167 protein-coding genes, 2 tRNA genes and 2 pseudogenes (2 of these 171 running past the window's edge) are annotated in these 230686 nt (G+C 63.4%); 79 read left to right on the forward strand and 92 right to left on the reverse strand.

Annotation, left to right across the window (positions count from 1 at the left end):
- Both M2396_RS01815 and M2396_RS01820 read left to right on the forward strand, forming a co-directional pair.
- On the forward strand, nucleotides 1-185 hold the end of the coding sequence (locus M2396_RS01815; RefSeq protein WP_150572408.1) for a transglycosylase SLT domain-containing protein. 1225 nt of this gene lie to the left of the window's left edge; only the last 185 of its 1410 coding nucleotides appear in the window; the start codon falls outside the window, past its left edge; its stop codon occupies nucleotides 183-185.
- A gap of 205 nt (nucleotides 186-390) precedes the next feature.
- A complete protein-coding gene (locus M2396_RS01820) occupies nucleotides 391-699 on the forward strand; it encodes a hypothetical protein (RefSeq protein ID WP_101321052.1) in 309 nt (102 codons plus the stop codon).
- Nucleotides 700-731: 32 nt separating this feature from the next.
- Here the strand turns inward: M2396_RS01820 and greB are convergent, their stop codons facing one another.
- The 3 genes from greB to M2396_RS01835 form a co-directional block, all read right to left on the reverse strand.
- On the reverse strand, nucleotides 732-1208 hold the full coding sequence (gene greB / locus M2396_RS01825) for a transcription elongation factor GreB (RefSeq protein WP_101321050.1): 477 nt from the start codon (nucleotides 1206-1208) through the stop codon (nucleotides 732-734).
- 169 nt (nucleotides 1209-1377) lie between these two features.
- A complete protein-coding gene (locus M2396_RS01830; RefSeq protein WP_259072503.1) occupies nucleotides 1378-3885 on the reverse strand; it encodes an ABC transporter permease in 2508 nt (835 codons plus the stop codon).
- Nucleotides 3885-4568: an ABC transporter ATP-binding protein gene (locus M2396_RS01835; RefSeq protein WP_103437957.1), complete on the reverse strand. Its 684-nt coding sequence runs from the start codon at nucleotides 4566-4568 to the stop codon at nucleotides 3885-3887. The genes M2396_RS01830 and M2396_RS01835 overlap by 1 nt, the downstream gene beginning before the upstream one ends.
- 10 nt (nucleotides 4569-4578) lie before the next feature.
- Here M2396_RS01835 and M2396_RS01840 point away from each other — a divergent pair, with 10 nt between their 5' ends.
- The 3 genes from M2396_RS01840 to M2396_RS01850 all read left to right on the forward strand — a co-directional run bounded on the left by M2396_RS01840 (nucleotide 4579) and on the right by M2396_RS01850 (nucleotide 6627).
- A complete protein-coding gene (locus tag M2396_RS01840; protein ID WP_178080780.1) occupies nucleotides 4579-5184 on the forward strand; it encodes an arylesterase in 606 nt (201 codons plus the stop codon).
- A 58-nt stretch (nucleotides 5185-5242) separates the two neighbouring features.
- Nucleotides 5243-5524 (forward strand): hypothetical protein, encoded by a 282-nt coding sequence (locus tag M2396_RS01845; protein WP_101321041.1) that lies wholly within the window; start codon nucleotides 5243-5245, stop codon nucleotides 5522-5524.
- Between the two features lie 125 nt (nucleotides 5525-5649).
- Nucleotides 5650-6627, forward strand: coding sequence for a L,D-transpeptidase family protein (locus M2396_RS01850; RefSeq protein WP_101321039.1), 978 nt, complete (start codon nucleotides 5650-5652; stop codon nucleotides 6625-6627).
- 136 nt (nucleotides 6628-6763) lie between these two features.
- Here M2396_RS01850 and oprI read toward each other — a convergent pair whose 3' ends face one another.
- Nucleotides 6764-7015, reverse strand: a complete 252-nt coding sequence (gene oprI, locus M2396_RS01855; RefSeq protein ID WP_003259780.1) for an outer membrane lipoprotei OprI — start codon at nucleotides 7013-7015, stop codon at nucleotides 6764-6766.
- Between the two features lie 507 nt (nucleotides 7016-7522).
- Here oprI and M2396_RS01860 point away from each other — a divergent pair.
- Nucleotides 7523-7804, forward strand: a complete 282-nt coding sequence (locus M2396_RS01860) for a GNAT family N-acetyltransferase (RefSeq protein ID WP_101321037.1) — start codon at nucleotides 7523-7525, stop codon at nucleotides 7802-7804.
- A gap of 57 nt (nucleotides 7805-7861) precedes the next feature.
- On the opposite strand, the gene M2396_RS01865 is transcribed toward M2396_RS01860, so the two are convergent.
- The gene (locus M2396_RS01865) at nucleotides 7862-8938 is read right to left on the reverse strand and encodes a 3-deoxy-7-phosphoheptulonate synthase (RefSeq protein WP_150569846.1); all 1077 of its coding nucleotides are present in this window, start codon (nucleotides 8936-8938) and stop codon (nucleotides 7862-7864) included.
- A gap of 285 nt (nucleotides 8939-9223) precedes the next feature.
- On the opposite strand from M2396_RS01865, the gene M2396_RS01870 reads away from it, so the two are divergent.
- Together M2396_RS01870 and cysB are read left to right on the forward strand one after the other, a co-directional pair.
- Nucleotides 9224-9721, forward strand: coding sequence for a universal stress protein (locus tag M2396_RS01870; RefSeq protein ID WP_103437954.1), 498 nt, complete (start codon nucleotides 9224-9226; stop codon nucleotides 9719-9721).
- Between the two features lie 127 nt (nucleotides 9722-9848).
- Nucleotides 9849-10823, forward strand: coding sequence for an HTH-type transcriptional regulator CysB (gene cysB, locus M2396_RS01875; protein ID WP_259072511.1), 975 nt, complete (start codon nucleotides 9849-9851; stop codon nucleotides 10821-10823).
- Nucleotides 10824-10871: 48 nt separating this feature from the next.
- Here cysB and M2396_RS01880 read toward each other — a convergent pair whose 3' ends face one another.
- The 5 genes from M2396_RS01880 to M2396_RS01900 all read right to left on the reverse strand — a co-directional run bounded on the left by M2396_RS01880 (nucleotide 10872) and on the right by M2396_RS01900 (nucleotide 16243).
- Nucleotides 10872-11606 (reverse strand): phosphoadenylyl-sulfate reductase, encoded by a 735-nt coding sequence (locus M2396_RS01880; RefSeq protein WP_101321028.1) that lies wholly within the window; start codon nucleotides 11604-11606, stop codon nucleotides 10872-10874.
- 100 nt (nucleotides 11607-11706) lie between these two features.
- Nucleotides 11707-13050, reverse strand: a complete 1344-nt coding sequence (gene pabB / locus M2396_RS01885) for an aminodeoxychorismate synthase component I (RefSeq protein WP_259072514.1) — start codon at nucleotides 13048-13050, stop codon at nucleotides 11707-11709.
- Between the two features lie 132 nt (nucleotides 13051-13182).
- The gene (locus M2396_RS01890) at nucleotides 13183-14166 is read right to left on the reverse strand and encodes an alpha-L-glutamate ligase-like protein (RefSeq protein ID WP_101321026.1); all 984 of its coding nucleotides are present in this window, start codon (nucleotides 14164-14166) and stop codon (nucleotides 13183-13185) included.
- Nucleotides 14166-15701, reverse strand: coding sequence for an inactive transglutaminase family protein (locus M2396_RS01895; RefSeq protein ID WP_101321024.1), 1536 nt, complete (start codon nucleotides 15699-15701; stop codon nucleotides 14166-14168). The genes M2396_RS01890 and M2396_RS01895 overlap by 1 nt, the downstream gene beginning before the upstream one ends.
- Nucleotides 15702-15706: 5 nt before the next feature.
- Entirely contained in the window at nucleotides 15707-16243 is a 537-nt protein-coding gene (locus tag M2396_RS01900; protein ID WP_101321022.1) for an ATP-dependent zinc protease, read from the reverse strand.
- 306 nt (nucleotides 16244-16549) lie between these two features.
- Here M2396_RS01900 and M2396_RS01905 point away from each other — a divergent pair, with 306 nt between their 5' ends.
- From M2396_RS01905 to prpD, 6 genes are all read left to right on the forward strand, one after another.
- Nucleotides 16550-17266, forward strand: a complete 717-nt coding sequence (locus tag M2396_RS01905) for a GntR family transcriptional regulator (protein WP_150573634.1) — start codon at nucleotides 16550-16552, stop codon at nucleotides 17264-17266.
- Nucleotides 17263-18153 (forward strand): methylisocitrate lyase, encoded by an 891-nt coding sequence (gene prpB, locus M2396_RS01910; protein WP_103437949.1) that lies wholly within the window; start codon nucleotides 17263-17265, stop codon nucleotides 18151-18153. Before M2396_RS01905 ends, prpB begins: the two co-directional genes overlap by 4 nt.
- Nucleotides 18154-18219: 66 nt before the next feature.
- Nucleotides 18220-19347, forward strand: a complete 1128-nt coding sequence (prpC, locus tag M2396_RS01915) for a 2-methylcitrate synthase (protein ID WP_259072516.1) — start codon at nucleotides 18220-18222, stop codon at nucleotides 19345-19347.
- Between the two features lie 155 nt (nucleotides 19348-19502).
- Nucleotides 19503-22091, forward strand: coding sequence for a Fe/S-dependent 2-methylisocitrate dehydratase AcnD (gene acnD / locus M2396_RS01920; protein ID WP_150569850.1), 2589 nt, complete (start codon nucleotides 19503-19505; stop codon nucleotides 22089-22091).
- Between the two features lie 136 nt (nucleotides 22092-22227).
- A complete protein-coding gene (prpF, locus tag M2396_RS01925; RefSeq protein WP_259072517.1) occupies nucleotides 22228-23415 on the forward strand; it encodes a 2-methylaconitate cis-trans isomerase PrpF in 1188 nt (395 codons plus the stop codon).
- Nucleotides 23416-23471: 56 nt separating this feature from the next.
- Entirely contained in the window at nucleotides 23472-24956 is a 1485-nt protein-coding gene (prpD, locus tag M2396_RS01930; RefSeq protein WP_259072518.1) for a 2-methylcitrate dehydratase, read from the forward strand.
- Between the two features lie 142 nt (nucleotides 24957-25098).
- Here prpD and M2396_RS01935 read toward each other — a convergent pair whose 3' ends face one another.
- From M2396_RS01935 to araD1, 4 genes are all read right to left on the reverse strand, one after another.
- Nucleotides 25099-26685, reverse strand: a complete 1587-nt coding sequence (locus M2396_RS01935) for an aldehyde dehydrogenase (NADP(+)) (RefSeq protein WP_259072519.1) — start codon at nucleotides 26683-26685, stop codon at nucleotides 25099-25101.
- Nucleotides 26686-26714: 29 nt separating this feature from the next.
- Entirely contained in the window at nucleotides 26715-28268 is a 1554-nt protein-coding gene (locus M2396_RS01940; protein ID WP_259072520.1) for a UxaA family hydrolase, read from the reverse strand.
- A 27-nt stretch (nucleotides 28269-28295) separates the two neighbouring features.
- Nucleotides 28296-29615: an MFS transporter gene (locus M2396_RS01945; RefSeq protein ID WP_181087575.1), complete on the reverse strand. Its 1320-nt coding sequence runs from the start codon at nucleotides 29613-29615 to the stop codon at nucleotides 28296-28298.
- A gap of 64 nt (nucleotides 29616-29679) precedes the next feature.
- Nucleotides 29680-30678, reverse strand: a complete 999-nt coding sequence (araD1, locus tag M2396_RS01950) for an AraD1 family protein (RefSeq protein ID WP_259072521.1) — start codon at nucleotides 30676-30678, stop codon at nucleotides 29680-29682.
- A 110-nt stretch (nucleotides 30679-30788) separates the two neighbouring features.
- Between araD1 and M2396_RS01955 the strand changes: the two genes are divergently transcribed.
- A complete protein-coding gene (locus tag M2396_RS01955; RefSeq protein ID WP_101321002.1) occupies nucleotides 30789-31706 on the forward strand; it encodes a LysR family transcriptional regulator in 918 nt (305 codons plus the stop codon).
- Between the two features lie 237 nt (nucleotides 31707-31943).
- Here M2396_RS01955 and acnB read toward each other — a convergent pair whose 3' ends face one another.
- On the reverse strand, nucleotides 31944-34553 hold the full coding sequence (gene acnB / locus M2396_RS01960) for a bifunctional aconitate hydratase 2/2-methylisocitrate dehydratase (RefSeq protein ID WP_101321000.1): 2610 nt from the start codon (nucleotides 34551-34553) through the stop codon (nucleotides 31944-31946).
- A gap of 407 nt (nucleotides 34554-34960) precedes the next feature.
- On the opposite strand from acnB, the gene M2396_RS01965 reads away from it, so the two are divergent.
- Together M2396_RS01965 and M2396_RS01970 are read left to right on the forward strand one after the other, a co-directional pair.
- Nucleotides 34961-35428, forward strand: a complete 468-nt coding sequence (locus M2396_RS01965; RefSeq protein ID WP_188036348.1) for a DUF1289 domain-containing protein — start codon at nucleotides 34961-34963, stop codon at nucleotides 35426-35428.
- 67 nt (nucleotides 35429-35495) lie between these two features.
- Complete coding sequence (locus tag M2396_RS01970; RefSeq protein WP_259072522.1) at nucleotides 35496-36263, forward strand: hypothetical protein; 768 nt, start codon at nucleotides 35496-35498, stop codon at nucleotides 36261-36263.
- Nucleotides 36264-36269: 6 nt separating this feature from the next.
- Here the strand turns inward: M2396_RS01970 and queD are convergent, their stop codons facing one another.
- Entirely contained in the window at nucleotides 36270-36626 is a 357-nt protein-coding gene (queD, locus tag M2396_RS01975; RefSeq protein ID WP_101320994.1) for a 6-carboxytetrahydropterin synthase QueD, read from the reverse strand.
- A 225-nt stretch (nucleotides 36627-36851) separates the two neighbouring features.
- On the opposite strand from queD, the gene M2396_RS01980 reads away from it, so the two are divergent.
- From M2396_RS01980 to M2396_RS02000, 5 genes are all read left to right on the forward strand, one after another.
- Nucleotides 36852-37157 carry a PepSY domain-containing protein gene (locus M2396_RS01980; RefSeq protein WP_103437942.1) on the forward strand — a complete coding sequence of 102 codons (306 nt, stop codon included), beginning with the start codon at nucleotides 36852-36854 and terminating at the stop codon, nucleotides 37155-37157.
- Entirely contained in the window at nucleotides 37157-37471 is a 315-nt protein-coding gene (locus tag M2396_RS01985) for a PepSY domain-containing protein (protein WP_103437941.1), read from the forward strand. The genes M2396_RS01980 and M2396_RS01985 overlap by 1 nt, the downstream gene beginning before the upstream one ends.
- Nucleotides 37472-38140 (forward strand): response regulator transcription factor, encoded by a 669-nt coding sequence (locus tag M2396_RS01990; RefSeq protein WP_101320987.1) that lies wholly within the window; start codon nucleotides 37472-37474, stop codon nucleotides 38138-38140.
- A complete protein-coding gene (locus tag M2396_RS01995; protein ID WP_259072524.1) occupies nucleotides 38137-39456 on the forward strand; it encodes a sensor histidine kinase in 1320 nt (439 codons plus the stop codon). Before M2396_RS01990 ends, M2396_RS01995 begins: the two co-directional genes overlap by 4 nt.
- A 133-nt stretch (nucleotides 39457-39589) precedes the next feature.
- Nucleotides 39590-40747 carry an HPP family protein gene (locus M2396_RS02000; protein ID WP_150569855.1) on the forward strand — a complete coding sequence of 386 codons (1158 nt, stop codon included), beginning with the start codon at nucleotides 39590-39592 and terminating at the stop codon, nucleotides 40745-40747.
- On the opposite strand, the gene M2396_RS02005 is transcribed toward M2396_RS02000, so the two are convergent.
- Nucleotides 40721-41587, reverse strand: coding sequence for a LysR family transcriptional regulator (locus M2396_RS02005; RefSeq protein ID WP_101320981.1), 867 nt, complete (start codon nucleotides 41585-41587; stop codon nucleotides 40721-40723). The two genes, M2396_RS02000 and M2396_RS02005, sit on opposite strands and share 27 nt — an antisense overlap.
- A gap of 200 nt (nucleotides 41588-41787) precedes the next feature.
- Between M2396_RS02005 and M2396_RS02010 the strand changes: the two genes are divergently transcribed.
- Nucleotides 41788-43677 (forward strand): propionyl-CoA synthetase, encoded by a 1890-nt coding sequence (locus M2396_RS02010; protein ID WP_259072526.1) that lies wholly within the window; start codon nucleotides 41788-41790, stop codon nucleotides 43675-43677.
- Here M2396_RS02010 and zapE read toward each other — a convergent pair.
- The gene (gene zapE / locus M2396_RS02015) at nucleotides 43674-44753 is read right to left on the reverse strand and encodes a cell division protein ZapE (protein WP_259072527.1); all 1080 of its coding nucleotides are present in this window, start codon (nucleotides 44751-44753) and stop codon (nucleotides 43674-43676) included. The two genes, M2396_RS02010 and zapE, sit on opposite strands and share 4 nt — an antisense overlap.
- Before the next feature lie 172 nt (nucleotides 44754-44925).
- Nucleotides 44926-45168 carry a DUF465 domain-containing protein gene (locus M2396_RS02020; RefSeq protein WP_101320974.1) on the reverse strand — a complete coding sequence of 81 codons (243 nt, stop codon included), beginning with the start codon at nucleotides 45166-45168 and terminating at the stop codon, nucleotides 44926-44928.
- Between the two features lie 268 nt (nucleotides 45169-45436).
- Here M2396_RS02020 and M2396_RS02025 point away from each other — a divergent pair.
- Nucleotides 45437-45511, forward strand: a tRNA-Gln gene (locus M2396_RS02025).
- A 95-nt stretch (nucleotides 45512-45606) separates the two neighbouring features.
- Here the strand turns inward: M2396_RS02025 and M2396_RS02030 are convergent.
- The 3 genes from M2396_RS02030 to M2396_RS02040 are packed head-to-tail and all read right to left on the reverse strand — an operon-like array spanning nucleotide 45607 to nucleotide 50732.
- Nucleotides 45607-47991, reverse strand: a complete 2385-nt coding sequence (locus tag M2396_RS02030; protein ID WP_259072529.1) for a hybrid sensor histidine kinase/response regulator — start codon at nucleotides 47989-47991, stop codon at nucleotides 45607-45609.
- Nucleotides 47992-48002: 11 nt separating this feature from the next.
- A complete protein-coding gene (locus tag M2396_RS02035) occupies nucleotides 48003-48464 on the reverse strand; it encodes a response regulator (protein WP_101320970.1) in 462 nt (153 codons plus the stop codon).
- 15 nt (nucleotides 48465-48479) lie between these two features.
- The gene (locus M2396_RS02040) at nucleotides 48480-50732 is read right to left on the reverse strand and encodes an ATP-binding protein (protein ID WP_409035071.1); all 2253 of its coding nucleotides are present in this window, start codon (nucleotides 50730-50732) and stop codon (nucleotides 48480-48482) included.
- A gap of 345 nt (nucleotides 50733-51077) precedes the next feature.
- On the opposite strand from M2396_RS02040, the gene M2396_RS02045 reads away from it, so the two are divergent.
- From M2396_RS02045 to M2396_RS02075, 7 genes are all read left to right on the forward strand, one after another.
- Nucleotides 51078-51584, forward strand: coding sequence for a spore coat U domain-containing protein (locus M2396_RS02045; RefSeq protein WP_188036386.1), 507 nt, complete (start codon nucleotides 51078-51080; stop codon nucleotides 51582-51584).
- Nucleotides 51585-51614: 30 nt separating this feature from the next.
- A complete protein-coding gene (locus tag M2396_RS02050; RefSeq protein ID WP_101320964.1) occupies nucleotides 51615-52145 on the forward strand; it encodes a spore coat U domain-containing protein in 531 nt (176 codons plus the stop codon).
- Nucleotides 52146-52162: 17 nt separating this feature from the next.
- Nucleotides 52163-52696 (forward strand): spore coat U domain-containing protein, encoded by a 534-nt coding sequence (locus tag M2396_RS02055; RefSeq protein WP_259072531.1) that lies wholly within the window; start codon nucleotides 52163-52165, stop codon nucleotides 52694-52696.
- 3 nt (nucleotides 52697-52699) lie between these two features.
- Nucleotides 52700-53203 (forward strand): spore coat U domain-containing protein, encoded by a 504-nt coding sequence (locus M2396_RS02060; protein WP_259072532.1) that lies wholly within the window; start codon nucleotides 52700-52702, stop codon nucleotides 53201-53203.
- Nucleotides 53204-53239: 36 nt separating this feature from the next.
- A complete protein-coding gene (locus tag M2396_RS02065; RefSeq protein WP_259072533.1) occupies nucleotides 53240-54016 on the forward strand; it encodes a molecular chaperone in 777 nt (258 codons plus the stop codon).
- Nucleotides 54017-54093: 77 nt separating this feature from the next.
- Nucleotides 54094-56415 (forward strand): fimbria/pilus outer membrane usher protein, encoded by a 2322-nt coding sequence (locus M2396_RS02070; RefSeq protein WP_259074208.1) that lies wholly within the window; start codon nucleotides 54094-54096, stop codon nucleotides 56413-56415.
- The gene (locus M2396_RS02075) at nucleotides 56412-57380 is read left to right on the forward strand and encodes a spore coat U domain-containing protein (protein WP_259072534.1); all 969 of its coding nucleotides are present in this window, start codon (nucleotides 56412-56414) and stop codon (nucleotides 57378-57380) included. Before M2396_RS02070 ends, M2396_RS02075 begins: the two co-directional genes overlap by 4 nt.
- Here M2396_RS02075 and M2396_RS02080 read toward each other — a convergent pair whose 3' ends face one another.
- The 3 genes from M2396_RS02080 to M2396_RS02090 all read right to left on the reverse strand — a co-directional run bounded on the left by M2396_RS02080 (nucleotide 57381) and on the right by M2396_RS02090 (nucleotide 59934).
- On the reverse strand, nucleotides 57381-58529 hold the full coding sequence (locus M2396_RS02080; protein ID WP_150573163.1) for a carboxypeptidase family protein: 1149 nt from the start codon (nucleotides 58527-58529) through the stop codon (nucleotides 57381-57383).
- Between the two features lie 161 nt (nucleotides 58530-58690).
- On the reverse strand, nucleotides 58691-59197 hold the full coding sequence (locus M2396_RS02085) for a sigma factor-like helix-turn-helix DNA-binding protein (RefSeq protein WP_220634028.1): 507 nt from the start codon (nucleotides 59195-59197) through the stop codon (nucleotides 58691-58693).
- A 431-nt stretch (nucleotides 59198-59628) separates the two neighbouring features.
- On the reverse strand, nucleotides 59629-59934 hold the full coding sequence (locus M2396_RS02090; RefSeq protein WP_101320948.1) for a DUF6124 family protein: 306 nt from the start codon (nucleotides 59932-59934) through the stop codon (nucleotides 59629-59631).
- 97 nt (nucleotides 59935-60031) lie between these two features.
- Between M2396_RS02090 and M2396_RS02095 the strand changes: the two genes are divergently transcribed.
- Complete coding sequence (locus tag M2396_RS02095) at nucleotides 60032-60739, forward strand: LexA family transcriptional regulator (protein ID WP_259072536.1); 708 nt, start codon at nucleotides 60032-60034, stop codon at nucleotides 60737-60739.
- A 50-nt stretch (nucleotides 60740-60789) separates the two neighbouring features.
- Here M2396_RS02095 and M2396_RS02100 read toward each other — a convergent pair whose 3' ends face one another.
- The 5 genes from M2396_RS02100 to M2396_RS02120 form a co-directional block, all read right to left on the reverse strand.
- On the reverse strand, nucleotides 60790-62739 hold the full coding sequence (locus M2396_RS02100) for an acetyl/propionyl/methylcrotonyl-CoA carboxylase subunit alpha (RefSeq protein ID WP_259072537.1): 1950 nt from the start codon (nucleotides 62737-62739) through the stop codon (nucleotides 60790-60792).
- The gene (locus M2396_RS02105; protein ID WP_101320941.1) at nucleotides 62736-63548 is read right to left on the reverse strand and encodes a gamma-carboxygeranoyl-CoA hydratase; all 813 of its coding nucleotides are present in this window, start codon (nucleotides 63546-63548) and stop codon (nucleotides 62736-62738) included. The genes M2396_RS02100 and M2396_RS02105 overlap by 4 nt, the downstream gene beginning before the upstream one ends.
- A gap of 4 nt (nucleotides 63549-63552) precedes the next feature.
- Nucleotides 63553-65160: a carboxyl transferase domain-containing protein gene (locus M2396_RS02110; RefSeq protein WP_259072538.1), complete on the reverse strand. Its 1608-nt coding sequence runs from the start codon at nucleotides 65158-65160 to the stop codon at nucleotides 63553-63555.
- Nucleotides 65161-65178: 18 nt separating this feature from the next.
- A complete protein-coding gene (locus M2396_RS02115; RefSeq protein WP_101320936.1) occupies nucleotides 65179-66342 on the reverse strand; it encodes an isovaleryl-CoA dehydrogenase in 1164 nt (387 codons plus the stop codon).
- A 350-nt stretch (nucleotides 66343-66692) separates the two neighbouring features.
- Nucleotides 66693-66854, reverse strand: a complete 162-nt coding sequence (locus M2396_RS02120; protein WP_181003808.1) for a hypothetical protein — start codon at nucleotides 66852-66854, stop codon at nucleotides 66693-66695.
- A 139-nt stretch (nucleotides 66855-66993) separates the two neighbouring features.
- Here M2396_RS02120 and M2396_RS02125 point away from each other — a divergent pair, with 139 nt between their 5' ends.
- Genes M2396_RS02125 through glgB form a run of 3 tightly spaced genes read left to right on the forward strand, consistent with a single transcriptional unit; the run spans nucleotide 66994 to nucleotide 74563 of the window.
- The gene (locus tag M2396_RS02125) at nucleotides 66994-69012 is read left to right on the forward strand and encodes an alpha-1,4-glucan--maltose-1-phosphate maltosyltransferase (RefSeq protein ID WP_259072539.1); all 2019 of its coding nucleotides are present in this window, start codon (nucleotides 66994-66996) and stop codon (nucleotides 69010-69012) included.
- A 25-nt stretch (nucleotides 69013-69037) separates the two neighbouring features.
- A complete protein-coding gene (gene treS, locus M2396_RS02130; RefSeq protein WP_101320932.1) occupies nucleotides 69038-72349 on the forward strand; it encodes a maltose alpha-D-glucosyltransferase in 3312 nt (1103 codons plus the stop codon).
- A complete protein-coding gene (glgB, locus tag M2396_RS02135) occupies nucleotides 72350-74563 on the forward strand; it encodes a 1,4-alpha-glucan branching protein GlgB (RefSeq protein ID WP_259072540.1) in 2214 nt (737 codons plus the stop codon).
- Nucleotides 74564-74611: 48 nt separating this feature from the next.
- On the opposite strand, the gene M2396_RS02140 is transcribed toward glgB, so the two are convergent.
- From M2396_RS02140 to M2396_RS02200, 13 genes are all read right to left on the reverse strand, one after another.
- Nucleotides 74612-75688, reverse strand: a complete 1077-nt coding sequence (locus M2396_RS02140; RefSeq protein WP_259072541.1) for an autotransporter outer membrane beta-barrel domain-containing protein — start codon at nucleotides 75686-75688, stop codon at nucleotides 74612-74614.
- A gap of 406 nt (nucleotides 75689-76094) precedes the next feature.
- Nucleotides 76095-78248, reverse strand: coding sequence for a glycogen debranching protein GlgX (glgX, locus tag M2396_RS02145; protein WP_101320926.1), 2154 nt, complete (start codon nucleotides 78246-78248; stop codon nucleotides 76095-76097).
- Between the two features lie 151 nt (nucleotides 78249-78399).
- On the reverse strand, nucleotides 78400-78720 hold the full coding sequence (locus M2396_RS02150) for a DUF2934 domain-containing protein (RefSeq protein WP_101320924.1): 321 nt from the start codon (nucleotides 78718-78720) through the stop codon (nucleotides 78400-78402).
- 14 nt (nucleotides 78721-78734) lie between these two features.
- Nucleotides 78735-81503 carry a malto-oligosyltrehalose synthase gene (locus tag M2396_RS02155; protein WP_188036329.1) on the reverse strand — a complete coding sequence of 923 codons (2769 nt, stop codon included), beginning with the start codon at nucleotides 81501-81503 and terminating at the stop codon, nucleotides 78735-78737.
- A complete protein-coding gene (gene malQ, locus M2396_RS02160; protein WP_259072542.1) occupies nucleotides 81500-83569 on the reverse strand; it encodes a 4-alpha-glucanotransferase in 2070 nt (689 codons plus the stop codon). The genes M2396_RS02155 and malQ overlap by 4 nt, the downstream gene beginning before the upstream one ends.
- Nucleotides 83566-85308 (reverse strand): malto-oligosyltrehalose trehalohydrolase, encoded by a 1743-nt coding sequence (gene treZ / locus M2396_RS02165; RefSeq protein ID WP_259072543.1) that lies wholly within the window; start codon nucleotides 85306-85308, stop codon nucleotides 83566-83568. The genes malQ and treZ overlap by 4 nt, the downstream gene beginning before the upstream one ends.
- Before the next feature lie 14 nt (nucleotides 85309-85322).
- Entirely contained in the window at nucleotides 85323-86882 is a 1560-nt protein-coding gene (glgA, locus tag M2396_RS02170) for a glycogen synthase GlgA (protein WP_103437910.1), read from the reverse strand.
- Nucleotides 86883-87381: 499 nt separating this feature from the next.
- Nucleotides 87382-88215, reverse strand: a complete 834-nt coding sequence (locus M2396_RS02175; protein ID WP_188036326.1) for an alpha/beta hydrolase — start codon at nucleotides 88213-88215, stop codon at nucleotides 87382-87384.
- An 11-nt stretch (nucleotides 88216-88226) separates the two neighbouring features.
- Nucleotides 88227-90548 carry a TonB-dependent siderophore receptor gene (locus tag M2396_RS02180; RefSeq protein ID WP_259072544.1) on the reverse strand — a complete coding sequence of 774 codons (2322 nt, stop codon included), beginning with the start codon at nucleotides 90546-90548 and terminating at the stop codon, nucleotides 88227-88229.
- An 826-nt stretch (nucleotides 90549-91374) separates the two neighbouring features.
- Nucleotides 91375-92301 carry a DUF4880 domain-containing protein gene (locus tag M2396_RS02185; protein ID WP_259072545.1) on the reverse strand — a complete coding sequence of 309 codons (927 nt, stop codon included), beginning with the start codon at nucleotides 92299-92301 and terminating at the stop codon, nucleotides 91375-91377.
- Entirely contained in the window at nucleotides 92298-92816 is a 519-nt protein-coding gene (locus M2396_RS02190; RefSeq protein ID WP_259072546.1) for a sigma-70 family RNA polymerase sigma factor, read from the reverse strand. Before M2396_RS02190 ends, M2396_RS02185 begins: the two co-directional genes overlap by 4 nt.
- Nucleotides 92817-92961: 145 nt before the next feature.
- The gene (locus M2396_RS02195) at nucleotides 92962-93417 is read right to left on the reverse strand and encodes a DUF4440 domain-containing protein (RefSeq protein ID WP_101320905.1); all 456 of its coding nucleotides are present in this window, start codon (nucleotides 93415-93417) and stop codon (nucleotides 92962-92964) included.
- Between the two features lie 90 nt (nucleotides 93418-93507).
- The gene (locus tag M2396_RS02200) at nucleotides 93508-93675 is read right to left on the reverse strand and encodes a DUF6026 family protein (RefSeq protein WP_178080778.1); all 168 of its coding nucleotides are present in this window, start codon (nucleotides 93673-93675) and stop codon (nucleotides 93508-93510) included.
- Nucleotides 93676-93873: 198 nt separating this feature from the next.
- Here M2396_RS02200 and gnd point away from each other — a divergent pair, with 198 nt between their 5' ends.
- The 6 genes from gnd (at nucleotide 93874) to M2396_RS02230 (ending at nucleotide 100703) form a co-directional block, all read left to right on the forward strand.
- The gene (gene gnd, locus M2396_RS02205) at nucleotides 93874-94857 is read left to right on the forward strand and encodes a phosphogluconate dehydrogenase (NAD(+)-dependent, decarboxylating) (protein ID WP_101320903.1); all 984 of its coding nucleotides are present in this window, start codon (nucleotides 93874-93876) and stop codon (nucleotides 94855-94857) included.
- Complete coding sequence (gene zwf, locus M2396_RS02210; protein ID WP_150569879.1) at nucleotides 94854-96356, forward strand: glucose-6-phosphate dehydrogenase; 1503 nt, start codon at nucleotides 94854-94856, stop codon at nucleotides 96354-96356. The genes gnd and zwf overlap by 4 nt, the downstream gene beginning before the upstream one ends.
- Before the next feature lie 72 nt (nucleotides 96357-96428).
- Nucleotides 96429-98219 carry a glycoside hydrolase family 15 protein gene (locus M2396_RS02215; RefSeq protein WP_259072553.1) on the forward strand — a complete coding sequence of 597 codons (1791 nt, stop codon included), beginning with the start codon at nucleotides 96429-96431 and terminating at the stop codon, nucleotides 98217-98219.
- 38 nt (nucleotides 98220-98257) lie between these two features.
- Complete coding sequence (locus M2396_RS02220) at nucleotides 98258-98716, forward strand: GNAT family N-acetyltransferase (protein ID WP_259072554.1); 459 nt, start codon at nucleotides 98258-98260, stop codon at nucleotides 98714-98716.
- A 121-nt stretch (nucleotides 98717-98837) separates the two neighbouring features.
- Nucleotides 98838-100028, forward strand: coding sequence for an MFS transporter (locus M2396_RS02225; RefSeq protein ID WP_259072556.1), 1191 nt, complete (start codon nucleotides 98838-98840; stop codon nucleotides 100026-100028).
- 54 nt (nucleotides 100029-100082) lie between these two features.
- Nucleotides 100083-100703, forward strand: coding sequence for a TetR/AcrR family transcriptional regulator (locus M2396_RS02230; protein WP_101320893.1), 621 nt, complete (start codon nucleotides 100083-100085; stop codon nucleotides 100701-100703).
- Between the two features lie 52 nt (nucleotides 100704-100755).
- Here M2396_RS02230 and preA read toward each other — a convergent pair whose 3' ends face one another.
- From preA to hydA, 3 genes are all read right to left on the reverse strand, one after another.
- Entirely contained in the window at nucleotides 100756-102030 is a 1275-nt protein-coding gene (gene preA, locus M2396_RS02235) for an NAD-dependent dihydropyrimidine dehydrogenase subunit PreA (protein WP_101320890.1), read from the reverse strand.
- Nucleotides 102031-103398: an NAD(P)-dependent oxidoreductase gene (locus M2396_RS02240; protein ID WP_188036316.1), complete on the reverse strand. Its 1368-nt coding sequence runs from the start codon at nucleotides 103396-103398 to the stop codon at nucleotides 102031-102033.
- A gap of 131 nt (nucleotides 103399-103529) precedes the next feature.
- Complete coding sequence (gene hydA / locus M2396_RS02245; RefSeq protein ID WP_259072559.1) at nucleotides 103530-104969, reverse strand: dihydropyrimidinase; 1440 nt, start codon at nucleotides 104967-104969, stop codon at nucleotides 103530-103532.
- Between the two features lie 599 nt (nucleotides 104970-105568).
- Between hydA and M2396_RS02250 the strand changes: the two genes are divergently transcribed.
- Both M2396_RS02250 and M2396_RS02255 read left to right on the forward strand, forming a co-directional pair.
- The gene (locus M2396_RS02250; protein WP_259072560.1) at nucleotides 105569-107059 is read left to right on the forward strand and encodes an NCS1 family nucleobase:cation symporter-1; all 1491 of its coding nucleotides are present in this window, start codon (nucleotides 105569-105571) and stop codon (nucleotides 107057-107059) included.
- A 50-nt stretch (nucleotides 107060-107109) separates the two neighbouring features.
- Complete coding sequence (locus tag M2396_RS02255; protein WP_101320881.1) at nucleotides 107110-108393, forward strand: Zn-dependent hydrolase; 1284 nt, start codon at nucleotides 107110-107112, stop codon at nucleotides 108391-108393.
- Nucleotides 108394-108436: 43 nt separating this feature from the next.
- Here the strand turns inward: M2396_RS02255 and M2396_RS02260 are convergent, their stop codons facing one another.
- Nucleotides 108437-108742: an NIPSNAP family protein gene (locus tag M2396_RS02260; RefSeq protein WP_101320879.1), complete on the reverse strand. Its 306-nt coding sequence runs from the start codon at nucleotides 108740-108742 to the stop codon at nucleotides 108437-108439.
- A 152-nt stretch (nucleotides 108743-108894) separates the two neighbouring features.
- Here M2396_RS02260 and M2396_RS02265 point away from each other — a divergent pair, with 152 nt between their 5' ends.
- Both M2396_RS02265 and M2396_RS02270 read left to right on the forward strand, forming a co-directional pair.
- Nucleotides 108895-111255 carry an FdhF/YdeP family oxidoreductase gene (locus M2396_RS02265; RefSeq protein ID WP_220634005.1) on the forward strand — a complete coding sequence of 787 codons (2361 nt, stop codon included), beginning with the start codon at nucleotides 108895-108897 and terminating at the stop codon, nucleotides 111253-111255.
- A 135-nt stretch (nucleotides 111256-111390) separates the two neighbouring features.
- The gene (locus M2396_RS02270; protein ID WP_259072565.1) at nucleotides 111391-112032 is read left to right on the forward strand and encodes a LysE family translocator; all 642 of its coding nucleotides are present in this window, start codon (nucleotides 111391-111393) and stop codon (nucleotides 112030-112032) included.
- A gap of 10 nt (nucleotides 112033-112042) precedes the next feature.
- On the opposite strand, the gene nhaB is transcribed toward M2396_RS02270, so the two are convergent.
- On the reverse strand, nucleotides 112043-113545 hold the full coding sequence (gene nhaB, locus M2396_RS02275; protein ID WP_181087532.1) for a sodium/proton antiporter NhaB: 1503 nt from the start codon (nucleotides 113543-113545) through the stop codon (nucleotides 112043-112045).
- A gap of 217 nt (nucleotides 113546-113762) precedes the next feature.
- On the opposite strand from nhaB, the gene M2396_RS02280 reads away from it, so the two are divergent.
- The gene (locus M2396_RS02280; protein ID WP_259072568.1) at nucleotides 113763-114575 is read left to right on the forward strand and encodes a crotonase/enoyl-CoA hydratase family protein; all 813 of its coding nucleotides are present in this window, start codon (nucleotides 113763-113765) and stop codon (nucleotides 114573-114575) included.
- 35 nt (nucleotides 114576-114610) lie between these two features.
- A complete protein-coding gene (gene nudC / locus M2396_RS02285) occupies nucleotides 114611-115441 on the forward strand; it encodes an NAD(+) diphosphatase (protein WP_150569890.1) in 831 nt (276 codons plus the stop codon).
- On the opposite strand, the gene M2396_RS02290 is transcribed toward nudC, so the two are convergent.
- Both M2396_RS02290 and M2396_RS02295 read right to left on the reverse strand, forming a co-directional pair.
- Nucleotides 115409-116188 carry a TSUP family transporter gene (locus M2396_RS02290; RefSeq protein ID WP_101320867.1) on the reverse strand — a complete coding sequence of 260 codons (780 nt, stop codon included), beginning with the start codon at nucleotides 116186-116188 and terminating at the stop codon, nucleotides 115409-115411. The two genes, nudC and M2396_RS02290, sit on opposite strands and share 33 nt — an antisense overlap.
- 106 nt (nucleotides 116189-116294) lie before the next feature.
- Complete coding sequence (locus tag M2396_RS02295) at nucleotides 116295-117635, reverse strand: glutamine synthetase family protein (protein ID WP_188036310.1); 1341 nt, start codon at nucleotides 117633-117635, stop codon at nucleotides 116295-116297.
- Nucleotides 117636-117771: 136 nt separating this feature from the next.
- Between M2396_RS02295 and M2396_RS02300 the strand changes: the two genes are divergently transcribed.
- The 3 genes from M2396_RS02300 (at nucleotide 117772) to M2396_RS02310 (ending at nucleotide 120962) form a co-directional block, all read left to right on the forward strand.
- Nucleotides 117772-118659, forward strand: coding sequence for a LysR substrate-binding domain-containing protein (locus tag M2396_RS02300; protein WP_101320864.1), 888 nt, complete (start codon nucleotides 117772-117774; stop codon nucleotides 118657-118659).
- Between the two features lie 96 nt (nucleotides 118660-118755).
- Nucleotides 118756-119865: an agmatine deiminase gene (aguA, locus tag M2396_RS02305; RefSeq protein ID WP_188036308.1), complete on the forward strand. Its 1110-nt coding sequence runs from the start codon at nucleotides 118756-118758 to the stop codon at nucleotides 119863-119865.
- Complete coding sequence (locus M2396_RS02310; RefSeq protein WP_259072570.1) at nucleotides 119865-120962, forward strand: extracellular solute-binding protein; 1098 nt, start codon at nucleotides 119865-119867, stop codon at nucleotides 120960-120962. Before aguA ends, M2396_RS02310 begins: the two co-directional genes overlap by 1 nt.
- A gap of 15 nt (nucleotides 120963-120977) precedes the next feature.
- Here M2396_RS02310 and M2396_RS02315 read toward each other — a convergent pair whose 3' ends face one another.
- From M2396_RS02315 to M2396_RS02350, 8 genes are all read right to left on the reverse strand, one after another.
- Entirely contained in the window at nucleotides 120978-122945 is a 1968-nt protein-coding gene (locus M2396_RS02315) for a DNA topoisomerase III (protein WP_259072572.1), read from the reverse strand.
- 175 nt (nucleotides 122946-123120) lie between these two features.
- On the reverse strand, nucleotides 123121-123555 hold the full coding sequence (locus M2396_RS02320) for a GNAT family N-acetyltransferase (RefSeq protein WP_101320856.1): 435 nt from the start codon (nucleotides 123553-123555) through the stop codon (nucleotides 123121-123123).
- Entirely contained in the window at nucleotides 123548-124714 is a 1167-nt protein-coding gene (locus M2396_RS02325) for a cupin domain-containing protein (protein WP_150569895.1), read from the reverse strand. Before M2396_RS02325 ends, M2396_RS02320 begins: the two co-directional genes overlap by 8 nt.
- 81 nt (nucleotides 124715-124795) lie before the next feature.
- A complete protein-coding gene (gene purB / locus M2396_RS02330) occupies nucleotides 124796-126166 on the reverse strand; it encodes an adenylosuccinate lyase (protein WP_101320851.1) in 1371 nt (456 codons plus the stop codon).
- Between the two features lie 258 nt (nucleotides 126167-126424).
- Nucleotides 126425-127051 (reverse strand): high frequency lysogenization protein HflD, encoded by a 627-nt coding sequence (gene hflD, locus M2396_RS02335; RefSeq protein WP_101320849.1) that lies wholly within the window; start codon nucleotides 127049-127051, stop codon nucleotides 126425-126427.
- Complete coding sequence (gene mnmA, locus M2396_RS02340) at nucleotides 127048-128172, reverse strand: tRNA 2-thiouridine(34) synthase MnmA (RefSeq protein ID WP_101320847.1); 1125 nt, start codon at nucleotides 128170-128172, stop codon at nucleotides 127048-127050. The genes hflD and mnmA overlap by 4 nt, the downstream gene beginning before the upstream one ends.
- A gap of 56 nt (nucleotides 128173-128228) precedes the next feature.
- Nucleotides 128229-128669: an NUDIX hydrolase gene (locus M2396_RS02345; RefSeq protein ID WP_101320845.1), complete on the reverse strand. Its 441-nt coding sequence runs from the start codon at nucleotides 128667-128669 to the stop codon at nucleotides 128229-128231.
- A 67-nt stretch (nucleotides 128670-128736) separates the two neighbouring features.
- The gene (locus tag M2396_RS02350) at nucleotides 128737-130962 is read right to left on the reverse strand and encodes an NADP-dependent isocitrate dehydrogenase (protein WP_101320843.1); all 2226 of its coding nucleotides are present in this window, start codon (nucleotides 130960-130962) and stop codon (nucleotides 128737-128739) included.
- 427 nt (nucleotides 130963-131389) lie between these two features.
- Here M2396_RS02350 and icd point away from each other — a divergent pair, with 427 nt between their 5' ends.
- Nucleotides 131390-132646, forward strand: a complete 1257-nt coding sequence (gene icd, locus M2396_RS02355; protein ID WP_259072574.1) for an NADP-dependent isocitrate dehydrogenase — start codon at nucleotides 131390-131392, stop codon at nucleotides 132644-132646.
- Nucleotides 132647-132715: 69 nt separating this feature from the next.
- Here icd and cspD read toward each other — a convergent pair whose 3' ends face one another.
- Nucleotides 132716-132976, reverse strand: coding sequence for a cold shock domain-containing protein CspD (cspD, locus tag M2396_RS02360; RefSeq protein WP_310504212.1), 261 nt, complete (start codon nucleotides 132974-132976; stop codon nucleotides 132716-132718).
- Between the two features lie 228 nt (nucleotides 132977-133204).
- On the opposite strand from cspD, the gene clpS reads away from it, so the two are divergent.
- On the forward strand, nucleotides 133205-133567 hold the full coding sequence (gene clpS, locus M2396_RS02365) for an ATP-dependent Clp protease adapter ClpS (RefSeq protein WP_101320839.1): 363 nt from the start codon (nucleotides 133205-133207) through the stop codon (nucleotides 133565-133567).
- Between the two features lie 30 nt (nucleotides 133568-133597).
- The gene (gene clpA / locus M2396_RS02370; RefSeq protein WP_101320837.1) at nucleotides 133598-135868 is read left to right on the forward strand and encodes an ATP-dependent Clp protease ATP-binding subunit ClpA; all 2271 of its coding nucleotides are present in this window, start codon (nucleotides 133598-133600) and stop codon (nucleotides 135866-135868) included.
- A gap of 87 nt (nucleotides 135869-135955) precedes the next feature.
- On the opposite strand, the gene infA is transcribed toward clpA, so the two are convergent.
- The 3 genes from infA to aat form a co-directional block, all read right to left on the reverse strand.
- On the reverse strand, nucleotides 135956-136174 hold the full coding sequence (infA, locus tag M2396_RS02375) for a translation initiation factor IF-1 (RefSeq protein ID WP_002553999.1): 219 nt from the start codon (nucleotides 136172-136174) through the stop codon (nucleotides 135956-135958).
- A 102-nt stretch (nucleotides 136175-136276) separates the two neighbouring features.
- The gene (locus M2396_RS02380) at nucleotides 136277-136984 is read right to left on the reverse strand and encodes an arginyltransferase (RefSeq protein WP_101320835.1); all 708 of its coding nucleotides are present in this window, start codon (nucleotides 136982-136984) and stop codon (nucleotides 136277-136279) included.
- A gap of 55 nt (nucleotides 136985-137039) precedes the next feature.
- Complete coding sequence (gene aat, locus M2396_RS02385; RefSeq protein WP_150569897.1) at nucleotides 137040-137720, reverse strand: leucyl/phenylalanyl-tRNA--protein transferase; 681 nt, start codon at nucleotides 137718-137720, stop codon at nucleotides 137040-137042.
- Between the two features lie 401 nt (nucleotides 137721-138121).
- On the opposite strand from aat, the gene ftsK reads away from it, so the two are divergent.
- The 6 genes from ftsK to cysG all read left to right on the forward strand — a co-directional run bounded on the left by ftsK (nucleotide 138122) and on the right by cysG (nucleotide 145581).
- Nucleotides 138122-140488 carry a DNA translocase FtsK gene (gene ftsK, locus M2396_RS02390; RefSeq protein WP_178080833.1) on the forward strand — a complete coding sequence of 789 codons (2367 nt, stop codon included), beginning with the start codon at nucleotides 138122-138124 and terminating at the stop codon, nucleotides 140486-140488.
- A gap of 62 nt (nucleotides 140489-140550) precedes the next feature.
- Nucleotides 140551-141174 carry an outer membrane lipoprotein chaperone LolA gene (lolA, locus tag M2396_RS02395; RefSeq protein ID WP_101320829.1) on the forward strand — a complete coding sequence of 208 codons (624 nt, stop codon included), beginning with the start codon at nucleotides 140551-140553 and terminating at the stop codon, nucleotides 141172-141174.
- Between the two features lie 12 nt (nucleotides 141175-141186).
- Nucleotides 141187-142512: a replication-associated recombination protein A gene (locus tag M2396_RS02400; RefSeq protein ID WP_101320827.1), complete on the forward strand. Its 1326-nt coding sequence runs from the start codon at nucleotides 141187-141189 to the stop codon at nucleotides 142510-142512.
- Complete coding sequence (crcB, locus tag M2396_RS02405) at nucleotides 142509-142883, forward strand: fluoride efflux transporter CrcB (protein WP_101320825.1); 375 nt, start codon at nucleotides 142509-142511, stop codon at nucleotides 142881-142883. Before M2396_RS02400 ends, crcB begins: the two co-directional genes overlap by 4 nt.
- Before the next feature lie 28 nt (nucleotides 142884-142911).
- Entirely contained in the window at nucleotides 142912-144192 is a 1281-nt protein-coding gene (serS, locus tag M2396_RS02410) for a serine--tRNA ligase (RefSeq protein ID WP_150572326.1), read from the forward strand.
- On the forward strand, nucleotides 144193-145581 hold the full coding sequence (cysG, locus tag M2396_RS02415) for a siroheme synthase CysG (protein WP_150569898.1): 1389 nt from the start codon (nucleotides 144193-144195) through the stop codon (nucleotides 145579-145581).
- 91 nt (nucleotides 145582-145672) lie between these two features.
- On the opposite strand, the gene M2396_RS02420 is transcribed toward cysG, so the two are convergent.
- The 5 genes from M2396_RS02420 to M2396_RS02440 all read right to left on the reverse strand — a co-directional run bounded on the left by M2396_RS02420 (nucleotide 145673) and on the right by M2396_RS02440 (nucleotide 150780).
- The gene (locus tag M2396_RS02420; RefSeq protein WP_259072860.1) at nucleotides 145673-146983 is read right to left on the reverse strand and encodes an OprD family porin; all 1311 of its coding nucleotides are present in this window, start codon (nucleotides 146981-146983) and stop codon (nucleotides 145673-145675) included.
- A 110-nt stretch (nucleotides 146984-147093) separates the two neighbouring features.
- Complete coding sequence (locus tag M2396_RS02425) at nucleotides 147094-147492, reverse strand: PPC domain-containing DNA-binding protein (protein WP_101320816.1); 399 nt, start codon at nucleotides 147490-147492, stop codon at nucleotides 147094-147096.
- On the reverse strand, nucleotides 147489-148040 hold the full coding sequence (locus M2396_RS02430) for a hypothetical protein (RefSeq protein WP_101320814.1): 552 nt from the start codon (nucleotides 148038-148040) through the stop codon (nucleotides 147489-147491). The genes M2396_RS02425 and M2396_RS02430 overlap by 4 nt, the downstream gene beginning before the upstream one ends.
- Entirely contained in the window at nucleotides 148037-149614 is a 1578-nt protein-coding gene (locus tag M2396_RS02435; protein ID WP_259072864.1) for an acyl-CoA synthetase, read from the reverse strand. The genes M2396_RS02430 and M2396_RS02435 overlap by 4 nt, the downstream gene beginning before the upstream one ends.
- The gene (locus M2396_RS02440) at nucleotides 149611-150780 is read right to left on the reverse strand and encodes an acetyl-CoA acetyltransferase (RefSeq protein WP_259072865.1); all 1170 of its coding nucleotides are present in this window, start codon (nucleotides 150778-150780) and stop codon (nucleotides 149611-149613) included. Before M2396_RS02440 ends, M2396_RS02435 begins: the two co-directional genes overlap by 4 nt.
- Before the next feature lie 391 nt (nucleotides 150781-151171).
- Here M2396_RS02440 and M2396_RS02445 point away from each other — a divergent pair, with 391 nt between their 5' ends.
- From M2396_RS02445 to M2396_RS02455, 3 genes are read left to right on the forward strand one after another with little or no spacing between them, the layout of a single operon-like run.
- Nucleotides 151172-152203 carry a TRAP transporter substrate-binding protein gene (locus tag M2396_RS02445; protein WP_150569902.1) on the forward strand — a complete coding sequence of 344 codons (1032 nt, stop codon included), beginning with the start codon at nucleotides 151172-151174 and terminating at the stop codon, nucleotides 152201-152203.
- Nucleotides 152203-154083: a TRAP transporter large permease subunit gene (locus tag M2396_RS02450; RefSeq protein ID WP_202883886.1), complete on the forward strand. Its 1881-nt coding sequence runs from the start codon at nucleotides 152203-152205 to the stop codon at nucleotides 154081-154083. The genes M2396_RS02445 and M2396_RS02450 overlap by 1 nt, the downstream gene beginning before the upstream one ends.
- Before the next feature lie 12 nt (nucleotides 154084-154095).
- Entirely contained in the window at nucleotides 154096-154890 is a 795-nt protein-coding gene (locus M2396_RS02455; RefSeq protein ID WP_259072868.1) for an SDR family NAD(P)-dependent oxidoreductase, read from the forward strand.
- Between the two features lie 3 nt (nucleotides 154891-154893).
- Here the strand turns inward: M2396_RS02455 and M2396_RS02460 are convergent, their stop codons facing one another.
- Entirely contained in the window at nucleotides 154894-155817 is a 924-nt protein-coding gene (locus tag M2396_RS02460; RefSeq protein WP_101320804.1) for a LysR family transcriptional regulator, read from the reverse strand.
- Nucleotides 155818-155975: 158 nt separating this feature from the next.
- Between M2396_RS02460 and M2396_RS02465 the strand changes: the two genes are divergently transcribed.
- A complete protein-coding gene (locus tag M2396_RS02465; RefSeq protein ID WP_150569904.1) occupies nucleotides 155976-157016 on the forward strand; it encodes a sigma-54-dependent Fis family transcriptional regulator in 1041 nt (346 codons plus the stop codon).
- Nucleotides 157017-157106: 90 nt separating this feature from the next.
- Nucleotides 157107-157889 (forward strand): SDR family NAD(P)-dependent oxidoreductase, encoded by a 783-nt coding sequence (locus M2396_RS02470; RefSeq protein WP_259072869.1) that lies wholly within the window; start codon nucleotides 157107-157109, stop codon nucleotides 157887-157889.
- Nucleotides 157890-157934: 45 nt separating this feature from the next.
- Here M2396_RS02470 and M2396_RS02475 read toward each other — a convergent pair whose 3' ends face one another.
- The 8 genes from M2396_RS02475 to M2396_RS02510 all read right to left on the reverse strand — a co-directional run bounded on the left by M2396_RS02475 (nucleotide 157935) and on the right by M2396_RS02510 (nucleotide 163695).
- The gene (locus M2396_RS02475; protein ID WP_181108613.1) at nucleotides 157935-158897 is read right to left on the reverse strand and encodes a glutathione S-transferase family protein; all 963 of its coding nucleotides are present in this window, start codon (nucleotides 158895-158897) and stop codon (nucleotides 157935-157937) included.
- Nucleotides 158898-158993: 96 nt separating this feature from the next.
- Nucleotides 158994-160007: a glycosyl transferase family protein gene (locus tag M2396_RS02480; protein WP_259072870.1), complete on the reverse strand. Its 1014-nt coding sequence runs from the start codon at nucleotides 160005-160007 to the stop codon at nucleotides 158994-158996.
- Nucleotides 160004-160339: a TusE/DsrC/DsvC family sulfur relay protein gene (locus M2396_RS02485; RefSeq protein ID WP_101320796.1), complete on the reverse strand. Its 336-nt coding sequence runs from the start codon at nucleotides 160337-160339 to the stop codon at nucleotides 160004-160006. The genes M2396_RS02480 and M2396_RS02485 overlap by 4 nt, the downstream gene beginning before the upstream one ends.
- Nucleotides 160336-160632 (reverse strand): sulfurtransferase complex subunit TusB, encoded by a 297-nt coding sequence (tusB, locus tag M2396_RS02490; RefSeq protein WP_188036297.1) that lies wholly within the window; start codon nucleotides 160630-160632, stop codon nucleotides 160336-160338. Before tusB ends, M2396_RS02485 begins: the two co-directional genes overlap by 4 nt.
- Nucleotides 160632-160991 (reverse strand): sulfurtransferase complex subunit TusC, encoded by a 360-nt coding sequence (gene tusC / locus M2396_RS02495; RefSeq protein WP_181087509.1) that lies wholly within the window; start codon nucleotides 160989-160991, stop codon nucleotides 160632-160634. The genes tusB and tusC overlap by 1 nt, the downstream gene beginning before the upstream one ends.
- A 1-nt stretch (nucleotide 160992) precedes the next feature.
- Complete coding sequence (gene tusD / locus M2396_RS02500) at nucleotides 160993-161385, reverse strand: sulfurtransferase complex subunit TusD (RefSeq protein ID WP_150569909.1); 393 nt, start codon at nucleotides 161383-161385, stop codon at nucleotides 160993-160995.
- 73 nt (nucleotides 161386-161458) lie between these two features.
- Entirely contained in the window at nucleotides 161459-162838 is a 1380-nt protein-coding gene (locus M2396_RS02505; protein WP_101320788.1) for a nucleobase:cation symporter-2 family protein, read from the reverse strand.
- A 185-nt stretch (nucleotides 162839-163023) separates the two neighbouring features.
- Nucleotides 163024-163695, reverse strand: a complete 672-nt coding sequence (locus M2396_RS02510) for a Bax inhibitor-1/YccA family protein (protein ID WP_101320786.1) — start codon at nucleotides 163693-163695, stop codon at nucleotides 163024-163026.
- A 120-nt stretch (nucleotides 163696-163815) separates the two neighbouring features.
- On the opposite strand from M2396_RS02510, the gene M2396_RS02515 reads away from it, so the two are divergent.
- Nucleotides 163816-163903 (forward strand) — tRNA-Ser (locus M2396_RS02515).
- 203 nt (nucleotides 163904-164106) lie between these two features.
- Here M2396_RS02515 and M2396_RS02520 read toward each other — a convergent pair.
- The 5 genes and pseudogenes from M2396_RS02520 to M2396_RS02540 all read right to left on the reverse strand — a co-directional run bounded on the left by M2396_RS02520 (nucleotide 164107) and on the right by M2396_RS02540 (nucleotide 166355).
- Nucleotides 164107-164586, reverse strand: coding sequence for a phage tail protein (locus M2396_RS02520; protein WP_259072874.1), 480 nt, complete (start codon nucleotides 164584-164586; stop codon nucleotides 164107-164109).
- Complete coding sequence (gene lysC / locus M2396_RS02525) at nucleotides 164570-164836, reverse strand: Rz1-like lysis system protein LysC (RefSeq protein ID WP_259072875.1); 267 nt, start codon at nucleotides 164834-164836, stop codon at nucleotides 164570-164572. Before lysC ends, M2396_RS02520 begins: the two co-directional genes overlap by 17 nt.
- Nucleotides 164757-165128: pseudogene (locus M2396_RS02530) on the reverse strand (LysB family phage lysis regulatory protein); the annotation flags it as partial. The gene lysC and the pseudogene M2396_RS02530, both read right to left, overlap by 80 nt.
- Nucleotides 165129-165363: 235 nt before the next feature.
- Nucleotides 165364-166197, reverse strand: a complete 834-nt coding sequence (locus M2396_RS02535) for an N-acetylmuramidase domain-containing protein (protein ID WP_259072877.1) — start codon at nucleotides 166195-166197, stop codon at nucleotides 165364-165366.
- On the reverse strand, nucleotides 166194-166355 hold the full coding sequence (locus tag M2396_RS02540) for a phage holin family protein (RefSeq protein WP_258197411.1): 162 nt from the start codon (nucleotides 166353-166355) through the stop codon (nucleotides 166194-166196). The genes M2396_RS02535 and M2396_RS02540 overlap by 4 nt, the downstream gene beginning before the upstream one ends.
- A 202-nt stretch (nucleotides 166356-166557) precedes the next feature.
- Between M2396_RS02540 and M2396_RS02545 the strand changes: the two are divergent.
- Nucleotides 166558-166841: pseudogene (locus M2396_RS02545) on the forward strand (terminase gpP N-terminus-related DNA-binding protein); the annotation flags it as partial.
- Between the two features lie 275 nt (nucleotides 166842-167116).
- A complete protein-coding gene (locus M2396_RS02550) occupies nucleotides 167117-167515 on the forward strand; it encodes a TonB family protein (RefSeq protein WP_259072878.1) in 399 nt (132 codons plus the stop codon).
- A gap of 201 nt (nucleotides 167516-167716) precedes the next feature.
- Here the strand turns inward: M2396_RS02550 and M2396_RS02555 are convergent, their stop codons facing one another.
- The gene (locus M2396_RS02555; RefSeq protein ID WP_259072880.1) at nucleotides 167717-169147 is read right to left on the reverse strand and encodes an efflux transporter outer membrane subunit; all 1431 of its coding nucleotides are present in this window, start codon (nucleotides 169145-169147) and stop codon (nucleotides 167717-167719) included.
- A 17-nt stretch (nucleotides 169148-169164) separates the two neighbouring features.
- Complete coding sequence (locus tag M2396_RS02560) at nucleotides 169165-169947, reverse strand: helix-turn-helix transcriptional regulator (protein ID WP_150569940.1); 783 nt, start codon at nucleotides 169945-169947, stop codon at nucleotides 169165-169167.
- Between the two features lie 415 nt (nucleotides 169948-170362).
- Between M2396_RS02560 and M2396_RS02565 the strand changes: the two genes are divergently transcribed.
- From M2396_RS02565 to M2396_RS02585, 5 genes are all read left to right on the forward strand, one after another.
- The gene (locus tag M2396_RS02565; RefSeq protein WP_259072882.1) at nucleotides 170363-176731 is read left to right on the forward strand and encodes a non-ribosomal peptide synthetase; all 6369 of its coding nucleotides are present in this window, start codon (nucleotides 170363-170365) and stop codon (nucleotides 176729-176731) included.
- A gap of 167 nt (nucleotides 176732-176898) precedes the next feature.
- Nucleotides 176899-199230 carry a non-ribosomal peptide synthase/polyketide synthase gene (locus M2396_RS02570; protein WP_259072883.1) on the forward strand — a complete coding sequence of 7444 codons (22332 nt, stop codon included), beginning with the start codon at nucleotides 176899-176901 and terminating at the stop codon, nucleotides 199228-199230.
- Nucleotides 199227-210551, forward strand: coding sequence for a non-ribosomal peptide synthetase (locus M2396_RS02575; RefSeq protein WP_259072884.1), 11325 nt, complete (start codon nucleotides 199227-199229; stop codon nucleotides 210549-210551). The genes M2396_RS02570 and M2396_RS02575 overlap by 4 nt, the downstream gene beginning before the upstream one ends.
- A gap of 62 nt (nucleotides 210552-210613) precedes the next feature.
- Nucleotides 210614-211771 (forward strand): macrolide transporter subunit MacA, encoded by a 1158-nt coding sequence (gene macA, locus M2396_RS02580; RefSeq protein ID WP_150569944.1) that lies wholly within the window; start codon nucleotides 210614-210616, stop codon nucleotides 211769-211771.
- 2 nt (nucleotides 211772-211773) lie between these two features.
- Nucleotides 211774-213777, forward strand: coding sequence for a MacB family efflux pump subunit (locus tag M2396_RS02585; RefSeq protein ID WP_409035072.1), 2004 nt, complete (start codon nucleotides 211774-211776; stop codon nucleotides 213775-213777).
- Nucleotides 213778-213840: 63 nt separating this feature from the next.
- On the opposite strand, the gene M2396_RS02590 is transcribed toward M2396_RS02585, so the two are convergent.
- The 3 genes from M2396_RS02590 to M2396_RS02600 all read right to left on the reverse strand — a co-directional run bounded on the left by M2396_RS02590 (nucleotide 213841) and on the right by M2396_RS02600 (nucleotide 216423).
- Complete coding sequence (locus M2396_RS02590; protein ID WP_188036285.1) at nucleotides 213841-214485, reverse strand: helix-turn-helix transcriptional regulator; 645 nt, start codon at nucleotides 214483-214485, stop codon at nucleotides 213841-213843.
- A 259-nt stretch (nucleotides 214486-214744) separates the two neighbouring features.
- Nucleotides 214745-215377 (reverse strand): polysaccharide lyase family 7 protein, encoded by a 633-nt coding sequence (locus M2396_RS02595; protein ID WP_150569947.1) that lies wholly within the window; start codon nucleotides 215375-215377, stop codon nucleotides 214745-214747.
- A 314-nt stretch (nucleotides 215378-215691) separates the two neighbouring features.
- Nucleotides 215692-216423 carry a LexA family protein gene (locus M2396_RS02600; protein ID WP_409035073.1) on the reverse strand — a complete coding sequence of 244 codons (732 nt, stop codon included), beginning with the start codon at nucleotides 216421-216423 and terminating at the stop codon, nucleotides 215692-215694.
- Between the two features lie 116 nt (nucleotides 216424-216539).
- Here M2396_RS02600 and arfB point away from each other — a divergent pair, with 116 nt between their 5' ends.
- Both arfB and M2396_RS02610 read left to right on the forward strand, forming a co-directional pair.
- Nucleotides 216540-216953 carry an alternative ribosome rescue aminoacyl-tRNA hydrolase ArfB gene (gene arfB, locus M2396_RS02605; protein ID WP_101323061.1) on the forward strand — a complete coding sequence of 138 codons (414 nt, stop codon included), beginning with the start codon at nucleotides 216540-216542 and terminating at the stop codon, nucleotides 216951-216953.
- 93 nt (nucleotides 216954-217046) lie between these two features.
- The gene (locus M2396_RS02610; RefSeq protein WP_259072885.1) at nucleotides 217047-217664 is read left to right on the forward strand and encodes a hypothetical protein; all 618 of its coding nucleotides are present in this window, start codon (nucleotides 217047-217049) and stop codon (nucleotides 217662-217664) included.
- A 227-nt stretch (nucleotides 217665-217891) separates the two neighbouring features.
- Here the strand turns inward: M2396_RS02610 and M2396_RS02615 are convergent, their stop codons facing one another.
- A complete protein-coding gene (locus M2396_RS02615) occupies nucleotides 217892-218509 on the reverse strand; it encodes a glutathione S-transferase family protein (protein ID WP_259072886.1) in 618 nt (205 codons plus the stop codon).
- A gap of 237 nt (nucleotides 218510-218746) precedes the next feature.
- Between M2396_RS02615 and M2396_RS02620 the strand changes: the two genes are divergently transcribed.
- The 4 genes from M2396_RS02620 to M2396_RS02635 all read left to right on the forward strand — a co-directional run bounded on the left by M2396_RS02620 (nucleotide 218747) and on the right by M2396_RS02635 (nucleotide 224563).
- Nucleotides 218747-219265 (forward strand): sigma-70 family RNA polymerase sigma factor, encoded by a 519-nt coding sequence (locus M2396_RS02620; protein WP_101320772.1) that lies wholly within the window; start codon nucleotides 218747-218749, stop codon nucleotides 219263-219265.
- On the forward strand, nucleotides 219249-220208 hold the full coding sequence (locus M2396_RS02625; RefSeq protein ID WP_101320770.1) for a FecR domain-containing protein: 960 nt from the start codon (nucleotides 219249-219251) through the stop codon (nucleotides 220206-220208). The genes M2396_RS02620 and M2396_RS02625 overlap by 17 nt, the downstream gene beginning before the upstream one ends.
- A 116-nt stretch (nucleotides 220209-220324) precedes the next feature.
- Nucleotides 220325-222811: a TonB-dependent siderophore receptor gene (locus tag M2396_RS02630; protein ID WP_259072889.1), complete on the forward strand. Its 2487-nt coding sequence runs from the start codon at nucleotides 220325-220327 to the stop codon at nucleotides 222809-222811.
- Between the two features lie 153 nt (nucleotides 222812-222964).
- Nucleotides 222965-224563: a histidine kinase famiy protein gene (locus M2396_RS02635; protein ID WP_259072891.1), complete on the forward strand. Its 1599-nt coding sequence runs from the start codon at nucleotides 222965-222967 to the stop codon at nucleotides 224561-224563.
- Between the two features lie 21 nt (nucleotides 224564-224584).
- Here M2396_RS02635 and M2396_RS02640 read toward each other — a convergent pair whose 3' ends face one another.
- Nucleotides 224585-225187 (reverse strand): response regulator transcription factor, encoded by a 603-nt coding sequence (locus tag M2396_RS02640; protein WP_101320763.1) that lies wholly within the window; start codon nucleotides 225185-225187, stop codon nucleotides 224585-224587.
- Nucleotides 225188-225310: 123 nt separating this feature from the next.
- On the opposite strand from M2396_RS02640, the gene M2396_RS02645 reads away from it, so the two are divergent.
- Nucleotides 225311-226915 (forward strand): hybrid sensor histidine kinase/response regulator, encoded by a 1605-nt coding sequence (locus M2396_RS02645; protein ID WP_310504227.1) that lies wholly within the window; start codon nucleotides 225311-225313, stop codon nucleotides 226913-226915.
- Here M2396_RS02645 and M2396_RS02650 read toward each other — a convergent pair.
- The 4 genes from M2396_RS02650 to M2396_RS02665 all read right to left on the reverse strand — a co-directional run.
- Nucleotides 226905-227240, reverse strand: coding sequence for a hypothetical protein (locus M2396_RS02650; RefSeq protein ID WP_101320759.1), 336 nt, complete (start codon nucleotides 227238-227240; stop codon nucleotides 226905-226907). The genes M2396_RS02645 and M2396_RS02650 overlap by 11 nt on opposite strands.
- A gap of 190 nt (nucleotides 227241-227430) precedes the next feature.
- Nucleotides 227431-228672, reverse strand: coding sequence for a DUF1835 domain-containing protein (locus tag M2396_RS02655; RefSeq protein ID WP_259072893.1), 1242 nt, complete (start codon nucleotides 228670-228672; stop codon nucleotides 227431-227433).
- Between the two features lie 215 nt (nucleotides 228673-228887).
- Complete coding sequence (locus M2396_RS02660) at nucleotides 228888-229223, reverse strand: hypothetical protein (protein WP_181087497.1); 336 nt, start codon at nucleotides 229221-229223, stop codon at nucleotides 228888-228890.
- Nucleotides 229224-229328: 105 nt separating this feature from the next.
- Nucleotides 229329-230686 carry the 3' portion of a TonB-dependent siderophore receptor gene (locus M2396_RS02665; protein WP_259072894.1) on the reverse strand. Its footprint extends 1090 nt past the window's final position, so only the last 1358 of its 2448 coding nucleotides appear in the window; the start codon falls outside the window, past its right edge; it ends in the stop codon at nucleotides 229329-229331.

The raw sequence follows: 230686 nt of genomic DNA on the forward strand, positions 1-230686 counted from the left end.
TCCAGGCGATGCGTGCCGAAGCGCGCAGACGCGGGCTCAATGGCAATCAGTGGTTCTTCCAGACCGAGCGCATCGCCATGGAGCAGGTCGGCATGGGCCCGGTCAATTTCGTCAACAGCGTCAACAAGTACTTCCTCGCCTTCAATCGCGAGCGCGCCAGCCTCGAGCGCGTCGCCAGGCGTTGAGCAATCTGGCTGTCACAAGGGCTACACGTACAGCTTGTAAGTTGTCGCGTGTAGCTCTAGCATAACCCTTGCGCCGATTTAAACAGCTACTTGCGGGGCGCAGGAGGCAGCCCGTGCCAGGGCACTCTGAAATACCGCTAAAACGCTGGTTCGGTGACGCCTCCCACCGCAGCCCAGCGGGATTCGCGAGGCGGAGAATTACTCCATGAGTTGTCCACGTACCAGTGTCTGTCTGACCCCTCTGCCTGCCGGCCAGGTATCGCGCACCCCGCGCATTCTACTCAGCGGTCAGCACCAACCTACCTTGTTGCGCCACCTTGACGGCTTTTCGCGGCGCAAGGGCCAGGCTCGCGCGTTTCTGATCCAGTTCGCTGAAACCTGTGCCTTGCTCAAGCAGTACGGAAGTGATCGTTTTGATCTGGCAGTAATTCAGTCGCCTACGGCGGAGGAGGCCGGCGAGGTGATCGGTCACCTGACGCGGATTGCTCGGCAGGGGTTGATTACCCGGCGTTGAGCGAGTGGGGCTGCAGAGCAGCCCCCAAATCGTCATCCCACCTCATATTCGATACTGGCAATGAACCACACCGCTTCGCCGGTCGGCGTTTGCACGATCACCTCATCTCCTTCCGACTTCTTCAACAGCGCCCGCGCCATCGGTGAGTCGATGGAGATGTAGTCGTTACGTCCGTAAATTTCGTCGTAGCCGACCACTCTGAAGCGTTTGACCTCGCCGGCCTCGTTGTCAATTTCTACCCAGGCACCGAAGAACACCTTGCCCTCTTGTTCGGGGGCGTAGTCGACAACGCGGATATCCTCCAGACGCTTGCGCAGGTAGCGGATTCTGCGGTCGATTTCGCGCAGCAGCTTCTTGTTGTACTGGTAATCGGCGTTTTCACTGCGATCGCCAAGCGATGCCGCCCAGGCGACCTTTTGCGTGATTTCCGGGCGATAGGTTTGCCACAGATGATCCAGCTCTGCTTTCAGCGCAGTGTGGCCTGCGCGGGTGATGATGTTGGTTGGCAATGCTGACTCCAAGCACGGTCGAGCTGACTGCTTGCACAAGGCCAGGCTAGCGTTGCCAGGTGTGCAAACGTCGAATTCAATACAGAATTGGGCAGACGCCCAACAGTCACGGAGCCGAGGCTAGCACGCAAGGCTGGCCTCGGTCACACCGGGTGTCGAGCGCGCCTCGTCAGCCCTCGCGCAGCACTGTCAGCGGGCTCGCATTCAGCGCCCGGCGAGTACCAAACACCCCAGCACCGCCAACTAGCAGGGCGCCAATCAACGGCACCAACAGCAGCCATGGATGTGGCCCCCACTGCAGATCGAAGGCGTAGCGATACAGCGCCCAGCTGATCAACTCGCAGCCCACTGCCGCAAGCACTCCACTGGCGGCGCCGAGCAGGCCGAACTCAATCCGTCGCGCCCGCACCAGCAATGGCCGACCGGCGCCCAGTGCACGCAGCAATGCGCCTTGGCGGATGCGCTCGTCAAGGGTGGCCTGCAGCCCGGCGAACAGCACTGCCAGGCCTGCTGCGAGCACGAACAGCAGCACGTATTCGACCGCTAGGGTGACCTGGGCGAGGATGCTGCGCAGCTGTGCGAGCAGGGCGTCTACCTGGAGGATGGTGGCTGCCGGGAACGCACGTGATAGCGCCACCACTTCCTGATCATGCCCTGGGGCCAGATAGAAGCTGGTCAGGTAGGTGGTTGGCAGGCCTTGCAGGGTGCCCGGCTGGAAGATCATGTAGAAGTTTGGCTGGAAGCTGTCCCAGTGCACGCTGCGCAGGCTGCTGACGCGGGCCTGGCGTTGCTGGCCGGCAATGTCGAAGTTGAGCAGGTCGCCGAGTTTGAGGTGCAGGCTGGCAGCCAGCTCGGTTTCCACCGATACCCCCGGGATGCCGTCACTCGCTGGGGCTGCCTGCCACCACTCACCGCTGACCAGCGCATTACCCTGCGGCAGATCGGCCGCCCAGGTCAGGCTCAGGTCGCGCTGCACAGCGCGTTCGCCGGTGGACTCCTTGCTCACCAGCTGGCGCACCGGCTCATCGTTGATATGGGTCAGCCGGCCGGGTATGACCGGGTACAACGGCGCGGAGATGGCGTTTGCTTCACGCAGACGCTGGGCGAACGGCTCGCGGTCATCCGGCAGGATATTCAGGGCGAAATGATTCGGCGCATCCTTTGGCAGCTGCGCTTGCCAGTTGTCCAGCAACTCGGCCCGCAGCAGCGCGACCAGGCCCATCGCCAGCAAGATCAGGCCGAACGCCAGCGCCTGGCCGGCAGCGGCCAACGGGTGGCGCAGCAACTGGCCAAGGCCCAGTCGCCAGGTCAGCGGCGCACCGGCCAGCAAGCGGCGCAGACTGCGCAGGCCGAGCAAGAGCAGGCCGCCAAGGAGCAGGGCGGCAATCAGGCCGCCACCGAGCAGGGCAAAGGTCAGCAGCAGGTCCAGACTCAGCCGCCACATGATCAGGCCAAGGGCGAACAGCGCTGTGCCATACACCAGCCAACTGCTGGCAGGCACGGGCAGCAGGTCACGGCGCAATACTCGCAGCGGTGGCACTCGGCCCAGCGCGGCCAGCGGCGGCAAGGCGAAGCCGGCCAGTGCCACCAGCCCGGTGGCGATACCGGCCAACGCTGGAGTGAGGCCACCCGGCGGGATGGTGCTCGGCATCAGCCCATCCAGCAGGCGGAACAAGCCCAGCTGTGCCAGCCAGCCAATAACCGCTCCGGCCAATGCGGCGACCAGGCCCAGGGCTGCCAGTTGCACACAGTACAGGCCCAAGGCCTGGCGCCTGGACAAGCCCAGGCAGCGCAGTAGTGCGCTGGCGTCGAGGCGGCGTGCGGCATAACGGCTGGCCGACAGCGCCACGGCTACCCCAGCGAGCAACACTGCGACCAGGCTGGCCATGTTCAGATACCGCTCGGCCTTGCCCAGTGCGCCGCCGATCTGGCGATTGCCATCGCGGGTGTCGCGCAGGCTCTGGTTGGCCGCCAGGGTTGGCTCCACGGTCTGGCGATAGCGGCTCAGCGTCTCGGCCTCGCCACGCCACAGGTCGCGGTAGGTCACTCGGCTGCCAGGCTGGATCACGCCAGTGGCCTGCAGGTCGTCGAAGTTGATCAGCACCCGCGGCGTCAGGCTGTAGAAGTTGTTGGCGCGGTCGGGCTCGTAGGTCAGTACCCGGCTGATGCGCAAGCTCTTCATGCCGACGTCGATGCTGTCACCCATGGCCAGGCCCAAGGCTACCAGCAGGCGCGGTTCGACCCAGGCCTCGCCAGGCGCCGGGCCGCCGCCTGGGCGTTCTTCGGCAAACGGCGCGGCGGCGCTGCGCAGTTCGCCGCGCAGTGGGTAGGCGGCATCAGCGGCTTTGATGCTCGACAGCTGGATACCGGCGTCGGTGCCGACCACGCTGGTGAACTCCACGACCCGCGCATGGCGCAAGCCCAGCTCTGTGCCGGCACTGATCTGCGGATCGCTTGCCGCCGAGCTGCCTTGCAAGACCAGGTCGGCGCCGAGGAATTCGCTGGCGCGCAGTTGCATGGCGCCGTTGAGGCGGGCGCCGAAGTAGCCGATGGCGGTGCTTGCCGCCACTGCCACCAGCAGGGCGAAGAACAGCACACGCACTTCACTGGCGCGAACATCGCGCAGCAGCTGGCGCAGGGCCAGGCTGCACAGGCGCAGCAACGACAATCGTCTCATCACGGCTCCAGGGGCGCGACCAGACGGCCAGCGTCCAGGCGGATCAGGCGGCGGCAACGTTTGGCCAGACGCTCGTCATGGGTGACCAGCACCAGGGTGGTGCCGCGCTCCTTGTTCAGTTCGAACAGCAGGTCGCTGATGCGTTCGCCGGTGTGGCTGTCGAGATTGCCGGTTGGCTCGTCGGCGAACAGCACCGCCGGCTGCGCGGCGAACGCGCGGGCAATCGCCACCCGTTGCTGTTCGCCGCCGGAGAGCTGGCGCGGGGTGTGGGTCAGGCGCTGGCCCAGGCCGACCCGCTCGAGCAGGCTGCGTGCCACCTCGCGGGCATCACGACGGCCATCGAGCTCCAGCGGCAGCATGACGTTCTCCAGCGCGTTGAGGCTGTCGAGCAACTGGAACGACTGGAACACAAAGCCGACGTGCTCGGCCCGTACCCGCGCGCGCTGGTCTTCATCCAGCGGGCCGAGATCCTGCCCGGCCAGGATTACGTTGCCTGCGCTGGGCCGGTCGAGGCCCGCGAGCAAGCCGAGTAGGGTGGATTTGCCCGAACCGGACGCACCGACGATGGCCAGGCTGTCGCCTTTGGCCAGATCCAGGTCCAACGCGTGCAGGATGGTCAGGTCGCCTTCCGTGCTGGGGACCACTTTGCTAAGGTTCTGCGCAACGAGAATGCTTTGATCCATGGAGAATCCAATGCGAGCGTGGTGGTTGAGTGCGGGTCTGGCCTTGTGTTGCCTGGCTCAGAGCGCGACGGCGGGGACACTGCTGGTTGTCGGCGATAGTATCAGTGCCGGTTTTGGCCTGGATACCCGCCAGGGTTGGGTTTCCCTGTTGCAGCAGCGGCTCGAGGCCCAGGGCAACGACGCCAAAGTGGTCAATGCGTCGATCAGTGGCGATACCAGCGCAGGCGGCCAGGCGCGGCTACCGGCGCTGCTTGCAGCGCACAAGCCAGAGCTGGTGATCATCGAGTTGGGCGGCAACGATGGCCTGCGTGGGCAGCCCCCAGCGCAATTGAAACAAAATCTTGCGTCGATGATCGAGCGTTCCCAGGCCAGCGGGGCCAAGGTGGTGCTGTTGGGCATGCGCTTGCCGCCCAATTACGGCCTGCGCTACACCACGGCCTTTGCCCAGGTGTTCGAAGAGTTGGGTGCTGATAAAAAGGTGCCGTTGGTGCCGTTCTTTCTTGAAGGCGTGGGCGGGGTACCTGAGCTGATGCAGGCAGATGGCATTCATCCGGCGCAGGCCGCGCAGGAGCGTCTGCTGGAAAATGCCTGGCCGGTGATAAAACCCTTGCTGTGACGCTTTAAACGGGGGCCGCTTTCGGATAATGTTGCGCCCCCCGTTTCGAGACCCCCCGATGCCGCGTCCTGCCTGGTCCCTGTATGCCTATCAACTGATCGAGCCTGATGATCAGCTGGACCTGTTCGCGTGTCAGGAAGTCCGCGTGCACCTGGTAGCTCGCCAACTTGAGTTGGGCGCGCCGGTAGACCGCACCCTTTGTGGTGGTTTACTGCCGGCTCAGCCGCGCTGGTCGGTGGTGCCGCGCTCGATCCAGCGCGATAACCGCCTGTGTACATTGTGCCGGGCCATCCTCGATGCTCAGCGGCGCGGAACTCGTCCCGTCTGGCCACAGCTGTGAACGGCCGCGTGGAACCGTAGCAGCCTTTCATCATCTGAAATGTATGCAGCCACTGCCCGTCTCCCGCTTGCGCCGGGGCGGGTGTACAATCGACCGTCTTGATCTACCTTCGAAGGATTCTCCGGATGTTGCCGCGCATTCCCGCCGTCACCCGTCGCCTGTCCCTGGCTGCCCTGCTGGTAGCGGGCCCCGCCTGCGCGCTGGAACTGCCACTGCCGCCGCCTGGTGAGGACGTCGTTGGTCAGGTGCAGACCATCAAAGCCAAGTACGAAGACACCTTCGCCGACATCGGCACCGCCAACGACCTCGGCTACCTCGAGATGATCGCGGCCAACCCGGGTGTCGACCCGTGGCTGCCGGGTGCCGGCACCGAGATCATCCTGCCTACGCGTTATGTGCTGCCGCCTGGCCCCCGTGAAGGGGTGGTGATCAACCTGGCCGAATATCGCCTGTACTACTACCCGAAAGGGCAGAACGTGGTGCATACCTATCCGCTGGGTATCGGTCGCGAAGGCTGGGGCTCGCCGATCGCCAACACCAAGATCACCGCCAAGACGCCGAACCCGACCTGGACGCCGCCGGCCTCGATCCGCGCCGAGCATGCCGCCGATGGCGACATTCTGCCAACCGTGGTGCCGGCCGGGCCGGATAACCCGCTTGGGCCGTTCAAGTTCACCCTGGGCGTGCCGGGTTACCTGATCCACGGTTCCAACAAGAAGTTCGGCATTGGCATGCGCACCAGCCACGGTTGCTTCCGCATGTTCAACAACAATGTGCTGGAGCTGTCGAAGATGGTTCCGGTGGGTACCCCGGTGCGCATCATCAACGAGCCGTACAAGTTTGGTGTTAGTGCCGGCAAGGTGTATCTGGAAGCGCACACGCCGCTGGATGATCATGGTGATCCGTCGGTGGTCGACAAGCACACCGCAGTGATCAATGCCCTGCTCAAGCGCGAAGACCTGGCCAACAACCTGCGCATGAACTGGGACATGGTTCGCGATGTTGTCGCCGCCGAAGATGGCATGCCGGTGGAAATTGCCGTGCCGGTGGCAGGGCAGGCTGGCGCACCGATGGTGTCGAGCATTCCCGAAGAGCTGCAGTAATTCGCAGTGCGTTGCCCGAAGGCCTGCCGCGTGCAGGCCTTTTTGTTGCCTGAGACTTTTGTTTTCCCAGAAAAACCTGGGCAATAAAAAAGCCGACCCACGAGTGGGTCGGCTTCACAACAATCCGTGAGGATTATTACTTGCGGCTGGCTTTGTCCAGCATACGCAGAGCGCGCTCATTGGCTTCGTCAGCAGTTTGCTGAGCCTTCTGAGCAGCAGCCAGAGCGTCGTCAGCCTTACGGTAGGCTTCATCGGCACGGGCTTGAGCGCGAGCGGCTGCGTCTTCGGTAGCAGTCAGGCGAGCTTCGGTTTCTTTGGATACGCTGCTGCAACCGGTAGCCAGAACAGCGGCCAGGGCGAGAGCAGAGAATTTCAGAACGTTGTTCATCGTGTTCCCCTTCAAGGATCTTCTAGTCAAAAGAGCCATCTCTCAAAAAAGAGAAACTGGCCGGCGTACATAGTACCCATTACTTGTAGTAAGTAAACTGACGGAGCGCAAGAACTGTGAAAAAAATGCCGCTTTATAGGGGGTTGGCGGCGCATCTCGGGGTTTTCCCCAATATGGCCGCCGGCGCATGCAAGCACTTGTAGCACCAGAACTTTTTTGTTGAACTAAAGGTGACTTCAGCGGTCTTTCAGCGTCATACCAGAACATCATCCGGATGCTCTTGTGAGTGGGCCAGCGGTGTGTACCGCTGTTTGCTCATCGCTGACTAAGCGCGCTGAAAACTTGAGCAATCCTGCCACGGGCGCCTACTATTTGTAGGTGCCAGAAATGCCGAACGTGCAGGGAACCCTGTGGTCGAAGGGGGCATGAGGGGGCGTAGAGTTTCTCCGCCGGATACATCAATCGGGTAAGGTATGGGTCTGCCGACGAGACCTGCGAGGAGTAGTGATGAGCGAAGCGCTGACCATCCACCATGACCAGGCCGGTCATCAGTTCGAGACCAATGTGGACGGTCATCGTGCCTACCTCACCTACATGGATCTGGGTAAGCAAACGCTGGATATCTACCGTACCTTCGTACCCAACGCCCTGCGCGGTCGCGGTATCGCAGCGGCGCTAACCCAGCAGGCACTGCAGTATGCCGAACAGATGGGCTATACGGTCATCCCGTCCTGCTCGTATGTCGAGCGCTACATGGAGCGTCAGCAGCGCCACTCGAGCAAGGCTTGAGTCGCTGACTGCGGACACAAAAACGCCGGGCAATGCCCGGCGTTTTGCTGTCTGGCGTCAGCCGCGTTTACGCTGCGGCAGCACATCCTTGAGCTTGCTGTGCATGCTGCGCACTGCCTTCTCGGTCGCGCTCCAGTCAATGCACGAGTCGGTCACCGAAACACCGTACTGCAGGTCTGCGAGGTCTTTGGGAATTGACTGGCAGCCCCAGTTCAGGTGGCTCTCGACCATCAGGCCGATGATCGACTGGTTGCCCTCAAGGATCTGATTGGCGACGTTTTCCATGACCAGTGGCTGCAGTGCCGGGTCCTTGTTGGAGTTGGCGTGGCTGCAGTCGACCATGATATTGGCCTTGATCTTGGCCTTGGCCAGATCCTGCTCGCACAGCGCAACGCTGACCGAGTCGTAGTTGGGCTTGCCATTGCCACCACGCAGCACCACGTGACCATAGGCGTTGCCTTTGGTGGTGACGATGGACACGCCGCCTTCCTGGTTGATGCCAAGGAAGCGGTGCGGCTTGGAGACCGACTGCAGGGCGTTGATGGCCACGGTCAGGCCGCCATCGGTGCCGTTCTTGAAGCCGACTGCCGAAGACAGGCCCGAGGCCATTTCGCGGTGTGTCTGGGATTCGGTGGTGCGTGCGCCGATCGCCGACCAGCTGATCAAATCCTGCAGGTACTGCGGCGAGATCGGGTCGAGCGCTTCGGTAGCCGTTGGCAGGCCCATTTCCGCGAGGTCCAGCAGCAGCTTGCGGCCAATGTGCAGACCATCCTGGATCTTGAACGAGTCATCCAGGTACGGGTCGTTGATCAGGCCTTTCCAGCCGACAGTGGTACGCGGCTTCTCGAAGTACACGCGCATCACCAGGTACAAGGTGTCGGAGACTTCAGCAGCGAGCACCTTGAGGCGTTCGGCGTATTCGTGGGCGGCTTTGATGTCGTGAATCGAGCAGGGGCCGATCACCACGAACAGGCGGTGGTCCTTGCCGTCGAGAATATTGCGCACCACTTCGCGGCCGGCAGTAACGGTCTGCAGGGCCTTGGCGCTGAGAGGGATTTCCTTCTTGAGCTGATCAGGGGTGATCAAGGTCTCGTTGGAGGCAACGTTTAGGTCATCGATCGGTAAATCAGCCATCGTGTTACTCGTCAGGTCACGGGTGCCGGCCGCCAACAATCCCCGTGCGGCCCAGCAGCAGATTGTTCGCAGCGGGGAGGCCGAACCTTAGCGCGTTACAGGGGGCGCGACAATGGGCTGAGCCCAGGTAATAAAGGGTGCGAGTGCAATCAGATGACAGCTGGTGCCACAAGATAGCGGCATGCGCGGGCAACTATGGCAGCGGCGTAGCTGGATGGCACGGCGTCCGGGCGCGGCGCTGCTAAGCTGAAGTTGCTCTGCCTTGGCGGCAGGGCAGGAGGCCGAATGATTCGTTCCATGCTGTACGCCACCGACCTTGGGGTTTATGCGCCGTTTGTCATGCAGCATGCCCTGGCGCTGGCGCGAACCTTCAATGCGCAGCTTTATGTGATTCATGCAGTCGAGCCGATGGGCCAGTTTGCCGAGTCGTTGCTACAGAGTTATCTGGATGAGCAAACCCTGGATCAGTTGCACAGTCAGGGCGTCAACACGGTCATGGCCAACATCGAGCAGAAGGTGCTGGCCAGTTTTCGTGAGGAGCTCGGCGAGGACGCCGACCTGGCGGTGATTCAAGCGGTAAGGGTGCGCCAGGGCGACCCTGCGCAGGTCATTCTCGAGCAGGCCCAGCGCTTGAGCGTTGACCTGCTGATCTTCGGCAGCCATACCCATGGGGCAGGGGTCGATGTGCCCATCGGGCGCACAGCGGTGCGGCTGTTGCAGTTGTCGTCGGTGCCGGTCTACATGGTGCCTCTGGCCCAGCATCTGGGGCGTAGGAAATTGTGAAATGCGGCGTAGGACATTTCCTGCTCATGTAACAAAATAGTTCTAGATTTATTACATTAGCCACTAATATAGTTATATATCGTCGCTGCCTGCTGCTGGTGACTTACCGCAGAACCGAGGGAAACCTATGAAGCTTCAACAACTGCGCTACATCTGGGAAGTGGCGCACCACGACCTCAACGTCTCCGCAACAGCGCAGAGCCTGTATACCTCGCAGCCGGGGATCAGCAAGCAAATCCGTCTGCTCGAGGATGAGTTGGGCGTCGAAGTTTTTGCACGCAGCGGCAAGCACCTGACCCGCGTTACTCCAGCCGGCGAGCGCATCATCAACACCGCTGGCGAGATCCTGCGCAAGGTTGAAAGCATCAAGCAGATCGCTCAGGAATTCTCCAACGAGAAAAAGGGCACGCTGTCGATCGCCACGACCCACACCCAGGCGCGTTACGCGCTCCCGCCGGTGATCAGCAGCTTCATCAAGCAATATCCGGATGTGTCCCTGCACATGCACCAGGGCTCGCCGATGCAGATCGCTGAAATGGCCGCTGACGGTACCGTCGATTTCGCCATCGCCACCGAGGCGCTGGAGCTGTTCGGCGATCTGATCATGATGCCTTGCTACAAGTGGAACCGCTGTGTGGTGGTGCCGCAGGGACATCCGCTGGCCAAGCTGCCGAAGCTGACCCTGGAAGCGGTTGCCGAATACCCGATCGTGACCTACGTGTTTGGATTCACTGGCCGCTCCAAGCTGGACGAGGCGTTCAACCATCGCGGCCTCACCCCGAAAGTGGTGTTCACCGCAGCCGATGCCGACGTGATCAAGACTTACGTGCGCCTGGGGTTGGGTGTGGGCATCGTGGCTGGCATGGCGGTCGATGCCAAGCTCGACTGCGACCTGGTGGCACTGGATGCCAGCGAGCTGTTCGAAGCCAGCGTGACCAAGATCGGTTTCCGCCGCGGGACCTTCCTGCGTGGCTTCATGTGCGACTTCATCGAGAAGTTTGCCCCGCACCTGACCCGTGAAGTAATGGCCAAGGCGATTCAGTGCCATAACAAGCAAGAGCTTGAAGAGCTGTTCAACGGGGTTGAGCTGCCGGTGCATTGATCTGCGCTATTAGGGGCTGCAAAGCAGCCCCGATCCAGGCGCCCTGCACTACGCCTTGGAAATGATATTCCCCGCGTGCAACCCACACTCCTTCTGCGTTGCCTCTTCCCACCACCAGCGGCCTTCGCGCTCATGCTGGTTGGGCAGTACCGGCCGTGTGCACGGCTCGCAACCAATGCTGATGAAGCCGCGCTCATGCAGGCTGTTGTACGGCAGCTCGAGCATGCGGATATAACCCCACACTTCTTCACTGCTCATCTGCGCCAGCGGATTGAACTTGTACAGGGTGTGCTCGGGCGTTGAAAACGCGGTGTCGATTTCCAGTGCGGCAACCTGGCTGCGGGTGCCAGGGCTCTGGTCGCGACGCTGGCCAGTGGCCCAGGCGCTGACTGTGGCCAGCTTGCGGCGCAGCGGTTCGATCTTGCGAATCCCGCAGCACTCGCCATGGCCGTCCTTGTAGAAACTGAACAGGCCTTTCTCTTTGACCAGCGGCTCGAGCTTGGCCCGGTCGGGGCTGAGGATTTCGATCGGCAGGTTGTACTGCTCGCGGACCTGATCGATAAAGCGGTAGGTCTCCGGGTGCAGCCGACCGGTATCCAGGCTGAACACCTTGACCTGCTTGTTGAGCTTCCAGGCCATGTCCACCAGCACCACGTCTTCGGCACCGCTGAAAGAGATCCACAGGTCATCGCCAAAGTGCTCGAAGGCGAGTTTGAGAATGTCCTGGGGGGACTTGCTGGCGTAACTGGCAGCCAGGGTGGCAACGTCGAAGGCTTGGCTCATCAGGCGGTTTCCATCGGGTTTATGGCGCTGTGCGCTCGTAGTCGGCAAATGGTAACAAAAATTGGCAGGACGGACCGCTTGTGATGCCCCGCGCCGCAGCTCAGAGCCTTTGCAGGGTCTGCAGCAATACCCGCACCTTGGCGATCGATTCTTCGTATTCCGCCTCCCAGTGCGAGTCTGCCACCACCGCGCCGCCGCCCCAGCAGCAGGCCTGACCATCCTTGATCAGCACGCTGCGAATGGCGATCGAGCTGTCCATTTCGCCGCGTACATCGATGTACAGCAGCGAGCCGCAGTACAGTGCGCGGCGGGTGGGTTCCAGTTCGTCGATGATCTGCATGGCGCGGATCTTCGGTGCGCCAGTGATCGAGCCGCCAGGGAAACTATCGCCGAGCAGGTCGAGCGAGTCCTTGCCTGCGGCCAGGCGGCCAGTGATGCTGCTGACCAGGTGGTGCACGTTGGGGTAGCTCTCCAGGCTGAACAGCTCGGGTACTTTGACCGTGCCGGTCTCGCAGGTGCGCCCCAGGTCGTTGCGCAGCAAGTCGACGATCATCAGATTCTCTGAGCGGTCCTTGCTGCTGGCAAGCAGCTCGGCGGCGTTGCGTGCGTCTACCGTCGGGTCGCTGGAGCGCGGCCGGGTGCCCTTGATCGGGCGGGTTTCCACTTCGCCCTGGCTCACTCGCACAAACCGTTCCGGCGAGAAGCTCAGCAGGGCACTGCCATCCGCCAACTGCTGGTAGCCAGAGAACGGCGTAGGGCAAGCCTTGCGCAGCGCTTGATAAGCGGCCCACGGGTCGCCCTGGCAGGGCGCACGAAAACGTTGGGTCAGGTTGATCTGGTAGCAGTCGCCGGCTTTGATGTACTGCTGCACGCGATCAAACGCCTGGCGATAGTCGTCGGGCTGCAGATCGCCGCGCATCGGCGCGAGCAGGCTGAACGTGCCGGGCGCAGCCTCGGCCGCGGTGCTGAACAGCGCGATCAGCCGCTGCTGCTCGCCTGGCGCAAGGCTTGGATGAAACACCAGTTGGCTGGTGCCCAGCAGGTGATCGCTGACCAAGGCCCAGGCGTACAAACCCAGTTGCGCGTCAGCCAGGCCGAGGTCGTCGCGAGCCTGGTTCGGTAGCTGCTCGAGGCGGCGGCCAAAATCATAGCTGAGGTAGCCGATCAGGCCGCCAGCGAAGGGCAGTTCGACGTCGTCCGGCAGCTCGGCGCGGCCTAGCCGGCTGAGGCTGGCGCGCAGCCGTTGCAGATACGCCCGGCCATCTTCATCGGCTTGGATTTGCAGCTGCTCGACTGGCCAGGCGCTGAGCAGATCGTAGCGGCCGCGCTCAGCACCGGGGCGGGCGCTGTCCAGCAGGATCGCGCCCGGCGCCTGGCGCAGGCGAGCGAACCACACGGCCGGGTCGGCCTGATAGGGCAGGGGGTGAAGCGTACAGGTCGGCATGCGAATGAACAGCGCTGAAAAAACGAGGAGGCGATTGTAGGCTGCTGATGCCGAGCGGCCTAGTCCCGGCTGCGACATCCGCAGCCTGGGTAGCGCAGTGGAGCTGCTCGCAGCCCCATGCGCAGGCACTACTCAGTTGTGCGAAGGGACGTGGCCAAACAAGCTTTGCGCAACCCGCACGCGCTGCTCGGCATCTTCGCTGATGCCGTCTTTGGCCAGCGCTTCGATATGCGCTTCGATGGCATGGGTACGCTGGGTCAGGCCGCAGTCGTTGGCGATCTGGATGTTCAGGCCGGGGCGGGCGTTGAGCTCGAGAATCAACGGCCCCTTGTCCTGATCCAGCACCATGTCGACGCCGATGTAACCCAGCCCGCACAGCTCGTAGCAGCCGGCGGCGAGCTTCATGAAACCGTCCCAGTTGGGCAGCTGCACACCGTCTACCGAGTTGGTGGTGTCCGGGTGCTTGCTGATGATGTTGTTCAGCCAGGTACCGCGCAGGGTAACGCCGGTGGCGAGGTCGACACCGACGCCGATGGCGCCCTGGTGCAGGTTGGCCTTGCCGCCCGACTGGCGGGTAGGCAGGCGCAGCATGGCCATCACCGGGTAGCCCATCAGGACGATGATGCGGATGTCAGGCACGCCCTCGTAACTGATGCTCTTGAAGATCTGGTCCGGCGTTACCCGGTACTCGATCAGCGCCCGGTCACGGTGGCCCCCAAGCGAGTACAAGCCAGTGAGGATGCTCGACACCTGGTGTTCGATTTCCTCGTGGCTCATGATCTTGCCCGACACTGTGCGGTAGCGGTCCTCGAAGCGGTCGGCGATGACCAGGATGCCGTCACCGCCCGCGCCCTGAGCGGGCTTGATGACGAAGTCGCTACGCCCGCCGATGATCTCGTGCAGCTTGTCGATCTGCTTTTCGGTCTCGATCACGCCATACATTTCCGGCACATGGATGCCGGCCGCGATGGCGCGTTCCTTGGTGATGATCTTGTCGTCGACGATCGGGTACAGGTTGCGCTTGTTGTACTTGAGGACGTAGTCCGCGTTGCGCCGATTGATACCCATGATGCCCCGGGCCTCCAGGGCTTTCCACGTCTTGATCAGTCCGAACATCAGGCGTCAGCCTTCTTCAGGAATGCCTTGAAGCGCACCAGCTCGGTCAGGCGGTAGCCGCGGTAGCGACCCATCGCCAGCATGAAGCCCACCAGAATCAACAGCACCGCAGGGAAGGTGAAGACGAAGTACACCAGCTCCGGCACCATCATCAGCAGGTGCGCCAGCGAGGCGGCGAACAGGGTGCCGATGGCAACTTTCATGGCATGGCCACCGCCACGTTCTTCCCAGGTGATCGACAGGCGTTCGATGGTCATGGTCAAAATCACCATCGGGAACAGCGCCACCGACAGGCCGCGCTCAAGGCCCAGCTTGTGGCTGAACAGGCTGATGGCAGCGATCAATACCACGACAAAGGTCAGCACCACCGACAGCCGCGGCAGCATCTGCAACTTGAGGTGCTCAAGGTATGAGCGCAACGACAGGCCCAGGGCGGTAATCACGGTAAACAGGATGATGCCGAAGCCCAGCTGAGTCTCGCGGAAGGCCAGGGCGATCAGCACCGGGGTAAAAGTACCCAGGGTCTGGAGGCCGATCAGGTTGCGCAGCACCAGGATCACCAGCACGCCAATCGGGATCATGACCATGATCATGAACGTCTGCTGGGTTTGCAGCGGCAGGCTGTACAGCGAGTATTCGAGGAAGTCGGCGTCGGTGTTCTCGTCGGTTAGCTTGGCCAGGCGGATGGCATTCATCTCGCTGTTGTTCATGCTGAAGGTGACGTTGGCCTTCTTGCCGCCATCGACGGTGATCAGGTTGTCATCGCCGGTCCACCACAGCAGGCGATCGCTGGGCAGGCCTTGCTCGCCGGTGTCCGGGTTGAAGTACAGCCAGTCGTTGCCGTTGAAGCTGCGCAGCCACAGTTCAGGCGATTGCGGGGTGTCGGCAATCAGGCGAATGGTGTGGACCTTTTCCATCGGTACGTGGGCGATGGACAGCAGCAGGTCGATGACCTTGGCCTTGTTCATGGCCGAGGTGTCGCCGGCCAACAGCAGCTTGACGTTGTCGTCGTTGAGGTTGTTGACCCGCTTGATGGTCTCGCCGACAAAGGTTTCGACGTCGGCCGAGTGCTGGCGAATCGGCGCCATCAACGCTTCGGCGGCAATCTTCTCAGGCCCCTCGACAGCTTTGCTGTCACGGAAGGTCGGACCTTTGATGGCGATCTTCTCGTTGCTGTAGCGCTTGGTCAGCACCAGGCGGTAGTACAGGGTCTGATTGCCATTGGCGCGGCGCGCCGACCAGGTCACCTTGCGGTTGCCATCGGCGCGGTTGACGCTGACGCCGTAGTTGTTGGAGATGAAGCTCTCGTTGAGGCTGACGTAATCGCGGCTCAGCGGCGGCACGAACATCTGCACCTTGACTGGATCCTTGGCACTGGCGACGAACTCGACCTTGGCGTCGATGTTCCACAAGTCGTCGGTTTCGTCTTCGGTCATCGGGATGCCGAGGAAGAAGATCTGATAGGCCGTGACCGCCACGCCCAGCAACACCAGCACGGTGATGAGGACTTTGAGGTGAAGGGTGAGAGAGCGCATCGGGATTACTCTGCTTTGGGAGCGTCGGTGGCACAGGCAGGTTTGCCGGCCGCGTATTTGAGGCTGGGGTCGACCAGCGCGTCGAAGTCTTTCAAGGCCTCGGAGCCGATCAGCAGCGGGAACTGGAACGTGCTGCGATCGGTAAGGTTGACTTCGATGGTGCGCAGGGCTCGGCCCATGCAAATGTTCAATTCGATAACCGGGCGGGCAGTGTAGGCCTTGCCTTCGTCGGCATTGTAATCACCGGCACGCCGCTTGATCTTGCTGACCCGGGCCAGTGGCCGCTCGATCGGGTGCGAGTGAGCGCTATCGATGGCCAGGTAGAAGCGCACCCAGCTCTCGCCGTTGCGCTTGAAACGCTTGATATCACGGGCACTCAGCGAGGCTGTCTTGGCGCCAGTATCGAGCTTGGCCGCAACCTCGAGGTCGAGGTCATTCAAGTGGGCGTACTCGTTCAGGCCGTAGACGGTCTTCTCGGCTGCGTGGCCGAAGGTCGGCAGCAGGGCAAGGCAGAACAACAATAGAACGGGTGTAAGTCTCATAAATCCTGGCGCGGTGCTGTGCTGGGTTCAGGGCAAGGCGACTGGCCAAGCATCCTTTTGATCTGTCGACACTTATACAAATGACTACACAAATGACATGCGACGACAGGCGGACTGTTGATGCCCCCTCAGGGAAGCGCGGCATTCTACCACGGCGACGTCTTGACGCCAGCGCGTCGCAATCTGACAGTGCTGGCGCGCTTTAAGTTCGCCGTTAGACGATTGTCGACAATATGCATTTTGGCTTTGACTATTCAAGTCGGTTTAGCTAGTTTTGTGGCTATTGAAGTTCAAGGTGTCGACAATATGCTGGACCTCAGCCAAGCCCCGCCGACCATAGTGGAAGAAAGCGAGACGCTTTCGGAAAACGTCTTCCGGCGTATCCAGGCTGCCATCGTCAAAGGCGAAATCGCCCCAGGCAGCAAGATCTCCGAGCCGGAGCTGGCGCGCACCTACGGCATCAGCCGGGGCCCATTGCGCGAGGCCATCCACCGCCTCGAAGGTCAGCGCTTGCTGGTGCGGGTGCCGCATGTTGGCGCTCGCGTGGTATCGCTGAGCCACGCCGAACTGATCGAACTGTACGAAATCCGCGAATCGCTCGAGGGCATGGCCTGTCGGCTGGCCGCCGAGCGCATGAGTGCGGCCGAGATCGACGAACTGCGCCGGGTGCTCGACACCCACGAGCGCGATGCCGCGTTCCAGGCCGGGGTGGGCTACTACCAGCAGGAAGGCGACTATGACTTCCACTACCGCATCATTCAGGGCAGCGGCAACCAGACCCTGGTGCAGATGCTCTGCGGCGAGCTGTACCAGCTGGTGCGCATGTACCGCATCCAGTTTTCCGCCACGCCTAACCGCCCGCATCAGGCTTTCGCCGAGCATCACCGCATCCTCGATGCGATTGCCGACCGCGACGGCGAGCTGGCCGAACTGCTGATGCGCCGCCATATCGGCGCCTCCAAACGCAATATCGCGCGCCACTATGAAGGCGCAGACAACAACAGCCCACGAGGTGAGTCATGACTGTGAAGAGCACGCCAGGCCAACGTTTCCGCGACGCGGTTGCCGCTGAACATCCTTTGCAGGTGGTCGGCGCGATCAACGCCAACCACGCGTTGCTGGCCAAACGCGCCGGGTTCAAGGCCATCTACCTGTCCGGTGGCGGCGTCGCCGCCGGCTCGCTTGGCCTGCCAGACCTGGGTATCACCGGTCTGGATGACGTGCTCACCGACGTGCGGCGCATCACCGACGTCTGCGACCTGCCGTTGCTGGTGGATGTCGACACCGGCTTTGGCGCTTCGGCATTCAACGTGGCGCGCACCGTGCGTTCGATGAACAAGTTCGGCGCCGCGGCCATTCATATCGAAGACCAGGTTGGGGCCAAGCGTTGCGGCCACCGGCCTAACAAGGAGATCGTCACCCAGCAGGAGATGGTCGACCGGATCAAGGCCGCCGTCGATGCGCGCCTGGACGACAGCTTCGTGATCATGGCGCGCACTGACGCGCTGGCAGTAGAGGGCCTCAACGCCGCGCTGGACCGCGCCGCCGCCTGTGTCGAGGCGGGGGCTGACATGATCTTCCCCGAGGCGATCACTGAACTGGCAATGTACAAGACCTTTGCCGAGCGCGTGCAGGCGCCGATCCTGGCCAACATCACCGAGTTCGGCGCTACCCCGCTGTACACCACCGAACAGCTGGCAGCGGTCGACGTGTCGCTGGTGCTGTACCCGCTGTCGGCGTTCCGCGCCATGAACAAAGCAGCGGAAAACGTCTACACCGCACTGCGCCGCGATGGCACTCAGCAAAACGTCATCGACACCATGCAGACTCGCATGGAGCTCTACGATGCCATCGGCTACCACGCCTTCGAGCAGAGCCTCGATGCGCTGTTTGCCCAGAAAAAAGGCTGACACTCAGTTAGCAGTCGCCCGGATTAGCCAGCAATTCCATAACAAGTTCAATAAAGGAGAAGCCCCATGGCCGAAGCAAAAGTACTCAGTGGCGCAGGCCTGCGTGGCCAGGTGGCCGGCCAAACCGCGCTGTCGACCGTTGGCCAGGCCGGTGCCGGCCTGACCTACCGTGGTTACGACGTGCGCGACCTGGCAAAGCATGCCGAATTTGAAGAGGTCGCCTACCTGCTGCTGTATGGCGAGCTGCCCAGCAAAGCCGAAGTCAACGACTACAAGCGCAAGCTCAAGGGCATGCGTGATCTGCCCCAGGCGCTCAAGGAGGTGCTTGAGCGCATTCCCCGTGATACCCACCCGATGGACGTCATGCGCACCGGCTGCTCGATGCTCGGCACGCTTGAGCCGGAGCTGACCTTCGACACCCAACAGGACAAGACCGATCGCCTGCTGGCGCTGTTCCCGGCGATCATGTGCTACTGGTACCGCTTCAGCCACCATGGCGTGCGCATCGACTGCAACAGCGATGAAGACACCCTCGGCGGGCACTTCCTGCAACTGCTCCACGGCAAGACCCCGAGCGAACTGCATGTGAAGGTGATGAACGTCTCGCTGATTCTGTACGCCGAGCATGAGTTCAACGCTTCGACCTTTACCGCCCGGGTCTGCGCCTCGACCTTGTCTGACCTGTATTCCTGCGTTACCGCGGCGATCGGCTCGCTGCGCGGCCCACTCCATGGCGGCGCCAACGAAGCGGCGATGGCCTTGATCGAGCGCTTCCAGAGCCCGCAGGAAGCGACCGCCGAGCTGCTGCAGATGCTCGAGCGCAAGGACAAGATCATGGGCTTTGGCCATGCGATCTACAAAGAGTCCGACCCGCGCAACGAGGTGATCAAGGGCTGGGCCAAACAGCTCGCTGATGAAGCCGGTGACACCGTGCTGTATCCGGTTTCCGAAGCGATCGACAAGACCATGTGGGAGCAGAAGAAGCTGTTCCCCAACGCCGACTTCTACCATGCCTCGGCGTATCACTTCATGGGCATTCCGACCGAGCTGTTCACGCCGATCTTCGTCTGCTCGCGGCTGACCGGCTGGGCGGCGCATGTGTTCGAGCAGCGTGCCAACAACCGGATCATTCGCCCGAGTGCGGAGTATGTCGGGGTCGAGCAGCGTGAGTATGTGCCGATAGAGCAGCGTTGAGGCTGCGGGTGTCGGGGGCTGCTCTGCAGCCCTATCGCGACACAAGGGCGCTCCTACAGTGGACTGCGGTGCTTTTGTAGGAGCGGCCTTGCGTCGCGAAAGGGGCGCTCAGCGCCCCCAGCTTTACCAACCAATACCGTGAGCCTGATAACTATATGAACAGCACCTTCCGCAAGGCCCTGCCAGGCTCCGGCCTGGACTATTTCGATGCCCGCGCAGCGGTCGAGGCGATCAAGCCCGGCGCCTACGCAGGTCTGCCGTACACCTCCCGCGTACTGGCCGAAAACCTGGTGCGCCGCTGTGATCCAGCCACCCTCAATGCCTCGCTGGAGCAGTTGATCGAACGCAAACGCGATCTCGACTTCCCCTGGTTCCCGGCGCGGGTGGTGTGCCACGACATTCTTGGCCAGACCGCCCTGGTCGACCTGGCAGGCCTGCGCGACGCGATCGCCGACAAGGGCGGCGACCCGGCCCAGGTCAACCCGGTAGTGCCCGTGCAACTGATCGTCGACCACTCCCTGGCCGTCGAGTGCGGTGGCTACGATCCGCAGGCTTTCGAGCGCAACCGCGCCATCGAAGACCGGCGCAACGAAGACCGCTTTCATTTCATCAACTGGACCAAGAAAGCCTTCAAGAACGTTGATGTGATCCAGCCCGGCAACGGCATCATGCACCAGATCAACCTGGAGAAGATGTCGCCGGTGATCCACAGCGAGCGCGGCGTAGCCTACCCGGACACCTGCGTCGGCACCGACAGCCACACCCCGCATGTCGATGCACTGGGCGTCATCGCCATTGGTGTGGGCGGCCTTGAAGCCGAGAACGTCATGCTCGGTCGCGCCTCGTGGATGCGCCTGCCGGAAATCGTCGGCGTCGAGCTGACCGGCCGCCTGCAGCCAAACATCACCGCCACCGACCTGGTTCTGGCCCTGACCGAGTTTCTGCGCAAGCAGAAGGTGGTCGGCGCCTATCTGGAGTTCTACGGTGAGGGCGCCCGCGCGCTGACCTTGGGCGACCGCGCCACCATCTCCAACATGGCTCCGGAATACGGTGCCACTGCGGCGATGTTCGCCATCGACCAGCAGACCATCGACTACCTGCGCCTGACCGGCCGCGAAGAGCAGCAGGTGCAACTGGTCGAGAACTACGCCAAAGTCGCCGGCCTCTGGGCCGACAGCCTGGTCGACGCGGTTTACGAGCGTGTCCTCAGCTTCGACCTGTCGAGCGTGGTGCGCAACATGGCCGGGCCATCCAACCCGCATGCCCGCGTGGCCACCAGCGAGCTTGCCGCCAAGGGCATCGCCGGGGCCTGGCAGGATGTGCCCGGGCAGATGCCGGACGGCGCCGTGATCATCGCTGCCATCACCAGCTGCACCAATACCAGCAACCCGCGCAACGTGATCGCCGCCGGCTTGATCGCCCGCAACGCCAACCGCCTTGGGCTGACCCGCAAGCCGTGGGTCAAGTCGTCGCTGGCGCCGGGTTCCAAGGCGGTCAAGCTGTACCTGCAGGAAGCCGGGCTCGAACATGAGCTGGAGCAACTGGGCTTTGGCATCGTCGCCTTCGCCTGCACCACCTGCAACGGCATGTCTGGCGCGCTCGATCCGGTTATCCAGCAGGAGATCATCGACCGCGACCTGTACGCCACCGCGGTGTTGTCGGGCAACCGCAACTTCGACGGGCGCATCCACCCGTACGCCAAGCAGGCGTTCCTCGCCTCGCCGCCGCTGGTGGTGGCCTACGCCATTGCCGGGACCATTCGCTTCGATATCGAGAAGGATGTGCTGGGTGTGGTCGACGGCAAGGAAATCCGCCTCAAGGACATCTGGCCCAGCGATGCCGAGATCGATGCCGTGGTCGGTGCAGCGGTCAAGCCCGAGCAGTTCCGCAGTGTGTACATCCCGATGTTCGCCATCGAAGAAGACACCGGGCCCAAGGTCCCGCCGCTGTACGACTGGCGCCCGATGAGCACCTACATTCGTCGGCCGCCGTACTGGGAAGGCGCCCTGGCCGGTGAGCGCAGCCTGCGCGGCATGCGCCCGCTGGCGGTGCTGCCGGACAACATCACCACCGATCACCTGTCGCCGTCGAATGCGATCATGCTCGACAGCGCCGCCGGTGAATACCTGGCGAAGATGGGCCTGCCCGAGGAAGACTTCAATTCCTACGCAACCCACCGCGGCGATCACCTGACTGCCCAGCGCGCCACCTTTGCCAACCCCAAGCTGTTCAACGAAATGGTGCGCAAGGCCGATGGCAGCGTGCAGCAGGGTTCGCTGGCGCGGCTTGAGCCGGAAGGGCAGGTGGTGCGCATGTGGGAAGCGATCGAAACCTACATGCAGCGCAAGCAGCCGCTGATCATCGTTGCCGGTGCGGATTACGGCCAAGGCTCGTCACGCGACTGGGCCGCCAAGGGCGTGCGCCTGGCCGGGGTCGAGGCGATCGTTGCCGAAGGCTTCGAGCGCATTCACCGCACCAATCTGGTCGGTATGGGGGTGTTGCCGCTGGAGTTCCAGGCCGGCACCGACCGCAACACCCTCGGCCTCGATGGCAGCGAAAGCTACGACGTGCTCGGCCGGCGCACCCCGCGGGCGACCCTCACCCTGGTGGTCACCCGCCGCAACGGCGAGCGCCTCGAGGTACCGGTGACCTGCCGCCTGGATACCGCCGAAGAGGTTTCCATCTACGAAGCGGGCGGGGTGCTGCAGCGCTTCGCCCAGGATTTCCTCGAAGCTACCGCCTGAGTACCGGGGCCGCTGTGCGGCCCTTCGCGGGTGAACCCGCTCCCACAGGGTTTGCGCGGTGCCTTAGGGAGCGGGTTCACCCGCGAAGGGGCGCGCAGCGGCCCCGGCTAGACCGCAGAATTCATAGGACTCAATCATGACCTACGCACCGCAGATCAAAATCCCCGCCACCTACTTGCGTGGTGGTACCAGCAAAGGCGTGTTTTTCTCCCTGCAAGATTTGCCGGAGCGCGCTCGCCAGCCCGGGCCTGCCCGGGACGCGCTGATCCTGCGCGTGATTGGCAGCCCCGACCCATACGGCAAGCAGACCGACGGCATGGGCGGCGGCACGTCCAGTACCAGCAAGGCGGTGATCGTCTCGACCACTACCAAGCCTGAGCACGACGTTGACTACCTGTTCGGCCAGGTCGCCATCGACAAGGCGTTTGTCGACTGGAGTGGCAACTGCGGTAACCTCTCGGCAGCGGTCGGCGCGTTCGCTATCAGCAGCGGCTTGGTCGACCCAGCGCGCATCCCGCACAACGGCACTGCCACGGTGCGTATCTGGCAGGCCAACATCAGCAAGACCATCATTGCCCACGTGCCGATCAGCAACGGCGAAGTGCAGGAGACCGGTGACTTCGAGCTGGACGGGGTGACGTTCCCTGCTGCCGAAGTGCAACTGGAGTTCGTCGAGCCGGCCGCCGATGATGAAGGCGGTGGTGCGATGTTCCCCACCGGTAACCTGGTTGATGACCTGGAAGTGCCAGGGGTTGGCACGTTCAAGGCGACTCTGATCAACGCCGGCATCCCGACCATTTTCCTCAATGCGCAAGACCTCGGTTACAGCGGCACCGAATTGCAGGATGCGATCAATGCTGACCCGCAAGCGCTGGCGCGCTTCGAGACCATTCGCGCCTATGGCGCACTGCGCATGGGCTTGATCAGCAACCTCGAGCAGGCCCGCGAACGTCAGCACACGCCCAAGGTGGCCTTCGTCGCGGCACCGGCTGCTTATGCTGCGTCCAGTGGCAAAGCGGTCGCGGCGGCAGATATCGACCTGCTGGTGCGCGCGTTGTCGATGGGCAAACTGCACCACGCCATGATGGGTACTGCAGCAGTCGCCATCGGCACCGCAGCCGCTATCCCCGGTACGCTGGTCAACCTGGCTGCAGGCGGTGGTGAACGCACTGCGGTGTGCTTTGGGCATCCGTCCGGGACCTTGCGCGTCGGTGCTGAGGCGCGCCAGGTAGACGGCCAGTGGACCGTGACCAAGGCCATTATGAGCCGCAGCGCTCGCGTGTTGATGGAAGGCTGGGTGCGAGTGCCCGGCGACGCCTCCTAGCACGCGTGTGGTGCTCGACTTTTCGTTCGACCCTCTGCCACAGGAAGTCATGAAAGATGAGTGCCAACGTTGACCTGAACGACCGCCCGGACTACGACCGGGTGCTGCAGACCATCGCCGACTATGTGCTCGACTACCAGGTCGGCTCGGCGGAGGCCCTCGACACTGCGCGCAGCTGCCTGATCGACACCTTGGGCTGCGGCTTGCTGGCGCTGCGTTTTCCCGAGTGCTGCAAGCACCTCGGGCCGCTGGTCGACGGGACCGTGGTGCCGCATGGCGCGCGGGTGCCCGGGACCTCGTACCGGCTGGACCCGGTCAAGGCGGCCTGGGACATCGGCTGCATCGTGCGCTGGCTGGACTACAACGACACCTGGCTGGCCGCCGAGTGGGGCCATCCGTCGGACAACCTCGGCGGCATCCTGGCGGTGGCCGACCATCTCTCGCAGCGCCGGGTGGCCAGCGGTGAGCCGCCGTTGAGCATGCGCGACGTGCTCGAAGCGATGGTCATGGCCCATGAGATCCAGGGCGTACTCGCCCTGGAAAACTCATTCAACCGGGTCGGCCTGGACCATGTCCTGCTGGTCAAGGTCGCTTCGACTGCCGTGTGCGCCAAGCTGATGGGGGCCAACCGCGAGCAGATGCTCTCGGCGCTGTCCCACGCCTTCGTCGACGGCCAGGCGTTGCGCACCTATCGCCACGCGCCCAACGCCGGCTCGCGCAAGTCGTGGGCCGCGGGCGACGCGTCGAGTCGCGGCGTGCGCCTGGCCGATATCGCCCTGCGCGGCGAGATGGGCATTCCCGGTGTGCTCACGGCGCCGCAGTGGGGCTTCTATGATGTGCTGTTCAGCCACACCAACAAGGACCTCGCGCTCAAGCCGCCTGCCCAGCGCAGCTTCAGCCTGCCGCAGGCGTTGGGCAGCTATGTGATGGAAAACGTCCTGTTCAAGATCAGCTTCCCTGCCGAGTTTCACGCACAGACTGCCTGCGAGGCGGCGGTGACGCTGCACCCGAAGGTGCGTAACCGCCTGCACGAAATCGAGCGCATCGTCATCACCACGCACGAGTCGGCGATCCGCATCATCTCCAAGGTCGGCCCACTGGCCAACGCCGCCGACCGCGATCACTGCCTGCAGTACATGACGGCGGTGCCGTTGATCTTCGGCAACCTGGTGGCCGAGCACTATGAAGACAGCTTCCACGCCGCCCACCCGACCATCGACCGTCTGCGCGAGAAGATGGAAATCGTCGAAGAGCCGCGGTTCAGCCGCGAGTACCTCGAGGCCGACAAGCGCTCGATTGCCAATGCGCTGCAGGTGTTCTTCAACGATGGCAGCAGCACCGAGCAGGTGACCGTGGAATATCCGATTGGTCATCGGCGCCGGCGTGCCGAGGGGATTCCGTTGCTGGAAGAGAAGTTCAAGGCCAACCTCGCCACGCGCTTTGCCGGGCAGCGCTGTGCCGAGATCTTCGAGCTGTGCAAGGCCCAGGCGCGCCTGGAGGCGACGCCGGTGCACACGTTCGTTGAGCTGTTGGTGATCTGAGGGGAGCGCCGCACAGGTGTGGCGCCAGTGTCGGCCTCTTCGCGGGACAAGCCCGCTCCCACAGGTATTGCGCCGTTCGCAAGATCAGCGCGGTACCTGTGGGAGCGGGCTTGTCCCGCGAAGAGGCCCGACCTGCCTGACCTCAGCGAACAATCACCGCCCGACTCTGTCGACCCTCGATCAACCGTGAAATCCCCAGCGGATTGCCATCCTGCAGCGCCGGCGGCAACAGCGCATCCGGGTAGTTCTGGAAACACACCGGCCGCAGGAAGCGGTCGATCGCCAGGCTGCCGACCGAGGTCCCTCGCGCATCCGAGGTCGCCGGGTAAGGCCCGCCATGCACCATCGCGTCACACACCTCGACCCCGGTCGGGTAGCCATTGAGCAACACCCGTCCAACCTTGTCCTGCAGCAACTGACTCAGCCAGGCGTAGTCCGGCAGCTCCACAGCTTCGCCGATCAAGGTGGCCGTCAGTTGCCCGCGCAACGCCTGCACGGCAGCGGCCAGCTGCGCCTGGTCGGCGACTTCGATGACCAGCGTGGCTGGGCCGAACACCTCTTCCTGCAACAGCCTGTCGCCCCCCAGCAGCAGGCCGACGTCCGCCTGGAACAGCTGCGGCTGCGCCTGCCGTGGGCCTTGCGCCGCGCCCGCCAGGTGACGGATGCCCGGGTGCTTGTGCAACTGCTCGAGCCCCTGGCGATAACTGGCCAGCGTGCCCAGGTTGAGCATGGTCTGCGCCGGCTGCTCGGCCATCTGCGCCTTGAACAGCGCGATGAAGTCGGCGAACGCCGCCGAGCGTATGCCGATGATCAAGCCAGGATTGGTACAGAACTGCCCGCAGCCCAGCGTCACCGACGCCGCCAGCTCGCGCGCCAGGCTTTCGCCACGCGCCTGCAGCGCCGCGGGCAGCAGGATCACCGGGTTGATGCTGGACATCTCGGCAAACACCGGGATCGGCTGCGCGCGCTCGGCGGCAATCCGGCTCAGGGCCTCGCCGCCCTTGAGCGAACCGGTGAAGCCGACCGCCTGAATCGCCGGGTGCTTGACCAGCCACTCACCGACCCCGCCGCCGTAGACCATGTTGAACACCCCGGCCGGCATGCCGCTGCGCTCGGCGGCGCGCAGGATGGCGTCGGCGACCGCTTCCGCGGTGGCCATGTGGCCACTGTGCGCCTTGAACACCACCGGGCAGCCGGCGGCCAGGGCCGAGGCGGTGTCGCCGCCGGCGGTGGAGAAGGCGAGGGGGAAGTTGCTGGCGCCGAACACCGCCACCGGACCCACGCCGATCCGGTACTGGCGCAGGTCGGGCCGCGGCAGCGGATGGCGCTCGGGCAGCGCGGGGTCGATGCGTGCGGCATAGAAATCACCCCGGCGCAGCACCTGGGCGAACAGGCGTAGCTGGCCGCTGGTGCGGGCGCGCTCGCCCTGGATACGGCCGCTGGGCAGGGCGGTCTCGCGGCACACGGTGGCGATGAAGTCATCGCCCAGCGCGTCGAGCTCGTCGGCAATCGCCTCGAGAAACGCCGCGCGTCGCTCGGCGGGCAGGTTGCGGTACGCCGGGAAGGCGGCCGACGCGGCGTTGCCGGCGGCGTCGACTTCGGCCTGCGTGGCCTGGCTGAAGACGCCCGGTAAGGGTTCGCCGGTGCTGGCGTCGAGGCTCTCGAGCAGCGTGTCGCCTTGCGCCGAGCGCAGGCCGCCGATGTAGTTGTGACCGAGGATGCAGGTCATGCGGGCTCCTGTAATGACAAGACTGGGAATCAGGTAATGGCGCCGATCTGCCACGGCACGAACTCGTTCTGGCCGTAGCCATGCTGTTCGCTCTTGCTGCGCTCGCCCGAGGCGATGCTCAGCATCATGCGGTAGATGTATTCGCCACGTTCTTCGATGGTCATGCTGCCGTCGGCGATGCCGCCGCAGTTGACGTCCATGTCCTCTTCCTGGGTTTGCCACAGGCGGGTGTTGGTCGCCAGCTTGATCGACGGGGAGGGCGCGCAGCCGTAGGCCGAGCCGCGGCCGGTGGTGAAGGCGATCAGGTTGGCGCCGCCGGCGACCTGGCCGGTGGCGGAGATCGGGTCATAGCCGGGCGTGTCCATGAACACCAGGCCGTGGGCGCGTACCGGCTCGGCATACTCGTAGACATCCACCAGGTCGCTGGAACCGGCCTTGGCCACGGCGCCGAGGGACTTCTCGAGGATGGTGGTCAGGCCACCGGCCTTGTTGCCCGCCGACGGGTTGTTGTTCAGTTCGGCGCCCATCCGCTGGCAATACGCCTCCCACCACTGGATCCGGGCAATCAGCTTTTCGCCGACCTGCTGGCTCACCGCACGGCGGGTCAGCAGGTGTTCGGCACCGTAGATCTCCGGGGTTTCCGACAAGATCGCAGTGCCGCCGGCGGCGACCAGGCGGTCTACCGCATTGCCCAGCGCCGGGTTGGCGGTGATCCCCGAATAACCGTCCGAGCCACCGCACTGCAGGCCCACGGTGAGGTGGCGAACGCTGACCGGCTGGCGCTCGACCTGGTTGGCTTCGGCCAGCAACGACTTGACCTGGGCAATGCCGCTGGCAATGGTCTTCGAGGTGCCGCCGGTGCCCTGGATGGTAAAGGTGCGCAGCGCATGGCTGCTCTCCAGGCCCTGGGCGGCGAGCAGGTCGGGAATCTGGTTGGTTTCGCAGCCCAGGCCGATCAGCAGCACCGAGGCGAAGTTGGCGTGCACGGCGTAGCCGCCGAGGGTGCGGCGCAACATCGCCAGCGCTTCGCCACCGGGATCGACCGCGCAGCCGACCCCGTGGGTCAGGGCGACCACGCCGTCGACATTGGGGTAGGGCGCCAGGGCGTCGGGGTGGATGTCGCGGCGGAAGTGGTCGGCGATCGCCCGCGCCACCGTGGCCGAACAGTTCACCGAAGTCAGGATGCCGATGTAGTTGCGTGTGGCAACCCGGCCATCGCTGCGCACGATGCCCATGAAGGTGTCGTCGGTCGGCGCCTGCCGACCTTTGGCGTCGACACCGAAGGCATAGTCGCGGGCAAAGTCGCCCATCGCCAGGTTGTGCACGTGAACATGCTCGCCAGCGGCGATCGCCTGGCTGGCGAAGCCGATGATCTGCCCATAGCGCCGCAGCGGCTGGCCGGTGACCAGGGCGCGCGCGGCCAGCTTGTGGCCCGCCGGGATCGGCTCGCGCACGGTGATCCCTTCATCCAGCAAAAGGCCTTCGGGCAGCGGCTGGCGGGCGACCAGCACATCGTCCAGGGGGTTGAGTCGGATCACGGCGTTGGCAGCGCTTGCACTGCCTGTTGTTGTAATGAGTTGCATGACAATCACCTCAATGGGGCGCGTGGCTCAGGCCAGCCCGCGCTCGCGATAGTCGATCAGGCCGGAGAACAGCATCAGGCCGAAGGCCATGACCACGAAGAAGATCAGGGCCAGGAAGTAGGAACCGGTGAACTGCACGATCAGGCCGATCAGGATCGGCACCAGCACGCCGACCATGTTGCCGCAGAAGTTCATGCTGCCGCCGAGCACGCCGGCCTTGGACTTGCCGCCGAGAATCGCCGGCAGGCACCAGTACATGCCGCACCAGCGGATGAAGAACAGCGCCACGCAGAGCAGTGCGATGACCAGGCCGGCGTCCGGGGTGTAGGCCACCAGCAGGATGCACAGCGCGGCGACCGCAGCGGAGCCGGCGAACATGCTGCGCATGACGGTGTTGGGCTGGCCGCCCTTGGCCTTCCATTTGTCGGAGATCCAGCCGCCGATCAGCTCGCCGACGAAACCGCACATGAAGATCAGGAAGGTCGCCCCGCCCATGGCCTTGATGTCGAGGTTGTGGGCCTGGTGCAGGTAGCTCGGCATCCAGGTCAGCAGGCCATAGAACACGCTGTTGTAGCAGGCGTAGCCGGCGAACATGCACAGCACCGAACGGCTTTTGAGCAGCTCCTTGAGCACCGCCTTGCGGTTGCCGTTGGCCTTGCTCGCGGCATCGTTGGCCTGGGTGATGTAGGCCAGCTCGGCGGCGTTCACCTGCGGGTGTTCGCTGGGGTGGTTGCGGATGTACCACCAGGCCCAGAGGCCTGCGGCCACGGTGCCGACGCCGGCGATGATGAAGGCGATGCGCCAGGAGTCGAACCAGGTGATCAGCCCGGCGATGATGATCGCGCCAAAGGCGGTGCCCAGCGGCGCGCCGCCGTCCACCAGGGTGGCGCCGCGGCCGCGCTCGTTGGGGGTCAGCCAGGCGCCGTTGAGCTTGGCGCCGGCGGGCATGATCGGCGACTCGGCGACGCCCAGGCCGATGCGGGTGACCAGCAGGGTGATCCAGTTGTGGGCGAAGCCGCCAAGGGCCTGGAAGGCGCCCCAGCCGATGGTCGCGACGCCAATGATGTTGCGCACCTGGAAGCGGTCGAGCAGCACCCCGGCAGGGATCTGCATCAAGGCGTACGACCAGAAGAACGCGCTGAGGATCAGGCCTTCGAGCGCCGGAGTCAGTTCGAACTCGGCGGAAATCAACGGCAGCGCCACCGACAGCGAGGCGCGGTCGATGTAGTTGATCGCGGCCAGCAACAGCAGGATCAGGAAGATCCGCCAGCGCACGGTGGTCGGCTTGGCGCTGTCGGCGGTAGCCAGGGCGGGCGCGGGGGCCGCCGGGTAAGGGCTGTTGTTCATGCTCATCTCACTCTTGTGATTGTTATGAAATGCCGCGGCGGCGCGGCCCTGCGCCGCCGTCGGGTCAGAGCGTGGTCACCGCTCCGGGTGAGATGGCCGCCGGCGCCAGGGCAATGCCATTGCGCAGCGGCGCGCCGAACTCGGCCAGGCTGATCTCGAACACATCGCCTTCGCCGGCCTTGATCTGATCGGCGAACGACAGGGTCGCGGTGCCGAAGAAGTGGATGTGGACATCGCCCGGACGGAGGAACTGGACGTATTTGAAATGGTGGTACTCGAGGTTCTCCAGCGAGTGGCACATGTTGTCCTGGCCACTGAGAAAGTCCTTTTCCCAGATCACCTGGTCGCCCCGGCGGATCCGGCTGGTGCCCTGCAGGTGGCGCGGCAGCTCGCCCACGCGCAGTTCCGGCCCATACGAGCAGTTGCGCAGCTTGGAATGGGCCAGGTAGAGGTAATTGCGCCGCTCCATCACATGGTCGGAAAACTCGTTGCCGATGGCAAAGCCCAGCCGGTAGGGCTGGCCATCATCGCCGATCACATAGAGCCCGGCCAGCTCCGGCTCTTCACCGGCGTCCTCGGCGAACGCCGGGGTCTGCAAGGCCTGGCCCGGACGTACTACGCACGAGCCATCGCCCTTGTAGAACCATTCCGGCTGCGCGCCTGCGCTGCCGGCGGCGGGACGGCCGCCATCGATGCCCCATTGGAACATCCGCGCGGTGTCGGTGAGGGCGGCGCTGTCGTCGACTTTCTGCTGGTGCATCTTGTCGCGGGTCGAGGCGCTGCCCAGGTGGGTCAGGCCGGTGCCGCTGACCAGGCAGTGGGCCGGATCTTCGTGGTCCAGCGGTGGCAATACCCGGCATTCGGCGAGGGCTTGGCTGTAGCGCTGGTCGCTGCTGTCCAGGCCGCGCTCGAGCACTTCGGCGGTGAGGCTGCGCTGGTTGCGGATGGCGGCCAAGGCCAGTTCACGCAGGTGGGTGGTGTCACGCACGACCTGGATCAGGTCGCCTTCGACCACGCCGACGTGGCGCTGGGCGGGTGCGGTTTCGAATTGGATCAGGCGCATGCTGGCTCCGGTTTGTTGTTGTGGGGAAGCACGTGCGGCCACTTTAAATTTGCGCGGCGTTGCTGCCTAATGAGAGCTGTTGACCCCGTGATAACTTTTAGTGATCCCCTATGCTGCCACCTTTGAGTTCCATGGCGTCGCGCCTGCGCTTGCGCCAGCTACGCCTGCTGATCAGCCTTGACGAGCTGGGCTCGATCCACAAGGCGGCCGAGGCCATGTCGATTACCCAGCCGGGGGCGACCAAGGCCCTCAACGAGATCGAATCGACCCTGGGCGCGGTGCTCTTCGAGCGCACCAGCAAGGGCCTGCAGGCGAATGACCTGGGGCGTTGCGTGGTGCGTTATGCGCGCTTGATCGGCAACGACCTGGCGCACCTGCGTGAAGAGATGCTGGGAATTCTCCAGGGCCATGGCGGGCGGTTGTCGGTTGGCACGATCATGGGGGCGGTGCCGATTCTGGTGGAGGGCCTGGCGCGTTTGCGCGAAAGCCAGCCGGACCTGTCGGTGGCGGTGGTCGAGGACACCAGTGACCGCTTGTTGACCCTGCTCGATCAGGGCCGACTAGATGTGGTGATCTGCCGGACCAGTGTCAGCCCGCGCCCGGCGGCGTACCACAGCCGGGTCAAGCACCAGGAGCAGCTGGTGCTGGTGGCCAACCCGGCGCATCCGCTGGCGGCCAGCGCTTCGTTGAACCTGGCACAGCTGGCCGATTCGCGGTGGGTGGTGTTCCCGGTGAACATGCCGATGCGCCTGACCCTGGAGCGTGAGTTTCGCGAGGCGGGGTTGAGCTTTCCGCAGTATCCGATCGAAACGTCTTCGACCTTCACCACGTTGTCGATGCTGTTGCAGGATCCGGGCTTGCTGGCGGTGATGCCGTGGGATGTGGCCAAGGTCGCGCTGGATCACGGGATGCTGGTGAGGCTGCCATTGCAATTGCAGTCACGCAGTGAGCCGTACGAGGTCGTGACGCGGCAGGGGGTGGAGTTGAGTGCGCCAGCGCAGGTGCTGGTCGAAATCCTGATGGAGTAGCTTGTCGGCGCGCTCATCGATCATACAACCCAGACACTCCCCGACCCTGTGGGAGCGGGCTTGCCCCGCGAAGAGGCCGGCCGAGTCGACGGAATCGACCGTTAGGCTGAAAATTGTTGGCTCTGCTGGCGCCGCCGGTTACGCAATGAATGATCCCTCCATCAACAACCCAAAAAAAACCCGGCATTTCTGCCGGGTTTTTTCATGCCGCTGGAAGCTCAACGCTCCCGCCGGATGTTACGCCTGAACAACCGGGATCTTGGCGCTTTCCGCAGCGTCACGGAACTCGGCGATCTGGTCGAAGCTCAGGTAGCGGTAGACGTCGGCAGCCATGCTGTCGATGTCTTTGGCGTACTGCATGTACTCTTCGATGGTCGGCAGCTTGCCGATGATCGAAGCCACTGCTGCCAGCTCGGCCGAAGCCAGGTAGACGTTGGTGGCATCGCCCAGACGGTTAGGGAAGTTACGGGTCGACGTGGAAACCACGGTCGAACCGGTCTGCACACGTGCCTGGTTACCCATGCACAGCGAGCAACCTGGCATTTCCATGCGCGCGCCAGCTTTGCCGTAGATGCCGTAGTAGCCTTCTTCGGTCAGCTGGTGAGCGTCCATCTTGGTTGGCGGAGCCAGCCACAGACGGGTCGGAATACCGCCCTTGACCTTCTCCAGCAGCTTGCCAGCAGCGCGGAAGTGACCAATGTTGGTCATGCACGAGCCGATGAACACTTCGTCGATCTTCTCGCCCTGTACCGAAGACAGCAGGCGGGCGTCGTCCGGGTCGTTCGGCGCGCAGAGCACAGGCTCTTTGACGTCGGCCAGGTCGATTTCGATGATCTCGGCGTATTCGGCATCGGCGTCTGCAGACAGCAGCTGCGGGTTGGCCAGCCAGGCTTCCATGGCTTGCGCACGGCGCTCCATGGTCCGCGCATCGCCGTAGCCTTCGCTGATCATCCAGCGCAGCAGGGTGATGTTCGACTGCAGGTATTCGGCAACCGCTTTTTCCGGCAGCTTGATGGTGCAGCCAGCAGCAGAGCGCTCGGCGGAAGCGTCGGACAGCTCGAACGCTTGCTCGACAGTCAGCTCGTCGAGGCCTTCGATCTCCAGGATGCGACCCGAGAAGGCGTTGATCTTGCCTTTCTTCTCGACGGTCAGCAGGCCTTGCTGAATGGCGTAGTACGGGATCGCATGGACCAGGTCACGCAGGGTGATGCCAGGCTGCAGCTTGCCCTTGAAGCGAACCAGGATCGACTCTGGCATGTCCAGCGGCATCACGCCGGTGGCAGCGGCGAAGGCGACCAGGCCGGAACCGGCCGGGAACGAGATGCCGATCGGGAAGCGGGTGTGCGAGTCGCCGCCGGTGCCGACGGTGTCAGGCAGCAGCATGCGGTTCAGCCAGCTGTGGATGATGCCGTCGCCAGGACGCAGCGACACGCCGCCACGGGTGCGGATGAAATCCGGCAGGGTGTGGTGGGTGGTGACGTCGATTGGCTTCGGGTAAGCAGCGGTGTGGCAGAACGACTGCATGACCAGGTCAGCCGAGAAGCCCAGGCAGGCGAGGTCTTTGAGCTCGTCGCGGGTCATCGGGCCGGTGGTGTCTTGCGAACCCACGGTGGTCATCTTCGGTTCGCAGTAGGCGCCTGGACGTACGCCCTGGCCTTCTGGCATGCCGCAGGCACGGCCAACCATTTTCTGCGCCAGGGTGAAGCCCTTGCCAGTATCGACCGGTGCGTCCGGCAGTTTGAACAGGTCGGTTGGACCCATGCCCAGCTCGGTGCGCGCCTTGTCGGTCAAGCCACGGCCAACGATCAGCGGGATACGGCCGCCAGCACGGACTTCGTCGAGCAGGACTGGCGTCTTCAGTTCGAAGGTGGTGACCAGCTCGTCGCTTTCGTGACGGCGTACTTCACCTTTGAACGGGTACACGTCGATGACGTCGCCCATGGCCAGGTTGCTGCAGTCGAATTCGATTGGCAGGGCGCCGGCGTCTTCCATGGTGTTGTAGAAGATCGGAGCGATCTTGGTGCCGAAGCAGAAACCGCCAGCGCGCTTGTTCGGCACGTTGGGGATATCGTCACCGAAGAACCACAGTACCGAGTTGGTTGCCGATTTACGCGACGAACCGGTACCGACCACGTCACCGACGTAGGCGACCGGGAAGCCTTTGGCGCGCATGGCTTCGATCTGCTTGAGCGGACCGACCGAGCCTGGTTGCTCAGGCTCGATGCCGTCACGGGCCATTTTCAGCATGGCCAGGGCGTGCAGCGGGATATCAGGGCGCGACCAGGCATCCGGGGCAGGGGAGAGGTCGTCGGTGTTGGTTTCGCCAGGCACCTTGAACACGGTCAGGGTGTACTTTTCGGCAATTTCAGGGCGCTTGGTGAACCACTCGCCATTGGCCCAGGACTCGAGCACAGCCTTGGCGTGGGCGTTGCCCGCCTTGGCTTTTTCGGCGACGTCATGGAAAGCATCGAACATCAGCAGGGTGTGCTTGAGCTGTTCGGCCGCGACGGCAGCCAGTTCGGCGTCGTCCAGCAGCGCGACCAGAGTCTCGATGTTGTAGCCGCCCTGCATGGTGCCGAGCAGCTCGGTGGCATGCTTGCGGTCGAGCAGTGGCGAAGTGGCTTCGCCCTTGGCGATTGCCGAGAGGAAACCGGCCTTGACGTAGGCAGCCTCGTCAACGCCTGGTGGTACGCGGTTGGTGATCAGGTCAACGAGGAAGGCTTCTTCGCCGGCTGGCGGGTTTTTCAACAGTTCGACCAGGCCTGCAGTCTGTTCGGCGTTCAGCGGCTGGGGCACGATGCCCAGGGCTTTACGCTCTTCGATATGTTTGCGGTAGGCTTCAAGCACAGTTATTACCCTCATCAGTGGTCCCTAAAGGGAGTCCGGGACGCTCATCCAGAATTCAACGCGGCCATGCGCAATACGGCTTCGTGAGCCGTCCAGCCAGGCGTGCGGAAAATCCTTGCAGAAGCTGTTTTCAAAGTTTTACGCCTGTAGAACGGAGCGCTGATGAGGGGTTGGCGCGGAGCATGCGAGGGCTGCATGGGCCGGCCAACACCGTTCTACCGGATTAACTGTGCTTCGTGACGCTTTGAAAACAGCTTCCAACGGACATTGTTGCCTTGAAAAGGCGGGTTGATTCTACGGCAAAAACTGAACAAAAGTAAGGCGCGGGATGCGACTTTAACAAGTGACCCTGGTTAGACAAAGGGCTAACATGGAGCCGTGTGCCACCGCCAAGCTGTTGTCTGTTCATGTCCAATCAGTCCATCAAAACCCCGTGCGTCGGGCTCTGCTCGACCGTCTACGGCGACCTTGTATGCCGCGGCTGCAAGCGCTTTCATCATGAAGTGATCCACTGGAACGGCTACAGCGAGGAGGCCAAGCGGGCAGTCTGGCTGCGCTTGGAGCAGTTGCTGGTGCAAGTGATGATGGCCAAGCTTGAAGTGTTCGACAAAGACTGCTTGCGCCAGCAACTGGAGCAGCGTTCGATCCGCTTCGTCGCGCAGCAGTCAGAGTACTGCTGGGCCTACCAATTGATTGCCAGGGGCGCGCGGATGATCCGTGACCTTGAGGCCTATGGCATGGCGCTGTTGCCTGAGTTTCGTGGCTGGGATCTGCCACAGTTGCGCGACGCCATCGACCGGGAGTTCTTCCTGTTATCCGAAGCACATTACCAGCGCTACATCGCACCGTCGTTTCTCAAGGACGTGCTGGGGTAGCCTTCCAGATGCCGCGCGGCGCCAGCAGTCCTTAGCGTTCATCGCTCCTTCAAGCTGGAGTGACGTGATGAGCAGCCTTGTATTCATGCCTGAACTGAGTTTTACCGCCCGCTGCCGCTGGCAACTTGCAGATTATGTTTCGACCCCTGCGGTATGGGAGGACGGCGACGACCTGTCCCGGCCGCTCTGGACCGAATTCGATGGCTGGAATAGCGACAGCGGCTGGTTGATAGCGAGCCGCAATTATGACGGAACACGGCCAGATTCATTTCCGCCGGACGAATGGCAGGGTGAAGATTTACGACAATCGCTCGGTGTCGATACCTTCTGGTTCGGCACCTATCGCCATGCGCTGGGCTACGTCTACGAGATCCGCCCGGCCTATACTGGCCGCAACAGCGACCAGTATCCCAGGCTCAACTACTGGTTGGACGTGAGCAGGAGCGGCTATCTGGGCTTTTACCCTACAGACGCCAAAGCTGGAAGCCTGACCGATAAAGAAGGGGTAATAGCCCTGAAAGATCCGATCGGTGTCGCGCCGGCGGTAAAACTGCCGGTAGACACGCAGATTGATCTCGACTTGCCGCTCTACAAACTCAGAAAGGGCTTGAAGACGCCGCTCTGGCACATCGCATGCCTGAATCCGGAACACTTGGTGGAGGGCGGTCTGCACCTGAACCTGTCTCTCTATGGCGGCCTTGAAGCTGTCAAGGTGCGCCGACTGGTAGAGAACGGGCAAGGGTATCTGAATACAGGCCGCGGCAGGCCGGGTGTGTTGCTGATGTGTATCGACAACCCATGCGTGCCGCTGCACCCGAAACCCTCGATAGACTGAAACCGCCTACGCGCCGCTGTACTCGCAGCCGCTGGTGCAGGTTTCGTGAATACGCACCTTGGACAGTTCTGGCAGCAGCGGTTTCACCTGCTGCCAAATCCACACCGCGATCACTTCGCTGGTGGGGTTTTCCAGGCCAGGAATGTCGTTCAGATAGTTATGGTCGAGCTGCTCGTAGATCGGCTTGAAAATCGCCTTGATCTCGGAGAAGTCGCGGATCCAGCCGGTATGCGGGTCAAGCGGGCCGGTCAGGTGCAGGGCAACCTTGAACGAATGGCCGTGCAAGCGGCCGCATTTATGACCAGGCGCGACATTGGGCAGGCGATGGGCCGATTCGAAGGTGAACTCTTTGAAAATTTCCACGGGGTAGTAACTCTGTTGCAAGCGAGAATGGCGGCGATTCTACCAGCATGGCCGCAGTGAGTGGTTGTGCCTGTGTGGTCAGCTGCCCGGTGGCGCTTGCGCACCCACTGCAACAGTGCTCGAGGCATGGGCTATCATGCCCGCGAGCAATTTCAGGTTGGCTTAAGGAGCCGTGGTTAATCTTAACCCCGTAGACAACTTGCATATCCCGATGGAGAGATACTCATGAAAACTTTGACTGCCCTGTTCACTGCTGCTGCCCTGTCTGTTGCTGCCACCGCTGCCCTGGCCGACGTGCCGGCGCATGAAATCAGCGCCCTGGAAAAAGCCGGCACCGTGCAGCCATTGCAGAAACTGGCCGAGACTGCCAAGGCCAAGCATCCTGGTTCAACCATCACCGACTCCGAGCTTGAAAACGAATACGGCCGCTACATCCTCAAGGTCGAACTGCGTGATGCGCAGAACGTTGAATGGGACGTTGATCTGGATGCCAAGACCGGCGAAATACTGAAAAACGCCCAAGACAAATAATGAGCCCGCTATCGCGCAAGCCGCGCTACCTGGCGCTGGCCCTGATGGCCGTGTGTTCACTGGCGCTGGCGCGTGATCTTGACCAGGATGAAGCACTCGCGCTGCGGCAAAAGGGCATCATCCTGCCGCTTGAGCATCTGCTCGACTCTGCCCTGGGGCGTTACCCCGGGGCACGTCTGCTTGAGGCAGAGCTTGAAGAAAAACATGGCCGCTATGAATACGAGGTCGAGCTGCTGACCCTTGAAGGGGTGGTGCGCGAAATCAAGCTGGATGCCCGCAGCGGTGTGCTGCTCAAAGACGAGGAGGACGACTGAATGCGCCTGTTGCTGGTCGAGGATAACGTGCCGCTGGCCGATGAGCTGACTGCCGGCCTGCAGCGTCAGGGCTATGCCGTCGACTGGCTGGCCGACGGCCGTGATGCGGTCTATCAAGGCCAGAGCGAGCCCTACGATCTGATCATTCTCGACCTTGGCTTGCCCGGCTTGCCGGGATTGGAAGTCCTCGCCCAGTGGCGTGCAGGCGGGTTGGCCACGCCAGTGCTGATCCTGACGGCGCGCGGCTCGTGGGCCGAGCGCATCGAAGGCTTGAAGGCCGGCGCCGACGATTACCTGAGCAAGCCGTTCCACCCTGAAGAGCTGCAACTGCGCATTCAGGCACTGCTGCGCCGCGCGCGCGGCCTGGCCAATCAGCCCAAGCTTGAAGCAGCCGGCCTGCACTTGGACGAAAGCCGCCAGTGTGTCAGCCGCGAGGGTGTCGATGTGCAACTGACCGCGGCGGAGTTTCGCCTGCTGCGCTACTTCATGCTGCATCCCGGCCAGGTGCTGTCCAAGGGGCATCTGGCCGAGCACCTGTATGACGGCGAAACCGAGCGCGACTCCAACGTGCTTGAGGTGCACGTCAATCACCTGCGGCGTAAACTCGGCCGCAGCGTCATCGAAACCCGTCGCGGGCAAGGTTACGTCTACGCCGGCAGCACGCCGTGAAGTCGATCCAGGCACGCTTGAGTGTTGGCCTTATCGCCGTGCTGGTAGTGATCGGGCTGGCCTTTGCGCAGTTGACCCTGTGGCTTTTCGAGGCCGGCCTGCAGCGTTACCTCGAAGTCGGTTTGCGCAAGGAAAGCGAGAACCTGCTAGTGGCGCTGGTGCGCGGCCCGGATGGTCTGCAGCTGGACGAGCGGCGCATCTCGGCGGCCTACCAGCGGCCGTTTTCCGGGTATTACTTTCGCATCGACTTCGAGCAGGGCAGCTGGCGATCTCGCTCATTGTGGGACCTGGACATGCCCAAGCCGGCCAAGCCGGGACTCGAAGATACCCATGTACTAGGTCCTGAAGGCCAACAGTTGCTGGCCCTGCGTGCTGACTATCGGCGCCTGGGTCAGGACATCTCGATCAGCGTCGCGCAGGATTATTCACCAGTACGCCAGGGCTTTCAGCGCATGCAGCAGATCGGCTTGGGCATGGGCCTGATCGCCCTGGTGCTGGTGCTGGTATTGCAGCGCATCACTGTTACCCGCTCGCTCCGGCCATTGGAGCGAGCCCGCCAGCAGATCGCGCAACTGCAGCAAGGTCAGCGCTCACAGCTGGATGCCGAAGTACCCAGCGAGCTGCAGCCGCTGGTCGATCAAGTCAACCATCTGCTGGCCCACACTGAAGACAGCCTGCGCCGCTCGCGCAATGCGCTGGGCAATCTTGGCCATGCGTTGAAAACGCCGATGGCGGTTCTGCTCAGCCTGGCCTCCAGCGAGCGCTTGCGCGATTTGCCTGAGGTACGCACGCAAATGCGCGAGCAGCTCGAACAGATCCAGCAGCGTCTGGAACGTGAACTCAACCGTGCGCGGTTGGCGGGCGATGCTCTGCCCGGCGCGCAGTTTGATTGCGATGCGGAGTTGCCAAGCCTGCTGGCAACCTTGGGCATGATTCATGGTGAAGGTCTGCTGCTCGAACGCGATACGCCCGCCGGACTGCTGCTGCCATGGGACCGCGAGGACCTGCTCGAGCTGCTCGGCAACCTGCTCGACAATGCCTGCAAATGGGCTGACAGCGAAGTCCGCTTGGGTATCGCTACGAGTGCCTCCGGCTATCAGCTATGGGTGGATGACGATGGCCCGGGCATTCCTGAGGAAAAACGCGTGCACGTGCTCGAGCGAGGTTCGCGGCTGGACGAGCAGGTCAATGGTCACGGCCTGGGCTTGGGTATCGTGCGCGATATCGTCGACGCCTGGGGCGGCACTATCGCCCTGCAGGAAAACCCTCAAGGCGGCCTGCGAGTGAGCATCGAGCTGCCCGGCAAAGGCCGCTGAACGGCCTACGCTGATGCTGCAAAATTATTGAGCCCAAACCGCATTATTTTGAATTTGCCCCACAATAGTGCGCGCGGCACACTCTTGCTCTGAAATGGCTCATCCCGGCCAAGTTGAAGAGCACGTTCTGCCGATGTCTGCCTCGCGTCCCGAACCCCTGTTGCAGCGCCTGATGCCGGCGCCCCTCAATATTCCTCCCAAAGAATGGCTGCGCGCAGGCGTCGGTGCCTTGCTCGGCCTGTGCCTCGCAGGTTGGCTATGCAGCCTGGCCTATGGTCCCTCCATTGCGCTGCATTTGCTTGGCCCTCTGGCGGCAACAGCCGTGCTGGTTTTCGCCGTGCACGCCGGGCCGCTGGCGCAGCCGTGGTCGGTGCTGGGCAGCTACGCGCTGGCGGGCGTAATCGGCTTGGTCATGCGCCAGCACCTGGGCAGCGAGCTGTGGGTGGCTGGCGCTGCACTGGGCTTGTCGTTGTTGGTCATGTGCCTGCTGCGCTGCCTGCACCCCCCGGGCGGCGGAGTAGCGGTCAGCGCGGTACTGGCCGATTCCGGGCTGGTCGCCATGGGCGATCATCTGCTCGAGCCAATCATGCTCAATGCGCTGGTGCTGGTCGCAGTGGCGGTGGTCTACAACCGCCTGACGGGCGTGCGCTATCCCAAGCCTGGCTTGCCGCGCAAGGATCTGCACCACACCCACGACCCGGTGCCCAGCGCCCGGGTAGGTTTCAGCAGCGACGACCTCGATCAGGCTCTGGAAGACATCGGCGAGTACGTTGACGTCAGCCGTGACGAGCTTGAGCGTATTCTTCTGGCCACTGAACAGCATGCCTTGCAGCGCAGTCTAGGTGGTATCACCGCGGCTTCGGTGATGTCCCGCGATGTGCAATTTGCCAGCCCGCAGACCACGCTGGAGCAAGCCTGGCAGATGCTCGCCAGCCACCACCTGAAGACGCTGCCAGTACTGGCGGAGGGGCGCCTGGTCGGCATCGTCAGCCTCAGTGATGTGCTGACGGCGGCCATGGCGCGGGCGCGGTTCAGCTGGCGTGGGCTGTGGCGGCGCAGGCCGGTGGTGCTGGAGCAGGTGATGAGCCGGCGGGTGATCAGTGTCAGTAGCCAGCACCCGCTGGAGCGTCTGCTGCCATTGCTGTGCGAGCAAGGCTTGCACTGCCTGCCGGTACTCGATGACGGCAAGCTGGTCGGGGTGATCACCCAGACCGACCTGATTGCCGGTCTCAAGCGCCAGTTGCTCAACCACAGCACGCTCGCTTCAGATGAGCGGGTCCCAGCGTTGTGACCAGTCACTGACGCCCGCTGCGACTTGCCGGCGCAGCACGCCGAAGGCCTGCTGCAAGGCTGCGCTGTCGTGCTTGCGGGTGTACACCAGAAAAGTCGGGTAGGTGAATTCCGGCGCTTGCGGCACCCGCTCGAACACGCCGCTGTCCAGATAAGCCTGCACCACCCGTGTACGGAAATAACCGCTGCCACCGTGCTCGAGAATGAACTGCAAGGCCAGCGGGCCGAGGTTGAAGCTCAGCGCTGGGCGGGCGCAGTCGGGCAGGGCGGCATCGTGCTGGCGGCGAAACGTCTCGCCCCAGTCGATGTACACATAAGGCTCTGGCCGTTCTACGTGGCGGATGCGCACCAGTTTTTCTTCCATCAACTGCTCCACCTGCAGGCCAGGCCCGTAGATGGGCTGATAGACCAGCGCAGCATCGAGCAAGCCGCGCTCGACCTTACGCAGCAACGATTCGCCGTCGCTGACCTCGCTGCGGATGGCATGGCTGGGCATCTCGCGGTACAGCGCACTGACCCAGTCGAGCAGCAGCGGGTTGCCCAGGCTGGTTTCGCCGCCCAGGTGCAGCAGCTGCTGACAACCCTGCGGCAGCGGCAGGTCACGGCGGGCGGCCTCCCAGGTTTCCACCAGTTGGTGGGCGTAGGTGACGAAGGCTTCGCCGTCTGCGGTCAGGCTGGCGCCGCTGCGGCTGCGGACAAACAGCTGGCAACCTAGCTGCTGCTCAAGACGCTGCACCCGCGCGGTGATTGCCGTCTGCGACACGCACAGGCCCTCGGCGGCGGCGACCAGGCTGCCGCAGCGCACAATCTCCAGAAAGGTGCGTGCCTGCTCGATATCCATGCTGTGCTCATTGATGAAGGTGATGGCTATTCTAGAGCGTTACTCGCTGCTTGGCGCGCTTCAAAAGCGCCGCCTTGATAGTGCCTGTTGCTGCGAATTTGCAGGTCGGTTATGGACTTTAGTCCCATGGCAGGGGCGTCAGGCAGGTCCATACTGCAGGCTCGCCCTTCAATAACAACAAGTATCGGGTTGCGACTGACATGACCTACCAGCACAGCTACGCCCGTTCCATTTCCGACCCTGTGGCCTTCTGGGCCGAGCAGGCCGACCAGCTGGCCTGGTACCACAAGCCGCGCCAGACCCTGATCAACAACACCGACGGCAGCCATTGCTGGTTTGCCGACGGGCGCCTGAACAGCTGCTACCTGGCCCTGGATCACCAGATCGAACAAGGCCGTGGCGAGCAGACCGCGTTGATCTACGACTCGCCGGTAACCGCCACCCAGCAGCGTTTCAGCTACCTTGAGCTGCGCGATGAAGTTGCGTGTCTGGCCGGGCTGCTGCGCGAGTTGGGCGTGCGCAAGGGCGACGGTGTCGTCATCTACATGCCGATGGTGCCGCAGGCGGCCATGGCCATGCTCGCCTGCGCGCGGATTGGCGCAGTGCACTCGGTAGTGTTCGGCGGTTTTGCCGCCAACGAGCTGGCCCTGCGTATCGATGATGCCAAGCCGACCCTGGTGCTCACGGCCTCCTGCGGGCTGGAGTTTGATCGGGTCATCGAATACAAGCCGCTGATCGATCGCGCGCTGCAACTGGCCAGCCATCAGCCCCGCCACGTGCTGGTGCTGCAGCGGCCACAGGCCAAGGCCGCGCTGCAGCCTGGGCGTGACCTGGACTGGCAACAGGCACTGGTCAACGCGCAGCCTGTGGCGCCGGTCGAGCTCAGTGCAACCGACCCGCTATATATCATGTACACCTCCGGCACCACCGGCAAACCCAAGGGCATCGTCCGCGAAAACGGCGGCAACGCGGTCGCCTTGAGCTACACCATGCGCCATATCTATGGCATGCAGGCGGGCGATGTCTGGTGGGGGATTTCCGATGTGGGCTGGGTGGTCGGTCACTCGCTGATCGTCTACGGGCCGCTGATGACCGGTTGCACCACGGTGTTCTATGAAGGCAAGCCGATCCGCACCCCGGACGCCGCCGCGTACTGGCGGGTGGTCGAGCAGTATCAGGTGAATGCCTTGTTCTGCGCGCCGACGGCGATGCGCGCGATCCGCAAGGAAGACCCCCAGGGCGAACTGCTCGCCGGGTATGACCTGAGCTCCCTGCGCCAATTGTTCCTGGCCGGGGAAAAGCTTGATTCAAGCACCCATCAATGGCTGGAGCAGGTCACCGGCAAGCCGGTGCATGACCACTGGTGGCAGACCGAAACCGGCTGGCCGGTGACCGCACCCTGTGTCGGCCTTGAAGGCAGCGCCGCACGCCCCGGGTCGAGCAACCGCGCAGTACCGGGCTACCACGTGCAGGTGCTGGACGACGACGGCCATTTGCTCGGGCCGAATCAGCAGGGCGCGATCGTCATCGCCCTGCCGTTGCCGCCGGGCTGCAGCCAGACGCTGTGGGGTGATCATCAGCGCTATCTGCAGGCGTATCTGCACACCTATCCCGGCTATTACCACACCGGTGATGGCGGCTACCTGGACGATGACGGCTTCGTCTACATCATGGGTCGCACCGACGACGTCATCAACGTCTCCGGGCATCGGTTGTCTACCGGCGAAATGGAAGATCTGGTCGCCCGCCATGCGGCGGTTGCCGAGTGCGCGGTGATCGGTGTGCACGACGACATCAAGGGCCAGGTGCCGTTGGCGTTGGTGGTACTCAAGGACGGCGAAGAGCTAGCCGAGCAAAAATTGCAGGCTGAACTGGTTGCCAGTGTGCGCGAGCAGATCGGTGCGCTGGCATGCTTCAACCGGGTGCGGTTGGTCAAGCGCTTGCCCAAGACACGCTCCGGCAAGATTCTGCGCGCGGTGCTGCGCAAGATCGCTGACGGTCAGGCCTATGTACCACCGTCAACGCTGGATGACCCGGCTGTGCTTGGCGAAATCGAAGCGGTGCTGGCCGATCTGCCCCGAGCAGGTTAAAGCACAGTCGTGCCGACCTGATGCAGCTGGCCGAGACGGCTGCGGCTGCGCATCAGGTCGGCAATGGCGCCACCCAGGCTCTGCTCGAGCGGATAGCGGCCAATCAGCACCAGCTCGCAATCTTGGTCGTACAGCACATCGACCAGGTTGACGAAGCGTTGCTGCGATGCGAGCGAACATTCGGCCAGGTCTTCCAGGTCGTCGATGATCCAGCGATCGTAACGGCTGGCCAGCTCCAGATAATCCACCACTGCCGTGGCCTGCTCGCACAGATCGACAAAGCTGAAGTGCACCTGTCGATCCTGGCTGGCCAGGGCGCGCAGCGGGCGGTGATTGATGTCCAGGGTCAGCGGCTGGGTTTCAGGCAGCGCCAGGGCCAGGCGTTGCTCAGCTGTGCCGGGCCAAACGTAGTGGCCCTGGGTAAAACGCTGGTGCGCGCGGTTGGCCGGCAGGCGGCGAAAGTCGATGTCGCCGCCCACTTCCATCACCAGCATGCGGCTGTTGATCAGGCGGATCACTGGCAAGAACCGCTCATGGTAAAGCGGGTTGGGCAGCAGGCCTTCAGGGGCATAGTTGGAAGTCAGGACGACAAATACATTGCGCTCGAACAGCGCGCTGAACAGCCGGGTGAGCAGCATCGCATCGCCGATGTCGTGCACATGGAACTCGTCGAAGCACAGCACCTGGCAGTCGCCAATCAGTTCATCCAGGGTTGCCGCCATGGCATTGTCGGCGCCGCGATGGCGGTGCATGCCCTGATGCAGACGAGCGAAGAAATCGTGAAAGTGCAGGCGCAGCTTGGCCTCCACCTCCAGCGCCTGGTAAAAGCCATCGAGTAGCCAGCTCTTGCCGCGGCCAACCGACCCATACAGATACAAGCTGCGCGCCTGGCCGTCAGTCAGCGCGGCCAACTGTTGCGCCATGCGCTCGATAACCCGCCGTTGACCTTCGCTCAAGCTATACCCGCGCTGCCTGGCCTTGTCCTCGAAGTAGCTCAACAGCTGGCAGTCGCCTTGCGCATCGGTACGCGAGCGGCGGCGCAAGTGGCGAAGCGGCGTGGAAATCCAGGCAGACAAGCGGGTGGTCCTCAACGGCGGGGCAGGGCGATTGGCGCCCTCCAGTGAGTGACCATTTTCACCGCAAGCACCGCTGGCAGGCAATCATCCCGGCGGGTAGCCAGGCGATTGTGGGCGACTACCGGTCAGTGCCCACTGGCAGTGGTCATGCGCCACTGCCAAATGAACAGCCTCAGTCCTCGCGCTTCAGCTGACGATCGATCATGTACTTGATCGACAAACGACGTTCCTTGAGGCGGTGCAGGTCATCATCGCTGGTATAGCCCGCCGAGATGGCCTCGGCAGCCAGCACCTGGTTGTCGATATCGACGTACTCGTCGAGCAGGCGATCAAGGGTCTGATCCTGCTGGCGACGCTGCTGAACGATTTCGCGGGGGTAGTGCAGGTCTTGGTACAGGTCATGGGAAACTGGCATGGCGCCCTCCTTGTAAACGCTGGGTTACTTGACTATTGGGCAGGGCTGCAGGGATTTGGTTTTTTAGCTGGGCGAGCTTTGCCGACAGGCGGTCAGGCGGCGGCTGGTGCCTGACTAACTTGCTGTTTTTTTGAGATTTTTTTTAACAGAGGGGTTTTCATGGTCAAGGATTGTTGTTAAAGTGCCGCGCATTCCCCGACAACAACCCATGTTGTCAGCCAGGGGGATTGTCAGAACGACAGTGCATCGCACTTGTCGCATCCGATACAGGGGCGTCGCCAAGCGGTAAGGCAGCAGGTTTTGATCCTGCCATGCGTTGGTTCGAATCCAGCCGCCCCTGCCATTATCTTCCTCGCTTTACCCTCTCTCTATTCCCGCGCAATCCACCAACGCTACCCATCCGTATTGCAGTTGCTGAGCAACGGCCGAGCGCGGTGCTCAGACCGCGCCCAGCAAATCGTCCAGGGTTTTCGCCAGCAGTTGATCCTGTACCGGTTTCTGAATGACCACACTGTCGCCCAGCTCGAAGCCTTGCAGCTCGGCATAGCCCGTGAGAATCACCACCGGCAATTGCGGGAAGCGCTCACGCGCCGCCAACGCGAGCTGCGCGCCGTTGAATTCGGGCATGGCAAAGTCTGTCAGCAGCACATCGACGTGTTCATCGAGCAAGCACAGGGCCTGCTCGCCACCGTGCGCCTGGCGTACCTGATAACCGTGCGAGCGCAGTAGCTCGCCGATCATGTCGCGGACCAGGTGATCATCGTCCACCAACAGCACGGTGCGATCACGGCCCTCTGCCGAGAGGGCTGGCGCCGCAGGCGCCGCGGGTGCTTCGAAGGCTACAGGCTGCTTGACCGCAGGCAGGTAGACCGACACCAAGGTACCCTGGTCCGGCGCAGTATCGATAGACACGCCGCCGCCCGATTGTTTGGCGAAGCCGAACACCTGGGCCAGGCCAAGGCCCGAGCCTTTACCGATGTCCTTGGTGGTGAAGAATGGCTCGAATACCTTGCCGACTACCTCTTCACTCATGCCGCAACCGGTATCGCGAATCGACAGCATCACGTACTCGCCAGGCTCCGGGTCTTCCGGTCGCTGGGCGCGTTCTGTGATCAAGGTATTGCGCGTCGACAGGATCAGCTGGCCGCCATCGGCCATGGCGTCGCGGGCGTTGATCGCCAGGTTGAGAATGATCATCTCGGTCTGGGTCGGGTCAGTCAGTGCCTGCCAAAGGCTGGCATCCAGATCCAGGCGTACCGAGACATTGCCGCCCAAGGTGCGTCGCAGCAGCTCTTCCAGGCCGGTGAGGGTCTGGTTGAGGTTCAGCGGCACAGGCTCGAGCCGCTGGCGCCGGGAGAAGGCCAGCAACTGTGAGGTCAACTTGGCACCGCGCTCGCCAGCCTCGCGGATGTGCTTGAGGCGGCTGCGGGCCTTGTCGTAATTCTCTTTCTGCAGGTCACGCTCAAGGAAACTCGCGCCGGTCAGAATCACCGTCAGCAAGTTGTTGAAGTCGTGCGCGACCCCGGCAGTCAGCTGGCCGACTGCCTCCAGTCGCTGCATCTGCTGCAGCGCAGCTTCGATACGCTCGCGCTCATCGATCTGCTCGCGCAGGCGCATGTTGGCCTCGGCCAGGCCCATCGACGATTCGCGCTCACTGGTGATATCGCGGGCGACCACATAGAGCAGGGTGTCCTCGGGCACGATCACCCAGGACAACCAGCGCTGTTGGCCGCTGGCATGTTGAATCCGCCCTACAAAGCGGGCACTGGTGCGGCCCTGGCCGAGGGCGGCCAGCTCAGCGAGAAAGGCTTCCTGATCCGGCTCGGGTAGCAGCTGCAGCAGGGTGGTCTGGCTCAGGCGTTCACGCGAGATGCCCAGGCTGACTTCCCAGGCTGGGTTGAGCGCGACCGGGGTCAGGTCTCTGTTCAGTACCGCCAGCAAGTCCTGGGACAATTCCCATGAGCGATCGCGCTCCCGGGTACGCCGCTCGACCCGCTCGCCGAGCATCTCGTTGAGCTGCTTGAGCGCTGTGGTCGCCTGACGTTGTTCATGAATGTCCTGCAATACGCCGGAAAAGCGCACGCAGCGGCCGTCGACGAATTGGGTCTGGCCGCTCGAGAGCAACCAGCGCGGCTCGAGGCCGTCACGCTGATTGATACGAAACTCGACCCGGTAGTGACCGCCTGCCTGGGGCTGCATGACCTGCTCGACAGCGTCACGAACCAGCGCGACGTCTTCGGGATAGATGCCTGCGTAGAACACATCCAACGACATCTGAGTGTCGACAGGCAGGCCAAACAAGGTCTTGCAGCGGTCATCCCAGAGCAGCAGATCTTCCTGCGGGCGATAGTCCCAGGTACCCATGCCCGCAGCATCGATGGCAAACCGGGCGCGCGCCTCAAGCTCGGCCAGCGCTTCCTCGGCGCGGCGGCGGCGATGCCGTTCCTGCACTTCGGTCAGCGCCCGGCGTACGGCCTTGGGCAGCAGCGGCAGGTTCTTCTTCAGGACATAGTCGGTGGCGCCAAGGCGGATCATCTCCACCGCGTGCTCTTCACCATAAATGCCAGAGAGGAAGATGAACGGCACATCTGGCGCCAGCCGCTGAGCAATCGCCAGCACCTCGGTGCCGGACGAGCCAGGCAACACGCAATCGCACAGGATCAGGTCAAAACGGCCGTGGTGCAGCGCATGCTCGACGCCAATATGGTCGAACACCAGTTGCGACTCGATGTGCAGCCCGCTGCGCTCCAGGCGCAATAAGGTCAGCTCGGCATCCATCGAACTGTCTTCGACCATCAGTAGCTTGAGCGGGCCTGACAACATGCTAGTTGGACTCAATTGTTACCACGCCGAGTCAGCCGCAACGAGCCAGGCGGCGGTTCATTGAGGACGGCCCAGAAGATCCCCAGATCGGAGATGGCCGTAACAAATTCCTTGAACTCGACCGGCTTCACCACGTAGGCATTGACCCCGAGCTCATAGGCGCGCAGCAGATCGGGTTCTTCCCGCGAGGAGGTCAGCATCACCGTCGGGATGCTGCGCAGCTCTGGGGTTTCGCGCACCGCCTTGAGCACCTCCAGGCCATCCACCTTGGGCAGTTTCAGGTCGAGCAGAAGTACGGCCGGGTTGCCATCGTCGCGGTCGGCGTAACCGTTGCGGCGCAACAGGTAGTCGAGGGCGTCGGCGCCATCGCGCAGTACGATGACTTCGTTGGCCAGCTGGCTGCGCTCCAGCGCGACAAGCGTCAACTCCAGATCCCTGGGGTTGTCTTCGACCAACAAGATCGGTTTTAGCATGATGTGTACGTTACCTCAGGTGTTCGATGAATGACGCGGGAGGGCGAAATGGAACGACGCTCCCTGGTTGATCTCGCCGTCAGCCCAGACACGGCCGTCGTGACGTTCGATGATCCGGCGCACGCTGGCCAGGCCGATGCCGGTGCCTTCGAAGTCTTCCATGCGGTGCAAGCGCTGGAACACGCCGAACAGCTTATTGGCATAGGCCATATCGAAGCCGACGCCGTTGTCGCGTATATAGATTTCAGTCTCGTGCGGGTGTTGCTTGGCGCGGATCTCTATACGCGCAGGATCGCGGCCTCGGGTGTACTTGATCGCGTTGGCGATCAGGTTATGCAGTGCCATGTTGATGAACGCCGGGTCGGCGATCACCTTGGGCAGTTTTTCCACGTCCCAGATGATTGTACGGCCGGCAAAATCCGGTGTCAGCTCGTTGCGAATGGTGTCGACCAGGGCGTTCAGGTCGACATCCGACATGCGCAGGGCAGAGCGGCCCATCTGAGAGAAATTGAGCAGGTTGTCGACAAGTGTGCCAGCAAAGTGCGCGGCTTCTTCGATGTGCTTGAGGAAGCGCTGGCCGCGTTCGCTGAGGTTCTCGCTTTCGACTTCGGTGAGCAGTTCGGTGTAGCCGGCGATGTGCCGCAGCGGTGCGCGCAGATCGTGCGACACGCTGTAGGAAAACGCTTCGAGTTCCTTGTTCGACTGGCGCAGCTCACCGGCCAGTTGCGCCAGCTCTTCGGCTTTGCGCAGCACGATCCCCAGTACGGCTATGCGAAGTTCGGCCACGCCTTCGATGATCAGCGGGTCCCAAGATTCGCTGTAACCGCCAACGTCTTCCTGCCAGCGCTCGAAGCTGTGTCGCGGGTTGAGGTCGCCCGCGGCGCTGATGGCTTTTTCCGGGCGCCCGGCCCAGTTGACCGTGCGTACCTGCTCGGGGCGGAACCACACCAGATAGTGCGAGTGGATCTGCGAAATCGCCACCGCCAGCACACCGCCAACGTGCTTGGCCAGCTCTGGTAAGTCCTGGATGTCGCGGCGCACGTTGTCGGTGCTGAACACCGATTCGGCGTCTTGCTGTGACAGCCAGTGGACCAGCGCATTGACCTGCGCAGCGGGCGGCGTCACGCCGATCAGGTCGCAGCGCTCGGCACTGATGATCGCCGCGCCAGTGGCACCGGCAAAGTCCAGCAGGACCTGAGGCAAGGCCTTCAAACCAGCACTGACGCTGTCGTGGTCGGCCATCGAGGCCAGCATGCGCACGATGCGCTGGCGCATGTCGAGCATGGTCTGGGTGCCGGTGTGCGCTTCACGGGATTCGATCTGCAGCGACAGCACGCTGGCCAGCAGCTCGCAGGCCGTGCGAGTGGGCAGGTCGACGGCATGCGGCTGGTCGTGATGGCAGGAGATCAGCCCCCACAACTTGCCGTCTACGACGATCGACAAAGAGGTCGATGCCAGGGTGCCCATGTTGCGCATGTACTGTAGGTGCACCGGCGATACCGCGCGCAACGCCGCATAGCTCATGTCCAGCGGCTTGCCGGTGCGCGGGTTGCTGTGGGGATACAGCGGCGAGGCAATGTAGTTGGCATCTTCGATGACCCGAATCCGATTGACTCGGTACAACTCGCGGGCCTGGCGTGGAATATCGGAGGCCGGGAAGCACAGGCCCAGATAGCTCGGGTAGCCGGGGTCGGCGACCTCGGCAAGTACCTCGCCGTTGCCTTCGGCATCGAAGCGGTAGGCTTTGACCCTGCCAAAGCCGGTAATGCGTTTGATCTGCATGACCGACTGCTGCAACAGTTCGACGATGCAGCTGACCTTGTGCACGCTGCCGACGAAGGCGCGTACCAGCGGGTAGTAATCGCCATGCCCGGACGGGCCGCTGGCCGTGCGGATCGGTTCGAATTCGGTGATCAGGACCTGGTCGTGACGATGCACCAGCACGCGCATGTGGCTGCAGTCTGGGCTGGGCTGGCGTAGTTCAACGTCGCCGATATGAAACGGGAATACCTCATCGACCGGCAGATACTTCATCTGTGCACGCAGGTCGAAACTGTCGCTGATCAGATCGGCGAAGGTGCGCCCAAGCAGCTCGGGCGCCGCAGACCCAAGCCAGCGCTCAGCGTTCTCGCTGGCTTGCAGCACGCACAGGTCCTGCTCGTCGAGTACCAGCATGAAACCCTGCGGCTGGATGCTGCCGGGGACCTGAATAGGCTCCTGGGCGCAGCGCTCGACAGCCTGGTCGAATGCGGTGGGGGCAGTTGTCAAAGCGGTACTCCTGGTGATTCTGTCCTCGCCCGGCGGAAAGCGCATGGCATAGGCTGTTGCTGCTGCAAAAGTATCAGATTGTCGGCTGCTTTGCCGGCATATGGCCATTTGAGGTCTGATTAGTTCAGGGGTTCGCCGTTTGAGTACAAAAATAGCGTGCAGTGCTGTGAAAGGTGCGGAACGGGGGTCTTTAACGCGGCAAATAGCCACCTAAGCCATTGTTGTTAATGCCAATGAAGGGTAGGGCAAACCCGGCGGGATCAGACTGCGCTGCTACCCTCAAGGTCATAGCCTGGAAACAGGGCCTGAAACAGGGATAGTGCGGTGGAAGTACGCGGAGTGGCCATGTGGTCGGGGCTGTTGTTGAGCGTGAACAGCCTGGCGGCGGACTTTCTGGTCGAGGTGCGGGTGCAGGTCGAGCGTGGTTGCATGCTGGTCAACCAACCCCGCGATGCGGCGGCGCAAGCATTGGGCCAGATCGACCTGGGCAGCGCAGCACGCCTTGACGGCGCCGCTGCGCCGCTGACTGGCGTGCTGCTCAGCCCTCGGCCACCACGGCTCGAATGCAACCCGGACACGCCTTATCAAATCCGCGTCGACGGCGGCCTGCATGGCGGCGTAGGCGAGCTGCGCTTCCTGGCCAGCGCGGATGCGCAAGCCAGGCCCATTCCCTATCGGCTTTACAGCGACGCAGGCTGGCGCCAGCCGCTGAGTGTTGGCAGCGCACAATCGGCGCGGGTGCCAGACAGTGGCTCGGTCGAATTGCCGCTGTATGCGCGCATCGACAGCCTGGCCTGGGTGCCACGGCCTGGCCTGTACGCCGACTTGTTGAAAGTCACGGTCACCTGGTAGGGGCATCGCCATGAGCAAGGAGGCTACGTCATGAGTCGCACCAGCATTCTGCTCCTGAGCCTGGGCCCGCTGCTGCTGCCAGGCGCCGTGCATGGCAGCACCACCGGGGTCATCGAAGCGCGCCTGGTGATCCGTGCCGCGTGCCAGATCAGCAGCGACCAGCCACCGGCGACGCTGGGTACGCCAGGGGTCATGGACTTTGGTTCGCGCGGGCCGAGCTGGCAGGAGCCGTTGCAGGGCAAGGTCGACGAAATCGCAGGCGATGGTGGCCTGCAGATCAGTTGCACGCCGTCGGTGCGCGCCTTCAGCGTGCGCATCAATGCTGGCCAGAACGGTGGCGATGGTGTGCGCCGGCTGAGCAACGGTCGCGAGATGATCCCTTACCAACTGGCGGTCGATCCCAGCGGCAACAGCCGTTACCCGGTAGGCCAGGCGCGCACCTTCACCGTCAACAGCAGCCAGCAGATCCCGATTCCGATCTACGGCGTGGTCATCGCGCAGCCGCGCGCGCTGCCCGCCGGGCTTTACCGCGACACCCTCAGCGTGACCCTGGACTGGTAACACCCAAGGAGAATCCGATGCGCACACACCTCACCTGCTCAGTACTCGCCGGGCTCGCCCTGGCGCTGGCGTCCCAGGCTCAGGCAGCCACCGTGACCGGGACCATCAACTCGACCCTGACCCTGATCGCCGCCTGCCAGGTCAACGGCAGTGCCGGTACCTCCGGGGTCAACTTCGGTAACCTCAACTTCGGTACTCAGGACGCCTTGTTCGGTACCGCCAATGCCCAGGTCATGGGCCCGGGTGGCGGCGCCATGAGCATCCTCTGCTCGAATGGCACCGGGGCGTCAATTCGCGTGCGCGCCGGCGCTCATGATGGCTTGTCGACGGGAGGGACGCGGGCGCTGGCCGACGGCAATGGCAACTTCGTGCCGTATGACTTCTATACCGATGCCGGACACACCGTGCCGCTGGCCATCGACGGCAGCATCGCCGTGCCGACCAGTACCGGCGTTGCCCAGACCGTCAACCTGTACGGCCAGGCCAAGGGCAAGGCTGGCCTGCCGGCGGGCACCTACACCGACACGGTTGCCGTCGAGCTGACGTTCTGAGCCATGAATCGCTGGGTTCGCGCAACCACGGCGGGGCTGGGGCTGGTGCTGGCGTTGCCGTTGGATGCAGCGACCACCAGTACCTTTCAGGTCAGCGCGCAGGTCGTGGCCGGCTGCCTGGTGGTGGGCGGGGTGAGCGCTTACGGCAGCCTCGACTTCGGCACGCAATCAGCCCTGTCCAAGGCCAGCGTCAGCGCAGCGCTGGGTGGCAGCACGGTGAGCTTTCAGTGCACGCCGGGGGTGGCATTGAGCATGGCCTTGGACGGTGGCCAGAACAACAGCGGCGGGACCCGCAACCTGAAGCACAGCGGTGGTACGCAACTGCTCGCCTACCAGCTGTATCGCGACGCCGGCTTCAGTCAGAGCCTTGCAATCGGCCAGGTGACGTCGGTCAGCTACAGCGACCCGACGGCGATCAAGCTGCCGGTTTACGGTCGCACGCAGCTGCCGGGGACATTGCCGGCAGGTACCTATACCGATGTCGTGCAGGTCACGGTGACCTGGTGAACGCAGGGATCAACACAACAAACCAAGGAGAATGGCATGGGGGCAGGCGCGAAGTGGGCGCAAGCAATAGTCGTTGGCTTGCTGCTGGCCAGTCAGCCAGCGGCGGCGGCAACCTCGGTGCTGATCTGGCCAATTGACCCGGTGCTGGAGGCAGATCAGAAGGCGGGGGCGCTGTGGCTGGAAAACCGCGGCACTACGCCGGCCAACCTGCAGGTGCGTGTATTTGCCTGGCGCCAGGGCGGCTTTGAGGAGCAGTTCCAGGCCCAGCGCGAGATTATCGGCAGCCCGCCGGTGGCGAATATCGCGCCGGGGCAAAAGCAGCTGATCCGGCTGACCCGTACCGGCAGCTCGCCGGCCGGTCAGGAGCAGGCCTACCGCATCATCATCGACGAAATCCCCTCACCCTTGCCGGTCGATGCCAGTACTCAGGCACCAACGGCGGCGATCCGCCTGCAGATGCGCTACTCGGTGCCGTTGTTCGTGTATGGCGAAGGCCTGTGGGGCAAACCCGACCCGGAAGGCAAGCGCAGCGCCGATGGAGTCGGCAAGCCGCAGCTGAGCTGGCGCGCGGTCAATGTGCAGGGCAAGCCCTTCGTCGAGCTGCGCAACAGCGGCCCGGTCCACGCGCGCCTGACCGACGTAGTGCTGCAGCAGGCCGGCCAGGACAAGCCGGTGGTTGAAGGCCTGCTTGGCTATGTGCTGCCCGGCGCCAGCATGCGTTGGCCAGTGCCCGCAGTCCCCACCGGAGCGAGTGTGCTCAAGGGCCGGGTCAACGGACAGGACGTGGCCCAGGCCATCAGCCCGGGCAAGTGAAACTTCGATGAATCGACGTCAGGGGCCACGGAGGACCCGACAATGGCTGGAAGCCGTGTGTGAAATGGCTGTCGTGGATGGCCCATCAGGTGTGCCTAGGCTTGCTGCTGGGGCCACAGCTGGCGCTGGCCAACGGCCTGCCGCCGCCACCGAGCGAGAGCAGCGCGGTCACCGATGCCACGCTGTACCTCGACCTGCTGGTGAACCAAATGCCCAGGGCTGAGCTGGTGCCCGTGCAGCAACGCGCCGGGCGCTTGTTTATCGCCAGTGAGGTGCTCACTGCAGCGGGCATCAGCCTGCCGGGGGTTACTCAGGGTGAGGTGGCGCTGGATACTTATGCCGACCTGCATGCCGACTACGACAGCGCCAACCAGCGCCTGCTGTTGCAGGTACCCGCTGCCTGGTTGCCGCTGCAGCGGGTTGGCGAGCGCGGCCTGTATGCGGCCAGCGACGCCCGCAGCAGCTTCGGCGCGCTGCTCAACTACGACGTCTACCTGAATGACACCGATGAGAGCGGCACCTACCTGGCCGCCTGGAACGAGCTGCGTCTGTTCGACAGCTGGGGCACGTTCAGCACCACCGGCCAGTGGCGCCAGGCCTTCAACAGCGCACCGCAGGCCGATACCCGTCAGAGATTTCTGCGCTACGACACGACCTGGCGCTATACCGACGAGCAACGCCTGCTGACCATCGAGGCCGGTGACCTGGTCACCGGCGCCTTGCCCTGGACCAGCTCGGTGCGGCTCGGCGGCCTGCAGCTGTCGCGTGATTTTGCCGCTCGCCCGGACCTGGTCACCTACCCGCTGCCGGCCTTTGCCGGCGAGGCGGCGGTGCCGACGTCGCTGGACCTGTTCATCAACGGCTACAAGGCGAGCACCACCGACCTGCAACCTGGGCCATACACCCTGACCAACGTGCCGTTCATCAACGGTGCCGGCGAAGCGGTGGTGGTGACCACCGACGCCCTCGGCCGCCAGGTGTCTACCACGCTGCCGTTCTACGTCACCAGCAGCCTGCTGGGTAAAGGCCTGAGCGACTTTTCCCTGGCGGCCGGCAGCCTGCGCCGCGACTACGGCGTACGTGATTTTGGCTACGGCACAGGCGTTGCCAGCGCCAGCCTGCGCCACGGTGTCAGCGACAGCTTTACCCTCGAGGGCCATCTGGAGACCGCCGAGACCCTCGCCCTCGGCGGCCTGGGTGGCAATCTACGGCTGGGCAATTTTGGCGTGCTCAATGCGGCGTTGGCGCAAAGCCGTTTCGACGGCGAGCAGGGCCAGCAGGTTGCACTGGGGTATCAATACAACAGCCAGCGCCTCGGTTTCAGTTACCAGCGCCTGCAGCGCCATGGCGACTACGCCGACCTGTCGCGGGTCGACACGCCCTATACGCAGCTGTCCAAGCGAAGTGAACAGGTCACCCTGAGTCTGAACCTTGAGCGCTATGGCAGCCTCGGTGCCGGCTATTTCGATGTGCAGGCCGCAGACGGCTCGCGTACCCGTCTGCTCAACCTGAGCTGGAGCCGCTCGTTGTGGGGCAATAGCAGCTTGTACCTGTCGGCCAACCGCGAGATCGGCGAAAGCCAGTGGGCCATGCAGGCGCAGCTGGTGATCCCGTTCGACCTGCATGGCAACCTGGCCCTGAGCATGGAGCGCAGCCAGGATGGCAGCCGCCAGCAGCGGGTTAACTACAGCCGCGCCGTACCGGTGGGTGGCGGTGTCGGTTTCAATCTCGGTTATGCCGATGGCGACCGCGAAGCCTATCGCCAGGCTGACGCGACCTGGCGCCTGCAGTCGGTGCAGTTGCAGGCTGGCACCTATGGCAGTAGTGACGCCATGACCCGCTGGGCCGACGCCAGCGGTTCGCTGGTATGGATGGACGCCGGCCTGTTTGCCGCCAACCGGATTGACGATGCCTTTGTAGTTGTCAGTACCGACGGTTACGCCGATGTCCCGGTGCGCTACGAGAATCAGCTGGTCGGCCGCACTGACCGCAATGGCCACTTGTTGGTGCCTTACAGCAGCGGTTACTACCGCGGCAAGTATGAGATCGATCCAATGGAGCTGTCGGCCGATGTGCTGGCACCGCAGGTCGAGCAGCGGGTCGCCGTGCGCCGGGGTAGCGGCTACTTGCTGGAGTTCCCGCTTAAGCGGGTGCTGGCGGCGAGCATCGTGCTGGTTGACGCGCAGCAGAACAACCTCAAGCTGGGTAGCCGGGTGACCCATCAGCAGAGCGGCAGCCTGGCGGTGGTCGGCTGGGACGGCCTGGTGTATCTGGAGAACCTCTCGGCGCACAACACCCTGCAGGTCGAGCTGGCCGAGGGCGGCCAGTGCCAGGTGGCCTTTGATCTGCCGGAAGGGCAGGGGCCGGTGCCGTTGATTGGCCCGCTGGTGTGTCAATGAACCGCTTTGCAGGGGCAGTGGCGCTGCTCGCGACGGTGATGGCGGCGCCGGCCTGGGGCCTGTGCAATGTGATCGATACCCTGCCGGCGAGCTTCGGCACGGTCAATTCGACCCTGGTGCGCGGCACTGTGCAAAGCGCCTCGAGCACCAATGCCGGTTTGCAGTGCACCGGTTCTTTGCTCAGTCTGCTGAGTTCGGGCGATCACTTCTACGCAACCATCACCTCCAGCACCAGCGGGCTGGTTGGGCCAACCGGTGATGTGATCCCTTACACCTTGTATGCCAACAACAGCACGAGCTTTCCGATCACCCGTGGCGTGGCGTTCGACTTCGCCCGCAATGGCATCCTCGACCTGCTTGGCCTGCTGAATGGCACCACACCCAAGACCGTGCCGCTGTATGTGAAGACCAACCTGGGTGCCAACGTTGCTGCGGGCCTGTACCAGGAAACCCTGACCATCGCCTGGGTCTGGGACTACTGCTCTGGCATCAGTGCCGGCACGATTTGCCTGGGCCGCGACAAGGGCAATGGCAGCCGTACCCTCAACGTCAGCCTGACGGTAAGCAATGACTGCCAGATCACCACCCCGAACATTGTCTTCAACAGTGCGCCGGTGGTCAGTGCGTTTACCACGGTCAACCAAAGCATCAACATCTCCTGCACCAAGGGCAGCAACTACACCGTTGGCCTGGATGATGGGGTAAGCCCAGCTGGCGGCCGTCGGCGGATGAAATCACCGGCCAATAACTATCTGGCCTATGACATTTTCAAGAGCGCCGGCAGCGAGCGCTGGGGCTCGCTGAATACAGCTAGGCGTGCGAGTACCGATGCCAACGTCAACCCGGGCGCAGGCACTGGCACCGGTAGCCAGATTTTCAACTACAACGCGCGGGTCTACAGCGATCAGCCGACGCCGCCGGCTGCGACCTACAGCGACAGCGTGATTCTGGATGTGCAGTTCTAGCTAGCGTAGATCGCGCGCGATTTTCGCCAACGTCTCCAGTACCGCACCGGCCAAGTCCTTTGAGCGCTGTCCAGACCAGCCCGTCTGCACATTGGGCGCGTCGTCGTGGTCCTTGAAGGGCATCTCCAGGGTCAGTGAGAGGCAGTCGTACTGTTGCCCGACAGCGTTGCAGGCCAGGGTCATGTTGGCCTGAGCAGGCTGGTCGCGGGTATAGCCGTGGGTGGTCTGAAAGTCTGCGGTGATGCTGCACAAGGTGCTGCGGAACTGCTCCTCGAGTTTCGCCAGGCGTGGGGTGTAGCCTGGGTTGCCTTCGCAGGCGGCGGTGAACACGTGGGGGATCTCTTCGTCACCGTGCACGTCGATAAATGCATCGACGCCGTATTGCTTCATCTGTGCCTGGGCAAACAGCACCTCGGGGCTGGTGTCGACACTGGCTGACTGCCAGGCACGGTTCAGATCCTGGCCCTTGAAGTTGGTACGCAGATGGCCGAGGAAGGCGCCGTCCGGGTTCATGTTCGGGATCAGGTACAGGTCGGCTTGAGCGAGCAATGCCTGAATCTGCGTATCGTTGGCTTCGAGGCGTTCGATCACGCCCTCCATGAACCACTCGGCCATGTGCTCGCCCGGGTGCTGCTGGGCGATCAGCCAGAGCTTGCGCTTGCCGGGCGCACCGTCACCAGCGCGCAACAGGGGGATATCACGGCCCTGCACGCTGCGTCCATGGGCCAGCAACTCGACTCCCGGCAACTGCTGGGCGCGGTCGATCAATTGATTGTGGCGGGCACGCGAGTAGGGCTCGAAGTAGGCGAACCAGGCCTGCGGCTGAGTGGCCTGCAACTCAAAGTGCAGGGCCTCGCCGTCGAAGCGGCTGGGGACGCGGAACCACACCTGCTGATCATACGAGGCCACGGCCTGATAACCGCTCCAGGCATTGGGATAGGAAGACTGGCTGGCGTTGTCGAGGCTGAACCGGTGAGTGTGGCCAGGCGTCAGGCCATCTACCTTGAAGTGAAACCACTGGAAGTGGCCACTGTGGCTGTCCGGGCGAATGGCCAGATGCACCTGCTCTGGATTGCTGGCGTCGAGCACCTGAATATTGCCGGAATCGAAAGCGCAGTCGATGGTTACAGCGGGCGACGTCACGGTCATTGCCAGGCTCCTGTGGCTTTTTTTGTGACGGTTACTCTACACCGCTCGCAGCGCCGGCTGGGACTGCAAATGTGTTGCCGGTTGGCAGGGGGTGTTTCATCGAGTGTCGGCATTGCTCGGCAACGCAGCCAGGCCGCGCTTGGCTCAAGGGCTGGATTTACTCACACCCAGTACGCCATCGCCAGCAGGGCGGCCAGGCCCAGGCCGGCCGCGATCGAGCAACCGCCCAGTGACAGCGCTGCCTGACCATGCCGGTACCAACCGTCCTGCCCCAGTTGACGTGCCGGGGCGAGCAGGCGGCGCCAGTGCAGTTCGGTCTGATGGAAGGCCTGCAAGTGCTCGTCGGCGGCGTCCAGCCAGCGGCGGAAGTCGATCCGCTCGCTGGCACTGACCTGTGGGTTTTGCAGGCGCACATACCAATGGCCGGCGGCGCTGGCAAAGCTGTCAGGCCGAGCCTGAGTGCCCTGCAACGCTTGATGCATGTGGCGTTCGACCGTGTGTACGCTGAGATCGAGGCGCTCGGCGATGGCGGCGAACGGCAGTTGTTCGAGGCGGCTGAGCAGAAATACTTGTTGCACCCGCCGCGGTAGACGGCGCAGACGGTGCAGCAAGGCGTCTTCATCGGTATGGCTGTGCAGGTGCTGTTCAAGGGGCAGCAGGCGGGTCATGGGTGGCTCCTTGCTCAGGTGTAGGGGTGGGGGCATCTTCCCTGATGCGCAAACAGCTTAATCTTAACGAGATTGATTCTCAAGTGCTGTTTGCGTAAAAGGCTGTTACATCCATTCACCTGTAGAAACACTTTTGCTATGATCGCGGCCATCAAGCGGTACCCATCTTCATTAGCCTGAAGACCAAAAAAAAGACCCGGCAAAAAGCCGGGTCAAAAACCGTGATTAGCCTGATGAGGAGATAATCTGAGAGTCCGACCTAAGGTCTCCAGGTTATCCAGCGGGTCTCGCGACCTGCTGAGTGCAATAATAATCGTTATCATTTGCCAGTCAAACGATATTTGTTGAAATCGGTAAAAAAATTACCTGCACTCCTCATCCTGTCCCGGCAATCGGGGCCATTGCCGTTACCTGGCGTTCACGTTCTTCTCTTATCTGTCGTCCGTCATTACTGCCTTTTTGTGTTCGAGCAGTGACCTTGCCATGTTCACCATATGCATCAGCGCCAGTGTCACCTCGCGGGTCATGCCGTCCTGGTGGGTGGCGGTTTCATGGGCCGTTGCCGCCGCGCAGCGCAGCAGGGCCAGCGCATGGTCATGGGCTTCGCCAATGGAAACCCCGGGCTGCAAGGTCCACACCTTGTTGTCCAGGTTGGGCCGCGGCGGGGTGGGGTTGAGGTAGTAGTCGAGCGCGCGGCGCGCAGCTTCACTGTCCAGATCTGTTTCGTCTTTTTTCATGGGGTTTCATCCTGATACCGGGAACGGCGCTGTGGGAAGGACTCTGCCTGATTCTAATACCCAATGTATTTATGTGCTTTCAAGGAAATACTACCTTATGTGTATTGAGCGTCTAGAGGCAGTCCGTATCGTGCCAGCGATGAATATGGATAAATGGATTGCCCTCATCCGTGACCGGATGGAGGAGCTCGACATCTCGCAGGAACTGCTCGCCGAACGCGTTGGCGTGTCCCAGGGCAGCATTGGCCACTGGCTGTGCAAACGCCGGCAACCACGGGTCGATTCGATGAACAAGGTGTTCGTCGAACTGGGCATGCCGCACTACCACGTCAGCCTGCAGTTGCAGGTGGCCGGGCAGATCGGTGAAGAGCGCGTGCGCTATGCCGTCGACGACAGCGTCGAAGATGAAGACTGGACCAAATACATAGTGTGCTTTCGTTACCCGCTGCTGACGTGGGATGCACTGGGCAGCGAGGTGGTAGCCGAACCTGCTGCCTTCGAGCAGACCGACTATCTGGCCAAGGGCAACGCCTGGTGGCTACCGGTTGAAAACGATGCGATGAGCGCAGTCAGTGGCAAGAGCGTTGCCGAGGGCATGCTGGTGCTGGTTGACAGTGGCGTTGCCGTGGAGCCAGGGCGCTTGGTTGTGGCCCGTCAACCTGGCAAATCGGCGATCTTCCGTCAGCTGACGGAGGAGGGTGGCCAACGCTACCTGAAGGCGCTAAATGGCAGCTACCCAACGCTGGTGTGCGAGGAGGGCTGTGAATTCCTTGGTGTCGTGGTGCGCGTGCACGGCATCTTCTGATCGGCGTGCTTCGTGGCGCCGCAAAGCGGGCCACGGAGCACGCACAGGCGTTACTCCAGCTCGACCAGTACCGCGCCCTCAGCGACCATGTCACCTTCTTCGCACAGCAGCGCTTTGACCGTACCCGCCTGGGCGGCGCGGATGCTGTGCTCCATCTTCATGGCCTCCAGCACCACCAGCGCAGTGCCGGCCTCGACCGCCTGTCCAGGCGCGACGAGCACCCGCACGATGCTGCCGTTCATGGGCGCACTCAGCCCACCGTGCTGGCTGTTGCTGGCCTCGGCTTCGGCAATCGGGTCGTAGGCGCTGACGGCATGCATGTCGCCGTCCCAGTGCAGGTACAGGGTGGCGCCACGACGAATCGCCAGATGGCGCCGGCGCACGCCGTCCAGATCCTGGCACAACTGCTCCCCCTCAAGGCGCAGGGTCGACGGTGCGCTGGCCTGCAGCGTCACGGCTTGAGACTGCCCGCCGCTGTGCAGGTGGACGCTGCTCTGGCTAGGCAGGCCCAGGCGCAGGCCAGTGCGTGCCGCCCACGGTGAGTCGGCGTCGTCATCACGAACCCGCGTGGCTTCGCTCTGCAGCCAGGCCTGTGCTGCGGCTTCCCAGAACTGCGCGGGCAGCTCACCAGCTGCCGGCAGCAATGCCTGCTGATGCCGGGGGATGAAGCCGGTATCCAGCTCGGCCGCAGCGAACGCCGGGTGCGCCAGGATCCGCCGCAGGAAGGCGATATTGGTCTTGACTCCGCCAATAGCGAATTCGTCGAGCATCGCCAACAAACGTAGACGCGCCTGCTCGCGGTCTTCACCCCAGGCAATCAGCTTGCCCAGCATCGGGTCATAGAACGGTGACACCTGGTCCCCTTCACTGACGCCGCTGTCGACCCGGCGGCCTTCGCCCGGCGCCGACTCGCGGTACAGCGCCAGGCGCCCGGTGGCTGGCAGAAACTCGTTGGCCGGGTCTTCGGCATACAACCGCACTTCAATCGCGTGGCCGCGCAGCGGCACCTGCGCCTGCGTGATCGGCAGCGGTTCGCCGCGGGCCACGCGGATCTGCCAGGCGACCAGATCGAGCCCGGTAATCGCCTCGGTCACCGGGTGCTCGACCTGCAGCCGGGTATTCATCTCCATGAAGAAGAACTCGCCGCGGGCATCGAGCAGAAACTCGACCGTGCCGGCGCCGACATAGCCAATTGCCTGTGCAGCGCGCACGGCAGCTTCGCCCATGGCTTTGCGTAGCTCCGGCGCCAAGCCGGGCGCTGGCGCTTCTTCGACGACCTTCTGATGGCGGCGCTGGATCGAGCAGTCGCGCTCGTTCAGGTACAGGCAGTTGCCGTGCTGGTCGGCAAACACCTGGATCTCGACGTGGCGCGGCTTGAGCAGGTACTTCTCCACCAGCATCTGCGCATTGCCGAACGAGGCCTGCGCTTCACGCTGAGCCGAGGCCAGCGCGTCGGCCAACTGGCTGACCTCTTCCACGACCTTCATGCCCTTGCCGCCGCCGCCGGCACTGGCCTTGAGCAACACCGGGTAGCCGATGCGCTCGGCGGCTTCGCGGAAGGTCTGCAGATCTTGCGCAGCGCCGTGGTAGCCGGGCACCAATGGCACGCCCGCGGCCTCCATCAGCGCCTTGGCCGCCGACTTGCTGCCCATGGCGTCGATGGCGCTGGCCGGTGGGCCAAGGAAGATCAGTCCGGCCTGCTCGATGGCTCGGGCAAAGCCGGCGTTCTCCGACAAAAAGCCGTAGCCTGGGTGGATCGCCTGGGCGCCGCTGGCTTTGGCTGCTGCCAGCAGTTTAGTGATATCGAGATAGCTCTCGGCAGCCTTGCTGCCCCCCAGATCAACGCGGATATCGGCCTCGCGGGCGTGCAATGCGTCGCGGTCGATGGCGCTGTGCACGGCGACACTGGTCAGGCCCATGGCTTTGGCGGTGCGCATCACCCGACAGGCGATTTCGCCGCGGTTGGCAACCAGCAAGGTAGTCAGGGTGGCGTGGCTCATGGGCGTGCTTCCTTGTCGGTGGGTTGCCAGGCGGGGCGGCGCTTGTCGAGGAAGGCGCGCAGGCCCTCCTGGCCCTCGGCGCTGACGCGGATGCGGGCAATGCTGTTTTCACAATAACGGCGTACTGCCGGAGTCAGCTCGCCGTGGCCGACCTCACGCAGCAGGTCCTTGCTGGCGCGCAGTGCCTGCGGGCTGTTGAGCAGCAGATTGTCGACCCAGGCCTCGACCTGCTGATCGAGTTGTTCCGCTGGGTAGGCTTCAGCCAGCAATCCCAGCTGCTGCGCACGCACGCCACTGAAGCGTTCGGCTGTCAGCGCATAACGGCGAGTGGCACGCTCGCCGATGGCCTTGACCACGAATGGGCTGATCACCGCCGGTGCCAGGCCGATGCGCACTTCCGACAGGCAGAACTGCGCATCCTCACTGCCGATGGCCATGTCGCAGCAACTGATCAGACCCAGGGCGCCACCAAAAGCGGCACCTTGCACCACGGCCAGGGTAGGCAGCTTGAGGTTGTACAGGTTGTACATCAGGTCGCCCAGTTGGTGGGCGTCGTCCAGATTGGTATTGAAGTCGAGCTGCGCCGATTGCTGCATCCAGGCCAGGTCGGCGCCGGCGCTGAAGTGCCGGCCACGGCCGCGCAGCAGCACGAAGCGCAAGCTTGGGTCGGCGCCGAGGCGGTCAACGGCGACGATCAGTTCGCGGATCATCTGCGCGTTGAAGGCGTTGTTCTTGTCGGCCCGGTTCAGCCACAGGGTGGCGAAGCCGCGTGGGTCCTTGATCAGTTCAAGGGTGCTGTAGTCGCTCATTGGGTCACATCCGGAAGATGCCGAAACGGCTCTGTTCGATCGGTGCATTGAGTGCGGCAGACAACGCCAGGCCCAGGACATCTCGGGTTTGCGCTGGGTCGATGACGCCGTCGTCCCACAGCCGCGCGCTGGAATAGTAGGGGTGGCTCTGGCGCTCGTACTGGTCAAGAATCGGCTGCTTGAGCGCGGCTTCGTCGGCACTGCTGAACAGCGCGCCGGCGCGTTCGCTCTGCTCGCGCTTGACCTGGACCAACACGCCGGCCGCCTGTTCGGCGCCCATCACCCCAATCCGTGCGTTGGGCCACATCCACAGCATGCGCGGGTCATAGGCGCGGCCGCACATACCGTAGTTGCCAGCGCCAAAGCTGCCGCCGATGATCACGGTGAATTTCGGCACCTGGGCGCAGGCCACCGCCGTCACCAGCTTGGCGCCGTGCTTGGCGATGCCGCCTTCTTCGTACTTCTTGCCGACCATAAAGCCGGTGATGTTCTGCAGAAACAGCAGCGGGATGCCGCGCTGACAGGCCAGTTCGATGAAGTGCGCGCCTTTTTGCGCGGCCTCGGCAAACAAGATGCCGTTGTTGCCCAGGATCGCCACCGGGTAGCCGTGCAGGTGGGCGAAGCCGCACACCAGGGTGGTGCCGAACAGCGCCTTGAATTCATCGAAGACCGAGCCGTCGACCAGCCGCGCAATTACCTCGCGCACATCGAACGGTTGCTTGGCGTCGGCCGGCACCACGCCATACAGCTCGTCTGCGCTGTACAACGGCGCAACCGGTGTGCGGCATTGCAGACGGCCGAGCTTGTGCCAGTTGAGGTTGGCCACGCTGCGCCGGGCCAGGGCCAGGGCGTGTTCGTCGTTGTCGGCGTAGTGGTCGGCAACGCCACTGATGCGGCAGTGCACGTCGGCGCCGCCCAGTTCCTCTGCGGTCACTACTTCGCCGGTAGCAGCTTTGACCAGCGGCGGCCCGGCGAGAAAGATCGTTGCCTGCTGGCGGACCATGATCGCCTCGTCAGCCATTGCTGGCACGTAGGCGCCGCCGGCGGTGCACGAGCCCATCACTACGGCGATCTGGGGGATGCCCAGGGCGCTCATGTTGGCTTGGTTGAAGAAGATCCGACCGAAGTGTTCGCGGTCCGGGAACACCTCATCCTGGCGCGGCAGGTTGGCGCCGCCGGAGTCGACCAGATAGATGCATGGCAGGCGGTTCTGCAGGGCGATGGTCTGCGCGCGCAGGTGTTTTTTCACCGTCAGCGGATAATACGAGCCGCCTTTGACCGTGGCATCGTTGGCCACGATCATGCACTCGACGCCCTCGACCCGACCGATGCCGGCGATCACGCCAGCGGCGGGCACGTCTTCGCCGTACACCTCGTAAGCGGCCAATTGGCCGATTTCAAGAAACGCTGAGCCAGCGTCGAGCAGGCGATCGATACGCTCGCGCGGCAACAGCTTGCCCCGCGCGGTGTGCCGCTCCTGGGCCTTGGCGCCGCCGCCCTGGCTGATCTGGGCGAGCAGGCTGCGCAGCGCCTGAATCTGTTCGAGCATGGCCGCGCTGTTGTCGGCAAACTCGGCAGAGCGCGGGTTGATCTGGGTGTGCAGAATAGCCATGGGCGCGGGTCCTTGTGCTCAGCGGGTTTCGTTGAACAGTTCGCGGCCGATCAGCATCCGGCGGATCTCGCTGGTGCCGGCGCCGATTTCGTAGAGCTTGGCATCGCGCAGCAGGCGGCCTGCCGGGAACTCGTTGATATAGCCGTTGCCGCCCAGAATCTGGATCGCCTCCAGCGCCATCTGCGTGGCGCGCTCGGCGCTGTAGAGGATCACCCCGGCGGCGTCCTTGCGCGTGGTCTCGCCACGGTCGCAGGCCTGCGCCACAGCATATAGATACGCCCGGCTGGCATTGAGCTGGGTGTACATGTCGGCGATCTTGCCCTGGATCAGCTGGAACTCGCCGATGCTCTGGCCGAACTGCTTGCGGTCATGGATATACGGCACCACCAGGTCCATGCAGGCCTGCATGATCCCGGTCGGGCCGCCGGAGAGCACTACGCGCTCGTAGTCGAGGCCGCTCATCAACACGCGCACGCCGCCATTGAGCTGGCCGAGAATGTTCTCCGCCGGCACTTCGACGTTGTCGAAGAACAGCTCGCAGGTGTTGGAGCCGCGCATGCCCAGCTTGTCGAATTTGCTGCTACGCGAGAAGCCCTTCCAGTCGCGCTCGACGATGAACGCGCTGATGCCATGGGCACCCTTGTCCAGGTCGGTCTTGGCGTAGATCACGTAGGTGTTGGCATCCGGGCCGTTGGTGATCCAGGTCTTGCTGCCGTTGAGTACGTAGTGATCGCCGCGCTGTTCGGCGCGCAGCTTCATCGACACCACGTCGGAACCGGCATTCGGCTCACTCATCGCCAAGGCACCGACATGCTCGCCGCTGAGCAGTTTGGGCAGGTACTTGAGCTTTTGCGCGTGGCTGCCGTTGCGGTTGATCTGGTTGACGCAGAGGTTGGAGTGGGCGCCGTAGGAGAGGGCCACCGAGGCCGAGCCACGGCTGATTTCTTCCATCGCCACGACGTGGGCCAGATAGCCCAGGCCGGCGCCGCCGTATTCTTCCGGCACGGTGATGCCGAGCAGGCCCATGTCGCCGAACTTGCGCCACATGTCGGCGGGGAACAGGTTGTCCTGGTCGATCTGTGCCGCGCGCGGGGCCAGTTCGGCAGCGACGAAGGCGCGGACCTGGTCGCGAAGCATGTCGATGGTCTCGCCGAGGGCGAAGTTCAGGCTGGGGTAATGCATGCTTGGGTACCTTTATTGTTCTTGAAACCATCACGCCCTGTGCAGGAGCGGCCTTGTGTCGCGAAAGGCCCGCAAAGCGGGCCCAGCAATCTCGGCGGCGAGGCTGCAATCTGGGGCCGCTACGCAGCCCTTTCGCGACACAAGGCCGCTCCTACACGGTGTGGTGCGGGTTGACGTTAACGTAAACCTGCGGCCAAGGGCTGTCAATCACGGCATCACCTTTACGTAAACGTTAGTCTGCTTGTGGAGGCTTTCCAAGCGTCTGAGCCATCAAAAAGGGCCGCAAAGCGGCCCTCGGGATATCACACCACAACAAACATAAACAGGCTCAGCGCGCCTGTTGACTATGCTCAAACCTTGACCGGCGGTTCCTCACTCGGCGGATCGCCCACCGTAGGCGGCATGGTCGGCTTGATCGGCAACTCATCGGGATCATCCTGCGGCACCGGCGGCGGCAAGCTTGGATCGTCGATGTTCGGATCGGGTGTCTCCGCCGGGATTGGAATGTTCATGGCCTGACCTCGCTGGGTAAATGAGGGATGCAAAGGCTTTGAACCACGCCTGCGCCATTTGCTCATTTTTTTTTGAACCCCCTACGCGTTCGACGGCTCTGAACCCTTACCGCCTCAAGCCCACAGGGAGCAAGGTCCGATGTCTCGCAACGAGCCCTTCGAAAGCGTGCCCATGGCCAATGACCACCCGGATCAGGCGATCAGCCTGGCCCAGGCGTTGCTGGCGCCGCGTCTGGTCATTGAAGACACCGCACCGGTACTCGACGGCGGCACCTTTGCCGCCAAGGCCATCAGCGGCCAGCCGGTGACGGTCAGCAGCAAAGTCTACAGCGACGGCCATGATCGGCTGATGGTGCTGCTGCACTGGCGTGAAGCGCGCAGCCGCGAGTGGCACAGTGTGCCGATGGAGGACGCCGGCAATGATCTGTGGCTTGGGCAATTCACCCCGACTGGATTGGGCCTGCACCTGTTCATCATCGAAGCCTGGATCGATCCGTACGCCACCTACTGCTACGACCTGGAAAAGAAATTCAACGCTGCGGTCGAGATCAAGCTGGAGTTGGAGGAGGGCCGCCTGCTGTTGGGCAAGGGCGCCGAGCGCACGGACGGCGCCTTGCGCGAGCAGATTCTGACGCTGCAATCGCGTCTGGCCGAGCTCGATGAGCAAGCCCAGGTTGCATTGCTGCTCGGCGAAGATGCGGCGCGCCTGATGGCCGAGGCCGAGCACCGCAGCTACCTGACCCGCAGTATCGAATTCCCTCTGGACGTCGATCGCCCGGCGGCGCAGTTCGCCAGTTGGTATGAGCTGTTCCCGCGCTCGACCACCGACGACCCGGCGCGCCACGGCACTTTCAACGACGTCCATGCGCGCCTGCCGATGATCCGTGACATGGGCTTTGATGTGCTGTACTTCCCGCCGATTCACCCGATTGGCCGCAGCCACCGCAAAGGCCCCAACAACTCACTGCAGGCCGGCCCTGATGACCCGGGCAGCCCGTATGCGATCGGTAGTGCCGATGGCGGTCATGACGCCATTCACCCGCAGCTGGGCAGCCGCGAAGACTTCCGCCGGCTGGTGGCTGCAGCCGCCGAGCACGGCCTGGAAATCGCCCTCGACTTCGCCATTCAGTGCTCACAAGACCACCCCTGGCTGGTCGAGCACCCCGGTTGGTTCAGCTGGCGCCCGGACGGCACCATCCGCTATGCGGAAAACCCACCGAAGAAATACCAGGACATCGTCAACGTCGACTTTTATGCCGCCGACGCCGTGCCCTCGCTGTGGCTGGCGCTGCGCGATGTGGTCATCGGCTGGGTCGAGCAGGGGGTCAAGACCTTCCGCGTCGACAACCCGCACACCAAACCGCTGCCGTTCTGGCAATGGCTGATCGCCAATGTGCGTAGCCAGTACCCTGACGTATTGTTCCTTGCCGAGGCCTTCACCAAACCAGCGATGATGGCCCGGTTGGGCAAGGTCGGCTATGCGCAGAGCTACACCTACTTCACCTGGCGCAACAGCAAGCAGGAGCTGCAGGAGTACTTCGAGACACTGAACCAGCCGCCATGGAGCCACTGCTACCGGCCGAATTTCTTCGTCAACACGCCGGACATCAACCCATTCTTCCTGCAGCGCTCGGGCCGTGCCGGCTTTCTGATTCGCGCCGCGCTGGCGACCATGGGCTCAGGGCTGTGGGGCATGTACTCAGGCTTTGAACTGTGCGAAGCGGCGGCGATTCCGGGCAAGGAGGAATACCTCGATTCGGAGAAGTACGAGATCCGCCCACGCGACTTCACCGCGCCCGGCAACATCATTGCCGAGATCGCCCAGCTCAACCGCATCCGCCGGCAAAACCCTGCCTTGCAGACGCACCTGGGCGTGGCGTTCTTCAACTGCTGGAACGACAACATCCTGTACTTCGCCAAGCGCACAGCTGACCGCGAAAACTACATTCTGATCGCGATCAGCCTGGACCCGGACAATGTCCAGGAGGCGAACTTTGAACTACCACTGTGGGAGCTGGGCCTGGATGAAAACGCTGACACCTACGGCGAGGACTTGATGAACGGCCACCGCTGGACCTGGCACGGCAAGACCCAGTGGATGCGCATAGACCCGAGTTATCAGCCGTTTGGTATCTGGCGTATCAGCGCCGCGCAGTAGCCTTGATCTCGTACAGGAGTCGCACATGGCCAAGCGTTCACGCCCGGCAGCTTTTATCGACGACCCGCTCTGGTACAAGGATGCGGTGATCTATCAGCTGCACATCAAGTCGTTTTTCGACGCCAACAATGATGGCATCGGTGATTTTGCCGGGCTGATCAGCAAGCTCGATTACATCGCCGAGCTGGGCGTCAACACGCTGTGGCTGCTGCCGTTCTACCCGTCGCCGCGGCGTGATGACGGCTATGACATTGCCGAATACAAGGCGGTGCACCCGGACTACGGCAGCATGGCCGATGCCAAGCGCTTCATCGCCGAGGCGCACAAGCGCGGCTTGCGGGTGATCACCGAGCTGGTCATTAACCACACCTCCGACCAGCACCCGTGGTTCCAGCGCGCGCGCCATGCCAAGCGTGGCAGCAAGGCGCGGGACTTCTACGTGTGGTCGGATGACGACCAGAAGTACGACGGCACGCGGATCATCTTCCTCGATACCGAGAAGTCCAACTGGACCTGGGACCCGGTTGCCGGGCAGTACTTCTGGCACCGCTTCTACTCGCACCAGCCAGACCTCAACTTCGACAACCCGCAGGTGCTCAAGGCCGTTATCGATGTAATGCGCTACTGGCTCGACATCGGCGTCGACGGCCTGCGCCTGGACGCGATCCCGTATCTGATCGAACGCGATGGCACCAATAACGAGAACCTGGCTGAAACCCATGTAGTGCTGAAAGCCATCCGTGCCGAGATCGACGCCAACTACCCGGACCGCATGCTCTTGGCCGAGGCCAACCAATGGCCGGAAGACACCCGGCCGTACTTTGGCGAGGGCACTGGCGACGAGTGCCACATGGCGTTCCACTTCCCGCTGATGCCGCGCATGTACATGGCCCTGGCCATGGAAGACCGCTTCCCGATCACCGACATCCTGCGCCAGACGCCCGAGATCCCGGCGGACTGCCAGTGGGCGATCTTCCTGCGTAACCACGATGAGCTGACCCTGGAGATGGTCACTGACCGTGAGCGCGATTACCTATGGAATTACTACGCTGAAGATCGCCGCGCCCGGATCAATCTCGGCATCCGCCGGCGCCTGGCGCCGCTGCTGCAGCGTGACCGCCGGCGCATCGAACTGCTGACCAGCCTGCTGCTGTCGATGCCCGGTACGCCGACCCTGTACTACGGCGATGAGCTGGGCATGGGCGACAACATCTACCTGGGCGACCGCGATGGCGTACGCACGCCGATGCAGTGGTCGCCGGACCGCAACGGTGGTTTCTCTCGCGCCGACCCGCAGCGGCTGGTGCTGCCACCGGTGATGGATCCGCTCTACGGCTACCAGACGGTCAACGTCGAGGCCCAGGCCCACGACCCGCATTCGCTGCTCAACTGGAACCGGCGCATGCTCGCCGTGCGCAAGCAGCAAAAGGCTTTCGGACGCGGCAGCATGAAGACCCTGACGCCGAGCAACCGGCGCATTCTGGCTTACATCCGCGAGTACACCGATGCCAACGGCAACAGCGAAACCATTCTCTGCGTGGCCAACGTGTCTCGCGCCGCGCAGGCGGCCGAGCTCGACCTGTCACAGTACGTCGATAGGGTGCCAGTGGAGATGCTCGGCGGCAGTGCCTTCCCGCCGATAGGCCAGTTGCCGTTCCTGTTGACCTTGGCGCCTTACGGCTTCTACTGGTTCGTCCTCGCCTCGCGCGAGCGCATGCCCAGCTGGCATGCCGAACCTGCAGAAAGCCTCCCTGAACTGACCACATTGGTGCTGCGTAAACGTATGGAAGAGCTACTTGATGCCCCCGCACGAGACGCCCTGGAAACTTCGGTACTGCCGCAATACCTGCCCAAGCGGCGCTGGTTTGCCGGCAAGGAAGCACCGATTGACCAGGTTCGGTTGAGCTACGGCGTCCGCCTGGCTACGGCCACCACGCCGGTGTTGCTGGCCGAGCTGGAAGTGCTCAGCAATGGCGTGACCACCCATTATCAATTGCCATTCGGCCTGCTGCCTGAAGACCAGATCCACAGCGCGCTGCCGCAGCAACTGGCCTTGTCGCGCGTGCGTCGGGGCAGTCAGGTGGGTCTCATCACCGACGCCTTCGTGCTCGAGCCGTTCATTCGTGCGGTGCTGCGTAACTGCCAGGACGGCACCGTATTGCCTTATGAGCATGGCGAGTTGCGCTTCCAGGCGACTGACCTGCTGGCGCCGCTTGGGCTGGATGAAGACAGCCCGGTGCGCTACCTGAGTGCCGAGCAGTCGAACAGCTCGGTAGTGATCGGCGATTGCGTAGTGCTCAAGCTGATCCGCCGGGTCAATCCGGGTATTCACCCCGAGCTGGAAATGAGCGCCTACCTGACCGCTGGCGGCTTTGCCAATATCTCGCCGCTGCTGGCGTGGGTCAGCCGAGTGGATGCGCAGAAAGAGCCAAATCTATTGATGATCGCCCAGGGCTACCTGAGCAACCAGGGCGATGCCTGGGCCTGGACCCAGAACACTCTGGAGCGCGCGATCCGCGATGAAATGGAGCCCACCCGTACCGACGCTGAAGCGCACACCGATGCCCTGACCGAGCTCAACGGCTTTGCTGCACTGTTCGGTCAGCGTCTGGGTGAAATGCACCTGCTGCTGGCCACGCCGACCGAGGACGAGGCGTTCGCGCCACGCGCCAGCAGCGCCGACGACAGCGCCCGCTGGGGCGAGCAGATCAGCGCCGAACTGACCCACGCGCTGGACCTGCTGGCGCAGCACCGCGATAGCCTCGACAGCGAAAGCCAGGCCTTGGTCGACGACCTGCAGCAACAGCGCGACGGCCTTGCCAAGCGCGTCGAGGAGCTGGCTCAACAGGCCCAGGGTGGCTTGCTCATGCGCGTGCATGGTGACCTGCATCTGGGCCAGGTGCTGGTGGTGCAGGGCGACGCTTACCTGATCGACTTCGAGGGCGAGCCGGCCCGGCCGCTGCAGGAGCGCCGCGCCAAGCACAGCCCGTACAAAGATGTCAGCGGCGTGCTGCGCTCGTTCGACTATGCTGCTGCGATGATTCTGCGCAGCGACTCGGCAGTAGACCTGTCCGACGCCGCGCGGCAGGCCCGGCAGCGGGTTGCCCGGCAGTACCTGCACCAGTCGCGTCACGCTTTCGTCGAAGCCTATGGCCTGGCCACTGCCGCCATGCCCCACGCCTGGGAGCAGGCCGATGGCGAGCGCGCGGCACTGGAGCTGTTCTGCCTGGAAAAGGCTGCTTACGAAATTACTTATGAAGCCGAAAACCGGCCAAGCTGGCTGGCCGTGCCTTTGCATGGTCTGCATGGACTGATCAGTACCTGGGGAGAGTCATAAATGAACGCAATCAAGCGTGACAACGGCGGCCTTCGGCAACGGGACATCGACGCCCTGGCCCGCGCCGAGCACGCCGATCCATTTGCCGTGCTCGGCCCGCACCCGGACGGTGCGGGCGGCCAGTTCGTGCGTGCTTTTTTACCCGCCGCGCTGAGCGCCAAAGTCATTTCGCGCAGCGATGGCAGCGTGCTTGCCGAGATGCAACAGGGCAGCTTGCCCGGCCTGTTCAGCGCCCACATGGCGCAGCCGCAGGACTACCAACTGGCAATCAACTGGGCCGGTGGTGAACAGGTCACCGAAGACCCGTACAGCTTCGGCCCGCAGCTGGGCGACATCGACATGCACCTGTTTGCCGAAGGCAATCACCGTGACCTGGCCGGGCGTTTTGGCGCCCAGCCAATGCAGGTCGACGGCGTCGACGGCGTGCTGTTCTCGGTGTGGGCGCCGAACGCCAAGCGGGTCTCGGTCGTCGGCCATTTCAACAACTGGGACGGCCGCCGCCACCCGATGCGCCTGCGCCATGGCGCCGGGGTCTGGGAGTTGTTTGTGCCGCGCCTGGGCGTTGGCGAAACCTACAAGTTCGAAGTGCTCGGCCAGGATGGTGTACTGCCGCTCAAGGCCGACCCGTTGGCACGCGCCACCGAGCTGCCGCCCAGCACTGCCTCGAAAGTGGCCGGCCCGTTGGGCCACGAATGGCGCGACCAGGACTGGATGGAGCAACGCGCCCAGCGCCATGCCTACAACGCGCCGCTGTCGATCTACGAGCTGCACGTGGGCTCGTGGCAGTGCGAGCTGAATGACAGCGGTGAAGTAGCCCGACTGTATAACTGGCGTGAGCTGGCCGAGCGCCTGGTGCCCTATGTGCAGGAGCTGGGTTTCACCCACATCGAGATGCTGCCGATCATGGAACACCCGTTCGGGGGCTCGTGGGGATACCAGCCGCTGTCGATGTTCGCACCGACGTCGCGCTACGGCACTTCCGAAGATTTTGCCGCCTTCATCGACGCCTGCCACCAGGGCGGCATCGGCGTGATTCTCGACTGGGTGCCGGCGCATTTCCCGACCGATGAGCACGGCCTGGCGCGCTTTGACGGGACTGCGTTGTATGAGTACGAAAACCCACTGGAGGGCTTCCATCAGGACTGGAACACGCTGATCTACAACCTCGGCCGCAACGAGGTGCGCGGGTTCATGATGGCCTCGGCGCTGCACTGGCTGAAGCACTTCCATATCGACGGCCTGCGCGTCGATGCCGTGGCCTCGATGCTCTATCGCGACTATTCGCGCAAGGCCGGCGAGTGGGTGCCCAACCGCCATGGCGGCCGCGAGAACCTGGAGGCCATCGACTTCCTGCGTCACCTCAACGGTGTGGTTGCCCATGAGGCGCCCGGGGCCTTGGTTATCGCCGAGGAATCCACCTCCTGGCCCGGCGTCAGCCAACCGACCCAGCAGGGTGGCCTGGGCTTTGACTACAAGTGGAACATGGGCTGGATGCACGACACCCTGCATTACATCCAGAACGACCCGGTACACCGCAATCACCACCACAACGAGATGAGCTTCGGCCTGATCTATGCCTACTCCGAGCATTTCATCCTGCCGATTTCCCACGACGAAGTGGTGCATGGCAAGCATTCGCTGATCGACAAGATGCCCGGTGACCGCTGGCAGAAGTTTGCCAACCTGCGCGCCTACCTGGCATTCATGTGGATGCACCCAGGCAAGAAGCTGCTGTTCATGGGCTGTGAGTTTGGCCAGTGGCGTGAGTGGAACCACGACCAGCAGCTGGACTGGTACCTGCTGCAGTACTCCGAGCACCAGGGCGTCAAACAGCTGGTTGGCGACCTCAACCGCCTGTACCGCGAACTGCCGGCGCTGCACGAGCAGGATTGCCAGCCGCAGGGCTTCCAGTGGCTGATCGGTGACGACGCGCAGAACAGTGTATTTGCCTGGTTACGCTGGAGCAGCAGCGGCGAGCCATTGCTGGTTGTGGCCAACTTCACCCCAGTGCCGCGTGAGGGCTACCGGGTTGGCGTGCCGTTTGCCGAGCACTGGCAAGAGCTGCTCAACACCGACGCACAGGAGTATGCCGGCTCCAACGTCGGCAATCTGGGCGCCGTAGCGACTGAGGCGCTGCCGGCTCATGGGCAGCCGCTGTCGTTGGCGCTGAACCTGCCGCCCCTGGGCGTATTGGTGCTTAAGCCAGCCAACTGAATCCAGTCCGGGCAAGCCGCAGCCTCGCTGCAGCTTGCCCGGATCGGTTCACCAGCGCATCTTCACACCCAGGCTGCCAATCAGCCCATTCAGGTCATTGTCGTCGACGTCGCTGCTGTAGTCGGCGCTGACGAACAGCGCCACATCCGGCGTCATCCGCGCCACCAGCCCCAGGCCAAGTTCGACCGTAGTCGACTTGCGCGAGCTGGAAATCTTGTCGACCTGATCCAGCTGCACGCCATCGGCATTGCTGAAGTCGTACCAGACGTTTGTCCGCAGGTAGGGTTCGACCGGCGTTCCGCGTACATCATAGCGGGCCGACAGTTTGGCCCCGACGCGGCCGCTCCAGTTCGGCTGGCTGTCGAACGCCTGCAACGTCGCCTCCTGCGCCTGGCTACCGGGGAAGAACTGCTGATTGATCAACTGCGCCTGCGGCTCGATCACCCAGCCACCACCCAGACCAATAGGCAAACCGCCCTCGACCGAGAAGGTCATGGCGTGACCGCTGTCGTCCAAGCGCTGGCCGCTGTCGCTGCGGCCGCTGACGTCGATGCGCGTGCCCATGGCCACGGCATCCAGGTGCCAGCCCTTGTCATTGCTCATGCTCCAGTACACGCCCAGGCTTTCGCCGCTGAGGCTGACTGCATTGCGCTGCTTGTCGCCAAGCAGCGGGCGTATGCCGTTGAACGAGCTCTGCAGGTTGTTCTGGCCGACGAAGATGCCGGCGCGGTGCAGGTTGCCGGCGGATGATTCGCGCACCAGCAGGTCAGGGCCGACGATCAACTGCTGACTGCGGGCTTCGAGCTGATTTTGCGTTGGGACGCTGCTGCGCGGCAGGCCGGGAAAAAGCTGCGCCCATTGGTTGCCGTCCACGTCAGGCCGGGGCCGCTGCTGACGCTCGCTCAGCCGTTCTGAGAGGGCGCTCAGGGTATTGATGTTCAAGCCGCTGGCGCTGACCGGATCAAGCGCAAACTGCGCCGCAGCCGGTTGCTGCCAGAGGCTGGCGAAGGGTTCGTCGTCCTGCTGATCGAAAGCAAAAGTTTCCACCGGGGTTGCCAGAAGCAGCGACGTGGAAACCGCGTAGAAAACATGCTCCATCCGTGATGGATGCGCTGTCTTGTTCATGGCGGTTCTCCTCTGTTGTCATTGAATACAGCCAAGGGACCTGGCCTGTTGTCACGGGCTGTACGGCACACATCAGAGGGCGACCCAAACCAGCACGCAGGGCGTGTTCAACGCGCACGAAGGCGCGCGCCAGAGCGCCCGGCGCGAAATTTTTACTTCAGTTGGTAAGTTCAGCTAAGGAGACCGCAGCCCTTGCGTCAAGAATCTGTGAAGGGCGTGTCGATGAACTGTAAATGGAGGTAAAGGATTGGAATCGTTGAACAATTCAAGGCGCATAGCGAGGATCGCTATTTGCCCTGAATTGGCTATGCCGAAACATTGCTAGCGGCGTGTGACTTTTCGGTGTGTGACCTGCACCTCTGCAGCGATACAGCGCTGCAGAGGTGCATCAGTCATCAGCCCGCACTCAGTCGTCGTCATGCTCCAGCACCATCAGCAGGAACGAACGGCCGGTCACCTCGAAGGTGGTGCCGAACTCCAGCCGCTCAGCCTTGCGCAGCTCAGGTCGGTCGGTGTCGATCAGGCAGTTCCAGTGCTCGCCCTGTGGCACCGAAGGCAGCAGGAACGGCACCGTGTCGTGGTGCGAGTTGACGATCAGCAACACGGTGGCCTCCGAGCCTGGGCGGGCGATGCCGCTGACCTGCGCACGGCCATCGATGAGCATGCCCAGGCAACGCCCGTGCGGATCTTCCCACTGCTCGACGCTCATCTCGTTGCCATCCGGCGCCAGCCAGGTGACATCCTTGACGCCGATCGCTTCGTTGTAATCGCCGACCAGGAAGCGCGAGCGACGCAGCACCGGGTACTTCAGGCGCAGGCGGGTGAGGCGTTTGACGAAGGCCAGCAGTTCGCTGCCTTCTTCGTCCAGGTCCCAGTTGATCCAGCCGATCTCGCTGTCCTGGCAATAGGCGTTATTGTTGCCGTGCTGGGTGCGGCTGAACTCGTCACCGGCAACGATCATAGGCGTGCCTTGGGCAAGCAGCAGGGTAGAGAAGAAGTTGCGCATCTGGCGCATGCGCAGGGCGGCGATCTCGGGATCTTCGGTCGGGCCTTCGGCACCGCAGTTCCACGACATGTTGTTGCTGGTGCCGTCCTGGTTGTTCTCGTCGTTGTCTTCGTTGTGCTTGTCGTTGTACGAGACCAGGTCACGCAGGGTGAAACCGTCGTGGGCGGTGATGAAGTTGACCGAAGAATACGGGCGCCGGCCGCGGTTGTTGAACATGTCGCCGGAGGCAGTCATGCGCGCGGCAAAGTCGGCCAGCTGGCCTTCGTCGCCTTTCCAGAAACTGCGCACCGTGTCGCGGAAGCGGTCGTTCCACTCGGCCCAGCCCGGCGCAAAGTTGCCGACCTGGTAACCGCCTGGGCCGCAGTCCCACGGCTCGGCGATCAGCTTGACCTGGCTCAGCAGCGGGTCCTGGCGGCAGGCTACGAGGAAGCTGTGGCGCTCGTTGTAGCCATCATGGTAACGGCCGAGGATGGTCGCCAGGTCGAAGCGGAAGCCGTCCACGCGCATCTCGCCGGCCCAGTAACGCAGCGAGTCGGTGACCAGTTGCAGCACGCACGGGTGGCTCAGGTCGAGGGTGTTGCCGGTGCCGGAGTCGTTGATGTAGTAGCGCTTGTCATCCGGCATCAGGCGGTAGTACGAGGCATTGTCGATACCGCGCATCGACAGCGTCGGGCCTTGCTCGTTGCCTTCGGCGGTGTGGTTGTAGACCACATCGAGGATCACTTCGAGGTCGGCGTTGTGCAGGTGCGCAACCATCTCCTTGAACTCGGCGATCTTGCCGCTGGCCAGGTATGCCGGGTGCGGCGCGAAGAAGGCGATGCTGTTGTAGCCCCAGTAGTTGCTCAGGTCTTTTTCCAGCAGGTGCTGGTCGTTGACGAAGGCGTGGATCGGCAGCAGCTCGATCGACGAAACGCCCAGATCCTTGATGTGTTTGAGCAGATCATCGTTGGCCAGGCCGGCGAAGGTGCCGCGCAGCTCTTCCGGCACCGAAGGGTGGCGCATGCTGATGCCACGAGTGTGGGCTTCGTAGATGATGGTCTGATCCCACGGCACCTGCACCCGGTGGTCGCGGCCCCAGGTAAAGGCCGGGTCGATGACCTTGCACTTGGGCACGAACGGGGCGCTGTCACGCTCGTCGAACGACAGGTCGCCATCGGGATGGCCGATGGTGTAGCCGAACAGCGCTTCGGACCACTTCAGGGTGCCGACCAGCTGTTTGGCGTAGGGGTCGATCAACAGCTTGTTAGGGTTGAAACGATGACCGTTCTGCGGCTCGTACGGGCCGTACACACGGTAGCCGTAAACCAGCCCCGGGTGGGCGTCTGGCAGGTAGCCGTGATAGATCTCGTCGGTGTATTCAGGCAGCTCGATACGCTCGAGCTCGTGCTCACCGCTGGAATCGAAGATGCACAGTTCAACCTTGGTGGCGTTGGCCGAGAACAAGGCGAAGTTGACGCCTAGGCCGTCCCAGGTAGCACCGAGGGGGAAGGGCATGCCCTCGCGAATGCGCGAGGGAGCAACGGAGCGGGTTTTCTTTTGGGCACGGGGGCTCATGGCAGACCTCGATGGCAAGGGGAATGGGTGGGCAAAGGTGTTCGTACGGCGGGTAGCTCATGCCAGCCCCGGCGCCGCTGCAAACTTGCTTTGCAGGACGGCGCCGGGGTGCTGGAGGCGTTGAGCTCAACCGCTACGTAATTGTTGCGTTTCAGCTGCCGGCAGGTTTCTTCGCAGTGCGAGGCTTCTTCGCGGCGGCTGGTTTTTCTGCTGCGCTGGCGGCAGGTTTGGCCTGTGCTGCTTTGCTCTGGGCGGCGCTGGGCTTTGGCTGCGCGGCAGCTTTGGGCTCGGCAGCGGCCTTGGGCTTGGCTGCAGGTTTTTTACGGGGCTCGGCCTGGGGCGAGCTGGCTTCCGCTTCGACGAGCTTGCGGGCCATTTCCCAATGGCGTTCCTCATGACCCTCTGGCTTGCCTTCGGACTCCCAGATTTCGTAGGCAAACTGGCGGATACGCTTTTCGTTGGCACTCATCATGACGCTCCTGATACTCAAGATTGTTGTATCAACAGATTGACCGGGCATTGCGCCAATACCTCGCGCAAATTCAGCGCTCTAGTAGGGCTGACCGCGCGGCTGGCAAAAAGTCCAGTCCAATGTGCAGTGGACTCGGCAAACGGCAGAATCAGCTGTGTGTTGCCCCAGTTCTGCGCTGGGATCAACGGTGTGCTGGCAGTGCCCAGCAAGCTGCTAGCCAGGCGCGGCACCACCACGATGGCGCGCTCGCCCGCGGCAACACGGGCAAACGCGAGGACCTTGTCGGCATGTTCGCCCTGTACCTCCAGCGGCAGGTAGTCACCACGGCGGAACAGCTGCGGGTGCGCCATGCGCAGGTCCAGCACCTCGGCGATCAGCGCCTGTTTGATGCGCCCATCGCGCCATTGCCCAAGCAGCTCGGCCAGTGGCGTGCTGGCATCCAGCGTGGCCCGTCTCAGAGCGTAGTCGACCGGGCGCCGGTTGTCCGGGTCAACCAGGCTGAAGTCCCAGTACTCGTTGCCTTGGTACAAGTCTGGCACGCCCGGAGAGGTCATCCGCAGCAGGGTCTGGACCAGGCCGTTGAGTGCGCCTGGGCAGGCCAGCGCCTGTGCAGCTTCGGCCAGCGAGTTGCGCAGTTGCTGGTGATCACGCTCCAGCAATAGGCCATCGACAAACGCCGCCGAGGCGGCCTCGTAAGCCTCGTTTGGAGCACTCCAGGCGCTGCGCAGTTTGGCTTCGCGCAGGGCTTTTTGCTGCCACTGGCGGATGCGCTCGGCGTATTGCTCCAACGCGCTCTGATCGTTCAGGTCAAGGTGCAGCGGCCAGCTGCCGAGCAGGGTCTGATAAAGCATCAGCTCGTCGCCCGGGCTCGGTGCCGGGCCATCGTCCAGCGCCTCGCGCAGCGGCTCGGCCAATTCGCGCCAATGCTCGACACGGCCCGCCAGCCATGGCCCGCGTTCGCTGAGTACGGCCAGCCGAGCACGGCAATCTTCTCCGCGTTTGTGGTCGTGGGTGGCGGTGGCCAGCAGGTTGTCCGGGAAGTCACGCAAGCGCCGCTGCGCTTCTTCATGGAACGCCTCGGGCGGTGCGCTGAAACGCTCGGCTTCAAAGCCAACGTCATTGCGCGACAACAACCGCGCCGAGCGATAGAAGGCCGTGTCCTCGACCGCTTTGGCGGCGCTGGGCGCGGTCAGTTGCTGGAAGCGCACGCAGGCATGACGCAGCTGCTTGCGCGCGCGGCCCGGTGGCAGGCTGCGCCAGCGCTGGCCGCCGAGCCACTGCTCGAGCTGGGTCAGCAGCGGCCAGTCGGCTTCAGCGAGGGTCTGCCGGGCAGCGAGCAAGGCCTGCTGGAAGAACACTTCGTCTTCGGCAGGACGGCCGAGGGCGTTGATGTAGGTGCGGTACACCGAGTAATGCTCGACCAGCGCCTGCAAGGCGCGGCGAATCGCACCCAGGGTCAGGTCGCGGGTCATCAGGTCGTCGCGGGCCACTTGCAACAAGGCCTGCGCCACCGATTCGCAGTCGCCGGCCAGGCTCGCGTTGAGCACCAGTCTGCGCGCCTGGCGGACTTCTTCCTCGAACTCGGGGCGTTCGCTGACTTCGCGCCAAAGCTCGGTCAACGGCGCCTCACCGGCCGGGTCGTGCTGCACCAGCGACACCTGGTTCATGAACTCGTAACCGGTGGTGCCGTCGGTCAACCAGTCCTGATGCAGGTGCTCGTCGACGCCGAGGATTTTCTCGACGTAGATCGGGAAGTGCTCCACGGCGGCTTCAACTGGCCGGGCGGCGAGCAGGCTGTCGACCCGTCGGCGCAGTTTGCGGCAGTAACCACGAGGGTCGGCCAGGCCATCGATATGGTCGATGCGCAGGCCATCGACCAGGCCGCGTTCGATCAGCTCAAACAGCTTCGCATGAGTCGCCTCGAACACCACCGAACGCTCAACGCGCAGGCCGCCCAGTTCATTGATGTCGAAGAAGCGCCGCCAGTTGATGTCGTCGGCAGCGGTGCGCCAGCTGGCCAGGCGATAGCTCTGCCGTTCGAGCAGCTCGTGCAGGCGATGGAAGCCTTGCTCACTGCTGCTGTCGAAGGCGGCCAAGGCTGGCTCCAGCGAGGTGCCGGCGTTGACCCGGCGGGCCAGTTCGGCGTGCAGCGCCTGGGCGTCGATCAGCGGCTGCGCCGAACCGCGCAGGGCAGTGAAGTGCTGGGCCAGGTCTTGCAGCTGTGGACTGTGGCTGAGGATCTGACCGTAATCGGCCGGGCAGATCGGGAAGCGGTGATCGTAATGAGCAACCTCGAGCACGCCGGTCGTGGCATCGAAGGTCAGCGGCAGTTCGCCGTTCTGCAGGGCCTGGCCATAATCGCTGCCGAGAAACGGCAGCAGCAGTTGACCGGCCAGCAGTGGGTCGGCGGAGTGCCACTGGATGTCGAAGAATTCGGCGTAGGGGCTGCGTCGACCCCAGGCCAGCAGGCTCTGCCACCAGGGATTGTCGGCGCCACCGACGGCCATGTGGTTGGACACGGTGTCGAGAATGAAGCCCATGCCGTGCTGGCGCAGGGCGGCAATCAGGCGCAGCAAAGCTGCCTCGCCACCCAGCTCCGGGTTGATCTGGGTCGGGTCGACCACGTCATAGCCATGACGTGACCCGGCGCGGGCCTTGAGGATCGGCGAGGCGTACACATGGCTGATGCCCAGGCGGGCAAAATACGGCACCAGCGGCACTGCATCGTCAAGGGTGAAGTCGCTGTGCAATTGCAGGCGCACAGTGGCGGTCAAGGCTTTCATCGGTCACGCTCCCAAGCTTGCTCGCGGGCTTGCGCCAGCAGTTCCAAACGCCGTGCAGCGTCTTCGTCATCGAGTAATTCAGTTACAGGCTTGGCAAAACGCCGCCGCCAGTTGGGGTGGCCTTCGGTAGTGCCGGGCAGGTTGGGCTGCTCATCGCTGCCAAGCAGGTCTTCCAGCGGGATCAGTACCAGCGGCGCGCGGGTATGGCCGACAAAGCGGATAGCCGCGTCAATCAACTCGTCGTTACCGGGCAGCGGGCCGTAGTTGCTTTCCAGCAGGCTGCGCAGGCCGTCGCACTCTTTTTGCCGGTCGTGACGCCAGTGCAGCTCGGCGGTGGCATCGAGCAGCTGCAGGCGATGGCTCCAGTCGATATCGCGGCTTTGCAGCCAGCCGGCGAGGGGCGCCAGGTCATGGGTGCCGGTGGTGGCCATGGCGTCGTCCGGCCAGTCCAGTACCGCCTTGAAGTGGCCGGTGGAGTGCTGCTCGAAAGGCAGTACGCGCATGCCCAGCAAGGCCTTGCTCGCCAGGGTTTCGCGCAGGCCGTCGGGCACGGTGCCAAGGTCTTCGCCAAGTATCACCGCCTCGTGCTTGACCGACTCCAGCGCCAGCAGGCGCAGCAGGTCGTCGAGCGGGAAATTCAGGTACGCGCCTTCGCTGGGTTTGGCGCCGTTGGGGATCAGCCACAGCCGGCGCAGGCCCATGACGTGATCGATGCGCAGGCCGCCGGCATGTGCCAGGTTGGCCCGCAGCATTTCGATGAAGGCGCGATAGCCGTTGCGCTTGAGGCCTTCCGGGGAGAACGCACTGATGCCCCAGTCTTGCCCGGAGCGATTGAGGATATCCGGCGGTGCGCCGACGGTCAGGCTGGCCAGCAGTTCATCCTGCCGGCTCCAGGCCTGGCTGCCGGCGCCGTCGGCACCCACGGCGAGATCGGCGATCAGGCCGATGGCCATGCCGCCGGCAACTGCCGCTTGGTGCGCGCGTTGCAGGCTGCGCTCGGTCAGCCACTGGCAGAAGGCATGGTATTCGACCCGCGACGGATGTGCGGCGGCCAGCGCTTCGACTTCAGGGTGGTGAGGGTCTTGCCAGGCCGGCGGCCAGTTACGCCAGTCGCCGCTCAGGCCCTGAGCGACGGCTTCGGCCTGCAGCAGCTCAAAACGGCAGTGCAGCGTGAGCGGCTCGCCGGCGGCGGCGCAGAAACTGTCAAAGTCCTCACGTAGCGGATGATTGCCCTGATTGAAGTCTTTGTAGAGGGCTTCCAGTACGCGCTGTTGCGCGTCGGCGGCCACCGGCCAGTTGACCAGCGGCTCCTGCTCCAGTGCATCGAGGGTTGGCTGCAACAGGCAGGTTTCCACAGCTAGGCGCACCGCACGCTCACCGAGCACCGTGGCGGGGCTGGCGTAGAGGCTGTTGAGCTGCAGCCGGCTGGAAGGCGAGTAGGGGCTGAAATGCTGCTGATCGGCCAGGCTCAAGGCATGGATGGGGCTGATCGCGATGGCGTCGGCACCGCGCTCGGCAGCGCTGCGGGCGAGTTGCTCCAAGGCCATGCAATCGCCGTAACCGCCGCCACCTTCCCGGCGCAGGCTGTACAACTGAGCGGCCAGGCCCCATAGCCGCGCAGGCGGCTCGTCAACGGCTTGTTCAAGGCTGTAACAGCGCGGCGGGCAAACCGCCACGGTGAACTCGCGCTGCTCGATCTGCAGTTGATGGTAACCAAGTGGCAGGGTGCCCGGCAGCCGCGCCTGCTCGTCCAGTTGCAGCTCGAGCGGGTCACCGTTTTCCAGCACGCACTGCACAGCGCTGCCCGCCGGGAAGTAATGCACCAGCGACAGCGTCTGGTCGACCTCGCAGGTCAACAGCGGCGGCAGGTGCTCGCCGTCTTCGGCGTGTTCCAGATCACGCAGGCTGGCAGTGCTCGCGGCATCATCGTCAGCAGGGTGGCCGAGGCCGGCCAGGACCTGGCGCAGGACCTCGTCACTGACCTGTTGCGGGCGGTTGTTGGCGTCTATCCAGTCTCGGGCCAGGCCGGCCCGAGCGGCCAATTGGTGCAGGGGCGAGTCGCTCATGAAGGTTCCAGGCCAGAAGGGATCAGGCTGACCACGCAACTGTGCGCGGTCAGGGAAGTGTCAGGGTGGGCATCGGCGCCGGTGTCGAACAGGCGCCAGCGGGCGGTGGGCAGGTTGGCGTTGACGGCAGTGCCGCCCAGATTGAGGTCGATGCGCAGCTCGCTGCCGTTGCCCAACTGCCAGCGCGCACTGACGGCCTTGTCGCCGAGCACTTCGCAGCCCAGTGCGCGGGTGCCGGGCAAATGCGGGACGATATGCCGAGCGCGCAGTTGCAGCAGTTGCTGATATAAGCCGTGCCAGCCGGCCAGTACTTGCTGGCCATCAAGCCGTGAGGCGTTGAAGGTCGCGGCGGCGTTCGGGTCGGGGATCTTGGCGCGGGTATCGGGGTTGACAAATGCGGCGAAGTGGGCAAACTCGCCGCGGCGCCCCTCACGTACTGCATCGGCCAGTTCGTCATGGAAGTCGGTGAAGAACACGAACGGCTGGCAGCTGCCTTCTTCATCGCCCATGAACAGCAACGGGATCATCGGCGACAGCAGCAACAGCCCGGTTGCGGCACGCAGCGCCTGCGGCGGACAGAGGCGTGTCAGGCGCTCGCCCATGGCGCGGTTGCCGATCTGGTCGTGGTTCTGCAAAAACAGCACGAACGAGGTCGGCGGCAGATGCCCGCTGGGTTCACCACGCGGGGTGCCGTGGCGAGTGTTCTGCCCCTGGAACACGAACCCCTCGCTCAGGCAGCGAGCGAGCTTTTCAACTGGACGGTCCTTGTAGTCTTCGTAATACCCTTCCACTTCGTCGGTCAGCAGCACGTGCAAGGCGTTGTGGCCATCATCGTTCCACTGCGCGTCGAAGCCCTGTTCGAGCAGGTCGGCCTGATTGTGCTCGTTTTCCAGTACCAGCCAGACCTGTCGGCCCGGTTCTACTGCGGCACGCACCCGGGCGGCCAGCTCGACCAGGAAATCCGGTTGGTCTATAGCATGCACTGCATCCAGGCGCAGGCCGTCAATGCGATAGTCGCACAGCCACATAAGAGCGTTCTGGATAAAGTACTCGCGCACCTCGGGCTTGCGAAAATCAATCGCGGCGCCCCATGGCGTCTGCCGGTCTTCACGGAAGAACGGGTCAGCGTAGGCGTGCAGGTAGTTGCCGTCCGGGCCGAAGTGGTTGTAGACCACATCGACCATCACCATCAGGCCGTGGCCATGGGCTTTATCAACCAGTGCACATAACTGCTGCGGGCTGCCGTAAGTGTGCTGCGCAGCGAACGGCAGCACGCCGTCGTAGCCCCAATTACGCTCGCCTGGGAACTGCCCCAAGGGCATCAATTCGATGGCAGTTACGCCCAGCTCAGCCAGCCGCGGCAGTTGCCCGGCGACCCCGGCGTAGCCATCCAGCAGGCCGACGTGCACTTCCTGGATAACTGCTTCATGCCAGGGCCGGCCCTGCCACGGGTGCAGCCAGGGGTAGGCAGCAAGGTCGACCAGTTGGCTGGGGCCATGTACGCCCTCGGGCTGATAGCGCGAGGCCGGGTCGGCCACTTCCAGTTCAGCGTTGACCCGATAGCGATAACGGCTGCCGGGCGGGCAGGCGACATCGATGCTGAACCAGCCATCGCTGTCACGCTGCATATCGATTTCAGGTTGGTCTTGCAGTTGCAGGCTCACGCTGCGCGCATCCGGCGCCCAGAGGGCGAAGCGCGCGGACGTGGCGTCCAACATATGTGCGCCATGTCTGTGCATCTTCGAAGCTCCGATCAGTAATTGCTCAGCTGGACCTGTTTGACCAGATCTTCATAAAGGTGCGCATAGGGTTCGACCGCCTGACACCAGTTGAATGGTTGGGTCATCGACAGGCAGCGCATGGCATGCAGCAGGTCTTTCTTGCCATAGATATAGAAGGCGCGGCTCAGCGCCTCGCGATAGCTGTCTACGGTGGATTCGTTGAAGAGGAAACCGGTGACGCCATTGTCGATGGTGTCGGCCAAGCCGCCGGTATTGCGCGCCACCGGCAGCGAACCGAAGCGCTGGGCGTACATCTGGCTCAAGCCGCAGGGTTCGTAACGCGATGGCATCAGCAGGAAATCGCTGCCGGCGAACATGCGCCGGGCGTCGGTCTCGTTGAAGCCAATGCGCACGCCGATCCGGCCTGGGTGACGCAGGGCAAGCTCGCGCATGGCCTGTTCTTCTTCCGGCTCGCCGCGGCCGATGATCGCAATCTGGCCGCCTTGCTCGACGATGAAGTCGGCAACGGCCAAGGTCAGGTCAAGACCTTTCTGGAACACCAGGCGCGAGACCACCGCGAACAGCGGGCCGTCGGATGGCTCGAGTTCGAACAGCTCGCGGACCTGCGCGGCATTGCGCGCCTTGCCGTCCCAGTCGTTGATGCTGAAGTTGTGCACCAGGTGCTTGTCGGTCGCCGAATCCCAGCTTTCGTCGATGCCGTTGGGAATGCCGCCAAGCAAGCCCTGTTGCGCCTTGCTGGCAAGGAAACCGTCCAAGCCACACCCGAACTCGGGGGTGGTGATTTCCTTGGCGTAAGTGGCGCTGACCGTGGTGATGTGGCTGGAATAAGCCAGGCCGGCCTTGAGGAACGACAGCTTGCCGTAGAACTCCATGCCTTCCTGCTGCATGGCATGATCAGGGATCGCCAGCTCCGGGCTGCAGCCACGGTTGTACACGCCCTGATAGGCCAGGTTGTGGATGGTGAACAGAGTCGGTGTCTTCAGACCGCGCCAGTGCATGTACGCCGGTGCCAGGCCAGCCGGCCAGTCGTGGGCGTGGACCAGCTCCGGGGTCCAGTGTGCCAGGCCCTCGCCAGCAGCGATTTCTGCTGCGGCCAAGCCGAGGCGGGCGAAGCGAATATGGTTGTCCGGCCAATCGCGCCCGTTGTTGGCGCCGTAGGGCGAGCCTTCACGCTCATACAGTTCCGGGCAGATCAGCACATAGATGACCAGGCCATCGGGCAGGTCCATACGGCCGATCTTGCACGGCGGCAGAGCAGCGTGGCCGCCGAGTTCGCCAACGATATGGATCGGGTAGTCGCTGTCGACCACCTGCGGGTAGCCGGGGATCAGCACCCGTACATCGTGCAGGTGAGCCATGGCACGCGGCAGTGCGGCCGAAACGTCGCCCAGGCCGCCGGTCTTGACCAGGTCGGCGAATTCCGAAGTAACAAAGAGAACCTTGCGCTTGTTCGGGTTGTTCTGGCGCTCGGCACCAGGTGCCTTGCCTGCCGTCCCGCGCTCCATCTGCAGCGGCTCGCGGTTGTTCGGGTTGAAACTACTTGCGTGTGGCTCGACAGCGGCACTGATCATTCTTCTCTCCATCCCTAATCTGGTCGGGTGGCTGGCACCCGTCGCATTGCTTCGTGTTGGGTTCTCTCTGGTCTAAACGGTGTAGTGCTATCCATGCTCGTGATCGTGCGCGCGGGCACTGCGCAATCGGCATACTTGCCAAAGGCGGTCGATCGGTCTGGGATGGCTTGACCAGGGCTGGTTTTTACCCTCGCCTGGCCTACTTACTTGCTGACCCACCGCCTTTTTGAAAAGTTCGACTTATTTGCGTCACTTCAAGACAGAGCAAATGGCGGGCCGGAATTTGAGTGTAGGAGAGTAGGTGATAAAAAGGTGACCCGCCGGTCACTTTCGTTATGAGGCGGGCCAGACGCAAACGTTGGCGTCTGTAGCGAGGTGTAAATGGCGAAGATCTCGACCATTTACGACAGTTTCATGTCATGGATGCAATGCGCCAGCGGGGTGCGCCTTGGATCTGGCGCACCGTGTTGGTGCGCCGCTTTGGGGTGATGTCGGTCGGTCAGTAGCGACGTGTGCTCATCAGTTCGTCGAGCACGCGCGGGGCAACACGAAATGGCGCCGACATATGGTCTTCGCCTGGCTCGATCTGGAAATCACTGCGCAGGCCGTACTGCGACAGCTGCTCCAGACGCAACTGCAGCGAGCGCGCGTCCTGGATCTCCTGGGGCATCTCGCGATCACCAATCAGCAGGCTCAGGCTGCTGTGGGTAAGGTCGATCTGACCGGCATGGGCACGCTGGGTGAACGTGCGCTCGTGTTCCAGCAAATAGCGGTCCCGCCACCACAGGCTGGGGCTGATTGCCACGGCATGCTGAAACAGCGCCGGGCGGGTGAACAGGGTATACACCGCGAACATGCCACCAAACGAGTGCCCGACCAGGCTGCGTTGGTCTTGATCGACCTTGAAGCGGCTGTTGACCTCAGGCATTAGCCGCTTTTCGATGAAATCCAGAAACACGTCCTGGCCGCCCTGCGGCGGCACGTTGCGTTCGGCCGGTTGCGGCGGAGACAGGTCGAAGGCGCGGCGCTCGAAGTCCAGCGGGGTGTCACTGGGATAACCGATCGCCACCAGAATCGAGCCGCGCAAGCGCTCCTGCGCGCGCTTGGCAGCGTGGAAGGCCGGGAAGTACGCGTTGCCGTCGAGCAGGTAGATCACCGGGTAGCCACCGGTCCACGGCACATCGCCTTCCGGCAGGCTGACCATGATCCGGTACTCGCGGCCTTCGGCGCTTTTCATCGTCCATTGTTCGGTGCCGTCCAGTGTCACCGGCGCGGCGTGTGCCAGCCCGGCAAACAACAGGGCGCTCAGGTAAATCCACAGTGTGCGCGTCATCAGTGTTCTCCTTACCAGCGATAGCTGAGGCTGGTGACCAGGCTGCGTGCCTCGCCGCGATAGCAGTAACCCTGCTGGCAATTGATGTAGCGCTTGTCGAGCAGGTTGCGCGCATTGAAGCCCAGGCGCACGCCGTCCAGGTCGCCGGCAAAGTCGTAGTGCACGCCAGCGTCGACCAGGGTGTAGCCCTCGTTCTTCTGGGTGTTGGCGGCATCGCCGAAGTTGCTGCCGGTGTAGCGCGCACCCGCGCCCAGGCCGAGGCCGAACGGCAAGCGGTAGTCGAGCCACATCGAGGCCAGATGGCGTGGCACGTTCAGCGGTTGCTTGCCTTGGTTGCCGTCGTTGCTCTTGGTCACCTCGGCATCGTTGTAGCTGTAGCTGGCAGTCAGCTTGAGGCGCTCGCTCAGGTCGGATACCGCTTCCAGCTCCAGGCCCTTTGAGGTCTGCTCACCGGTGGCGATGCTGCGGGTCGGGTCGGCCAGGTCGCGGGTCAGTACGTTTTGCTGGGTCAGGTGGTACAGCGAGGCGGTGAGCAGGGTCGAGCTGCCCGGTGGTTGGTACTTCACGCCCAACTCATATTGCTCGCCTTCGGTGGCCTTGTAGGGGCTGCCATCGGGCTGGCTGCTGCTCTGTGGCAAAAACGAGGTGGCATAGCTGACGTAGGGCGCGACACCGTTGTCGAACAGGTACAGCGCGCCGATCGAGCCGGTGGTGGCCGCGTCGTCGTCCTTGCGCTTGCTGCCGGCGAGGTGATTGCTGCGGCGTACATCTACCTTGTCACGGCGCAGCCCGGCCGACAGGCGCCAGCGGTCGATCTCGATCTGGTCTTGCAGGTACAGGCCGCTGCGGTGCTCCAGGCCGTCCTCGTCGGCCCAGGCCGTGTTCGGGCGCGCAACCGGCTGATGGTAGTCTGGCGCGTAGCGATCGATCGAAGGCCCGGGGCCCATGGCGTACAGCAGGTCGGTTTCAAGCAGCGCATAGTCCCAGCCGCTGACCAGGGTGTGACGCAGGTTGCCGGTGTCGAAGCGGCTGACCAGGCGGGTGTCGGTCGACAGCGAGGTCATGTTTTCGTAGACGCCGACGGCTTGTCGATCGAGCACCGAGCCACGCTCCTGGAAGGGCTGCATGTACTGGTTGGTGGTGTCGACCTGGCCGTAGCGCAGGTTCTGCTGGAAGGTGAAGGTGTCGTTGAGGATGTGCTCGAACTCGTAACCCAGGGTCCACTGGCGCTGTTCGAGTTTGTCGAAGTATTCATCGCCCTGCCAGAAGTTGCTCAGGTGCTCGCCTTGCTGGTAGAGCATCGGTGAACCGGCGGTTTCACGCTCCTGGTATTGGGCGAGCAGGGTGAGACGGGTGTCGGGGTCGATCTGCCAGCTCAGCGAGGGCGCGATCAGGCGCACGTCGTTGTTCAGTTGCTCGATGTAGTTTTCTGCATCGCGGTAGACGCCGACCACGCGGTAGAGCAGGTCGCCTTGTTCGTCCAGGCGCCCGCCGAGGTCGAACTGGCCTTGTTGGTGGTTATAGTTGCCGGCCTGGATCTGCACTTCGTTGCGTGCGTCCAGGCTCGGGCGTTTGCTGACCCTGTTGACCATGCCGCCGGGGCTGATCTGGCCGTACAGCACCGAAGCAGGGCCTTTGACCACTTCGATGCGTTCTAGGTTGTAGGCTTCGGTCTGGTACAGCGACAGCCAGCCGCTGCCGGGTTGGCGCAGGCCGTCGAGGAAGTCGGCGGACATGGTGGTTTCGAAACCGCGCACGCTGATCATGTCAAAGCGCGGGTCCAGGCCCGAGCTGCCCACACGCACGCCGGCGGTGTAAGCGACGGCGTCTTCGACGCGGTCGACCTTGCGGTCTGCGATCTGCGCGGCGGTGACGACACTGACGCTTTGCGCGGTTTCGAGGATCGGGCGGTCGGTCTTGGTTGCGCTGCTGGCGTTGCTGGCGTAGTAGCCGCTGACCGGGGCGAAGGCGCTTTGGCTTGCGTTGGCGTCGATGTTGGTGGGATCGAGTTGCAGGCTGGTGTCGGTCGCGGTGGGCAGGATGACGTAGCCGGATTGGGTTTTGTGCGGGCTAAGGTTGGTGCCCTGGAGCAGGCGGGCGAGGGCTTCGTTGAGCGTGCCGCCTGGCTGGGTGCCTTGGGTTGTGAGGTTTTGAACGTTTTCTGGGGAGAAGGAGAGGGTGATGCCCGAGCGTTCGGCGAAGGTGCTCAGGGCTTGGGCCAGCGGGCCCGGGGGGATGGCTGGCGCGGTTTTTTCGGCGGCGCTGGCGCTGCTGGCCAAGAGGGTCAGGGCCAGGGCCAGGGCGGTGGGGAGGTTGCTGCTGTGGGGTGGCATTGGGGTGGTCCGTTGAAGGGGATATCTTTGCTAACCGGATGAGCTGGAGAAGTCCGACAGTTTTTTCTGGTGGCTTCGGTTATTTGTGGTTTGTCCTCTGTCTCTGTGGGCTTATCCGTTTGCTGTGGTGGCTGTTAGGGCCCCTTTCGCCCTTACGGCGAGTCACTTTTTTGGCAAACGCCCCAAAAAAGTAACCAAAAAAATGCTTGGCTCCACATCCGGCCCCTCCGCTGCGCTGCGGGGTTCCCTCGCTCCGGTCTTGCTCCCGGGAGGACCGCGCTGTACGGGCCATCCTGGCCCGCAGCGCTTGACGGGCATCCATGCCCGTCACCTCCCTTCGCAAGACCTGCGCTCGGCCTCCTGAGTCGCCGGTGGATCAAGAGCAAGATCAAGAGCACGCCTCGCTGCGCTGGCGCAGATCAAGGGCGGGGCCGCAAAACGGCCCCAGCTTTTGACCTTCGCTTTTGACCTTCGCTTTTGATCTGCGCCAGCGCAGCGAGGCGTGCTCTTGATCTTGATCTACCAGCGACCTCAGGAGGCCGAGCGCAGGCATTGCGAAGGGAGGTGCCGGCCATGGATGGCCGGCAAGCGCTGCGGCCCAGGATGGGCCGTACAGCGCGGTCCTCCCGGGAGCTATGCCGGAGTGAGGGGACCCCGGAGCGCAGCGCAGGGGCCGTATGTGGGAGCGAGCCCTTTTTTGGTTACTTTTTTGGGGCGTTTGCCAAAAAAGTGACTCGCCGTAAGGGCGAAAGGGGCCCGCACTGCCACAACAGAAAATGGATAAGCTCACAAAACAAGCAGCAAACCACAAACCACAAACCAAAGATCAAACCGCCACAACCCGAACCCACCACCGCGTCCGCTCCACCACCCTGACCGGCAACAACCGCTCGATATTGCCCAACAACCCCTCAGGGTCATCCAAACGAAACACCCCACTCAATCGCAGCCCGGCAATCCCCGCATCACACCCAAGCCACCCAGCCCGATACCGCCCAGCCTCGGCCAAAAACTCCCCAAGCCCCACATCACTGGCAACCAACACCCCCCGACTCCAACCAAACGGATCGATCCCCACGCCTACCAACGGCCTGACCCCTCCGCCATCTACCGCCACCCCATCCCCCGCAGCCAACTGCTGCACCCCGCCAGCCCCGCGCACCAGCACTTGTCCGCGCGCCACATGCACCTCAGTGAACCCAGCCCGCTCCCGCACCACCGCCCGCGCTCCGCGCCCTTCACAACTGGCGAAGCGGCAACCGACAACCCAGCTAGGCCCATCCAGCAACACTTCACCCGAACGCAGCAGCACCCGCCCAGCTTCGATATCCACTGCACTGTCAGTGTTCAACAGCACCTCACCACCAGCGGCCATCGGCACCCGTCGACGCTCCCCGGTAGCCGTGGCAAAGTCACTCCGCCAGCCAGGTGCGGTATGGCTCAACAGCAACGCGCCACTGCCAACCGCCAAACCCACCCCAAGCAACGACAGCATCCGCCGTCGACCCACATCTACCTCGGCCCGCCGTAACACGGCCGAGGTCTGCGCTGCATCCGGTAACCGCCCAGGGTCAAACTGACCAGCCAACTGGCCCAAGCGCAGCCAGGCCAACTCATGCCGGCCATCGCGCTGCCGCCACGCCATTAGCTGCGCCTGCAACTCGGGGTGGTGCGGCTGATCGCGCAGGCGCATCTGCCACTCGATGGCCTTGCACACGATCGCCTCCGGCAACCGCTCCGCGCTGGCGCTCACAGGGCGTCCTCGAAGCACACCCGATAGCAGTGGAGCAGGGCGCTGGCTACGTGTCGCTCGGCCGTACGGCTGGAAATACCCAACTGCTCGGCCACTTGCACGTGGGTCAGGCCGCTCAGTTGGTAAAGCAGGAATGCCTCACGCACGGCCGGCTTGAGGCCGTCGAGCATTTGCGCGATGCGCTCCAGACATTGCAGCGCCTCATGGCGGACTGCAGGGGATGGGAAACCGGCCTCTGGCTGCAGGGCCAGGGTCTCAAGGTAGGCGCGTTCCAGTGCATCGCGGCGCCAGTGATCGATCACCAGGCCGCGGGCGATGCGGGCCAGCAATGCCCGCGGGGCGCGGTCGCTGATTGGCTGGTTACGCACCAGCAAGCGCACGAACGTGTCCTGCGCCAGGTCGGCAGCCTGCTGCGAGCAGCCCAGCGAACGCCGCAGCCATGCCAGCAGCCAGCTGCGCTGGGTGCCGTAGAGAACATCAAGAGGGATGATCGAATCTGTTTCATGCAGCGACATGCGACGCCCCTGGCAGACAGGCACAGTTGAATTGAGGACCGGGCGCAAGATAAAAGCGAATGGTTCCCAATTCAACTTATTTATTGTCTGCTGCGCAGCTCTTTTGGCGCCCGCCTGCCGTGCCCAGCCAAGCCTGGTACAAGCTTCAGTCAGCAGGCAGCAGCGAGGAATGATGATGGCTGATCAGCCACTCGCTGCCGGTCCAGTCGTAGGTAAAGGTATAGCGAGCGGCCACTTGCTTGCCGGTCGCCGCAAAATCGAATGTGTACAGCCCGGCCAGTGACGCCTGGTTGCAACCGATGCTGACATGGTGACTATCGAGCCTGCCGGATGGGCGGTCAGCAAGGAAATGCTTGAAGTAGTCAACACGCTCGGCAGTGCTCAGCCGCGGCAGACTGGACACTGTGGGTAGCAACAGCGCGTCTACTGCATACAGCCTGGCCACGGCCGCGGGATCACCGCTCTGCAAGCTGGCATTCCATTGGCTGAACAGCGACAGCACGTCATCGTCGGCAACAGGCTGGCACTCTTTGGTTGCCGCGGTCGCGTATGCAGGCAGGCACAGGAAAGCTACAGATAGGTAAAGGCAGGGGCGGTTCATGCTGAAACTCCTTGGAAGCAGGCCGCCGGGTGGGCCTGCGAGGCTTCCAAGGTAGAAACAACTACGTGCGATAAATGTAGGTAAAGGGTCTCAGCTAATGAGGGACTTTTCGCTGTTTTTGCCCTGCTCAAGCTGCAGGCTCAACTGTGCGACCTGTTGCAACAGCAGGTCACGCTCTTCCTTCAGACGACGCAGTTCATCACGGCGAACGGAAACAAAAAGGGTCTGGACAGGAGTGTTTTGCATCAAGGTACCCATTGCACACCTCGCAATTGGCTAGTGACATTCTAAGCGTAGCCGCTCATACGGCGCGCATTCTGAATTCTTTCTGCGAGCTTGGGAACTTTTTTGTTTATGGTTGTCAGGCCGTTCGTCGCTGAACCCTTTGCCGATGAGCTGGACTAATCTGAAAACCTGAAAAGCCTTGTTAACTATTTCTGAGGGGAGCGACGCCACATGCAATTGGGAATCGTCGGGCTGGGCCGCATGGGCGGCAATATTGCAAGACGGCTGATGCGTGCCGGGCATCGTACCGTGGTCCATGACCGCAATCGCGACGCGGTCACCGCCCTGGAAAATGAAGGCGCCCAGGGTGCCCACGACCTGGGCGCAATGATTCAAAAACTCAAAGCTCCGCGCGCCGTGTGGGTGATGCTGCCAGCCGGCGAGCCGACCGAGCAGACCATCCGCCAGCTGGCCGACCTGCTCGAGCCAGGCGATGCGATCATCGACGGCGGCAATACCTTCTACAAAGACGACATGCGCCGCGCGGCCGAGCTGTCCCAGCGTGGCCTGCATTATCTGGATGTCGGCACCTCCGGCGGCGTCTGGGGCCTGGAGCGCGGCTATTGCATGATGATTGGCGGCGAGAAAGACGTGTTTGAGCGCCTGGAGCCGCTGTTCAGCGCACTGGCCCCGGGTGTTGGCGAGATCCCGCGCACCCAGGGCCGCGAAGGTGAGCACGCACGTGCCGAGCACGGTTACATCCATGCCGGCCCGGCAGGCTCCGGCCACTACGTGAAGATGATCCACAACGGCATCGAATACGGCTTGATGCAGGCCTATGCCGAAGGCTTCGACCTGCTGCGCAGCAAGGGCGGTGATGAATTGCCCGAGGCCGAGCGCTTTGACTTGAACGTGGCAGAAATCGCCGAAGTCTGGCGCCGTGGCAGCGTGGTCACCTCGTGGCTGCTCGACCTGACCGCCGACGCGCTGGTCGCCGACCCGGCCTTGGCTCAGTTCAGTGGTTCGGTGTCGGACAGTGGTGAAGGCCGCTGGACCATCGACGCTGCCGTCGAGCAGGCCGTGCCGGTACCGGTATTGTCCAGCGCGCTGTTTGCCCGCTTCCGTTCACGCCAGCAGCAGGGCACCTTCGGCGACAAGGTCCTGTCGGCCATGCGCCTGGGCTTTGGTGGGCATGTCGAGAACAAGCGCCCATGAGCCAAACGAAGATACCCGCAGCACCGCCGTGCACGTTGTTCCTGTTCGGCGCCAATGGTGATCTGGTCAAGCGCCTGCTGATGCCGGCGCTGTACAACCTCAGCCGCGACGGCCTGCTCGATCGCAATTTGCGTATCGTCGGCGTTGACCACAACGCCGCCAGCGCAGAGGAGTTTGCCGAGCGCCTGCACAGTTTCATGGCCAACCGCGAGCAGGGCGAGGGCGCGCCCAAAAATCTCGATGAAAAGGTCTGGGCGCGGCTGGCCAAGCGGCTGGATTACCAGACCGGTGATTTCCTCGACCCGGCCACTTATCAGGCCCTGGCCAAGCGCGTCGAGGGCACCCGCCATGGCAACGCCATCTTCTATCTGGCCACCTCGCCGCGATTCTTCCCTGAGGTCGCGCAGCGGCTGGGCGAGGCGGGCTTGCTCGATGAGTCGGCAGGGGGCTTCCGCCGGGTGGTCATCGAAAAACCGTTTGGCACCGACCTGGCCAGCGCCGAGGCGCTCAACGCCTGCCTGCTCAAGGTCATGCATGAACGACAGATCTATCGCATCGACCATTATCTTGGCAAAGAGACCGTACAGAACATCCTGGTCAGCCGCTTCTCCAATGGCCTGTTTGAGTCGTTCTGGAACAATCACTACATCGACCACGTGCAGATCACCGCTGCCGAGACCGTCGGCGTCGAGACCCGTGGTGCGTTCTACGACAACACCGGGGCGCTGCGCGACATGGTCCCCAATCATCTGTTCCAGCTGTTGGCCATGGTCGCCATGGAGCCACCAGCTGCATTCGGCGCCGATGCGGTGCGCGGCGAAAAGGCCAAGGTGATCGGCGCCATCCGCCCCTGGTCGACCAAGATGGCCCTGAAGAACTCGGTGCGCGGCCAGTACAGCGTCGGCAAGCAGGGCCGCAAGCGCGTGCCGGGATACCGCGAAGAAGCCAACGTAGCCCCTGACAGCCAGACCGAAACCTATGTCGCCTTGAAGGTGATGATCGACAACTGGCGTTGGGCTGGGGTGCCGTTTTACCTGCGTACCGGCAAGCGCATGAGTGTGCGTGACACCGAGATCGCCATCTGCTTCAAGCCAGCGCCGTACGCACAGTTTCGTGAATCGGAGCTGGAGCGGCCCAAGGCCAACTACCTGAAAATCCAGATCCAGCCCAATGAAGGTATGTGGTTCGACCTGCAGGCCAAGCGCCCGGGGCCGGAGATGATCATGGAGAATGTCGAGCTCGGCTTTGCCTACAAGGACTTTTTCAAGATGCCGCCGGCCACCGGCTACGAGACGCTGATCTACGACTGCCTGACCGGTGACCAGACGCTGTTCCAGCGCGCTGACAACATCGAAAACGGCTGGCGTGCCGTACAGCCGTTTCTGGATGCCTGGGCCAGCGAGAGCAAGGTGCATGAATATCCTGCCGGCGAGGATGGCCCGGAAGCGGGCAACGAGCTGCTCAGCCGTGACAAGCGCGAGTGGCATAGCCTTGGCTGATGTTGCCGGGTCGGTAGAACTTTTCGGTGATTTAACCCGCCAAACCTGTTCAACCCATGCCAAGGAGTTTCAATGCCAGCCCCGATCGAAGACTACGCTCTGCTCGGCAACTGCCGTAGCGCCGCCTTGGTCAGCCGCGACGGCTCGATCGACTGGCTATGCCTGCCGCGCTTCGACGCCCCGGCGGTGTTTGCCGCCTTGCTCGGCAACGAAGAGAACGGCCGCTGGCGCCTGGCGCCCTCCGATCCGGTTGAGAGCAGCACGCGCCAGTACCTTGAAGACAGCCTGATTCTGGAGACGGTGTACAGCACCGCCAGCGGTCGGGCGCGGGTGCTTGATTTGATGCCGCTGGGTGACACCAACTCGGTGATTCGCATCGTCGAGGGCCTGGCTGGCGAAACCAGCTTCGAGATGGATCTGGTGCTGCGTTTTGATTATGGCCGCAGCGTGCCGTGGGTGGAAAAGATCGACCCGCTGACCCTCAGCGCGGTGGCTGGGCCCGACCGCCTGATTCTTTCCAGCAGCGTCGCCACTCATGCCTGGGATCACCATACCGGTGTGCGCTTTCGCGTAGCTGCCGGCGAGCGCCATGTGTTCAGCCTGCGCCATCAGCCTTCGCATCTGCCGGTGCAGCCCGACTGCGACCTGGACGAGGCATTTGCCCATACCCTCAACGAGTGGCAGACCTTTGCCGGCCGCTGCCCCGACGTTGGCCGCTATAGCGCTCAGGTGCGGCGTTCACTGATTACGCTCAAAGCGATGACCTATGCGCCAACTGGCGGCATCGTCGCGGCAGTGACCACCTCGCTGCCAGAACGGGTCGGTGGTGAGCGCAACTGGGACTACCGATATTGCTGGCTGCGCGATGCGACCATGACCTTGCTGGCATTCATGAACCTGGGCTACTTCGACGAGGCGCAAGCCTGGCGCGAATGGCTGCTGCGTTCGGTGGCGGGCAACCCGGAGCAGATGCAGATCATGTACGGGCTGGCCGGTGAGCGCGATCTGCAGGAGTACGACCTGCCGTGGCTGGCGGGCTATGAGCACTCTCAGCCGGTACGGGTCGGCAATGCTGCGGCCGGGCAGCATCAGCTGGATATTTATGGCGAAGTTGCCGATGCCATGACCCAGGCGATCAAGGGCGGCCTGCCGCGCCATCCCCGCAGCGCGGCCATTGCGCGGTTGATTCTGCCGTATGTGGAGAGCATTTGGCGCGAGCCCGATGAGGGTATCTGGGAAGTGCGCGGCGGCACTCAGCACTTTGTGCACTCCAAGGTCATGGCCTGGGTCGCCTTTGATCGTGCCGCCAGCCTGGCAGAAACCACCGAGGAAGAGGTTGAGCGCGGTCAGCATTACCGCAGGGTAGCGGACGAGATCCACCGTGAAGTCTGTGCCAACGGGCTGGACCCGAGTGGCGAGTATTTCGTTCAGGCCTATGGTTCCAGTGAAATGGACGCCAGCCTGCTGCAGATTGCCCTGACCGGATTTTTGCCCGCCGACGATCCACGTTTTGTGCGCACGCTTGAGCAGATCGAAAGCCGGCTGTTGAAGGATGGCTTGCTGCTGCGTTACGACAGTGAGAGCGGCGGCGATGGGCTGTCGGCGGGCGAGGGGACGTTCCTGGTGTGTTCGTTCTGGTTGGCTGATGTGTACGTGTTGCAGGGCCGTCACGAACAGGCCGAAGCGTTGTATCAGCGCCTGCTCGGGCTGTGCAACGACCTCGGCCTGCTGGCCGAGCAATATGAGCCGACAGCACAGCGCATGCTCGGCAACTTTCCACAGGCGTTCAGCCATATCGGCATCATCAACACCGCGTTGAACCTGCACAAGGCACAGTGCCCGGCGCGGGCGCGTTGTGGTTGAATGCGGTCTTCAGGGATCTGCCTGTAAAGGATTTGCTCATGCATTCGCTGCACTGGCTCGAACAGCACATGCACCACTGCGCCGATATGGCGCAACGGCTTCATCAGCAATTCAGCTACGAGTATGCAACCCAGCCGCTGGCCGACTGGCAAGCGGAGTTTGCCGAGGGCCAGCGCAATGGTGACTGGAAATGCCTGGTCGCGCTCGAGCAAGGGCGCTTGCTGGGCGGCGCCTGCCTGGCAGCCGCTGACCTGCCTGAGCGACCAGACCTCGGCCCTTGGCTGGCATGTGTACTGGTCGAACCCGAGGCTCGCGGCAGGGGCATGGCGGCGCAGTTGATCGAAGCGATCTGCGCCCATGCCAGCTCACTGGGCATTCCTCGCCTGTACCTGCACACCCACGACCAGAGCGCTTACTACGCCAAGCGCGGCTGGCATGTATTGGAGCGCTTTGAAGCCTGGGACAAGCAGCAGTGGCTGATGGCTCGCGATCTCTAGCGAGCGGGGTCATCCAGACTGAAAGATGCAATCCTGGTTAACTCAACTCCGGCATTGGCATGCCTAAGGCAGCCTCCGGCCGTGTTAGAAAGCAACTCCCAGTCGCCCACGGATCGCGCCGATGAACTCACCCGCCACCCCTCGATTCGGCGCCTTTTGCTTTGCCAGCTTCCTGCTCTCGATTGCCTATGGCGCGACCTTTCTGCTGTCGCTGCTGGTGCGCTCGTTCGGCGGTAACGAGCACGATGCTGGTCAGGTATTCGCGGTGGCCATGGTCAGTACTCTGATCGCGGTGCTGGTATCCGGCCACGTGCTGCAGCGCTTGGGCGCGGCCCGCTGTATTGCGCTGGGCGCACTGTGCCTTGTGCTCGCGTCACTGGGCTTCGCCACGGCGCCGGGACTGGGCCTGATGCTGATGGCCTGCGGTGCACTGCTTGGCATCGGCTGGGGCGTGTTCTACACCGTGGGGCCGATCATGGTCACGGCGATGGTCGCGCCGGCGCGGCGCACGCACTGCTTTGCGCTGTTGTCCGGGAGCATGCTGGCCGGCATCGGCAGCGGCCCGTTGGCGGGCAAGTTGGCGGCGCTGGCGGGGCTGCCGGTGCAGGCCGCGTTCATCACTGCCGCGTTGACCGCAGCGCTGGGCGGTGGCTACTTCTGGCGCTTGGGCGCGGCCACTGCCATCGCCCAGCAGCGCCCCAGCGAGCCGGTACAGATCAGCCTGCGCTCAGCGGCCGAGGTGCTGCGCTCGCGCTCGGCGTTGTCGATCGTGATGGTCGGCCTGGGTGGGGCGATCTTTGGCGGCATGGGCAGTTTCCAGACCAGTTACGCGGCCAGTCTTGGTCTGGACTATTCGCTGTTTTTCATCGGTTTCATGGGCGCCGCCATCACCTGCCGGTTGTTGATCGCCGGTTGGGTGGTCAAACGCAGTCCGCTGCCGGCCTCGCTGGCCTTGACCACACTCATGCTGATCGCCGTGCTGGGCTTTGCCAGCTGGGTTCATGACAGCTTCAGCTATGTGCTGGCTGCCGGCGTGCTGGGCATCGGCTACGGCCTGAATTACTCGGTGATCAATGGCCTGGCAGCCAATGAAGCGCCGCCGCACCTGACCGCGCAGGCGTTGCTGCTGTTCAGCCTGGCGTATTTCATCGGCGTATTCGGCTTCCCGTTCTTCGCTGGCAAGCTGATCAGCCAGAGCGGCGTCTCGGGCATGCTGTTCAGCGTCAGCGTGATCGCGCTGTTGGTCTGGGCGCTTGCAGCTGGCCGTTGCCTGCTGCAACGCCTGCAGCGCAGGGCGCCGCTTGCCGAGTGAGTAACGCCGGCAAAACTGTTAGCCTTGACGGGTTTCAGTCGTTTTGGACAGGCCATGGCCAACCACAAGATCGAGATCCGCCGCCGTAACGTCGAAAAGATTCTGCACGCTGCCGAAAAGGTTTTCGCCGAGAAGGGCTTCGGCGCGACGTCGATGGGCGATATCGCCGAGCAGGCCGAGCTGCCGCGGTCCAACCTGCATTACTACTTCAACACCAAAGACGACCTGTACCGCGCCGTGCTGCAGGACCTGCTCGAGGTTTGGAAGCAGGACGCCCTGTGCTTCGAGCGTTTCGACGACCCGCGGGTGGTGCTGACCAGTTACATCCGGGCCAAGATGAGCCACTCGCGCTCGCGCTCGCTGGGCTCAAAGATCTGGGCTGAAGAGATGCTTCACGGCGCGCCGCTGCTCGGCACCAGTCTGGACGAAAGCCTGGTGCCGTGGGCGCAGTTGAAGGAGAACAAGATCCGTCGCTGGGTCGAAGAAGGGCAGATTCTGCCGGTCGAGCCGTCTGCCTTGCTGTACATGATCTGGGCCGCCACCCAGCACTACGCCGACTTCGGCTATCAGGTGACGTTGCTCAACGGTGGTGAGCCGCTGTCGGACATGGCCTTTGAGCGCGCCATCCAGACCGTAACCGGGGTGATCCTGCGCGGGATTGGCCTGGAGCCCTGAAACAGCTGCGCCGGGCTTGAGCCCGGCGCACTGTATAGCCGCTGTTCAGCCCTCAGCTGGCTTCGCGGTAGGGGTTGCGCGGGTCCTGGGTCCAGTTCAGATACGGCTTGCCGGTGTCCTGCGGGACCATCTCGATACAGTTCTCGACCGGGCAGGTGATCTGGCACAGGTTACAGCCCACACACTCCTGATCGATCACGCTGTAGATGTGCGTGCCATCCGCCTTGACCGTGCTGTCGATGGCCTGGTGCGAGGTGTCTTCGCAGGCAATATGGCAGCGGCCACAACCGATGCAGGCATCCTGATCGATCTTGGCGATGACCTGATAGTTGATGTCCAGGTACTTCCAGTCAGTCGTGTGCGCCACCGCCTGACCGCGGAACGCTTCCAGGCTTTGATGGCCATGCTGATCCATCCAGCGCGACAAGCCGTCCTGCATGTCCTCGACAATCCGAAAACCATGCAGCATCGCCGCCGTGCACACCTGTACTGCGCCACTGCCCAGGGCGATGAACTCGGCAGCATCACGCCAGTTGCCAATGCCACCGATGCCGCAGATCGGCAAGCCGCGGGTCTGCGGATCGCGGGCAATTTCCGCAACCATGTTCAGCGCGATCGGCTTGACCGCCGAGCCGCAATAGCCGCCGTGGGTGCTCTGATCGCCAACGATAGGGTGGGCGACCATGCGGTCCAGATCAACGCTGGTGATCGAGTTGATGGTGTTGATCAGCGACACCGCATCGGCGCCTCCGCGATGGGCCGCGCGCGCCGACTGGCGGATGTCGGTGATGTTCGGCGTCAGCTTGACGATCACCGGCAGCGAGCAGTAGGTCTTGCACCAGCGGGTGACCATCTCGACGTATTCGGGCACCTGGCCGACGGCCGCGCCCATGCCGCGCTCGGGCATGCCGTGGGGGCAGCCGAAGTTAAGCTCGATGCCGTCGGCACCGGTGGCTTCGACCAGCGGCAGGATGAACTTCCACGACTCCTCTTCACAGGGCACCATCAGCGACACGATCAGCGCGCGATCCGGCCAGTCCTTCTTCACCTGGGTGATCTCGCGCAGGTTGATCTCCAGGGAACGGTCGGTGATCAGTTCGATATTGTTGATGCCCTGCACCAGCCGGTTGGCGCCGAAGTGCGCCGAGTAGCGCGATGACACGTTGACTGCGGCCGGGTCTTCGCCGAGGGTTTTCCAGACTACACCGCCCCAGCCAGCCTCGAACGCGCGGACCACGTTGTAGGCCTTGTCGGTGGGTGGTGCGGAGGCCAGCCAAAACGGGTTGGGCGCCTTGATGCCAGCGAATACGATGGACAGATCGGCCATTTATGCGGCCTCCACATTGAGCATGAGTTGGGCATGGATGGCTTCAGCGGCCAGTTTGCCGTGTTGCACTGCCTGTACGGTGAGGTCCTGGCCGAGCGCCGTGCAGTCACCGCCGGCATACACGCCGGGTAGGCTGGTGCGCAGGCACTGGTCGACGCGAATGCGCTCGCCGTCGCGCGCCAGTTGCGCCGCCAGTGGGTCGCTCAGGCTGGTGTCGTCGAAGCGTTGGCCGATGGCCTTGAAGATGGCATCGGCTGCCAGTTCGAAGCTTTCGCCGGTGTCGCGCAGGCGACCGTCGGCCATCTCGGTACGTATGAAGCGCATGCCACGCACGCGACCCATGTCATCCAGCAACACCGCATCGGGGCGCGCCCAGGTGTGCAAGCGGACCTGGTTGGCCTTGGCGATATCCTGTTCATGCTCGGTGGCGCCCATGTCGGCATGGCCGCGGCGATATACCAGGTTGACGTCGCGAGCGCCGAGGCGGCTCATCTGCACGGCCATATCGATCGCCGTGTTGCCCGCGCCGATCACCAGGCAGCGCTCTGCCAGCGGCAGTTGGCTGAGATCATCAGCCTGGCGCAGCTCGCGGATGTACTCGGTGGCTGCAAGCAGGCCTGGCGCCTCTTCGTCCGCCAGACCCAGCTGGCGCACAGCATTCAGGCCCACTCCGAGGAACACCGAATCGTATTGCTGATGCAGCTCGGTGAGGCTGAGGTTGGCGCCCAGGCGCTGGCCATGGCGAATCTCGATGCCGCCGATGCCGAGCAAGAAATCAACCTCGCGCTGGGCGTAGTCGTCCACCAGCTTGTAGCGGGCGATGCCGTATTCATTGAGGCCACCGGCCTTCTCTTGTGCTTCGTAGACCACCACGTCATGCCCGTGCATGGCCAGCCGGTGCGCGCACGACAGCCCGGCAGGGCCGGCGCCGACCACGGCAATGCGCTTGCCGCTGGCAGGTGAGCGCTTGAACGGGTGTTCACTGAAATTGGCATTGTCTACTGCGTAGCGTTGCAGCAAGCCGATCAGGACCGGTGCGCATTCCTGGGCGTTGTTGCGCACGCAGGCTTGCTGGCAGAGGATCTCGGTCGGACAGACCCGCGCGCAGCTGCCGCCGAGGATGTTCGCCGAGAGGATCTTCTCGGCGGCACCCTGCAGGTTATCGTCGCTGATTCGGTGGATGAACGACGGGATGTCGATATCGCTGGGGCACGCGTTGATGCACGGTGCATCGAAGCAGTACAGGCAGCGGGCGCTTTCCACGGCAGCCTGGCGGGCGGTGAGGGGTGGGGCGAGATCGCCGAAGTTATCGGCCAGTTGTTCGGCGCCGGCACGCGGGCGCGGCAAGTGCTTCAGGGCATCGATCACGGTTGGAGCCTCTCTCTTTTTTTTGTCGGTACAGGCGGCGGTTACTCGCCTGGCCGGTCTGGGTTGATGGCAGACAACAGCAATACGGCTGCGCCCGGCCTCTCCCGGGCCGGTGCGCCTTGCAGGCTGAATCAGCGCTCGACGGGCGTGGGGCGCTGGTGCTCGGCGCGGCGGCTGAGCACTTCGAATACCGAGGGGTAGGCGGGCCGTTCCAGGTAGCGCCCGGCGCCGGCTTCGGCGCGCAGGTCACCGTCAGCCCAGACCAGTCGGCCTTGGCTGATGGTGTGGCTAGGGATACCGCGCACGGTGCGGCCTTCGAAGATATTGAAGTCGACCCGTTGATGGTGGGTCTTGGCCGAAATCGTCCGTGTGCCTTGCGGGTCCCACAGCACCAGGTCGGCATCGGCGCCGACGCGAATCGCGCCCTTGCGCGGGAACAGGTTGAAGATCTTCGCGGTGTTGGTCGAGGTCAGCGCAACAAACTCGTGCATCGACAACCGGCCACTGTTTACGCCGGCGTCCCAGAGCACGGCCAAGCGGTCTTCGATGCCGGCGGTGCCATTGGGGATGCGACTGAAGTCATTGCGCCCGGCGCCCTTCTGGTCGGCGCAGAAGCAGCAGTGATCGGTTGCAGTGGTGTGCAGGTTGCCCGATTGCAAGCCGCGCCACAGCGCCTCCTGGTGCTCGCGCGGGCGGAACGGCGGGCTCATCACATAGCCGGCGGCTGTGGACCAGTCCGGGTGGCGATAGACGCTGTCGTCGATCAGCAGGTGGCCGGGCAGCACTTCGCCGTAGACCGGCTGGCCCTTGGCCCGGGCGTAGGTGATTTCGTCGAGTGCTTCGCGGGTCGAGACGTGCACCAGATACACCGGCGTACCCAGCGTCTCGGCGATGCGGATGGCACGGCTGGCGGCTTCGCCTTCAACCTGCGGCGGGCGTGACAGCGGGTGTGCCTCAGGGCCGGTCATGCCCTGGGCCAGCAGCTTTTGCTGAAGGTGATAGACCAGCTCGCCGTTTTCGGCATGCACGGTCGGCACCGCGCCCAGTTGCAGGCAGCGCTCGAAGCTGGCGACCAGGGTGTCGTCGGCTGCCATGATCGCGTTCTTGTAAGCCATGAAGTGTTTGAAGCTGTTGACCCCATGCTTGGCCACCAGCTCGCCCATCTCTTCGGCAACCTGTTCGCTCCACCAGGTGATGGCGACATGAAAGCCATAGTCACTGGCCGACTTCTCGGCCCAGCCGCGCCAGGTATGAAAAGCCTCGAGCAGCGACTGCTGCGGGTTGGGGATGACGAAGTCGATGATCGAGGTGGTGCCACCGGCCAGGCCTGCAGCGGTGCCGGTGAAAAAGTCATCGCTGGCCACGGTGCCCATGAACGGCAATTGCATATGGGTGTGCGGGTCGATGCCACCAGGCATCAGGTACTGGCCACTGCCATCGAGGATCTCGCAGCCGGCGGGTACATCGAGGTTTTGTCCAATGGCCTGAATACGGCCATCGACACACAGGACATCGGCGGGGTAGCTCTCTTCGTGGGTGACCACGGTGGCACCACGGATCATCAGGGACATGCCGTCTTCCTCGCAGGCTGACCGGTCTAGGCCGGTTCTTGAAATTATCGTGCTGCCAGTAGCTGGAGGATATTTTCAATCCTGTCAGGCCTGACAAGAATGAAATCTAGTTGTTGATCTACTATTGTTCAAGAAATATTTTTATAAGCATATATCGTTATTAACTGTCTGATTTATAAGGATAAAAATCAAAATTCACCAAAATGGTGAGGCACCTCACCATTTTGACGCACTTGACAAGATGCCAATTTGGTCAAGATTTCTCATGCGAAATCAGATGTTTAAATCCGGCGATACACAGGCACGCCAAAGTGAAAATAAATTGCCTGCACCAGTTTGAAACCCGCTGCCGTGAATCGGCTTTGACGTTCACCGGCCGCCGCCACCGAGGGCAACACCGAACAATGACTTGAATGCTTTGCACAACAGCACGTTACCTGCGGCCGGCGGCGGCACGCGAGACAGCCCTTGGCCGACTCGGCACGTTTATTGAGTGCGCCCGCAGCCAGGCCGGGCCGCAGGTGCAGTACTGCTGGTGGTACTCCGGCCATCGCATTAGCCCGATGAGCAAACAATTAGAAAAACCTGGAGAAGGCCCCATGCAACAGAGCAGATCGCAAGTGATCGAAAAGGACGGCTTGTGCGAATTGTCCGAAGGCTCCGACGTCCTCGACAGCCCGCGCTACAACCACGACATGGCACCGACCAAGGTGCACCAGCGCACCTGGAACAAGTGGCACATCACCGCGCTGTGGGTGGGCATGTCCATCTGCGTGCCGACCTACACCCTGGGCGGTGTGCTCACGGCGTATTTCGGCCTGAGTGTGGGCGAGGCGCTGCTGGCGATCCTGCTGGCCAACCTGATCGTGTTGATCCCACTGACCCTGAATGCCTTCCCCGGCACCAAGTACGGCATCCCGTTCCCGGTGCTGCTGCGTTCGTCATTCGGCATCATCGGCTCGAACGTGCCGTGCCTGATCCGGGCGGTGGTGGCCTGTGGCTGGTTTGGTATCCAGACCATGTTCGGCGGCCTGGCCATCCACCTGTTTCTCAGCTCGATCTTCGATGGCTGGAAGGCCCTGGCCGGCACCGGTGAGGTGATCGGCTTCATGATCTTCTGGGTGCTCAACCTGTGGGTAGTGCTGCGCGGGGCGGAGTCGATCAAGTGGCTGGAGACGCTCTCGGCGCCGCTGCTGGTGGCGGTCGGTTTTGGCCTGCTGTTCTGGGCCTTGCCGCATATGTCGATGACCGAACTGCTGGCGCAGCCGCCAAAACGCCCGGAAGGCGCCAGCGTGGTCAGTTACTTCTGCGCCGGGCTGACGGCGATGGTCGGCTTCTGGGCGACGTTGTCGCTGAACATCCCCGACTTCAGCCGCTACGCCAGGAGCCAGAAAGACCAGATTCTCGGGCAGATTTTCGGCCTGCCGCTGACCATGTTCCTGTTCGCTTCACTGGGCGTGGTGCTGACCGCGGCCTCGGCGTCGCTGGTCGGGGAAACCATATCCGACCCGGTCAGCCTGATCGGCCGCATCCAGAGCCCAGGCTGGGTCGCGCTGGCCATGGCCTTGATCGTGATTGCCACCTTGTCGACCAATACTGCGGCCAACATCGTCTCGCCGACCAACGACTTTCAGAACATCGCCCCGCGCCTGATCGGGCGCACCCGCGCAGTGCTGCTGACCGGTGTCATCGGCCTGCTGCTGATGGGCCACGAGTTGCTGAAGAAACTGGGCTGGATCGTCTCCGACCTGAGCCTTGAGAGCGTGTACTCCAACTGGCTGCTGGGCTATTCGAGCCTGCTCGGGCCGATCGCCGGGATCATGGTGGTGGACTACTTCCTGATCCGCCGCCAGCAACTGGACCTGGCCGGGCTGTACCGCGATGACGTCTATCCAGCCTGGAACTGGGCCGGTTTCGTCGCCTTCGCCCTGCCGGTGGCGCTGACGGTGATGTCGATCGGCAACAGCAGCTTCAGCTGGTTCTACGACTATGGCTGGTTCACCGGTTCGCTGCTGGGTGCGGCGCTGTACTACGTGCTCGGCCCGCTGGCCACACGCAGCCCGGTGCGCCTGGCCAAGCCGTTGCCATGAAGCCGCACGCACAACCACGCAGCCACTCATTTGCCTGAGGAGATATGCCCATGACCCCTGCCAAGGATGTCCTGCAATCCAGCCACAGCCACGTCGACAGCCAGCGCTTGTGGCAATCATTGATGGAATTGGCGCGCCTCGGTGCCACGGCCAAGGGCGGCGTCTGTCGGCTGGCCCTGACCGACCTCGACCGCCAGGCGCGCGATCTGTTCGTGCAGTGGTGCGAGGCCGCTGGCTGCAGCGTCAGCATCGATGCGGTCGGCAATATCTTTGCCCGCCGGCCCGGGCGTAATCCTGCGCTGGCGCCGGTGATGACCGGCAGCCATATCGACACTCAACCCACTGGCGGCAAGTTCGACGGCTGCTTCGGTGTCATGGCCGGGCTGGAGGTGATCCGCACCCTGAACGACCTCGGCGTGGAAACCGAAGCACCGCTGGAAGTGGTGGTGTGGACCAACGAAGAAGGCTCCCGCTTTGCGCCGTGCATGATGGGTTCCGGGGTGTTCGCCGGCAAGTTCACCCTGGAAGAGACGCTGGCCAAGACCGATGCGCAAGGCGTCAGCGTCGGCGAGGCGTTGAACGGGATCGGCTACGCCGGCACGCGCGCGGTGCTCGGCCATCCGGTGGGCGCGTATTTCGAGGCGCATATCGAGCAGGGGCCGATCCTTGAGGATCAGGCCAAGACCATTGGCGTGGTGCTCGGCGCGCTTGGCCAGAAGTGGTTCGACCTGACCCTGCGCGGGGTCGAGGCGCATGCCGGGCCGACGCCGATGCACCTGCGCAAGGACGCTCTGGTCGGCGCGGCGGCGGTGGTCGAAGCGGTCAACCGCACCGCGCACAGCCATCAACCGCATGCCTGCGGTACGGTCGGCTGTCTGCAGGCGTATCCCGGCTCACGCAACGTGATCCCCGGCGAAGTACGCATGACCCTGGATTTCCGTCACCTTGAAGCCGATCGGTTGCAAGCGATGATCGCTGAAGTGCAAGCGGTGATCGAGGCGACCTGTGCCAAACATGGTCTGAGTTTCGAGCTGACGCCGACTGCGGATTTCCCTGCGCTGTACTTCGACAAGACCTGTGTCGCGGCCGTCCGCAGTGCTGCAGGTGCGCTGGGGCTGTCGCACATGGATATCGTCAGCGGGGCCGGGCATGACGCGATCTTTCTCGCTGAGCTGGGGCCGGCCGGGATGATCTTTGTGCCGTGCGAAAACGGCATCAGCCACAACGAAATCGAGAACGCCACGCCGGAAGATCTGGGCGCTGGTTGCGCGGTGTTGTTGCGCGCGATGCTGGCGGCCTCGGAAGCGATTGCCAGCGGGCGCCTGGCGGCCTAGCGGGGCACATGTGCAAGGGGCAGCAGACGCTGCCCTGATGCACTTACTCGAACACGGGGCGCATGAAGCTGCGCTCGTAGCTGAGGATAAAGCGCTGTTCGGTTGCCAGGGCAAATGCGGCCTGGCACTCAGGGTCGCTCTCCGAGTCCTTGCGGTACTGCTCGTAGGCGGCAAGGCTGGGGAAGCTGAACTGGCAGTAAGCGATATTGCTCGCGCCCTCGGCGGGCAGCAGATAACCGTGATGGGTGCCGCCCATGCGATTGACCAAGCCGATCCATAGCCGCGCGTAGGCCTCGAATGCAGGTATCTGATAGGGGTCGATAACGTATTTCAGGTGGCAGGTGATCACAGCTTCAATCCTTTGCGTGAGGGAACTCGGCCGCCCACAGTAGCCGGATCGACCGTTGGCGTCGACCCGCCGCAACCGCCCTGAACTTTAGCCCTCAGTCTCGCCTCGTAATATCTAGACAAATCCTCTGATCCAGCCAACCGAGGCACGCCATGTCGTCGCTTATTCATCCGCACGCCCGCTTCAAGCCCTATCACTCGGCGGCGGGAGGTTGGGGGTCGGCGCACTCAGTGATGACCATCCTCTGGCGTGAGCAGGCCTTGGCCAAGTCACCCAAGGCGCTGTTCAAGCAGAACAAACCGGACGGCTTTGCCTGCGTCAGTTGCGCCTGGGCCAAACCGGGTAATCCGCATGCGCTGGAGTTCTGTGAAAACGGCGCCAAGGCTACCGCCTGGGAGCTGACTTCGTTACGCACCAAACCTGAGTTCTTCGCACGGCATACCCTCAGCGAATTGCGCAGCTGGAGTGACCACGACCTTGAACAGCATGGGCGCCTGACCGAGCCGCTGCGCTATGACCGTGCCAGTGATCGCTATCTGCCGGTGAGCTGGGAGCAGGCCTACCGTGAAATCGGCCAGACCTTGCGCAGGCTGTCGCCCGAGCAAGTGGTGTTCTATGCCTCGGGGCGGGCTTCGCTGGAAGCCTCGTTCATGTACCAGCTGTTTGCCCGTGCCTACGGCAGCAACAACCTGCCGGACAGCTCCAACATGTGCCACGAGAGCACCTCGGTTGGCTTGCAGGAGAGCATTGGCGTGCCGGTCGGCACCGTTACCCTGGAGGACTTCGAGCAGACCGACTGCATCTTCTTCTTCGGCCAGAACGTCGGCAGCAACAGCCCACGCATGCTTCACCCCCTACAGCACGCGCGCAGGCGCGGGGTGCCGATCATCACCTTCAACCCGCTGCGCGAGCGCGGCCTGGAGCGCTTCGTCAACCCGCAGTCACCGCGCGAGATGCTTGGCCCAGACTCTACGGTGATCAGCAGCCAGTATCATCAAGTGGCCATCGGCGGCGATCTGGCGGCGGTGCTTGGCATCAGCAAGACGCTGCTGGAGATGGACCGCGTGGCACATGTCGAGGGCCGGCCGGCGGTGCTCGATCATGCCTTCATCGCCGAACATACCGAGGGATTTGCCAGCTTTGTCGAACAGGTCGACAGCTACAGCTGGGCTACGCTCGAGCAGCGCTCGGGGCTGGCCCGCGCGGCGATGGAAGCCGCCGCCACGGTATATGCCCGTAGTGAGCGGGTGATGCTGGTGTTCGGCATGGGCATGACCCAGCATCGTCATGGCGTGGCCAACGTGCAGATGCTGGTCAACCTGTTGCTGCTACGCGGCAATATCGGCAAGCCCGGCGCCGGTGTCTGCCCGGTGCGTGGCCATTCCAACGTGCAGGGCCAGCGCACGGTCGGGATCACCGAAGACCCGGCCAAAGTGCCGGTGGACAAGATTGAAGCGCTGTTCGCCTTCAAGGTGCCCGAGCAGATGGGGCTGGCTACCGTGGATACCTGTGAGGGCATCCTGGCAGGATCGGTGAAAGCCTTCATCGGTCTGGGCGGTAACTTCCTCCGGGCTATCCCGGACACCTCGCGAATGGAGCCGGCCTGGGCCAACCTTCAGTTGAACGTGCAGGTCGCCACCAAGCTCAACCGCACCCACTTGCTGCCGGGGCGCGATGGCTGGTTGCTGCCGTGTCTGGGGCGTATCGAGATCGACCGCCAGGACGGTGTGGCGCAAAGCTACAGCACCGAAGACAGTACCGGCTGCCTGCATGGCTGGCGCGGCACCGCGGAGCCGGCCAGCGAGCACCTGCGCGCCGAAGTAGCGATCATTGCCGGGCTGGCCGAAGCGACCCTGACCGCGGGGCAGGCGAACATCCCCTGGGACGCCTGGCGCCGTGACTACGCGCTGGTACGCGAGGCGATCGCAGCGGTGTATCCGCAGATCTTCCACGACATGGAAACCCGCATGTGGCAGCGCGGTGGTTTCCATCGACCGCTGCCGGCCTGCGAGCGCCAGTGGCACACCGAATCGGGCAAGGCGCAGTTCGTCACGGCCGGGCGCCTGGATGAGGATGATGACGTGTCCGTCAGCCCTGAGCGGCGTGATGTACTGCAGTTGATGACGCTGCGCAGCAACGATCAGTTCAACACCACCATCTATGGCTACGATGACCGCTTTCGCGGCGTGCATGGCACTCGCAGCGTGGTGTTCATGAACCACAGCGACGTCACTCGGCTGGGTTTTGCCCCGGGCGACTGGGTCAATCTGCGCACCGCCGTCGAGCCTGACGTGCGCCGCGAAGTCGGGCCGATGCAGATCATCGCCTACGACATCCCCGCAGGTTGCGCGGCGGCGTATTACCCCGAGTGCAACGCATTGATCCCGCTGTGGCATCACGCCGAACGGAGCAAAGTGCCGGCGGCCAAGTCGGTGCCGGTGACGCTGCATCCTGGGCAGCCCTCGGCGCAGGATCTGCAGCGCGCACTGCCCAAGGGCGAGCAGATTGCTTGAACGCTGCGAGGGCTCTGTATGGCCTGATTCAGGGTCATCTGTAACTTATGCGGGGTGAGTGAGTGCTTTAGCATCGGAGCCTCTTGTGCACAGCCGAGCGCTGCAGCACCTCACTTGCTTATCGGGTTACACGCCATGGACAGCCACTCGCTACTTGCCTACACCCTGGTCGCCGCGATCGCCATTGCCAGCCCAGGGCCGGCCTCGTTGATGGCGATCAACAACAGTATTCTGTACGGCGCACGTTCGGCGATCTGGTCATCGCTGGGCAATGTCAGCGGGCTGTTCTGCCTGTCGGCTGCGGCGATGCTCGGCTTGGGCGCGCTGCTGGCCAGCTCGGAAGTGCTGTTCAACGCGGTGAAGATTCTCGGTGCAGCCTACCTGTTCTATCTCGGCGGCAAGCAGCTGCTGAAGAAGAATCCGATGCTGGCGGAGGCGGGCGCAGCACCGCTGAAGGTGCTCAGGCCGACGCGGCTGAAACTATACAAGTCGGCGTTTCTGACCGCAGCCACCAACCCCAAGGCGACCATGTTTTTCACCGCCTTGTTTCCGCAGTTCATCGATCAGGGCGCGGCATTGCTGCCGCAGTTCTTGATCCTGACCGCGATCTTCATGGCGTTGTCGCTGCTGTCGCTGGCGGTCTACGCCAGCCTCGCAGCACGGGCCAAAGGCGTGCTGACCCGGCCGCAGTTTGCTCGCTGGGTCAGCCGGGTGGTGGGCACTACCTTCATCGGCTTTGGCGCTGCGATCCTGGCCATGCGGCGGCAGAGCGCCTGAACACTGCCGGTTACAACCAGTAGGTCACCGCATACCAGCCCAGGCCGCCCATGACCACGGTGTAGGGCAGCGCCATCCACACCATGCGCCCGTACGACAGGCGCACCAGCGGCGCGATCGCCGAGGTCAGCAGAAACAGAAACGCTGCCTGGCCATTGGGCGTGGCCACGCTGGGCAGGTTGGTGCCGGTATTGATCGCCACCGCCAGGGTCTCGAAGTGCTCGCGGCTCATGCGTCCGTCGATGAACGCCTGCTTCACTTCGGTGATGTAGATGGTGGCAACGAACACGTTATCGCTGATTGCCGAGAGCAAGCCGTTGGCCAGATAGAGCATGCCCGGTTGTTGCTCGGGCGGCAGGGCCAACACCGCTGCGATCAACGGGCTGAACAGCTGCTGCTGGTGGATCACCGCCACTACCGCAAAAAACACCACCAGTAGCGCGGTGAATGGCATGGCGTCCTGGAAGGCACGGCCCAGACGGTGCTCATCGGTGATACCGGTGAAGGCCGTGATCAGCACGATCACCATCAGGCCGATCAAGCCGACTTCGGCAATGTGCAGGCCCAGGCAGACAATCAACAGCAGCGCCGCCAGCCCTTGCACCCACAGTGCCAGGCGCTGGGCCGGCGTGCGTGCGGCATCGTCCTCGGCCGCGTGGGCGGCCAGCACCTGGCGCACGCGCGTCGGCATCAGGGTGCCGTAGCCGAACAGGCGTAGCTTTTCCAGCACGACGCAGGTCAGCAGGCCGGCACCCAGCACCGGCAACGATACCGGCGCGACCTTGAAGAAGAAGTCAGCGAAGTGCCACCCCAGCTCATGCCCGATCAGCAGGTTCTGCGGCTCGCCGACCAGCGTGCAGACGCCGCCCAGCGCAGTGCCGACAGCGCCGTGCATGAGCAGGCTACGCAGAAAGGTGCGGAACTGGTCAAGGTCTTCGCGGTGCAGCTGGGCGACCTGCTGGTCGCTGCCCAGCTCCGTGTCTTCACGCGGATTGGCACCGGAAGCGACCCGGTGATAAACCGCATAAAAGCCGACTGCGGCACTGATGATCACTGCCGTCACCGTCAGTGCATCGAGAAACGCCGAGAGGAACGCCGACAGTACGCAGAACAGCAGCGCCAGCACGGTCTTGCTGTGCACCCCGAGCAGGATCTTCGAAAACAGGAACAGCAGCAGTTCCTTCATGAAGTGAATGCCGGCGACCATGAACATCAGCAGCAGAATCACCGGGAAGTTGTGCAGTAGTTCGTCGTACAGCGCCTGGGCAGTGGTCAGCTTGAGCAACAGCGCCTCGATCAGCAGCAGCCCGCCTGGCATCAGCGGGTAGCACTTGAGTGCCATGCCCAAGGTGAAGATGAACTGGATCACCAGCAGCCAGCCTGTCGCTACCGGGCCTAGAGTGGCCAGCACCAGCGGGTTGAGCAACAGGAACAGGCAGATTACTGCCTTGTACCAGCGCGGCGCCTGGCCAAGAAACGAATGGGCGAGGGTGCCCGGCAGGGAGCGTTCCATGAATTTGTATCCTTATGATTCTGCAGTCGCGCACGGTGCCGCAAAGCACGCTCAATGCGCAACTGTAGGAGCGGCCTTGTGTCGCGAAAGGGCTGCAAAGCAGCCCTGGACGTCCTCAAACCAGGCGCAGTATTCAGAATCCAGCAGACCTCAAGCGGATGACCAGCAGGTGCGCTATAGTCCTGCGCTGACCACCTTAGCCACAGGATTTCCGCCGATGACCGACTACACCGCGTTCACAGTCGAACTGACCGAAAACATCGCTCACGTGCAGATCAACCGCCCGGAAAAAATCAACGCGATGAACGCGGCGTTCTGGCAGGAAATCATCGAGATCTTCCAGTGGATCGATGACACCGATGCGGTCCGCGCAGTGGTCATCAGCGGCGCCGGCAAGCACTTCTCGTCCGGCATCGACTTGATGATGCTGGCCTCGCTGGCCAACCAGCTGGGCAAGGACGTCGGCCGCAATGCGCGCTTGCTACGCAAGACCATCCTCAACATGCAGGCGTCGTTCACCGCCGTCGACAACTGCCGCAAACCGGTGCTGGCAGCAATCCAGGGCTACTGCCTGGGCGGCGCCATCGACCTGATCTCGGCCTGTGACATGCGTTATTGCAGCAGCGACGCGCAGTTCTCGATCAAGGAAATCGACATGGGCATGGCCGCCGACGTCGGCACCCTGCAGCGCCTGCCGCGGATCATCGCTGATGGCGTGATGCGCGAAATGGCCTACACCGGGCGCCATGTCGAGGCGCAGGAGGCTCACCAGATCGGCCTGGTCAACCGGGTTTACCCCGATCACACGGCGCTGCTCGACGGAGTCTTTGCCATTGCCCGTGAAATTGCGGGAAAATCCCCCATTGCCGTGGCCGGCAGCAAGCAGATGCTCAATTACATGCGCGAGCACAGTATCGCCGATGGCCTTGAGTACATTGCGACCTGGAACGCCGCCATGCTGCAGTCCGAAGACTTGCGGGTCGCCGTCGCGGCTCACATGAGCAAACAGAAACCGACGTTCGCCGACTGACCGAGGCGGTGGACGCGCTTGAAGGAAAGCCCACCATGTCAGCACGCTGGACTAGCGCAGTACTCGACCCCAATGTCGCCGGAGGGTTGGCCGTGGCCCGCGGCCCGGACGGGTTTCTGCTGGACGATAACGGCGTGCTGTTCCCGCGTGAATGGCTCAAGCGCCAGGACCTGGACATCCTCTGCGAGCACGGCATCGGTCACTTCGACGGTGAGCCGGTGTTCCTGCTGGAGCTGCGCAGCACTGCTGATGTGAGCGGTTGCGGTTGGCGTGGCCTGCGCCAGTTCATGCTCGAAGGCGACTTCGATATCTACAAGCTGCTTGGCTACGCGGCGCAGATCGGCACCTGGGCGCGTGAGCATCGCTTTTGCGGCAGCTGCGGCCAGGCCATGACCCAGATCCACTGGGAGCGGGCCATGCACTGTGCCCGCTGCGACCTGCGCAGCTATCCGCGCATTTCGCCCAGCATGATCGTGCTGGTCACCCGCGGCGACGAGATTCTGCTGGCGCGCTCACCGCGCTTTGTCACTGGCGTGTACAGCACCCTGGCCGGGTTTGCCGAGCCCGGCGAGTCGGCTGAGGACTGCCTGGTGCGTGAAGTGCGTGAAGAGGTGGCGGTAGAGGTGAAGAACATCCAGTACGTCGGCAGCCAGTGCTGGCCGTTCCCGCACTCGATGATGCTCGGTTTTCACGCCGAGTACGCCGGTGGCGAGATCGTCATGCAGCCGGACGAGATCGAGGATGCACAGTGGTTCAACGTGCATGCCCTGCCGCCACTGCCGGCCGGGCGTTCGATTGCCCGGCACTTGATCGATCTGTATGTGGCGCGCCGCTTAGGCCTGGCCGAACCAGTGCTGCCAGGCTAGGCGCACGGTCAGCGCCAGGACCACGGTGATGAATACCGGGCGGATGAACTTGCTGCCGCCGCTGATTGCCGTGCGTGCGCCAAAGAACGCCCCGACCATCACCGCCAGGCCCATGGCCAGGCCCACGATATAGTCGACCTGACCAGAGGCGATGAACACCGTCAGCGCCGCCGCGTTGCTGACGAAGTTCATGCTCCGCGCCACACCACTGGCGCGGACCAGATCGATCGGATACAGCAGCAGCGTGCTGACTGTCCAGAACGCACCGGTGCCTGGCCCGGCGACGCCATCGTAGAAGCCCAGGGTGAAGCCCTGAGGCAACTGCCAGGTTTTCTTGATCGGCGCATCGGCGTCCAGCGGCGCCTTTGGCGTGCCACCGAACAACAGGTAGATGCCACAGGCAAACACCACCACCGGCAGCATCTTGTTCAGCCACTCCGCCGGCAGGTAATGGGCGATCACCGCGCCGAGCAGGGCACCTACCAGCGTGCCGAACAGCGCCGGACGCCACTGCGCCGGGTGGAACAGCTTGCGCCGGTAGTAGGTGAAGCCGGCGGTGGCCGAGCCGAAGGTCGAGCTGAGTTTGTTGGTGCCCAGCACCAGATGCGGCGGCATGCCCGCGGTCAGTAGCGCAGGGGTAGTCAACAGACCACCGCCGCCGGCAATGGCGTCGATAAAGCCGGCAACAAAGGCAACCAGTGTCAGGATCAGCAGCGTCAGCGGTTCAACGGAGAGTTCGAAAGGCATGAGGATTCGGGCTTAGCGGCAGTGCGCGGCAAAAGGCCGCGGCAAAGGCTGCCATGGTAAACGCCAGCGTCGGGTGTGGCCAGTATCGAGGCGGTTTTGCCGCCCGCTACAAGAACCAGTGATACTCGCGTGCGCTGACTTCATTCATGAAGGCCAGGTGGTCCTGGCGTTTGTTTTCGCAGTACACCTTCACAAACTCCTCACCGAGCCCGGCACTGACCGCAGGATGCGCTTGCATCGCGGCCACCGCGCTAAGCATGTCCTTGGGAAAGTCGATGCCGCTGGTGCGATCATCATTGAGCGGGGCAATCGGCTCTTGTCGGGCCGCCAGGCCTTGCTCCATGCCACAGAGGATTGCCGCCAGCACCAGGTACGGATTGGCGTCGGCGCCGGCCAGGCGGTGCTCGATGCGCAGGTTGCGTGAGTCCGACTCGGGGATGCGAATGCACGCGTCACGATCTTCAAAGCCCCAGCTGGCGCGGCTGGCGGCGTTGACCATGGCACCATAGCGGCGAAACGCATTGTGGTTGCCGGCAAAGATCGGCATGCACTGCGGCAGCAGCGCCAGGCAGCCGGCCACGGCATGGCGCAACGGCCGCTGCTGGTCGGCGGCGAGCACATTGTTGCCGCTGCTGTCGTAAAGGCTGACATGCACGTGCATGCCACTGCCGGGTGCCTGCAGGTAGGGCTTGCTCATGAAGCTGGCGCGCAGGCCGTGCTTGCGCGCCACACCGCGGCTGCTGCGGCAGAACAGGGCGGCCCAGTCGGCGGCGCGCAGGCCGTCGTCGCAGTGGCCGAAGTTGATCTCGAACTGACCCGGGCCGAGTTCTGCGGTGATGACGTTGGCATCGACGCCTTGGGCGTTGGCGGTTTCGACCATGTCGTGCAGCACTTCGCAGAAGCGCGACAACCGCTCGATATGCAGGTTGGGCTGGTCATCGCGATCGCCACTGACCGGGTCGCGGGGAAACTGCGGCAGGCCGTCCTGCAGCGCGCGGTCGAACAGGTAAAACTCCAGCTCGAATGCAACCACCGGGCGAATGCCCCGCGCCTGCAGACGCTGCAGCACCCGGGCGAGGACCTCGCGCGGCTCGAACTCTATGGGCGCATCGGTGCCGTCGGAGCTGATCAGCATCTGCCCCAGTGGCTGCTTTTCCCAGCTGACCGGCTTGAGCGTGCCGGGGATCAGCCGGCGCAGTGCATCCGGGTCGCCATCGTTGAAGCAGTAATCGCCAATCGGGAACAAGCCACCCTGGGCACCGAGCAGCACGCAGTTCTGCGGCAGCTTCAGCGGGCTGCCGGCGGCGAGCTTTTCGAGCATGTCGATGGGGTAGCGTTTACCGTAGAAATGCCCGGGGATGTCCAGGCTGATCAGGTCGACATAGCGCACTTCGGGGTGTTGGCTGCGAAACGCGCGGACTTCGTCCAGCAGGGTAGTGGGGGTCATTGCGAGCTCTAGACGGCGCTGTGATTCAGCCTGAAAAATCTAGCAGCTGGTGCTGGTTTCGCCAGCAAGCTTGTATTTATTGCAACGCCTGGCTGATGCTGGCGATGCCCATCAGCCGCCTGTCAGGACTTCAACCATGCGCCGTCTGCCCTCGCTGACCGCCTTGCGCACGTTCGAGTGCGCCGCTCGCCATGGCCATTTCGGCCGGGCCGCCGCCGAGCTGTGCGTCACCGACAGCGCAGTCAGCCACCAGATTCGCCAGTTAGAAGCGCAACTGGGCGTGGCGTTGTTCGAGCGGGTCGGCCGCCAGGTGCGCCCGAGTGCTGAAGCCGAGCGCCTGCTGCAGCAGTTGCAACAGGCCTTCGAGTTGATCGGCAAGGCCTGTGACGAGCTGCGTGACCCGGCTTCGCAGGCAGTGCTGCGGGTTGCGGTTACGGCAGAGCTGGCGCAAAAATGGCTGATCAATCGCCTGGCTGACTTCAGCAGCCGCTACCCGCACATCACCCTGCATCTACTCGAACAGCCGATCAATGCCGGGGCGCCAGCGCTGGACGTTGACCTGGCGATCACCTACGGCACCAGCGCGCTGGACGCCAGCACGCACTTCGTGCGGCCGTTGCCGCTGCTGCAGTTCTTTCCAGTGTGCAGCCCCGGCCTGTTCAACCAGAGCGCCATGAAGCGCCCGCGCGACCTGTTGCGCCACTGTCTGTTGCACGACGACCAGGACGGCAAGACCTGGACCTCGTGGCTGGCCACCCACGCCGAAGACGGCCAGCCCAACCGCCAGCTGTACTTCCCCCATGCGGCGTTGGCGCTGGAGGCGGCGCTGCTCGGCCAGGGCGTAGCCATGGGCGACAACCTGACCTGCCAGGCCGACCTGCAAAGTGGCCGACTGGTGCGCCCGTTCAGTGCCAGTGTGACCGCGCAGGGGCAGTACGCGCTGGTCTGCGAACGCTTGCGCCTGGAGCGCGGCGCAGTGGGCGACTTCGTTGACTGGTTCATCGAACAGATCAGCGAACCGTGAATTCAATTCACCAATCGCTGAGTTTTCATCGTTGGATGTGCGCCCGCTGGCGGCGTAGCTTCGGCTCATCCCACTCAGTCACGACGAGGTTGACCCATGGCACGTTCGCTCAGCACTACCCCCAAGGCCGATGGTTTCCGCTTGCCCGGCGAGTTCGAAGCCAAGGCCGGCTGCTGGCTCGGTTGGCCGGAGCGGCCGGACGTGTGGCGCAATGGCGCCAAGCCGGCGCAGCAGGTGTGGGTCGAGATCGTCAAGGCGATTGCTAGCAGCGAGCCGGTCACTGTGTGTGCCTCCGCCGCGCAATACGCCAATGCTCGACGCTTGCTACCGGAGGCGGTGCGGGTAGTGGAGATGACTTGCAATGACACCTGGTTTCGCGACAGCGGACCGTGCTTCGTGGTCAACGATGACAGCGGCGAGGTACGCGGCGTCGACTTCGAATTCAACGCCTATGGCGGCCTCGACGGTGGCCTCTACTACCCATGGGACAAGGACGACCAGATCGCTCGCAAGGTCCTCGAGATCGAAAACCTGGACCGCTACCGTGCGCCGTTGATCGCAGAACTCGGCGGCATCCAGAGTGACGGCCAAGGCAGCCTGCTGACCACCGAGCAATGCCTGCTCAACCGCAATCGCAACGCTCATCTGGGCAAAGCAGAAGTGACCCGGCGCCTGCAGGATTACCTTGGTGCCGAGCAGGTGATCTGGCTGCCACGTGGCTGCAAGTTCGATGAAACCGACGGCCATGTCGACGACCTGGCCTGCTTTGTACGGCCCGGCGAGGTGGTGCTGCAATGGACCGACAACCGCGATGACCCGCAGTGGGAGATCTACCAGGAAGCCTACGACATCCTGCGCAGCACCCGCGACAGCCGCGGCCGTGAGCTCAAGGTGCACAAGCTGCCCCAACCCGATGTGCTGCAGTGGACCGCTGCCGAAGCCGCCGGGCTGGATCAGGTCGACGGCACGCATGTGCGCGAAGCCGGCACGCGGATCTGTGCGTCTTACATCAACTACTACGCCGGCAACTCGGCCATCGTCGTGCCGTTGTTCGGCGACCGCAATGACAGTGTGGCCCAGGCGACCCTGGCAGAGCTGTTCCCGGGCAAGCGCATCATCGGCATCGAAAACTCGCGCGAGATTCTGCTCGGCGGCGGCAACGTTGCCTGCATCACCATGCCGCAATACGCCGGAGGACCTCGCTGATGAAAGCCTCTGTGCTGGCACTTGGGTTGGCGCTTGCCGGCAGCGCGGCGGCGGGGCACGCCGCCGATGCGGCGCAGCCCACCGTCAACCTGTACATCTGGGGCGAGTATTTGGCGCCAGACACGCTGAGCAATTTCGAGAAGGAAACCGGCATCCGCGTGGTCGCCGACCACTTCGATTCGCTGGAAACCGCCGAAACCAAACTGCTGACCGGGCGCAGCGGCTATGACCTGGTGCTCAGCGCCGGTCAGCACCTGAGCCGGGGCATTGCCAGCGGCGCGTTGCAGCCGCTGGATAAAAGCCGGCTGCCCCATCTGCAGGGTGTGGGCGAGGAGTTTCGTCAGCACATGGCCGTGTTCGACCCCGGCAACCGCTATGCCGGGACCTACGCCTGGGGCACCACCGGGGTCGGTTTTCAGCAGCAGGCCGTGACCGCACGCCTGAGCGATGCGCCGCTGGACAGCTGGGCGATGCTGTTCGACCCGGCGGTGGTAGCGAAATTTGCCGATTGCGGGGTGAGCCTGCTCAATGACCCCAACGAAGTGTTTGCCGCAGTGATGCGCTACATGGGCCTGGACATCAATCAGCAGCGCCTTGAGGACCTCAGGCTGGCCGAGGCACAACTGCGCAAGATCCGCCCGTACATCCGCTACTTCGACAATGATCGCAACATCAACGACCTGGCCAACGGCGAGACCTGCGTGGCGATGTCGTGGAACGGCAACGTGGCTATCGCCCAGGGCCAGGCGCAGCAGGCGGGCAAGACCTACAACCTCGATTACCGAATCCCCAAGGAGGGCACGTTGATCTGGCTCGACGCGCTGGTGGTGCCCAAGGACGCTCCGCACCCACAGGCGGCCTGGGCCTTGATGGATTACCTGATGCGCCCGGAGGTGATCGCGCCGATCACCGACACCATTCACTACGCCAATGCGATCAGCGCCGCCGACAGCCTGGTCGATGCGCAGATCCGCAACGCCCCCGGCACCTATCCGCCGGCCGAGGTGCGCGCGCGGTTGTACAGCAAGAACGACAATGGCAAGCAATTCAACCGCGAACTGACCCGAGCCTTCAGCCGACTCAAGAGCGGCACCTGAGGCCAGGTCGGTGGCTCAGGTAGTGGCCTTGCGCCTGGCAACCCGTGGCTTGGCCGCCTTGGGCTTGCCGTCGGCCGCTTTGGCCTTGCTGCCCGAGCGGCGCTTCTTGCTCCAGGGCGCCTTCTTACCACCGGCGGGTACCAGCGGGCCGCTGATGGTCATGCGCATGCCGCTACAGCGCTCCACCAGCTTGCCCATCCAGGCCGATTGGCGGGCAACGAATTCCTCGAGGGTCATTTCGCCGCTCTGGACCATGTCCAAAGCCTGCTCCCAGATCGCCGTGGTGCCCGGGTCGGCAATGGCCCGTGGGACGGCGTCAATCAGGCTGAACGCGGCTGGGGTGGCGGCCAGGGCCTTGCCGTTCTTGACCAGATAACCGCGGTCGAGCAGGCCCTGGATGATGCTGGCGCGGGTGGCCTCGGTGCCGATGCCGGTGGTGTCCTTGAGCTTTTGCTTGAGCTTGGGGTCATCCACCAGCTTGGCGACGTTTTTCATCGCCTTGATCAGGTCGCCTTCGGTGAAAGGCTTCGGCGGCTGGGTCCACAGGTCCTTGAGCTGGACGTTGCGCACTGCGCAGACCTGGCCTTGCTGCAAAGCTGGCAGCACCTGCGCCGGCGGCGCTTCACGGCCCTTGGCCGGCGTCAGCGCCTCTGGCAGGGCGCGGCGCCAGCCGGGTTCGACGATCTGCTTGCCGACGGCGCGCAGGGCGTGGCCAGCGCAATCGAAATCAGCCTGGCTGCGGTCGTATTCATGGTTGGGCAGAAATTGCGCCAGGTAACGCGCGCGGATCAGGGTGTAGACGGCCTTGTATTTGGGCGGCAGGCGCGTCGGGTCACTGGCGGCGGCAGTGGGGATGATGCCGTGGTGGGCGCTGACCTTGGCGTCGTTCCAGGCGCGCGAGCGGCGTTGCGGCTGCAGGTGCGCTTGCAGCGGCGCCAGGCTGGCATCGGCGCGCTGCAATGCAGCGAGAATGGCCGGCGCCTCGGCGTGCTGGCTCATTGGCAGAAAGCCGCAGTCGCTGCGCGGGTAGGTGATCAGTTTGTGGGTTTCGTACAAGGCCTGGGCGATGTCGAGGGTTTCCTGGGCGCCGTAGCCGAACTTCTTCGAGCAGATTTCCTGCAGGGTGCCCAGATCGAACGGCAGTGGTGCGGCTTCGCGCACGCGCTCGGTGACCAGCTTGCTGACCTGCGCACTGCCAGCCGCAGCGATATCGGCGGCGGCTTGCTGGGCCAGGCTCTGGTTAAGGCAGCGGGCCTGATCATCGCAGGCGTCTTCAGGCGCGCGCCACTGTGCGTTGAACAGGCTGCCGGCATGCTCAAGCTGCACGTCGATGGCCCAGAACGGAACTGGCACGAAGTCAGCGATGCTGCGATCGCGGTCTACCACCAGGCGCAGGGTCGGGGTTTGCACACGGCCGACGGGCAACACGCCTTGATAACCGGATTGACGCCCGAGCAGGGTGAACAGCCGACTCATGTTCATGCCGATCAGCCAGTCGGCACGCGAACGGCCCAGAGCTGAATGGTACAGGCTGAAGGTCTCGCTGCCGGGCAGCAGCTTGGCCAGAGCCTTGCGGATCGAGGCATCGTCCAGCGCCGACAGCCACAGGCGCTGGATCGGGCCGCGGTACCGGCAGTGCTCGACCAGCTCACGGGCGATCATCTCGCCTTCGCGGTCGGCGTCGGTGGCGATGACCAGTTCGCGCGCTTCGCCAAGCAGGCGTTTGACTGCCTTGAACTGGCTGGCGGTTTTTGGCTTGACCAGCATTTTCCACTGGCCCGGGATGATCGGCAGGTCGTCCAGGCTCCAGCGCTTGTAGCGGGCGTCGTAACTGTCGGGCGGGGCGGTTTCGAGCAGGTGGCCGATGCACCAGGTCACGCACACGTCAGTGCCTTGCCAGCAGCCGTCACCGCGGCGGGTGGCGCCGAGCACTTTGGCGATATCTTTGGCCTGGGAGGGTTTTTCGCAGAGAAACAGGCGCATGGCCGAGAACGCTTCATGGGCAGACGATGAGCGTCAGGATGGACAAAGAAGCGCCGCCAGGCAAGTTTTATCTGTATGCATATACAGCTGGCTGGTGAACCAATGTTGCAGAGCACGCAGCGGGCCATTGCAGCCCGCTGCGAAACAGGGCCGGTTCAAGCGGCCCTGAGGTTGCTCAGGAGAGGTCGCAGGACTCGCGCACCATCTCCACGTGGGGGATGCCGGCCTCGAGGAACTCCTCGCTGACCACCTTGAAACCCAGCCGCTCATAGAACGGCGTGGCATGCACCTGGGCGCTCAGGGTCTGTTGCTTGAGGTCGCGAGCCTGGGCTTCGGCGATCACCGCATGCATCAGCGCGTCGCCCACTTTCAGCCCGCGCCAGTCCTTGAGTACCGAGATGCGGCCGATGGTGCCGTCTGCCAGCAGGCGCGCGGTGCCGATCGGGTAGTCACCCTCAAGGGCCAGGAAATGCACGGCCTGGGGGTCTTCGGCGTCAAATTCCAGCTCAGGCGGAATGTGCTGCTCGGCAACGAACACCGCATCGCGGATGTGGCGGATGTCACTGTTGTCCTTGATCCAATCGGCAAGCCGAACGCTGATTCTATTCATTGGCAAAACCCAAACTTCCTTGTTCGACCAGCTGGCAGACCAGAGTCAGACCTTCTTCATCCTTGAGCCACTGGCCGAGGTTTTCGATGTGCAGCGCATCGGCGGCGCAGATCATTTTCAGCAGATCGCGCAGGTGGCCCGAAAGCAGACGGCTCTGGCCGCTGGCGAACAGCAGCAAATTGTCATCGACCTCCGACCAGGCCAGGCGTGCGCTTGGGTTACGGATAAGAATAGCGCCTTGTTCCAGGCTGTCGATCAGCTCTTCTTCCTTGAGCGGCTCGCCGGCGACCTGCTCAGGGTAGCGTGGCTCGGTCATGAACTGGCCAAACCAGGTCAGCAGCAGGCGCTCGTCACCCATGTGCTCGGCCAGCAGGGCCTTGAGGCGGTCCAGAGCGTCGTGCTGGATCTGGTGCGGGTCGCTGACCGGCTGGGCGTCGGCGTCGCTGTAGCGCTCTTCGTCCGGCAGGAACTGGCTGAGGAAGTCGGTGAAGTGGGTCAGCACTTCAGCAGCGCTTGGCGCGCGGAAACCGACCGAGTAGGTCAGGCAGTTGTCTTCGGCAACGCCGAAGTGGGCCAGGCGTGGTGGCAGGTAGAGCATGTCACCCGGCTCCAGGCGCCACTCGTCGGTCTGCTCGAAGTCAGCCAGGATGCGCAGGTCGGCGTGCTCGAGCAGCTTGCTGTCGCTGTCGCACATCTGGCCGACTTTCCAGTTGCGGGTACCGTAGCCCTGCAGCAGGAACACGTCGTAGTTGTCGAAGTGCGGGCCGACGCTGCCGCCGGGCGCGGCATAGCTGATCATCACATCGTCGATGCGCCAGCTCGGCAGGAAGCGGAAGCTTTCCAGCAGTTCGGCCACTTCTGGCACGAACTGGTCGACCGCTTGCACCAGCAGGGTCCAGTCGCGCTCTGGCAGGGTGGCGAAGTCGTCCTCGGTGAACGGGCCGCGACGCAACTCCCACGGGCGTTCGCCGTGTTCGAGGACCAGGCGCGATTCGACTTCCTCTTCCAGGGCCAGGCCAGCCAGCTCGTCAGGGTCGATCGGGCTTTCGAAGTCGGTGAACGCCTGGCGCACCAGCAATGGCTTCTTCTGCCAGTAGTCACGCAGGAACTCGCGAGCAGTCAAACCGCCAAGCAGCTGAAGTGGAGTATCAGAATTCATGTTCAACCTATTGAAAAAACGTAATTTTCGTCCGGGAATAAAAACGCCCGGCTAGGCCGGGCGTCAGACGCAGGCGTAATCTTAGATACGTTTGGCCTGCGCGACTGCGTTACCTATGTAGGTCGCAGGAGTCAGCTGCTTGAGCTCGGCCTTGGCATCGGCTGGCATGTCCAGGCCATCGATGAAGGTCAGCAGCGCCTCAGGGGTGATGCCTTTGCCACGGGTCAGCTCTTTGAGCTTCTCGTAGGGGTTTTCGATGTTGAAACGACGCATGACGGTCTGGATCGGCTCGGCGAGCACTTCCCAGCAGGCGTCCAGGTCAGCAGCGATGCGCTGAGTGTTGACTTCCAGCTTGCTGATGCCCTTCAGGCTGGCTTCATAGGCGATAACGCTGTGAGCGAAGCCCACACCCAGGTTGCGCAGCACGGTGGAGTCGGTCAGGTCACGCTGCCAGCGCGAAACCGGCAGTTTGCTGGCCAGGTGCTGGAACAGGGCGTTGGCGATACCGAGGTTGCCTTCGGAGTTTTCGAAGTCGATCGGGTTGACCTTGTGCGGCATGGTCGACGAGCCGATTTCACCGGCAACGGTGCGCTGCTTGAAGTAGCCCAGCGAGATGTAGCCCCAGATGTCCCGGTCGAAGTCGATCAGGATGGTGTTGAAGCGGGCGATCGCGTCGAACAGCTCGGCAATGTAGTCGTGCGGCTCGATCTGGGTGGTATACGGGTTGAACTGCAGGCCCAGCTCGTCTTCGATGAAGGCGCGGGCGTTTTCTTCCCAGTCGATCTGCGGGTAGGCCGACAGGTGCGCGTTGTAGTTACCGACGGCGCCGTTGACCTTGCCCATCAGCGGCACGGCAGCGACTTGCGCAATTTGGCGCTCGAGGCGGTAGACGACGTTGGCCATCTCTTTGCCCAGGGTGGTCGGCGAGGCTGGCTGGCCGTGGGTGCGCGACAGCATCGGCACGTCGGCATGCTGGTGGGCGAGCGCGCGGATCGCTTCGGCGATCTGGCGCATCAGCGGCAGCAGCACGTCATCACGGCCCGCGCGCAGCATCAGCGCGTGGGACAGGTTGTTGATGTCCTCGCTGGTGCAGGCGAAGTGGATGAACTCGCTGACGTTGGCCAGCTCAGGCAGTTGTGCAGCCTGCTCCTTGAGCAGGTACTCGATGGCCTTGACGTCGTGGTTGGTGGTGCGTTCGATTTCCTTGACGCGCTCGGCGTGGGCCAGCTGGAAATCACTGGCGAGGGTATCGAGAACGGCGTTGGCCTCGGCCGAGAATGCCGGCACTTCACCGATTTGCGGGTGGGCGGCCAGGCGTTGCAGCCAGCGCACTTCGACCAGGGCGCGGAAACGGATCAGGCCGTATTCGCTGAAAATAGGGCGCAAGGCCTGGGTTTTGCCGGCGTAGCGGCCGTCTACAGGGGAAACCGCAGTGAGCGAGGAAAGCTGCATGGGGTGTTCTCGGACAGTCAGGCTTTTGGAGGGCGCATATCATACATGAAAAATGCGCCGAGGTCGGGTGGCTGACCAAAGGTCGAGCCGTTTCAAAGCTTATCGCGGTCGCTGCAGGAGCGGCCTCGTGTCGCGAAAGGGCTGCGCAGCGGCCCCAAGATTTGTGCCGCACCCTAGGATTGCTGGGCGCGCTTCGCGCACCTTTCGCGACACGAGGCCGCTCCTACATGGACCGTGCCAGGCGGGGATGCGCAGCATTCAGGAATTGGTGCGCATCATGCCGTACAGCTCGTTGAGCAACTTGCGCCGGCTGAATACCAGCTGCCAGCGGTGCCCGCCAAGCTGGCGCCACAGGCGTGCGGCGCGGATCCCGGCCAGCAGCAGTGCGCGGATCTTCGAGGCGTTGCTGGCTTGCTGCAGGAAGCGCATGTCGCCATGCACCTGAATGCGCTGGCGCAAGGTGCTCAGGGTGTCCTGATACAAGGCGCCACTGGAAGCGATGACATTCTCGTGGGTCAGGCCGAAGTGATCGGCCTGACCCTGGATTTGCGGCAGGCGGTTGCCGATGGTTTCCAGCAGGTCGCCACGCTTGGCCAGCTGGCGCTCGAGGCCGAGCATCGACAGGGCATAGCGCAGCGGCTCGCGCTGCAGGCTGCTGGGCTCGCGCTCGAGTGCGCCGACCAGGGCGCGGTAACCGTCGCGCAGGTTAAGGTCATCACCACCGAACACCTCGAGGGTGTCCTTGGGATCCATCACCAGCAGGCTGCCAAGCATGCAGCCAAGCTCGGCGTCATTGGACTGGCCGGTGCGTGCCAGCTTGTCGACCAGCACTGCAGCCTGAAACACGCCGCCCAGGGCAATCAACTGCTCGTGCAGGTTGCTCATGGGCGCGGGCTCCACGGCTCAGCAGTCTCGATCACGCCGCCGCCCAGGCACACCTCGCCATCATAGAACACCACCGACTGGCCGGGGGTGACCGCACGTTGCGGCTCGTCGAACACGGCGCGGTAGCCGCTTTCGGTGCGTTCCAGGGTGCAGCCCTGGTCGCCCTGGCGATAGCGCACCTTGGCCGTGAGGCGGCGCGGGGTGGCGAGGTCGATCGGGTTGACCCAGAAGATGTCCGAGGCGAGCAGGGCGCGGGAGAACAACCATGGGTGCTCGTTGCCCTGGCCGACCACCAGCACGTTGCGGGCGAGGTCCTTGACCAGCACGTACCACGGGTCGTCACCGGCGTCCTTGAGGCCGCCGATGCCCAGGCCCTGGCGCTGGCCGATGGTGTGGTACATCAGGCCGTGGTGGCGACCGATGACTTCACCTTCGGTGGTTTCGATGTTGCCCGGCTGGGCCGGCAGGTACTGCTTGAGGAAGTCGCTGAAGCGCCGCTCGCCAATGAAGCAGATGCCGGTGGAGTCCTTTTTCTTGGCAGTAGCCAGGCCATGTTTCTCGGCGATGGCGCGCACTTCGGGTTTTTCCAGCTCGCCGACCGGGAACAGGGTGCGGGCGATTTCCTTGCCGCCGACGGCATGCAGGAAGTAGCTCTGGTCCTTGTTCGGGTCCAGGCCCTTGAGCAGCTCGGTCAGCTCGCCGGTGTCGCGCCGGCGTACATAGTGACCGGTGGCGATCAGGTCGGCACCGAGCGACAGCGCGTAGTCGAGGAAGGCCTTGAACTTGATCTCGCGGTTGCAGAGGATGTCCGGGTTTGGCGTGCGCCCAGCCTTGTACTCTTCAAGGAAGTGCTCGAACACGTTGTCCCAGTACTCGGCGGCAAAGTTGGCCGTGTGCAGCTTGATGCCAATGCGATCGCACACGGCCTGGGCGTCGGCCAGGTCTTCGCGGGCGGTGCAGTAGTCGGTGCCGTCGTCCTCTTCCCAGTTTTTCATGAACAGACCTTCCACCTGGTAGCCCTGCTCGATCAGCAGAAGGGCGGAGACGGAAGAGTCGACGCCGCCGGACATGCCGACGATGACGCGGGTCTTGGCGGGGTCTTTGAGTGCTGGGCTGGTCATGGCTACCGATGTGTATCAGGGAAAAAGGTCGATTCTATCAGGCCCGCTCGTGCGCGTCAGTCGCGCAGCAAGGCGAGGCTGTGCAGCGGGCCTGCCAGGTAGTCGTCGATGCAGCGCGGCACCAGCTCGCTGCGCCAGCGTTGTGGCTCGGCCAGCAGCTCGGCGCGGGTCATCCACAGCGCGCGGGTTATATCGCTGTCGAGGGCGCGTTGCGGATGGTGCCGGACGGGGCGGGCAGCGAAGCAGATGCGTTGGTAGGTGACGCCGTTACTGGGGGCGGTGTATAGGTAGATGCCCACCACGCCGGTCAGTTCGACGTCCCAGGCGGTTTCTTCGAGGGTTTCGCGCAGGGCGGCCTGCTGCAGGGTTTCGTTGGGCTCGAGGTGGCCGGCCGGTTGGTTGAAGACGTGCTGGCCGGCTTTGAATTCCTCGACGAAGAGGAAGCGGCCCTGGTCTTCGACCACGGTGGCTACGGTGATGTGGGGGTGCCAGGTCATAGTGGAATCCTGAAAAGCACAAACCCCGGTGCGTGGCCGGGGTTTGTGGGGTTACTTCAAGCGAACCTTACAGCGCAGCAATCGCGTTGTTGAGGGTCTGGCTTGGACGCATCACCTTGGCGGTCAGCTCGGCATCCGGGGCGTAGTAGCCACCGATGTCGACTGGCTTGCCCTGTACGGCGTTGAGTTCGGCGACGATGGTCGCTTCGTTCTCGGTCAGGGTCTTGGCCAGCGGGGCGAAGCGCGCTTGCAGCGCAGCGTCGTCGCTCTGCGCAGCCAGGGCCTGAGCCCAGTACAGGGTCAGGTAGAAGTGGCTACCGCGGTTGTCGATACCGCCAACCTTGCGCGAAGGCGACTTGTTGTTGTCGAGGAACTTGCCGGTAGCCTGATCCAGGGTGTTGGCCAGAACCTTGGCACGTGGGTTGGCGTAGGTGTCGCCCAGGTGCTCGAGCGAGGCCGCCAGAGCGAGGAATTCACCCAGCGAATCCCAACGCAGGAAGTTCTCTTCGACCAGCTGCTGCACGTGTTTGGGTGCCGAACCGCCAGCGCCGGTTTCGAACAGGCCACCGCCGTTCATCAGCGGCACGATCGACAGCATCTTGGCGCTGGTGCCGAGCTCCATGATCGGGAACAGGTCGGTCAGGTAGTCGCGCAGAACGTTGCCGGTCACCGAGATGGTGTCCTTGCCTTCGCGGATACGGGCCAGGGAGAACTTGATCGCCTCGACCGGCGGCAGGACGCGAATGTCCAGGCCAGTGGTGTCGTGGTCTTTCAGGTACTTCTGGACTTTCTCGATCATCACGCCGTCGTGGGCGCGTTCCGGGTCGAGCCAGAACACCGCTGGGGTACCGCTCAGGCGGGCACGGTTGACGGCCAGCTTGACCCAGTCCTGGATCGGCGCGTCTTTGGTCTGGCACATGCGGAAGATGTCGCCGGCTTCGACGTTCTGTTGCAGAACCACGTTGCCTTTGCCATCAACGACGCGCACGACGCCATCGGCCTTGATTTCGAAGGTCTTGTCGTGGGAGCCGTACTCTTCGGCTTTCTGCGCCATCAGGCCAACGTTCGGTACGCTGCCCATGGTGGTCGGGTCGAAGGCGCCGTTGACCTTGCAGTCTTCGATGGCAGCCTGGTAGATACCGGCGTAGCAGCGGTCCGGGATCACGGCCTTGGCGTCTTGCAGCTCGCCGGCAGTGTTCCACATCTTGCCCGAATCACGGATCATGGCCGGCATCGAGGCGTCGACGATTACGTCGCTCGGCACGTGCAGGTTGGTGATGCCTTTGTCGGAGTTGACCATGGCCAGGGCTGGACGTACGGCGTAGAGGGCCTGGATGTCGGCTTCGATCTGCGCTTGCTGGTCAGCTGGCAGGTCCTTGATGCGGGCGTACAGGTCGCCGATGCCGTTGTTGGCATTGAAGCCGATGTCAGCCAGCGCTGCAGCGTGCTTGGTCAGCACTTCACCGTAGAACTCTTCGACGATGACGCCGAACATGATCGGGTCGGAAACCTTCATCATGGTTGCTTTCAAGTGCACCGAAAGCAGTACGCCGCTGGCCTTGGCATCGGCGATCTGCTCGGCGATGAAGGCTTTCAGGGCTTTGCGGCTCATGGTCGCGCAGTCAACCACTTCTGCGGCTTTGACAGCAGTTTTTTCCTTCAGAACGGTAGTTGCGCCGTTCTTGTCCAGCAGTTCGATGCGCAGGCTGTCGTCAGCTTCGATCAGTGCGGCTTTTTCGCTGCCGTAGAAGTCGCCTTGGCTCATGTGGGCCACGTGCGATTTCGAATCGGAAGCCCAGGCGCCCATTTTGTGCGGGTGCTTGCGAGCGTAGTTCTTGACCGAAAGCGGCGCGCGGCGGTCGGAGTTGCCTTCGCGCAGTACCGGGTTCACGGCGCTGCCCTTGATGCGGTCGTAGCGCGCGCGGGATTCTTTTTCGGCAGCGCTGGCAGGCTCGTCGGCGTAGTCAGGGACGGCGTAACCCTTGGCTTGCAGTTCCTTGATCGCAGCCTTGAGCTGAGGCACCGAGGCCGAGATGTTCGGCAGCTTGATGATGTTGGCTTCAGGGGTGGTGGCCAGTTGGCCCAGCTCCGCCAGATGATCGCTTACCTGCTTGTCTGCGCCGAGTTGCTCCGGGAATGCCGCAAGGATACGGCCAGCCAGGGAGATGTCGCGAGTTTCGACGGCGATGTCAGCCGAGGCGGTGAACGCTTCGACGATCGGCAGCAGCGAATAGGTGGCGAGGGCAGGGGCTTCGTCGGTGAAGGTATAGATGATCTTAGAGCGGGTGGGCATGCGGGTTAACTCTCTGTTTTGCTGAGCGTACTCGAGTCTCGGGGTGCGCTGGGTAGGCGCATCGCCCACGGCGCGCCATGGGCAAAAGGTCGAGAGGCTACGAGCGGTGATGGTGGATGCATCAGTCGAGCGTCAAGCGGCTGGGATGCGGTAACAGCCCAGACTTTGTGGCCTTCGAGGGCCGGGGGCAAGCCGCGATTTCCGGGGATTCGCCCCCATGACCTTACGGTCAGGGCCGGAGTATACCAAACCCTTTGGGCTAATCAGCAAGGCCAAGTGGTATCAGCGCATTTATAAGACCAAAGACTTACCTGCAATGTGGTGCATTGCCGCAGGTACAAGCCCGGCCTTGCAGGTCGGCAGATGTGGTTTAGGCTGATTGGATCGCATGATGTCCAACCACACCCGACTCCGGAGTAGTGCAAGCATGGGATACCAGAAAATCACGGTGCCGACCGACGGCGCCAGGATCACCGTCAATGTCGACCATTCGCTCAATGTGCCCGACAACCCGATCATTCCTTATATCGAAGGCGATGGCATCGGGGTCGATGTTTCCCCGGTGATGATCAAGGTAGTCGATGCCGCCGTGCACAAGGCCTACGCCGGCAAGCGCAAGATCGCCTGGATGGAGGTCTATGCCGGTGAAAAAGCTACGCAGGTGTATGACCAGGACACCTGGCTGCCGCAAGAGACCCTCGACGCAGTCAAAGAATACGTGGTGTCGATCAAAGGCCCGCTGACTACGCCGGTCGGTGGCGGCATCCGCTCGCTGAACGTGGCCCTGCGTCAACAGCTTGACCTGTATGTGTGTCTGCGCCCGGTGGTGTGGTTCGAGGGTGTGCCGAGTCCGGTGAAAAAGCCGGGAGACGTCGACATGGTGATCTTCCGGGAAAACTCCGAAGACATTTATGCCGGCATCGAGTGGAAGGCCGGTTCGCCCGAAGCCATCAAAGTGATCAAGTTTCTCAAGGAGGAAATGGGCGTCACCAAGATTCGCTTCGACCAGGACTGCGGCATCGGCGTCAAGCCGGTCTCCAAGGAAGGCACCAAGCGCCTGGTGCGCAAGGCGTTGCAGTATGTGGTCGACAATGACCGCGAGTCGCTGACCCTGGTCCACAAGGGCAACATCATGAAATTCACCGAGGGCGCGTTCAAGGACTGGGGCTACGAGGTGGCCAAGGAAGAATTCGGCGCCGAGTTGCTCGATGGCGGGCCGTGGATGCAGTTCACCAACCCCAAGAGTGGCAAGAACGTGGTGGTCAAGGATGCGATCGCCGATGCCATGCTGCAGCAGATCCTGCTGCGCCCGGCAGAGTATGACGTGATTGCCACGCTCAACCTGAACGGTGACTACCTGTCCGATGCGCTGGCGGCAGAAGTGGGCGGGATTGGCATCGCGCCTGGGGCGAACCTGTCGGATACGGTGGCAATGTTCGAAGCGACGCACGGTACCGCGCCCAAGTATGCCGGCCAGGACAAGGTCAACCCGGGGTCGGTTATCCTCTCGGCCGAAATGATGCTGCGGCATATGGGCTGGACCGAGGCTGCCGACCTGATCATCAAAGGGACCAACGGCGCAATTGCGGCGAAAACCGTTACCTATGATTTCGAGCGCCTGATGGACGGCGCCACGCTGGTGGGTAGCTCAGGCTTTGGCGATGAGATGATCAAACACATGTAGACACGAAAAAACCGATCGCCTCGTTCAAGAGGCGATCGGCCCGTTCACATCTCAGCGGCAAACAAATGGTCAGACAGTGGCCTTCGTGCGTTCGGTCGCCGGATCTGCTGAACTTTTGACCTCGGCTTTGGCGTCGCTGATGTTCACCGCGTGCAGGCCCTTGGGGCCCTGGATGATTTCGAACTTGACCAGCTGGCCGGCCTTCAGCGTCTTGTATCCGTCCATTACGATGGCCGAATAGTGGGCAAAGAGGTCTTCAGTCTTGCCGTCCTCGTTGATGAACCCATAGCCCTTGGCATTGTTGAACCACTTGACTTTACCGCTTGTCATCCCTATGTCCCTCTGCAAAGGACTCCATCACTGGAGTATCATCCACGTATCCGCATACGAACCTTGCGAAAAATCTGGTTGACTGCGCGGATCTTTATCGCCCACGGTGGGTTCTATTGGTTGTAACACCGTTTTGCCGATAGTCAAGGTCATGCGGCGCCTGCGCCGGCGCCAGCTCTATGCGGTCAACCCACAACCTTAACTTGTCGATGTGATGAAATTCTTTCCATGCATGCACACAGTCAGATTCGACTAACATTCAATCAGGATGGTCCTCAGACCAACGAGGACGATGGCTCCGGTCTGGCTGTTCAAGAAGCCAAGCCGATCCTGCAGGCGCCACCCATGTACAAGGTGGTTTTATTCAACGATGACTACACGCCAATGGATTTCGTCGTCGAAGTGCTCGAGACGTTCTTTAGTTTGAACCGCGAGCTGGCGACCAAGATCATGCTGACCGTCCATACCGAAGGGCGGGCAGTATGCGGATTGTTTACCCGCGATATCGCCGAAACGAAGGCGACGCAGGTCAACCAATACGCCCGGGAGAGCCAGCATCCGCTACTCTGTGAAATCGAGAAGGACGGTTAATCGCCGACCACTTGGGTATGAGGTGAAGCTATGTTAAACCGCGAGCTCGAAGTCACCCTCAATCTGGCCTTCAAGGAGGCCCGTTCGAAGCGTCATGAGTTCATGACCGTCGAACATCTGCTGTTGGCACTCCTTGACAATGAGGCGGCCGCAACCGTTCTACGCGCCTGTGGCGCCAATCTCGACAAGCTCAAGCACGACCTGCAAGAGTTCATCGACTCCACTACCCCCCTGATCCCGGTGCACGACGAAGACCGCGAAACCCAGCCAACCCTGGGCTTCCAGCGCGTGCTGCAACGCGCGGTGTTCCATGTGCAGAGTTCGGGCAAGCGTGAAGTGACCGGCGCCAATGTGCTGGTGGCTATCTTCAGCGAGCAGGAAAGTCAGGCCGTGTTTCTGCTCAAGCAGCAGAGCGTGGCCCGTATCGACGTGGTCAACTTCATTGCCCACGGCATTTCCAAGGTGCCAGGCCATGGGCCGAGCGCCGACAGCGACCAGGACATGCAGGATGAAGAGGGTGGCGAAACGTCGTCCTCGAGCAATCCGCTGGATACCTACGCCAGCAACCTCAACGAGCAGGCGCGTCAGGGTCGTATCGACCCTTTGGTAGGCCGTGAGCAAGAAGTCGAGCGGGTAGCGCAGATTCTCGCTCGCCGGCGCAAGAACAACCCGTTGCTGGTCGGTGAAGCGGGCGTCGGCAAGACGGCCATCGCCGAAGGCCTGGCCAAACGTATCGTCGACGGTCAGGTGCCTGATCTGCTGGCGCAGAGCGTGGTCTATTCGCTCGATCTCGGCGCACTGCTGGCTGGGACGAAGTACCGTGGCGACTTCGAGAAGCGCTTCAAGGCGCTGTTGGGTGAGCTGAAAAAACGTCCGCAGGCCATCCTGTTCATCGATGAGATCCACACCATCATCGGTGCCGGCGCGGCCTCGGGCGGGGTAATGGATGCGTCCAACCTGCTCAAGCCACTGCTCTCATCAGGTGATATCCGCTGCATCGGCTCGACTACCTTCCAGGAATTTCGTGGCATCTTCGAGAAGGACCGGGCGCTGGCGCGGCGCTTCCAGAAGGTCGATGTGTCGGAGCCGTCGGTGGAAGACACCGTGGGTATCCTGCGTGGGCTGAAAGGCCGCTTCGAGTCGCATCACCACATCGAGTACAGCGACGAGGCCCTGCGCGCCGCTGCCGAGCTCGCTGCGCGCTATATCAATGATCGGCATATGCCGGACAAGGCCATCGACGTGATCGACGAGGCGGGCGCCTACCAGCGTCTGCAGCCAGAGGCCAATCGGGTCAAGCGCATCGAAGTGGCGCAGGTCGAAGATATCGTCGCGAAAATCGCTCGGATTCCGCCAAAGCACGTGTCCAGTTCCGACAAGGAGCTGCTGCGTAACCTGGAACGCGACCTGAAACTGACCGTATTTGGTCAGGACCCAGCGATCGACTCGCTGTCGACTGCGATCAAGCTGTCGCGAGCCGGCCTCAAGGCCCCGGACAAGCCCGTAGGCTCGTTCCTGTTCGCTGGCCCTACCGGCGTCGGCAAAACCGAGGCTGCGCGTCAGCTGGCCAAGGCGCTGGGCGTTGAGCTGGTGCGCTTCGACATGTCCGAGTACATGGAACGGCACACTGTGTCGCGCCTGATCGGTGCGCCGCCAGGCTATGTCGGTTTCGACCAAGGTGGCTTGCTCACCGAGGCGATTACCAAGCAGCCGCACTGCGTACTGCTGCTCGACGAGATCGAGAAGGCACACCCGGAAGTCTTCAACCTGCTGCTGCAGGTGATGGACCACGGTACCCTGACCGACAACAACGGGCGCAAGGCGGACTTCCGCAACGTGATTCTGATCATGACCACCAACGCCGGCGCCGAAACCGCTGCGCGGGCTTCGATTGGCTTCACTCATCAGGACCATGCGTCGGATGCGATGGAAGTCATTCGCAAGAGCTTCACGCCGGAATTCCGCAACCGCCTGGATACCATCATCCAGTTCGGTCGCCTGAGCCACGAGACGATCAAAAGCATCGTCGACAAGTTCCTTATCGAACTGCAGGCTCAGCTGGAAGACAAGCGTGTACTGCTTGAGGTCAGTGATGAGGCACGTGGCTGGCTGGCTGCCAGCGGCTATGACGTGCAGATGGGTGCCCGGCCGATGGCACGGCTTATCCAGGACAAGATCAAGCGGCCCTTGGCTGAAGAGATCCTGTTCGGTGAGCTGGCCGAGCATGGCGGCGTGGTGCACATCGAGCTACGTGATGGCGAGTTGGTGTTCGACTTCGAGACCACTGCCGAAGTGGCGTGATCGAGCAGAGTGGGCCGCCTCGGCGGCCCTTTTTCTTTGGCCACAAAAAAGCCCGGCACATTGGCCGGGCTTTTTCATGACTGGAGCTTAACGGGCGCGGTAGGTGATGCGGCCCTTGCTCAGGTCGTAAGGCGTCAGCTCGACGCGGACCTTGTCGCCAGTGAGAATACGGATGTAGTTCTTGCGCATTTTTCCGGAGATATGCGCGGTTACGACGTGCCCATTTTCCAACTCCACGCGGAACATGGTGTTGGGCAGGGTGTCGACGACAGTGCCTTCCATTTCGAAGCTGTCTTCTTTCGACATGCAGTAAAGCCCTCGGTATCCAGTGTAGGCCCGACGCGCAACTGCACCGGGCAAAAAAGTGGCGTGGATTATGCCCGAAAAGAGTATTTCAAGCCAATGCTTTCAATTGAGGCTGACCCAACGTTGGTTGATCAGCAGTTCGATGGGGCGATACTGGGTCTTGTAACTCATCTTTTTGCAGTTCTTGATCCAGTAGCCAAGGTACACCGCCTCAAGGTTCTGGCGCAGTGCATCGCTGATCTGCCAGAGAATGGCGAAGCGCCCCAGACTGCGGCGTTCTTCATCCGGCTCGTAGAAGGTGTACACCGCCGACAGCCCGTTGGGCAGCATATCGCATACCGCCACCGCAAGCAGCCGCCCATTCAGGCGAAACTCATAGAACCAGCAGAATGGCAGATCGCGCACCAGAAAGGTGGAAAACTGATCGCGACTGGGTGGATACATGTCGCCGTCGCTGTGGCGCTGCTCGATGTAGCGCCGGTACAGGTCGAAGTATTCCTCCTTGAACGATGGCCGGGCGGCAGTTACCTGCAGGTCGCTGTTGCGCTTGAGGATACGCCGCTGCTGGCGATTGGGGATGAAGCGGGCGACGGGGATGCGCGCCGGTACGCAGGCGTTGCAGTTCTGGCAATGCGGGCGATACAGGTGGTCGCCACTGCGGCGAAAGCCCATTTCGGAGAGGTCGGCATACACATCGACGTCCATCGGCTGGCTAGGGTCGAGGAACAGCGTGGTGGCCTGCTCATCGGGCAGGTAGCTGCAGGAGTGGGGCTGAGTGGCATAGAACTTCAACCGCGCCAACTCTGTCATGATCGACCCCTCGGCAAGACGTAGTCCTAAGTGTAAGCCAGCTGGGCAAACTCGCCTAGCGAACCCAGCTGATGTCGACGGTCTGGTCGAGGTCGCGTGCGAGGTGCTCGGCAAAGCTGGCGCGGCTGATTTCGCGGGCGCCGAGGCTGTGCAGGTGGTTGGTTGGCATCTGGCAGTCGATCAGGACGAAACCCGCCGCACGCAGATGCTCGACCAGGGTAACGAAGCCCACTTTGGAGGCGTTGTCGGCGCGGCTGAACATCGACTCGCCAAAAAACAGCCGGCCCATGGCCAGGCCGTACAGGCCGCCGACCAGCTCGCCGTTCTCGCGTACTTCCACCGAATGGGCGAAGCCGCGCCGGTGCAGCTCGCAGTAGGCTGCGCGCATGGGGTCGGTGATCCAGGTGCCGTCGGTGTAGTCGCGTGGCGCTGCACAAGCGGCAATTACCGTTTCGAAGTCAGTATCGAAACTGACCTGGTAACGCTGCTGGCGGATCAGCTTGGCCAGCGAGCGTGACACGTGCAGCTCGTCGGGGAACAACACCGTGCGTGGGTCGGGTGACCACCAGAGAATGGGCTGACCATCCTGAAACCACGGAAAGCAGCCATGCCGATAGGCCTGAACCAAGCGCTCAGGGCTCAGGTCACCGCCAGCGGCAAGTAATCCGTTGGGCTCCTGCAGAGCCTTTGTCAGGGGCGGAAAGGTCAGCGAGTCGCGGGTCAGCCAGGTCAGCATGGGCGTCATGTGCAGTGGGGGAGGGGAGGGCTGACAGCATGGCCCGCCCTCGTCAGCAGGTCAATCCAACGCCAACCCGCAGCGCTGACGCTCGCCAAGGCAATTGCCAGCAGATTTTTCAGGCAATCGGCACCAACCCGAGGCTTTGTTGTCACACCTGTGCAAAAACACAGCATAAGCCTTTGTCACGCAAGGCAATGCGTGCTCAAATTGCACCCATGAAAGTTTGCTCACCGTTCGCGCCCATCCGGCGCGCCGCCATGGCGGCTGGCGGGCAGTAATGTTAAAAGTACGGGTTCATTGACCGGAATCGGGTCGATCACTACTGGACGCGCAGCAAGCGCAGGAATAGACGCGTTTTGAAGAAATCCACCGCAACTCCGCCCCCTCTGCCGGTACCGATGTGGCGCCAGCAGTTGCATTATCGCCTCAAGGAAGGTGCGCTGATCGCCGTCGGCGCGCTGTGCCTGTACCTGTGGATGGCGCTGCTGACCTACGACACCGCCGACCCAGGCTTCACCCACACCAGCAATGTCGATCAGGTACAGAACGCGGCTGGCCGCGCTGGCGCGTACTTCGCCGACATTCTGTTCATGGTGCTGGGCTACTTCGCCTATATCTTCCCGTTGCTGCTGGGGATCAAGACCTGGCAGATCTTCCGTGAGCGCCATCAGCCGTGGCAGTGGAGTGGCTGGTTGTTCTCCTGGCGGCTGATTGGTCTGGTGTTTCTGGTGTTGTCGGGTGCAGCCCTGGCCCATATCCATTTCCACCCGTCGGCAAGCCTGCCGTTCTCGGCCGGCGGCGCGCTGGGCGAGAGCCTCGGCGACCTGGCCCGCAGCCTGTTGAATGTGCAGGGCAGCACCCTGATGTTCATTGCCCTGTTCCTGTTCGGCCTGACGGTGTTCACCGATCTGTCCTGGTTCAAGGTCATGGACATGACCGGCAAGATCACCCTCGACCTGTTCGAGCTGGTGCAAGGTGCGGCCAATCGCTGGTGGGAAGCTCGCAACGAGCGCAAGCGCCTGGTGGCGCAGCTGCGTGAGGTCGACGAGCAGGTCGACACGGTCGTAGCGCCGGTGGTGGCCGACAAGCGCGAGCAGCTCAAGGCGCGCGAACGCATCATCGAGCGTGACGACGCGCTGACCAAGCACGTTGCCCAGCGCGTGCAGCAGCCGGCGCCGGTGATCATGCCAGCCCCGGTCAAGGCGCCGGAGCCGAGCAAACGCATCCTCAAGGAAAAACAGACGCCGCTGTTCGTCGACAGTGCCGTCGAAGGCACTCTGCCGCCGATCTCGATCCTCGATCCGGCAGAAGAAAAGAAAATCGAATACTCGCCAGAATCCCTGGCCGGTGTTGGCCATCTGCTGGAAATCAAGCTCAAGGAGTTTGGTGTCGAGGTCTCGGTTGACTCGATCCATCCTGGCCCGGTGATCACCCGTTACGAGATCCAGCCGGCAGCCGGGGTCAAGGTCAGCCGTATCGCCAACCTGGCCAAGGATCTGGCCCGTTCCCTGGCCGTAACCAGCGTGCGGGTGGTCGAGGTGATCCCCGGCAAGACCACCGTCGGTATCGAGATCCCCAACGAGAACCGGCAGATGGTGCGCTTCTCCGAGGTGCTGTCGTCGTCCCAGTACGATGACGCCAAGTCGCCAGTAGCATTGGCCCTGGGTCACGACATCGGCGGCAAGCCGGTGATCACCGACCTGGCCAAGATGCCGCACTTGCTGGTGGCCGGTACCACCGGCTCGGGTAAGTCGGTGGGGGTCAACGCCATGATCCTGTCGATCCTGTTCAAGTCCGGCCCGGAAGACGCCCGCTTGATCATGATCGACCCGAAAATGCTCGAGCTGTCGATCTACGAAGGCATTCCGCACCTGCTCTGCCCGGTCGTTACCGACATGAAGGACGCAGCCAACGCCCTGCGCTGGAGCGTTGCCGAAATGGAGCGCCGCTACAAGCTGATGGCGGCCATGGGCGTACGGAACCTGGCCGGCTTCAACCGCAAGATCAAGGACGCCCAGGAGGCTGGCGAGGTCATTCATGACCCGTTGTACCGTCGTGAGAGCATGGATGACGAGCCGCCAACCCTGAAAACCTTGCCGACCATCGTTGTGGTGGTCGACGAGTTCGCCGACATGATGATGATCGTCGGCAAGAAGGTCGAAGAACTGATCGCCCGTATCGCGCAGAAGGCGCGGGCGGCAGGTATTCACCTGATCCTCGCTACCCAACGGCCATCGGTTGACGTCATCACCGGCCTGATCAAGGCCAACATCCCGACCCGTATGGCGTTCCAGGTGTCGAGCAAGATCGACTCGCGGACCATCATCGACCAGGGTGGCGCCGAGCAGCTGCTGGGTCACGGTGACATGCTCTACATGCCGCCGGGCACCAGCCTGCCGATCCGCGTGCACGGTGCCTTTGTTTCCGACGAAGAAGTCCACCGCGTGGTGGAAGCGTGGAAGCTGCGTGGCGCGCCGGACTACAACGACGACATCCTCAACGGTGTCGAAGAGGCCGGCAGCGGCTTTGAAGGCAGCAGCGGTGGCGGTGATGACGATGCCGAAACCGACGCCCTGTATGACGAAGCCGTGCAGTTCGTACTTGAAAGCCGCCGCGCCTCGATCTCGGCGGTGCAGCGCAAGCTGAAAATCGGCTATAACCGCGCCGCGCGGATGATCGAGTCGATGGAAATGGCCGGGGTAGTCACCGCCATGAACACCAACGGCTCGCGCGAAGTGATTGCGCCGGGCGGCCCACGCGATTGATCATCACCCTGCCGGGCGCCAATCACGGCGCCCGGCCCATCTACTGTTCAACGAGGATTTCCATGCGCGCGATTCGCATGCTGTTGGTTTCCGCCCTGGCTCTGGGCACCCTGTCGGCGCATGCCGGCGAGAACGATGTGAAGCGCCTGACCGATCTGCTCGAGAAGTCGCAGACCATCGAAGCCAATTTCTCCCAGCTGACCCTGGATGCCGGCGGTACCAGTCTGCAGGAAACCACGGGCAAGATGACCGTCAAGCGTCCGGGCCTGTTCTACTGGCATACCGATGCGCCGCAGGAGCAGGTGGTGGTCTCCGACGGCCAGAAGGTCACCCTGTGGGACCCGGACCTGGAACAGGCCACGGTGAAGAAGCTCGATGTACGTTTGAACCAGACCCCGGCGCTGCTGCTGTCGGGCGATGTCTCCAAGATCAGCCAAAGCTTCGATATCACCTCCAAGGAGCAGGGCGAGGTGATGGACTTCACCCTCAAGCCTAAAACCAAGGACACCCTGTTCGATTCGCTGCGCGTGTCGTTCCGCAAAGGCCTGATCAACGACATGCAACTGATCGACAGCGTCGGCCAGCGCACCAACATCCTGTTCAATGGGGTCAAGGCCAACCAGCCGGTGCCTGCTGACCGCTTCAACTTCAAGATTCCGCAAGGCGCGGACGTTATCCAGGAGTAATCAGAGGCCGTCATGGACCTGTTTCGTAGCGAACCCGTCTCTCAGCCACTGGCTGCCCGGCTGCGTCCGTCCAACCTGGACGAGTATGTAGGCCAGGAGCACCTGCTGGCGCGCGGCAAGCCGCTGCGCGAGGCGCTGGAGCAGGGGGCGCTGCACTCGATGATCTTCTGGGGCCCGCCGGGGGTTGGCAAGACCACCCTGGCGCGGCTGCTGGCGCAGTTCTGTGATGCCCACTTCGAAACGGTCTCGGCAGTACTGGCCGGGGTCAAGGAGATCCGCCAGGCGGTTGAGGTGGCCAAGCAGCAGGCGGCTCAATACGGCCGGCGGACCATCCTCTTCGTCGATGAAGTGCACCGCTTCAACAAGTCGCAGCAGGATGCATTTCTGCCGTTCGTTGAAGACGGCACGCTGATTTTTATCGGTGCGACCACCGAGAATCCCTCATTCGAATTGAACAACGCCTTGCTCTCGCGGGCGCGCGTCTATGTGCTCAAAAGCCTGGATGAGGATGCGTTGCGCAAATTGGTCAATCGCGCCCTCAGCGAAGAGCGCGGCCTGGGCAAGCGTCAGCTGACGGTGGGCGATGAAGCCTTCAAGATGCTCATGGCCGCTGCCGATGGTGACGGCCGGCGCATGCTCAACTTCCTCGAAAACGCTTCGGACCTGGCCGAAGACGGCGCTGATATCGGCGTTGATCTGCTGCAGAGCCTGCTCGGCGACAGCCGCCGGCGCTTCGACAAGGGCGGTGAAGCGTTCTACGACCAGATATCGGCGCTGCACAAATCAGTGCGCGGCTCCAACCCGGATGGCGCGCTGTACTGGTACGCGCGCATGCTCGATGGCGGCTGCGACCCGCTGTACATCGCCCGGCGCGTGGTGCGCATGGCCAGCGAAGATATCGGCAACGCCGACCCGCGGGCGCTGAGCCTGTGCCTGTCGGCGTGGGACGTGCAGGAGCGCCTTGGCAGCCCGGAAGGCGAGCTGGCGGTGGCCCAGGCCATCACTTACATCGCCTGCGCGCCGAAGAGCAATGCGGTGTACATGGGCTTCAAGGCGGCCATGCGCGAAGCAGCCGAGCACGGCTCGCTGGAAGTGCCGCTGCACCTGCGCAATGCGCCGACCAAATTGATGAAGCAACTGGGCTACGGCGAAGAATACCGCTACGCCCACGATGAGCCGGATGCCTACGCCGCAGGCGAAGACTATTTCCCGGACCAACTCGAACCACGACCTTACTATCAGCCAGTGCCACGCGGCCTGGAACTGAAGATCGGCGAGAAGCTGCGCCACCTCGCCGAGCTCGATCGCAACAGCCCTCGCCAGCGGAGAAAACCATGATTGCCTTGATTGCGGCCGTCAGCGCCGGCGGCGTCGCCGGCACCCTGCTGCGGTTTGCCACCAGCAACTGGGTCAGCGCCCACTGGCCACGGCACTTCTATCTCGGTACGCTGGCGGTCAATCTGGTCGGCTGCTTGCTGATCGGCCTGCTGTATGGGCTGTTTCTGTACAAACCGATGGTCCCGGTCGAGCTACGCGCTGGTTTGATCGTCGGTTTTCTCGGCGGGCTGACCACGTTTTCGTCATTTTCGCTCGATACCGTGCGCCTGCTGGAAAACGGCCAGATACCGCTGGCCCTGGGCTATACCGCTATTAGCGTATGCGGCGGGTTGCTTGCCACCTGGGCCGGCCTGTCGCTAACCAAATTCTGAACCAACACACCTATAACGAGAGAACGATATGCTCGATGCCAAACTGTTACGCGGCCAACTTCAGGAAGTGGCGGATCGCCTGGCCTCCCGTGGCTTTAGCCTGGATGTCGCGCGCATCGAATCACTGGAAGAGCGCCGCAAGGCGGTGCAGACCCGTACCGAACAGCTGCAGGCTGAGCGTAACGCCCGTTCCAAGTCGATCGGCCAGGCCAAAGCCAAGGGCGAAGACATCGCGCCGCTGATGGCTGATGTCGAGCGCATGGCCAACGAACTGGCGGCCGGCAAGACCGAGCTGGACGAGATCCAGGCTGAGCTGGATGGCATTCTGCTGACCATCCCCAACCTGCCGGACGCCAGCGTGCCGATCGGTGCCGATGAAGACGGCAACGTCGAAGTGCGCCGCTGGGGCACCCCGCGTGCCTTCGACTTCGAGGTCAAAGACCACGTTGCCCTGGGTGAAATCAGCGGTGGCCTGGACTTCGAGACCGCGGCCAAGCTCTCCGGCGCACGCTTTGCCCTGCTGCGTGGCCCGATCGCCCGCCTGCACCGCGCCCTGGCGCAGTTCATGATCAACCTGCACACCAGCGAGCATGGCTACGAAGAAGCCTATACCCCGTACCTGGTGCAGGCGCCTGCCTTGCAGGGCACCGGCCAGCTGCCGAAGTTCGAGGAAGACCTGTTCAAGATCAGCCGCGAAGGCGAAGCCGACTTCTACCTGATCCCGACCGCCGAAGTGTCGCTGACCAACATCGTTGCCGGCGAAATCCTCGACGCCAAGCAAATGCCGATCAAGTTCGTTGCGCACACACCGTGCTTCCGCAGTGAAGCCGGTGCGTCGGGCCGCGATACCCGCGGCATGATCCGTCAGCACCAGTTCGACAAGGTCGAGATGGTCCAGATCGTCGAGCCGAGCAAGTCGATGGAAGCGCTGGAAGGCCTGACCGCCAACGCCGAGCGCGTCCTGCAACTGCTGGAGCTGCCGTACCGGGTATTGGCCCTGTGCACCGGCGACATGGGCTTCAGTGCGGTCAAGACCTATGACCTGGAAGTGTGGGTGCCGAGCCAGGACAAGTTCCGCGAGATCAGCTCGTGCTCCAACTGTGGCGACTTCCAGGCGCGCCGCATGCAGGCGCGCTGGCGCAATCCGGAAACCGGTAAACCCGAGCTGGTACACACCCTCAACGGCTCCGGCCTGGCGGTAGGCCGGACCTTGGTTGCAGTGCTCGAGAACTACCAGCAGGCCGACGGTTCGATCCGTGTGCCGGAAGTGCTCAAGCCGTACATGGGCGGCGTCGAGGTCATCGGTTAAATGGATTACCTGCCGCTGTTTCACAAGTTGCAGGGCGGCCGGGTACTGGTCGTCGGCGGTGGCGAAATCGCCCTGCGCAAGGCGCGCTTGCTGGCCGATGCCGGCGCCGCGCTGCGCGTGGTGGCGCCGCAGGTCGACAGCCAGCTGATCAGCTTGACCGAGGCAACCGGCGGCGAGGTGCTGGTGCGTGGCTACCAGGTCACGGACCTGGAAGGGTGCCGGCTGGTGATCGCTGCCACCGACGATCCGCAGCTCAATGCTCAGGTGTCGGCCGAAGCGCAGGCACGCAGCCTGCCGGTCAATGTGGTCGATGCGCCGGCGCTGTGTACGGTGATCTTCCCGGCCATCGTCGATCGCTCGCCGTTGGTGGTAGCAGTGTCCAGTGGCGGCGATGCGCCGGTGTTGGCGCGGCTGATCCGGGCCAAGCTGGAAGCCTGGATTCCGGCGGCCTATGGGGAGCTTGCCGGGCTTGCCGCGCGGTTTCGCCATCAGGTGAAATCGCTGTACCCGGACGTCAATCAGCGCCGCGGCTTCTGGGAGACGGTATTCCAGGGCCCGATTGCCGAGCGTCAGCTGGCCGGGCAGAGCGCTGAAGCCGAGCGTTTGTTGCAGGCGATGGTCGACGGCGCACCGGTACAGCAGGGCGGTGAGGTGTATCTGGTGGGGGCTGGTCCGGGTGATCCGGACCTGCTGACCTTCCGTGCCTTGCGCCTGATGCAGCAGGCCGATGTGGTGCTGTACGACCGCTTGGTGGCACCGGCGATCATCGACATGTGCCGGCGCGATGCCGAGCGGATCTACGTCGGCAAGCGCCGCGCCGATCACTCGGTGCCGCAGGAACAGATCAATCAGCTGTTGGTTGAGCTGGCCTTGCAGGGCAAGCGCGTACTGCGGCTCAAGGGCGGCGACCCGTTCATCTTCGGCCGCGGTGGCGAAGAGATCGAGGAGCTGGCCGAGCATGGTATTCCGTTTCAGGTAGTCCCAGGCATTACCGCTGCCAGCGGTTGCTCGGCCTACGCCGGGATTCCGCTGACTCACCGTGATTACGCGCAGTCTGTGCGCTTCGTTACCGGTCACCTGAAGGACGGTAGCAGCAACCTGCCGTGGCACGATCTGGTTTCACCCGGGCAGACTCTGGTGTTCTACATGGGCCTGGTCGGCTTGCCGACGATTTGCGCCGAACTGATTCGCCATGGCCGTGCGGCGACTACGCCAGCGGCCTTGGTGCAGCAGGGCACCACGCGTAATCAACGAGTGTTCACCGGCACGTTGGCAGATCTGCCGGCGATGGTGGCCGAGCATGAAGTGCATGCGCCGACACTGGTAATCGTCGGTGAGGTGGTGCAGTTGCGCGAGAAGCTGGCCTGGTTCGAAGGCACTCAGGACTAAGCTGCGCTGCCATGTTTGAAAACTCGGGGCCATGGCTGTCAGGTTGTAAAAACCTGCAGCCATGGCCCCGAGTCGTTTCAGGGTTGTGGGCCTAGAACAGCGGTATTGAATAGCTGACGGTCAAACGGTTCTGATCCTGATCCCACTCGCTGGGCACACCGCTGCGCAACATGCCATTGCGCCAGCTGAACCCCAGCCCCTTGAAGGTGCCGCCCTGCACCACATAATCCAGGGCGATATCGCGCTCCCATTCCTTTTCGTCGCCGCCTGAGGCCATGCGAATATTCGTGCCCTTCAGGTAGGTGACCGATGCCACCAGCCCTGGCACACCGAGTGCGGCGAAATTGTAGCCGTACTGACCAAAAGTGGTGCGCTCGCCAGCGCGGGTAAAGCTGGTCACCAGGCGGTCAGTGAACAGGTAGATGCTCGACCCTGCGGCGCCTTCGCCGGTATTGCCCTGGTTGAGCTGAACGAAGTTGCCACTGTCGGATACGCGCTGATGCCCGAGCAGTACGCTGTGGCCGCCAATGGCATAGGTGAACATGGCGCTCCAGGTATCGTTGTCGATCTTGCCCGGTGTATCGGCCAGGCCACTGACGCGATAACCCTCGCCGCGCCCGCTGGCCGAATCGTTGCGCCCGCTTGCATCGGTCTTGAAGTAGCGCAGGTCGGTGGTCAGCGACTGGTTGTCGCTCAGTGCCCATACATGCACCAGGCCGCCGAAGTGCTGCACGTAATAGTCTTCGAGCTGGGCGGCGTAGTACTGCAGCTTGAGCGCCTTGCTCAGTTGATAGTCGGCACCGGCGAAGATGAACTCGTTGCTTTGCTCGGTGCCGCCCGCCACGGCCAGCCCTGAGCGGTTGGTCGAGGCGCGCCCGGTGGCATGCTCGAGGCGCCCGCCGATGAGGGTCAGGCCGTCGATTTCTTGCGAGGTGATCATGCCGCCTTCAAAAGTCTGCGGTAGCACCCGACCATCGTTGGCCACCAGAATCGGCAGCTTGGGCTGCAAGGTGCCGTAGCGCGCTTCGGTTTTGGACAAGCGCATCTTGCCGGTCAGGCCCAGCCGGCTCCATTCGTCGACGGCGCTGCCGTCGCTGTCGTCGGGGATCATCGAGCTGCCGCGATGATTGCCGGCGCCGCCGTCCAGGCGCACCCCAAGCAGGCCGAGGGCATCGACGCCAAAGCCGACCGTGCCGTCGGTGAAGCCTGACTTGTAGTCGAGCATGAAGCCTTGCGCCCATTCGGCCGTCTTGCTTTGCCCGGCGGCACCGGCGCGGTCGCGCATGTCATTGTTGAAGTAGTAGTTGCGCAGGTTGAGCGTGGCCTTGCCATCTTCGATGAAGGCCGCCTGGGCGGCGGGGACGAGCAGGGCGCTGGTAGCGGTCAGCAGTGAAAGGTGCATTAAGGGCTTTCTTGTCATTGTTGTTTTCCTGATGCAGTGGGGCGCCCAACGCGCGGGCGCAAGAAAGCCGGGCGCGGCAACGCCCGGGTGATGCTCTTCAGTGAGGGCAGTCAGTCAGGCAGCCATTCCTGCAAGGTCAGCTCGACGGTGATGAACGACAGGTTGCGGCCACGCTGCAGGCGGCCGGCGAAGATCTTGCCGTCGGCGTCGGCCAGCACCGCTTGCAGGCTGCTCGCGCCGGGGGCGATTTCACCACTGAGGCTGAGGATTTCCACCCCTGGGCCTGGTACATGGATATCCTGCATGCCGCTGCGGCCCAGGTACTGCAACTCGCCGTCGATCAGGCTGCCGAGGCCGCCACGGACCACCGCCAGGCTGATGCCGTGGCTGGCGCAAAGGGCTTCGGCGCTGTCGATGATGTCTTCGTTGGGTTTGAGCCGGGCCACTACAAGGCGGCCAAGCCGGCCACTCTGTACCTGCGCTTCGCTCTGGATTGCTGCAGTGTTCATGACGCCTCCTGGAACACCGGATGAAGCAGGTTGAAGTGGGTTTCGGCATCAGGCTTGACCTGATACGCGACCTGGTCGAACAGGCACAGGCGCAGCACCAGCGGCTCGCTGCCGACCACCAACCGGTCGAGCACCAGGTGGCCGCCATGCTGCTGGCCGTCGCGGTCGATGAAGCCGGCGTGGCAGTGCAGCAGCGGCGCGCCGTGGGCATCGCGGCCGACGGTGATGGCGCCGCTGACAAAGGTGATATAGCCGTCCAGCACCACCGCCTGGCCGTAGTCGTAGGGCCGCTGCTGGTCAGTGGTGGTGACCATGCGGTGGTAGCTCAGGTGCGCTGCGCCGCCACACAGAATGCGCCCGACTGCACTGCGATAGCGGCGGCCCTCCAGCGCCTGCAGCAGGCCTTGGGCAACGTTGCAGGCCAGTGGCAGCACTACGCGCAGTTCTTCGCAGTCCGGCACTTCACAGTCGAGCAAGCGCGGCTGTTGCGGTTGGCCGCCGTGGATGAATACGCGCACGCCGTTGCGCTCTTCAAAATGCGGGTTCATAGCACCGCCTCGCTGGCGTTGAGCAGGGCGCGGATCTGTTTTTTGACGATTTTGCCGTAGCCGGACTTGGGCATCTCGGTCCAGCGCACAAAATGCTTCGGCCATTTATAGCGGGCCAGGCGCGGCTCCAGGTGGGCCAGCAGTTGCTCGTCGCTGACCTCGGCAGTGACCACGATCACGGCGCAGCCGCACTCGCCCCACTTCTCGTCGGGCAGCCCCAGTACTGCGACTTCGGTGACTGCCGGGTGAGTCAGCAGCGCCTCTTCGATCTCGCGTGGATATACGTTGGAGCCGCCGGAGATGTACATGTCCGAGGCGCGCCCCGTGATGAACAGATAACCCTCCTGGTCAACGTGGCCGAGGTCACCGGTATGGAACCAGCCATGGCGGAAGCACTCGGCGTTGGCCTTGGGATTGTTGTAGTAGCCGGCGAACACCGCCGGGCCGCGTACGCAGATCTCGCCATCGCTGCCGGTTGGCAGTTCAGTGCCGTGCTCATCGAGGATGGCCACCTGCATGCCGGTGCGCGGGTAGCCGCAGGAGCCGACCTTGGCCTGGGGGCTGTCCTCGGCATCGTGGCAGTCCGCCGGCAGCACGGTGATGTTGCCGGTCACCTCGCCAAGGCCGTAGTACTGCACCAGCACCTTGCCCAGGGTGCGCAGGGCGTGGCACTGATCGGCGCGGTACATCGGCGCGCCCGCGTAGATCACATAGCGCAGGCTGCTGTGGTCGTAACGGTCGACGGCCGGGTCTTCGGTGAGCATCTTGACGATGGTTGGCACGGTGAACAGGTTGTCGACCCGGTGCTGTTCGATCAACCGCCAGGCTTCGTCGCAGTCCAGCCGGTCGCCGGCCGGCAGCACGCAGGCGGCGCCACGGGCGGCGTTGATCAGGGCATGGATACCGGCGCCATGGGACAATGGCGCCAGCACCAGCGAGCGCGAGTTTGGGTTCAGGCCGGGCATAAGGTCGGCCAGGTGATTGTTGATGACGAACGCCATCTGGCCGTGGGTGAGGATGCCCGCCTTGGGGTGGCCGGTGGTGCCGGAGGTGTAGAAGAACCACAGCGGGTCGTGGTAGTTGACCTCGGCTGGGCGAAACGCTGGTTGCAGTGGCGCGCCTTGGTCGAGCAGGGCGTCGTAGCTCAGCTCGCCGTCACGCGGGGCGCCGATGGCGATGACCACGCGCAGTGCTGGCGAAGCTTCGCGCACCGCGTCGACATAGGCCGCCATGCCATCGTCGTAGAGCATCGCCACCGCGCCGCTGGAGCTGCCCAGGTAAGCCGCTTCGGGCGGGGTGATGCGCACGTTGGTCGGTACCCAGACCATGCCCAGGCGGAACGCTACCCAGGCACTCTCGAACAGCTGCAAATTATTGCGCGAGTGCACCAGCAGCTTGTCGCCCTTGCCCAGGCCACGCTCGCGCAGGGCCGCGGCGACGCTGTCGACGCGGGTCAGCAGTTGCTGCCAGCTGTAGCTGTCGGCACCGCGGATGAAGCCGGGGGCATCGGGCAGGCGCCGGGCGATCTGGGCGAGCAGCTCGCCGAGGTTCATGACATTGTCGATCCCGGTCATTGCACAGCCTCCAGGATGCTGACGTAGTTGGTTACCGCCGCGCCGCCCATGTTGAACACCCCGGCGCGGTCAGCCCGTGGCAGCTGCATGTCGCCAGCCTGGCCGGTTAGCTGCATGGCGGCCATTACGTGCATCGACACGCCGGTAGCGCCGATCGGGTGGCCTTTGGACTTGAGCCCGCCCGACGGGTTGACCGGCAGGCGGCCATCCTTGCGGCTGATGCCTTCGGCAATCACCCGCGCGCCCTGGCCGCGCGGGGCCAGGCCCATGGCTTCGTATTCGAGCAGTTCGGCGATGGTGAAGCAGTCATGGGTCTCGACCAGTGACAGGTCGGCCAGGCTCAAGCCGGCCTCGCTCAAGGCCTGCTGCCAGGCGCGTGCGGCGCCTTCGAACACGGTCGGGTCGCGGCGTGACAGCGGCAGGTAATCGTTGACCTGTACCGCAGCGCGGAAGCGCACAGCCGGTTGTTGCCCGGGCAGTTGTTCGGCACGGCTGATCACCAGCGCCGCAGCGCCATCAGTAATCAGCGAGCAGTCGCTGCGCTTGAGCGGGCCGGCCACAAACGGGTTTTTCTCGGACGGATTACGGCAGAAGTCATAGCCGACATCCCGGCGCATATGAGCAAACGGGTTGAGGGCGCCGTTGGCGTGGTTTTTTGCAGCGATCATCGCCAGCGCGTCGGACTGATCGCCGTGGCGCTCGAAGTAGGCCTGAGCGATGTTGCCGAACACACCAGCAAAGCCGTTTTCGATCTGCGCTTCTTCGCGGGCATAACAGCACTTGAGCAGGATCTTGCCGACTTCGGCGGTGGGCAGCCCGTTCATCTTCTCAAAGCCCACCACCAGGGCATGGCGGGCCTGGCCGCTGAGCACGGCCTGCAGCGCCGAGTGGATCGCTGCGGAGCCTGTGGAACAGGCGTTTTCAACCCGCACCGACGGGGTAAAGCGCAGCGCCGGCAGATGATTGGCCAGCAGCGCGGAAGGGAAGTCCTGGTAGATCAGGCCTGCATTGAAGTGGCCGACGTGAACCGAGTCGATCTGCTCGGCGTCGAGCCCGGCGTGCTGCAGGGCGCCGATGGCGGCATCGGCCATCATCTGCTCGGGGTCGATATCGGGAAACTTGCCGAATTGGGAGTGGTACCAACCGCTGATTACCGGGGAATCCATGAGGTGCGTCCTCGCATGATGTTGTTTGCGAGGTCAATAGCAAGGGCGGTGCCAAGCTCGGTAATAGCCCTCTAGGCTGGGGCTTTGCTGGCGCAAGAGGGTGGTTGTCGGTAGCGAATGCCGGTCTACAGGTGTCGCCCTGGCTGCCAGGGCGACAGTTCAAGGAGACACCTGTTACACCTGCTGGGCGCCTCTGGCAGGCCTGTCACAAAATCTAACAAGCCCTCGGATAAATATTTTCTCAATATAAATCAGTCGCTTGCCCGGTGCTTGCGAGCCTGCAAAGGGGCCTGCTGAGCGCTGTTACTCAAGCGTGGCACCCGTATTGCTAACAACATGCCTATCATCGCCGCAACTCGATCAATAAGAACAAATAGGTCAGGAGAGCTTCATGAGCGATTTCACCCGCCGTTCCTTTATCAAGACCGCCTCGCTGGCAGGGGCTGCTGTTGCCGCTGCCGGGATGGGCCTGTACAGCGGCAACAGCCGCGCCGCCGACTTCAAACTGAAGTTTGCCAACAACTTGCCCATCAGCCACCCGATGAATATCCGCGCCCGGGAAATGGCCAAGGCGATCAAGGAGGAAACCAACGGCGCTTTGAGCGTGCAGGTGTTCCCCAGCAGCCAGCTGGGCAGCGACACCGATACCCTGGCGCAGGTGCGCTCGGGGGCGGTTGACCTGTTCTCACTGTCGCCGGTGATCCTCGGCACCATGGTGCCATCGGTGCAGATCAGCGCCGTGGGCTTTGCCTTCAAGGACTATCAGCAGGTCTGGAGTGCCATGGACGGCGCGCTCGGAGCCCACGTGCGCAGCGAGATCGCCAAGACCGGCACCCTGTTCGCCTACGAGCGGATGTGGGACAACGGCTTCCGCGTGACCACCACCAGCACGCGCCCGGTGGCCACCCCGGATGACCTGCGTGGGATGAAGCTGCGGGTGCCGCCAAGCCCGATCATCATGTCGATTTTCCGTGCGCTGGATGCGGCGCCGACCAGCATCAACTTTGCCGAAGTGTATTCGGCGTTGCAGACGCGCATCGTCGAAGGGCAGGAAAACCCGCTGACCCTGGTGTCATCGGCCAAGCTGTATGAAGTGCAGAAATACTGCTCGCTGACCAACCACGTCTGGGACGGCTTCTGGATGCTGGGCAACAGCGCTTCGATCGGGCGCCTGCCACCGGAACTGCAAGAGGTGCTGCGCAAGCACATCGAGAAGGCAGTGATGGCCCAGCGCGCCGACCTTGCCACCCTTGAAGGCAGCACCCGCGACACCCTCAAGAGCAAAGGCCTGGAGCTGGTCGAGTCGCCGGCCGAGCCGTTTCGCGAGAAGCTGCGCAGCGCCAATTACTATGCCGACTGGCATGGCAAGTTTGGTGACGAGGCGTGGGCGATTCTTGAGCAATTCTCCGGGAAGCTGGCCTGATGAGCGCGCCAGCCGTCATGGCCCCCAACCAATCGCTGCGCCTGCCGGCCCGGGCGCTGATCTGTCTGAACAGCTGGATCATGCGCGTGGTTGGCGCACTCGCCGTTACCTTGATGGTAATCGAGACGCTGGTGCTGCTGGCGGGGGTGATCTCCCGTTATGTGCTGCACAGCCCACTGATCTGGACCGACGAGCTGGCCTCGTCGCTGTTTATCTGGCTGTCGATGTTCGGCGCAGTGCTGGCGCTGGACCGCGGCGAGCACATGCGCATGTCGGCCTTGGTCAACAAGCTGCCGATTGCTTGGCGCGGGTTCAGCGAGACGTTGTCGGCGCTGATCGTATGTTTGTTCGTGGCGATGATCATCTCACCGGCCATGGAACACTCCCACGAGCAGATGTCGATCACCACGCCGGCGCTGGGCATTCCCGACGGTGTGCGGGCGGCGGCCTTGCCGGTTGGCGCGGTTTTGATGCTGCTGGCTGCGGTGGCGCGAATGGCGCGTTATTCGACGGTACGCCAGTTCATGGCTGGGCTAGTGGTGGTTGCGGCAGTGGCCGCGGTGTTGTGGCTGGCGCAGCCGCTGCTGGCGGCGATGGGTAACTACAATCTGGTGGTGTTCTTCCTGGTGTTGCTCGGCGCCTGCGTGTTTGGCGGTATCCCGATTGCTTTCGCATTCGGCACTGCGACCATGGCCTATCTGGCGCTGGTGACCCATGCGCCGCTGTCGATCGTGGTCGGCCGGATGGACGAGGGCATGTCGCATCTGGTCCTGCTGGCGGTGCCGCTGTTCGTGCTGCTCGGCGTGGTGCTGCAGCTGTCGGGCATGGCTCGCACGCTGATCGACTTCATGGCCTCGCTGCTCGGTCATGTCCGTGGCGGCCTGCAGTATGTGCTGCTGGGGGCGATGTTTCTGGTGTCGGGGATTTCCGGCTCGAAAGTGGCCGACATGGCTGCAGTCGCACCGGCGCTGTTCCCTGAAATGAAAAAACGCGGCTCCAAGCCCGAGGAACTGGCGGCGCTGCTGGCCGCGACCGGGGCCATGACCGAGACCATTCCGCCGAGCCTGGTGCTGATCACCATCGGTGCGGTGTGCAGCGTTTCGATTACCGCGCTGTTCATCGGCGGCCTGATGCCCGCCGTGGTCGCGACCATTGCCATTGCGGCGGTGTGCTGGTGGCGTTCACGCAAGGAAGACGCGCCGAAGATCGAGCGCGCGCCGATGTCGCGGGTCGGCAAGACCTTCCTCATCGCCTTGCCAGCCTTGGCCCTGCCGTTGCTGATCCGCGTGGCAGTGCTCGAAGGCGCGGCGACCGCGACCGAGGTGTCGACGATTGGTGTCGCCTACGTGGTGCTGGTCGGCCTGGTCATGCACTTGTTCATGCGCCATATCGACTTTGCCCGGCTGTATCCGATGCTGCTGGAAGCGGCGTCGCTGTCGGGGGCGATCCTGCTGATCATCGGCATGGCCTCGGCGATGGCCTGGGCGCTGACTCAATCTGGCTTCTCCGCCTCGCTGGTGGAGCTGATCGAGGAAATCCCGGGCGGCACCTTCGGCTTCATGGTGGTGACGATTCTGGTGTTCCTGATTCTGGGCAGCGTGCTCGAAGGCATTCCGGCCATCGTCCTGTTCGGGCCGTTGATGTTCCCGCTGGCAGAGATGCTCGGCATTCACCCGGTGCACTACGCCATGGTGGTGATCCTGGCGATGGGCGTGGGCTTGTTCGCACCGCCGTTGGGGGTGGGTTTCTACGCCGCCTGCGCCATCAGCAAAACCTCGTCCGACCACGTTATTCGCCGCGTCTGGGGTTACCTCGGGGCGCTGCTGGTAGCGCTGGCGGTAGTGGCCTGCTTCCCGTGGATTTCCATTGGTTTCCTTTAAGAGAGTCCTGTCATGAGCCAAGCTGCGAAAACAACAACACGCAACGCGCCGGGCTATGGTCGGGTGGCCGTGGTGACCGGGGCTGCCATGGGCATCGGCGCTGCCATTGCCGAGCGCCTCGGCCACGATGGCCACACGGTAGTGGTGGCCGATATCAACCTGGCGGCGGCAGAGGAGATGGTCGCCGGGCTGCGGGTGCAGGGCATCGAGGCCCAGGCGATGGTCATCGATGTCGGTGATGCGCAGTCGATCAGCGCATTGTTCGCCGCGCTGCGCGAGCGCTTCGGCCGCTGCGATGTGCTGGTCAACAATGCCGGCGTGGCGCGCACTCAGGCGTTTCTCGATACCGAGCTTGAAGGCTGGCAGCGCCTGATGAATATCAACCTGACCGGCACCTTGCTCTGCAGCCAGCACGCCGCGCAGCTGATGCGCGAACGGGGCTGGGGGCGGATCGTCAACGTCGCCTCGATCAGCGGCATGCGCGCCAGCATGGGCCGTACCGCCTATGGCACGTCGAAGGCGGCGGTGATCGGCCTGACCCGGCAGATGGCCGTGGAGCTGGCCGAGCACGGCATCACCGTCAACGGCATCGCGCCAGGGCCGGTGGATACGCCGCTGACTCAGGCGCTGCATTCGGCGGCCACCCGTGAGTCGTATGCCCGCGCGGTGCCGCTGCGCCGCTATGGCACGCCGGCGGAGATGGCTGGTGCGGTAGCGTTTCTTGCGTCCGAGGATGCCTCCTACATCAGTGGCCATGTGATCCCGGTGGACGGCGGGTTCATGGCTTCGGGCATCCTCGAAATCTGAGGGTTATCCCTCCAGCAGCCGCTGCGCGTGGTCCTCACGCGTAGCCTGCTCGCCGGCCTGCAGCGCCGCCTCGACGAAGGTGGCAATGCACGGGTTGTGGTTGTCTGCCTTCCATACCGCTACCACTTCGATCACCGGTGCATCGCGCAGCGGCTTGAAGCTGGTGGTGGCCAGGCGCATGTTGCGCATTGAGCGCGGCACGATGGCCACGCCCAGGCCTTCGCCGACCAGGTTGACGATGGTCTGCTGCAGGTTGATCTCCATGCCGATGTTCGGTGTCACGCCGTGTTGCAGGCAGTAGTTGCAGATCATGTCATGCAGCGCCGGGGCGATTCGCCGCGGCACGATGATGAACGGCTCGCCCGCCAATGATTGCGGCTCGATCAGCTCCTGCTGCATCAGGCGGTGGCCGGGTGGCAGCACCAGGGTCATCTCTTCGCGGTACAGCGTGACCGTCTCCAGCCCGCTGCAGTCCTGCGGTCGGTACATGATGGCGACGTCTTTGTGGCCGCTGCTGATGTCCTGTGCCAGGTCCAGCGGCAGGGTCTCGGTCAGCTTCAGATTGACCTGCGGGAACAACGCAGCATACCGGCGGGTGATGGCCGGGGTGATGCTGTAGGCGGTCGACATCATGAACCCCACCGACAACTCGCCCGCAGCACCGCGTGCCGCTGCCAGGGCGTTACGCTTGGCCTGCTCGAAGGCGGCGAACACCGTGCCGGTATCCAGGTAAAAGCGCTGCCCGGCCTCGGTCAGCTCGACCCGGCGCCGTGAGCGGTCGAACAGCTTCACCCCAAGTTCCTCTTCCAGCAGGGCAATCTGCCGCGACAGCGGCGGCTGGGAGATATGCAGGCGCTCGGCGGCGCGGCCGAAGTGCAGGGTCTCGGCCAGGGTGCGGAAGTACTGCAGATGGCGAAGTTCGATCATGATGCTCGCAAAGGTATCAGTGGATGCTTGATTATGTATTGGAAAATATAAGTCCGCCTACCTAATGTGATCAGGCCACACCCCATCGGCCACGGCCACGCCACAAGCGTCGCCCGCCGACATAGTCACAAGCTATAGAACAATAAAAGGTGACGCTGATGCATTCCCTGACCGACCCTGCTGTTTGCCACGCCGAAGTTGCCGAAACCGATATCGCCCACGACAGTGACCCGCAAGTGCGCCAGGCGTTTCGCCGGGCGCTGCGCTTGATGGAGCGCGGCATCGCGGTATTGATCCGCGGTGAAACCGGCACCGGCAAAGAGATCCTCGCCCGCGCCCTGCATGCCCACAGTCAACGTCGCGCCGCACAGATGGTGGCGCTCAACTGTGCCTCGATCCCGGAGACGCTGATCGAGAGCGAGCTGTTCGGCTACAGCCGTGGTGCGTTTTCCGGGGCATTGCCCGGCGGCAAGAAGGGCAAGGTGCAGCAGGCGGATGGCGGCACCTTGTTTCTCGACGAGATCGGCGACATGCCTTACGAGCAGCAGACTCGCCTGCTGCGGGTAATCGCCGAACGTGAGGTGACCCCGCTGGGTGCCGAACGCAGCGTACCGGTCAACTTTGCCCTGGTCTGCGCAACCCACCAGGACTTGTCGGCGCGGGTAGCCGACGGCAGTTTCCGTGAAGATCTGTTCTATCGCATCGCCACCGGCGTGGTCGAACTGCCGCCGCTGCGCGAGCGCACTGACCGCGGCGAACTGCTGTGCAACATGGTCGCCCATGAACTGCCGGGGTGTGATCCACGCCAGGTGATCAGCGCCGAGGTCTGGTCGCTGCTGTTGACCCACGCCTGGCCGGGCAACCTGCGCCAGATGCGTGCGGTGATTCGCTACGCCTGTGCGGTGATGGAAGGCGCGCGGATCACCCGCGCTGATCTGCCAGTGGACTTTATCGCCCAGCTGCCGGCCGCTAGCGCACCTGTGCGCGTGGTGGTGCCGAACGTGACACCGATCCGCCCGAGCCGCGCCGGTGACGAGCGCGCCGATGTGCTGGAAGTGCTGCAGACCTGCCGTTGGAACATGTCGGCGGCCGCACGCGAACTGGGCATCTGCCGGCCCTCGCTGTACCGGGTACTGCGTCGGCTGGATATCCCGCCGCTCAAGGAACAGCTGGCGCTGGACGCCTGCCGCCGCGCCTGAGCCGCATTCCACCTGATCCTCTTTGCTTGAACACCCCTTGCTGCGCAGGGGGTGAGCCTGACTTCGCCCTTCATCAAGGACATAACAATAATGAGTACAGCTGCCGCCTACGCCCCGATGAACTTCAGCCTCGCTGGCCGCACCGCTTTGGTGACCGGTGCCGCCCGCGGTATCGGCCATGCGATTGCCGTCGCGCTTGGTCATTGCGGGGCCCAGGTGGCCCTGGCCGACCTTGATCCGATTGCAGCCGAACGAGCTGCCGAAGCGCTGCGTGCGCAGGGCATTCAGGCCATCGGCGTGGCCGTGGACGTGGCTCAGGAGGAGCAGGTGCTGGCGATGGTCGATGAGGTCGAGCGGCTGCTTGGGCCGGTCGATATCCTGGTCAACAATGCCGGCATCGTCTCCACCGTACCGCTGCTGGAGCTGACCACGGCAGAGTGGAACCGGGTCATGGCGATCGACCTCAACAGTGTGTTCTTCTGCGCCAAGGCGGTGCTGCCGGGCATGATGGACCGCCGCTCCGGGCGCATCATCAATATCGCTTCGGTGGCTGGCAAGCGTGGGGGAGGGTTGCTGGGCAATAGCTGCTATGCCGCCGCCAAGGGCGCGGTGATCGCACTGACCAAAGGTCTGGCGCGCGAGGCCGGGCCTTTCGATATCACAGTCAATGCAGTCTCACCGGCGCTCACCGACACTGAAATGACTACTGCGCTGGCACCGCAGGCACGCGCTCAGGTGCTGGCGCAGATGCCCTTGGGCCGGGCGGGTACGCCGCGGGATATTGCTGCCGCGGTGTGCTTTCTGGCGTCGGTCGAGGCGGGCTTTGTTACCGGCGAGATCATGGACGTGGACGGCGGCTTCATGCGCGACTGACTGCGCTTGAGATGCCACCGCGTAGACCGCGGTGGCAGGCTCGGCTCAAGCGCCTTGCCAGATACCTTTACCCGGCAAGCGCTGACGATCATGCGCCGCGTTGAAGTCCTGCAGCGGGCCCTTGGGCACGATGCCGTTGGGGTTGATTGTCTTGTGGCTGAGGTAATAGTGCTTCTGGATATGCTCCATGTTCACCGTTTCGGCCACGCCCGGCCACTGATACAGCTCGCGCAGCCAGTTGGACAGGTTCGAGTAATCGCTGAGGCGGCGCAGGTTGCACTTGAAGTGGCCGTGATACACCGCATCGAAGCGCACCAGCGTGGTGAACAGGCGCACGTCGGCTTCGGTCAGGTACTCGCCCGCCAGGTAGCGTTGGCCACTCAGTAGCTGCTCGAGATGCTCCAGTTCGTTGAACACCTCATCGAACGCGGTTTCGTAGGCTTCCTGCGAAGTTGCGAAGCCCGCCCGGTAGACACCATTGTTGATGGCCGGGTAGATCCGCTCGTTGAGCGCATCGATGGTAGGGCGCAGCGCTTCGGGATAGAGGTCGAGGTGGTTGCCGGTCAGCGCATTGAAGGCGCTGTTGAAGATACGGATGATCTCGGCTGACTCGTTGTTGACGATGCGTTGTTCCTGCTTGTCCCACAGCACCGGCACCGTGACGCGACCGGTATAGTTGGGGTCGTCGCGGGTGTAGCGCTGGTGCATGTACTGCAGGCCATCGAGGTGATCACCGCTGGAGCCTTGCTGCTGATCGAAGGTCCAGCCATGCTCGCCCATCAGCCAGCTCACCACCGAGACATCGATCAACGGCTCAAGGCCTTTGAGCGCGCGGACGATCAGCGTGCGATGCGCCCACGGGCAGGCCAGCGACACATACAGGTGATAGCGACCGGCTTCGGCCTTGGGCAGCTGATTGCGCCGTTGTGCGTTCTCGCGCTGAAACGCGCCGTCCTTGCTGGTCTGGTACCACTGGTCATGCCAGCGACCGTCAATCAAAAGGCCCATGCCGAGCTCCTTGTACAAAAGTGATTTGTCTTTGGAGCCCAGTCTAGGGACTAGCGTTCGAATAAATAGCGCAAAGACTGCGTGGTATCTATCGAATTAGTCGATCTTGTTGCGATCCGCCCACAACCGCTGCGCGTCGGCAAAGGCCTGATCGCGATCCTTACCCAGACCACGCAGGGCCAGCGCCATGGTGGCGACCACGGCCATTTCGCCATAGCTGTCCTGCGCCTCGCCGCGCCAGACCGCCAGCAGATGCTCGGGTTGCAGGGAGGCCGGTTTGACATGGCGCTGGGCGCTCATGGCGGGCCATTCTTCGTCCCAGTTCTCGCCGCCGCTGGTGCCGTACAGGTGGCTGGCCACGTCCGGGTTGATCTCGATCTCACCACCATCGCCCTTGACCACAATCACGTGATCGCCAAGCAGGCGGCTGGCTTCACGGTGCACGGCCTGATAACCCGGGTGGAAGATACTCTGCAGGCCGCAGCGCGCCGCCAGTGGGTTAAGCACCCGTGCCAGTGAGTGGATCGGCGAACGCAGGCCAAGGGTGTTGCGCAAGTCGATCATGCGCTGCAACTGCGGCGCCCAGTCCTGCAGTGGGAAGAACGCCAACTGTTGCTCGTCCAAGGCGCGCGCAAGTGATGCCCAGTCGCGGCACAGCGGAATCTCCAGCAGGTCCAGCACCTGTTCGGTATACATGCGTCCGGCGGTATGCGCGCCGCCACCGTGGAGCATGATGCGCACGCCATTGCCTGCCAGGCACTTGGCGGCCAGCAGGTACCACGGTAGGTGACGCTTCTTGCCGGCATAGCTCGGCCAGTCCAGGTCGACCGTGATCTGCGGGGCTTGCAGGTGCGCGCGCAGGGCCTCGGTGAAGCCAGCGAGTTCTTCAGCGCTTTCTTCCTTGTGCCGCAGCAGCATGAGAAAGGCACCCAGTTGAGTGTCCTCGACCTTGCCTTCAAGCAGCAAGGTCATCGCCGCACGGGCTTCTTCACGGCTCAGGCCGCGGGCGCCGCGCTTGCCTTTGCCGAGGATGCGCACGAATTCGGCGAACGGGTGCTCGGCAGGGGTGTGCAGGGTCAGCGGGCGCGGTTCGGGGAGTTGCTCGGTCATATGCAATTGGTCGGCTTGGGCAGGCCCGCCAGCTTGGCGGCAAGTTTGGCGGGAGTGCCATTGAACAGGCGATTGAGGTGCGGGCTGTTGCCTTTTTCCACGCCCAGCTTGAGCGCGGTGTACTTGATCAGCGGGCGCGTGGCCGGTGACAGCTGGTATTCCTGGTAGAACCCACGCAGCACCTCGAGCACTTCCCAGTGCTCGGGGCTCAGCGCGATACCTTCGCGCTCGGCCAGAGCCTCGGCGACGGCGGGGGACCAGTCTTGCAGGTCGAGCAGAAAGCCGTCCTTGTCCAGGGCGATGTGATGCTCGCCGACAGTCAATGCGTTCATAGCCAGCTGTTCACTTTGTCGAAGCGCAACGACAGCTCGACGAAGGCGGGGTAGTCCACCGCTTCGGCCAAGGTGCTGTCGATGGCACGCGCCTGGACATCCTCAGCGAGGGCGAACAGGCGGTGCTGCAACCGTGCCGTTTGCAACAGTTGCTGCGGCGCGGTGCCTGCGCGCAGTGCGTAAACCGCATCGCCGCAGAGCAGGATGGCGTCGTTGGCGCCGAGCAAACGCAGGCAGCTGGCCAGGCGATTGTCGCCAAAGGGCGAATGGCTGAGTACATGCAGGGTCGTCATCAGAGCGTTACCACCTGGTCAAAACGGCCAATCAATGCCGCCAGCGCTGCATCATCCAGCAGCTCGACCGGCAAGCTCAGGCTGGCCGGGTCCAGGCCGCGTTCAGCCACACTGTGGGCACACACGAACAGCTCTTCTACGCCAAACATCGGCAGCGCCTGCAGGTTGGCGGCGAGGTCTTTGAGCTGCAGCGAGGCCGGTTGCTGGGCAGCGGCAAGCTGGAATACGCCGTCATCCATGAACAGCATGCCCAGCGGCAGATCAAAGGCGCCGCCAGCCAGGGCGATGTCCAGCGCTTCGCGTGCGGACGGGCCGCTCCACGGTGCCTGGCGGCTGATGATCAACAAGGATTTGGCCACTTCAATCGCCTCCAAAACAGACCAGACGGTCGGCAACCTGCGCCGCCTCGTGCAACTGGCCCAGCCCCGACAGCTCCCAGGGTGCCGGCAGGTTCACGGCAGGGCGCTGGTAGCGGTTGGCTTCGGTCGCATCCAGCACGCCGCGGCGCAGGGCGGCAGCGATGCACACCACCGCGTCGAGCTGGTTGCCTTCGATGAACGCACGCCACTGCGCAGCCACGTCCAGTTCATCCTGCGGCGTGACGACGTTGGCCGAGGCGCTGTGCACCCCGTCCTGATAGAAGAACAGGCGGGCAATCTGATGCCCGCCGGCCAGCGTCGCCTCGGCGAAGCGCAGGGCGCGACGCGAGGAGGGCGCATGGGCCGGGGAAAAAACCGCGATGGCGAATTTCATGGGAGGCTCTTGCAACGTGATCCGACCATGATAAAGCAAAACAACCCCGCCACCGCTACCGGTGGGGCAATGCTCACTGTTGCGCCTTGCTCTCGGGCAAGAACCAGTTCAGTACCAGCGCGCAGATGCCACCGGTGGCCACGCCCGATTCCAGCACGTTACGCAGCGCCGACGGCATGTGCGCAAGAAACTCCGGCACCTGCGCCACGCCCAGGCCCAAGGCCAGCGATACCGCGATGATCAGCAGGGCACGCCGGTCCAGCCGCGTGCTGGCGAGGATATTGATCCCCGAAGCAGCAACGGCGCCAAACATCACCATCGCTGCGCCACCGAGCACCGGCTCCGGCACTGCCTGAATCACCCCGGCAACGCTCGGGAACAAACCCAGCAATACCAGCATGGCAGCGATCCAGATACCAATGTGGCGGCTGGCAATCCCGGTCAGCTGAATCACGCCATTGTTCTGCGCAAAGATCGAACTCGGGAAGGTATTGAACACCCCAGCCAGCAGCGAGTTGGCGCCGTTGACCAGCACGCCACCCTTGATCCGCTGCATCCACACCGGGCCTTCGACCGGCTCACGCGAAACCTTGCTGGTCGCCGTTACGTCACCTATGGCTTCCAGCGACGTCACCAGATAGATCACCAGCATCGGAATGAACAACGCCCACGAGAAACTCAGGCCAAAGTGCAACGGCGTCGGCACTTGGAACAGCGCCGCCTCGTGCATACCGGTAAAGTCCAGCCGGCCCATGTAACCGGCCAGGGCATAGCCCGCCGCCAGCGCGATGACGATGGCGCAGCTGCGCATCCATACCACCGGGATGCGGTTGAGCAGCACGATGATCGCCAGCACCACGCCCGACAGCAGCAGATTTTCGCCGTTGGCAAAAGTGCCATTGGCCATCGCCGTGAAGCCACCGCCCATGCTGATCAAGCCGACCTTGATCAAGGTCAGACCGATCATCAGCACCACGATGCCGGTCACCAGCGGGCTGATCAGGCGTTTGATAAAAGGCAGAATGCGCGACACGCCCATCTCGACGAAGGAGCCGGCAATCACCACACCAAAGATCGCCGCCATCACACCCTCAACCGGCGTGCCTTGCTTGACCATCAATGCCCCACCGGCAATCAACGGCCCGACAAAGTTGAAGCTGGTGCCCTGTACGATCAACAGCCCCGCACCAAACGGCCCGAAGCGCCGACACTGAACAAAGGTGGCAATCCCCGAAATCACCAGCGACATGGATACGATAAGGTTGGTATCCCGCGCTGAAACGCCCAGCGCCTGACAGATCAGCAGGCCCGGGGTAACGATCGGCACGATGATCGCCAGCAGATGCTGCAGGGCAGCGAGCATGGCAATCAGCGGCCGCGGCTTGTCCTCCAGGCCAAGGACCAGTTCATTGTCAGGCGCTGCCGCGCCGGGCCCTTGTTCGATCGAACTCATGGGTAGCTGCCCCGGAAGAAAAAAGGAGCGCATTCTAAGGGCCGCTGGCTGATTCGGGTAGCCTAAATGCAGCGGTTCAGCCCAGCGTCTGGCTGGATACGGCTGGTAATGTCGGCCACCGCCAAACGTCGCCCACAAAAAAGCCCGCCGAAGCGGGCTTTTTTGCGTTACCGGTCAATCAACGATCAGTCATCACGACCCATGATGCCGAACAGCTGCAACAGGCTGATGAACAGGTTGTAGATCGATACATACAGGCTGATGGTCGCCATGATGTAGTTGCGCTCGCCGCCGTGAATGATCGCGCTGGTCTGGAACAGAATGCAGACCGACGAGAACAGCACGAAACCAGCGCTGATCGCCAGCTGCAGGCCGCTGATCTGGAAGAAGAAGCTCGCAACCACCGCACCCAGCAGGACGAAGAAGCCAGCAGTGATGAAGCCGCTGAGGAAGCTCATGTCTTTACGGCTGATCAGCACGTAGGCCGACAGACCACCAAACACCAGTGCAGTCATGGCAAACGCCGAACTGACCACTTCCGCACCACCGGCCATGCCGAGGTAGCGGTTGAGGATCGGGCCAAGGATGAAGCCCATGAAGCCGGTCAAAGCGAAGGTCGAGACCAGGCCCCAGACCGAGTCACGCAGTTTGGCAGTGAGGAAGAACAGGCCGTAGAAGCCGATCAGCACCACGAAGATGTTCGGGTAGCCGACACGCATCTGCTGCGCAACGAACGCCATTAGACCGCTGAATGCGAGGGTAAGCGCCAGCAAGCTGTAGGTGTTACGCAGGACCTTGCTGACCTCCAGCTGCTCGGCCTGCTGGCCGTGTTGTAGGGCATAATCCTGTTCGCGCATGGCGACACTCCTGTGGGTAGAAACCTATGGATGCTGAGAGCATACCAGAGCCACCGCAGGCCGCGACACAGAGAGTTTGACAGCGTGTTTCATTACGGTATTATGGCGCCCGCTGTATCCGGAAGCGTGGCCGAGTGGTTTAAGGCAACGGTCTTGAAAACCGTCGATGGGCAACTATCCTAGAGTTCGAATCTCTACGCTTCCGCCACACAAGTGCTTGATTTCATTGATGTTCGCCACCGCTGAACCCGAAAATGGGAGCGTTTTGGGAACACTTTGGGAATGACAGGCAGAAGAAAGGGGCCCTTGCGGCCCCTTTTTTGTGCGCTCAGGTCAACCTGAGCGTCTGATTCAACAACCCCACTACATCCGGGCCGTCCTCGCTGATCCACTTCGCGTAGTGCTTGAAGATCATCGCCGTCGATGCCAGGTGGCGATCGGTTCGTCATCCGCAAATAGAGTGACAGACCCCTGCTCGGCGTGGCCCTCGTATTGGGGCTCGGCGGCGTGCTCGACAGCAAAGCCGCCGCCACCTCTGCGAGTCACGATCACGCGTTCAGTTAATGGCAGGGTGAGGCTGAGATCCACCTTACTGCGGTCAAGCATATCGGCCTCAAACTTGAGACCCTCGGCAGACTTGTCCATGTTTACGAGCAATTCGGATTGATTGACCCGCAGCCAGTCTAGGATTGGGATCATCACACTGTCAGGGTGCCCGGCGACGTCGGTCAAGATCATCGGCAGGGTGTAGCTGAATTCGAACGACAGACTCGCAGCCGCCGTGCAGCGGACCTTGCCTTGATCAATGAACATCAATAGACGCTCAGGGTTTTTCCTCAGCCCGGGCACGGCCTGCAGCAGGAGGTCACGAAGACTATCGGGTTTGTTCATGGGTCACCTGGTACTGGAAAACTGCGTCGACTTGGGCAGCGCATTCGGCCCAGGCCAGCTCGGTACGCTCTTGATCAGTCAATAGATGGCCGTTCCGGGCTGGCTTCGTCGCCGGCAGCTGGCAAGGGACCACCACGGGACAGCCACTGACGGTAGGCGGCGGCTCCGGTAATCGCAGGACGCTGCCGCAGCCGGCGAGCAGCACCAGGAATAGGCTGATCAGCCCAGTTGCGAAGTTCTTCGTTCTCATTTTTGAGGTCCTCGATCTGGCTTTCGCGGTTCGCCAGCCCTGCGCGGAGCTCGCCCTGTATCAGCAGCAGCTTGGCTTGGCTCTCGCGTTCACGCTCCAGGGTGGTTTTCAATGTGTTGGCAGCGGCCAGGTTGTCGCGGGCTTCGCCCTGGGCTGTGGTGAGTTGGTCCTGGAGGGCCTTTGATTTTCCCTTCTCAGTCCCTAGCAAGACCTGCTGGCCCCACCCCCACAGACCAGCCGAAACCGCAGCAAACAAAGCTCCGGCCAACAGCCCTTCGCGCAAGCCAATCATTTTCGATACCAGCCGGCTGCGTTCATGTCTGCTTCATCGAGAGCCTGCAGATCGCCGCAGATCACCAATGGCGGGGTAGGCATCACCTGTTTTAGTGCGTCGGCGGTCTTCTGGCATTCCTCGATGTCAGTCCCCGCCGGCAGAAGCACAGCCCTGCATCCCCCAGTTGGTGACAGGCTCGTCATGCGCTGGATAAGTTCTCGATATGGGAAGCGATGTTTCTGCCCTCGCTCGCTCATGCCGCCACCAAAGCGCGGTTCTGGTGCCGCTCGAAAGCGCGTTCCAGCTTCACGTCGTACAGGTTCCGCTGGTAGTCCGGGCCGTTGTAGAGCTTTGCTACCGTTGCCCACTTCTGGGCTTTCAAGGCTTTGAGCAGATTGGCGTCGGCTTCGATGTAGCGGACGAAGGCTTCCAGGTGGTCCGCTTCACTGCGCATCATTGCGTCGACAAAATCATGCACGCTGGAGTAACCCAGACGCTGCCAGTGATAGCCCATTACCTGGAAGCCACCCCAGCTCGCGGACTCCAGTGCCGCTACTTCATCCAGCTGCCGGGCCTGAGCAAGGCGCTGATGCTCGGCGCTTCCGCCGATGTAGCCGCCGGCTTTTGGATTGACCAGGTTCGGCGCCTGCTTGGCCAGCAGATCGGCGCGGTGGAGCAACTGCTCCTGGTCATCGCCCGGCGAACCAGCCAGTTGCAGACGCTTGTACATGACGTGGCGCTCAAAGAGGATCACCGGCTTTCCATTGTCCAGGAAGCCGCGGCCCTTCGATTCAACTTCGTTCAAGGCGTACACAGCCGCGACCGGCACGCCGAGGCGAGCGGAGGCCTGCAGCAGATCCGAATGTTTGAGGAGCTTGCGTATGTCCAGGCCTTGCAGACTGGCCATGGTCTTCGGGCCGGCTTTGCCGTCGGAGACGAGCCCGACCTTCCCCTGGTAGGTCCGGACTGCCGCCTCGGTTGCATCGCCAAAGGCACCGTCGGCGTCCAATTTAGCGCCGTTGGCGTTGAGCAGGCGCTGCAGCTCACGAACAGCCTGTGAGCGATGGCCGTGTCGAAGTGTGGTCATGCGGTTCCCTCTTTGCGTGTGAAGAACTTCTTCGCGGTGGCGCGGGTGAACTCGACGCCCAGCAGGCCAATGACACCGCCGAAAAACGGAGCAGCACTGATTGGGATGCGGAACCAGTCGGAACGAAGTTTCTTGGCGGGTGCGGTGCTTGCGGCCATTCGGGCTGTCCTCAGTGCAGTGGCGTTGTGCCTAGCGATGAGGGCATGGTCCGCAAAGCGCTGCTGTACGGCAACGCGGCGGCTTTGTAGGAGGGCGGGCTACAGGGTGCGCCAGTGGGGCAACGCGCGCGTGAGCGTCAGCATCGGCGCCATGAACACTACAGCCCAACCGCCCACCGACTAGCGCCGACACGCCAAGTTCCTGTACTGGACCGGTTGGCGCATCGCTGATATTGCCAATTACCTGGACGAGAAGGAGAAGACCGTCCACAGCTGGAAGGCCCGAGATGAGTCGGACCGGGCAGACAACATAGAGCGCATCGGCGGCGCCCTGGAAGCCCGACTCGTGCAGCTGATCCTCAAGGACGGTAAGAGTGCCGGGGACTTCAAGGAAATCGATCTGCTGCGCCGCCAGTTGAGCGCCAAGCCAGGATTCAGCGCTTCCAGGGTGGCGGTACCGAAACCGAGCTGAATCCGAATATAGCCCCCGCTTTCGGTCGCCTCCTGACTGCCTCCGCGCGCGCGTCATCCCAACTGTGGCGTAGCAGCGACGTGGTCACTCGTTTGCCCGCATGGGTCAGTCCGCAGCAGAGCGCGCTGGAGGATGTAATGATGTGTCTGCGCAGGCTCGGTCAAGTGGGATCCTGCGATTGCTATCACGTTACACTGGGGCCGGCCTGCCTTACACGAGGTGGGTTCACCGGACGCTCGCAACACTTTGAGCAGAGTTACTCTGTGACTTTTAGGGAAAATGAGAACGCATGCGAAACTTGATACCAGCTCTAGCCTTGATGGTGGCCGTACTCGCAGGGTGCCAAAGCGGGCCGAGCCCACAGGAGCAGGCCGAGCAAAACCTGTGGGTAAGCCAGGTACTACACCAAATTGCTCTATTCAAGACGTTCCCGGAAGAGGCGCGTGTTCGAAATTTACACGGAATCGTCAAGGTTGCTTTTGTCCTCGATGCCAAGGGCAATCTGTTGCGACAAAGAATAACTGAGCACTCAGGTTCACCTTTTTTTCTCGCGGTCGCGCAGCAGATTGTCACAGATGCATCGCCTATGCCTGCCCCTCCTTCATGGGTGTTGGAAAACGGCGAGATTGAAGTGGTAGCGCCCTTTGTTTTCGTTCCTGGTGAAGATCCTTGCGGCCTCTGCCTGTAGACCGTGCAGGCTGAAACGCCATAGCCCAGCCTCGCGCTGGGCTGTTTGCATGCGCACTGTCGCTACTGCGTTACCCTGAGCCGCTCTGCATCCACTCTATCCACTCTGGATGTGCTCCCGATTTCTTGAGTCGCATTGTCCTTGGAACAACAAAACGCGGCCTATTTAGTCTAAGACCCACGTACGCACCGCCAGCGCCGCTTAGTTCGCCGTCACAGCCGAAGCCCCCCGCAAGTCCAAGTTCTCTCGCCACCCACCTCCCAACGCCGCATACAGATTCACCTCTGCCACCAACTGCGCCAGGCGGTCATTGATCAACCCCTGCTGGGCACTGAACAACGAGCGTTGCGCATCGAGAAAGGTCAGGCTGCTGTCCACGCCGATCCGGTAACGGTGTTCAGCAAGGTTGTAGTAACGCTGGCTAGAGGTCACCAAGTCGCGCTGTGCCTGCAACTGCCGCTGATAAGTCGCTCGCGCCGCCAAGCCGTCTGCCACTTCCTGGAAAGCGCCCTGAATTGCTTTTTCGTACTGCGCCACCTGAATGTCCTTCTGCAACTTGGCATAGCCCAGGCTGGCGCGCAGGCTGCCGGCGGTGAAGATCGGCAGGTTGATCTGTGGCTGGAACAACCAGGTCCCTGATCCTGCGTCGAACAGCCCGCTGAGCGCTGGGCTGGTACTGCCGGCATTGGCGGTCAGGCTGATGCTCGGGAAGAATGCCGCACGGGCGGCGCCAATATCGGCGTTGGCGGCGCGCAGCTGATACTCGGCCTGGAGGATGTCCGGGCGCCGTTGCAGCAGGTCTGACGGCAGTCCGGCCTGCAAGCCGGCGATTTGTTCGTCGGCCAGCGGCAAGGCGCCGAGGTCGTCGGCCACAGGGGCGCCCACCAGTAGCGTCAGTTGGTTGAGGTCTTGGGCGACTTGGCGTTTGTAGCGGGCGACGGCCGCGCGGGTACTGTCGACGCTGGTCCGCGCCTGGATCTGGTCCAGGGCCGACACCGTGCCGGCGCGGCGCTGGTTGGCGGTCAGGCGCAGGCTGCGCTCGTCTGCAGCCAGGGTTTGGTTGGCCAGTAGCAGCAGTTCCTGGTCGGCACGCCAGGTCAGGTACACGCTGGCGACACTGGCTATCAGGCTCAATTGGGTGCTGCGGCGGGCCTGGTCGCTGGCCAGGTAGGTCAACAGCGCCTGGTCACTGAGGCTGCGCAAGCGACCGAACAGGTCCAGTTCGTAAGCACTCACGCCCAGCGTCGCCGCCGAGGTGGAACGGATCATGCCCTGGTCGGCACCGGTCATGCGCCGCGGCAGGTACTGGCGTTGGCCCTGGCCATTGGCCGAGACCTTTGGCAGCAGCTCGGCGCGCTGAATGCGGTATTGGGCGCGGTAGGCTTGGACATTGAGCGCCGCGCTGCGCAGGTCGCGGTTATTGGCCAGGGCGCTGTCGATCAGTTGGCGCAGCGCTGGGTCGTGGAACACCTGGCGCCAGTCCTCGACGGCCGGGTGCTTGTGCACATCGCCGGGGTAGGCCGGCCCTTGCGGGTAGTGGAGGGCGACGGGTAGGCCTGGGCGCTGGTAGTCAGGGGCCAACGAGCAGCCGCACAACAGCGCAGCGCACAGGAGAAGGTTGAATCGGGGCATCAGAGGGTCTCGCAGGGTCAGGCGCCGGCCATCCATTTGGTCAAGCCATGGCGGCCACTGACCCCCAGCTTGGCGGTGGCGCGCTTGAGGTAGGTTTCGATCGAGCTGTTCTTCACGTTCAGCCGTTGCGCCATTTCTGGCACCGTTCCGCCGGTCAACAGGCCCAGGCAGACTTCCTGCTCACGCGTCGAAAGCCGCACGTCTGCCTGGATCAGTCGTTTGCCAAAGGACTGCCGTAGCGTGCCTGCCTGCAGATCGCACAGCGGCGACCCGATATGTCGCGCGGCCCTTTGGTGGAACAACTGGCCGTGGTGTTCCGCCAGGGGCAGCAAGGTGTCGGACAGGCTTTTCAACTGCGACAACTCGCCCAATGAAAAGCCACGCTGGCTGGGCAGGCGATGAAAGCAAATGACCCAGCGCCGGGCACCGCTGCAAGACACCAGGTTGCACTGGTGGGCACTGTGGCGCTGGTGGGCAGTGACCGGGGGGGCCTTGAACTCGATCAACAGCGGGTCGTCCATCTGCATGATGCTCTGCAGCAGTGGGTGGTGCAGAGGGTCGATGGCGGGCAGTTCGGGTGCTGGGCCGGCGCTGCCGAGTACCCTGATGCGGCTGATGCTGGCCCCGCGTGGGTCGAGGGTCCATTCGCTGAGCTCGAGCCTGTGGATCGGCACTTGGGCATCGACCAGGTGCAACATCTGTTCGGCAAAGCCTTCGGCGCCGGTACTGGCGATCAGTTCACCCAGTTGCAGATACAGTTGGGGGTCGGGGAGGTGTACGAGGCTGTCGGTAAGCTTCATAGGGTCATCATCCTTGATCCAAAGCGTTACGGCCGGTGGTGGCGCAGGGGAGTCCTCCGGGTAAGGAGCGGGTTGTGGCGGTATTCAAGCGCGGCCTGGGAGGAGCGTCTGTAATGGAAAACAGGGACAGAAAGTGCCACCGATTGCGGATCAGCGGGTCAGCTGACTTACAGCGCTGACGCTGCGCATGAGCGGGTAGGCCAGCAAATTGACGTCGTAATCGTGGCGATCAACGCCTGATCTCTACCGATTACCCCTGGCGTAGGCCAAGCCGGGCAGCCGCTGTGGCGAATGTCCTACATGTTTTTCAGCAACCAGCGACAGCGCGGATGCGTGTCCGGGTTTCGGGGGCCATACAGTCTGAAAGTGGAGTGCTTGAATCCGCGGATGATCAACCAGAAGGACCTGCCGAATCATGCCTGCCGCCCAAACCTTTGCCCTGACCGTTGCCCAGCGCGACATCTGGCTGGATCAGATCAGCCACGGCGACTCGCCGCTGTACAACATCGGCGCCTACGTCGAACTGGCCGGCGGGGTGGATGCCGAGCGCCTGAGCCGGGCACTGGCGCACTTGGTCGCCCAGCATGATGGCCTGCGCACAGTGCTGGTGATGCAAGCGGGCCAGGGTGGGATAGCCCGTCAGTACTTCGCCGAATCCCTTGATGTGCAGTTGGTGCAGCATGATGTCCGCGGTGTGGATGACCCCTTCGGCGCTGCCCAAGGCCTGTTGCAAACACAGATGCAGACGCCGTACCGCCTGGACGCCAGCCCGCTGTGGGGGGCGACATTGATCCGCCTGGGCGAGCACCGCTATCTGTTAGCCGTGCAGGCCCATCACCTGGTGCTCGATGGCTGGGGCGTGGACCAGTGGTTCAAACAGATTGCCGAGCATTACCGCTTGCTTGAACAGGGGCTGGCATTGCCAGACAGCGCACCGTCCTACCGCGCGTTCATCGAGGACGATGCGCAGTACCAGGGTTCGCCACGCCATGACCGCGACCGCGATTACTGGCTGGCGAAGTATCAGCAGTTACCCGACGCCTTGCTGGCGCCCCGCGAACGCAATGCGCAGCACTTGTCGCCGCCCAGTGCGGCACTCGAACAGCCCTTCGACAGCCACTTGCTGGCGCGTATGCGGGCCCTGGGCACTGCCTTGCAGGCCTCGCCATTCCATGTGCTGTTGGCAGCGCTGCATGTGTGCAGCGCACGGACCTGGCAGCGTGACGAATGGGTGGTTGGCCTGCCGGTGCGCAACCGTGGCAACGCCCAGTTCAAGTCAACCCTTGGGCTGTTTACCCAAGTCAGCGCACTGCGCATGGATTTTGGCCGTGAACGCTCGTTTGCGGCGCTGGTGCAGGGGATCCGCGATGCGCTCAAGCAGGACTTTCGCCATCAGCGGTTCGCCCTCAGCGAACTCAACCGCAACCTCGGCGCATTGCGTGAAGAGCGGCCGCAACTGTTCGAGCTGATGGTGTCGTTCGAGGAGGATGGCAATGACCTGCGTTTCGCTGACGTGCCCGGCCACACGGTGATGATCTGCAATGGCCACGAGCCCACGCCCTTGAGTATCCACCTGCGGTGCAACAGCCAACGTAACAGCGCGTGCCTGCACCTGGTGCACAACCGCGCCTGGTTCAGCGAAGAGGACGTTTCGGCGCTGGCTGAGCGCCTGCTGCATGTGCTGGAGCAAGGCTTGGAGCAGCCCGAGCAAAGCATCGCGGCGTTCGACCTGTTGACCGCCCGCGAACACGCCCGCCTACGCCAGTGGAATGCAACCGCGCAAGCAGCGCCTGAACACGGTGAGGGGTTGATCCATCGTCGCATCCAGGCCCAGGCCAGCGCCACGCCACACGCAGTGGCGGCGCTGCACGACGGCCAGCGCCTGAGCTATGGCGAGCTCGATCGACGTGCCGATGCGCTGGCACTGCACCTGGCAGCCCTTGGCGCCAAGCCTGAACAGCGGGTAGCGGTGGTCGCCCAGCGCGGCCTGGATACGTTGGTCGGCCTGCTGGCTGTGCTCAAGGCCGGGGCCGCCTACGTACCGATCGACCCGGCCCACCCGCAGGAGCGCCTGGCCTATCTGCTGGAAGACAGCTCGCCGGTTGTGGTGCTGACCCAGGCGCGGCTGCTGGACCGCCTTCCGCCCCATGGTCTGCCACAGATTACGCTGGACTGCTGGGACTGGAACACGGCACCCGTCGCCCAGCTCGCGCCTGTGCAGCCGCAACCAAGCGACTTGGCTTATGTCATCTACACCTCCGGCTCCACGGGCCAGCCAAAGGGCGTGATGGTCGAACACCACATGCTGGCCAATCTGGTCGACTGGCACTGCCATGCCTTCAACCTGGGCCCCGGGCGCCACCAGTCGAGCCTGGCCGGCTTCGGTTTCGACGCCATGGCCTGGGAGGTCTGGCCGGCGCTGTGCAGTGGCGCGACCCTGCACCTGGCGCCGGTGCGTGACGGTGCTGAAGACATCGACGCCTTGCTCTGCTGGTGGCGCGCGCAGCCGCTGGATGTCAGCTTCCTGCCCACCCCGGTGGCCGAATACGCCTTCGCTCAGGGCGAGCTGCACCCAACCTTGCAGACCCTGCTGATTGGCGGCGACCGTCTGCGGCGCCTGGCCCGCGAGTGGCGCTACCGTGTCATCAACAACTATGGCCCGACCGAAGCTACCGTGGTCGCGACGTCGGGCGAAGTGACCCCTGGCAGCGCGCTGCATATCGGCGGCCCGGTGGCCAACACCCAGGTGTATGTGCTTGATGAGCAGTTTCGTCTGCTGCCGATCGGCGCCCCAGGCGAATTGTATGTGGGCGGCAAGGGCGTGGCCCGAGGCTACCTCAACCGGCCACAGATGACCGCCGAGCGCTTTCTCGACGACCCCTTCAGCTCGCTGCCCGGGGCGCGCATGTACCGCACGGGCGACCTGGTGCGCTGGCTGGCCGATGGTACGCTGGAGTACCTCGGGCGCAATGACGACCAAGTCAAGATCCGCGGTGTGCGGGTGGAGTTGGGCGAAATCGAGGCTGCCCTGAGCAGCCATGCGGCGGTGCGCGAGTGTGTGGTGATGCTGCGCGAAGGGCAGTTGCAGGCCTGGTTCATTGGCGAGGCGGCAGTGTTGCCGACGGCGCTGCATGACCACCTGCGCGAGCGGCTGCCAGTCGCCTTGTTGCCGGTGGCCTATGTCAACCTGGCCAGTTGGCCATTGACCGCCAATGGCAAACTCGACCGCCGTGCCTTACCGACAGCGGACGAAACCGCCAAGGTGCGCCGTGAACACGAGGCGCCGCAGGGAGACCTCGAGCAGCGCCTGGCGTTGCTCTGGGCCGAACTGCTGCAGGTCGAGCGGGTAGGGCGCCACGATCACTTTTTCGAGCTGGGCGGCCACTCGCTGTTGGCCGTGCAACTGATCGAGCGCATGCGCCAGCAAGGCCTGCAAGCCGACGTGCAGGTGCTGTTCGGCCAATCGACGCTGGCCAGCCTTGCCGCCAGCACCATGGTCCGTGAAGCCGCGAGCGTACCGGCCAACCGCGTTCCGTCAGGGTGCCAGCACATCACGCCTGGCATGCTCACCCTCGGCGAACTGTCGCAAGCCGACATCGACCGCATCGTTGCCACGGTGCCGGGCGGTGCAGCCAACGTACAGGAAATCTATCCGCTGGCGCCGCTGCAACAGGGCCTGCTTTACCACCACGTCACTGATGCACGCGACCCGTACCAGCAGCAGGCGTTGTTTACCTTTGCCAGCCACGGGCAGTTGCAGGCCTTCACCGAAGCGTTGCAGCAGGTGATCGACCGTCACGACATCCTGCGCACCAGCCTGGCATGGGAGGGGCTTGAGCAGCCCCAGCAGGTGGTCTGGCGCCAGGCGCTGCTGACAGTGGATAACTGGGCGGGGGCGGCACACGACGGCAGCATTGCCGGGCCAATGCGCAGCCACTTCGACCCGCAGCAACGGCCCTTGGACCTGCGCCAGGCACCGATGATGGCGCTGGCCTGCGCCGAGGATGCCCAGCAGGGGCGTTGGTTGGGCTTGCTGCGCTTCCATCACTTGGTCAACGATGCCGTTTCGCTGCAGGTGCTGTTGGGCGAGCTGGGAGCCTTCATGGCGGGGCGCGGCGAGCAGTTGCCGGCGCCTGTACCGTATCGTAATTACGTGTCGCTGAGCGCTGCCCGCGAGCGCCAGGCCGAGCACGAAGCCTTCTTCCGCGAGCAACTGGCAGGCATCGAACCGCCAACGCCGATTGCCGGGCTTGGGGGCGAGCCGGTCGATGAGCGGGACCTGCACAGCCACAGCCAGGCTATCGACGCGGCGCTGGCGGGCCTGTTGCGTAGCCAGGCCCGGCAACATGGCGCGAGCATCGCCAGCTTGCTACACCTGGCCTGGGCTCAGGTGCTTGGCGCCCTCGGCGGGCGTGATGAGGTCACCCTGGGCACCGTGTTGCTGGGCCGCAGCATGGCTGGCCACGGAGCTGATCGTGCGCTGGGCATGTTCATCAACAGCGTGCCCTTGCGGATAGGCCTTGTGAACCGCTCGGTCGACCAGGCGCTGAGCGAGACCCATGCGCGGCTGGCCGCCTTGCTCGGCCATGAAGATGCGCCGTTGATCCTCGCCCAGCAGTGCAGTGGCTTGCCCGCTGGCACGCCGCTGTTCGACAGCCTGATCAACTACCGCCAAGGGGCAGTGATGCTCGGCCCGGTATTGCCGGGCGTGGAGCTGGCCGAAGCCAGTGAAGTACTAAGCCATGCCCTGGTGCTCACGGTGGACGACCATGCCGACGGGCTCCAGCTCGCTCTGCGTGCACCGCGTGCGATTGGCCCGCAGCGGGTGCTGAGCTACCTGATGACCACCTTGCGCCAACTGGGCAATGCCCTGGCCGAGCGCCGCAGCACCCGCCTGGAGGCACTCTGCGCGGTGCCTGACGGCGAACTGGACCGCATGCTGCATGGCTTCAACGCCACCGAAGACCCGCAGAGCCCGATCAGGCATACCTTGCCTGCGCTGTTCCAGGCTCAGGTGCGAAGCACACCCCATGCCATCGCGCTGCAGGCCGAGGACGGCTGCCTCGATTACCAGGCCCTCAACGCCCAGGCCAACCGCCTGGCCCACCACCTGATCGCTCAGGGAGTAAGGCCAGACGCACGGGTGGCGGTGTGTGTCGAACGTGGCGTTGCACTGATGGTCGCGCTGCTGGGCGTGCTCAAGGCAGGCGGCGCCTACGTGCCACTCGACCCCGCTTACCCGGCCGAACGGCTGCGCTTCATGCTCGAAGACAGCACGCCGTCGGTGCTGCTGGTGCACGGCGCTACCCTGGGCCTGTTCGAGCAAATGCCGCTTCCTGTACTCGACCTTGACCGTGGCGATTGGCAGACCTGCTCGGCTGCCGACCCGCACGTGCCGGGTCTGGGGCCGGACCAGTTGGCTTATGTGATGTACACCTCGGGCTCCACTGGCACCCCGAAAGGGGTGATGGTCGAACACCGTGGCCTGTGCAACCTGATGCATTGGGGGTCGCGCATCTGCCCGCCACGCCCGGGCGATGCCTTGCTACAACGGGCGCCGTTCACCTTCGACGGTTCGGTCTGGGAGCTGTTCTGGCCGCTGACCGCCGGTTTGCGCCTGGTCCTGGCACGCCCTGACGGGCACCGTGACCCTGCGTACCTGGTGCAGTTGGTGCAGGCCAGGCAGGTGACCACAATCAAATTCGTCCCGGCGCTGCTGCATCAGTTTCTTGAAGAACCGGGTGTTGAACGTTGCACCAGCCTGACCGACATCTTCTGCGGCGGCGGTGAACTGACATTGGCCTTGGTGCAACGCCTGCGTGAACGCCTACCGGCGGTGCGCCTGCACAACGTCTATGGCCCGACCGAAGCAACGGTAGACAGCACCGCCTGGACTCTGCAGCCCGATGAACCGCTGCCGCTGATCGCACCACCGATTGGCCGGCCGATCGCCAATACCCGCCTGTATGTGCTCGATGCGCATGACCGCCCGGTGCCACTCGGCGCAGTGGGCCAGTTGCACATTGGCGGCGTCGGCGTCGCCCGTGGTTATCTTGGGCTAGCGGCGTTGCAGGCTGAGCGCTTCATTGCCAGCCCGTTCGTCGAAGGCGACCGCCTGTACCGCACCGGCGACTTGGTGCGCTACCGCCTGGACGGTGAGCTGGACTTTGTCGGTCGCAACGACTTCCAGGTCAAGCTGCGTGGGTTGCGGGTTGAACTTGGAGAGATCGAAGCGTCGCTAACGGCGCATCCGGCCATCGGGCAAGCCGTGGTGCTGATGCGCGAAGAGCGCCTGGTGGCTTACTTCACCTGCCGCGAGGGCAGCAGCGCTCCGGCGCTTGAAGTGCTGCGCAGCCACCTGGTGGGCCGCATGCCCGACTACATGGTGCCGCAGGCGTTCGTCGCCCTGGCTGAGCTGCCGTTGAGCACCAACGGCAAGGTCGACCGCAAAGCCTTGCCAGCGCCCGGGGCCGAGTCGGTGATCAGCCGCCAGTACCAAGCCCCGCGCGGCGAGCTGGAAACAGCGCTGGCCGAGATCTGGACCGATGTGCTGAAGATCGAGCAGGTTGGGCGCGACGACAACTTCTTCGAACTGGGCGGCCATTCACTGCTGGCGGTCAGCCTGGTGGCACGCATGCGTCAGGCTGGGTTGCATGTAGATGCCCGCACCTTGTTCAGCCAGCCGACCCTGGCCGCGCTGGCCGCCAGCACCCGGCTTGAGCACATCGAGGTGGTCATACCGCAGACCACCATCCCCAGCCTGGGCAAGCGCAGGCGCATCTAACCGCCTACTGCCATTTGCGTTCGCAGCGAGTGCAGGAGCGGCCCGGCAAGGCCGATCCTGCACCCCAGGCGTGCGCCAGTTGTCCCCGCTTCCCATGTCAGACCGACCGGTCACGTTCCTTTAGCGTGTACCCGATTCCCATTCCAGGCAAAGCAGGATGCTTACCGATGCACTTCAGCGAACTGATGGCTGCTCTTTCCACCCATGCGATCCGACTCCAGCGTGAAGACCAGGACCTGATCGTCCTCGGCGATGACGATACCCTGGACGACAGCTTGTGGGAGGCGTTGTCACGGCACAAGCCGGCGCTGCTGAAGATGCTCGCCGAACGCGATGACGACTGGCTGAGCCCAGCCTTCCGGATTACCCCCGACATGCTGCCGCTGGTCACCCTGGACCAGCAAGCCATCGACCGCATCGTCGCCAGTGTGCCAGGCGGTGCGGCCAACGTTCAGGACATCTACCCGCTCGCCCCGCTGCAGCAGGGCATGCTGTACCAGCACCTGTCCGCCACCGAGGGCGACCCGTACCTGGCGCAGGTGCAACTGCGCTTCGCCAGCAAAACCCACCTGGAAGCCTTCGCCGAGGCGCTGCAGTGGGTGATCCAGCGCCATGACATCCTGCGCACCGCGCTGCACTGGGAATACCTCGACCAACCGGTGCAGGTGGTCTGGCAAGAAGCGACGCTGGTCCGCGAAGCCGTGCCGGTGGCGGGCAGTACGGCCCTGGCCGAGTTGTGCGCGCGCTTCGACCCGCGCCAGTCTCGCGTCGACCTGCGTCAGGCACCGCTGATGCAACTGATGCACGCGCAAGGCGAGGGCGAGACGTGGGTGGCGCTGCTGATGTTCCACCACGTGGTGATGGACCATACCGCCCTGGATATCGTGCGCCGGGAAATCCAGGCGCACATCGCCGGCCAGTCCGACCTTCTGCCTGCCCCCATGCCGTTTCGCAACGTGCTGGCCGCCGCTCGCCAGGCACTGGATGAGGACGCCCATGAGCGCTTCTTCCGCGAGATGCTGAGCGACATCGATGAGCCCACGCTTGCCTTCGCCCTGCAGGACAAAGGTGATGCGCAACTGGAACAAGCACGCCTGACCCTGCCGCCTGCGCTGTGCCTGCGCCTGCGCAGCCAGGCACGGCAACTCGGGGTGAGCCCGGCAAGCGTCTTGCACTTGGGCTTCGGCCGGCTGATCGGGCAGCTGTCTGGCCGCCAGCAGGTGGTGTTCGGCAGCGTGCTGCTAGGCCGCATGACCACCGGCGACGGCAGCGAGCAGGCGCTGGGCATGTTCATCAACAGCCTGCCGTTGCGCATCGACTTGGGCTCAACCAGCGTGCGTGATGCCCTGCTGGCCACCCACCGCAGGCTCAGCGCCTTGCTCGGCCACGAACAGGCTTCGCTGGCCTTGGCCCAGCGCTGCAGTGGCGTGGCCGCGCCGGCGCCGCTGTTCAATAGCCTGCTCAACTACCGGCACAGTGACGCCGGTGATGCCGCCGAGGTCATCCCGGTGGCCGCTGGCATCGATATCGTCGGTGCCGAGGAGCGCACCGATTACCCGCTGACTGTGAGCGTCGACGACCTGGGCGACGCGCTGCGCCTTACGGTACAAAGCCTGCCGGAGTGGAGCGCGGCGCGCCTGTGTGTCCAGTTCGAACAGGTATTGGCAAGCCTGGTCGATGCCCTGGAGTACACCCCCACAGCAGCGCTGCAAGGGTTGCAGGTATTGCCGCCAGCCGAGCGTGATCAGGTACTGCAAGGGTTCAACCGCAGCGCTCAGCTTTACCCGCAGGGGCAGACCGTACACGCTATGGTCGAGGCCCGCGCTGCCACTGCACCGGCCGCAGTCGCGCTGTTGCAGGATGGCCAGGCGCTGCGTTACGACGAACTGAACCGGCGTGCCAACCAACTGGCTCACCAGCTGATCGAACGCGGTGTTCAGGTGGGCGACCGCGTGGCGCTGTGCTTGCCGCGCAACAGCGAGCGTGTGGTTGCGTTGCTGGCAGTGCTTAAAGCGGGCGCGGCCTATGTGCCGGTGGACCCGGGGTACCCAGCCGAGCGTATTGCCTACTTGCTGGCTGACAGCCTCCCGGCACTGGTCGTGAGCGAGACTGCGGTGACCGGGCTGCCGGCCGAGGTGCCGCGCCTGGACCTGGATCAGATCAACACCTGCGCTGCGCACGACAGCAACCCACAGCGACCTGGGCTGCACGCGCAGCAACTGGCCTACGTGGTTTACACCTCCGGTTCCACTGGCCAGCCCAAGGGCGTGATGATCGAGCACCATACGCTGGTCAACCTGGTGCATTGGCACTGCCAGGCCTTTGCGCTGGACGCCGATGCGCATACCTCAAGCGTGGCCGGCTTCGGTTTCGACGCCATGGCCTGGGAGGTCTGGCCAGCCCTGTGCGCCGGTGCCACGCTGCACCTGCCACCCGCGCACATCGCCAACGAGCATGTTGATGAACTGCTTGACTGGTGGCTGCTGCAGCCACTGAAGGTCAGCTTCCTGCCCACCCCGGTAGCGGAACAGGCCCTGCGCCGCGAACATCAGCACCCGACCCTGCGCACCTTGCTGGTGGGCGGGGACCGCCTGCGTCAGTTCGAGCGAGCGCCGGGCTTTGCCCTGATCAACAACTACGGGCCGACCGAAACCACCGTGGTCGCCACCTCTGGGCAGGTCTTGCCCAGCGGCGCACTGCACATCGGCCGGCCAATCGCCAACACCCGCGTCTATGTCCTGGACGAAGGCCTGCAGCCGGTACCGATCGGTGTCGCGGGTGAGCTGTTCATCGGCGGCGCGCAAGTGGCGCGGGGTTACTTCAATCGCCCGGCATTGACCGAACAGGCTTTTCTCGCCGACCCGTTCAGTGAGCAGCCCAATGCACGCATGTACCGCAGCGGTGATCGGGTGCGCTGGAACGCCGACGGCACCCTCGACTACCTCGGCCGCACGGACGACCAGGTGAAGATCCGCGGTGTGCGGGTGGAGCTTGGCGAAATTGAGGCCACCCTCGCGGCGCAGCCGGGTGTCGACGCCGCCGTGGTGCTGGTGCGCGGCGAGCGTTTGCTGGCCTGGTTCAGCGAGACCGCCCCCGTCGCCCTCGACGCCTTGCGCCAGGCCCTGCAGGCCCGCTTGCCGGCGCACATGGTGCCGCTGGCGTTGGTGCGCCTCGATGAGCTGCCGCTGACCAGTCATGGCAAACTCGACCGCCGTGCGCTGCCTGACCCGGACGCCTCGCAGTTGTTCGGCCAGGCCTTTGAGGCGCCCAGTGGCGAAACCGAAGCGACGATGGCGGCGATCTGGGCCGACGTGTTGGGCGTGCAGCGGGTAGGGCGCCACGATAACTTCTTCGAACTGGGTGGCCACTCGCTGCTGGCGGTAACGTTGGTCGAGCGCTTGCGCAAGGCTGGCCTGCTGGTTGATGTGCGGGTGCTGTTCGCCCAACCGACCCTGGCCGCCCTGGCCGGCGCGGCGGGCATCGGCCACGAAGTGAAAGTGCCGGCCAACCGCGTGCCTGCGCAGGCCGAACGCATCATCCCGAGTATGCTCAGCCTGATCGAGCTGGACCAGGCAGCCATCGACGACATCGTCGCAACCGTGCCGGGTGGCGCCGCCAATGTGCAGGAAATCTACCCGCTGGCGCCGCTGCAGGAAGGCATTCTCTACCACCACCTGAGCGCCGAGCAGGGCGACCCTTACCTGCTGCAGACCCGCCTGGCCTTCGATAGTGTCGAGCGCTTGCTGGCCTGGGCTGGTGCCTTGCAACAGGTCATCGACCGCCACGATATCCTGCGCACCGCCGTGCTTTGGCAAGGGCTTGCGCAGCCGCTGCAAGTGGTTTGGCGCAAGGCCGAGCTGCTGGTCAGCGAAATCGACGACCTGGCCGATGACGATGGTCGGGCGCGGGTCGAGCAGTTGCATGCCCGTTTCGATGCGCGGCATCACCGGCTGGACCTGACCCAGGCGCCATTGACCCGCCTGTATTACAGCCTGGACCCCGCCAACCAGCAGGTGGTGGCGATTCTGCTGTTCCATCACCTGACCCTCGATCACACCGCCATGGACGTGGTCGCTCGCGAAATGCGCGCTTTGCTGTTCGGCCAAGGGCACACGCTGCCGGCGGCGGTGCCTTACCGCAATTACGTGGCCCAGGCTCGGCTGGGTGACCAGGCGGGCCATGAGGCGTTCTTCCGCGAGATGCTGGCGGATGTCGAAGAACCGACCTTGCCGCTGGGCTATGCCGATGTACAGGGTGATGGGCGCGGCATCGAAACGGCGTTCCAGGCACTGGACGGGGAGGTTGCCCACGGTTTGCGCACCCAGGCCCGGCAACTGGGCGTCAGTGCCGCCAGCCTCATGCACCTGGCGTGGGCGCGCGTATTGGGCGTGCTGGCCAACCGCGATGATGTGGTGTTTGGCACGGTGCTGATGGGTCGCCTGCAAGGCGGCGAGGGCGCCGACCGGGCGTTGGGGATGTTCATCAACACCCTGCCACTGCGGGTGGACACCACGCTGGCCGTGCGTGCTGCCGTGCGCGCCACCCACCGCAACCTCTCGGCCTTGCTGGGCCATGAGCACGCGCCGCTGGCGTTGGCCCAGCGCTGCAGTGGCGTGGCCGCGTCCGCGCCGTTGTTCAGTGCCTTGCTCAACTATCGGCACAGCGCCGACGAGGCCACCGGCGAGGCCATCTGGGAGGGCGTGCGCCTGCTCGGTGGCGAGGAACGCAGCAACTACCCGTTGACCCTAAGCGTGAATGACCTGGGTGAGGGTTTCACTTTCAGTGTGCTGGCCATTGCAGGGATCGGCGCAGCGCGGGTCGCCGCCTGGATGGTCAATGCCGTCACTCAACTGCTGCAAGCATTGCAGCGAGGGCAGGAGGCGCGGGTCGACAGCTTGTCGATCCTGAGCGACGAAGCGCGCGAACAGCTGCTGGGCAGTTTCAACGCCACCACACAGCACTATCCGCAAGGGCAGACGGTGCACGCGCTGGTGGAGGCCAGAGCAGCCCAGACCCCGGATGCAACGGCCGTGACCCAGGATGGCCAGGCACTCAGCTATGGGGAGCTGAACCTGCGGGCCAACCGCCTGGCGCACCAGTTGATCGCACGCGGCGTGCGCCGCGGTGACCGCGTGGCATTGTGCCTGGGCCGCAGCGTCGAGAGGGTGATCAGCCTGCTGGCCGTGCTCAAGGCCGGCGCCGCCTATGTGCCGGTAGACCCGGGCTATCCGGTCGAACGCATTGCCTACCTGCTGGCCGATAGCGCGCCCGCGCTGGTGCTGAGCGAAGCGGACATTGCTGGCCTGCCTGGTGGCATACCCCGGCTGAACCTCGACCAGGCCGCAGCCGATGACTCTCTGGGCAGCAACCCGCACGTACCGGGCCTGGATGCGCAGCAGCTGGCCTACCTTGTCTACACCTCCGGCTCCACCGGCCAGCCCAAGGGCGTGATGATCGAGCATCACACCCTGGCCAACCTGGTGCATTGGCACTGCCACGCGTTCGCGCTGGAGGCCGGTGTGCGTACCTCGAGCGTTGCCGGCTTTGGCTTTGACGCCATGGCCTGGGAAGTGTGGCCGGCGCTGTGTGGCGGTGCCACGTTGCACCTGCCACCCGCGCACATCGGCAATGAACATGTCGATGAACTGCTCGACTGGTGGCTCGAACAGCCGCTGGCCGTCAGTTTCTTGCCCACGCCAGTGGCCGAACAGGCGTTGCGCCGCGAACGGCAACACCCGACGTTGCGCACCTTGCTGATCGGTGGCGACCGCCTGCGCCAGTTCGACCGCGATCCAGGCTTCGCCCTGGTCAACAACTATGGGCCGACCGAGGCCACGGTTGTCGCCACGTCTGGCCAGGTCTTGCCGGGCGCGGCGTTGCACATCGGCAAGCCGATCGCCAATACCCGCGTCTATGTGCTCGACGGCCATCGCCAAGCGGTGCCGGTGGGCGTGGTGGGTGAGCTGTACATCGGTGGCGCACAGGTAGCGCGGGGCTACTTCAATCGCCCTGAGCTGAGCGCAGAGCGCTTTGTCGCCGACCCGTTCAGCCGCAAGCCCGGCGCGCGCATGTACCGCACTGGCGACCTGGTGCGCTGGAACACTGACGGCACCCTGGAATATCTCGGGCGTAATGACGACCAGGTGAAGATCCGCGGCGTGCGTGTGGAGTTGGGTGAAATCGAGGCCGCGCTGACGGCTCAAGCCGGTATCGCCGATGCCGTGGTACTGGTCCGCGGCGAGCGTCTGCTGGCTTGGTTCACCGAACAGGCGCCGGTCGCGCTAGAGGTTGTGCGTCAAGCGCTGCAGGCCAGCTTGCCGGGGCACATGGTGCCGCAGGCGTTCATGCGCCTGGACCAATGGCCGTTGACCAGCCATGGCAAGCTGGACCGCCGGGCCCTGCCTGAACCGGACCCGGCCCAACTGATCTGTCAGGGCTATGAAGCCCCTGCCAGCGAAACAGAAGCGGCCATGGCCAGCGTCTGGGCCGAGGTACTGGGCGTGCAACGGGTAGGGCGGCACGACAACTTCTTCGAGCTGGGCGGCCACTCGCTGCTGGCCGTGACGCTGATCGAACGTTTGCGCCAACAGGGCCTGCAGACCGACGTGCGGGTGCTGTTCGGCCAGCCCAGCGTGGCTGCCCTAGCTGCCGCGCTAGGCAAGGGGCGCCAGGTCAGCGTGCCCGAGAACTGCATTCCAGCGGGCTGCACCCACATCACCCCAGCCATGCTGCCTTTGCTGACGTTGGACGCCAGCGCGGTTGAGCGCATCGTCGCCACGGTGCCAGGTGGCGCTGCCAACGTGCAGGACATTTACCCATTGGCACCGCTGCAGGAAGGCATTCTCTACCATCACCTGAGTGCTGCAGACGAAGACCCCTACCTGCTGCAGTGGCGCGTCGCATTCGATAGCCAGGCCCGTCTGCAGGCCTTTGCCGTGGCCTTGGACAAGGTCATCGCACGCCACGATATTCTGCGTACTGCCGTGCTCTGGGACGGTCTGGCGCAGCCTGTGCAGGTGGTATGGCGCAGCGTGCCGGGTTCGGTGCTGGTCAATAGCAGCGAAGCCCCTGGCCCGCTCGACCTCAGCCATGCGCCATTGATCCGTCTGCTGCAAACCCCACAGGCAGGCAGCGAAGGCCTCCAAGCCACCCTGCAGTTCCACCACATCGCCCTGGACCACACGGCCATGAAGGTGGTGCTGGAAGAGATCCGCGACCACCTGCGCGGCGAGCAGCCCAGCCAACCGCCCGTGCCGTACCGCAACTACGTGGCCCAGGCGCGTTTGGCCATCAGCGAGGCCGAGCACGAAGCGTTCTTCCGCGCAGAGCTGGCCGACATCGACGAGCCGACTTTGCCCTATGGCCTGGTCGACCTGCAGGGCCAGGCCAGTACCTTCGAATTGGCTACGGTGCAACTGGCGCCCGAGCAGTACCGGCGCCTGCGCAGCCAGGCCCAGCAGCTGGGCGTGAGCGCTGCCAGCATGCTGCACCTGGCCTGGGCACGGCTGGTGGCCGCCACCAGTGGCCAAGACCGTGTGGTGTTCGGCACCGTGCTGCTGGGCCGCCTGCAAGGGGGCGCCGGGGCTGATCGCGGTCTGGGCATGTTCATCAACACCTTGCCACTGCGCCTGGACCTGCACGGGCTGGGCGTGCGCGCTGGGGTGCGCCTGACGCACCAGCGGCTGAGTGCCTTGCTGGTGCACGAGCACGCCTCGCTGGCCTTGGCCCAGCGTTGCAGCGGCGTGGCTGCGCCGACCCCGTTGTTCAGTGCCATGCTCAACTACCGGCATGGCGCCAGCCAGCCCGCGCAGCAAGCGCACCGCGAAGCCCTGGAAGGCATCCAGGCACTGCCCAGCGGCGGCCATGGCAACTACCCGTTGAGCGTCAACGTGGACGACCTGGGCGATGGCCTGCGGCTGACGGCCCAGGTCAGTGCCCAGGTGGGCGCGCAGCGGGTCTGCGAGCAACTGCTGCAGGTGCTGCACGGTTTGCTGGATGCGCTTGAGCACGCGCCTGACACGTTGTTGCAGCAGGTGCCGGTAGTGACGCCTGATGAGCGGCTGCGACTGCTGGCCAATGCCCCGCAAACGCCTCACGACTTGACGCAAACGCTGCATGGGCTGTTCGAGGCCCAGGTCCGGCGCACGCCGACTGCCATTGCCCTGGTCGCCGAGGAGGGCGAGCTCAGCTATCGCCAGCTCGACGAGCAGGCCAATCGGCTTGCCCATCATTTGCTCGGCCTGGGGGTCAAACCGGATGACCGTGTCGCGATCTGCGTCGAGCGCGGGCTGTCGATGGTGGTTGGCTTGCTGGCCATCCTCAAGGCAGGCGGCGCCTATGTGCCAGTTGACCCGGGTTACCCGGCAGAACGCATTCGCCACATGCTGAGCGACAGCGCGCCGCTGGCCGTACTGGTGCACGGCGCTACCCGAGATGTCGTACAAGGCACCCCGGTGCAGTTGATCGACCTCGATCAGCCTGGCTGGGAGGCCCAGCCGATCAGCAACCCTCGCGTAGTCGCACTGACAGCGAGCCACCTGGCGTATGTGATCTACACCTCCGGCTCCACAGGCCAGCCCAAGGGGGTGATGGTCGAACACCGCAACGTGGTCAACCTGGTGCATTGGAGCCAGCGCCTTTGCCAGGTGCCTGGCCCAGGCGCCGTGCTGCACAAAACCCCGGTCAGCTTCGATGCCTCGGTGTGGGAACTGTTCTGGCCTTTGTGCAGCGGCCTGCGCCTGGTATTGGCGCGCCCGGACGGCCAGCGTGACCCGCACTACCTCGCGCAACTGATCCAGGCGCAGCATGTCAGCGTGGTGCAATTCGTGCCGGCGTTGCTGCAGCAGTTCCTGGAAGCACCTGCCAGCGCTCGCTGTGTCAGCCTCAGCGATATCGTCTGCGGTGGCGGCGAGTTGAGCCAGGCACTGGCCGCCCAAGTGCGCAAGCGCTTGCCGGGTGTACGCCTGCATAACGTTTACGGCCCCACCGAGACCACCGTCGATTGCAGCGCCTGGACGCTGGAGCCGGGCGCAGACCTGCCGCACGGGGCATTGCCGATCGGCACGGCCATCGACAATACCCGGCTGTATGTACTCGACCACTACGACCAACCGGTACCGTGGGGCGTGGTCGGCCACCTGCATATCGGCGGCGCGGGTGTCGCCCGGGGTTATCTGGGTTTGCCCGAACAACAGGCCGAACGCTTCATCGCCAGCCCCTTCGTTGACGGCGATCGCCTGTACCGCAGCGGTGACCTGGTGCGCCAGCGCGAAGATGGCAAGCTGGTCTTCCTCGGCCGTAACGACCACCAGGTCAAAATCCGCGGGCTGCGCATCGAGCTCGGCGAGATCGAAGCCTGCCTGCTGCGTGTGCCCGGTGTGCACGAGGCCGTAGTGCTGGCTTACGACGCCCCGGCCAGTGGGCCGCGCCTGGTCGCCTACCTCACCGGTGAGCAGGCCGAGGCGGACAGCCTGCGTCAGGCACTGCTGCAGGACCTGCCGGAATACATGCTGCCGGCACAGTACATCCACCTCGATCAGCTGCCGTTGACGCCCAATGGCAAGCTGGACCGTAAAGCGCTGCCCGCGCCGGATGCCGCATTGCATGAGCGCCCCTACCAAGCGCCGCAGGGGCAGACCGAAACCCTGCTGGCGCAACTGTGGGCGCAACTGCTGGGCGTCGAGCGAGTAGGTCGGCACGACAACTTCTTCGAGCTGGGCGGCCACTCGCTGCTGGCGGTAAGCCTGACCGCACGGCTGCGCCTGGAAGGGCTGCAAGTCGATGTGCGGACCCTGTTCGGCCAGCCTACCGTCGCGGCCCTGGCCGAGACCTTGGGGCGTAACCTGCAAGTGCTGGTACCGGAAAACCGCATCCCTGCCGATTGCACCCATATCACCCCAGACCTGCTGAGCCTGATCGAGCTCGACCAAGCCGCGATCGATCGCATCGTCGCGCGCGTGCCGGGGGGGGCGGCCAATGTGCAGGACATCTACCCGCTGGCGCCTCTGCAGGAAGGTATCCTTTACCATCACCTGAGCGCCGCGCACGATCCCTATGTGCTGTATTCCCGCCTGCGTTTCGACAACGGCGAGCGCCTGCAAGCCTTCGCCAGCGCACTGGACCAGGTCATCGCCCGCCATGATGTGCTGCGTACGGCCGTGCTCTGGGACGGCCTGCCGCAGGCTGTGCAAGTGGTCTGGCGTCGGGCGCCGTTACAGGTAGTGCGCGACGACGATGCAACTGACGCTGGCCTGGACCTGGGCCAGGCGCCGCTGATTCGTCTGCTTCATCGTCAGGTACCGGGCAGCGATTGCATCGAAGCTACCTTGCAGTTCCACCACATCGTCCTCGACCACACCGCGCTGGAGGTGGTCGGTGAGGAGTTGCTGGGCTTCCTGCAGGGCACGCCGCCGGTCCAGATCCCTGTGCCGTACCGCAACTACGTAGCCCAGGCGCGCCTGGGTATCAGCCAGGCCGAGCATGAGGCGTTCTTCCGCGCGCAGTTGGCGGATGTCGACGAGCCAACGCTGCCGTTCGGCCTAAGCGATGTGCAAGGCGATGGCCTTGGCATGCAAGAAGCCAAGCTGGTGCTGTCGGCCGAACTGGCCGCAGGGCTGCGGCGCCAGGCACGGCATCTGGGCATCAGTGTCGCCAGCCTGTTCCACCTGGCTTGGGCGCGCCTGTTGGCCGCTGCCAGCGGCAACGACCGTGTGGTGTTCGGCACTGTGTTGCTGGGGCGCCTGCAAGGTGGTGAGGGTGCCGAGCGGGCGCTGGGCATGTTCATCAACACCTTGCCGCTGCGGGTTGATCTGGGCGCAGTGAGCCTGCGCGAAGGGGCGCAGGCCGTGCATCAGCGCCTCAGTGCGCTGCTGGCGCACGAACACGCCTCCCTGGCGTTGGCCCAGCGCTGCAGCGCTGTGGCTGCGCCGTTGCCGTTGTTCAGCGCCATGCTCAACTACCGGCATGGCGCAGAAGCCAGCGCTGAACAGCGGCAGGCGTGGCAAGGCATTGACGTACTGGAGGGCCAGGAACGCACCAACTACCCGTTGAGCCTGAACGTCGACGACCTTGGGGAGGGCTTCCGTCTGGTTGCCATGACCCCCGCCGAGGTTGGCGCGGCCCGTATCTGTGGGCAGATGAACCAGGTGTTGCAGGCCATGGTCGAGGCGCTGGAACAGACCCCGGAACTGCCGGTGCAGCGCTTGCCGGTGCTTGAAGCGCAGGAGCGTGAGCGGGTGCTGCTGGGCTTCAACGACACGGCGGTGGGCTATGACCTTGAGCAGACCCTGCACGGGATGGTCGAGGCGCAGGTGCTGCGTACGCCAGATGCAGTCGCGGTCAATGCCGAAGAAGGCGAGTTGAGCTATCGCGCGCTGAATGAGCAGGCCAACCGACTGGCGCATCACCTGATCGATCTGGGGGTCAAACCTGACGATCGGGTGGCGATCTGCGTTGAGCGTGGGCTGTCGATGGTGGTTGGCCTGCTGGCCATCCTCAAGGCTGGCGGCGCGTATGTGCCGGTTGACCCGGATTACCCAGCTGAGCGTGTGCGGCATATGCTCAGCGACAGCGCGCCTGTTGCAGTGTTGGTGCATAGCGCTACACGGCACGTACCGGATTCGGCCCAGGTCATCGACCTGGATCAGCCGACCTGGAACGCCCAGCCGTCCAGCAATCCGGTTGTCACCGGCTTGACCCCGCGTCACCTGGCCTACGTGATCTACACCTCAGGTTCCACCGGCTTGCCGAAAGGCGTGATGAACGAGCACGCCGGGGTGGTCAACCGCCTGCTGTGGATGCAGGAGGCCTACAACCTCGGCGCAGACGACGTAGTCCTGCAGAAGACCCCGTTCAGCTTCGACGTCTCGGTATGGGAGTTCCTCTGGCCGCTGCAAACCGGCGCTCGCCTGGTCATGGCGCGCCCCGGCGGCCACCGCGATCCGGAGTACTTGCGTCAGGTGATCCGCAGCGAAAATGTCACGACGTTGCACTTCGTGCCCTCGATGCTGGATGTGTTCCTGGCGCACGGCCAACTATCGGCTGATGGTCTCAAGCGTGTTCTGTGCAGTGGCGAAGCCTTGCCGGGCAGCCTGGTGCGACGCTTCCACACGCAACTGCCGACGGTCGAGTTGCATAACTTGTACGGCCCGACCGAAGCGGCGGTAGACGTCAGTGCCTGGCACTGCGTGACGGCACCGGACAACACCCCCATCGGCAAACCGATCGCCAACACCACGCTGTATGTACTCGATCCGCTGGGCCAGCCGGTCCCGCAAGGCGTGGCCGGCGAGCTGTTCATCGGCGGCGTGCAAGTCGCCCGTGGCTACCTGAACCGCGCCGAACTCACTGCTGAACGCTTCCTCGACGACCCGTTCAGCACCCGCCCAGGTGCACGCCTGTACCGTACCGGCGACCTGGCGCGGCACCTGGCCGATGGCAACATCGAGTACCTGGGCCGCAACGATGACCAGGTGAAGCTGCGTGGCCTACGCATCGAGCTGGGTGAAATCCAGGCAGGCCTGACGGCCATCGACGGCGTGAAGGAGGCAGTTGTTGTCGCCCGCGATCAACGTCTGCTGGCGTATTACACCGGTAAGCAGCAGGGCGCAGACGTTCTGCGCACGGCATTGCTGGCCCACCTGCCGGAGTTCATGGTGCCCGCGCTGTTCCTGCACCTGGAGGCACTGCCGCTGAGCCCCAACGGCAAACTCGACCGCAAGGCTTTGCCGCTCCCGGATACCGAAGCCCTGCAAAGCCGCGTGTACGAAGCCCCACAAGGCGAAACCGAAACCCTGCTGGCCGCGATCTGGGCCGAGCTGCTGGGCGTGGAGCGGGTAGGGCGGCATGACAACTTCTTCGAACTGGGCGGCCATTCGCTGCTGGCCGTGACCCTGACTTCGCGCCTGCGCCAACAGGGCCTGCATGCCGATATCCGCGTACTGTTCGGCCAGCCGACCTTGGCAGCGCTCGCCGCTGCGGTAGGCGGTGAAACCCGCATCAGCGTGCCCGCCAACCGCATTTCGGCAGAGGTCACACGCATCACTCCGGACATGCTGCCGCTCGCCGAACTGTCCCAGGGCGCCATCGACAACCTGGTCACGCAGATCCCCGGTGGCGTAGCCAATGTCCAGGATGTCTATGGGCTAGCGCCCCTGCAACAAGGCATCCTCTACCATCACCTCGCCAGCGAAGGCGCAGACCCGTACGTGCTGCAAGCACGCTTCGCCTTCCCGACGCAGGCCGAGCTCGATGCATTTGCCGCAGCGCTCGACCAGGTCATCGCCCGTCACGACATCCTGCGCACCAGCATCCATTGGCAGGGCCTGGAGGAGCCCGTGCAGGTCGTCTGGCGCAGCGTGCCTGGCGCCGGTGCAAGCTTGCGCGGCGATGAGCGGAGCACCACGCTCGACCTGAACAAGGCCCCCTTGATCCGCCTGATGCCTGGCCACGGCGAGGGTCGCGTGGAAGCTACGCTGCTGATCCACCACATCATCCTTGACCACGCCGCCGTCGAACAGCTGGTGGCCGAGATCACTGCTGTGCTGCAAGGCCAGGCCCTGTCGCAGGCCAGCGTGCCCTACCGCAACTATGTGGCGCAGGCACGCCTGGGTGCCGATACCCAGGCTGACGAAGCACTGTTCCGCGAGCTGCTGGGCGACATCGACGAACCCACCACGGTATTTGGCCTGCGCGATGCACACAGTGATGCCAGCCCTGTACTGGACAGCCGTCTGGCCCTGGAGCCGGCGTTGGCCGGCCGCTTGCGCGAGCAGGCCCGTGTGCTGGGCATCAGCGTTGCCAGCTTGGTGCACCAGGCCTGGGGGCAGGTGCTGGCGCAACTGTCAGGACGCGAAGAAGTGGTGTTCGGCACGGTGTTGCTCGGCCGGCTGCAAGGCGGCGAGGGCGCTGACCGGGCCCTGGGCATGTTCATCAACACCTTGCCGCTGCGGGTGAGCGTGGGCGCCATGGCCGTGGCTGAAGGCGTACGCCTGACCCACCAACGGCTGGCCCGTTTGCTGGCCCATGAGCAAGCCTCGCTGGCAGTGGCTCAGCGCTGCAGCGCAGTGCCGGCGTCCCAGGCGCTGTTCACCAGCCTGCTCAACTATCGCCACAGTGCACCCGCCAAGGCTGAGCTGCGCGAGGCCTGGCAGGGTATCGAGCAACTGGCCGCGCATGAGCGCAGCAACTACCCCTTGGTGGTCAACGTCGATGACCTGGGCGAGGCCTTTGTGCTGACCGTGCAAGCGGTGGCGCAAGTCGATGGCGCACAGGTTTGTCGCCTGCTCAGCACCGCCCTTGAGCAACTGGCGCAGGCCCTTGCGCAGGCACCGGCCAAGGCCTTGCATCACGTTAGCCAACTGGCGCCTGCCGAGCGCGAGCGGGTGTTGCAAGGTTTCAATGCCACCTACCGCGATTACCCACGGGACCATGCACTGCATACCCTGTTTGGCAGCCATGCCGCGCTCAGCCCTGCTGCAACGGCGGTGGTGCACGGTGATCGGCAGTGGAGCTATGAGCAGCTCGAACAGCACGCCAACCGCCTGGCCCATCACCTGTTGGCCCTGGGCGTGCGCCCTGGCGATCGTGTAGCTCTGCTGCTGCCACGCAGCGTCGCCTTATTGGCCGCACAACTGGCGGCCAGCAAATGCGCAGCGGTGTTCGTGCCGTTGGACAGCAACGCGCCTGTCGAGCGCCAGGCCTTCATGATCGAAGACAGCCAGGCGCGGGTCATGCTCACCTTCAGCAGCGAACCGCAGGTAGGCGATGCCATGCGCGTCGAACTGGACCACCTCGACCTCAGCGGGTATCCGCAACACTCGCCGGGCCTGGAGGTAGCTGCCGAAAGCGCCGCCTACATCATGTACACCTCCGGCTCTACCGGCACCCCCAAGGGCGTGCAAGTGCCGCACCGGGCCATCGTGCGCCTGGTGGTCAACAACGGCTTTGCTGAATTCACCTGCCAGGACCGCGTCGCGTTCGCCTCCAACCCTGCGTTCGATGCCAGTACCCTGGAAGTCTGGGCGCCGCTGCTCAACGGCGGCACGGTGGTGGTCATCGACCAGGACCAGGTGCTGTCGCGTGAGGCTTTGCGTGATGTGTTGCTGGAGCAACGCATCAGCGTGCTGTGGCTGACTGCCGGCCTGTTCCATCAATTTGCCGATGACCTGCTGCCGGCATTCGCCAGGCTGCGCTACCTGATGGTGGGCGGCGATGTGCTGGACCCGGCCATCGTCGGTCGGGTGCTGCGCGAAGGCGCCCCGCAACATCTGCTCAATGGCTATGGCCCGACTGAAGCCACTACCTTCAGCACCACCCACCCGATCGTCACGGTCGGCGAGGGCAGCATCCCGATTGGCAGGCCGATCGGCAATGCCCGTTGCTATGTGCTCGACGCCCGTCAGCAGCCGCTGCCCGTTGGCGCGGTCGGTGAGCTGTACATCGGCGGCGCTGGCGTTGCACTGGGGTACCTCGGCCAGCCGGCACTCACCGCCGAGCGCTTCCTCGACGACCCGTTCAGCCGTGAGCCGGGTGCGCGCATGTACCGCAGTGGCGACCTGGCTTGCTGGCAGGCTGACGGCACGTTGCGTTACCTGGGCCGCGCCGACCAGCAGATCAAACTGCGCGGCTTCCGCATCGAACTCGGTGAAATCGAAGCGCGCCTGGGCGCCTGTGCCGGTGTCCGTGACACGGCCGTGGTGGTACGTGAAGACGCGCCGGGTGACAAGCGCCTGGTGGCCTACTTCACCGCCAACAGCCCGGCCCCCGGCCTGGGCGAGCTGCACCAGCAGCTACAAGGCCAGTTGCCGGACTACATGCTGCCAGCGGCCTACGTTTGCCTCGATGCACTGCCGCTGACCGGCAACGGCAAGCTCGACCGCCGTGCCCTGCCGCAACCGGGCAACGAGGCGCTACTCAGCCGCGCCTTCGAGGCGCCACAGGGCGAGGTCGAAACCACCCTGGCGGCAATCTGGGCCGACCTGCTCAAGGTCGCGCAGATCGGTCGGCACGATCACTTCTTCGAGCTGGGCGGCCATTCGTTGCTGGCTGTGAGCCTGGTCGAACGCATGCGCAAGGCCGGCCTCAGCGCCGATGTGCGCGTGCTGTTCGCCAAGCCCACCCTGGCGGCGCTGGCTGCGGCCGTGGGCACCGGTCGCGAAGTGCAGGTGCCGGCCAACCGTGTGCCGCACGCTGCCCGCCACATCACTCCGGACATGCTCAGCCTGATCGAGCTCGACCAGGCCAGTATCGACCGTGTCGTCGCCACGGTGCCCGGCGGTGCTGCCAACGTGCAGGAGATCTACCCCCTTGCCCCGCTGCAGGAGGGCATCCTGTACCACCACTTGAGCGCCGCACAGGGCGATCCGTACCTGCTGCAGTCGCGCCTGGCCTTCGATAGCCTGGCGCATTTGCAGCGTTGGGCGGGCGCCTTGCAGCAGGTCATCGACCGTCACGACATTCTGCGTACCGCCGTGGTCAGCGAAGGGCTGGCTCACGCGGTGCAGGTGGTCTGGCGGCAAGCGCGGATGCAGGTCAGCGCAATCGACGGCCTGGCTGGCGATTCGGTGATCGACGCCTTGCAGGCGCGCTTCGACGCCCGTCACCAGCGCCTCGAGCTGTCGCGGGCACCCTTGCTGCGCCTGCTGCATGCCGATGACCCGGCCAACCAGCGCGTGGTGGCAATTGTGCAATTCCATCACCTGGCCTTGGACCATACCGCGATGGAAGTCATCGCCCGCGAGATGCAGCTGCTGCTGGCGGGCCAGGGCGAACGCTTGCCCGCGCCTGTGCCTTATCGCACCTATGTGGCCCAAGCTCGCCTTGGGGCCGACGATGCCGGCCATGAAGCGTTCTTCCGCGAGATGCTGGGCGACCTTGATGCCCCGACCTTGCCGTTTGGCCTGAGCGACGTGCAGGGTGATGGGCACGCCATCGAAGAGGCCCACCTGGCCCTCGACGCCAGCCTGGCCCGTGGCCTGCGCGAACAGGCTCGGCAGCTTGGGGTGAGTGCCGCGAGCCTGGCGCACCTGGCCTGGGCACGCGTGCTGGGTGTGCTCGCCAACCGCACTGATGTCGTGTTCGGCACCGTGCTGATGGGGCGCTTGCAGGGCGGTGAAGGGGCCGACCGGGCGTTGGGCGTGTTCATCAACACCTTGCCGCTGCGCATCGACCTTACCGCACCGGTGGCGCAGGCGGTGCGTGCCACCCATCAGCGGCTTTCGGCGTTGCTGGCACACGAGCATGCTTCGCTGGCCTTGGCCCAGCGTTGCAGTGGCGTGGCGGCGTCCACGCCGTTGTTCAGCGCCTTGTTCAACTACCGCCACAGCACGGCAGGGGGGCCTGCCGACGCGGATGCCGACAACCAGGGTGTTCGCCTGCTGGGCGGCGAGGAACGCAGCAACTACCCGCTGACCCTGAGTGTCGACGACCTGGGCGAAGGCTTTGCCTTGAGTGTGCTGGCTCAGGCAGGCATGGGTGCTGAGCGGGTCGCTGGCTGGATGAACCAGTCCCTGGTCGAGCTGCTGCAGGCGCTGAATCAGTCAGCATTCAAGCCGGTCGAGGCGCTGTCGATCCTGGACCCGCTAGCACGCCAGCAAGTGCTGGAAACCTTCAATACCAGCGCACGCGACTACCCGAAAGGGCAGACCGTGCACGCCCTGGTCGAGGCCCAGGCGGCCCGCGCGCCGCAAGCGACAGCGCTGGTGCAGGATGGCCAGACACTGAGCTACGGCGAGCTGAACTGCCGCGCCAACCGCCTGGCGCATTACCTGATCAGTCGCGGGGTGAAGGTCGGCGACCGGGTGGCATTGTGCTTACCGCGCAGCCTGGAGCGCCTGGTCGGCCTGCTGGCCGTCCTCAAGGCCGGCGCGGCCTATGTGCCGATTGACCCGGCATACCCTGGCGAGCGCATCGCCTACCTGCTGGAAGACAGCGCGCCGGCGTTGGTGCTGGTCGATGCGACGACTCTGGCCCTGGTGGGGGACACCCTGCGGGTCGAGCTGCACCGCGATGCCTGGCAAGACGCGCCCGACAGCAATCCCTGCGTGGCAGGCCTGGATGATCGCCAACTGGCGTATGTGATCTACACCTCCGGTTCCACCGGCCAGCCGAAAGGGGTGATGGTCGAGCATGCGACCCTGGCCAACCTGGTGCACTGGCACTGTGAGGCGTTTGCCTTGAACGCCGGCAGCCATACCAGCACGGTGGCCGGTTTCGGCTTCGATGCGGTGGCCTGGGAGGTCTGGCCGGCGCTGTGCGCGGGGGCAGTGCTGCATGTGCCACCTGCACGCATCGCCGGTGAGCACGTCGACGAACTGCTCGACTGGTGGCTGGAGCAGCCATTGGCTGTCAGCTTCCTGCCCACGCCAGTGGCCGAGCAAGCGCTGCGCCGCGAGCGTCAGCACCCGACCCTGCGCACGCTGCTGGTCGGCGGCGATCGCCTGCGCCAGTTCGAGCGCGACCCAGGTTTTGCTTTGGTCAACAACTATGGCCCGACCGAAGCGACCGTGGTGGCCACGTCTGGGCAACTGGTAGCTGGGGGCGCGCTGCACATCGGCAAGCCTCTGGCCAACACCCAGGTGTATGTGCTCGACCAGGGCCGCCAGCCGGTACCGGTGGGCGCCGTAGGTGAGTTGTACATTGGCGGCGCCGGGGTGGCCCGCGGCTACTTCAAGCGCCCGGAACTGACCGAGGAGCGCTTCATTGCCGATCCGTTCAACGCCCAACGCCACGCGCGGCTGTACCGCACCGGTGACCTGGTGCGCTGGAACCCTGACGGCACCCTGGATTACCTGGGCCGTAACGACGATCAGGTGAAGATCCGCGGCGTACGGGTGGAGCTTGGCGAGATCGAAAGCGTACTCGCCGCCCAGCCTGGTATCGCTGATGCAGTTGTGCTGGTGCGTGGCGAGCGGCTGCTGGCCTGGTTCACTGAAACCTCACCGGTGGCAGTGGACTCACTGCGCCAGGCCTTGCAGGCAAGCCTGCCCGCCCACCTGGTGCCGTTGGCGTTCACCTGCCTGCCAGCACTGCCGTTGACCAGCCATGGCAAGCTGGACCGCAAGGCGTTGCCCGAGCCGGATCCGGCGCTGCTTGCAGGCCAGGCGTATGTCGCGCCGCAGGGCGAAGTGGAAATGGCCTTGGTCGCGGTGTGGGCCGACATGCTGGGCGTCGAGCGGGTGGGCCGGCACGATAACTTCTTCGAGTTGGGTGGCCATTCGTTGCTGGCGGTGAACCTGACCGCGCGCTTGCGCCGCGATGGTGTGCAGGTGGATGTGCGCACGCTGTTTGGCCAGCCGACGGTGGCGGCACTGGCGACGACCCTGGGCCAGGCGCATCAGGTGCAGGTGCCGGACAACCTGATCCCTGCCGGTTGCTCGCATATCACCCCCGGCATGCTGCCGCTGGTGGCCCTGGAGCAGGCGGCCATCGACCGTATCATTGCCCAGATACCTGGCGGTGCCCGCAATGTGCAGGACATCTATCCGTTGGCACCCTTGCAGGAAGGGATCCTCTACCACCACCTCAGCGCGCAGGGGCACGACCCTTATGTGCTGCAGTCGCGCTTCGGGTTCGCCAGCCGCGAACACTTGGACAACTTTGCGGCAGCGTTGGACAAGGTCATCGCCCGCCACGACGTACTGCGCACAGCGGTGCTCTGGGAAGGCTTGCCGCAGCCAGTGCAGGTGGTCTGGCGGCAGGCGCCGCTGCTGGTCATGAAGCGTGATAGCGACGGCGAGGCAATGCTTGACCTGAGCAAGGCACCGCTGATTCGCCTGCTGTACACGCAGCAGCCGGGTACGGCACGCATCGAAACCATCTTGCAGTTCCACCACATCGTGCTCGACCACACCGCCATGGAAGTGGTCGGCGAGGAGCTGATCGGTTACCTGCAGGGTGCGGCCGAGCCGGCGCTGGCACCGGTGCCGTATCGCAACTACGTGGCCCAGGCGCGACTGGGTATCAGTCAGGCCGAGCATGAAGCGTTCTTCCGCGAGCAACTGGCGGACATCGACGAGCCGACGCTGCCGTTCGGTCTAAGCGATGTGCAGGGTGACGGGCGTGACATCGAGGAGGCTCAGCTGTGGCTACGTGATGACCTGGCACAACGCCTGCGCCAGCAAGGCCGGCAATTGGGTATCAGCGTCGCCAGCCTGTTCCACCTGGCCTGGGCGCGCCTGCTGGCGGCCGCCAGTGGCCAGGACAGCGTGGTGTTCGGCACCGTGCTGTTGGGCCGCCTTCAAGGCGGTGAAGGCGCCGAGCGGGCGCTGGGCATGTTCATCAACACCTTGCCGCTGCGGGTCGATCTGGGCGAAGTGAGCCTGCGCGAAGGGGCACGGGCCGTGCATCAGCGCCTCAGTGCCTTGCTGGCCCACGAGCATGCTTCGCTGGCCTTGGCTCAGCGTTGCAGTGGCGTGGCTGCGCCCTTGCCGTTGTTCAGCGCGATGCTCAACTATCGGCACAGCACGCAGGTCACTGATAGCCAGCGGCAGGCAACGCAAGGTATCGACAACCTGGAAAGCCAGGAGCGCAGCAACTACCCGCTGGGGTTGAACGTCGACGACCTTGGGGAGGGCTTCCGTCTGGTTGCAATGACCCCCGCCGACGTAGGCGCGGCGCGTATCTGTGGGCAGATGAACCAGGTGTTGCAGGCCATGGTCGAGGCGCTGGAACAGACCCCGGAACTGCCGCTGCAGCGCTTGCCGGTGCTTGAAGCGCAGGAGCGTGAGCGGGTGCTGCTGGGCTTCAACGATACGGCGGTGGATTATGACCTCGAGCAGACCCTGCACGGGATGGTCGAGGCGCAGGTATTGCGTACGCCGGATGCGGTCGCGGTCAAGGCCGAAGAAGGGGAGTTGAGCTATCGCGCGCTGAATGAGCAGGCCAACCGACTGGCGCATCACCTGATCGATCTGGGGGTCAAACCTGACGATCGGGTGGCGATCTGCGTTGAGCGTGGGCTGTCGATGGTGGTTGGCCTGCTGGCCATCCTCAAGGCTGGCGGCGCCTATGTGCCGGTTGACCCGGATTACCCAGCTGAGCGCGTGCGGCATATGCTCAGCGACAGCGCGCCTGTTGCAGTGTTGGTGCATAGCGCTACGCGGCACGTACCGGATTCGGCCCAGGTCATCGACCTGGATCAGCCGACCTGGAACGCCCAGCCGTCCAGCAACCCGGTTGTCTCCGGTTTGACCCCGCGTCACCTGGCCTACGTGATCTACACCTCAGGTTCCACCGGCTTGCCGAAGGGCGTGATGAACGAGCACGCCGGGGTGGTCAACCGCCTGCTGTGGATGCAGGACGCCTACAACCTCGGTGCTGACGACGTGGTCTTGCAGAAGACCCCGTTCAGCTTCGACGTGTCGGTATGGGAGTTCCTCTGGCCGCTGCAAACCGGCGCTCGCCTGGTCATGGCGCGTTCCGGCGGCCATCGCGATCCGGAGTACTTGCGCCAGGTGATCCGCAGCGAAGACGTCACGACGTTGCACTTCGTGCCCTCGATGCTGGATGTGTTCCTGGCGCACGGTGACGCTTCGGCGGCGTCGTTGAGGCGCGTTCTGTGCAGTGGCGAAGCCTTGCCGGGCAGCCTGGTGCGACGCTTCCACACGCAACTGCCGACGGTCGAGTTGCATAACTTGTACGGCCCGACCGAAGCGGCGGTAGACGTCAGTGCCTGGCACTGCGTGACGGCACCGGACAACACGCCAATCGGCAAACCGATCGCCAACACCACGCTGTATGTACTCGATCCGCTGGGCCAGCCGGTCCCGCAAGGCGTGACCGGCGAGCTGTTCATCGGCGGCGTGCAAGTCGCCCGTGGCTACCTGAACCGCGCCGAACTCACTGCTGAACGCTTCCTCGACGACCCGTTCAGCAGCCGCCCAGGTGCACGCCTGTACCGTACCGGCGACCTGGCGCGGCACCTGGCCGATGGCAACATCGAATACCTGGGCCGCAACGATGACCAGGTCAAGCTGCGTGGCCTACGCATCGAGCTGGGTGAAATCCAGGCCGGCCTGACGGCCATCGACGGCGTGAAGGAGGCAGTTGTTGTCGCCCGCGATCAACGTCTGCTGGCGTATTACACCGGTGAGCAACAGGCCGCAGACGTTCTGCGCACGGCATTGCTGGCCCACCTGCCGGAGTTCATGGTGCCCGCGCTGTTCCTGCATCTGGAGGCACTGCCGCTGAGCCCCAACGGCAAACTCGACCGCAAGGCTTTGCCACTCGCGGATACCGACGCCCTGCAAAACCGTGTGTACGAAGCCCCACAAGGCGAAACCGAAACCCTGCTGGCCGCGATCTGGGCCGAGCTGCTGGGCGTGGAGCGGGTAGGGCGGCATGACAACTTCTTCGAACTGGGCGGCCATTCGCTGCTGGCGGTGACCCTGACCTCCCGCCTGCGTGAGCAAGGCCTGGAAGCCGACGTGCGCGCCCTGTTCGACCAACCGACCTTGGCGGGCTACGCAGCCATCACAGACAGAATGGAGATCGTCCTGTGAGCATCAACCAATTACTGGCAACACTGACGGCCAAAAACGTGCAACTGGCGCTGAAGGACGGCCAATTGGCCGTCCAGGGCAACCGCCAGGCCCTGAGCGACCCCGCGTTGGTGGCGCAACTGCGTGAACACAAGCCGACGCTGGTGGCTATGATCGAGCGCGGCGAGTACGTGGCCGTGAAACAGGGCGCGGTACAAGTGCCGCCCAACCTCATCGAGCCAGGCTGCACCCGCATTACGCCGCAGCACCTCAACCTGATCGACCTCGACCAGAGCACCCTTGACCGCATCGTCGCCTGCATCCCTGGCGGTGCGGCAAACGTGCAAGACATCTACCCCCTGGCGCCGCTGCAGCAGGGCATGCTGTTCCACCATGCCAGTGCCACCGACAGCGACCCCTACGTAATGCAGGCGCGTTTCGTGTTTGCCAGCGAGGCCCGCTTGCAGGCGTTTGCCGATGCACTGCGCGGCGTGATTGCACGCCATGACATCCTGCGCACCTCGGTGCACTGGGAAGGGCTGGAAACGCCGGTGCAGGTGGTCTGGCGCCGCGCCGAACTGCAGGTGGCGACGCTACCCGACAACGACCCCACGCGCGGCAGGCTCGACCTGACCCAGGCACCGCTGATCCGCCTGCTGCGTGAGGCCGAGCAGGCCGATGGCGCACTGACCGCCACCCTGCAGTTCCACCATATCGCCATGGACCACAGTGCCCTGGAGGTGGTGCGTCACGAGCTGATCGCGTTTCTGGCCGGTGAGGGTGATCGGCTGGGCACCCCGGTGCCGTTTCGCAATTATGTGGCACAAGCCGTGCTGGGTATCAGCGAGGCCGAACACGAGGCGTTTTTCCGCGACATGCTGGAGGGTATCGACGCGTCGACCCTGGCCTACGGCATCCAGGATGTGCAAGGCGTGGGCGAGGTGCACAACGAGCACGCGCTCGACCTGCCACTAGCGCTGTGCCAGCAGCTACGCAGCCAGGCGCGTAGCCTGGGGGTGAGTGTCGCCAGCCTGTTCCACCTGGCCTGGGGGCGCGTGCTGGGCGGGCTGACGGGGCGCGAGCAGGTGGTGTTCGGCACAGTGCTGATGGGGCGCTTGCAGGGCGCCGAAGCCACCGACCGGGCGCTGGGAATTTTCATCAACACCCTGCCGGTCCGCGTGGACTTGAGCAGCGTTGACTTGCCGACGGCGATCCGCGCCACCCACCAACGGCTGAGCGCATTGATGCGCCATGAACACGCGCCACTGGCCCTGGCCCAGCGTTGCAGCGGTGTGTCGGCGCCGGCGCCGCTGTTCAATGCCTTGCTCAATTACCGCCACAGCGCAGTGGACAGCACCCAGCCACGCCGCGCAGCCCTGGCCGGCATTGACATCGTCGAGTCTGCCGAGGCTACCAACTATCCCTTGACGCTCAGCGTCGACGACTTGGGCGAAGCGTTTCGCCTGACCCTGCTGGCCAGCGCTGAAGTGCCGGCGCAGCGCGTTTGCGCCTACCTGCAACAGACTCTCGAAAGCCTGCTGCAGGCGCCGCAGTCATCGGTCATGGCGCTGGCCATGCTCCCCGACAGCGAGCGCGACGAACTGCTGCAAGTGTTCAACGATTATCCGGCCCCCTATGAGCGGCAACTGACCCTGCACCAGCGCATTGCCCAACGCGCCGAACTGCACCCTGACACTATCGCCGCCACCAGTGACGGCGCGAGCTTGAGCTACGCCGAGCTCAACCGCCAGGCCAATGCCCTGGCCCAGCACCTGATCAACCTGGGGGTGCGGCCTGACGACCGCGTGGCGGTGGTGGCGCGGCGTAGCCTGCAAACGCTGGTTGGCTTGTTGGCGGTGCTCAAGGCCGGCGCCGGTTACGTACCGGTGGACCCCGCCCACCCGGATGAGCGCGTGCAGTACCTGTTGAACGACAGCCGCCCGGTAGTGGTGCTGACGCAACAGGCCCTGCGTGAGCGCATGGGGCCTGTCGCGGTGCCGGTGGTGCTGCTCGACCAGCCGGACTGGCCTGTGTGCGATAGCGACCCGTTCGTGCCGGGGCTGAGTGCGAACCACCTGGCCTATGTGATCTACACCTCCGGTTCCACCGGCGAGCCCAAGGGCGTGATGGTCGAGCACCAGACCGTCAACAACCTGGTCGATTGGCACTGCCGCACGTTCGACCTGTGCCATGGCCGGCACACTTCGAGCCTGGCCGGTTTTGGTTTCGACGCCATGGCCTGGGAAGTCTGGCCGGCGTTGTGCGCCGGGGCCACGTTGCACCTGGCGCCAGCGTCGGAGGGCAACGATGACCTGAATGCCATGCTTGCCTGGTGGCAGGCACAGCCCCTGGACGTGAGCTTCTTGCCGACGCCGGTGGCCGAGTACGCCTTCAACCATCAACTCGAACACCCGACCCTGCGCACCCTGTTGATCGGCGGTGACCGCCTGCGCCAGTTCAACCGGACCCAGCGCTTTGCCGTGGTCAACAACTACGGCCCGACCGAAACCACGGTGGTAGCGAGTTCCGGCGTGCTGGAAGCGGGTGCGGCGCTGCACATCGGTCGGCCGGTCGATAACGCCCGCCTGTACGTACTCGACCCACACCTGCAGCCTGTCGCGCTGGGTGTACCAGGCGAGTTGTACATTGGTGGCGCCGGGGTTGCCCGAGGCTACCTGAACCGTCCGGCGCTCACCGCCGAACGCTTTCTTGACGACCCCTTCGTCGCCCGTGGGCGGATGTACCGCACCGGTGACCTGGTGCGCTGGCTGGCAGATGGCACTCTGGACTTTCTGGGGCGCAACGACGACCAGGTCAAGATCCGCGGCGTGCGCATCGAACTGGGCGAGATCGAAAGCCGGCTGAACGCACTGGTCGGCATCGATGAAGCTGTTGTCCTGGCCCGCGAGGACCAGCCCGGCCAGCCGCGTCTGGTGGCTTACTTCACCGCCCTGGCAGGCGTCGAGCCGCTCCCCCCAGAAGGCCTGCGCAGCCAATTACAGGCGCACCTGCCGGAATACATGGTGCCGGTAGCGTATGTGCAGCTGCCGGCGTTGCCGCTGACCGCAAACGGCAAACTCGACCGCCGCGCATTACCACGGCCAGAACGCTCTGCGCAGTTCGAGCTGGGCTACGAGGCTCCCGAAGGCGCGTTGGAGCATGCGCTGGCAACGCTATGGGCCGAGCTGCTGCAGGTTGAGCGGGTCGGCCGGCGCGACCATTTCTTCAGCCTGGGTGGGCATTCCCTGCTGGCGATGCGCATGGTCTCCCAGGTGCGCCTGCGCCTGGGTGTCGAACTGAGCCTGGGCGACCTGTTCGCCAACCCCGAGCTCGCCGCCGTGGCCGAGGTATTGGCCCATGCCGGGCGCAGTGAGTTGCCAGCGATACGCCCGGTGCCGCGCGATGCGCCGCTGCCGATGTCGTTCGCCCAACAACGGCTGTGGTTCCTGGCGCAGATGGAAGGCGGTAACCAGGCCTATAATGTGCCGCTGGCCCTGGGCCTGCGCGGGGCACTGGATGCCGATGCGCTGGAAGCAGCCTTGCTCGCCATCATCGAGCGCCATGAGACCTTGCGCAGCCGCTTCGTACCCCGCGATGACGGTGCCGAGGTGGTGCTGGCCGCCACGGCGGGTGCCGATTGGTTCCAGCGTGAAGAGCTGAGCGTCGACGCGCTGCCCGCCCGTTTGGATGAAGCGGCCCGTGCGCCTTTCGATCTGGCCCACGGACCGCTGTTGCGAGCGCGTTTGCTGCGTCTAGGCGCAGAACATCATGTGCTGGCCCTGATCGTGCACCACATCGTTGCCGACGGCTGGTCACTGGGCGTGCTGACCCGTGAACTGAGCGCGCTGTATACGGCCTGCTGCCAGGGCCAGGACGATCCGCTGCCGGCCTTGGACATCCAGTACGGTGACTATGCCGTATGGCAGCGCCGCTGGTTGGCCGGCGCCCAGTTGCAGCGCCAGGCCGATTACTGGCGCCAGGTCCTGGACGGCGCGCCCAGCCTGCTCAAGCTGCCCAGTGATCGCCCACGCCCCGAACGCCAGGACTTTGCCGGTGCAAGCCTGCCCCTGCAGTTGCAGCCACGCCTGGCGGCTGGCCTGCGCAGCCTGGCCCAGCGCCACGGGGTAACCCTGTACATGGCCGTGCTCAGCGCCTGGGCCGCTGTGTTGACGCGGCTGTCCGGCCAGGGCGAAATCGTCATCGGGTGCCCTGTGGCGGGCCGCGGCCGTGCCGAGCTGGAGCCGCTGCTGGGCTTGTTCGTCAATACCCTGGCGGTGCGCATCGACACGGCTGCCGCACCGACGGCGCAAGCGCTGCTGGAGCAGGTGCGTACGCGCGTGCTGGAGGCACAGGCGCACCAGGACCTGCCGTTCGAACAGGTGGTGGAAATCGTCCGCCCAGTGCGCAGCCTCGGCCATACGCCTTTGTTCCAGGCGACGCTCAATTGGCAGGCGATCGAAGGTGGCGCGTTGCAACTGCCGGGCCTGCAGTTGGAGGCCGTGGTTCAGGCCGGCCAGGTCGCCAAGTTCGACCTGACGCTGAACCTCGGCGAATTTGGCGACACGCTGGCCGGCAGCCTGGACTACGCCACCTCGCTGTTCGACGAGGCGACTGTGCGGCGCTATGTGGGCTACTTCGAGACCCTGCTCTGGGCCATGGTCGGCGATGATCAACAGCCGTTGGCACAAGTGCCGTTGCTGGGCGACAGCGAGCGCCAGACCCTGCTGCACCGTTTCAATGCCACGCAGCGCGATTACCCCCGTGACTCGACGGTGGAGCAGTTGTTCGAGCAGCGCGTGGCGCGCCATCCCTTGGCGGTAGCTGCAGTGCAGGGCGACCAGGCACTGTGCTATGGCGAACTGAACCACCGCGCCAACCGTCTGGCCCATTACCTGATGGGCGCAGGCGTGGCACCGGGTGCCTATGTGGCCATGCTGCTGCCGCGCACCCTGCACCTGCTGGTGGCGCAACTGGCCGTGCTCAAGTGTGGCGCGGTCTGTGTGCCGCTCGACATTCATGCCCCGACCGAGCGCCAGGCCTTCATGGTCGAGGATTGCCAGGCCGCCGCGCTGCTGACGCTTGCTGGCACAGCGGTTGAGTATGCAGTGCGGCGGGTCGACCTCGATCAACTGGTCCTCGATGACCAGCCTGGCCACAACCCTGGGTTGGCCCAGGACGCTGGCCGCGCGGCCTATGTGATGTACACCTCTGGCACCACAGGCAAACCCAAGGGCGTGTGCGTGGCGCACCGGGGTGTTGCGAGTCTGGTGCTGAACGAGCGGTATGCCGGGTTGCTGGCCAGCGACCGCATCGCTTTCGCCTCCAACCCGGCGTTCGATGCCAGCACCCTGGAGGTGTGGGGTGCGTTGCTCAATGGCGGGCAGTTGCGGCTGATCGACCACCGCACGCTGGTCGACCCGGCGCTTTTCGCGAAGGCGCTGGCGGAGCAGGGCATTACCGTTCTGTTCCTGACCACGGCGTTGTTCAACCAGTACGTGCAGTTGATCCCCGAGGCCCTGGCGGCGCTTCGCGTGCTGATCAGCGGCGGTGAGCGTGCCGAACCCGCAGCCTTCCGCACGCTGCTGCACAAGGCACCTGCGCTGCGCCTGATCAATGCCTACGGGCCTACTGAAACCACCACGCTCGCGGCCACCTGCCACGTGCGTGAGCTGGCGCCCGATGCAGCCCAAGTGCCGATTGGCCGGCCTATCGGCAATACCCAGCTGTATGTGCTGGACGCCTGGCAACAGCCCGTGCCGCAAGGCGTGGTCGGTGAACTGTACATCGGCGGCGACGGCGTGGCCCTCGGTTACCTGAACCACCCAGAACTGACGGCGCAGCGGTTTATCGATGACCCGTTCAGCCCGCAGCCGGGCGCCCGGCTGTACCGCAGCGGCGACCTGGTGCGCTGGCAGGCCGACGGCCAGCTAGAGTGCCTGGGGCGCAATGACGACCAGGTCAAGATTCGCGGTTATCGGATCGAACTGGGCGAGATCGAGCAGCAGTTGGCACTGGCACCGGGTGTCGGTGAAGTTGTGGTGATGGCTGTGCCGAACGAGCAGGGGCCACTGCGGCTGGTGGCCTGGTTTACCCGGCTCGAGGCCTCATTGCAGGCCGCTGACCTGCGTGCCTTCCTGCGTGGGCGCTTGCCGGATTACATGGTGCCTACCGCGTTTGTCGCATTGGTGCGAATGCCGCTGAACAACAATGGCAAGGTTGATCGCCAAGCCTTGCCGGCGCCGGCGCCCCAGGACCTGGCGATGACAGCGTACGAAGCACCGGAAGGCGAACGTGAGCAGGCGCTGGCCACGTTGTGGAGCGAACTGCTGGAGCTGGAACGCGTCGGGCGTCACGACCGCTTCTTCGAATTGGGCGGCCATTCACTGCTGGCAATGCGCATGCTGGCCCAGGTTCGCCAACGCCTGGGGCTGGAGCTGGGCTTGAACGACCTGTTTGCCGATGACAGCCTGGCAGCGGTGGCCGCATGCCTTACGCGTGACGGCGATACCTTGCCGGCCATCCAGCCGGGCCCGCGAGACGGTACTTTGCCGCTTTCCTTCGCCCAGCAGCGACTGTGGTTTCTGGCGCAGATGGAGGAAGCCAGCGCGGCCTACCACATTCCCCTGGCCCTGCGCCTGGAGGGCCGTTTGGACAGTGCGGCACTGGAGCGTGCTTTAAGACGCCTGGTCGAGCGCCATGAAAGCTTGCGCAGCCATTTTGTCGAACAGGAAGGTGAGCCGCAGGTGGTGCTGGCAACCGGCAGCGAAGCCTTCCAGTTTGGCCGGGACCTTTGCCAGGGCCTGGATGAAGCCGCTATTGCGGCGTTGATCCGCCAGGAGGCGAGCCAACCCTTCGCGCTTGGCCGCGAGCTGCCGGTGCGTGGGCGTCTGCTGCAACTGGCCGATGACCACCACCTGCTACTGCTGACCTTGCATCACCTGGTGGCTGACGGTTGGTCGCTGGGCGTCTTGGTACGCGAGCTAGGCGAGTTGTACCAAGCCTTCAGCTGCGGTGGCGACGACCCCTTGCCGGCCTTGCCCGTGCAGTACATTGACTATGCCCTGTGGCAGCGGCGCTGGCTCAGCGGCGATGCGCTGCGCCAGCAGGCCGATTACTGGCTTGGCCAGTTGGACGGGGCACCGGCGCTGCTCAGCTTGCCGTGGGATTACCCACGGCCGGAGCGTCAGCAGTATGCCGGTGATAGCGTGGCGCTGAGCCTGGCCCCGCGCCTGAGTGCCGAGCTCAAAGCCGTGTGCCGGCGCCATGGCGTCACCCCGTACATGCTGTTCATGGCTGCCTGGTCGGTGTTGTTGAGCCGACTTGCCGGCCAGGATGAAGTGGTGATCGGCTCGCCCGTAGCCAACCGCAGACAGGCCGAAGTGGATGGCCTGGTTGGCATGTTCGTCAATGCCATGGCGTTGCGCGTGGACACCTCGGGGGCGCCGGATGTGGCCACGCTGCTGGCCCGGGTAAAAGCCGTGGTGCTGGGCGGGCAGGCGCATCAGGACTTGCCGTTCGAACAGGTGGTCGAGTTGCTGCGTCCGCGCCGTAGCCTTGCGCATACGCCGCTGTACCAGGCCACTCTGGACTGGGACGCCAGCCCGGAGCGGCAGGCGTTGCAATTGGCCGACCTGTCGCTGAGCGCAGTGAGTGGGGCCGCGTGCATTGCCAAGTTCGACCTGAGCCTGAGCATGGGTGAGCGCGCCGAAGGTTTTGCCGGCGGTATCGTGTTTGCCACCGCCCTTTTCGAGCGGGCGACCATCGCGCGTTATGCGGGGTATTTCGAACAACTGCTGTGGGCCTTCGTGGAGAGCGATCAGGCTATTCCGGGCCATGTCGGGTTGCCGGATGCCGATGAGCGCAAGCGATTGCTGCAGGGCTTCAACGATACGGCGGTGGATTATGACCTCGAGCAGACCCTGCACGGGATGATCGAGGCGCAGGTGCTGCGTACGCCGGATGCGGTCGCGGTCAAGGCCGAAGAAGGCGAGTTGAGCTATCGCGCGCTGAATGAGCAGGCCAACCGGCTGGCGCATCACCTGATCGATCTGGGGGTCAAACCTGACGATCGGGTGGCGATCTGCGTTGAGCGTGGGCTGTCGATGGTGGTTGGCCTGCTGGCCATCCTCAAGGCTGGCGGCGCGTATGTGCCGGTTGACCCGGATTACCCAGCTGAGCGCGTGCGGCATATGCTCAGCGACAGCGCGCCTGTTGCGGTGTTGGTGCATAGCGCTACGCGGCACGTACCGGATTCGGCCCAGGTTATCGACCTGGATCAGCCGACCTGGAACGCCCAGCCGTCCAGCAACCCGGTTGTCTCCGGCTTGACCCCGCGTCACCTGGCCTACGTGATCTACACCTCAGGTTCCACCGGTTTGCCGAAGGGCGTGATGAACGAGCACGCCGGCGTGGTCAACCGCCTGCTGTGGATGCAGGAGGCCTACAACCTCGGCGCAGACGACGTGGTCTTGCAGAAGACCCCGTTCAGCTTCGACGTGTCGGTATGGGAGTTCCTGTGGCCGCTGCAAACCGGCGCTCGCCTGGTCATGGCGCGCCCCGGCGGCCACCGCGATCCGGAGTACTTGCGTCAGGTGATCCGCAGCGAAAATGTCACGACCTTGCACTTCGTGCCCTCAATGCTGGATGTGTTCCTGGCGCACGGCCAATTATCGGCTGATGGTCTCAAGCGTGTTCTGTGCAGTGGCGAAGCCTTGCCGGGCAGCCTGGTGCGACGCTTCCACACGCAACTGCCGACGGTCGAGTTGCACAACCTGTACGGCCCGACCGAAGCGGCGGTAGACGTCAGTGCCTGGCACTGCGTGACGGCACCGGACAACACCCCCATCGGCAAACCCATCGCCAACACCACGCTGTATGTACTCGATCCGCTGGGCCAGCCGGTCCCGCAAGGCGTGACCGGCGAGCTGTTCATCGGCGGCGTGCAAGTCGCCCGTGGCTACCTGAACCGCGCCGAACTGACCGCTGAACGCTTCCTCGACGACCCGTTCAGCAGCCGCCCAGGTGCACGCCTGTACCGTACCGGCGACCTGGCGCGGCACCTGGCCGATGGCAACATCGAGTACCTGGGCCGCAACGACGACCAGGTCAAAATCCACGGCTTGCGTATCGAACTGGGCGAAATCCAGGCCTGCCTGACGCGGATAGAGGGCGTCAAGGAGGCGGTGGTTATCGCTCACGAACAGCAGTTGCTCGCTTACTACACGGGCGAGTCGTTCCCGCTGGAGGCGCTGCGCTCGGCATTGCTCGGGCGCCTGCCGACCTTCATGGTGCCGGCGTTGTTCGTCCACCTGCAGGCACTGCCGCTGAGCCCCAACGGCAAGCTCGACCGCAAGGCTTTGCCATTACCGGACACCGAGGCCCTGCACAACCGCGTGTACCAAGCCCCACAAGGCGAAACCGAAACCCTGTTGGCAACGATCTGGGCCGAGCTGCTGGGCGTGGAGCGGGTAGGGCGGCACGATAACTTCTTCGAGCTCGGCGGCCATTCTCTGGCGGCAATACGGCTGGTCGACAAGATGACCAAGGCGGGCCTGCAGGTGGCCATCAACGATGTGTTCCAGCACCCCAGCGTGGCGTTGCTGGCGGCCACACTCGGCGACCCTGACGCCGCGCACCGCGGGGTGATCCGGGTGCGTGCAGGGGGCAGCCAGACGCCGCTGTTCCTGGTTCACGAATTCACCGGGCTGGATTTCTACTTCCCGGTGCTGGGCCAGCACCTGCCCGGTGATTTCGCCCTCTATGGGCTGCCAGGCATCCCGGCCGATCAACCGCAGCCACAGACCCTCGAGTGCCTGGCCCGCTATCAGATCGAGCAGATGCGCAAGGTACAGCCGCAGGGGCCTTATCGCCTTGCAGGCTGGTCGTTCGGTGGCGTATTGGCCTTCGAGATGGCTAACCAATTGCTGGGTGTGGACGAGGAGGTCGAATTCCTCGGCTTGATCGACACCTATGTGCCGCGCCTGGCCGATCAGGGCAAGGCGCGCTGGCAGGGGCCACGTGCACTTGAGCGCCAGTTGCTGTTGAACTGCAGCACGTTCTGGCGCACGCAAGGCCCGGCAGGCGCCGACAAGCTGGCACGCTTGCAGCAACTGGAGGCCGCTCAGGCCGATTTTGCCACGCTGCTCGCCAGCTGCCGCGAGTACCAGTTGCTCTATGGGCTGTGGGCGAGCATGAGCGACGCGCAACTGCTGCACTACTTCAGCCGTGAACTGGCGCACGGCCATGCGCTGGCGCATTACCGCCCTTCACCGTTGAGCGTGCCGGTGCACCTGCTGCGCGCCGATCAGGGCAGTGACAGCAAGTCGACCCTGGGCTGGGGCGAGACGCTGCCGTCCCAGGCCCTGGTCATCCAGAGCGTGCCGGGGGACCACCGCAGCATGATGCAGGCGCCCCACGTGGCCACGCTCGGTCAGGCGCTTGGCCAGCTACTGGGTGCCGTGGCTGGCACGAACAGCACCAAGGCAGCGGCTTATCAGCCATTGGTGGCGATCCAGACCGGTCAGCATGGCCATGCACCGTTGTTCTGCGTGCCGGGGGCTGGCGACAGCGTCACCAGCTTCATTGGCCTGGCCGAGGCCCTGGGCCCGGACTGGCCGCTGTATGGCCTGCAGGCACGGGGGCTGGACGGCTGTTCGGTGCCGCACACCTCGGTAGAGGCCGCTGCCGATTGCCATGTGCAGGCCATCGAGGCGCTTTATCCGCAAGGGCCGCTGAACCTGGTCGGCCATTCGTTTGGCGGCTGGGTGGCGCATGCCATGGCTGCCAGGTTCGAGGCCAAGGGCCGGCAGGTGCGTTCATTGACACTGATCGACAGCGAAGCGCCGGGTGAGGGCGGCACCTGTGGTCGGCCCTACACCCTGGGCGAAGCGTTGCAGCGGCTGATCGAGGCGTTGCAGCTGTCCACTGGCAAAGCCCTGGGTATTGACCCAGGCGCCTTTGCCGCGGCCAGCGATGACCAGCAGTTGAGCCAGCTGCACGCGGCCATGGTGCGGGTCGGACTGCTGCCGGCACGGTCGCAGCCAGGTGCACTGGACGGCACCGTCCGCACTTTTGCTACGGCGTTGCGCACGGCCTACCGGCCAACGTTGACCTACCACGGGCCGGCCGGCCTGGTTCTGGTCGATGACCCGGGCCTGGATGCCTTGGGCAACGCCCGCGAGCATGCCGCCATGCAGGCCGGTTGGCAGCGGCTGATGCCCAGACTTGCGCTGTGGCAGGGGCCTGGCGACCACTTCAGCATCCTCAAGGTGCCGGATGTGTTCAGCCTGGCGGCTTGGTGGCACGACGGGCAGGCGCTGCACCACGGCAAGGTTACCCCTTAAAGATGGGCCTCCCGGCCCCGCGGGGGCCGGGTGAAGCGAAACCCGAGAAATAGTGAGTGTTCATGGAAAAGTCCAGATTGCGCAAATTCAGCCTCGGCATCGCCGCGGCCCTGGTCGCCGGCATCACCTTGTATGCCGTCCAGGCCCCGGCCAAGCCGCCGCAGTACATTACCGCCACGGTCGAACGTGGCGACATCGAGAACGCCGTGTTGGCCACTGGCACGTTGCAGGGCGTCAAGCAGGTGGATGTCGGTGCCCAGGTGTCGGGCCAGTTGCGCTCGTTGAAGGTCAAGCTGGGTGACAAGGTCAGCGAGGGCCAGTGGCTGGCCGAAATCGACCCGCTGGTGCTGCGCAATACCTTGCGCCAGGCTGAGGTCGACGAGGATAAGTTGCAGGCCGAGCGCCGCTCGAGCCTGGCCCAGCTGAAGCAGGCCAAGCGGGTCTATGAGCGCTATCGTGAACTGCAGGTCGACGAGTCGGTGTCGCGGCAGGACTTCGAGAACGCCGAGTCGGAGTACGAAGTGCAGCAGGCCGCCGTGCGTTCTCTGGATGCGCAGATCCAGAGTGCCCGGGTCGAAATCGACACGGCCAAGGTCAACCTGGGCTACACCCGTATCAATGCACCGATCAACGGCCATGTGGTGGGCATCGTCACGCAAGAAGGGCAGACCGTGATCGCCAACCAGTTGGCGCCGGTGCTGCTCAAGCTGGCCGACCTCGACACCATGACTGTGAAGGCCCAGGTGTCAGAGGCCGATGTGATCCACATCAGCCCAGGCCAACCGGTGTATTTCACCATCCTCGGTGAGGACAAGCGTTACTACGCCAAGCTGCGCGGCACCGAACCTGCCCCGCAGAACTATGCGCAAAGCACCGACAACAGCGATGGCAGTGCCTCCAAGCCCAATGGCGCGGTGTTCTACAACGCGCTGTTCGAGGTAGCGAACCCCGAGCACCGCCTGCGCATTTCGATGACCGCCCAAGTGCACATTGTGCTCGACACGGCCGAAGGCGTACTCACTGTGCCAGTGGCAGCCTTGGGCGCGCGCAATGGCGACGGCAGCTTCCCGGTGCGAGTGCTCGATGCCACGGGCTTCGCCCACGTGCGCAACGTGCAGGCAGGGATCAACAACAACGTCAAAGTGCAGATCAAGGATGGCCTGGCCGAAGGTGACCGTGTGGTGATCGGCGAACCGGTGTCTGGCGAAGCAGGGGCGTGAGCATGAATATGAATGTCGAGCTGAGTGCGCACAGGGCCGTTGCCTGCGGCAACGGCGAGCCGTTGTTACGTCTACAGGGTGTCAGCCGCAGTTTTCTCGCCGGCGACCGCGAGTTCCTGGCGCTCAAGGGTATCGACCTGCAGATCCACAGTGGCGAGCTGGTGGCGATCATCGGCGCCTCCGGTTCCGGCAAGTCGACCCTGATGAATATCCTCGGCTGCCTGGACAACGCCAGCAGCGGCAGCTACGAGGTCAGCGGGCAAGAGACGCGCACGCTGGATGACGATGCCCTGGCGGCGCTGCGTCGCGACCATTTTGGCTTCATCTTTCAGCGCTACCACCTGCTGCCGCACCTGGATGCCCTGCACAACGTCGAGATTCCTGCGGTGTATGCCGGCACCCCACATGGGCAGCGTCACCACCGGGCACGCGAGCTGCTCACCCGCCTTGGCCTTGCCGGGCATTTGCAGCACCGCCCCAGCCAGTTGTCCGGCGGCCAGCAGCAGCGGGTGAGTATCTGTCGGGCGCTGATGAACGGTGGCCAGGTGATCCTTGCCGATGAGCCGACCGGTGCGCTGGACACAGCCAGTGGCAAAGAGGTGATGAACATCCTGCTGGAACTGCACGCAGCGGGGCACACGGTGATCCTGGTGACTCACGACCCCAAGGTTGCTGCGCATGCCGAGCGGGTCATCGAGGTCAGCGATGGGCAGATCGTCAGCGACCGTAGCACGGGCACCGCAGCCATGCCCACCGCGGTAGCCGAGCCGGCAGCGACCGCCCCGCCTGCACGGCGTCTGATCGCCAGCCTGGGGATGTTTCGTGAGGCCTTCAAGATGGCCTGGATCGCACTGATCTCGCACCGCATGCGCACCTTGTTGACCATGCTCGGGATCGTCATCGGCATCACCTCAGTGGTGTCTATCTCGGCCATTGGTGAAGGGGCCAAGGGCTACGTGCTCAAGGACATTCAGGCGATTGGCAGCAATACCATCGATATCTATTCGGGTAGCAACTTCGGCGACAGCCGGGCCAATACCATCCAAACCCTGGTGCCGGCTGACGCCACCGCGCTCAACGCACTCTACTACGTCGACAGCGCCACGCCGGTGATTGGCCAGAGCACCTTGGTGCGCTACCGCAACCTGGATGTCGACGTGCAGCTCAATGGCGTCAGCGAACACTATTTCCAGGTGCGCAACATCCCTCTGGCCGCCGGTATCGTGTTCAGTGCCGAGGACGCTCGGCGCCAGGCCCAGGTGGTGGTGATCGATCACAACACCCGCAAGCGCCTGTTCGGCCCCACCGTTGACCCGCTGGGGCAGGTTATTCTGGTGGGGAATCTGCCGTGCACGGTGATCGGCGTCACCGCCGAGAACAAGAACCTGTTCGTCGCCAGTAACCAGCTGAATATCTGGGTGCCTTACGAGACGGCTGCTGGCCGCGTGCTTGGCCAACGCCACCTGGACAGTATCAGCGTGCGTATCAAGGACGGGGTGCCGAGCAAGCGGGTCGAGGCGGAGGTGACCAAGTTGATGCTGCAACGCCATGGCACCAAGGACTTTTTCACCAATAACCTCGACAGCATCATGCAGACCGTGCAAAAGACCAGCCGGTCGCTGACCCTGTTGCTGTCGCTGATTGCGGTCATCTCGCTGGTGGTGGGCGGCATCGGGGTGATGAATATCATGCTGGTCTCGGTGACCGAGCGCACCCGCGAGATCGGCATTCGCATGGCGGTGGGGGCACGGCAATCGGACATACGCCAGCAGTTTCTGGTGGAGGCGGTGATGGTCTGCCTGTTTGGCGGGCTGGTAGGCATCGGCTTGTCGTACGGGATCGGCTACCTGTTCGAATTGTTCGTCAAACAGTGGGAGATGGTGTTCTCACCGGCATCGATCGTGATGGCATTTGCCTGTTCGACGTTGATTGGGGTGGTGTTCGGGTTCGTGCCCGCGCGCAATGCGGCCCGGCTTGACCCGATCGAGGCGTTGGCACGGGATTGAGGTGTCCTGTACCGGCTTCTTCGCGTGCTTGCCCGCGAAGAAGCCGGTACAGCGAGGGCGAAATCAAACCGCCGTGTACATCCAGCGCATCAAAGAATGCCTACCGCTGATGCCCAGTTTGATCGCTGCGCGGCGTAAATAGCTTTCGACCGTATTCACCTTCAACCCAAGCCGCTCGGCCTGCTCCGGGGCGGTATACCCGGCCAGCAGGCCAAGGCACACGTGGCGTTCCCGTTGAGACAGGTTCAGCCCCGTTTGCGCCAGGCGGTCGAGAAAGCGTTGTTCGAGGGTTTCCTGGGTAGCGCGCTCGGGTGCGGGTTGCAGGGCATCGATGTGCTTTTCCAGCATCGGCAGCAGCAGTGGCGAGATGTCGTCCAGGCGGTTGCGTTCAAAGGCCGAGAAGCCGTAGGTGGAGTCAGCGCGCAGCACATTGATTTCGTAGCGTGCGTCGCCTTTGCGGCGAATCAGGTGCTGGCGTGAAGGGTCGCTGAAGGCCCTGCCGGGCTGCTCGTCCGGGGAAAACACAGTCTCGTTGATCACGGGCGCGTTGGGGTCCGGGTCGGACGGGGCCAAGGGCAGCAGGCGTATATGCGTGGCATCGATGGTCAGGTGGGCCTGGATCAGGTCATGCAGCATGCGCGGGAACTGACGGCTGCCGGTGCTGGCAATGACTCTGCCGATTTGTGGATAGAGCAGGTGCGAATTCATCGTGTCGTCCATGAGGTCCGGTGGTTCGATTCCCGTCTGGCTGTTGGCCCGCATCCTGGGCTGCATTCGGGAGGTGGTGGCTATCCTAGTACAACGATTGAATGACGGTTAAATGAAGTGAAGATAGTGGCACAATAATGGCCACCATGACAGGCGACCACTGTGGCGCGGATTGTTGGGTATGATGCCTCTGATTGTTGAGAGCCCTGACTTGTCAGGGCCTTTTACGTTTTTGGGGCATGCAAACCCAGCCCTGTGATCAAGCGGGCAGCACTCCGTCGATCACGTCGAGCGCCTCGTAAACCACCCATCCGCCCTCGCTTGCATCGCCTTTGTTATCGATCACATAAGCACCTGCCTTGAAGTAGAACGGGTACTTGCTCCACTTCGAATTCACCGGCGCGCTGGCGCTGAGCTCGTCGAGCGTGGCAGTTAGCTGACTGCGTTCGTCGACCTGGATGCAGTAATCGAACACTTGGCCCAGCGGCATCTGTTTCTTGAGCAGCGTGCGGGTGACGCCGAGCGGCACATCGCGAATCTCGATGCGCACATACCCATTCCACCAGATCACCATCAGAAAAGGGTTGAGCGCATTGACTGCGTGGATCTGGCCGATGATGACCTTGCCGCTGGAAGGCGCCTGCTCGACCCGCACCCGGCCGGACATGGAGTGCCTGGCGCTGCCCGGGAGCCAGTTGAAAGACACAGCGGTGCCTGGCAGCGTTTGCCGGCCCTCGGTGCGTGGGTTCTTTGAACTGCCGCTGGTGCCAGCCTGGACCGAGCACCAGTAGTTGGTGTGGCCATTCTGGTCGACCCAGAGCAGGTCTCTGGGCAGCTCGGCTGGGTAAAGATAGACCTTGCCGTTTGCGGTGATGTTGCCAAATGCGTGCATGGTGATCTCCTTGTTCAAGGTAGGAATCCAGGCCGCGTTGTAGACACGTAATGGCCTGGGTGCATCAAGGTGGACACGTCAGGTTGGGCGGAGCGTCATGGCTAGCGAAGCCAAAAATAACTTGTGTTATTGATTGATGATAATTCAGGTTTCCCTTATGTCAATAACGCAAGTTATAATTTCCGCCATGGAATCCCGCTACGCGCGGGACCCCTTCGTGCCGAAGGTTCTCAATGCTTGAGAACTGGGCGCGGCGAAATACGCTAGGCGAAAAAAAGCCCAGCTCGATGGCTGGGCCTTGGGAGGGTAAGCGCTTAAAGCTTGATCATGGCGCGCACTACCACACCGACAATGCGACAGCCCTCCATGCACTGCTCTACTGGGTATGCAGGGTTCAGTGGCTTCAAGAAGCGGCGGCCTCCATCCTCTACAAGCTTCTTAAAGGTGGCCTCGTTGCTGTCGGAAAGTTTGGCGATGACCAGCTTACCGGAAATCGCTTCAGCCTCCGGGTCTACCAGGATAAGCATGCCTTCAGTGATGCTGGTGCCTACTGGGGAGGTCATGGAGTCACCTTTGACCTCAAGCCAGAAGGCAGTGCCCTTCGAGTCGTAATCGGACATTTCATACCTGTCCGAGTAGCCAGGCGGGAAGGGTTCTACCGCTTCGGCCCAGGCGCCTGCAGCAACCCAGCTGATCACCGGATACTGGTATGACTCTGGCAGAACGTGCGTCGCCTGCACGTTACTCCTTGCCGGTGGAGCCTCTTGCCCCGAGCCCAGCCACTCCGCAGTTACGCCGAGCGCCCTCGCGATCTCCAGCAACTTCTTCGACGTCGCGTTTCGGCCGCTCTCCAAGTGCTGAATAGTGACCTGGCTCACCCCTGATCTTTCGGCGAGCTGCTGCTGGCTCAAGCCCAGGGCTGTGCGGCGTTGGTGAATTCGATCTTTGAGCATTTCGGAGGCTTTGGTCATACCGCCAAGGGTAAAACACGCGTTATAAAGCTTCAAATAACCTATGTTTTTGTTATCTATAGCTTGGGTTATCATCTATAACGCGTTCCGTTGGGGAAGGGCGACTTCGGCACTGTTTCAGGGAGTTTGCTGTGCTGCTATGGGCGAGCCGCCAACCCTGTGATAATGCGCGCAACCACAAAGGCCATCTCATGCTGACCATCTCCAACACTGTGCATCTGCCGGATACCGACATCGAACTGACATACATCCGCGCTCAGGGCGCCGGTGGCCAGAACGTCAACAAGGTGTCCAGCGCTGTGCACCTGCGCTTCGATATCCGCGCCTCGTCGCTGCCCGACTTTTACAAGGAGCGGCTGTTGGCGCTGCGTGACAGCCGCATCACCAGCGACGGCGTGTTGATCATCAAGGGCCAGCAGTACCGCACCCAGGAGCAGAACCGCACCGACGCCTTGGCGCGGCTTGCCGAGCTGATCATTGCTGCCGGCAAGACCGAGAAGAAACGCCGCCCGACCAAACCGACCCTGGGCTCGAAGACCCGCCGCCTCGAAGGCAAAGCCAAGCGCAGCACCATCAAGTCAGGTCGGGGCAAGGTGGATTTCTAGTACTGCTGGCGGGAACAAGGCCACTGAAGCTTTTGCTATAGCAGGATTGAACCAACGGCCGCGTCACATCACAACAAACAGAAAGGATCTCTCGTGAATTTCAGCTTGATTGCCATCGCAGTGCTTTCATTGGTCTTTGCCAATAGCGCCCACGCGGCTACCGACAAGAAGAGAGTAAAGATTGAAGCGCGGTGGTATACGCAGGCTTATATCAAACAGCACCTTGCCCAGAATGATCCGCGCCGGCTGGCATCTGCTTATCCCGCGACGGTTAGCTATATTTTCGCTGCGGATGCTTCTGGCGTGCCGTCTGCGGGTGAGAATTTGCTGAAAAAGGATGTCACGAGCGTCAAGAGTGATTTTGTCCGATGGCCATCCAGCAGGGACTCCAGACCCCTCAAGACGCAGTTGGATGACATGTGCGTTCGTTTGATTGCCGGAAGGCTCAGGGGGCTGGGGCAGGGAGTCAGGCAACGGTCGCAGAAGACGACACCCAAAAATATCGTGGTTGCCGAGATTTACGCGGGAGAATTGACAGCCGCGCCGTTGAGCCTGGAAAGAACCACAGGTCCAGATGCTATCAGAGTGATACCACCTAAGGGCGAGGGCAGAATGCTCTGTAATATTTACAAGACAACAAGAGGGGGCGACATCATGTACGACGTCTCTGTCGTTCTTGTTGCCAAAGCGGCCTACCCAAGGAGTCGCTAAGCTGACGAGCGCTGCTGGTCTCGAAGTTGTCAGGCTTTTACATGCCCGCTTCAAGGCCATCCCTTTCAAGGTCTCTGCATTTTTCTGGATTTTTCTCTCGCTTGTGATCGCTGGGGCGCGCAGCGGCCCCAGCGATCTTGAAGCATGTGCAATTTCAGAACACCTTGAAAGGGATGCGCTTCAAGGCGACAGCCTCGGACCGACCTCAGCTGATACTACGGACCTTTTTATCCGTAGTGGCTAGCCTCGATCGCCTGCGCCTTCTTCCAGCTCTCAAGCGTTTTCAGATTGAGCAGATACTTCCCGATGTTCGGGTATTCACCCTTGCGGTCAAAGCGCTGAATAAGCTCGGCCACAAAGTACATCATGAAGTCAGCGCCGCTCAGTTTGCCGCCCACCAGGTAGTCTTTGTTCTCCAGCTGGTCATCCAAATAAGCGAAGATCTTCTTGCCCTCGGCCTGGGCATAGCTCGGCAGGAAAACCAGCTCGGCCGTCTCGCGCTGCATGAACACCTGAAGCAGCGGCGGCAGCATGGCGGAGCTTTCAGAGAAGTGCAGCCATTGCAGGTACTCGACGTACTCATCGCTGTCTCTCGCCGGCGCCAGGTGCGGAGCGTAACGTTCGATCAGAATCTCGGTAATCGCACCTGACTCCGCAACCACCTTACCGTTGAGCTCGATCACCGGCGACTTGCCGAGTGAATGAATGGCCTTCAGCGACTCAGGGGCGAAATGGGTTGCTCGATCACGGGTATAGAACTCCGTTTTGTAAGGCACGCCCATCTCTTCCAGCAGCCATAGCGTTCGAATGGAGCGCGATTCGTTCAAGTGATGCAGGGTGATCATGATGGTGATCCTCAATCATGGTGGAGGCGAGGGCATGAATAGAGCCGCGCTGCCGAATACATACTGACCGCGTGATGAGCTTATGTTCACAGAACAGGTTTCACAGTTGCGGTGCCGACGGTTACGCAGAGGATCGCCGCGGTCCAAACATGCGCTCGCTGCAGCGGGCTATTGCCATCCCCACACCCCTTGGCCAAAATGAGAGTCATTATCAGATCCTGCGCCAGGCCGCTTCTCATGTCTTCTGTCGACTACTCCCAGCAAAACGCCGTGCAGTCACTCTACGAGACCCATCACCAGTGGCTCTGCGGCTGGTTGCGCCAGCGCCTCGGCTGTGTCGACAACGCTGCGGACCTCGCCCAGGACACGTTCATCCGGGTAATCACCCAGCGCAAGGCAACCGAATTGCGTGAGCCTCGCGCCTATCTGAGCACCATCGCGCGCAGTTTGATGATCGACATGTTCCGCCGTCGCTACCTGGAGCAGGCCTACCTGGAAACCCTCGCGCTCAGCCCCGAGCCGCTGGATATTTCGCCTGAAACCCGCGCGCTGATCATCGAAACCCTGATGGAAATCGACCGCATGCTGGACGGCCTGGGTGGGCGCACGCGCGAGATTTTTCTGCTGGCCCAGCTCGATGGGCTGAGCTATGTCGAGATCGGCCGACGCCTGAACATCTCGGTGAACACGGTCAAGAAACACGCAGTGCGCGCCCTGACTCATTGCCTGCTGCTGGCAGATGACGAACGTGCGTGAGCAAGCCCTTGACCACGCAACACTCGAGGCCGCCGCGCGCTGGTACGTCGACTTGCGCACCGAAACGCCCGATGCTGCCTTGCGTGAAGCGCATCTGCGTTGGCTGGAGCGTGATCCGCGGCATGTTCAGGCGTGGGAGCGACTGGCTCGACTGCAGGACAAGCTCGCCCAGGTCACACCAGGCATAGGCCGGCCAACGCTGAGCAGTGCCCGGGCCAAACGTCGCGAGGTGCTCAAGGTCCTTTCGCTTTTGCTGGCCGCAGGCGGGGCTGGCACGCTGGCCTGGAGCACAACGCCACTGCCAACCTTGATGGCCGACCAGCGTACCGTTACCGGCGAGCGGCGTCGGCTGCGCCTGGATGACGGCAGCTTGCTGATGCTCAATACCGCCACTGCGTTGGACATTCACTACAGCGCGAGCGTGCGTGAAATACAACTGCTCAGCGGTGAAATCCAGATCGAGACGGCGCCGGACGCGCAGGCGCGCCCCTTCATCGTGCATACCCCTTCGGGCAGCATCCGCGCCCTGGGTACTCGCTTCGTGGTGCGCTACGACGCGCAACGTACTCGGGTCAGTGTGCAGGAGCATGCGGTTGAAGTGCGCTGCGCAAGCGCCATAGGTTCGGCGGTACGCGTCAATGCCGGTCAACAACTGGATTTCGTCAGCACCGAGGCCGGTACGCTGCAGCAGTCCCCGTCGCAGCTGGATGCCTGGACGCGCAACATGCTGGTTATCGAGGACTGGTCCCTAGGCGACTTCATTAGCGAATTACAACGCTATCGCCGGGGCCATCTGGGCTGTGCGTCGGCGGTGGCTCAGCTGCGGATTTCAGGTGCCTTCCACCTCGGTGACAGCGACGTCATCCTCGACAATCTGACGTCGACCTTACCCGTGCGCCTGCGTCGTTTCAGCCGTTATTGGACGCGCGTCGAGCCGGCTTGAAACCGTTGTAAAAATAATCCAGCGCAGGGGTTGTTGATTTTTATTCTCGTTCGACTTGGAAGGTAGAGGCGCACACAGACGCCGTCATCTACTGCCACCGGGCGCAAGGAAACCGCATGATCCCCCGCAACCCTCAATCGCGCGAAATCTTCAGCAAACCTGCAGTCAAACCCCTGAACCGTGCGGTGCACGCCGCGCTGCTGGGAATGGCGCTGTCTCTGCCTGTCGGCACCGCGCTGATGGCCCCGCCGGCGTCGGCTCAGACCAACATTGAAAGCAGCTTTGATATCCCCGCCGGCGCACTGGGGTCGGCGCTCACTCAGTTCGCGGCCGCTGCCGGCGTGACGGTCTCGTTCGATCCGGCCCACGCTGCCGGGCAGCAGACCAGCGGCTTGCGCGGCCGCTACAGCACTGATGCCGGGCTGCAGAAGCTGCTGGCCGGTACCCGCTTGCAAGCGGTTCGCTTGGCCAGCGGCAGCTACTCGCTGTTGCTGCGTGAGCAGGGCGCCGCCATGCAACTGGGCGCTACCAATATTTCCGGCGAGGCCATCGAGTCGGCCTACGGACCGGTCGACGGCTATGTCGCCACGCGCAGCGCTACCGCGACCAAGACCGATACGCCGATTCTGGAAATCCCCCAGGCGATCAACGTGGTGACGGCCGATCAGGTCGCCGTGCAGGGCGCGCGCAACCTGACCCAGGCACTGCGCTACACGCCGGGCTTGACCACCGGCGGCTTCACCGATCGCAACGTGATCGCCGACGAGATCACCAGCCGCGGCTTCGCCCCGACGCCGTTGTATTTCGACGGTGCCTACATACCTTATGCCGGTAGCCTCGGCGGTGCGCCGCAGATCGACCCCTATACCCTGCAGCGCATCGAAGTGCTCAAAGGGCCGTCATCGGTGTTGTTCGGGCAGAACCAGCCGGGCGGCCTGATCAACCTGGTGTCCAAGCGCCCCACCAGCGAACAGCGCAGCCAGATCAAGCTCGGCGCGGGCAGCTACAACCGGGTCAACGGTGCAATCGATACCAGCGGCCCGCTCGACGAGCAAAAGCAATTCAGCTATCGCCTGGTCGGCGTTGCCAAGAAAGGCAATGAGCAGGTCGCGCATACCCACTCCGAGCGAATGTTGCTGGCGCCGAGCTTGACCTGGACACCCACTGAAGACACCTCGTTAACCCTATTGGCGCAGATCCAGCGCGACGATGGCCAGGCCGACTATCAATCGTTGCCACGGATCGGCTCACTGGACCGTGGCCCGACCGGGCAGAAGATCAAGCGGGAGTTCTTTTCCGGTGATTCGCGATACAACGACTACAAGCGTGACCAGTATATTTTTGGCTATGACTTCAGCCACAACCTGAGTGACGACCTGACTTACCGCTCCACCGCGCGCTACACCGACGTGCGTGACCAGTACAAGGGCTTTTATTTGCGCAGCTTCGTCACCGATGCGGCCGGGGTGGTTGATCAGACCCGGGCCAATCGAGTCAAACTCGACTGGCGCCAGCACAACATTGCCTACACCATCGATAACAACCTGGAATACACCTTCAACACCGGTGCGCTTGAGCACACCGTGCTGACCGGCGTCGATTATCGTCACTTCACTCGCAAGTACGATGGCTATAACGCCTACAACGTGTTGCCGGTCGATCTGTATGGCAAGAACAACTACGACAGCTCCAGCGTAACCCCGGTGCTCGACACCCAATGGGACAACACCCTACGCCAGACCGGCGTGTACCTGCAGGACCAGATCCGCTTCGACCAATGGGTCCTGACCATTGGCGGTCGCCAGGACTGGGCGGAAATCGACAACAAGGACCTGCTCGCCCACACCGTAGCGTCGCAGCGGGACAACAAGTTCACCGGACGAGTCGGTCTGACGTATGTCACCGAGTTCGGCCTGGCGCCCTATGTCAGCTACTCCGAGTCGTTCCTGCCGACCCTGGGCACCGCCGCCCCCGAGCGCGGTGGCAAAGCCTTTACGCCAACCGAGGGTGAGCAGTACGAAGTGGGGGTGAAGTACCAGCCCTTCGACAAGACGCTGATTACCGCGTCGGTGTTTCAGGTCAAACAGAAGAACGTGCTGACGGGCGACACCCAGTACCCGCAATACTCGACGCAAAGTGGTGAAGTGCGCGCCCGGGGTATCGAACTGGAAGCCAAGTCCAGCCTCGGCAATGTTGATGTGATGGCCGCCGCCACCTACATCGACGCGTTCTATACCAAAAGCACCTACGGCGATGAGGGCAACCGCAGTGAGGCAACGGCGCCGGTGTCGGCCTCGTTGTGGGTCGATTATCACTTCACTCAGGCAACGCTCGCTGGCCTGACCTTCGGTGCCGGCGCTCGCTACACCGGACGCAAGCCAGGGGACTCGGCCAACTCGTTCGACGTGCCCGCCTATGTGGTTTATGACGCCACCATCAGCTACGACCTGGGCGGGCTGGATGCCGGCCTGCGCGGTTTGCGTACCAGCCTGAACGTGCAGAACGTGTTTGACCGCGAGTTCATCTCGGACTGCAACTATGCGTTTGGCTGCTACTACGGGCAGGAGCGGGTTGCATCTGTGGAAATGACTTACGATTGGTGACAGCGAGCTGAATCGAAAAATCTGCGAACCTTTGCTGCTGCCCAATGATCCAAGCGCAATGGCTTGGATCTGGGCGCGCTGCCCTGCATCCCCCGTCATCATTGGGTCTCGACAATTTGCTGACCCCAGCGCACCTTCGCAGAGGACTCCGCAGTGCCGACCAGTGGGATTAGAGTAGACAATCGATTCACTGCTGAAGTCATGGGCCATCCGAAGGACATTTTCTTCGCCGCGGTCGAAAGCACTCGCATGCCGATGATCGTCACGGACCCCAATCAGCCGGACAATCCGATCATCTTTGCCAACCAGGCTTTTCAGGAAATGACCGGTTATGGCGAAGATGAGTTGATCGGCCACAACTGTCGGTTCCTGCAGGGCAAGGATACGGATCAGAACGTGATCTCTGCGATCCGCCAGGCCGTCGCTCAGCGCTATGACTTTTCCACCGAGGTGCTGAACTACCGTAAAGACGGCAGTTCGTTCTGGAATGCGCTATTCATCTCGCCGATCTATAACGACAGCGGTGAGCTCAAATACTTTTTCGCATCCCAGCTGGACGTCAGCCGGCGTCGAGATGTGGAAGATGCATTGCGCCAGTCGCAGAAGATGGAGGCATTGGGGCAGCTGACAGGCGGCATAGCGCACGATTTCAACAACCTGCTGCAGGTCATCGGTGGTTATGTCTCGTTGGCCAAGTCGGCTGCCGAGAAGGAGCAGCCCGATCTGGCCAGGATAGTCAGGGGCCTGACCCATGCCACCCAGGCGGTGGAAAGGGCCAATACGTTGACCAAGCAATTGCTGGCCTTCTCGCGCAAACAATCGCTGCAGGGGCGGGTGATCAATATCAATCAGATCGTCGCTGACGCACAGGTGTTGATCAACCAGACGTTGGGCGATGGTGTCTCTGTATCGCTCAGCCTGGATGACGAATTGCACAACTGCCGTATCGATCCGGCTCAGGCGCAGATCGCCTTGCTCAACGTCATCATCAATGCGCGCGATGCCATGGCTGGAGATGAGCGCCAGGCACTCAATATTGAAACCAAGAACGTCATCGTGACCGAAGATGCGCGAGCGTCTTATGAAGGGCTGCATGCGGGACATTACGTCTGTGTCTCGGTCACCGACAACGGTGAGGGCATGCCCGAGGCCGTGCGCGGTCGAGCGATGGACCCGTTCTTTACCACCAAGGACGAGGGCAAGGGCACTGGACTTGGGCTGTCGATGGTGTATGGCTTTGCCAAGCAGTCCGGTGGCACTGTCAAGATCTACTCGGAAGAGGGCGTAGGGACTACCGTGCGCTTTTACTTCCCCGCCGATGCCAGCGAGCTGCACCCCTTGGAGCGCGCGAGCCTGCTCAAGTCCAAAACCGGTGATGAGCGCATCCTGATCGTGGAAGACCGCGCCGATGTTGCCGAGCTGGCCCAGGTGATCCTCGAAGAACAGGGCTATGAGACCCAGGTGGCCAATGATGCCAAGGATGCGTTGATGATGCTGGAGAAGGGGCTGCACTTCGACCTGCTGTTCACTGACCTGATCATGCCGGGCGGCATCAATGGCGTGACGCTGGCGCGCAAGGTGCAGTTGCAGCATCCGTCGATGAAGGTGCTGCTGACCACTGGCTATGCAGAGAGCTCGATCGAGCGAACTGACATTGGCGGTTCTGAATTTGAAGTGATATCCAAACCGTACTTACCGCAGGAACTTGGCCGCAAGGTGAGGATGGTGCTGGATTCACCGGGCGGCGTGTAACAATGTCCCGGCAGCGCTGACTTACAAGGATGCGCTGTATTTGACGGCTGCCGCTGCCCGCGATGGCACGTTGAGGGTTCGCAGCAATCCGGATACATGGATGCGCACGGTAAACGGCGAAATATCCAGGGCCTTGGCGATTTCCTTGTTGGTCTTGCCTTGAGCGATCAGCCGCAACACTTCCTGCTGGCGCGTAGTCAGGGTGTTGGTGTCCAGAGGTAATAGCCCTGAGGGTGCGAACTTGACCAGCACCTCGCCTTCGCGGATGGCGAGCAGCGCCTGGCCGATCTCCTCGGGCGCGATGTTCTTGCCGATGAAGCCATCGGCTCCCATCGCCATCACCTGTTCGATCAACAGCGGGTCATCGACCATCGACACCACGATCAATGTGGTACGCCGCAGCTGCTTGCGCAGCTCACCCAGTTGGCTGATGCAGGTCAGGCCGGGGAAGCGCAGGTCGAGGATCAGCGTGTCCACGTCGCTGTCGCGTTCGAGCATGTTCAGCACTGTGTCCAGATCGCCGGCCTGCTCTACCTGAGCCTCGGGCAGCAAGCGTTGCACCGTGCGCAGCATCCCCTCGCGAAACATGGGGTGGTCGTCAGCGATGATGATGCGGCATGTCATGGAGTGCCCCTCCCTGGGGGTCAGGTGTTGCGCCTGCGTGGTACTTTAACACTCTGCTCAGGGCCTGCTTGCTCGGCGTGCCAGCATGACGATGACCGTACAAGGACGTTGCCCGTGAAGTTCATGAAAGACGCTGAACTGGATCAAGCCAACCTGCGTATTGTGGTAGCCCTTTGCGCCATGGTGTACATCGGTGTGCTGGGCTTCTTGCCAGGGCAGTCGGTGGCGCACTACGTGCCGGTGATGCTCTATATCGTGGTGTTCCTGCTGGCCTCGATCGTACTTCGTCAGGTCATCGCGCGCTGGCCCGGGCATTACCCGGCGCGGCGGGTTTTCGGGATGATTCACGACTATACCGGCACCTCGTTCGGCCTGGTGATCGGCGGCGAGGCGGCGTTGCCGCTGTATGCGGTGATGGTCTGGGTCAACCTGGGCAACGGCATGCGCTATGGTTCGCGCTATCTGGCGATTGCCACCGTCCTTGGCTTGCTGGCGCTGCTGGTCGTGTACGGGCTGAATCCGTTGTGGCAGGCGCAGCCGTTCATGATGCTGATGCTGATGATCACCAGTACGGTGATTCCGGTCTACGCCCACCTGCTGCTGGAGCGCACGCGCAAGGCCTCCGAAGAGGCCATCGCCGCCAATCTGGAAAAGTCGCGCTTTCTGGCCCAGGCCAGCCATGATCTGCGCCAACCCATTCACTCCATCGGCCTGTTCACCGCCTGCCTGCGTGAGGCGCGCCTGGGCGAAGAGGAGCGGCGGCTGGTGGACAACATCGACCGGTCGCTGCTGAACGTCTCGCAATTGTTCCGCTCCATTCTCGATCTCTACACCCTGGACAACGGCCGCTTGCTGCCCAAGTACCAGGAAGTTCACCTGGGCGAGTTGCTCGCCGAGTTACTCCGCCAGAATGCCGAAGCCGCCCGTTGGGCCGGGGTCGAATTGCGCCTGCGGCCATGCAATCACTGGGTGCGGGTTGACCCGGCACTGTTGGCGACCATGGTGCAGAACGTGCTCTCCAACTGCTTGAAGTACGGCCGCCAGCGCCCTGTACTGGTCGGCGTGCGCCGGCGCCACGGCGGGCTGGTGGTTGAGATCCACGACCAAGGGCAGGGGATTGCCGAGGAGCATCTGTCGCGGGTGTTCGAGGAGTTCTATCGCGTTCGCCAGCTGCGCGATAAAGACGTTGAAGGGGTCGGTCTGGGCTTGTCTATCGTCAAGCGCCTGGGGCTGTTGATGGGCATGGACGTGATGCTGCGCTCGCGGGTGGGCCGTGGCACTTCGGTCAGCCTCAGCGGCTTGCCGCTGGCGACCGCGCCGGAGCAACACGTTGTGCGCGACGATCCACGTCAGGCGGGGCTGTTGACCGGTTTGAAAGTGTGCCTGGTGGAAGATGACCACAACGTGCTGCTCGCCACCCAGGCATTGCTGGAGCGCTGGGGCTGCAAGGTGCAGGCGGAGTCGAGCGGGCATGATCTGGTCAGCGATTGCGACATCATCGTCGCCGACTATGACCTGGGCAACCACGCCACCGGTATCGAATGCATCGACCACCTGCGCGCGCAGCGCGGCGTGGCGGTGCCAGCGCTAATTCTGACCGGGCATGATCTCGAGCGGATCCAGGCAGCCCTGCACGATCGGCAGATCGCCATTCTGTCCAAGCCAGTGCGCCCCGCTGAACTACGGGGCGCTCTGCGCGAGCTCAGTCAGGGGCCGCTTACTGGTTGAACGGGGTCAACCCATTACCGCGGGCGCCTTTGGGCTGGCAGTAGGCGGCGGGTTTCATCATGCCGAAGCTGGCCACGGCGAACATTCCGCCACTGGCACCGCTGGGCACGGAGCAGTTGTAGTCACCGGAAGCGGTGCTGGCGATGTAATACGTGGTCATGGAGTCACTGCGCACATTGGAAACGCGCTTGACCGTCTCACCGATATTGGTTTCCGAGAGCGTTTTGAGATGGTCTTCGGTGGGTTTCATATGGCTGCAACCGGCAACGCCGATCATCAGGGCGCCGAGCAGGGCGAGGCGGGTGACTGGAGCGTGCAGTTTCATGGCGCTTCTTCCTTGGGGATATTTTGGTTTTTTTTTTGCGCAACGATCCCTTGCACGGCGAATTCGCCGTGCTGGCGGGGAGCATTGGGGTTGCTGGCGAATATAGCGCCAGGTGGGTGCGGGGTCGATTAGCACAAGTGTGCTAGTGGCACTTTAGGGCTGCGGTAAAAGGAGCGCGTTGATCACTGAATCAACGCCGCCAGACGTCCCCGTGTTCACTGACGACCCATGGCTTTTGCTCAGCAACGATCTGCACGCCGCCAACCCAGCGCTCGGCTGGGGCACAGTCGAGCCAATTCACGGTGCCTCGTAATACGCGCTCACCCAGGTCGGTGATTCGAACAAGACCGTGCTGCCACTCACCGCCCGGCTGTTCCTGCACCAGTGGCTGCGGCGCATCGATGAGCGGGCGCAACAGCGTAGCGAACATCAAATCCCCCAGAAAGGGCAGAGGTTCATAGTCCTTGCTCAAATGAGCGAACACTTTGCCGGCAGGCAACGCTCCGTGATCTGCCAGTATCCGCAGGGTCAGACGCTGGGTCAGACTCAAGCCATCCGAGGCGCCTGGGAGTTCCTGGAGTTGCCTGGCCAACGCGGGCCCGAGCAGCGGCAATGCCGGATGCACCTGGCCTGCCATCCGCGCCCAGTTGCCAGGGTCGGCTGAGGTATAGGCCGCCCATGCCTCCCGTGCCAGCGCCAAGGCATCTGCAGCCAGTGCTCGCCGTTGTGGCCAGAGCCATGCAAGCACATCCGGCGCCAGCTGGCCCAGCCCAATGAAACGCTCAACGCCCGGCACGCGGTTGATCTCGATCAGTTCCAGCCTGCGCGGCACCGTAGCCAAACTCGCCAGGAGCCGAATCAGAAACAACTGATCATAGGCGTCGCCCTCGCACCACAGCACCAATTCACTATCGTGGCCAAGTTGCGCGAGGGCCTGGCGTTGTGAGGCTTGGCGTTGCTGGGCATCACGTGGCGATAAGCCGAATGTCTGCTGAATGAACGCTGCACGCACTTGCCAGTAATCGTCGTCAGGCAGGGCCGGAACAGGGCCCATGACCATCGGATCATCGAACATATGAAATGTGCCAGTGAAGCCAGCGACTCGCAGGCTGTGCTCGATATCGTTGCCGCAGCGCCAGTGCTGAACGGTGGCTTCATTGGTCGCAGCAAAGTCCGGATGACGTGCGGCGAAGGCGACGCTGTCGGCATGTGCAATCAACTTTGGCCAACTGGAGAAACCCGTTTCACGCGCTACCAGCCACTGAGTGTCGGCGAGCTTGTACTCCGGGCCAGGCACGCCGATTGCGCGCAACTGCACGCGGGTATCTTCGGCTTGGTTGTTCTTGAGGGCTTTGAGCAACTGCTTGGCGCGTTTGCGCAGCGCGGGCAGGTCAACAAGACCATGATGGCGGGAAGCATTAATGGCGGGCATGCCAACTCCTTACAGGGCTCGGTCCGCCGACAAGCCGGGAGCTGGAATGGGCAATGTACAACGCATGCCTGGGAAACCCCTTCGCGCGGACCGCAGGCGCAGCACACGCCCAGGCATCGACTGTAACGGCCAGGCGTCACGGAGGTAAAGCCTGATCGCGTGCTGGCACACATAAAAAAGCCCGGCGAACCGGGCTTTATCAAGCAAGACGCTACTTACTGAGCAGTCTTCAGCTTGATCACATCACCGGAAACGGTGGTGGTGTAGCCATTCAGAACCCATGCCCAGAACCAGCGCTCTTGTACCTGGGTGTTGATCATCGCATCGCCGCCCTTGGCCTTGATGGCGTAATCTTGCGCGCGTACGAAGCGGCTGTTCTGGCGAATCGGGATCAAGCCGAACAGCATCAGGCCGGTGGCACTGGCTTCGCTGTGGCCAACAATGGTGTACTGGCTGCTGTCGTACTGCTGAGTTTTCATGGCGGTGCCGGTGCATCCTGCCAGAGCGAGACCCAGTACTGCAGAAGCGATGACTTTGCTGAATGACTTCACGTTACTACTCCATGGACTAGAGCCCGAATACAAATATTGGGCGGCGGCACTTTACCAGAACACCTCGATGTTCTGCAGTTGGCTGTCTTCATTCCCGCGTCACTGTCAGAAGCGCCACTTGGCATTGACCACCGCATTGCGGGGTTCGCCGTAGGAACCTGAGGCAAAGGTGCCCAAGCCGTCGTAGTACTTCTCGTCGAACAGGTTGTTCAGGTTGAAACCGACGGTCAAGTGCTCATCAACCTCGTAACTGGCCAACAAACCGACCACTGCGTAGGCATCCTGCGTCGCTTTGCGCATGGGGCCGCTCCAGTTGATCTGCTGGGCGGCATAGGCTTCGCTTTGCCAGGTCAAGTTACCGCCGATGGTCAGGCGCGACAGGTCGCCGGGCATGCGGTAGGACGTCCCCAGCTTGAACAGATTGATCGGCTGGTTGGTCGCGACGCGCTCACCGTCCTTGTCGTGCGATTCGCGGTATGTGTAGCCACCGTAAACGTTCAGGCCCGGCAACAGTTCGCCGGACACTTCGGTTTCGACACCGCGAGTGCTGGTGCCGGCGATGGCTTTGTAGACGGTCTGGCCGTCACCATCCACACCGATGGCCGATGCCGTGTTTTTCTGTTCGACATCAAACAGCGCGATGCTGGCGTTGAGCGCGCCGTCGAACAGCTCGGCCTTCAAACCGATTTCGTAATTGTCACCGGTCAGCGGCGCGACGGCTGTACCGCTGGTGGTTTTATAGAATGTTTGCGGCTGGAAGATGCTGGTGTAGCTGGCATAAACCGAATAGGTGTCATTGAGGTCGTAGACGATGCCTACATACGGCGTGACTTCACCGGTCTTCTTGACCTTCTCGACCCGTTTGCCGCCGGTGCTCTTCATGTCGTTGATGTCCCACCAACTAACCCGAGAGCCGAGAATGATCGACAGGTCGTCAGTTGGCTTCAGCCGTACCGAACCGTAGATGCCGGTCTGGCGCAGCTTGGTGAGGTTGTCGCCAATCTTGCTGAACGTCGGCCGGTCGATGGCACGCCCATCCCATTCATGGATGTTGCCCACCTGCGGGATATCGCCGACCGGGCCAAGATCGCTGTACTCGGGGAAGTTGAGGTGCGTACGCGAGGTGCTCACACCGATTACCGCATCATGCTCGCGCTCACCCAGGCTGAACGGGCCGGAGGCGTAGGCGTCGAGAGTGTCCTGGGTCTGGTAGCTGTCCAGGCGGCTGACGAAGGCGAAGTTGCCCTGACCGGTTTGCGGGTCGGCATAGCCGCCACTGGCTGATGCGCTCTGGCTTTTGCGGTACGAGTACTGGTGGCTGTAGGCGGTTTTCAGGGTCCAGTCATTGGCCAGGCGTTGCTCCAGCAGCGTACTGAAGTTATAGCCGGTGTTGTTCATGTAGCTCCAGCGCGTTGCCGGGTTGAAGTTGCGCGGGAAGTTGGTTTGCTGGCCGTTGTTGTAGA

This window comes from Pseudomonas sp. BIGb0278 (assembly GCF_024809895.1).
GTDB classification, from domain to species: Bacteria; Pseudomonadota; Gammaproteobacteria; order Pseudomonadales; family Pseudomonadaceae; genus Aquipseudomonas; species Aquipseudomonas shirazensis.

Bases quoted from the DNA above. Each gene is read 5' to 3' on its own strand.
- M2396_RS02595 (WP_150569947.1), bottom strand. From the start codon at position 215,377: ATGCACGCATTTGGCAACATCACCGCAAACGGCAAGGTCTATCTTTAC.
- lysC (WP_259072875.1), bottom strand. From the start codon at position 164,836: ATGAGAACGAAGAACTTCGCAACTGGGCTGATCAGCCTATTCCTGGTG.
- M2396_RS02280 (WP_259072568.1), top strand. From the start codon at position 113,763: ATGACCGACTACACCGCGTTCACAGTCGAACTGACCGAAAACATCGCT.
- M2396_RS02425 (WP_101320816.1), bottom strand. From the start codon at position 147,492: ATGAACACTGCAGCAATCCAGAGCGAAGCGCAGGTACAGAGTGGCCGG.
- M2396_RS02055 (WP_259072531.1), top strand. From the start codon at position 52,163: ATGCGCACACACCTCACCTGCTCAGTACTCGCCGGGCTCGCCCTGGCG.
- M2396_RS02270 (WP_259072565.1), top strand. From the start codon at position 111,391: ATGGACAGCCACTCGCTACTTGCCTACACCCTGGTCGCCGCGATCGCC.
- M2396_RS02155 (WP_188036329.1), bottom strand. From the start codon at position 81,503: ATGAAAGCCTTGACCGCCACTGTGCGCCTGCAATTGCACAGCGACTTC.
- M2396_RS02035 (WP_101320970.1), bottom strand. From the start codon at position 48,464: ATGCTAAAACCGATCTTGTTGGTCGAAGACAACCCCAGGGATCTGGAG.
- M2396_RS02315 (WP_259072572.1), bottom strand. From the start codon at position 122,945: ATGCGCCTGTTTCTCTGCGAAAAACCCTCCCAGGCCAAAGATATCGCC.
- M2396_RS02345 (WP_101320845.1), bottom strand. From the start codon at position 128,669: ATGACCTGGCACCCCCACATCACCGTAGCCACCGTGGTCGAAGACCAG.
- purB (WP_101320851.1), bottom strand. From the start codon at position 126,166: ATGCAGCTTTCCTCGCTCACTGCGGTTTCCCCTGTAGACGGCCGCTAC.
- M2396_RS02590 (WP_188036285.1), bottom strand. From the start codon at position 214,485: ATGAATTCGCACCTGCTCTATCCACAAATCGGCAGAGTCATTGCCAGC.
- prpD (WP_259072518.1), top strand. From the start codon at position 23,472: ATGAGTGCCAACGTTGACCTGAACGACCGCCCGGACTACGACCGGGTG.
- clpS (WP_101320839.1), top strand. From the start codon at position 133,205: ATGCATGCACACAGTCAGATTCGACTAACATTCAATCAGGATGGTCCT.
- M2396_RS02005 (WP_101320981.1), bottom strand. From the start codon at position 41,587: ATGGATATCGAGCAGGCACGCACCTTTCTGGAGATTGTGCGCTGCGGC.
- oprI (WP_003259780.1), bottom strand. From the start codon at position 7,015: ATGAACAACGTTCTGAAATTCTCTGCTCTCGCCCTGGCCGCTGTTCTG.
- M2396_RS02125 (WP_259072539.1), top strand. From the start codon at position 66,994: ATGTCTCGCAACGAGCCCTTCGAAAGCGTGCCCATGGCCAATGACCAC.
- M2396_RS02020 (WP_101320974.1), bottom strand. From the start codon at position 45,168: ATGCCAGTTTCCCATGACCTGTACCAAGACCTGCACTACCCCCGCGAA.
- M2396_RS02565 (WP_259072882.1), top strand. From the start codon at position 170,363: ATGCCTGCCGCCCAAACCTTTGCCCTGACCGTTGCCCAGCGCGACATC.
- M2396_RS02255 (WP_101320881.1), top strand. From the start codon at position 107,110: ATGACCCCTGCCAAGGATGTCCTGCAATCCAGCCACAGCCACGTCGAC.
- M2396_RS02060 (WP_259072532.1), top strand. From the start codon at position 52,700: ATGAATCGCTGGGTTCGCGCAACCACGGCGGGGCTGGGGCTGGTGCTG.
- M2396_RS02535 (WP_259072877.1), bottom strand. From the start codon at position 166,197: ATGACCACACTTCGACACGGCCATCGCTCACAGGCTGTTCGTGAGCTG.
- M2396_RS02615 (WP_259072886.1), bottom strand. From the start codon at position 218,509: ATGATCACCCTGCATCACTTGAACGAATCGCGCTCCATTCGAACGCTA.
- glgA (WP_103437910.1), bottom strand. From the start codon at position 86,882: ATGATCAGTGCCGCTGTCGAGCCACACGCAAGTAGTTTCAACCCGAAC.
- arfB (WP_101323061.1), top strand. From the start codon at position 216,540: ATGCTGACCATCTCCAACACTGTGCATCTGCCGGATACCGACATCGAA.
- M2396_RS02585 (WP_409035072.1), top strand. From the start codon at position 211,774: ATGAATATGAATGTCGAGCTGAGTGCGCACAGGGCCGTTGCCTGCGGC.
- M2396_RS02520 (WP_259072874.1), bottom strand. From the start codon at position 164,586: ATGAACAAACCCGATAGTCTTCGTGACCTCCTGCTGCAGGCCGTGCCC.
- M2396_RS02455 (WP_259072868.1), top strand. From the start codon at position 154,096: ATGAGCCAAGCTGCGAAAACAACAACACGCAACGCGCCGGGCTATGGT.
- pabB (WP_259072514.1), bottom strand. From the start codon at position 13,050: ATGCCGACCTGTACGCTTCACCCCCTGCCCTATCAGGCCGACCCGGCC.
- M2396_RS02030 (WP_259072529.1), bottom strand. From the start codon at position 47,991: ATGTTGTCAGGCCCGCTCAAGCTACTGATGGTCGAAGACAGTTCGATG.
- M2396_RS02095 (WP_259072536.1), top strand. From the start codon at position 60,032: ATGTGTATTGAGCGTCTAGAGGCAGTCCGTATCGTGCCAGCGATGAAT.
- M2396_RS01970 (WP_259072522.1), top strand. From the start codon at position 35,496: ATGAGCAGCCTTGTATTCATGCCTGAACTGAGTTTTACCGCCCGCTGC.
- M2396_RS02510 (WP_101320786.1), bottom strand. From the start codon at position 163,695: ATGCGCGAACAGGATTATGCCCTACAACACGGCCAGCAGGCCGAGCAG.
- M2396_RS01940 (WP_259072520.1), bottom strand. From the start codon at position 28,268: ATGCAACTCATTACAACAACAGGCAGTGCAAGCGCTGCCAACGCCGTG.
- M2396_RS02230 (WP_101320893.1), top strand. From the start codon at position 100,083: ATGGCCAACCACAAGATCGAGATCCGCCGCCGTAACGTCGAAAAGATT.
- M2396_RS02435 (WP_259072864.1), bottom strand. From the start codon at position 149,614: ATGACCGGGATCGACAATGTCATGAACCTCGGCGAGCTGCTCGCCCAG.
- lolA (WP_101320829.1), top strand. From the start codon at position 140,551: ATGCGCGCGATTCGCATGCTGTTGGTTTCCGCCCTGGCTCTGGGCACC.
- serS (WP_150572326.1), top strand. From the start codon at position 142,912: ATGCTCGATGCCAAACTGTTACGCGGCCAACTTCAGGAAGTGGCGGAT.
- M2396_RS02050 (WP_101320964.1), top strand. From the start codon at position 51,615: ATGAGTCGCACCAGCATTCTGCTCCTGAGCCTGGGCCCGCTGCTGCTG.
- M2396_RS02000 (WP_150569855.1), top strand. From the start codon at position 39,590: ATGTCTGCCTCGCGTCCCGAACCCCTGTTGCAGCGCCTGATGCCGGCG.
- prpC (WP_259072516.1), top strand. From the start codon at position 18,220: ATGGCCGAAGCAAAAGTACTCAGTGGCGCAGGCCTGCGTGGCCAGGTG.
- M2396_RS01990 (WP_101320987.1), top strand. From the start codon at position 37,472: ATGCGCCTGTTGCTGGTCGAGGATAACGTGCCGCTGGCCGATGAGCTG.
- gnd (WP_101320903.1), top strand. From the start codon at position 93,874: ATGCAATTGGGAATCGTCGGGCTGGGCCGCATGGGCGGCAATATTGCA.
- prpB (WP_103437949.1), top strand. From the start codon at position 17,263: ATGACTGTGAAGAGCACGCCAGGCCAACGTTTCCGCGACGCGGTTGCC.
- M2396_RS01980 (WP_103437942.1), top strand. From the start codon at position 36,852: ATGAAAACTTTGACTGCCCTGTTCACTGCTGCTGCCCTGTCTGTTGCT.
- M2396_RS02450 (WP_202883886.1), top strand. From the start codon at position 152,203: ATGAGCGCGCCAGCCGTCATGGCCCCCAACCAATCGCTGCGCCTGCCG.
- M2396_RS02290 (WP_101320867.1), bottom strand. From the start codon at position 116,188: ATGCCTTTCGAACTCTCCGTTGAACCGCTGACGCTGCTGATCCTGACA.
- aguA (WP_188036308.1), top strand. From the start codon at position 118,756: ATGGCACGTTCGCTCAGCACTACCCCCAAGGCCGATGGTTTCCGCTTG.
- M2396_RS02400 (WP_101320827.1), top strand. From the start codon at position 141,187: ATGGACCTGTTTCGTAGCGAACCCGTCTCTCAGCCACTGGCTGCCCGG.
- M2396_RS02465 (WP_150569904.1), top strand. From the start codon at position 155,976: ATGCATTCCCTGACCGACCCTGCTGTTTGCCACGCCGAAGTTGCCGAA.
- M2396_RS02310 (WP_259072570.1), top strand. From the start codon at position 119,865: ATGAAAGCCTCTGTGCTGGCACTTGGGTTGGCGCTTGCCGGCAGCGCG.
- aat (WP_150569897.1), bottom strand. From the start codon at position 137,720: ATGCTGACCTGGCTGACCCGCGACTCGCTGACCTTTCCGCCCCTGACA.
- M2396_RS02430 (WP_101320814.1), bottom strand. From the start codon at position 148,040: ATGAACCCGCATTTTGAAGAGCGCAACGGCGTGCGCGTATTCATCCAC.
- ftsK (WP_178080833.1), top strand. From the start codon at position 138,122: ATGTGGCGCCAGCAGTTGCATTATCGCCTCAAGGAAGGTGCGCTGATC.
- infA (WP_002553999.1), bottom strand. From the start codon at position 136,174: ATGTCGAAAGAAGACAGCTTCGAAATGGAAGGCACTGTCGTCGACACC.
- M2396_RS02150 (WP_101320924.1), bottom strand. From the start codon at position 78,720: ATGATGAGTGCCAACGAAAAGCGTATCCGCCAGTTTGCCTACGAAATC.
- M2396_RS02625 (WP_101320770.1), top strand. From the start codon at position 219,249: ATGACGAACGTGCGTGAGCAAGCCCTTGACCACGCAACACTCGAGGCC.
- glgB (WP_259072540.1), top strand. From the start codon at position 72,350: ATGAACGCAATCAAGCGTGACAACGGCGGCCTTCGGCAACGGGACATC.
- araD1 (WP_259072521.1), bottom strand. From the start codon at position 30,678: ATGCGCCTGATCCAATTCGAAACCGCACCCGCCCAGCGCCACGTCGGC.
- M2396_RS02175 (WP_188036326.1), bottom strand. From the start codon at position 88,215: ATGACGCGCACACTGTGGATTTACCTGAGCGCCCTGTTGTTTGCCGGG.
- M2396_RS02045 (WP_188036386.1), top strand. From the start codon at position 51,078: ATGTGGTCGGGGCTGTTGTTGAGCGTGAACAGCCTGGCGGCGGACTTT.
- M2396_RS02190 (WP_259072546.1), bottom strand. From the start codon at position 92,816: ATGTCGCTGCATGAAACAGATTCGATCATCCCTCTTGATGTTCTCTAC.
- M2396_RS02080 (WP_150573163.1), bottom strand. From the start codon at position 58,529: ATGACCGTGACGTCGCCCGCTGTAACCATCGACTGCGCTTTCGATTCC.
- M2396_RS01840 (WP_178080780.1), top strand. From the start codon at position 4,579: ATGCGAGCGTGGTGGTTGAGTGCGGGTCTGGCCTTGTGTTGCCTGGCT.
- mnmA (WP_101320847.1), bottom strand. From the start codon at position 128,172: ATGACCAGCCCAGCACTCAAAGACCCCGCCAAGACCCGCGTCATCGTC.
- M2396_RS02225 (WP_259072556.1), top strand. From the start codon at position 98,838: ATGAACTCACCCGCCACCCCTCGATTCGGCGCCTTTTGCTTTGCCAGC.
- M2396_RS02090 (WP_101320948.1), bottom strand. From the start codon at position 59,934: ATGAAAAAAGACGAAACAGATCTGGACAGTGAAGCTGCGCGCCGCGCG.
- M2396_RS02570 (WP_259072883.1), top strand. From the start codon at position 176,899: ATGCACTTCAGCGAACTGATGGCTGCTCTTTCCACCCATGCGATCCGA.
- M2396_RS02485 (WP_101320796.1), bottom strand. From the start codon at position 160,339: ATGAACGCATTGACTGTCGGCGAGCATCACATCGCCCTGGACAAGGAC.
- M2396_RS02115 (WP_101320936.1), bottom strand. From the start codon at position 66,342: ATGCATTACCCCAGCCTGAACTTCGCCCTCGGCGAGACCATCGACATG.
- M2396_RS01845 (WP_101321041.1), top strand. From the start codon at position 5,243: ATGCCGCGTCCTGCCTGGTCCCTGTATGCCTATCAACTGATCGAGCCT.
- M2396_RS02250 (WP_259072560.1), top strand. From the start codon at position 105,569: ATGCAACAGAGCAGATCGCAAGTGATCGAAAAGGACGGCTTGTGCGAA.
- M2396_RS02180 (WP_259072544.1), bottom strand. From the start codon at position 90,548: ATGCCACCCCACAGCAGCAACCTCCCCACCGCCCTGGCCCTGGCCCTG.
- M2396_RS02475 (WP_181108613.1), bottom strand. From the start codon at position 158,897: ATGGGCCTTTTGATTGACGGTCGCTGGCATGACCAGTGGTACCAGACC.
- M2396_RS02300 (WP_101320864.1), top strand. From the start codon at position 117,772: ATGCGCCGTCTGCCCTCGCTGACCGCCTTGCGCACGTTCGAGTGCGCC.
- nhaB (WP_181087532.1), bottom strand. From the start codon at position 113,545: ATGGAACGCTCCCTGCCGGGCACCCTCGCCCATTCGTTTCTTGGCCAG.
- malQ (WP_259072542.1), bottom strand. From the start codon at position 83,569: ATGAGCGACTCGCCCCTGCACCAATTGGCCGCTCGGGCCGGCCTGGCC.
- M2396_RS02650 (WP_101320759.1), bottom strand. From the start codon at position 227,240: ATGAAACTGCACGCTCCAGTCACCCGCCTCGCCCTGCTCGGCGCCCTG.
- icd (WP_259072574.1), top strand. From the start codon at position 131,390: ATGGGATACCAGAAAATCACGGTGCCGACCGACGGCGCCAGGATCACC.
- M2396_RS01945 (WP_181087575.1), bottom strand. From the start codon at position 29,615: ATGAACAACAGCCCTTACCCGGCGGCCCCCGCGCCCGCCCTGGCTACC.
- nudC (WP_150569890.1), top strand. From the start codon at position 114,611: ATGTCAGCACGCTGGACTAGCGCAGTACTCGACCCCAATGTCGCCGGA.
- M2396_RS02200 (WP_178080778.1), bottom strand. From the start codon at position 93,675: ATGGGTACCTTGATGCAAAACACTCCTGTCCAGACCCTTTTTGTTTCC.
- M2396_RS02620 (WP_101320772.1), top strand. From the start codon at position 218,747: ATGTCTTCTGTCGACTACTCCCAGCAAAACGCCGTGCAGTCACTCTAC.
- M2396_RS01935 (WP_259072519.1), bottom strand. From the start codon at position 26,685: ATGACCTGCATCCTCGGTCACAACTACATCGGCGGCCTGCGCTCGGCG.
- M2396_RS02010 (WP_259072526.1), top strand. From the start codon at position 41,788: ATGACCTACCAGCACAGCTACGCCCGTTCCATTTCCGACCCTGTGGCC.
- M2396_RS02100 (WP_259072537.1), bottom strand. From the start codon at position 62,739: ATGAGCCACGCCACCCTGACTACCTTGCTGGTTGCCAACCGCGGCGAA.
- M2396_RS01965 (WP_188036348.1), top strand. From the start codon at position 34,961: ATGTCCAATCAGTCCATCAAAACCCCGTGCGTCGGGCTCTGCTCGACC.
- M2396_RS02265 (WP_220634005.1), top strand. From the start codon at position 108,895: ATGTCGTCGCTTATTCATCCGCACGCCCGCTTCAAGCCCTATCACTCG.
- M2396_RS02655 (WP_259072893.1), bottom strand. From the start codon at position 228,672: ATGCCCGCCATTAATGCTTCCCGCCATCATGGTCTTGTTGACCTGCCC.
- M2396_RS02350 (WP_101320843.1), bottom strand. From the start codon at position 130,962: ATGCCCACCCGCTCTAAGATCATCTATACCTTCACCGACGAAGCCCCT.
- cysB (WP_259072511.1), top strand. From the start codon at position 9,849: ATGAAGCTTCAACAACTGCGCTACATCTGGGAAGTGGCGCACCACGAC.
- M2396_RS02460 (WP_101320804.1), bottom strand. From the start codon at position 155,817: ATGATCGAACTTCGCCATCTGCAGTACTTCCGCACCCTGGCCGAGACC.
- M2396_RS02325 (WP_150569895.1), bottom strand. From the start codon at position 124,714: ATGAATTCTGATACTCCACTTCAGCTGCTTGGCGGTTTGACTGCTCGC.
- M2396_RS02600 (WP_409035073.1), bottom strand. From the start codon at position 216,423: ATGATAACCCAAGCTATAGATAACAAAAACATAGGTTATTTGAAGCTT.
- M2396_RS02220 (WP_259072554.1), top strand. From the start codon at position 98,258: ATGCATTCGCTGCACTGGCTCGAACAGCACATGCACCACTGCGCCGAT.
- M2396_RS02320 (WP_101320856.1), bottom strand. From the start codon at position 123,555: ATGAATAGAATCAGCGTTCGGCTTGCCGATTGGATCAAGGACAACAGT.
- cysG (WP_150569898.1), top strand. From the start codon at position 144,193: ATGGATTACCTGCCGCTGTTTCACAAGTTGCAGGGCGGCCGGGTACTG.
- M2396_RS02560 (WP_150569940.1), bottom strand. From the start codon at position 169,947: ATGAAGCTTACCGACAGCCTCGTACACCTCCCCGACCCCCAACTGTAT.
- M2396_RS02120 (WP_181003808.1), bottom strand. From the start codon at position 66,854: ATGAACATTCCAATCCCGGCGGAGACACCCGATCCGAACATCGACGAT.
- M2396_RS02085 (WP_220634028.1), bottom strand. From the start codon at position 59,197: ATGACCCGCCTGCTGCCCCTTGAACAGCACCTGCACAGCCATACCGAT.
- M2396_RS02140 (WP_259072541.1), bottom strand. From the start codon at position 75,688: ATGAACAAGACAGCGCATCCATCACGGATGGAGCATGTTTTCTACGCG.
- M2396_RS02550 (WP_259072878.1), top strand. From the start codon at position 167,117: ATGCGAAACTTGATACCAGCTCTAGCCTTGATGGTGGCCGTACTCGCA.
- M2396_RS01895 (WP_101321024.1), bottom strand. From the start codon at position 15,701: ATGCGCTCTCTCACCCTTCACCTCAAAGTCCTCATCACCGTGCTGGTG.
- crcB (WP_101320825.1), top strand. From the start codon at position 142,509: ATGATTGCCTTGATTGCGGCCGTCAGCGCCGGCGGCGTCGCCGGCACC.
- M2396_RS02505 (WP_101320788.1), bottom strand. From the start codon at position 162,838: ATGAGTTCGATCGAACAAGGGCCCGGCGCGGCAGCGCCTGACAATGAA.
- M2396_RS01865 (WP_150569846.1), bottom strand. From the start codon at position 8,938: ATGGCTGATTTACCGATCGATGACCTAAACGTTGCCTCCAACGAGACC.
- acnD (WP_150569850.1), top strand. From the start codon at position 19,503: ATGAACAGCACCTTCCGCAAGGCCCTGCCAGGCTCCGGCCTGGACTAT.
- M2396_RS01860 (WP_101321037.1), top strand. From the start codon at position 7,523: ATGAGCGAAGCGCTGACCATCCACCATGACCAGGCCGGTCATCAGTTC.
- M2396_RS02555 (WP_259072880.1), bottom strand. From the start codon at position 169,147: ATGCCCCGATTCAACCTTCTCCTGTGCGCTGCGCTGTTGTGCGGCTGC.
- M2396_RS02445 (WP_150569902.1), top strand. From the start codon at position 151,172: ATGAGCGATTTCACCCGCCGTTCCTTTATCAAGACCGCCTCGCTGGCA.
- M2396_RS02110 (WP_259072538.1), bottom strand. From the start codon at position 65,160: ATGGCTATTCTGCACACCCAGATCAACCCGCGCTCTGCCGAGTTTGCC.
- prpF (WP_259072517.1), top strand. From the start codon at position 22,228: ATGACCTACGCACCGCAGATCAAAATCCCCGCCACCTACTTGCGTGGT.
- M2396_RS02070 (WP_259074208.1), top strand. From the start codon at position 54,094: ATGGCCCATCAGGTGTGCCTAGGCTTGCTGCTGGGGCCACAGCTGGCG.
- M2396_RS02065 (WP_259072533.1), top strand. From the start codon at position 53,240: ATGGGGGCAGGCGCGAAGTGGGCGCAAGCAATAGTCGTTGGCTTGCTG.
- M2396_RS01985 (WP_103437941.1), top strand. From the start codon at position 37,157: ATGAGCCCGCTATCGCGCAAGCCGCGCTACCTGGCGCTGGCCCTGATG.
- M2396_RS02380 (WP_101320835.1), bottom strand. From the start codon at position 136,984: ATGACAGAGTTGGCGCGGTTGAAGTTCTATGCCACTCAGCCCCACTCC.
- M2396_RS01880 (WP_101321028.1), bottom strand. From the start codon at position 11,606: ATGAGCCAAGCCTTCGACGTTGCCACCCTGGCTGCCAGTTACGCCAGC.
- M2396_RS02640 (WP_101320763.1), bottom strand. From the start codon at position 225,187: ATGACATGCCGCATCATCATCGCTGACGACCACCCCATGTTTCGCGAG.
- M2396_RS01890 (WP_101321026.1), bottom strand. From the start codon at position 14,166: ATGTTCGGACTGATCAAGACGTGGAAAGCCCTGGAGGCCCGGGGCATC.
- M2396_RS02075 (WP_259072534.1), top strand. From the start codon at position 56,412: ATGAACCGCTTTGCAGGGGCAGTGGCGCTGCTCGCGACGGTGATGGCG.
- M2396_RS02195 (WP_101320905.1), bottom strand. From the start codon at position 93,417: ATGAACCGCCCCTGCCTTTACCTATCTGTAGCTTTCCTGTGCCTGCCT.
- M2396_RS02540 (WP_258197411.1), bottom strand. From the start codon at position 166,355: ATGGCCGCAAGCACCGCACCCGCCAAGAAACTTCGTTCCGACTGGTTC.
- zwf (WP_150569879.1), top strand. From the start codon at position 94,854: ATGAGCCAAACGAAGATACCCGCAGCACCGCCGTGCACGTTGTTCCTG.
- hflD (WP_101320849.1), bottom strand. From the start codon at position 127,051: ATGAGCAACCTGCACGAGCAGTTGATTGCCCTGGGCGGCGTGTTTCAG.
- M2396_RS02215 (WP_259072553.1), top strand. From the start codon at position 96,429: ATGCCAGCCCCGATCGAAGACTACGCTCTGCTCGGCAACTGCCGTAGC.
- M2396_RS01850 (WP_101321039.1), top strand. From the start codon at position 5,650: ATGTTGCCGCGCATTCCCGCCGTCACCCGTCGCCTGTCCCTGGCTGCC.
- M2396_RS01955 (WP_101321002.1), top strand. From the start codon at position 30,789: ATGCTGCCACCTTTGAGTTCCATGGCGTCGCGCCTGCGCTTGCGCCAG.
- M2396_RS02630 (WP_259072889.1), top strand. From the start codon at position 220,325: ATGATCCCCCGCAACCCTCAATCGCGCGAAATCTTCAGCAAACCTGCA.
- M2396_RS01905 (WP_150573634.1), top strand. From the start codon at position 16,550: ATGCTGGACCTCAGCCAAGCCCCGCCGACCATAGTGGAAGAAAGCGAG.
- glgX (WP_101320926.1), bottom strand. From the start codon at position 78,248: ATGAGCCCCCGTGCCCAAAAGAAAACCCGCTCCGTTGCTCCCTCGCGC.
- treS (WP_101320932.1), top strand. From the start codon at position 69,038: ATGGCCAAGCGTTCACGCCCGGCAGCTTTTATCGACGACCCGCTCTGG.
- M2396_RS01835 (WP_103437957.1), bottom strand. From the start codon at position 4,568: ATGGATCAAAGCATTCTCGTTGCGCAGAACCTTAGCAAAGTGGTCCCC.
- M2396_RS02105 (WP_101320941.1), bottom strand. From the start codon at position 63,548: ATGAGCGACTACAGCACCCTTGAACTGATCAAGGACCCACGCGGCTTC.
- M2396_RS02470 (WP_259072869.1), top strand. From the start codon at position 157,107: ATGAGTACAGCTGCCGCCTACGCCCCGATGAACTTCAGCCTCGCTGGC.
- hydA (WP_259072559.1), bottom strand. From the start codon at position 104,969: ATGTCCCTGATGATCCGTGGTGCCACCGTGGTCACCCACGAAGAGAGC.
- M2396_RS01820 (WP_101321052.1), top strand. From the start codon at position 391: ATGAGTTGTCCACGTACCAGTGTCTGTCTGACCCCTCTGCCTGCCGGC.
- M2396_RS02645 (WP_310504227.1), top strand. From the start codon at position 225,311: ATGAAAGACGCTGAACTGGATCAAGCCAACCTGCGTATTGTGGTAGCC.
- M2396_RS02420 (WP_259072860.1), bottom strand. From the start codon at position 146,983: ATGCACCTTTCACTGCTGACCGCTACCAGCGCCCTGCTCGTCCCCGCC.
- tusD (WP_150569909.1), bottom strand. From the start codon at position 161,385: ATGAAATTCGCCATCGCGGTTTTTTCCCCGGCCCATGCGCCCTCCTCG.
- M2396_RS01900 (WP_101321022.1), bottom strand. From the start codon at position 16,243: ATGAGACTTACACCCGTTCTATTGTTGTTCTGCCTTGCCCTGCTGCCG.
- tusB (WP_188036297.1), bottom strand. From the start codon at position 160,632: ATGACGACCCTGCATGTACTCAGCCATTCGCCCTTTGGCGACAATCGC.
- M2396_RS02440 (WP_259072865.1), bottom strand. From the start codon at position 150,780: ATGGATTCCCCGGTAATCAGCGGTTGGTACCACTCCCAATTCGGCAAG.
- cspD (WP_310504212.1), bottom strand. From the start codon at position 132,976: ATGACAAGCGGTAAAGTCAAGTGGTTCAACAATGCCAAGGGCTATGGG.
- macA (WP_150569944.1), top strand. From the start codon at position 210,614: ATGGAAAAGTCCAGATTGCGCAAATTCAGCCTCGGCATCGCCGCGGCC.
- clpA (WP_101320837.1), top strand. From the start codon at position 133,598: ATGTTAAACCGCGAGCTCGAAGTCACCCTCAATCTGGCCTTCAAGGAG.
- M2396_RS01830 (WP_259072503.1), bottom strand. From the start codon at position 3,885: ATGAGACGATTGTCGTTGCTGCGCCTGTGCAGCCTGGCCCTGCGCCAG.
- M2396_RS02295 (WP_188036310.1), bottom strand. From the start codon at position 117,635: ATGACCCCCACTACCCTGCTGGACGAAGTCCGCGCGTTTCGCAGCCAA.
- M2396_RS01870 (WP_103437954.1), top strand. From the start codon at position 9,224: ATGATTCGTTCCATGCTGTACGCCACCGACCTTGGGGTTTATGCGCCG.
- treZ (WP_259072543.1), bottom strand. From the start codon at position 85,308: ATGCACAGACATGGCGCACATATGTTGGACGCCACGTCCGCGCGCTTC.
- preA (WP_101320890.1), bottom strand. From the start codon at position 102,030: ATGGCCGATCTGTCCATCGTATTCGCTGGCATCAAGGCGCCCAACCCG.
- M2396_RS02480 (WP_259072870.1), bottom strand. From the start codon at position 160,007: ATGACCGAGCAACTCCCCGAACCGCGCCCGCTGACCCTGCACACCCCT.